The sequence below is a fragment of the Flavobacterium sp. LPB0248 genome, from assembly GCF_013388355.1.
Classification (GTDB): domain Bacteria; phylum Bacteroidota; class Bacteroidia; order Flavobacteriales; family Flavobacteriaceae; genus Flavobacterium.
In genome coordinates this window covers 865,073-1,095,758 of record NZ_CP058246.1, presented here as the reverse complement: position 1 = coordinate 1,095,758, position 230,686 = coordinate 865,073, and the positions used below count along the sequence as shown (strand labels likewise).

The window sequence follows — 230,686 nt, the reverse complement described above, 5'->3', positions numbered from 1 at the left end:
TTCAGGAACACATGAAATCATGCTGTTGTTCGATTTAGATTTGTTAGGAAAAGGATTTGATAAATCACCAAGATTCTTCTAAAATGAAAAATATGAAAAAACTACTCGTTATTGTATTCGTATTTTCAATACAGTTTATAAGCGCCCAAAGTCAGGAATTAAATAGAGCAAAACGATTTTTTGACAAAACGTATTACAGTGAAGCTATTGTTTTATATCAGAAGTTAGCAGATGAAAAACCTTCGCAAGAAGTCATTAAAAATCTGGCTGATTCTTATTTCTATACAAACGATTTGATAAAAGCACAGCGATATTATCGTCTTTTGGTTTCAAGTTACAGCAATAATTTGGATCGAGAATATTATTTTAGATACGCGCAAACTTTAAAAGCAACAAATAGAGACGATGATGCAAATGCCAATTTAAAAGAGTATTATGCTAAATCTGCCAATTCTGAGGATCTTGCCAATTTTGAAAAAGACCTTAAAACTTTAGAAAATGTTACCGCAATTGGTAAGCGTTTTGAAATTAAAAATCTTGCTATAAATACACCGAATTCTGAGTTTGGAGCAGTGAAATACAAAGAAGATCTTGTTTTTGCAGGAGTTAAATTGAAGCCTGGTCTATTCGATAAAAAATACAAATGGGATAATGAAACCTATTTGAATTTGGTTTCAGTTCCGTTTAAAAACATTAATTCGGCAGATTCTATTGTTCATTATTTTGCTAAAGAATTGAAAACCGGAATGCATGAATCGAATGCTGTTTTTACAAAAGATGGCAAAACAATGTATTTTACTCGAAACAATTCAAAAAACGGAAAGAAGAAAAAAGACGATAAGAAAATTTCCAATCTTCAGATTTTTAAAGCAGAATTGGTTGACGGAAAATGGACTAAAATTACATCGCTTCCATTCAACAGCCCGAATTATTCTGTCGAGCATCCAGCTTTAAGTCCAGACGAAAAAGTCTTGTATTTTGCTTCAGATATGCCTGGATCTTTAGGATCTTTTGATATTTATTCGGTTAATATCAATAAAGGCGCATTTGATACTCCGAAGAATTTGGGTCCACAAATTAATACCAATAAAAGAGAGCAATTTCCTTTTGCTTCGGCAGATAATAAATTATATTTTTCTTCAGACGGACATTTGGGGTATGGATCTTTGGATGTTTTTGTTTCTGAAATAAATGGAAATGAATATTCAAAAGCTGTAAATATTGGACTTCCTTTAAATTCTAATTTGGATGATTTTGCTTTCAATATCGATTCTAATACCAAAGAAGGTTTTTTTGCATCAAATAGAGAAGGAGGAAAGGGAAGCGATGATATTTACCAATTTAAAGAAATAAAAGATTTAATTGTTGAAGATTGTAAACAGTTTATCGCTGGAACGATTACAGATATTGATACGCAATTGGCTTTAGAAAATGCAACAGTTCTATTGCAGGATTCAGAAAATAAGACTTTAAATACGATTACCACTTCGGCTGACGGAAAATTTAGTTTTACTGTTGCTTGTGAGGCTTCGTATAAAATTAGTGCTTTCAAAGAAAATTATACTAACGCCTCAAAAATACTGACATTAGACAAAACAAGAGATAAGGTTAATGATGGTTCTTTGGCATTGAAATCTTTAGAAGTAATCAAACAAGAAGAAAAACAAATTGCTGAAAACAAGAGAAAGCAAGAAATTATTATTGAAGAAGAGAATAAGAAAAAAGAAGCTTTGGCTGCAGTTGAATTAAAAGAAAAAGAGAAAAAGGCCAAAGAGGCAGCAATTGTTGCCGCTGAAATCAAAAAGAACGAAAAAGTAAAAGAGATTTTAGCGAAAGAAAAAGATGTTGTAAAAGACAAAGACAGATTAATCATTAAAACAGATCCAATTTACTTCGATTATGATTTGTGGTACATCCGTAAAGAATCCAAAGTGATTTTAGGCAGAGTTGTAGAACTAATGAAAAAATATCCTGAAATGGTAATCGAAATAGGATCGCATACCGATTCAAGAGGAAACGAAAAATACAATGCCGATTTATCTCAGAAAAGAGCCAATTCAACAAGAGAGTTTATCATACAATCTGGTATAGATGCTAAACGAGTTTCTGCAAAAGGTTATGGTGAATCAGTGCCAATTATAAGATGTAAAACAGACGAATCTTGCTCGGAAGAAGAACATGAGTTGAATAGAAGATCTGAGTTTGTAATCAAAAATTTATAAAATTATAGTAAGAAGAAAATCTTTTTTCTTTAATTTTATAGTAGTATCAACAAAATAGAAAAAATTATGAGAAATCTAGCCTTATCTTGTTTGCTTTTATCCTTTGTAGGATTGCAAAGCTGTAAAAATGAAGAAAAACAAAAAGCCGCTGAAGCTGTAAAAGCTGAAGCTGAAACAGTAGTTAGCACTGCTTGCTACAAAGCAATTTATGAAAAGGATACAATAGATTTAAAATTAAATACTTTAAAAAGCGGAAAATTAAATGGAGATATGATTATGAGAGTTGCTCCTTCGACTGTTAGAACAGGAGAAGTTGCGGGTGAGTTTCATGGTGATACTTTATTTGTAGATTATACTTTTAAAGACAATGTGAATGGAGAAAAAACATTCAAAAATCCGATGGCACTTTTAAAACGTAACAATCAGCTTATTTTAGGAAACGGAACCATGCAGACAACAATGGGAGTTACTTATTTAGTAAAAGATAAACCAATTGATTTTGAAAGCGTAAAATATAAGTTTGATTCTGTTGAATGCGCTGCGAAGTAATAAAGAAGAAAGATTTGAGAAGCAAGATGTTTCTCTATGTAAATAAAGAGAAAAGATTTTAGAAGGAAGATATTTCTCTGTAAAAGTAAAAAGCCGTTTCTAAATTTAGAAACGGCTTTTATTATTTTAAGATTTTAAATTCTTATTGAACTTCACCCTTAATTTTAAGAGCTACTCTTCCGTCAGGATAGTTTACGGCATTGGTCTCAACAGTAATTGTTTTACGAATTGGCCCTGCAACCATATTATATTTTACATCGATTTTTCCTTTTTTGCCTGGCAAAATGGCTGCGGCAGGTTTAGTAACAACGATTGAACTTACTGTAGATTCTGCACCAGTAATTAATAAAGGAGCATCTCCGGTGTTTGTAAATTCAAAGGAACGAAGTCCATTGTCACCTTTAGAAATTTTTCCATAATCAATTGTATTGTCTGGGGCTGCAAATTCAATTTTTGGGCCGTTTTGAGCATAACTTATTGCGCTAAACAATAAGGCTGCAATAAAAGAGGCTGCATTTTTCATATGAAATCTTTTTTTAATTGTAAGTAAATATACATTCTTTTAATTAACACACAAATTATTATTTCTCTTTTTATAGTCTACTTAATTATTTACTTTTGCTGTCAGTTATAAATACAAAAATTGAACCAGTTTTTTTGTTTAACTGTTTAATCGTTTATTTGTTTAATCGTTGAGATTGATTTATAAATGATTTTTTTAAACAGAAATAAGAAAACAAATCAATTTGAAATTCGATGATCAAAACCGATTGAAGGTTAAACAAATTAACGATTAAACAACCCTAGTAAATGACAATTCCAGCACAATTTGACGCTAAGACGATTGAGAGTAAATGGTATGATTACTGGATGAAAAACAACTATTTTCATTCAGAACCAGATCATAGAACACCGTACACCATTGTAATTCCGCCGCCAAACGTCACTGGAGTCCTTCACATGGGACATATGTTGAATAATACGATTCAGGATGTTTTAATTCGCCGTGCACGTCTTAAAGGTTTCAACGCTTGTTGGGTACCTGGAACAGACCATGCTTCTATTGCAACTGAAGCAAAAGTAGTAGCAAAATTAAAAGCAGAAGGAATCAATAAAAACGATTTGACCCGCGAAGAATTCCTGAAACATGCTTGGGAATGGACTGATAAATATGGTGGAACAATCTTAGAGCAACTTAAGAAATTAGGTGCTTCTTGCGATTGGGAGCGTACCAAATTTACTATGGATCCTGACATGTCTGCATCTGTAATTAAATCGTTTGTAGATTTATACAACAAAGGTTTAATCTACAGAGGATACCGTATGGTAAACTGGGATCCAGAAGCAAAAACTACTCTTTCTGACGAAGAGGTAATTTACGAAGAACAACAAGGAAAATTATTTTTCTTAAAATATAAAATCGAAGGTTCAGAAGATTTCTTGACCATTGCTACAACACGTCCTGAAACTATTTTTGGAGATACTGCAATCTGTATCAATCCGAACGACGAGCGTTTTATGCATTTAAAAGGTAAAAAAGCGATTGTTCCTATTTGCGGAAGAGTAATTCCAATTATTGAAGACGAATATGTTGATGTGGAATTCGGTACAGGATGTTTAAAAGTAACGCCTGCTCACGATATGAACGATAAAACTTTAGGAGAAAAACACAATCTAGAAATCGTTGATATTTTTAATGAAGACGCAACTTTAAATAGTTTCGGATTACATTATCAAGGAAAAGACCGTTTTGTAGTTCGTACAGAAATTGCAAAAGAACTAGAAGAAATTGGCGCTTTAGCAAAAACAGAAACACACTTAAATAAAGTGGGAACTTCTGAAAGAACAAAAGCGGTAATCGAACCAAGATTATCAGACCAATGGTTCTTGAAAATGGAAGAATTAGTGAAACCAGCAATTAAGTCGGTTTTAGAAACAGGAGAAATTAAATTGCATCCAAAACGTTTCGAAAACACTTATGCACATTGGTTAAACAATATTCGTGATTGGAATATTTCTCGTCAATTATGGTGGGGACAACAAATTCCAGCATACTATTACGGAGACGGAAAAGAAGACTTCGTAGTTGCAGAAAACATCGAAGACGCATTAAAATTAGCACAAGCTAAAACCAACAACCAACAATTAACAACCGACAACTTAAAACAAGACGTTGACGCTTTAGATACTTGGTTCTCATCTTGGTTATGGCCAATGTCAGTTTTTGGCGGAATCATGGATCCAGAAAGTCCAGATTTTAAATATTATTATCCAACAAACGACTTGGTAACAGGTCCAGATATTTTATTTTTCTGGGTGGCGAGAATGATTATTGCGGGTTATGAATATGCAGGTGAAAAACCATTTACAAACGTATATTTGACTGGTTTGGTTCGTGATAAACAACGTCGTAAAATGTCTAAATCATTAGGAAATTCTCCTGATCCTTTAGATTTGATCGATGCTTTTGGAGCTGATGGTGTTCGTGTGGGATTACTTTTAAGTGCTTCTGCAGGAAACGATATCATGTTTGACGAAGAATTGTGCAGTCAAGGAAAAGCGTTTTCAAATAAAATTTGGAATGCCTTTAAATTGATTAAAGGATGGGAAGTTTCAGAAACTATTGCACAGCCTGAATCATCAAAAGTAGCAATCGAATGGTATGAAGCGAAATTACAGCAGACTTTAGTTGACATCGAAGATAATTTTGAGAAATACAGAATTTCAGATTCATTGATGGCAATTTATAAATTGGTTTGGGATGATTTCTGTTCTTGGTTCTTAGAAATGATTAAACCTGCTTACCAACAGCCAATTGACAGCGTAACTTTCGCGAAAGCGATCGAAATGTTAGAAAACAACTTGAAGTTATTGCACCCATTTATGCCTTTCTTAACTGAGGAAATTTGGCAGTTAATCGCCGAAAGAACTCCAGAAGAAGCTTTAATTGTTTCGACTTGGCCAGAAGTAAAACCGTTTGATGCTAAATTGATTGCTGATTTTGAAAACTCAATTGAAGTAATTTCGGGAATTAGAACAATCAGAAAAGACAAAAATATTCCGTTTAAAGATGCAATTGAATTAAAAGGAATCAACAGCGAAAATGTTTCAACTTATTTTGATTCAATCATAACGAAATTAGGAAACGTTTCTGCTTTCGAATACGTTTCGGAAAAAGTAGACGGTGCATTGTCTTTCCGTGTAAAATCAAATGAATACTTCATTCCGATTACAGGAAACATCGATATTGAAGCTGAAATTGCAAAGTTGACAGAAGAATTAAATTATACAAAAGGATTCTTGAAATCTGTAGAAGCGAAACTTTCAAACGAGAAATTCGTAAACGGAGCTCCAGAGAAAGTTCTTAATTTAGAAAAACAAAAACAAGCAGACGCTCTAGCAAAAATTGCTACAATCGAGCAGAGTTTGGCTGGTTTGAAATAAGAATCAGATTTTTTAATTTATAAAATTAAACCCGACAGATTTTTGAAATCTGTCGGGTTTGTTGTTTTTTATAGCCACGAATTCACGAATTTTATTTTTATAATCGTGAGGTAAAACAATAATTTACGAAGTTATTTTGCCGTAGGTTTTAAGGATAAAATTAGTGAATTGCTTTGCTTGTTTGCTTTCGTCTCGGCGGACTATCTTTCTAAAACTGCAGGCTTATAAATAGTACTAATTGAATTATAATTGGACTTAAAACAAAAATCCCAAGATTTTTCTATTTCCAGAGAAACATAAAATCTTGGGATAAATCAAAAAAACATCTAATTCAATATTTTAGAACTTGTAACGCAGACTTGTCATAACTTGACGAGGAGCGATTGGGTTCACACTATAGTTTTCGTGAACAGTATAGTTTAAAGTGTTTGTAATGTTAGATAATTTGCAAAGAATTGAGAATTTTTGCCAAGTATATCCAACAGATGCATCAACTGTAACATAACCTTCTAAAGGAATATCACGATCTCTGATTGTTACCGTGTACGTTTTTGGATTTGTTGAAGGTTTATTTTCTGTCCAAAGATAATCATCATTCCATCCTCCTAAACGGTTTCCGATGTAGTTTCCGATTGCACCAAAAGAAACGTTTTTAAAGAATCCAGACTGTAAAGTATAAAAGAAACTTAAGTTAGCTGTGTTTAATGGAGTTCTTGCTACACGGTCTCCTTCGACAAAGCTTCCGTTTAATCCTGAAGTTTTAGTGTAACGCATGTCGTTGTAGCTGTATCCAGCAATAATATTTAAACCATCTACAGGTCTTGCCGTAACATCAACTTCTACACCTTTGCTTTTCGTTTCTCCACTTAACATTTTAATGTTAGCATCAAAATTGTCGCTTCCATCAGCTTTTGTTGGTGCCATCTGTGCCAAATTGCTATTAGTAATTTGATAAACAGTAACATTTGTGCTTAACAACCCTTTAAACCAATCTGTTTTTACACCAACTTCGTATTGATCAATAATAGAAGCTTCAATAGGCTGTAAGTCTACTGTGGTTCCTGTATTTGGTGTAAAAGAAGTTGAATAACTTCCAAATACTGAAACATCTTTTGTTGGCTGATACACTAATCCTGCTTTAGGAGAAAATGCATTGTCTAAACGCTTTGGAGTAATTGTCGGAACTGCATTTTGAGGATTTCCAGCGCCAGTTGTAGTTTCTTTATATGTACTTACTTCAGCTTCTTGCCAAGACCATCTTATACCTGCCAAAACTTTAAATTTATCTGTGATAGAAATAAAATCTTGAAAATAAACTCCAAAACGATTCGTGTCTGTTTTTGTAATTTGAGTAGCTCTTGCGTTCGGAATGTCATTTCGTTGTGTTGACGGATCAAAATCAAAAAGATAAATAGTGTCATAAAGACTAGGATCATACTTACCATTTACTTTTACTTCTTCTTCACTAAAAGCGTAAGTATAAGCAGTTGCAAACGAATTTTCCCAGTCTACACCGGTAAAAATTTGATGTTTTACAGAACCAGTATTAAAATTCCCTTGAAGACTTAATTGATCTCCTAAAATTTGCTCTAAGTTTTGTCCCTGAGTTAATCCTCTGTTCCAGTAACCTGGAATTGGATATATTTTAGTGTCATCTAAACCTGATAGTTGAGCTGTAGATTTTTGTGTTCTCTTGTATGTTTGATAAGAACTATTGAAGTTTAGTTTCCAGTTTTTATTAAAATCGTGATTTAATAATACAGATGCACTTGAAGATTTAGTTGTTCCATTTGACCAAAGAGATCCATAAAAAGCGCTTCGAGGAAGATCTAAAATTTCTTTTCCGATAATTCCAGTTCCAAAATCAGGTGTCCAATCTGCACTTAAATAGTCTCCTTGTACTGTAATTTGTGTTTTTGGATTAACAATAAAAAGTAATGATGGATTTACATAAATACGCTCGTTTTTTACAACATCTCTAAAGCTTTCTGAATTTTCGTAAGAACCATTAATTCTAAACGCGATTGATTTATTTAAACCTCCGTAAAAATCAAATGCTGGTTTGTAGTATGCGTAACTTCCAAATTGCATTGAGATTTCTCCTCCGCTTTTAAATTGAGGAGTTTTGGTTACTAAGTTTAAGATCCCCCCTGGAGCTACATTTCCAAATAATAGTGCAGAACTTCCTTTTAGAAATTCTACTTTCTCTAAACCTGAAACATCAGGAATTGATCCCGAATTGTAACGGAACCCATTTTTGAACATATTATTGGCAGACATGTCGTAACCTCTAGAAAAGAATGATTCCTGAGCACCACCACGAGCAGAACCTACATAAACACCGTTAGCATTTTTAAGAACTTCACTTAATCTGATGGCTTGCTGTTGTTCTATTACTTCAGAACCGATAACTTGTATTGCTTGAGGATTGTCCATTGGTTTTAATCCAGAACGAACCGCTGTTACAGGTTTTGGTTCTTTTGTTTTAGTAACCACAACTTCGTTAAGGATTTCTCCTTTTTTATTTTTTACAGTATCATTTACTGAAGAAGTAGTTTCGTTGCTTGAGTAATCTTGAGCATAAGAGCCAAAACTTAATAAACCTAGTGCAAGTAGTAAATTATATTTCATGGTGTTTATTTAGATTCAATAAAAATTATCGAGTGCAAATATAAATAGACATATTCTTTAACAAGAAATTATGAAGTGATTTTCTTGCTTAAACCTTTATTAGTTTTTTCTTAAGATTTGCTTAATGATTTTCTAATGTTATTTTAATTTTGTAATTAAAACGACTTATAGTGCCTTGTAGGATATTCTGAAGAAACAATTTCATAAAAAAAAGAACTGACTCGTTTTTGAGACAGCTCTTTTTAAATTGAAATTAAAATCTAAGAATGAGATTAACTGAAATTATTTTACAGCAATTTGATACGTTGCCATTTTCCAGATTTCATCGTATTTTTTTCCATTATGTTCACCAGATGATTTATCTGTGTGAGCATATTCTACCATATAATTTCCAGACCAGATTGGTGTAAAAGAGAACTCTCCTTTATCGTTTGTCCATAGTTCTTTTTCCCATCCGTTTGGAGCAATTACTTTGATTTTTGTTTGTTTAGCAATAGCTCCTTCGTAAGAGGCAACTCCAGTGATTTTAGTGTCTTTTTTTGCGACATCCGCATTTTCTGAGAAAACAGCAATCTTGTTTGTGTTTGAAGCAATATTGTTTCCTGTAGCTTTATTTCCAACAACAACAGTTGCGCTAGAATTGTAATCTAATTTCATAGTGCCATAAACATCTTTTACTGTGTGGTGCATTACAATGGTATAAACCCCCTCTTCGTCTGGAGTAAAGAAAGCTTGGTATTTATTATCTAAAGCTTTAGAAGTTAATTTAACCTCTTTTTTGGATGGAGAAATGACAACTAAAGAAAAATCCTTTAAATCAGAAAACCATTTATCTGCTTTTGTAATATCGTTATCAGAGAATTCGCCAAAGTAAATAGAAATTTCTTGAGCTTTTCCTTTTGTTCCCGTTGCTTTAGTTTCTATCCAAAGGGCGTGAGCAAAAAGCTGAGGTGCAGCAAAAAGCATTAAAAATAAAAAGCTTAGTGTTTTTAAAGTATTTGATTTCATAAGATCAAGTTTAAATTATAGAATGATATTTTTTACAAACATAAGCCTTATTTAGAATAAATAAAAATAAAACATAAAAAACCTCGAAATCCATTTCATATTGAATAGATTTCGAGGTTTTAGAAAATATTTAAGTAAGAAAACTAAAGTCTTACTGTTAGGTTTACTAAGAAGTTTGCAGGAGTTTGAGCCATTCCATAAGAATCCCAATACTTTGTGTTTGTCAGGTTGTTGAATTTAACCCCAAGTCTCCATACTGGTCTATCATAAAATACAGTTGCACTGTAAATTGAATAAGATGGAGCATAAAAACTTTCATCTTCAAATTTATACTGTTTGTCTACATAGTTTCCTCCAAAACCAAATCCTAAATTTTTTAGTGTGTTTTGAAATTTATACGAAACCCAAAAATTGACAACATTTTCTGGTGCACCACTAGCCTTGTTGCCTTCAATAGAAGCATCAGACGATTTAACGATGCGATTGTCATTATAAGCATAACCAGCTGTCATGTTTAAGCCGTTTATCGGATTGGCAATAAATTCAAAATCAATTCCTTTACTTACTTGTTTTCCGTCCTGAATATTATATCCATCAGGATTTGTTCTTGTAGCATTATCAATTGTAATGTTGTAATAGCTCAGCGTAGTGCTTAATTTTTTATTGAATGCTTCTACTTTTACACCACCTTCATATTGATTGGCATAAATTGGCTTTAAGATTAATATAGATCCGTCAGGTTGATTTACAGGTCCAGCATTTTGAAAACCATTCATATAATTTCCAAATAAAGAAACCTGCTCTTTAACCAGTTCATAAACCAACCCTAATTTTGGAGACAAAGCAGTTTGGTTGTATCCATCTGTATCTTCCAATTTTTTCTGAACAAAGTTATCTAGACGAAGACTTAACATTGCCGATAAGCGATCTGTAAAACTAACGACATCTGAAGCATAAACGCTAAAAGTCTGCTCATTTGGAACGCCAAATTGCATTTCCTTCAATTTCGGATCTACATCGCTTTTTCGAATTGGTTCGAAAGCTGTCGTTACGTCAATTTCATCTAAAACTTGTGTTGTAGCATATTTAAATGTGCCTTTTGTAAATCTGTAATTAACACCCGCTAATAGTTTATGTTTGATGCTTCCTGTAGAAAATGTACCATTAATATTTTCTTGAAAATTGGTGAAGTTATTATGAATTGGACCAAAACGCGATACCATTCTTTGAACTTCTGTTGGCGATTTCCAAGTAGTGTAGTACTGATAACTATGATCGACACGTTCGTCTACCAATGAGAATAGTGTTGTGGATTTCCAGTTATCAGAAATTTTATATTCTGCTTGAGCAAATATTTTAGGTGAAGTCGTTTTAGCATCAAGATCATCCGCAAATAAACTTGTTTTGTAATCTAATTTTAGATCTGTTGGGTTGGTAAGTCCTGCCGCATAAGAACGTCCGTAAGTAGGGCGTGTGTTATTGGTGTTGAAAATCTCTGTGTCTAAACTCAGCGTTAATCTGTCGGTCGCTTTATAAATAATGCTCGGTGCAAATAAGACTGTTTTATTAAAACCATAATTTAAGAAACTATTTTCTGTATTTGCCGAAGCGTTCATTCTAAACAAAACTTTTTTATTCTGAGTCAAAGGCATATTAAAATCTACCGCAATGCGTTGCAGCCCAAAGCTTCCTCCAGTATAAGATATCTCTGTTTTGCTAGTTTCAAAAGGCTTTTTGGTAACCAGGTTTACAACTCCTCCAAATGAAGAAACAGAAGAACCAAACAAAGTTCCAGAAGGGCCTTTTAGCACTTCAATTCGCTCGGCATTATCAATTGAGATTGAGCTTCGTCCAGAAAGAGTTTCCATTCCGTTTCGTGCATTTACACCTGTACTGAATCCTCTAAAACTAATTTCAAGTCCGCCAGACGGATATATTTTTGATATCGCGCCCGTAGCATTTTGAACTGCGCTTCTTATGTCTACCGCAATTTGTTCTTGTAATAGTTCTTTGTGAATAACATTGTAAACCTGCGGATTTTCGAGATTCTTTAATGGCATTCTAGCGACATAATCGGTCTTTTTTGATAAATTGCTTTTCTTGCCATTTACGACCACTTCATTCAATTCCTTATTAGAAACCTTCAATTGCAAATTAGTGGTAATGGTTTCAAATTCAGTGACAATTATTTCTCTTTCAAGCGTTTCGTAGCCCGATAAAGATACCTGTATAATGTAAGTGCTGGGTTTTACTCTGTTAAATTCAAAACTACCGTCGTCATTAGAAACGGTGCCGTATTTCGTGTTTTTAAGAATAATATTGACACCGGCAGCAGCATCGCCATCAGATGTTGTGATTGTTCCTTTAATTTTTCCGTGGTTTTGAGCAAAGGCAGATAAAAACGAAAATAGTAGACTGACTGAAAATAGAAAACGCGTAGTTTTCAAATGGAGGTAATTCATTATTATTTTAAATTGGTTTATAATTATTAATTTTATTTAGAATAAATAAAAACAATGCAAATGTAAAAATTAAAATAACTTTAACAATTTTATTTTTTTCTCATTTAGTATCGAAATTGTTAAATGTTGATTTTATAGTGATTAATCAAAATTCTTATTAGAACTTGTAGTGACATAAACTTTAAAAAGGCTTAATTTTGCAGTCTGAAAAACGATTTCATGATTTTACCATTCTTTAAAAAGATTCAAAATACGCCGCGAGGATATCGTATTGCCAACACTGTTTTTTTCTTTCTCTCTGGTTTTGGTTATTCTTCTTGGGTTTCGAGAATCCCACATATACAAGCCCAATTAAAATTATCTGAAGCCGAATTTGGAGCTGTTTTATTTGCTTTTCCAATCGGTTTAATGTTGACGATGCCTTTTACAGGAAAACTGTTAAACAAATACAGTAGCCGTTATATTATGCTGCTTGGTGCGGTAATGTTCAATGTTGCGCTTTCCTTGCCAGGTTTGGCAGCATTTGTTTGGCAGTTGGTTATTATACTTTTGTTCTTTGGAGCTTCTCGTAATATTTTCAATTTATCTATAAATGCACAATCTTTAGAAGTGCAGAAATTATATCCAAAATCGATTATTACGCGTTTTCATGCCGTTTGGAGTATTGCCGTTTTTTCGGGAGCGGGATTAGGTTATGTAATGGTAACACAGAAAATTGCGCCATCGCATCATTTATTGGGAGTAAGTATTTTTATGCTGGCTCTAACGGCTTGTTTTTATCCGATGAGTATTCACAACGAACCTGTTCCAGTTAAAAAGAAGTTCTTCTCTATGCCAGAAAAAAATCTAGTAAAATTTTCGCTGATTTGTTTCGTGTCAATGGCTTGCGAAAACACAATGTACGATTGGAGCGGAATTTATTTCGAAAATATATTAAAAGCTTCACCAAAACTAACCAGCGCTGCGTTTGTGTTTTTTGCTTCGGCAGTAACTTTAGGACGTATTTTTGGCGATTATGGTGTAATGAAATTTGGAACTAAAAAAATACTACTTTACAGCGGAATCTTAATAACGGCTGGTTTCGGTCTTTGCTTTGTCTTGCCGTATGCATATCCAACAATTTTCGGTTACGTTTTAATCGGATTTGGAGTTTCTTGCGTGGTTCCGTTAGTATTTAGCATTGCCGGAAGATCATCAAACTTAAGCAGTGGTTCTGCCTTAACTTCAATCTCAACAATTGGTTACCTCGGATTTTTATTGGTTCCACCAATGGTTGGTTTTATCTCTGAATATCTAAGCATGAAATGGGCGTTTCTTATTATGGCGCTTCTAGGTATTCTGATGATTTTTATGGTGAGTAAGATCGGGGAGAATGAGTAGTTTTTAAAATACTAAGTAAGTTCTAGAGTTTAGCAAACCGTTTTATTTATTATTTTGCATTAAACAAGCTTTCAATTTGGATTCTTTCAGCAAAAGTTTCAAGATTTAAGTCTGAAGATATATTATTAAAGAGTATTTTAACTTTTTGCGCATTTTCTGGGTGAATGATTTTACAATTTATAAAATCATGATCATTTAGATATTCTCCAAAAGTTGATAATAATTTTTCTCTAGAAATTAAAGTATTTTCTTTTTTTGTTTTAAACCATTTTTTTTGAACTTTAGTCAATAAAAAATAATCTGCATTAGGAATTACATTTGGAATATGTTCAGTCCAGCTTGAAACGGTGATAACATCATTGTTTTCTTTTGTTTTGAAAAAAAACATTTTAGGAACAAAATAAGCGTTCCCTAACTTTTGTTGAATTAAATTTCGGTTAGCATTATAATTCCAAATTTGATTTGATTTTTCAATGTCTAAATAACTGTTTTGTTCTGAAAAATGGCTTGAACTTGCATGTAAATTTGTGTTATTCCAATTGTTAAACAATTCTTGTTGATTCGGCTTGTATGGTTTGTCATTTTCAGATTGCGGATTGAAAACATATAAGTCTAAATCATTTACTAGTTTATCTATAAATTCGAATGCTTCAATTCCGAAGAAACTTGGTCGAAGAAAATTTAGATTGAAGGAAATATTTACATCCTTGAAATCTTCAAAATTTTCAAAATTTTCAGAATCGTTATTATTTTCTTTTTCTGTTTTTTCGAAAGTAAAATATACTTCTGTATCAGAATTATGAAAAAACCATTGATTATTTTCTTTTGGAACTAATTCTGAGGATAAAAAATTCTCAATTTCATTATCAGTTATAGGGCTTCCTTTAGTTTTGAAAAAATATAAATCGTAGCTCATCTTTAAATTAATAATATTATTATTTCTTCGTCATCACAAACTTCTCAGAACTTGGTTTTCCGTTCAGATTCCCAGAAATCTCTGCAGTTAAAGTATTATTTGCCCCTTTTGTATACGTGATTTTTTGTGGATAATCGTGTTTTGGATTTTCGAAAACCAATTTTTGTTCTGTTTCAGAAGTAGAAGGAAAGAAAACTGGTTTGTCATCATTTTGTCCTTTTACAGTCGCTTTGTAAGTAAGCGTTTCGCCTAGTTGAGCCAAAACAATAGTTTCAAAATGCAAAGTGTCTTTTCCTTTAATAAAATAAGAAGAAGCGCTAAAAGTACTGTCGTTTAGTTTTTGCCAATTTTCAGATAAAACTCCATCTTGAGTTTTATTTTCCCAATTCCCGATTAACCAGTCGGCTTTTTTGATTTTATCTTTTTCGACTGTTTCTTTTTTCTGGCAGGAAACTGCGGCTAATACAAGAGCTAAAAGAGTAATTTTCTGAAACATATTTATGAGGTTTTTGATAGCACTAATGTATGAATTTTTTTTTAGCCACGAATTCACGAATTATTTTTGGTAATTACTATGTTTAATATCATCTGCTACGGATTTAAAGGATTAGCGCAGATTTCTTTTTGCCACTTATTTACACTAATTTATTTCACGCAAATGCTGCAGATTCAGGCATATTAAATTTGATTTTAAATTAAATAAACTGATAATATCTGCTTAAATCTTTTTAAATCTGCGTGAAATAAAAAAATCGTGAAATTCGCAACAAACTAAACGTTCAGTTTATCAATAAAAATTCGTGAATTCGTGGCTAAAAGAAAAATCAAACGCTAGCGCTCAAAATAGAGTAAACCAATTCCTTAGTCGGTTTTTGATCTTTTAGTTTTTCGCGAACTTCATCAAAAGTCACTTTAAAATCACAGCCCGATTTGTATTCAGCACAGCCATAAGCTGTTTTACCTTTTAAGATAGTTCCTTTTTTGCATTTCGGACACATCAAAGCATCTGAACTTTCTTTTGTTTCGGCTTTTTTATCTATTTTCTTTGGTTCTAATTTCAGTTTGTAATTTTCTTCAAAACGAATTAAACCCTCAACAGTTCCAGAATCTGTTTTAAAACCTTTTATATTTACTGTAGAACCTTTCTGAACCAGTCTTAAATACTGACTTTCCGTAATTTTTTTATCATGAAAAACAAAAGGCAACACAAAATCACAGCCCGATTTATATTCGCTGCAACCAAAAGCCGATTTTCCCTTTAGTATATTTCCTTTTTGACATTTCGGACATGTTTCTGCCGAAATTCCAGCCACTTTCTTTTTCTCTTTTTCTGCTTTTACAACTGGTTTCTGAATCGTTGCAGCATGCGAAATATTGGCATGTTTGGTTTCGCTTCGAACCTCATAAACCAAAGCTTCCACCATATGCTTCATGTTTCTGATAAACGCAGCAGCGGTGAAAGTCCCTTTTTCAATATCTTTCAGCTGTTTTTCCCAAGTTCCAGTAAGTTCTGCCGATTTCACCAATTCATTCTGAATCGTATCAATCAATTGAATTCCCGTTAAAGTTGGTAAAACCTGTTTTTTATTTCGAACAATATACTGGCGCTTGAAAAGTGTTTCAATAATATTTGCTCGAGTTGACGGACGCCCGATTCCGTTTTCTTTCATCAATTCACGTAAATCTTCGTCGTCAACCTGTTTTCCTGCAGTTTCCATGGCGCGCAGTAAAGTCGCTTCTGTAAACTGATTAGGCGGTTTGGTTTCTTTTTGAAGAAAAGATGGTTCATGCGGCCCTTTTTCGCCCACAGTAAAACTCGGCAATAAATCGGGTTCTTTTTCTTTCGCATTCGGATCTTCAAAAACAACGCGGAAACCTTTTTTTAAGATTTCTTTTCCAGTTGCTTTAAAAGTCACATCGGCAGCTTTTCCGATTACGGTTGTATTGGCAACGAGACAATCATCGTAAAAAACGGCAATAAAACGTCTTGTAATAATATCGTAAACCTGCTGCTGATTATGAGGCAGATTGTTTTGAACTCCGGTCGGAATAATCGCATGGTGATCGGTTACTTTTTTATCGTTGAAAACCTTTGGTGATTTTTTGATTTTTTTCTCCAAAACAGGCTGAGTCAACGCTGCATAATTCGTCAATTTCTGCAAAATCCCAGACACTTTCGGATAAATGTCATTCGGTAAAAAAGTAGTATCTACTCTGGGATAAGTGATTACTTTCTGCTCGTACAAAGTCTGTGCAATTTTTAGTGTTTCTTCAGCCGAAAATCCGAATTTCTGGTTGCAATACACCTGTAAACCTGTTAAGTCAAAAAGCTTTGGAGCATATTCGTTTCCGTTCTTTTTATCTACAGAAACAATTTCAAAATCACTTTCTTTTACTTTTGCCGCTACAATTTCTCCATCTTCTTTATTTAAAAAACGGCCTTCTTCATAACTAAAAAGCGTTTCTCTGTACAAAGTCTGCAATTCCCAATAGGGTTGAGGTTTAAAGTTTTCGATTTCCCTAAAACGATCCACAACCATTGCCAGCGTTGGTGTCTGCACGCGCCCGATAGACAAAACTTGTTTGTAACCACCATGCTTTACAGTATACAAACGCGTGGCATTCATACCCAATAACCAGTCGCCAATAGCTCTAGAAAATCCGGCATAATATAAATTATCATAATTGGCTGATGGTTTTAAGTTTTCAAAACCTTCTTTGATTGCTTCTGTTGTAAGCGACGAAATCCACAAACGCTGAATTTCGCCTTTGTAATGCGCCTCGTTCATTACCCAGCGCTGAATCAATTCTCCTTCTTGTCCAGCATCCCCGCAGTTTATAACCACGTCGGCTTTTTCAAAAAGGCTTTTAATAATTTTAAACTGTTTCTGAATTCCTGAATTCTGAACAACTTTGGTTTCAAATTTTTCAGGAAGCATAGGCAGATTGTTCAAATCCCAGCTTTTCCAATGCGGTTTATAATCGTTGGGTTCTTTTAAGGTACATAAATGCCCAAAAGTATAAGTCACGGCGTAGCCATTACCTTCATAATATCCGTCATGTTTGGTATTAGCGCCCAAAACAGATGCGATTTCACGTGCTACACTTGGTTTCTCAGCAATACAGACCTTCATTTTTTCCTTTTCTTATTGAAGAGCGAAAATAACGATTTTTTTTGGAGGGCTAATTATTCAAGAAGATAAGAAAGCAAAGTTTGATTTTTCAGCTAGAAAAATTCCTACTTAGCAGCTCCAAAAGTTCTTAATTTATAAAGTAATAAAAACAGGAATTTTTCTTGTTAATATATTGGTTTTGATTGTTTTTATATGTTATTTTGTCGGAATTTAATTATAATAAATGAATTTTATGAAGACCTATTTTATCATTGAATTTTTGGAGTTAAAAAAAGCAAAGAAAATCTTATTCTTATTTTTTGCTTTAACCTTTTTATTTTCATCATGCAGTAAAGATGATGATACTTCTACTGCGCCAACATTACCAGATAAGGCTGTTGGTAAAGTTACAGGAACGGTAAAAGATGAAAATGCGATTCTTGCTGGCGCTACAATAATTTTAAAACAAACAGGGAAGGAAGATATAAATACAGTTGTTGGAACTGATGGAACTTTTGTCTTCGAAAATATTCCTGCTGGCAATGTTGTTCTTGTTGCTTCTTTTCCGTTATATGCAAGTAAAACTACTCAGATTGTTGTTGAAGCCGGTAAAACAATTGATATACCAATTATTTTGACTGGTGATGATACAACTTTGACACTCATACCAGATGCTAAATTTGAAGAGATACTTATAAAATTAGGATATGATGTTGGTCCTGTTAACGGAAGTGTCCCAACGTATAAAATTGTATCAGTTAAGAATTTAAATTTAAATGATTCTGGTGTAGCGGATTTAACAGGACTTCAGGACTTCAAAGCTTTGGAACGTTTCTCATGTTCTAATATATATGGTACTTCGGTTATAAAATTAACTTCAATAGATGTGTCGAAAAACACAGCATTAAAATTCCTTGATGTTTCATTTAATAAGATAGCTGCTTTAGATATCTCTAAAAATACTGCTTTAGAAAGCTGCGAATTTAGTTCTAATTTAATAACTAATATAGATGTTTCTAATAATAAAGCTTTGAAGGTATTATATTGTGACAGAAATCCTCTCAGTACCTTAGACGTTACCAAAAATATAGCATTAACACAGCTATCATTTGGAGTTACTTTAACTTCTGTAGACCTTTCTAAAAATACAGCATTGACAAATTTATATGCTAATGATGGTAAATTAACAAGCTTAGATGTTTCTAAAAATACAGCTTTAGAAGTTTTATGGGTTAATAACAACCAGTTAACTACTTTGGATCTTACTAAAAATACAGCTTTAAAAGATTTAATGTGTCATGAAAATGCTTTAACATCTTTAGATCTGACCACGAATACTGCTTTAACTGGGATTTCATGTTCGGATAATAAATTAACTTCAATCAATATCAGTAAATGTAGCGAGTTAGTGAGAATAACTTGCGGAAATAATATGCTAACAAGTTTAGATGTGAGTAAAAATTCAAAATTAATAGGCTTAAGCATTTCTTATAATAAGATTGCTACTTTAGATCTTTCTAATAATCCTCTAATTGCAACTAAAGGTAGTGATTATCTGTTTTGTGACAATAATCTCTTAAGTACATTAAATTTGAAAAATGGAAGTAATTTAAAATTTACTTATGGAACTTTTAAATCTAATAGTCCTACACTTCAAATAGCGGTAGATGATGTAGATTACGCAAATACAAATTGGAAAAATTTTAAAGACCAAAGCGCAGTTTATGTAAGTTCTTTTCAATAAACTTACTGTTTGGATACTATTTTATGTTTCATCCTGTTAAAATCAAACTAGTGATTTTGACTGATAAACCTTCTAAAAAAGCTGTGAGAATAATTTCTTGCAGTTTTTTTTTAATAATTAAAATAGAAGTATTGTTTTCACAACATAGCCTTTAAAGACATATTCGTTTTTAAAGACTATGTTTTTTTAGTGATAAGAGCTTCTAATTTTATTAAAAAAAATCGTTCAGTAAGTAAAGCGTTATTCAGTTGGAAAAGTTAAATTAAATTCTGGTTTTTTGATGGCAAGTTCTTCGCATTTTTTTTCAAACTCCATTTTATTGAAAGGGCCAAAAACGGGTTTGTCTTGAAAAATGCTTTTTGTTCTTTCAATAATATAATAATGCGTTATGTTTAAATTTATTTTGTCTTTGGAATTCTTTAAAGGTGGATGCTGTTTTGAATAAATATATTTAGAATTGTATCCTGTGGCAAAAACAAAAGCAGGAACTAATATTTCTACTTTTTTCAAAGACCTTGATTGATGTATATCAATCCAAAGAACCTCGTAGTCGTCTACGATGGTTTCGATTTCGTAATCGTGAAAACCAAAACAAGAAGTTAATGTAATAGAGGTTAAAACTGCAAAAACGATTTTTTTCATGAGTTTAAATTCTCTTTTTGTATAATTTATTTTAGATGATTTAAAAACAGATTTGGATAACTTCAGAACCGTTAAGCTATTTATACTTTAAAAATATCAATTCTTTTTATCCAGAAGATTTCCGATTCTAAAAATTGAAGTTTTGTCTTCACTACTTTATCACTTTTGTCCCTTGCATTTTTAGTAACAAATCTTGCTGTAGAATGGCTAAAATCTAAAGTATATTTTTCGTCTAAGTCTGTTTTTTTATCAGACGAAAAAGTAACCAGATTGTCTTTTGCACTCCATTTTCCTTTTCCATACAAGTTGCCTTCTTCTGGATTTCCGCCTTGCATATTGGAATACGAATGAAACTCAAATGTTCCATCTTGATTTAAAGTCAGTTTATATTCAATTTTATGTTTTTCTGTAGAAAGAGAACGAGTGTAATCGCCTGCAAACTGATTAGACTGTGCAAATAAGTTTAATTTTATAATTAAAAGTAAAGCGGTGATTATTAGTTTCATTTTTTTTGGTTTTGAATGGTTTAATAGTTTCATAAAAGAAGCTTTTTCAAAATTAAAGGGTTTCAAACCAAAAACCTTACGTAAAACCGTATTGATAGAATTTTATAATTTTTGCGAGTTTTTTCTTTATTGCTACAAAAAGGCGTATCTTGCCAAAAGATTAAAATCTATACCATAATGGTCACTGCAAATTTTTATTTAGTAAACAGCTGTCTAATGTGCTTAATGTGCACATTATTGTATTTGCATGACGATACTTTCTTAAAAAGCTCAAAAGAGTTTATTCCTTTTGCCCTGTCACAACTCTAGACAGGGGGATTCTTTTGTAATCAATTTTTATTATTCAATCTCATTTTTATTCAGGATATGATATCGTTGAATAGTCGCTTTGCGTACTGTTTACTGTAGAGTTGTATTATATCTTAGAAAAAATGAAACAAACAAGAAAGTCATGTCACAACATATAATTTTAACTACAGGAACCTACGATTTAATTAAAGATCACGTAAGAAGAAAAAAAGTAACTGTACAAGAAGAAGAGCTTTTATTAGGCCAGTTAAAACACGCCACACAAGTATTGCGAAAAAATCTGCCAGAAGATGTAGTTTCAATAGATCGAAAAATTACTTATAAAGACCATATCAATAACGAAGAAAAAACAATTCTTTTAGTTGGTCCAGAAAAAGCGAAAGTCAGTAAAAACAAAATTTCGGTACTTTCAGATGAAGGAATTGCAATGGTGGGTTACAAAGAAGGCGATATTATTGAATGGCCTGCTAAAAAAGGAAATCTTAAATTAGAAATTTTGAAAGTAGAAGAATAATATCAATATTGTCCGTTTTCGTTTTAAAGTCAGTACTAATCCCAAAGGAGTTTTCTTTTGGGATTTTTTTTTGAAATAATAAAACAGCGAAATAATAAGAGAATTACCTCAAAACGACGTTCATTGAAAGCTTAAAATAATTAAATTCGTTCATCCCAATTTAGTTATAACCAATTCTGAATGAGAATGAAACAAGCTGAAACTATAGACGAAGTAATTCTGTTATTGGATCAAATAATAGAAAAGTCAAAAATAGACCAAAGCAATTTAGGTCTATTTGCTATTCTGTATCGCGAAGTGACGGTAAGAGTAAAAGAAGGTATTCTGGCAGGTTCTTTTCAGAACGGTGAACGAATGGAAAAGCTGGATGTTATTTTTGCCAATCGATATTTAAAAGCGTATTATCAATACCAAGCCAAAGAAAAACCGTCTGAATGTTGGGCATTTGCTTTTGAACAAGCCGAAAAGTTCTGGCCGATAGTTTTACAGCATTTACTGCTCGGAATCAACGCTCATATTAACCTCGATTTAGGAATTGCCTCGGCAGAAGTCAGTACAGTCGAAGACATCGAAGATTTAAAAGCCGATTTTGATAAAATAAACTCCATTTTGAGCAATCTCGTTGGCGGTGTCGAAAAATGCTTAATCAAAATTTGGCCTACACTTACGTGGATATTAAAATTTACGGGCAAAGTAGATAATTTCTTTATCGATTTCAGCATGGAAACTGCAAGAAATGGCGCATGGAAATTTGCCAACGAATTTGTCGCAGTTCCAGAAAACGAAAGGGAAGCCTGCACACAATTACGAGATCAGAGAATAACAGAAATCGCCAGATTGGTTTCGAATCCTGGGTATTTTGTAAGCGCTGTTTTTAAATTCATTCGTTTATTCGAAAGAGGAACTGTTGCTCAAAAAATAATCGATATGCAGATTATGGAAGAAAAAAACATGGAATGTATCGTGGCGTGATTTGGGTTTTTAAAAGTTAGATTTTCTACGTCGAAAATATAAAAAGCTGCATGATTTTGCAACTTTTATTTTTTATCATAAACACATTCAAATTCTTGAAATGTTAAAGTGATTTTGTACTTATATTTTTATATTTTTGACTGCATAACCACCCAATCACCCATTAACAAACTAACCATTCTATGAACAACATTACCTCAAAGGCAAGATTGCCTAAAATTTATAATACCGCAGCAATAGTAGCATTTGTATATGCTGGATTAATGCTAGTTTTTTCAGTTTACAAAGATTTCATTTATGTCGACCAAACTTGGCTTCATGGTCTTACAGCTAACGGATTTTCTGTTTTCAGTAATCTAATCTGGATCGGACTTTTGTTAGCGCTTAAAGTTCTTTTGAATAAAACATTGCAATACAATAAAGCAAATTCATTAATAAATGCTTCGTTCATTTTTTTAGGAATAGGAGTTTATTCTGTTGGTGTAATTTTTTTTAAGTCTCTAAAAGTTTATTTTTCTTCAAACGATGTTAATGCGCTGCTCTCCTTTAGTGCAAGTTCTATTTCGAGTGCCATTCTTTTGCTTTTATCCAGTGTGGTCTTGATTGTAATTGATATTATTTTAGGAAACCGTCTTAGAAAAATTGATATTGTTTTAAAAGATTACTTTAAAATCTTAGGTTTTTCCTTTATCGTTTATGCAATCGTTTCGGCGCTTCAAATGGTAAAAGTCATTAACAGCGATATCGTTGTGTTTTTGCCAAAAATAGTTTTGATTGTAGTTTTAGGAAATGTTTTTAAAGAAGTTTCTAAAATGAATCCTGCCGATTTACCGTCTGAACCAGAACCTAAAGTTGCTGCTAATTATGCTCCAGCTAAAACTTTCTCTGAAAATAAAGTTGAAAAAGTAGAGAAAATAAACGTTTCAGATAGAAAGAAAGAAATTGCAGAGCAGGAAATAATTCCAGTTTTTGATATTAACGAATTGGAAAATAAAGAGACCATACTTTCTTATTTTGAAAACCTGTCAAACGATGAAAAAAACAGACTGGGAGTTGTAGTGGCAAAAAAATACAATCAGGATTTGACAGCAGAACAGACAAAGAATCTTATTTTACATTACATCACAGAGAAAAAACTATACGATCATAATCGATTTGCGCCACAATAAAAGGCCATTTTTCTTGTGTTTTCATCTATAAAAAACATCCCAAAAAGCGCTTTCTTTTTGGGATGTTTTTTTTGAATTAAGTATTAAAAATAATCATCAGCATTATAAAACCTCCCAAAAATAGAACTCCAATCATGTGGTTTTTGTTGCTATTATCATCTTTTTTCTGATTACTTCCGCTTGGTGACCAGAAACTTGAAAATGTTCTGAAATCATTGTCATTGGAAAGAGTCCATAAATTGTAACCAAGAAATCTTGCTGAAGCTCCTAAAAACTCCAGAATAATTCGCCCTAATACTATTTGCTCAAGATCCATTTTAAAAGATCTAGTTAATTATTAATCATAGGATTCAAATTCGCATCTTTATTACGCAAATCCAAACCGCCTTCGTAAACCGATTTTAGATTGGTCAAATAAAAATGCCAACCGTTGGAACAGCCCAATCTGATAAATTTTTTCGAATTATCATCTGTCGGAATGTTATGATGACGAAGTTCTACGATTGTATATCCATTTTCTTCACTCAATTTTATATCTACAAGACACGTTCCTTCAAACGTAAACTGCAGTTGGTCTTTTCCGTTGGCAGAAGTGATTTTTCCTTTCATGGCATCATCATACAAATACCAAAGCCATTCGTAAGCATTGCCTCCCGAAACATTTTGATTTTTGCTGATTGGTTCCAGATTTGCATCAAAAAAAGATACTTTTTCTAGAAACCATTTTTCCAATTCGTTCGCAATGGTCCAAGCATTGTAAATGTCGCTAAGTGGCGCTTTAACAGCTATTTTTTTGGAGAAAGAAGTCCAGTCGAAGTTTTCCATGATTTGATTTTTTTAATGATTAACGAATTTGCTTATTCAATTTCTATATATTCCGATTTTCCTTTTTCGTTTCCATTATTGAGCCATTCCCAATCCAAAGCTAATTTTATTTTTCCGTTTTCGGTTAGTGAAATTTGCGCCAATGCTTTTCCTGCTTTCAATTCATTGTCAGTTGTTAAGCATTGATACAGCATGTTTAATTTATCATTGCTTAATTCAGCAATAATTTTTCCGTATTTTATGGTTCCGCCAAAATAATCGGCAGTAACAAGATTGTTGTCTTGTTTGTAGTTGAAAACAGTTTCTGTATTTACTTGTCCGTTTTCCGAATTCTGAATAAGCGCAAATCTTTTGTTATCGAAATTGAATTTGGTCATTTTGTTTTTTGATTAAATAGATTTATTTGGGTATGAACTCAGCTTGCTAAAACCTGTTTTTTGGAATCGTTTGTTAGTGCAATTACTAATGCGATTCCGCAGAAAAGTAAAGCAATAATGGCACGTACAATCTCATTTCCGCCACCAACAGTTGGGTTTGCAACAGCATCTTGAATGTGGAAGAAAAGTACAAAAAGTAAAAGCATTAAAGCCAAAAGAAGCGAAATAGGTTTTATCCAAAGTTTAAAAATAATCGAAATGCCCGAACAAATAAGCGCAATGCCTACAAAATAAGTCCAAAACATAGTTCCTGGCAACCATTTCGGAACCATTGTAGACACAAACTCAGCAAAAAGAAAATGGCTTAAACCAAACAAAAGCATTAAAAGCGAATAGAAAATTCGCCCAACTGGAATAAGTTTTTCTAGAAATTTGTCGAATTTGCTTTCGCTTTTATTCGCACTATAGGAACCCGCCAATACAAACGCTCCACCGCTATACGTTAGTTCTTCAATAGCATTGATCCAAATTTGTGTGGCGTTGGTTTTATCGGTATTAAAAATGAAAATAAACGGAAGATGAGAAACAATAAAAGCGGCAAGAAAAGCAAAACCTAAATAAAGACAGACTTTTCTGGTATCGATAAATGTAATGGTAACGATTCCCGAAATAATAATTCCAGCTAATATTAAAACGATACTGGTAAGGATATAAAAAACAGGATATTGATGCGCCCAAGCGGGAAAAGGTGATAAAATTTCAGATCGAAAATCTTTGATAATAAGCTGATGCACTCCTAAAGCAATAATGCCAATACCGTAAAATAAACGGCCGAGTTTAATAAGTTCTTTCATTAATAGTGGTTTTAGATAGTAAATTTGTTTTTGGTGTAACCAAATATATAAATTTATTGCTAAAATACTGATTTAATGATGGTTGGTTTTTGTCTATCCGTACAGTTTTGTCATTTCGACGTAAGGAGAAATCTTCGCAAGTAGCTCCACAAAGGTTTTCCGCATTGTAACCACACAGTATTGTCATTTCGACGTAAGGAGAAATCTTCGTAAGTAACTCCACAAAGGTTTTCCACAAAGTTCTGTCATTTCGAGGAACGAGACTCGAGCGCTAGCGAACTGGCGAAGCAAATCACACGAGAAATTCCGCAAAGCATACTTGCCAATCTTTGTAGAGTTACTTACGAAGATTTCTCGTTCCTCGAAATGACAAAACTAGAAGGAAATAAAATGAGAAAATAGACTTCCTACTTAAATTGCGTTCACGAGCGAGACGCTCGCGCCACCTCAGGATTTCACTAAATAACTTCTTCAAGTTTATAAACTTCTCCCCAGTTATTTAGTAAGCGGCTATCATAAATGTTAAAAGGAATAATTGAACTATCTTTTTCGGTAGACAATCCGGTAAATGTCCAAAACAAATCCTCAAACGTACAAACTAAATATCCTCTATCATTAAATGAGTAATCTCCAACAATCTTATAATTTAGTAAATGTTCAATATCGTGTTCATCCATAGGACGAAAGGCATCAACGACCTTTTTTGTTAGCTCAACTTTACCATTCTTAAAAAACTCCAGTTGATTTTGGTAGATTATACAAAAAAACAAACCACCCGCATGAAGATCTGTATCTGCGATTAAACTTGACTGATACTTTTTGTTAATTTCTATTTTCATTAGTACATTATTCATGAGTGTATTCCATTTGTGAAGATTTCGTGCACGAGCGATACGCTCGCGTTAGCGGAGAAGTAAAAATAAAAAAAATACGCAAATAGCTTTTGATACTTTTTGCGTATTTTGTTTTATACATTAATTAGAAAAACTATTTCATAATTGTTTTGAGTTGTAATTTAAAACCTTCCAATTTAATTAAATAATATGTGGAAAATAACAATACCCATCCCATGAAAGTTAGAAATAAATTGGTTAATGAGCTTCCTGTAAATTGTAAATATTGACATAAAAAACCAAAGAATAATAGCAGGATAAAATTATACAGGATCGCATTTTTTAAACTCATTTTGATACAGCCTGTTAAAAAATTCCAATTTTCAAGATGATCCGTAATAATAATTTTTGAAGGATTAGATAAATCAATTACCACATTTTGAGAAAACTCAAGAGTTACAGTTATAGTACTATTTCTCAATTTGTATTTATAATTGAATTTCTCTAATATTTCTACCGTTTTATTTAACTCGATATTTATCATTATTGCTCGTTTTTTATTTTTTAAAGATTTATAGATTCTTCCTCGTATGGAACAGATTCATAAGGTATTGCTTCATTAACAAATAGTGAGCAAATCCCTCCTGCGATTAATGACATTGGACCACCGTAAACAAACATTAAAGCTCCCATTGTATCAGCAATAATTGCTTTTGATCCTGGTTGGTTATTTGTTTTTTTTGTTGGATTGCTTTTAGAAGTCCAATATTGATTTGAACTTTTCAAAACATTTTCAAATACTATTAATTCATTTTGCTCATTTACTGTTAATGGATTATTTGTTTTCGATAAATAATTGGCTTTCTTGAAATTTTCAATTGCAACCATACATTGGTTATAATTCATATCATTTTCAATTATGTTGTCAACCAAACTACCTAAACGTTTTGATACTTTATTAGAAGCATATAATTCCTCTTTTTTTGAATTCCAAAAAGAATAAATGTCAAATTTTTTTGGATCAATGCCCTGAAATGCAAGCTTTACCTCATTTGTATCCATATTTTTGAATTGATCTGGATATTTTATTTTAAGCTCAGCCAACATTTCGTCTATTATCAGACCAGTTGTTTTTCCATCAATTCCTTTATATTTTTTATAGTATAAATCTAATGCTTCATTATGATAAAAACCATAATCAGTTAAAGGAATCTCAATCTTTTCTTTGGAATACGAATCTTTGGAATCTTGTTCTTTTGAACAACTTACAAATAAGGCATTTGCTGAAACAGCTACGAGTAAAAAAATAATTCTTTTCATTTTTATTGATATTAAAGTTAATACAATTGAAATGCTTCCTAATTCTATTTGGATATAGAATTTCTGTGAAGCAAATGGAGAATTAAATTTTTATTTTGGAAGATTCTTTTTGCGTCTGAAGTGGTATTGGCGCTAATCGTTTAATAGAATTGAATCGTTTTAATTCTGAAAGAGGATTGTAAAAGTAAGTAAAAGATTACTATTATGCAAATTAAATATACTTAAGGTTTATTAATACTTTCCGATATTGCGGATTTGCAATCCGGATTGCAGGTTCGCGCTATTAGAATTTTTTATTGAACGAATTTGTATTTGTATCGATTAACTTGTTGTAAATTAGTTGTTTGGTTTTGTTATCATGAACAAAAATATCAGACATTATAACCCAATTTTCAAAGAGAATGCAGTTTTACTTAGTTATATTAGAAATACGATTAGAGAAACTGCAGAAGAACTTCATATTGATGCAAAACAACTTTCTAAATGGCGTAAAATTTATGAAAAATTTGGAAAAGGAAGCTTCCCAGGTCTAGGAAATAAAAGAGTTTATTATGAAAATAAGAAAATCTACGAATTAGAAAAGGAGCTTTCAGAATCCGAACTTAGATTAGAAATACTAGAAAAAGGATTGAAATACATGCATCAAGGTAAACACGTACTATGTAATTTCATACATCAAAATAGAGATAAATATCCTTTATACAAAATGTACGAAGTTTTAGGCGCTTCTCATTCCACCTACAATTTATGGACAAAACAGCCTTTTTCGAAAACAGAAACTCGCGTCTATTTCCTGAAAAAAGAAATAAGTTCTATATTTTTTCAATTCGAACAATATAAAGGAGCAATATTGATTACGAGAGAACTACAGAGTCGTGGATTTCAAATTTCTAAAGGACAAGTATCATTTTGGATGAAAGAGCTTGGTTTGCGAAGTAAAGTAAAAAAGAAATTTATCGCTACAACCAATTCAAAACATAATTCATGTATTGCTCCAAATATTTTAAACAGACATTTTAAAGTAGATAAACCTTCCAAGGTATGGGTTTCAGATATAACTTATATTCGGATTGATAGAAGGTTTTCATATCTCACTGTTGTCATGGACTTGTATGATAGAAAAGTAATAGGATGGCATTTGAGTTTTGGACTTTCTACCAAGGTTACGACTTTACCCGCTTTTGAAAAAGCAATAGTTAATCGTTCAGTTTCAGAAGGATTAATATTTCATTCTGACAAAGGAATTCAGTATGCAAATAAGTTGTTTACTGATAAATTAATTGAACATAATTGTAAACCAAGTATGAGTAGAACAGGCGACAGTTATGATAATGCTGTTGTGGAAAGTTTTTTTAATACATTAAAGAGAGAAGCAATTTATAAACAGACAAAATTACTAACAACACGCGAGATGAAAATAGTAATATTTGATTATATAGAAAACTGGTATAATAAGAAAAGAATACATTCCAGTCTTAATTATAAGACAATTGAGGAGTTTAATAATGTTAACTATGAAAAAGAGGAGAATACATTATAATCGAGATTTCAAGTTAAAAGCTATTCAACTAAGCTATGAAAATAGAAGTGTAACTCGGACGGCAAAAGATTTACAAATAAGTCTAAAATCTTTGTCTTTGTGGCGAAATATTTTAAAAAAGAATGGAGATATAAGTTTTCCTGGTAAAGGGAATCCAATTTTAAGTTCTAATGACAAAAAGATTAAAGTGCTTAAAAAAAAGATTAAGAATATAAATCTAAAGTTTGAAATTATTGCAAATGCTAGGGAATTTATTGTTTGTGGGAAACTTTGTATTTTTCAATTTATTGCAGAAAATGAAAGCAATTATTCTAAAGAATTAATGTGCAAAACATTAGGTACAAACACAGTAAGTTATAGAGCATGGAAAAAAAGTTCCCTCACAGAAAAGCAAAAACGTAAAATTATTTTAAAAAATAAGATAAACTCCATTTTTGTCGCTTCAAGAGAAACCTATGGATGCTATCGAATTGCTGTAGAACTTGAAAAATGTGGATTTTTAATATCGCCTATTACAGTACTAAGATATATGAGAGAATTAGGAATATACGTTTCAATTAAAAAAAACAATCAAGCTATTAGAAAAACAGAAATTACAAATCTTTAATCAATTCACTTGGATGAATTTTTAAAGCTTGTGCAATTTTAAACAAAGTGCTTACTTTCATTTCTTGTGAGCCTTTTATATATTTTCTTAGACTTTCAACATCCATTTCTGCATCATGAGCAACCTCTCGTCGCTTGAATTTCTTTTCTTCAATTATATCTTTTATCTTGATTCCTAGGTCTTTTACAACTTCTGGAATTTCACTTTTTCTTTCTCTTTTCATGGAAATGAAATTACAAGTAATCCATTGTTTTTAAGTGAATGTAAAAAAGGGGTTGTATGTGACTGATTTTTTATATATTTGTTTAAAATTGTAAAACAAATCTTATATGGAAATAGAGACACAAAATAAAGAAAGAGCCGAAGAATTGTTAGAGTTAATAAATAAAGGAAGATATTTTACCAAACTAAAACCAGTGCCAAAAGAAACCAACTCGTTTACAATACCGCTAAAAGTATCTTCTTATAACGAATTAAATCTAATGGTTTCAGATTTGCTAAAAGCAAGTATTATTTTGCTTAATCCAGATGCAAACGGTTTGTCGAGTTTTACAAAAGACAATAATGTCAATGTTATGACTTTGCTTGAAATTGCCTTGCAGTTATTGCCTGAGGAGGAAATGGAGTTGTTGGATGATTTGTGTAAATTTCATCTAGAATATTGATATAAAAAGAAGAAGTGCAAAGTCAGAGACATTTGCGTAGCTTTTCAGTTGAATTTTTCGGAGAACTGGGTATAAAAAAAGCTACATGATTTATTGTAGCTTTTTTATTTTGGTAATTTGGAATGTGTCTTATTATTTTTGTGGTGTATTTTTCATTTTTGTTCTTTCTCAAATTTTCCGAGAAATAAATTTGTGTCTTGCATTTCTTTTAATTCATCAATACTAAATTTAGCACCAATTTTTTCATTATATATTTTGTTAAAATCCTCGAAAGTGTCAATATTACCATAATTAGATAACCATTCTTCGAATTCTTGAATACTTAAAATTAATAAATCAGAATAATGAGATATAATTTCAGGAAATCTGGAGACAACAATATATTTATGGTTTTCAGAGATATTATAAATATTATGCAAAGTTTTTAAGTGATTAGCTCTACGAATAACTTTTTTTTCCCAAGCATCTTGTAGATATTGAAGATGTTTATTGGTTTTTGAAACATCTTTGAAATATATATCCATTGGTAAAGCATGATTTTTTGCTTCTACAAGTAAATATTTTCCACTTGAATGTTTAAATAAAATATCGATATCTCCAATTTGGTCCTTTCCTTCAAATAAATCTAATTCTCTATCAACTTCTGTGTAATCAAATTTAGTGGCAATCATGGCAATTTTATCTAAAAAAGAAGAAGCTTGTCTGGCAATATATTCATTTTTTATACTTGGAGATTCAATTAGTGAGTAATGGATGTTTGTGAATAGGCTATCTAAAATTAGCTCTGGAGAAATAACTAAAATGTTATTTTTTGCTATAAAAGGTTGACGAGTAAGTTGATGATATTTAAGTTCTTTTGGATTGAAATTATCTAAATCTAACGTTAATCTTTTTAAAACTTTTTCAAATTCTATATCGAAAGATTGAAGAAAATCAGATTTATTGATAAGGTAACATTTGGCATAATTTATAAATGTATTAAGTGATTTAACTTCTACATTTCCATTTTCAAGTATATCGAATTTTTTTTGATTTTCTGTTATTTTATTAGTAACAATATTAAGTGACTCGTTAATGAAATTTATGAAATCATCTAAAGAAACTCCTATTTCTTTATGAAATAAATCACTGAAAGGGAAATATTCATCTTTGAAGTTTTTTAAGAGATTATCTTTGTCCTTTTTTGAATTTTTTTTGATATTATTATCTTCATCTATCCTTATGTAATAATCGAATAGTTTTTTGACGTTTTCATCTGTTTTCGCTTTAGACATATCAATTCTTATATAGCGATTTCTTTCACCAGAAACTTCTATATCAAATAATTTAACTAACGCTTCACTTTCATATTTAGAATTTACTAATGTTGCTTGTTTTATTAGGAATTGAACCAAGTCTAAATTGAGGTATGGTATTTCTTCTTTAGTCGTAACAATATTCCAATTCCCGTATTTTGCTGCTAATGAAGTAAGATACTTTAATGATTCTTCGAGTGTGTTACTATAAGCACTCAAAACATTTGGATTGATATTCTTAGCATTTGGGAAATGTTGTAAAAGCCTTGTCCAATGTAATTGATATATAAAATAAAGAAGTTCCAAAATACTGCAATCCTTAGCTGCGACGCATAATTTTTCAATATCGTTATCAATCTCTAATGAGAGTTTTTTTAAAGCTTTTTCTTTATCTGTCATGTGTTTTTTTTATTGAAATTTTTAATAAATACAGGATTTTATAATTGCTCCCATCTTTTACAGAATGATTATATGGACAAGACAATCGAACCAACTTTTTTAAACTAAATTCAATGAATTTTTAAAATTTTGTAAATGATTTTTATCGTTAATTTGCGTAAGAACTTCACCTCCTCTTTCAAATAATAATATAAAATCATCATCAATTAATTTTTCAAAAAATGTAAAATAATCATGAACGTGATTATTAAATCTCATGTCAAATAATGTATCTATCGAAAACCTTATTTCTTTTTTTGGATTTGGCATTATTATATTCTTCTTCTTTTAAGTTTATCTGAAAATATTGTTTTTTGAAATATTTTATAAATTATTTCAGTTGTACCATATCCTCCTAATTCGATTTGTAAATTTTCATTTTCGTGAAAATATTGTAAATATAAAGTGCCTGAGCCTTTATAAAAATCAAGAAATAGGTAAGTAGTATAGTCGTATATTCCTAAGTAAGCAAATTCATTTAATATTGAAATATTATGTTTTGTGCATTCTCCCGTTTCAGTTTCATATCCTGACATTTCAAATCGTCGATGTTCTTTGTAAAAATCTTCTATATCAACTTTTCTTAATTGGTCTTCTATATTGTTATTGAAAGAAAGTGTTTTTCTTATAAAATCAAAAACTTCTTCTTTTGATTTCGATTGTAATTTTTCGATTGTCATTATATTTTTGTTTTTAATTAATATTTTTCAAAATTTTAAAAAAAGGTATTAAGTCTTCAAGAAAGAATTTGCACTTTATGGATAAGAATCTCGCTCGTAAATAATATCAGTACCAGAGAAATTATTGCCTTATAATTATTTACGTATTTTAAGAATTTTATTCGATTTCACAAACAAACTTATAAACTGCACTCATAACCGTTCCAGGCATAACTTTATCGTTATAAGAATCAATGTAGATTTTCTGAAGTACTTTTCCATTTCTATCATAGATAACTCCGTCAGAGGTAGAATATCTTTTCTCGGTACAATCTAATTTATAAAATTGCACACTAGAGTCGCCACCTGTTTTAATTAATTGACCTTTTTTATTTTTACCTGTTTTAGTTGGGTTAATCATTTTTAGCCAAAACTCTTTTGTTCCATCATTATCTTTTTCAAAATAAAGATATATTTCAGTTCCATCTTTTGCAGAAGTTACATACTGAAATTCATCATTTTGAGAAAATGATCTGCTATAAACTATAAAAAGTAAAATAGTAAATAATATTTTTTTCATATCCTTGATTTAAAAAACAAACATCGTATTTATTCTAAAATAAGAACCAAGTAAATTCACCTGATTTAATCTCCTATTTTATATTCTTGAATATCTTGAGAGTTATCGTCGAAGGTTTGAATAATTTCAAGCTTGTTGTCTTTTTCGACAAAAGTTATTTTCTCATCATATTTTGAATCCCTCCATCTTCCGTCAATGTTTGCCCAAAGAATTTTATTTCCATCGATCTTTATTTTATAATCAAATTTCTGATGATCAGATTTTCTAATGTAAGACACGAAATATAATTCGTCTTTTTTCCTCACTTTAATTATTTTTGATGATTGCCCCATAATAGAAGCCATTGTATAGCGAGCAATATCTTCATAAGTAAAGTTCTTTAAAGTTATTTCTTCCTTTTCTTTAATTTTTGGAATTTCAGTTTCAACTGTTAAATTGGTTTTAGTTTGTTCTTTCTGATTACAGCTAAAAATTAAAATAAGAAACAGGCAACATGTTAGTGATTTCATATGTAATTCAATTTTGTTTTTATGTAAAATTTATTTGCTAAAAGTAATTGCATTATATTCAATTACATTACGGAAAACCGTAAACGTAATTATGAAAACCAAAGCCCTAGCCCTGATAGAAGCGGTATCCTTTTTAGGTAAACGAAAAAGATCTTATTAAACCGCAAACTTTTTGCCGAAAAAGATATTAGTCCCGATAGCTATCGGGACAGGAAACAGCTCCTAAAAACCATCACAATTCCACTAAATATTCAACTTAAAATGTCCAAAAAACGAACACTAGAATTTTCGATAAAAATTTTGTAATTTTGCCGTCCAATAAAAGGAATTAGAAAATGTTAGATAGACTTCAATATGTAAAGCAGCGTTTCGATGAGATTTCGGATTTGATTATTCAGCCGGATGTTATTTCTGATCAAAAACGTTATAAGCAGCTTAACCAAGAATATAAAGGGATAAAAGCGCTTGTTGAAAAGAGAGAAGAGTACATCATAGTTTTAGCAAACATCGACGAAGCAAACGAAATTATTGCTGACGGAAGTGATGCTGAAATGGTGGAAATGGCCAAAATGCAATTGGATGAAGCAAAAGAACGTCTGCCAGAATTGGAGGAGGAAATCAAATTTATGCTTATTCCTAAAGATCCTGAAGACGCGAAAAACGTAATGGTGGAGATCCGCGCCGGAACGGGTGGAGACGAAGCGAGTATTTTTGCTGGTGACTTGTTTAGAATGTACACAAAATATTGCGAATCTATGGGATGGAGATCATCTGTTGTAGATATGAACGAGGGTACTTCTGGAGGTTTCAAAGAGGTTATTTTTGAGGTTACTGGAGAAGATGTATACGGAACTTTGAAGTTTGAAGCGGGTGTTCACCGTGTACAGCGTGTTCCGCAGACAGAAACTCAAGGTCGTGTGCATACATCGGCTGCAACGGTTATGGTTTTGCCAGAAGCAGAGGAGTTTGATGTTCAGGTAGATATGAATGATGTTCGTGTCGATTTCTTCTGTTCGTCTGGACCTGGAGGACAATCGGTAAATACAACGAAATCGGCTGTACGTTTAACGCACATTCCAACAGGATTGGTGGCGCAATGTCAGGATGAGAAATCGCAACATAAGAATAAAGATAAAGCTTTGATGGTATTACGTTCTCGTTTGTACGAAATGGAATTGGCCAAAAAGCAGGAAGAAGATGCTAAAAAACGTAGTTCTCAGGTAAGTTCTGGAGACCGTTCGGCAAAAATCCGTACGTATAACTATGCGCAAGGTCGTGTAACCGATCACCGTATTGGTTTAACGCTTTACGATTTAGGAAACATCATGAATGGTGATATTCAGAAAATCGTTTCTGAGCTTCAGTTAGTTAATAATATGGAGAAATTGAAGGAAGCTTCTGAGGTGTACTAATTGTACACAGGTTCGAAGTGACAGAGATGCAAAGGTTCAGAGGTTTTTCTCTGGAGTGATTTATATAAACAGAAAAGCCAAACTTATGTTTGGCTTTTCTGTTTTTGATTATAAAGAAAAAATTGCAAATTTTTTCAAAACCTCTGAACCTTTGCATCTCTGCTACTTTGAACCTAAAAAGAAAGAACCTTCTTTCTTTTTATATCGTTCTTATAATCTTATACTTTCATCGAAAAAACTTAACATACATATCATTTGTTAAATTTTTTATTACTGTTTTTTGTTTCATATTTGTCATGCTAAAAAACAACCAACTAACATTAATTTATGAAGAAAACTTTACTCTTATTCTGCTTCTTTGGAAGCTTTTTTTATGCGCAGTCACAATCGTATTTCGGATTCAGGGATGATAATTATGCTGGGATTCAGAGTGCTATATTTAATCCGTCAAATATTGTTGAGTCGAAGTATCGCGCCGATGTGACGCTTTTCTCAGCAAGCGGAACGGGACAAAATGATTTGTACGGAATCAATATTTTAGACGCATTAGACGGCGATTATGATTTGGCAACTGATGCAAGTAAAAATTTAAAATCGAACAACAGAGGAAATTTTAATGTCGATATTCTCGGACCTTCTTTTATGATGAATATCACGCCTTTGCATAGTGTGGCGCTTTTTACACGAGTGCGAAGCGTTACGAATCTCGTTGGCATAAACGGGCAGCTTATTGATGAGGTGAACAAAGATGTGGATGCTTCGAATAGTTTTTTAATTAGTGGCGGGAATCCGAATAGTGTTACCAATTCTTGGGCGGAGATAGGAGCGAGTTATGCAACGGTTCTGTTGGATCGTGACGATCATTTTGTAAAAGGCGGTATTACTTTAAAATACTTAATGGCGGGAGTAAACGGCTACATTAACGGAAGTGATTTGAGTGTAGCGTTCAATAAAAACAATGCAAATCCTGCTATGAGCGAATATCTTTCGACAGGAACTATTAGAACTGCCGCTAGTTACGATTATGCAAATGGCGATGATCCGAAGTTTGATGCGGCTTCGGCTGGAGTAGGTGTCGATTTAGGTTTTACATACGAATACCGCACCAACTGTCATACGTGCGAAGGGAACCGCTATAAGTTTAAAGCGGCGGCTTCTGTAACCGATATTGGAAAAGTAAATTATAAAAACATAATCGAAAACACTTATAATATTACAGGAAAAGTGACGCAGCAAGATATTGACGATGCTGATGATATTTTTGAATTTTTCGATTCAAACTACACTAAAATCTCTTCTAAAAAAGGAGTAAAAGCAAATCTTCCAACGGCTTTACACACCAATTTTGACTGGAATATCGATCAGCGTTTTTATTTAAATCTAAGCGGTGATTTCAGCCTTGTAGATGCCAAAAAAGTAAACGGAACTGCAATCGCCAATTCGGTTACTTTTACGCCTAGATATGAAACGAGACAATTCAGTTTCTATGTTTCTGTAACGTACATGCAATACAGCGGAACAACAATCGGAGCAGGTTTTAGAGCTGGCCCAATTTTTATTGGCTCAGGAACTCTTTTCTCCAGTCTATTCTCAAACAATACAAAAGGCTGTAATATTTATGCCGGTCTGAAAATACCGATTTATCAAGATTATCGATAGAAAAAGGGGCAAAGGTTCAGAGTTGCAAAGGTACAGAGGTTTTAAAAAAAAAGGTTCAGAGATACAAAGCTTTTAAACTTTGCATCTCTGAACCTTTGTAACTTTGCGCCTTTAAAAAAAAGCTATATCCCTAAAAATACTCTCGTATATTCAAAACATTTATATAGATTCGAGTAAACGTATACACCATTTTTTATTACTATTTCGCTAAACTTTTCCATAATAATTAAATTAAGTTAGACAAATTACTCTCTAGACGGTTCGTATTGTGATGATTCTTCATCTTCAGAAGATTCATTATGAGGTTTCGAAACCAGATTGGTTACAATAAGCTGAACGACAGAACCCAAGATTCCTTTGAACATCGAATCGCCTTTTCCGACAATAAATCTTTTTGCCAGATAACCAATTCCGATACTAATTGCCGACTGAGCGATATGACTTTTAAAACCTACAGTTTCGTTAATTTCCTCCACTGTATTTCTAATTAGATTAATAGGTTTTAAATTGTTCTTAATCTCGTCGATTTCATCTTTTATGTCACACCATTCTTTATCTTGGCGAACTTCTAATTCCTCAATTCTTTGATTTAACTGATCAATATTGTAAATGGCTTCCATAGTCTTTTATGTTTATTAATAATTAAATCAGTTTTTTGTTTCTTTCAGAATACTGGAGATAATTGTATTTCCAATTGGCGTTTTTATCAGTTTATGATGTGATTTTACCACAATAATTACGACGATTAAATAGAATAGCGCCATGATAAAAAAGCCATAATAGTACTCTCCAAGTTCTTTACCAATCCATAAACTAATACCAATGTTTAGGAACAAAGTAAAAAATGCAACAACAATACCAATCGCTACCTTAGATGCCAACGATGATACACCATCGGCAACAGAACACACTGTTTTTAGTTTAAGTAATTCTAAACTTGTTTTAGCATAGGTCTCTGCTTTCTCATAAAGATTTAAATTCTCGTTTGTTGTTGCATTTGGTTCCATGATATAAGGTTTTATGGTTTGAAAATTTCACTAATTAATACTTGCGATTAATAGTTTGATTTTACTGTTTTAACATCGTCTTTCAGCGTGTTGTAATCTTCTTTAACTTGGTTAAGTTTAGATTTTCCTTCTTCGATAATTTCTTTACCGTTTGAAGAGATTGTATTTACGATGCCATCAAATTTTGATTTCAGGTTATCTCCGTAATCTTTTGATTTATCTTTGATTTTTTTTCTTGTGTTTGATCCTTTGTCTGGTGCAAATAAAACACCTATGAATGCTCCCGCCGCTGCGGCTCCTAAAATTCCTAAAATTGTGCTACTAGTTTTCATAATAATTAATTTAATGGATTAATATTTAATAATTTGTTGATTTAATAAATTGTGATTTTTAAACTTCTCGACCTTTAATAAGTCGAAGCAATACGGCAATGATGGCAATTACCAACAGAATATGGATAATACTTCCGAAACTGTAAACAAAGAACCCTAAGGCCCAAAGTATCACCAGAATCACTGCGATTGTATATAATAAATTTGACATGGTTTTTTATTTTAGCGGTTAATAATCAATTCTCGTTTAGTTTAACTTATAAGAAAGGTATAATGTAAGGTTGCTGTTTTTTGCATCAGGAAATGTGTATGTCGTTCCTGCAACCGTTCTTTCTTTACCCACAGTCGTTAAACCATAATTGTAACGCAATCCTACGCTAATTGGGTTAAAATCAACTCCAACACCTGCAGAAAGACCAGCGTCAAATTTGTTTAGATCATCTGTGTCAATATCTTGGTCAAAATCAACAGTACCGTTTCCGCTTACTTTAGAACTTACTAGATAAGAAGCATAACCACCGGCGTGAATGTTAAAGTTTTTTGTAACATTAACTCGCACTAAAAGTGGAAGCTCGATATAATTAAGTCTAAATTTTGCATCCCCACTTGCAAAAGCGTTGTTGTATTCTAATTTTGCCCCTTTTGTGGTAAACAAAAGTTCTGGCTGAATGGCTACAAAATCTGAAATAGGAAGTGTAGCATAAACCCCGGCGTTAAAACCGTATAAAACATTGTTGTCATCTACATTGTCTCCACTACCGTAAAGGTTAGACATATTGAATCCTCCTTTTACACCGTATTCGGTATTTACATTATTGTCCTGAGCGTGCAGCATTCCAAATGAAGCTGATAAAAAAAGTGTTAAGGCGCATAAAAAATTGGCTTGTAATTTCATAGTAAAAAATTTAGTTAATAGATAGATAATAGGCGTTTATACATTTTGTCTTTTTATTCGTTCAGTCTCTCGTAAGAGTCTGTATTGTTGTGGCAAAAAGCGAAGAACCAGTTCGAGAATTTCTTTGTCGTTTGTTTCTCTAGAAATTGCTTCGAGTAACTCAATTTGGTTACATATCGCATCTGTCATAGCATTTAAATAAATGCTGTTAAAATCGTAACCATTGGCATCAATGAGGTTGTACAGGTCTCGTTTGTGCGTGGCATTTATTTCAGTAATGACAATGAGCTTCGATGTGGCCATTTTGGTTATCGCTTCCAGTAATTGACTCTCTTGAACTTCTATTCTTTTGCTTAATTCCTGAACAATTACATCTGAACTTTTTTGTTGTGCAATTTGACTTTTTGAAATAATAGACTTACTCACATTCGCCGTAGATATAAAAAAGAAAACCTCTGTTTCTTCTCTGTCATTTTTTGCAAAAGCTTGGTTCTTCAAAGTATTTTCGATCGGATTAATTTTTCTGCAAGAGGTGATGCATAGAATTAAAAAGAATGAAAAAAGAACTCTAAAAATTGAAGCTTTTAAGGGGGGAATTGCTTTCATTATTACTTCCTAAAGTATTACATTACAAAGATGCTAACGAATGAAAGATTTTACTTTACAGCATAAAAAAGAAACGTTATATAATTCCCATAATGGATTTATATAACGCTTTTTATGTGTTTTTTAAATGAAGTTTAATCGGGCAGAAACACCGTAAATACTGAACCTTTTCCTAAAGTGCTATCGGCAATTATGTGACCTTTGTGGTTCTCTACAATCTTCTTGCAGATCGCTAATCCGATTCCGGTTCCAGGATAATCTGTTTTAGAATGAAGACGCTGAAAAAGAATAAAAATGGTTTCTTTAAACTGAGGGTCAAATCCCATTCCGTTATCTGTAAAAGTAATTTTATGAAATTTCTTTATAGACTGTTCTAATATTTCTGGATATTCTGATGAACTAACTTTTTCGCTTGAAATAGAAATCTGAGGTTCAGTATCGGGCTGGCTGTATTTTAATGAATTTCCAATTAAATTGATAAACAGCTGTTCTATCTGATATGGAATCACAGAAAGCTTTGGAAGTTTTCCAATTCGCTGAATAACGGCTTTCTTTTCTTCGATAATTTCTGCCAATTCAGATTCGGCATTATCTAGAAGTTCATTAAGATTCATTTTAATGAATTCCTTTTTGGTAGTATTGGTTCTAGAAAACAAAAGAAGGTCGTCTATTAAAACACGCATTCTTTTTGCCGAACTTTCTATTTTGGAAATGTAATTTTTTCCGCTTTCAGACATCACTTCTTTATCTGCGCTGGAAACTCTAGAAATAAAAGTCTGTATTTTTCTAAGCGGTTCTTGTAAATCGTGACTTGCAACGTGGTTGAAAGAAGCCAATTCTTTATTGCTTTTCTCCAGTTCTTTATTTCGTTCCTGAAGTTCGATATTCAAAAGATGTTCGTCTGTAATGTCAAAATTAATTCCAAGCAAGATTTTACTTCCCTGCTGATCCGTAACCAGTTTTCCTGTTGTTTTAAAATAACGGACTTCAAAATCTGGACGTACAATTTTATAATACACAAACGGAAGATGTTTCTTTTCTATAATTCCGTCAATTGCTTTTGCAACAGATTCTTTATCGTCTGGATGAACATATTTTATAAGTGTAGCTTTGTTTGGCGCAAAAGATCTCGGTTCGAGACCTAATAATCGGAATTGGTTGTCTGAAAAATCAATTTTATCAGAATCCAAATCCCATTGCCAAGTGCTGAATTTACCAATATTTTCAGACTCAGAAATTAAACCTGTAGAAATTAAAAGTTTTTTATTGAATACTTTCAAGCGTTCAAAATCGCGGCTAATTTGACGATATGCCAATAAAATAAAACTCAAAGCCACAAGAAATAAGGAAATGGAAAAAAGCGGACTCAAAGAAATTTCCGAATCGTAAATTTTTAGCCTTTTCTTTAGAAAGTCTTTCTCAATGTCATTCATTTCATCCACTTTAAAACGGATGTTTTCCATTAAAATACGACCGCCAAACATATGATTGTCCAGCTTTCTTTTGTCGTATGTTTTAGGATCGCTATATTTTAGACAGTTTTCAAAAGAAACAAAACGTTGGGTAATGAGTTTGAAAAGTTTCTGGAGATTATCCTGCTGTTTCGGATTATCGGCAGTGAGCTTTTTTAAAGTGATAAACGAAGTGTTTACCTTGTCTCGGGAATAAATATACGGAGTTAAAAAACGGGCATTGCGCGTAATAATATACCCGCGCTGGCCCGTTTCTGCATCTTTTATAGCCGACATTAAGCGTTCGAGCTGAATGTTGATTTCGTAAGTATGCATAACCAGTTTGCTCGATTCATTCAAGTCCTGGTTATGTTTGTAAGCAATTGAAGAAAGGAATAACAGAATGAAAACTGCGATTACAAAAATAACTCTCAAAGAGTTTGAAGAATTAAAATTTGGTATCCACTTCATTATTGGAATGCTTTTATTTTAGTCGAAGCAAAAAATTATCACGGTTTAAACCAGAAGTATGATAATGCCAGTTTACAGTCACGACTTCATTAATTATTTTTTTTAACGTATTGAAATCGCTTGGCTTTTTGATGTAAATATTGGCGCCTTGAATAAAGGTATCTTCGATATCCTCTTCTGAAGAAGAAGTAGAATAGATCGCAATGATTATATCTTTTAAATGATCCGTTTTTTTGATTTCAATCAAACATTCTTTACCTGTTTTCTTAGGCATGTTTAAATCTAGAAACAAAATATCTGGAAGTTTATTGTTTGTGTCCATTAAATGATCCATAAGCTGCATCCCGTCGTGAACAAAATTTACATTCGTTTGTATCTTTATTTCTTCAAAAGCATCTTTAAAGAAAAGACGGTCATCTTCATCGTCATCGGCCAATAAAATGTGTAATGCGTTTTTTTGCATTTTAATGTGGTATTTGGGTTTTTATTTTAAATTTTCTCTTCGTTTCTTAATAATTCTCTGAAAAGCAGATGGAGTAATACCAGTTGTGTTTTTAAACTGAGTACTCAAATGCGCAACACTCGAATAATTAAGTAAAAAAGCAATTTCAGTCAAACTCATTTCGTTAATGATAATAAGCTGTTTTGCTCTTTCAATTTTCTGTAAAATAATAAAGTTTTCTATAGAAGAATAAGTTACTTCTGAGAAAACATTAGATAAATATCCGTAACTGTGGTTTAGCTTTTCTGCCAAAAATACAGAACTTTTATAATTATTGCTGTCGTCCATAAATACAAGTTCGATAATCGCATCTTTGATTTTTTGGACTAATACACTTTTTTGATTTTCAACTACTTCAAAACCACACGGAGCCAATTTAGTTTTTAAATTGTCTAGCGCTTCGGCATCAAGATTGTCTTCAATCTCAATTTCGCCAAATCCTAGAGTTGTAAAATTTACATTGTTTTGTTCCAGATTTTGTTTCAAATAAAGAGAGCAAATAGTATTAATGTCGAACTTTATAAATAGTTTCATTTTATAGAAATTTGGTTAAAGATACTTAATTTATTTGGTGTTTTTGCTTTTAATTAGCACAGAATTACGTCAAAATACGATTTTAAAATAAAATTTTCAAAAAAATACCGTCTAATATTTTTACTAGACGGTATTTCCCTGATTGAGTTGTAAGGATTTACAATTCTGACAGGATTTGATGAAATTCCTCTTTTGTTTTTCCCAATTTCTGCTGAAGTCTTCCGTACATTTCGTCTTCTTTTCCTTCAGCAAACATCAAATCATCATCTGTTAGTGTTGCAAACTTTTGTTTCAGTTTACCTTTCAGCTCATTCCAGTTTCCTTTTATTTCAGTAGTATTCATGATATCTCTTTTTTTGTATTTTATTGTATTGTAAAATTGCAAATTCTAAATCAGGTTTATGTTACATTTATTTTCCCGACTGTTGCATAATTTTCATTTTAATAGAGAATGAAAATCAATTCATAACTCAAAATTACGCCTGATATCTTCTTAATATCCAAGCCATTTTTTCATGTTCTTGCAGTAATCCTGTCACAAAATCGGCTGAGCCTGCATCGTTGGTTTCGTTTTCAAAAACCGGAATATAATCTCTAAATTCTGTTACCAGCTGTTCGTGATTTTCTAGAAGTTCAGATAACATATCTTTTTGTGAAGCGTATTCTTTTGGAGATTCTTTTAAAGTCGAATTATCAATAAACTCCTTCATTGTTCCAATTGTTTTTTCTCCCAGCTGATTAATGCGTTCTGCAACTTCATCGATTTGAGCTTCAAGAATGCGGTATTGCTCTTCAAACAATTTGTGCAGTTCCATAAAACTGTTTCCAGAAATGTTCCAGTGAAATTTTCTTGTTTTTACATACAAAGTCATTTCATTGGATAAAATCGTAGCCAGTATAGAAGCGCTCTTTTTTAAGTTTTTTGGTGTAATTCCGATATTTGGGCTCATAATTGTCTTTTTAATGGTTTATTTCAAAGTTACTTTTGATTCTAATTTTTCTCTTACACAATTTTTGATAGATGTTATAGGAATTCAATGTTACTTAAATAATTAAGAATAAAACATGATAGATGTCAACTCTAAGAGAAGCCGTAGCGCTTACGAGAAAAGGGCTTCGACTCCGCTCAGCCTGGGAAGAACAGACATTCAACAGTTGCCATCAACCATCAACGACAAACGATTAACAATAAACCATCAACCATTAACTCATAAAAATTATTATTTGTAATTTTGCCGCACAAGCAAAAAAGAATATGACAACACAACAACTACACGAACAAATTCTTCAAAAAAAATCATTTTTATGCGTTGGATTAGATCCAGATCTAACTAAAATGCCAGCACATTTATTAGAAACAGAAGATCCTATTTTCGAATTTAATAAAGCAATTATTGATGCCACACACGATCTGACTGTTGGCTACAAACCCAATACGGCATTTTTTGAAGCTTACGGAATAAAAGGATGGATGTCTTTGCAAAAAACAATCAATTATATCAACGAAAATTATCCTGACATTTTTACGATTGCCGATGCAAAACGTGGAGATATTGGGAATACTTCGAGCATGTACGCCAAAGCTTTTTTTGAAGACTTGAATTTTGACAGTGTAACCGTTGCTCCTTATATGGGAAAAGATTCTGTAGAACCTTTCTTAGCTTTCGAAAACAAGCATACAATTATGTTAGCTTTGACTTCAAATGAAGGTGCTTTCGATTTTCAGACTTTAAATACAAACGGAAAGGAATTATACAAACAGGTTCTAGAAATTTCTAAAACTTGGAAAAACAGCGAAAACTTAATGTACGTTGTTGGCGCAACCAAAGCAGAATATTTTACTGAAATTAGAAAAATTGTTCCAGACAGTTTCTTATTGGTGCCTGGAATTGGCGCTCAAGGCGGAAGTCTGTTTGAAGTTTGCAAATATGGAATGAATGATAAAGTTGGTCTTTTGGTAAATTCTGCAAGAGCGATTATCTATGCATCAAAAGGAACCGATTTCGCTGAAAAGGCTAGAGAAGAGGCTTTGAAAGTACAGAAAGAAATGGCTGAGATTATTAGTTTAAAGTTTCAGGTTTAAAGTTTCAGGTTGCTTTACTTTGAGCATAATTTTTTAACGCAAAGTGCGCTAAGTTTTTTCGCAAAGTACACAAAGAAGTTATTCGCAATCTTGTAAAAGTTTTTTAAGTTCTCAAAGAAGAATGTAAGCTTTACTTTATCTAAGCTTTGAGAACTTAAAAAAAAAAATTTAAAAATTATAAGCCTTCGCGAACTCTGCGAAAAAACTTAGCGCACTTTGCGTTAAATTTCACATTCCAATAAACCAGAAACATGAAACAAATAAAAGACCAGCTTGGTACTATTCATTCTTTTGAAACAGCTCCAAAACGTATTATTTCGCTTGTTCCTTCACAAACTGAATTATTGTATGATTTAGGTTTGGAAGAAAAAATTATCGGAATTACGAAGTTTTGTGTTCATCCGTTTCATTTTAAATCTACCAAAAAAATTGTTGGTGGAACGAAGAAAATTCACTTCGAAAAAATAAAACTTTTAGAGCCAGATATTATTATCTGCAACAAAGAAGAAAACACGCCTGAAATTGTAGAACAGTTAAGTGCAATTTGTCCAGTTTGGGTTACAAATATTGTTTCTATTGAAGATAATTTCCAGATGATTTCAGATTTCGGACAATTATTTAATTGCAGAACCGAGGCGCAGAAATGGAACAACAAATTGGCTTTTGCATTAAGCGATTTCAAAAATTATATCCAGGATATAAAAGAAAAGAAAGCAGCCTATTTTATTTGGAAAAATCCATACATGGTTGCAGGAAATGATACTTATATAAATGAGTTGCTAAAACTCAATCATTTTAAAAATATCTACGAAGACAAAGGCCGTTATCCCGAAATTGAATTAAAGAAAATGCGTTTAGAAGGAGATCCAGATATTGTATTTCTTTCATCAGAACCTTATCCTTTTAAAGAAGAAGATGCTTTCGAAATCGGAAGATTTACGCATCACGCCAAAACCATTTTTGTTGATGGCGAAATGTTCTCTTGGCATGGTAGCAGGTTATTAAAAGCTTTCGCTTATTTTAAATTACTGCACGAAAGATTGAAGAATTAGTTTTGTTTTAGGTTTTCAAGTTTCAAGTTTCAAGTTTCAGGTTTCAAGTTTAACGCAAAGAGCGCAATCCCGTTGGCTATCGGGAACGCAAAGTTCGCAAAGTTTTTAGACAAAGCTTTGCGAACTTTGCGCTTTATATAAAGCTTAATAAATGAAAAAACTTTGTGCTCTTTGCGTTAAAATTATGTTCAAAGTAAAGCAACCTGAAACCTGAAACCTGAAACTTGAAACTTGAAACCTGAAACCTGAAACCTGAAACAAATAAAACTTTAACCAAAAAAAAAAATGCCGACATCTCGAAGACGTCGGCATCATTTAACTAACCAAAACCAAAATAATAAATAACCAGTTTATTACATTACAAATGTCCGACATATATCAAACTTATGCTGTTAAGGTCTTGTTATTACTTTGTTGGATATAAGTTAATGTTTAAAAGATTGTATTTTTTAACCGTAAAGAGCACAATCCTGATAGCTATTAGGAACACAAAGTTCGCAAAGGTTTTTAGGCAAAGCTTTGTGAACTTTGCGTTTTATATAAAGCTTAATAAATGAAAAAACTTTGCGCTCTTTGTGGTAAAATTATGTTCAAAGTAAAGCAACTTGAAACCAAGAAAACCTGAAACCTGAAACTAAACTTATATAAAAAAAGAATGCCGGCATCTCGAAGAAGCCGGCATCATTTAACTAACCAAAACCAAAATAATAAATAACCAGTTTATTACATTACAAATGTCCGATATATATCAATCTTATGCTGTTAAGGTTTTGTTATTACTTTGTTGACCATACGTTAAGATTTGTCAAATCGCTGTTTTGAGCATTCAGTATCATAAAATAATCTTTAGTTATTAAAATATAATAACAATCAATTTTACTTATGAATATGCTAAGGATAAGTTTGTATATTTGATAAAACGTTAAAAATCAGCAAAATGGAATCAAACAAAAAATTAACAACTGCAACCGGAACTCCCGTTCCAGACAATCAAAACATTCAAACAGCTGGCCCTCGTGGACCTGTTTTATTACAAGATTTTTGGTTCTTAGAAAAGATGGCACATTTTGACCGAGAAGTGATTCCGGAAAGAAGAATGCATGCCAAAGGTTCTGGAGCCTACGGAACTTTTACTGTTACACACGATATTACCAAATATTCAAAAGCAGACTTGTTTTCTGAAATTGGAAAAAAGACAGAAATGTTTGTGCGTTTTTCAACTGTTGCAGGAGAAAGAGGTGCTGCTGACGCCGAAAGAGATATACGCGGTTTCGCTATGAAATTTTATACAAATGAAGGAAATTGGGATTTGGTTGGAAATAATACGCCTGTTTTCTTTTTCCGTGATCCAATGAAATTTCCAGATTTGAACCATGCTGTAAAACGCGATCCAAAAACCAATTTAAGAAGTGCTGATAATAATTGGGATTTTTGGACTTTATTGCCAGAAGCTCTTCATCAAGTTACAATTGTAATGAGTGACCGAGGAATTCCGAGATCGTATAGAGAAATGCACGGTTTCGGAAGTCATACTTTTAGCTTTATTAATGCGAAAAACGAAAGACATTGGGTAAAATTCCATTTAGTTTCGCAACAGGGAATCGAAAATTTATCTGATGAAGAAGCTGCTAAGTTAGTAGGAGGAGATAGAGAAAGTCATCAAAGGGATTTGTTTAATGCAATCGAAGAAGGCAATTTCCCGAAATGGAAAATGTTTGTTCAGATTATGTCAGAAGAGCAGGCGAGAACTTATCGTTTTCATCCATTTGATTTAACTAAAGTTTGGTTAAAAGGAGATTTTCCGCTAATTCCAGTTGGAGAATTTGAATTGAATAAAAATCCAGAAAATTATTTTGCCGAAGTAGAGCAAGCGGCTTTTAATCCAGCTCACGTAGTTCCAGGAATTGGTTTCTCTCCAGATAAAATGCTTCAAGGACGTTTGTTTTCTTACGGAGATGCTCACCGTTATCGTTTAGGAGTAAACAATTACCAGATTCCAGTAAACGCTTCTAGATGTCCGTATAACAGTTTCCACAGAGACGGAGCAATGCGTGTCGACGGAAATTATGGTGGAAGAAAACACTACGAACCAAACAGTTTCGGCGAATGGCAAGATCAGCCAGAAGTAAAAGAACCGCCGTTGGCAATTTACGGCGATGCTTACGCACATAATTTTAGAGAAGATGATAGCGATTATTTCACTCAGCCCGGACTTTTGTTCCGTTTATTGACCGATGAGAAGAAACAGCTTTTGTTTAAAAACACAGCGGGGCAAGTAGGAGGAGCACAGAAATTTATTCAGGTCCGTCATATTAGAAACTGCTATCAAGCCGATCCAGCATACGGAGAAGGCGTAGCAAACGCTCTAGGAATGACAATGGCCGAAGTTAATGCTTTTGATGATCCTAGATTGGCGATTAAAGCAAGGTGAGGTTCTAAGTTTCTGAGATGCTAAGATTCTAAGTTGCCAACTTTTGAGCTTATGATCGATAAATAATAAACCCGACAGATTTTTAAAATCTGTCGGGTTTGCTATATAAAAAACTTAGTATCTTAGAAACTCAGAACCTTAGCATCTTAAAAATTAAGAAAAAACCACCGTCTTATTGCTATAAACCATTGTTTTTCTTTCAGCGTGCAGTTTAATGGCTCTTGCCAAAACGATGCGTTCCAAATCACGGCCTTTCATGATAAAATCTTCTACAGAGTGAATATGAGAAACTCTTGCGATATCTTGTTCAATAATCGGACCTTCGTCTAATTCTTCGGTAACATAATGGCTTGTTGCGCCAATAATTTTCACACCACGTTTAAAAGCCGAATGATACGGTTTTGCACCTGGAAAAGCAGGTAAAAACGAATGGTGGATATTGATGATTTTATTTTCGTAAAGCGAAATTAATTTTGGCGTCACAATTTGCATGTAACGCGCCAAAACGATAAAGTTGATTTGGTATCTTTTTAAAAGCTCAATTTGTCTTGCTTCGCCTTCTTCTTTGTTGTCTTTTGTAAAAGGAACATAGTGAAACGGAATATCAAAACGTTCTGCAATCGAACGCAAATCATTATGATTGCTGATAATCACGGGAATTTCAACGCCTAATTCATCTGCACTGTAACGTCCTAAAATGTCAAATAAACAATGATCATACTTAGAAACAAATAGGGCCATTTTAGGTTTTTGTTCCAGATTGTACAAATCCCAAGACATTCCAAATTTTACAGCAAGAGTTTTATCAAAGTCTTCTTTAAAACTTTCAACCGTGATAGTCGAATTTTCGAATTCGCATTCCAGACGCATAAAAAATACATTTTGCTCTACATCCACGTGTTGGTCGATATAGGTAATATTTCCTCCTACCTTAGCAATAAAAGTAGTGACTGAAGCAATAATATTCTTTTGATCTTTACAGTGAATGAGTATGGTAATTTTTTGCATTTTAGTTTATTTTTGGTTAGTTGCAAAGATGCTAAGACATTTAGTTTTTTAGCTTAGACACTTAGTGTCTTAGAAGCTTAGCAACTTTAGAATTATTTTCCATCTTGCATTGCAAAAACCTTTTGTAACAAAGGCGTCGTTCTTGCAGAAATATCGTTTCTGATTACTTTTTCTTCAACAGCAATCATTTTAAAAACACCAGACAAAGCTTGATTGGTTGTATAATCAGTTAAATCTGGATTTACTTTTTTAACTAGCGGAATAGTATTGTATTTGTTTATAATTTTTGTCCAGACAGCATCGGCACCTACTTTTTCGAAAGAGCTTTTAATTACTGGATTAAATTTGGCATATAATGCAGTTGTTGTACTGCCTTGTAAATAATTGGTTGCGGCATTATCACTTCCTAAAAGAATGTTTTTAGCATCTGTAAACGTCATGTTTTTTACTGCTGTAACAAAAATTGGAGTTGCTTCTTTTACTGCATCTTCTGCAGCACGGTTCAGCATTTTGATTCCTTCATCTGCAAGAGAGCTTAAACCTACTTTACGCAATGTTGCATCTACTTTTTGTAATTCTTCGGGCATTAAAATTTTTACAGCTTCGTTTTTGTAAAATCCGTCTACAGCAGTTAGTTTACTTACTTGTTGCGTGATTCCTTTATTTAAAGCTTCTTTTAATCCAGAAGCAATGTCAACAGTTCCCGAACTTGGAAGCTGAGATGCGATTTGAGGCAATTGATTTAAAGTCTGTTGTACCTGTGCGCAAGAAGTAAGCGAAAATGTAACGGCTAATAGTAAAATCTTTTTCATTTGGGGTTTTTATTTAAGTTTCAAAAATACTACTTATTCAAAAACAACGCCACAATTTTATTAAGGGTGAAGAAAGATTTTGTTTGATAATTAACAACAGATTACTATTTGTTTATTTGGGACTTTTTATGAGTATAATAATAAAACAAAGAAAATTATTTACTTTTTCAGAAGATCTATTTTCTCATTTGTTTTTTCAATATAAACAGACATTTCACGGTATTTCCATTTACCTCTTTTTTCGCCAACAATAAATAAAGTTCCCTTGCCTTTTGGACCTTTCAATGGTACTTGTACATCGCAGGTTCGTACATCATTGTGTGAAGTGACCGTTCCAGAAACCATTCCGTCTGTTTCGACGGGAGAACCGAGTTTTTCCACCACGAGTTTATTATTCTCTACAGCAATCATAGATTCTTTATAGGCTTCAGAATCTTTAAGAACCGAAGTTACTTCATAGAAAATTCCGCCAATAAATAAAGCCGCTAATATGATAAGAGTTAAACATCCGCTGGGAATAAACCATTTCCAGTTTCGGTTTAGCCAGCTTTGTTTTTGTACTAACTCATTAGAATCGTCCATAAATCAATTTTTTAGGTGAATGACATAGCTAAAATAAGGATAATTTCTTGTTTATTTTATAATTTTTTAATGGAAAGTATTGATGTTCAGTTTTCTAGAATATTTTGATTTTCTAGTAATTGGAATAAAAAAAATCATCTCATAAATGTACAAGATGATTTTCAGGAAAGCCTTTCGGACTTTAATTAGTATGATAATTTAGATTGAGGCTTATATAGAGTTGTTGGAATTTAAATCTTTCAGTATAGTTTCAGTATAATTTTTTCCGCCTTTCATTAAATAAAAGAACGATTTTGCTACATAAATTGGAGTATACGGAAAACTTCGCCAGCTTGCGGAAAGGTTCAAAAAAAAGTGTTTCAGGGCATATTTAAATGTGCCTTCATCGGGACGGATGAAATAGATGTTTGGTTCTTTGATTCTTTTTACCATTTCAGAAATAATAAAAGGAAACATAATAAATTTCCCTCCTTGCTGAATTAAAACGTTTATTTCAAACATCGTAAGTCCTTCAATATTATTTGTTTTCATAAGAGTTTATTTTTTAAACATTTATAAAAAAAATGGGGCCGAATTATAGTTGCAAAAAAATAAATATTCTAGTAATTCTACTGCCTCAAAAAGATTTAATAATAATACTTTAAGATATATTTTAAATATATTAACCAAACAAAAAAGAGAGAATTTATCAAACCAGATTTGATAAATTCTCTCTCTGAATTATTGGCATAAATTATTGAATTTCAGTTGTAGTGTCGGGAAGCGTTTCACGATTTAAATTGGCATCTTTTTCGTAAACATCTTGAAAGAATCCTATTTCGCCATTTTCATTTACCAATGAAGTAAAATAAGTGATGAAAATTGGTACTTTTTTAGACAGCTTAAAACTGTTTTCTGTTTTACCAGCCATTGCTTTATCAATTTTTGCCTGATTCCATTCTGGATAATCTTTCAGCATGGCAACAGCAAGTTCTTTAGCCATTTTGACATTAATACATCCGTGGCTGAAAGTTCTTTTTTCAAAATCGAATAAAGTTTTAGATGGCGTATCGTGCATGTAAATATCATCAGAATTTGGAAACATAAATTTTACCAATCCTAAAGAATTATCTGGTCCTGGTTTTTGTCTTACTTGTCCGTTTACCATTTCCATGTTTTTCGCTGCTAGATAATTAGGATCTTCAGCCATTTTAGATTTCAACTCATTTTGCACTATACTTTGAGGTACTGTCCAATATGGGCTAAAAACAATTCGATCAATTTCTCCATTAAAAATGGTTGTTTTGGTTAAAGGTGCGCCAACAAATACGGGTGAAGTCAAAACTATTTTTCCGTTCTTAACATAAAACAATTCATAAGAAGGAACATTTACCAAAACATATTCATCACTGGCTGCAATTTTGGCCGAAATCTCACGACATCTTTCCATGTTAAGTTTTAATGTCGCTACTTTATCTTCAAGCGAAATATTCATTTCGTTAATATGCTCTTCTGCCAAAATATAATTAGGTTTAAATCCGTTACGGACTTTATATTTCATTACAGCGTCCATCAATTCACGATCGTAAATATCGCTTTTAGAATCTGTTTTTAAATCGCCTAACAAATACAAACGAGTTCTAACTTGCGCAATAGTGTTTGAAACTGCATCAGGACGCAACTCTTTATAAGGAGTTTCTGCCGGAACAATAGGTTTGTATTTGCTAGATTTTTCTAATCTTTTGTATTTTTTTAGAGCATCTTGCAATTTGTAATACTGGTCAAATTCTACTTTTTCATTTGATGCAACTGATGTTGTTTCTGCCTCTTCTAATGTGCTGTAGTTTAAGAAATCTTTCAGCATGCTATCATAAGCTAATTTTTTCTTGTCAGCATTATTTTTTTTAGTGTACACTATATATAATGAACTCAAAAGCATATCTGCATCAGTTTTAGAAAGAGTGCTTTTATCTGATGAAGTATCAAATAATTGGTCTATTTCTTTTTGATAAGGAATAATCAAATCATCTGTTTTTTTTGCTTTTTCGTACAAAACAGAACCAAACTCGTTGATTTCGTTTTCATCAAACCAGATAGATCCAAGAGTTCTGTTTTTATACAAAGACATGACATCTGATTTATATTTTTTTAAATCCGAATATCTTTTAAAGAAGTCGTTCGAGATTTCGTCTACATCATTTTGATTGTGGTAAACGGTTAAATGATTTGAAGCTTTTTTATAGGTAAGATTGTTTTTTTCAATACTGTTAAAAGAAAATACAAAAAAACTCAAACTTAAAATGACGGTGAATGAATATAATGTTTTCATTTTTTTAATTTTTACGTTATTACTTTTCTACGTAAGTTTTAGGTAAAAATTTGGGGCTTTTCTACACTGCTAAATTACTATTAGAGAGCTCGAAACATGTTTCCTGATTTTATTTAAATGTTGCGAAATTGCCATGTCTTTAAGCTTTCTTTAACTTATATCAATTAGTAGCAAGAATTGTTACCTTTATATTGAAGAAAAAATATTTTCTTTTTTATTAACATAATGTTATTTGACTGATCAAATATTAAAATAATTTGTACATTGGTCGCTTAAAATTATCATATTCATAAAATGGAACAACAAATACCATATATTCCTAAAAATAAAGTAAGAATTGTCACTGCTGCTTCACTTTTTGATGGTCATGATGCTGCCATCAATATTATGCGTCGTATTATTCAGTCAACAGGGGTTGAAGTAATTCATCTTGGTCATGACCGAAGTGTAGAAGAAGTGGTAAATACCGCTATTCAGGAAGATGCCAATGCTATTGCAATGACTTCATACCAAGGTGGTCACAACGAATACTTTAAATATATGTATGATTTGCTTCGCGAAAAAGGAGCAGGACACATTAAAATCTTCGGAGGTGGAGGTGGTGTAATTCTTCCTAGCGAAATTTCAGAATTACATGAATATGGTATTACAAGAATTTATTCTCCAGACGATGGACGTTCTTTAGGACTTCAAGGAATGATTAACGATTTGGTTCAACGTGCTGATTTTCCTATTGGAGATAAACTGAACGGAGAAATCGATCATATCGAAAATAAAATTCCAACGGCAATTGCACGTTTAATTTCTGCAGCCGAAAACTTCCCAGAAATTGCAAAACCAGTTTTTGATAAAATTCATGAAAGCAATGCCACTTCAAAAATTCCAGTTTTAGGAATTACAGGAACAGGTGGTGCAGGAAAATCTTCTTTGGTGGACGAATTAGTTCGCCGTTTTTTAATTGATTTTCCAGAAAAAACAATCGGATTAATTTCTGTCGATCCTTCTAAGAGAAAAACAGGAGGAGCGCTTTTAGGAGATAGAATCCGTATGAATGCCATTAATAATCCTCGTGTTTATATGCGTTCGCTGGCTACACGTCAATCCAATTTGGCTTTATCTAAATATGTAGCCGAAGCGATTCAGGTTTTAAAAGCTGCAAAATACGATTTGATTATTTTGGAAACTTCAGGAATTGGTCAGTCTGATACCGAGATTATGGATCATTCTGATGTATCCTTATATGTAATGACGCCAGAATTTGGAGCGGCAACACAATTAGAAAAAATCGACATGCTTGATTTTGCCGATTTAGTGGCTTTAAACAAATTTGATAAACGTGGCGCTTTAGACGCTTTACGCGATGTAAAAAAACAATATCAAAGAAACCATAATCTTTGGGATAAAAGCCCAGACGAAATGCCAGTTTTCGGAACGATTGCTTCGCAGTTTAATGATCCGGGAATGAACACGCTTTACAAAGCGATTATGGACAAAGTGGTTGAAAAAACGGCTTCAGATTTGAAATCGACTTTTGAAATCACAAAAGAAATGAGCGAGAAAATCTTCGTGATTCCGCCACACAGAACGCGTTATTTATCTGAAATTGCAGAGAATAACAGATCTTATGATGAAACAGCTATTTCGCAGCAAAAAGTAGCTCAGAAATTATACGGAATTTTCAAAACCATAGAATCGGTTTCTGGAAAAGTGCCGCAAATTACTAAAGCTGGAATTGAAGATTCTTCTGTTTTACCTAGTGGAATTGCAGAACATGATGAAAACAGAATCTTTTTAAATCTTTTACTGAATCAATTCGATAAAGTAAAAATGGATTTAGATCCGTACAATTGGGAAATTATCCTGAATTGGGACGAAAAAGTAGCCAAATACAAAAATCCAGTTTACTCGTTTAAAGTTCGTGATAAAGAAATCAAGATTGCAACACATTCTGAAAGTTTATCGCATTTACAGATTCCGAAAATTGCTTTGCCTAAATATGAAGGTTGGGGCGATATTCTGCGTTGGAATTTACAGGAAAATGTTCCTGGAGAATTTCCTTTTGCTTCAGGATTGTATCCGTTTAAACGTGAAGGCGAAGATCCGTCAAGAATGTTTGCAGGCGAGGGCGGACCAGAAAGAACCAACAAACGTTTTCATTATGTGAGTGCAGGAATGCCTGCAAAACGTCTTTCGACTGCTTTTGATAGTGTAACTTTATACGGAAACGATCCAGATTTGCGTCCCGATATTTATGGAAAAATCGGAAATGCAGGAGTTTCAATCTGCTGTTTGGATGATGCTAAAAAACTATATTCAGGTTTCGATTTGGTTCATGCTTTAACTTCGGTAAGTATGACCATTAACGGGCCTGCGCCAATGCTGTTAGGTTTCTTTATGAATGCGGCAATCGATCAGCAATGTGAGATTTACATCAAAGCCAATGAATTAGAAAAAGAAGTTGAAGCGAAAATCAATAAACTATATAAAGACAAAGGAATCGAAAGACCAAGATACCAAGGTGAACTTCCTGCCGGAAACAACGGTTTGGGATTAATGCTTTTGGGTGTTACGGGAGATCAGGTTTTACCTTTGGAGGTTTATAACGAGATAAAAGTAAAAACTTTAGCTCAAGTTCGTGGAACGGTTCAGGCCGATATTTTAAAAGAAGATCAGGCGCAGAATACTTGTATTTTCTCAACCGAATTTGCTTTGAGATTAATGGGTGACGTTCAGGAATATTTTATTACTAAAAACGTTCGTAATTTCTATTCGGTTTCAATTTCAGGATATCATATTGCCGAGGCAGGAGCAAACCCAATTACACAATTGGCGTTTACGCTTTCAAATGGTTTCACTTACGTGGAATATTATTTGAGCCGAGGCATGAACATCAACGATTTTGGACCAAATTTATCGTTCTTCTTCTCAAACGGAGTAGATCCAGAATATTCAGTAATTGGTCGTGTGGCGCGTAAAATTTGGGCAAAAGCCATGAAAAACAAATACGGAGCCAACGAAAGAGCACAAATGCTGAAATATCATATTCAGACTTCTGGGCGTTCGTTACACGCGCAGGAAATTGATTTCAACGATATTAGAACGACTTTACAGGCTTTATACGCGATTTACGACAACTGTAATTCATTGCATACAAACGCTTACGACGAAGCGATTACAACACCAACAGAAGAATCGGTTCGTAGAGCGATGGCAATTCAGTTGATTATTAATAAAGAATTAGGTTTAGCGAAAAACGAAAACCCAATTCAAGGTTCGTTCATCATCGAAGAATTAACTGATTTGGTTGAAGCTGCAGTTCTTCAGGAATTCGACAGAATTACAGAAAGAGGAGGAGTTCTAGGTGCAATGGAAACGATGTACCAAAGATCTAAAATTCAGGAAGAAAGTTTGTATTACGAAACTTTAAAACACAACGGCGATTTCCCAATTGTGGGTGTAAATACGTTCTTGAGTTCAAAAGGTTCGCCAACGGTAATTCCGGCTGAGGTTATTCGCGCAACCGAAGAAGAAAAACAATATCAGATTACGATGCTGGATAACTTGCACAATTTCCACGAAGCAAAAGTAAACGAGCATTTAAATACGTTACAGCAAGCCGCTATTAAAAACGAAAACTTATTCGACCACTTAATGGAAGCTACAAAGGTTTGTTCTTTAGGTCAGATTACTTCGGCGTTGTTTGAAGTAGGTGGGCAGTATAGAAGGAATATGTAAGGATTATCATTTATAAATTTTAAAGAAAACCTCTCAGAAATGGGAGGTTTTTTTGTTGAAATTGTTTGGAATTGAGGAAAACCGTAAATTATTCGGTAATTTATTTTATTAATTTGACACAAAAAGATTAACCAAAAAAGACTGAAATGTAGAAATATTATTATGTTTGAATAACATTGAAATTTTATAATAAAAAAATAATACTAATCGATTAAAAAACTCAAAAATAAATGTCAACATTAACAATAGACCTTAATCAAGAATACAAAATTAAGATTGAAAAAGGTAATGAATTTTATAAATCAATATTTAAAGAAGTTTATATAGATGCATCAAAAAATGTAGTAGAAATTATTAAGCAATCTGAAAAAGGCATAACATATGATGATTATAATAATATTATTGCATTTACTGGAGAGAGAGGAAAAGGTAAATCGTCGTCAATGATATCTTTCAACGATGCTTTGGTAAATAAAAATGATGAAAATCATAAGGATTTTTTTGATGGCAGAAATTTAGGCAAAAATTTGTTGAGTGAATCTTTTGAAAATATTAGAAAAAATAAATTTGCAAGTATTGATATTATTGATCCTTCTCTTTTTAGAGGAAATGAAAGCTTGTTTGAAATTATTTTAGCTAAAATGTTTTTCAAATTTCAAGATAATATAAAAAAAACAGATTCTAAAGTTACAGATGAGATTAGACGGACATTAATAAAGCACTTTCAAAGTGTTTTTGAGAACCTCCAAATTATTAATTCTGATCGTAAAGATTTATACAAACTTGAAACTATTGAGGCCTTAAGTAAATTAGCTACAAGTAGTAATTTAAGAGATTCGTTTAAAAGACTTGTTGATTATTATTTGGAGTTTTTTGAAAAAAAAGATCTTTTGATTATTGCAATTGATGATTTCGATTTAAATATAAATGGCATTTATCAAATGTTAGAAGATATTCGTCAATTTTTGATCCAAAGAAACATAATAATTTTAACAGCATTTAAGAAAGAACAAATCATTCAGTCATTAAAAAACTCAATGTTTGAAAAAGAAAAAAATCTTTCGGAAGAAGAGGTTAGAAATAGAGCTTCTAAATATTTTGAAAAATTATTTCCTCATAAACACTTAGTGTATTTACCTAACATAAATGAAATTGGAAATAATGATATAAGTGATATTGATGAAAAAAACGAAATTACAATCAAATCTGAAAATTTTGATGAAACCTTTAAATTAAAGACTAAAGAAAATCTCGTTGATATTGTAAAAATGTTCTTGAATAAAAGACTAGATCTCTTTCTTTTAAATTATAGCTTTAAGCAAAATTTTTTAATACCTACAACACTCAGAGAAACAATAGAGTTATTAAATACAGCAAATTATTTAAAATTCGATAAAATTGATCAATTGCTAGTCTTTGAAAAATATCTTATTGAAAAGATAATTAATAGCTTAAGACCTGACTATGTAGACTTTTTTATGTCTTTTAAGGATATAAATAAGAATTTAATAAAAATTGGAATCTTTAAAAAATTATATGAACTTCTTGAAAATGAGGATAAGGAGCTTTTTAAGGAATTATATGTTATTAATAATCCAAATAATATTAGTTTGGGTGATGTTTTATCCATTATCGAAAAGTACGGTGAGAAAACTTCAGTACTTGATAAAGATAGATTAATTTTTATTGATTATCTCCTAGCATATTTTTCCGTTGAATGCCTGATTATTGAACAAGATTTATCAACCAAATTTATTTATAATGGAATTATTCAAAAATTTAGAAAAGAGAACAATAAGTATAGAAGAGACTTTTTTGAGTTTAATTATGGACTGAATCAATTGTTTGATAAAAAAAGAAATGATAAAACTATTTTTTTACATAGTTTTATTAACTCTTATGGTAAGACAGACAACACCATAAATAAGCAAAAATCATCTACTTTGTTTTTTAAATTAGATTCAGGCTTTAGTCATGGTACATTTACACCTTTTGCAATTTTTACAAATTTTAAATATTTAAAAGCTAATTTGTCAGATAAAATATTTAATGACGTTTCTGAAGAATTTAAAAATGATATACTCAAATATGATGATATATTTATAGAATACGTTTTAAATGATCCTCTTTTTGCTTACGAATTTGTTAATACAGTAAGTGAGTATTCTTATGAGTATAAAGATAAAATTGAAGATGAGTTTTTAGGGGCTTATGAATTTATTTATGTTGGAGGTAGAAAGGCATTAGAAAAATTGATCTCTATTAATGATAATTCTAAAGATCAATTAATTAAGAGTTTTGATGATTTTCCAATTTTCAAAATATGGAAGAATGAAATTGAAAATAAAAATAGCGAAATTAGAAAAGAGTATTTAAAAATATATAATAGCTCTAAATCAGAAATTTATTTAACTCAACAGATGATCTCTGATATACGCTATTACATTTCAGAATTATCTAATAAATCGTTTACAAAGGCAAAAATTACGAATTTTCACAAAAAGATAAAATCAGAAAATGAAAAATCTTTATTATTAAAAGAAATTACCACATTTAGTAATAGTTACTTTAAAAGAAATGTTGAAGAAGAAGAGAAAAAATATCTACTAAAAAGTTTTATTGATTATTTAAATGAAATTATAGATGGACAATCTTCGTAAATCTATCCGCTTATTGTTTGTAAATTATTGTTCGGATAAAATTTTAAATTTAAAGAGTGAAGAAGATTATATAACTAAACAAAATTTTATTGAAAACGGATTGTATTCATTTTCAAGTTATTCATTAGATGAAATAAGTAATGTTTTTACAAAACTGGAAAGCGATTGGTTCTTAATAAATGATAAAAAGAACAATAAATCTGTATTTAATATTCTTACTCATTTTAATTCTAAAATATTAGTTGAAGAAAATTTAGAACCTTTTGTAGTTTTTGAGCACTTATTAAAGTGGAGAGATTTGTCATATTATGTAGGAGAAGATTTGCTTACATGTTCCCATTTTGCCTATTTAGATTCTATTTCGCAGCGTAGGAGGGATTTTTTTTCTTGGAGGCCTACAACATTTTCAAACAATAAACAGTTAAGAACATTACTTAAAAAAGGACTTGCTGAAAATCATTTTCATTTAAAAGGATCTGGCCCAGTTTTCGATTTAAGCTGGATTAATATAATGAATAATGTTAATAAATTCGAAAATGAATTTGACCTTTTAGAAAAGGAAATATCTTTACTAACGAAAATTTCAAATTCGTCTGTGACATCAAGAAAATCGTTAAAAATTTTAGTTTATAAAGCAGCTTATATTAGATTAAAACTTTTTAATTTTTTGAATAATATCGATCAATATGACGACAAAAGAAAAGAATTTAAAGTTGATTTATCAAAAGATTCGAATCCTATAGATTCTTATGATCTAATTTTAAGGTTAAATGATCTTAATCAGGAAATAAATCTTAATAGGAAAGATTGTGGTCATTGTTTTAAGCATTTTAAAAATGTTGAAGTAATTGATTATGCTATTCCTAAAAATATTCATAAGCAAAATTTAGAACACTCATACATTTTTTATGGTGAACGTAAATTTCTTTATGATTGTTTTAAGAAGATTTATAGTAGAGAAAATGACTTTGAAAAGTTTCATTATCTGTTTCATAGTTATTTACTTATTAAAGCACAGTTTAGAGCAGAATTAATTCAAATAAATGACAAGGTTGGATTTGGAAATTTTTCTAAATATCAGAATCGAAAGGAGTTTTTTCTAAGGGATAAATCGATCTATCATACTGCATTTGTAAATTTAGCAGTACATGATACATTAACCCATAGTAAAATAAAGTCTTTTGAAGTACGAATCGCGCCAAAAGAGAGTTATATTGACTTAACAAAAAGTATAAAATCATATAATACTGTTCTAACTAAGAATGCCATTCAATCGGAAAAAGAGTTTAATCCTGATTTCAAAAACTTAAATATTATTTCAACTGAGCAGCATTTCTACACTATACATTATATAAAGGATGAAGACAAATTCGAGACTTCTAATATTTCGAGTTATATTACTTGTAGACATTTTGATCTACGAAAGAAAATAAAAAAGCAGTCAATAGCCATAAGTACATTACGCGAAAGTCACTTAAAATATTCTGAATCAATTCGTGGCATAGATGCAGCTTCGAGCGAATTTGCAGCTTCACCTGAAGTTTTTGCTCAAGGTTTTAGATATTTGAAAAACCATAAGCTAAAAGGGACTTTAAATCATTTAAAAGATAAAATTAGCGAGCATAAAATGTATGCAACATATCATGCAGGAGAAGATTTTTATGATATTTTAGATGGTTTAAGAGCTATTGATGAATGTGTTCTGTTTTTAAACCTAAGTCAAGGAGATAGGATTGGTCACGCTTTAGCTTTAGGCATTGATGTTAGGGAATATTATGAATTCAAGAAGTATAAATTAATGTTACCAAAACAAACAGTATTAGATAACACAGTTTGGCTATTAGCAAAAATTAGAAAATACGGAATTTCAATTTGTAGAAATGAGGTTAATAGGTTAGAAAGGCTTTATGAAATTTTATTTTATGAATTATATCAACAAAATTTTGATGAGAGTGAGTTCAAGAAAAAATATTTTCATCAAACAGTTTATTTTGATGCATGGAAATTGAGAGGCGACGATCCTTATCTTTATTTTGATAACTTACAAGAAGAGGTATATAGTAAAATAAATTTAACTTATTGGGAAAGGTGCAGAATAAATGGTACCCCCTCAATATTAAAAAATGTTAGGAACAATATTGATGTGAAATTTTTATATCAACAGTATCACTTTAATCCTAAGATTAAAGAACAAGGTAAAATGATAAAACAACTTGAAATTAGTCATGATTATATTTTACTAGTAGAAGAAGTTCAAAAAAGTATGATGCGTGCTATTGCAAGTTTGAATATTGGGATAGAATGTAACCCAACATCAAATTATTTGATAGGTACATTTAAAAAATATGCTAAGCATCCTATTACTAAGTTCTTTAATTTAGGCTTGGAAATGGATCATAATGTCATAAAAGATTGCCCGCAACTTTCAGTTTCTATAAATACAGATGATCAGGGAATTTTCTCTACTTCATTAGAAAATGAATATGCATTAATGGCTATAGCTTTAGAAAAAGAAAAAGACGAATTTGGAAAACCAAAATATAATTCAAAGATGATTTCTGAATGGTTAGATAAAGTTAGACAAATGGGAATAGAACAAAGTTTCAAAGAATCCTAAATTGTAATTACAAAAAGCAGTTTTTTTAAACTGCTTTTTGTTTATAAATTCTTTTCAATAACCTCCCCAACAAACCCCAAAAACTCCATTTCATCCATAGGAAACAAATGCAAAATCGTTTCTAAAATAAGGCTCACATTAATAGTTGCACTTTTATCTTTTTTAGAAAAATTATGCATGTCGTTATCAAGCGCCAGAATGCATAATTTAAGCAAATCGGTAATGAGACAGCCGAGTTCTAAATAATTGACCACTTTAAATTGTGCGTTATATGAATTGGCTTCATTGGTTGGTTTTAGCGTTGTAAAATACTGAGCGGTTAATTTTTGCAGTTTTTGTAGCTTTTCTGTTTGGTTCGTTTCCATAAGGCGTATATTTTAAATGATTTGCAATTTGACTTTTATAAAATTTGTATAAGAAAAATTGTACTTTTGTTTGATTCGGCGAAGGAAGAAATAGATTGTATTTTACCAAACCGATTCTGCGGGTATCGTACTGTACTAAATAAGTTTGTTACTCGTGGAAGTTTTCATACTTAATTATTATCTTTGAATTATGAGCACACTAACAAAACCAAATCATATAGGGCGAAAAATAAGCCGTATTCGTGAACTTCGTGATATGAAACAGGAAGCTTTAGCACAGGCTTTGGGAATAAGTCAGCAAACAATATCTACTATTGAAAACAGCGAAACTATAGAAGAAGATAGACTTTCTGAAATAGCGAAAGCGCTTGGTGTAACGGTGGAAGCAATTAAAAATTTTTCAGAAGACGGTATGATAAATTATTTCAACACTTTTAATGATGCTGTTTCGGGGAATAATTTTAATCATTATAATACTTGTACTTTCAATCCATTAGATAAATTAATGGAAACGGTAGAAGAAAATAAAAAGCTTTACGAGCGTTTGCTTCAATCAGAAAAAGATAAAATTGAGTATTTAGAAAAGTTGCTAAAAGATAAATAGTAAGCTTTTTAAGAATATAGAAACCTCTCAGAAATGAGAGGTTTTTTATTTTACAAAAAAGTATCGTTTTACGGCTTTCCTCAATTTAGAAGAAATTTGTTTGTATATATTAGCAACCAGAAAAATAGAGATGAAAAGCTTTATGGGAAAGGCAAATCAATTATAAAAACCAAAAACTATATAACCTCAAAAATTAATTTTAAATGAAAAAAAGCATTTTTATTTTGGGATTGCTATTTATTACAAGCTTGAGTTTTTGCCAGACCAAGGTTAAGCAAGACATAAAAGCAACTAATAAAACGGAAAACAAAACATACGACTCAAAACTTTTTGGATGCTGGAAAGGCTCTGAAATGGGACAACAGCAAGAAGGAGTAAATAAATATTGGGTGTCATGTCGTTTTGAAAACGGAACTAGTGTTTTACTTTTTGTTGCGATGTACGAAAACGGTAAAGTCGATCAAATTACTGAAAATGGTAAATGGTGGGTTGAAAACGGAAAGTATTATGAACTACATAACTATGATGGCGTAATAGATGTTTATGATTATCAAGTTACAGATCAAGGCGTTAATTTCCAGTCAATTGAATTAATGGGAAAAAAGGACAATACTTATAAGTTTACCGATTATAAAATTGCTGATTAAGTGAAATTGAAAGATTATAATTTACTTGAAAAATCTCTCAGAAATGAGAGTTTTTTTTGTTCATCTATTTTATACCTATATATTTACTTTTAATAAAGAAACTTGCTAAACAAACCAAATGAAAACAAAACTACTTTTATTTTTTATACTTTGTATTTTTATCGAAACCAGTGCTCAACAGAAAATCTATGATTTAACGAGTAATCCAAACAGTTTTTTAAAATTTAATGGCAATTTATTTTTTGAAGCTAGTACTGAAAATACAAGTTTTGAAATATGGAAAAGTGATGGAACTCCTGAGAACACAGCTATTCTTCACGCTATGAATGTAAGTAAAGGTTATAATCCAAAAAGAATATTAAATACAGGTTCAGCTATATTAAATGGTAAGTTGTTTTTTATTGCAAGAGACAATCTTTCAAATGGAGAAATTTGGCGAACAGATGGGATAAATGAGACTGTAAAAATTACAGATTTTCTTAATGGTAGAGCGGAGAAGCTTACAACCGTAGGAAATTCAATTTTCTTTTTAATGAAAACCAGCAATTATGTATTGCAGATCTGGAAAACGGATGGTACAAAAGAAGGAACAGTATTGGTAAAAGATAATTTACCTATTTGGAATAAACCAACTTTTGAAGGTGAATTGAATAATACATTCATATTTACTTTTCAGGTAGTTAATTCGAATGATTCTAGAGTGTGGAGAAGTGATGGAACCTCAGAAGGGACATATCCGATATCAGATCAAATGGATGGGAATGGATCAGGATTAGGAGGTACGGCAGCATTTACTCAATATAGTAAAAGCGCTAATAAATTGTATTTTGTTAGCAGAAATTATTTATTTGAGACGGATGGAACTCCTGAAAATACAATAAATAGAGGAAATGTATGGAATGGAAGTTTTAAGTTAGCAGATTTTAGTGATGTCATTGAAGTTAATGGAAATCTGTATTTTATGTTTTTTTCTGCGGACTATTTTAATGTAGAAATTTGGAAATTTAATTTAGCGAATAAAGATCTTTCTATGGTATATTCGGCTCAAAAGTCACAATATTTTTATCCTTCTAGTTTTGTATATAAAAACGATTCTTTAATTTTTTGTGGACCAAATAACGCTAATGGTACTTCATTGTTGTCTATGAAGCTTAGTAATAACGAGATATCTGAGATAAAGGAAATGCCATCAAGATCAAAGCCTTTTGTCTTTTTTGCTTATGAAGCTGCTGCTTTTATTTATAATATTAATAACAATGAATATTTTATCACATCTCCTGAAAATGAAAAGCAAGAAAGAAGTGGTTATATTTTTAATTATAATTTGCAAAAAGTTGAAAATATTACTGCATTAGACAATGTTTCGGAGGCGATTAGTTATAATGATTATTTATATTATTCAAAAGACAACAAATTGTGGAAATATGCAAGTAATCTGAATGTAATATCAATAGATAAACAGCCATCATTAACTTTATATCCAAATCCTTCAACTGATTTTGTTCAAATTAATCTGCCTAATAGTGAAAGCATCCAAACGGTTAATATTTTTGATATAAATGGAAGATTGGTAACTGATTTATTGACTTTTCATGATAATAGAATTGATGTATCAAGATTGGCTAAGGGAATTTATAATGTTCAGATTAAGTACGGAAATTCTTTAATTAATAAGAAAATTGTAAAGATATAAATTGAAGATTTGTAAAGTATTCTACAACAAAATTTCATAAAATTTATCATTTTGATCGAAGGGAGAAATCACACTAGAAGTTCGACAAAGTAAGTCACCAATCTTTGCAGAATTACGTGTGTGATTTCTCCCTTCGGTCGAAATGACAAATATTGCGTTTAAATATTCTCATCCATTTCGCTTATATCGCAACGCATGGTTGTGAGTATTGGTTTAAATCCTGCCTTTTTATAAGCGTTGACAGCGGCTTCATTATCATGATATACCTCTAATCTAACTTCGGTTATTCCTTGAGATAAAACCCATTTTTTAAGACGGTCAATTAATAGATTATTAAGACCTTTTCCTCTAAATTCTGGATCTACAAACATAAAACCAAGATATCCGAAAAAATCATGTTTTTGATAGGGTTTAGCTTGTCGAATTTGAGCATATCCACAACCAATAATTTGATTGTTAAAGTCTATAACCAAAAGTTCTGATTTGGGGTCAAAAATAAATTCCTCTATACTATAATAAAAAATCTCTCCGTCTTTTAATGTTACGTCGAAAGGCCTTTCTGCATGCACTAAATGTTGCAGAAATTCGGCAAGTTTAGGTAAATCTGCATTTACAGCTTGCCTGATCGATATGTCTTTATTTTCATTCATATTTCAAATATATTGAAAATAAATATCCTTTGATCGTGGAATGCAAAAGTTTACCCGCTCCAGTTTGTCATTTCGACCGAAGGGAGAAATCACACTAGAAGCTCGACAAAGTAAGTAGCCAATCTTTGCGGAATTACGTGTGTGATTTCTCCCTTCGGTCGAAATGACAAGATTGTGTTTTAAATAAAAAAAACTCTCAGAATTGAGAGTTTTTTTATATCTGTTTGAAGAAATTAAACTTTCTTTTTTATCGAAGTTTTTGGTTTACGCTTTAATTTTTCGATCAGGGCATCTGCTTTTTCGTTTTCAGAAATAGAGCGTAACGATTCTGCGTAGCGGTAATAGTAAACGGGATCTAAATCTGTGGTTAGAGCGAAGAGTTCGCTGTACCATTCGGCTGCTTTTTCAAGTTCGCAATTCGAATACGATGAATTTCCTAATTTTTGAAACAAGTCTACAGATTTGTAGCCCTTTGCGGCGACCTTTTCGTAGGTCTTTATAACATCGACATAAGCGTATTTTTCGCCGACTTTTTCGGTTCTATAATAAGTTTCATTTTGCGCCGCGGCACGAAATGAAAATACGATTAACAATACTAAAATTGCTAAATGTTTTTGCATAGGTTTAGTTTTGGTTGTGGTATTTAATCGTATTTTTTTAATTGTTTTTGAAAATATTTTCAGCTTGATAAAAGCTTGCTAAATCAATAAACGTCAATTTTAGTCTATTATTTTACATTTAATGATGCTTTTATTGTACAAAGATATGTAAATCAGTAATATAAAGTGTTTTTAAACGATATTTTTTTGATTTGGTCGATTATATTATGTTTTTGTAAATAATTGATTTTTTTTGATTTATGTGTTTTTTTGAAAGTGAAAAACGATTTTGAGGTAGGTATTTTTATTTTTTAAAAAGAATAAAATTTAACTTTATATCAGAAAGACCATTGCGATGACAATACAGGATTATCTAGATAAAATAGAAAGCTTGCAACGCGAAAAGACTAAGATTACATTTTCTGACAATGATGATCTCGAATTTTACGTTCAAAAAATACTGCAAAATGCTGAATCCTTTTTTATGCTTGATGATGTATTGCAAAAAACTTCAGATAGGATTCTTTTAAATAACGAAGCATTAAAATTGTTTGCGAATCGTTTAGGCTTGTTATTTTTAGAAGAAAAAGAATTAGGAAATGTATGTTTTGCCAATAGCGAAGAAGTGCGTCCAGAATATCGGCAAAGTTTCAAATTGATAGATTTCTTAGATTATATTTATGCTTTTATGCATTCTGATGTTTTTGTAGAATCTCAAAAAATAATAATCACATCAGAAACAGATCTTTTTTGGAAATTGGCAAAAATAGGTTCAAGTTTAAGAGAAATTTAGCTAAGGCTTTAAATAAATAACCTTAAAATAATTACTTGTTGCTTTAAAAACAGGTATTTATACTTTAACCAGTGAGTTTTTTACAATGTATTTTTGGTTGGCACTTAAAAACATAAAACTATGGAATCAGGTTCTGATCAATTATTAAACGATTTAACCCTTAAATGTACGGCAGGAAGAACTAGAATTGCTACTCCTTCAGGAGAAAAAGCTATTGAGTATTTGGATAAAGGAGAATCAGTTCTTGCATTTTCTTCAAAAGTAGAATCGGGTAGAATTGAGCTATCTTCATCAGAAACAAAAGTTACTTTTAGCGGAGGTACTCAAGGGCGTAGTAATGCACTTTATATCACTTTAGGGTATAAACAAGAAATTATCTGTACTTTAGACCAACCTTTTTTGCTTATAAATGGTAAATATACAACAGGTTCACAATTGAGGCCAGGAACAGAGCTTGTTGATGAGAAAGGGGATCCTGTTGTTGTTAGTAGTATTTCAATGGGAACTTATCAAGGAATGATTAATAATATTTCTGTAGGTGATTTTAATTTTACTAGTCCGGATGGTCATTTATTATTGGCTCAAGGAGTAATAATAGGAGATTTTGTCTTTCAATTATTTTTTGATTCTCTTCCAGGTAATTTAAAAGAATAAAATAAGAAATAAAAAAAAGCAGCTCCTGGTACGAGCTGCTTTTCTAATTTTTAGGGCAAAAAATTAACGACGGAAAGCTGGACTCTTATTTACAGTTTCGTCTAACTTTACAGTCTTAACTTTTTTGGCAGCAACTTTAATTTCGTGTTTCGCCACTTTGTCGTTTGCTTTCAATTCAAGAACATAAGTTCCTGCAGGAAAACTTTCTAAACTAATAGTTTTTGAAACCTCCAATTTGTCTGCTGCAGCGTCTCCTGCATAAAGTAAATTGTGATTCTCGTCATAAATAGAGAAAGATGCATTTTCTACAGTGTCTAAAGTAAAGCTAACTACTTTTCCGTTTCCTGTTTTAATGTTTAAAATATAATCACCTTTTCCATCAATGGCATAGGTAAACACAGTCGCTAAAAAAAAGGCAGCAACTAAACCAGCTTTGGTAAATTTTGTCATGTTTTTTTTAAATTGTTAATTACTAAATGTGGAACGCGTAAAACTACAAATACAAATTTAATTTTTAGCAAAATATTGGCACTTTTCGATGTATAAGTTGCTGAATTGTAATTATTTCGGTATTTTGTTTAAACTATGTACGTAATTACTGGGTTTTCGGATTTATTTTTAGAAAACATTTTTTAACACTTAAAAATCAAAGAGTAAAATTAATAAGAATAATTTTCAGAAATTTTCAGTTTTGTCACCTGTTTTAATTCTTGAACAAAAAAAACAGCTCTGTAACCGTCAAGAGCTGTTTCTTATAAGCTTAATTTTAATTTTTTCTAACCTTAATTTATACCTTTTTGCAGTATAAAATTTTAGCGTGTAGCGACACTTGTATTTTTAGCAAAACCTGCTTTGTAAACATAAGAAACGGCATTTCTAGATAAAGATGCATTATCTCCTATTGTGATTTCGTATTTTGCTCTTTTTGCACTGTCTTCTACTTCTAAATAATAAGTTCCTTCAGGAAATTCTTCTAGACTAAAAGTTCTTAAAATTCCATCTTTTCCAGATGCTGTTTCAGAATAGATTAAAGTCCCGTCTTTGTCATAAATAGCTAAATTGGCTTTCTGTACTCTGTTAAGTGCGAAAGTGATTTGTTTTCCATTAGCTTTTAATACATGAAGATTAAAATCTCCATTTCCATCAATTGCGTAAGTGCTTATTCCTGTGAAAAGCAACGCTGCTACTAAACTCAATTTTGCAATCTTTTTCATGGTACTTCGTTTTTAAATTATTAGTTCTAATTCTCTGATGCTAAATTACTTATGTAATACATGAAAAAGCGCAACTGTATTTTCTTATTTCTATGCTATATTCTCATTTACGAAACCGTTATAGGTTAAAACATGGATTATTTTTAATGTTTCTGTTAATTCGGTTATTATTTTTCAATGTTTTGCTTGATTTTAAGTTTACAATGGATTAAGGATTTATTTACAAAAAGTAATTGAGTTGTTCCACAGAGATTCACAGAGAAAAACATAAAGATTCGCAAAGCTTTAAAAAATAAACTTTGCGAATCTCTGCGGAAAACTTTGTGAATCTCTGTGTAATGCTCTAGAAAGTATAAAACAAAAAAAACAGCTCAATAACCACAAAGAGCTGTTTTTAAAACTTTTGAAAGTTTTTAAACTTACTAACTATCTAACCTCACTTTTATACTTTATGAAAGCATAAACTTTTTAGCGTGCTGCCACGCTTGTATTTTTAGCAAAACCTGGTTTATAAACTGAAGAAACTGCATTTTTGGATAAAATAGTAGCATCGTCAGTTATTGTGATTTCGTATTTTGCTTTTTTTGCATCGTTTTCTACTTCTAAGAAGTAAGTTCCTTCTGGAAATTCTTCTAAGCTAAATGTTCTTAGAATTCCATCTTTACCTGAAGCGGTTTCAGAATAAATAAGAGATCCGTCTTTGTCATAAATAGCTAAGTTGGCTTTTTGCGTTTGGTTAAGACCAAACGTGATCATTTTTCCATTAGCTTTAATAACATGCAGATTAAAGTCTGCTGTTCCATCAATTGCATATGTGCTTATTCCTGTGAAAAGCAATGCTGCTACTAAACTCAATCTAACAATCTTTTTCATGGTATTTAGTTTTTAAATTAATAGTTCTAATTCTCTGATGCTAAATTACTTTAGTTGTAAGTAAAAAATCAATACTATATTCTCCAATTTCTATGCTATATTCTCATTTACGAAACCGTTATAGGTTAAAATTTGAATTATATTTATCGTTTTCGTTAATTCAGTTATTATTTTTCAACTTTTTTAGTGATTTTTAATTTACATTGAGATAACGATTTGTTTAAAAAATGTAGGAAGAAGAAAGGTGCTAAGGTTCTAAGCTTCTGAGCTTCTAAATTAGAAATGTGTTGTAAGTTTATACCGCAGAGCTACACAAAGAAAACACAGAGATTCGCAAAGCTTAGAAAATAACTTTGCGAATCTCTGCGAAAAATTTTTGCGAATCTCTGTGTTATAACCCACAAAAGTATAGAGCAAAAAAAAAACAGCTCAGTAACCACAAAGAGCTGTTTTTAAAACTTTTGAAAGTTTTTAACTTACTAACTATCTAACCTCACTTTTTATACTGTATTAGAGTATAAAGTTTTAAGTGCCGTGAAGAAAATTGCACTTAACCTTAATATTTTCTTAGTTAACAGAAACTGTTCCTTTTGAAGACAAAACAGAACTATTAGCGTTAACAGTGATATCGTATTTTACTTTTTTGAAGCTGTCAGCAACCTCTAAAATATATTTTCCTTGCGGGAATTCTTCTAAACTGAAAGTTCTTAAGATTCCGTCTTTACCAGAAGCATTCTCAGTATAGATTACATTACCATTTGTATCAGATATACTAATAACTGCTTTTTGTAATTGATTAATTCCAAAAGCAATTACCTTGCCATTTCCTTTTAAAACATGAAGATTTAACGCTTCATTTCCATCAATTGCATAAGTACTCATTCCTGTTAGAAGTACTGCACATACTAAACTTAATTTCATAACCTTTTTCATATTCTATAGTATTTAATTTTTTTCGTTCATTTTTCTAAGGCAAAGTTATGGCAGCATGTGTGGTATTTTAACATCTGTATTTTCCAATTTATATGCTATATTCTCATTTACGAAACCGTTATATGTTAAAATTTGACTTTAATGTTGTGTTTTTGTTAATTTGATTGTTTTTATTCAAAGTTTTTCAAAAACTGAATACTTCTTAAAATTTCCATTTTTCTTACAATTTTTAACAAATTGGTATAAAATCGAGTTTTAAATAGGATAAATAGAAAAAAAGTCAGGAAAAAAAATAAGACCCTAAAAAAAAGCCGATTTTGATGTAAAATATTCAGTGTTAAGAACGTTATTTTAATGTAAAATTCGCATTTACGAAACCGTTATAGGTTAAAATTTAAATTATTTTAGGTGATTTTGTTAAATTTGCTATTATTTTTTAAAGAAATTATCATGAAGACAATTGCCCCAGCTCTTGAAGTGATAACTAACTCATACGGAAGTTCTTTTACCTACGCTAAACACGCCGAAAAGACCAATAGTAAAGCTCATTTATGGCACTATCATCCAGAAATTGAGTTGGTCTATATAAACGGTGGGGCAGGGAAGAGACAAATAGGAAGCCATGTTTCTTATTATACCAATGGTAGTTTACTTTTAATAGGAGCTAATTTGCCGCATTGCGGTTTTACAAATGAGCAGACCGGAAATACAACGGAAACCGTTATCCATATTAAGCCTGAATTTTTAGGAAGCGACTTTTTTGTAGCTCCCGAAATGAGAAAGGTTCAGAATATATTAAAACAAGCTAAAGGCGGAATCGCTTTTGGTGGCGAAACGAAAAAGCGTATCGGAAAAAAAATTGAAATGATGGAAAATGAACCGCCATTTCAGAGATTAATGACGCTTTTGAGTGTTTTAGACGAATTGGAATCGGCTGAAGAATATACCATCTTAAACGCCGACGGATTTTCCATGGAACTGCAAACGCAAGACAACGATCGTATGAATGTGGTTTTCAATTTTGTAAAAGATCATTTTCAAGAATCTATTTCTATAGATGAGGTTTCGAGTCTGGTAAGCATGACTACGCCATCTTTTTGTCGTTACTTTAAAAAGATTTCGAACAAAACATTTACTGAGTTTGTAAATGAATATCGTTTAGTGCATGCTTCAAAACTTTTGGCAGAACAGCCTATGAGTATTAATGAGGTTTGTTACGAAAGCGGATTTAATAATTTCAGCCACTTTAGTAAATCGTTTAAACAATATACAGGTAAAAGCGCTTCGCAATACCGTCATGAACATAAGATTATAATCAGCTAGTTTTTGGCTTAAGTTTTTTTTAGCCACGAATTCACGAATTCTATTTAATATTAATTCGTGAATTCGTGGCTATCTTTTTTTACTCCAAAGCAAGTCGGATTTTTCATATATTTTATTCTGAAAAAAGTTATATTTACAAACCCTAATCAGAAAAAAAATATCAAAATGAAGAAATTTAAAATGCTATTGTCTGCATTTTTGCTTTGTCTCACCACCATGACATACGCTGCAAAAGTAGACACACTTCAAGTTGCAAGTACCGCTATGGGTAAAACCTATAAGGCAGCGGTAGTTTTACCAAATTCTTATGCAAAAAGCAAATCGACTTTTCCGGTAATGTATCTTCTGCATGGTGCATACGGACATTTTAGCGATTGGCTAAAAAATACGCCAAACAAAAAACTGGTGCATAATCTAGCAGATCAATACAATATGATTATTGTAATGCCAGAAGGAGAAACGTTTAGTTTTTATATTGATAGTCCTGTAAATAAAGAAAGTCAGTTTGAAACTTTTATTACGCAGGAAGTTATCCAGAAAATAGATAAAACGTACCGAACTATTGCTGGTAAAAACGGAAGAGTAATAACAGGACTTTCTATGGGCGGACACGGTGCATTGTATTTGTCTGCCAGACACCCAGAATTATTTTGTGCAGCTGGAAGTATGAGTGGTGCTGTAGATATGAGCACGATGCTTAACAGAGATTCTTCGGCACAAATTGTAAAATTAATGCAGCCTGTTTTTGGTGATAAAAGTGGAAACACCGAATTATACGAGCAAAATTCTGTTTTAAGAATGGCCGATAAAATTAAGTCGAATAAATTGCCTTTAATAATAGATTGCGGAGTAGACGATTTTTTGATTGAACCAAACCGAGAATTACACAGAAGATTGGTTTATAATAAAGTTGACCACGATTATACAGAACGTCCAGGAGCTCATACTTGGGATTATTGGGAGAACTCACTTCCATATCACGCATTATTTTTTAATAAAATACTAGCTAAAAATCAGATGAATACAAAAAAATAAAGCTTTTTTAGCTTAAAAATAAGTCGAATGTCTTTTTTTGGTTTAATTTTTGGAATATCTTTATAGTATAATACCTAAAAAACAAATTTATGAAAAAGATACTTACCTTATTTGCGGTTATTGGTTTAGTCGCATTTTCTAGTTGTGAAGGGCCAGAAGGGCCTCCGGGACCTCCGGGATATGATGGAGTTGGAACAGTTTATGAAAATGCACCTCCTAATTATTATAACTTCAATCCAAGTTCAGATCCACTAAAAAATTTTAGAGTTAGATTTGTTTTTCCACAACGAATTTTTGATTCAGATGTAGTTTTGGTGTATCGATATGGAGGTGTGGATAGTGGCAGAGATGTTTGGGAATTTTTGCCTGAAACGCATTACTTTGATGATGGTACGAGGGACTTTTCTTTTGATTTTACATTTAGTGATTCTTTTGTGGATATTTATTTAAATGGTAATAATCTAACTGATTCAGCACTTGATCCTTACAGATTTAATCAGATTTTTAGAATTGTTGTAGTTCCTGCTGATTTTGCAAAATCTGTTAATAAGGCTAATTATTTGGAAGTTATGAAAGCAGCTAACTTAAGTGAAAGTCAAGTACAAAAAATTAAGCTTTAATTTCTCTTAATTATAAATAAAAAAAAAGGAAATCGTAAGATTTCCTTTTTTTTATGAATATATGTTTTTTAAACTAATTATTCTTCGCTTGACGAATCATTTAAAACTTTTTCTGGGCCAAATTTAAGAGAAACTAGAATTCCTACTAGAAGAGATAAAGCAATAAATCCTAAAGAAGCCCATTCTGGAACGTGGAAGAAATCGTGTAAAAGCATTTTTAATCCAACGAAAGCTAGAATTGCAACTAAGCTGTATTCTAAATAACTGAATTTTGCCAGCATATTTGCTAAGAAGAAATACATAGAACGTAACCCTAGAATTGCAAAAATATTCGAGCTAAATACCAAAAACGGATCTTTGGTAATAGCAAGAATTGCTGGGACACTGTCAACAGCAAAAAGAACATCCATCACTTCGATAACAATTAAGGCAACAAATAATGGCGTTGCTGCTTTTTTTGCAGTTTTGGTCGAAATGAAAAATTTCTCGCCATCTGTTTCTGCTGTAATCGGCATAACTTTACCTAAAGCCTTATAGATAAAAGAATCTTTTGGGTGAAAATCTTCTTCTTCTCCAGAAAAAAGCATTTTTATTGCGGTAAATATTAAGAAAACGCCAAAGACATACGTTGTCCAAGTAAATTTATTGATCAGCATAACTCCGAAAAAAATCATCAATCCACGGAAAACAATAGCGCCTAAGATTCCCCAAAATAAAACACGGTGCTGGTATTTTTGCGGAATTTTGAATGAAGCAAAGATAATAGCGATAACAAAGATGTTATCGACACTCAGCGAAAGCTCGATCAAATAACCTGTAATAAACTTCATTGAAGCTACAGCCGGTTTCAAATTGTCTGGATTATCAATATAGTCTGTGGTGTAAAGCCAATAAATTACTCCCGAAAAAAGGAAAGATAAAGTAACCCAGACTAAGGTCCATTTGCTGGCTTCTTTTGTGCTAATAATATGGGGTGTTTTGTTAAAGACACCTAAATCTAAAGCAAGAATAAAAACTACAGCAAGTAAAAAGAGTGACCAGACTATCATAATGATTTTTTTTAATGATTTACAAAGATAAGTTTTGAAGTTTAACTTAAAAATTAAATTTAATCCTAAAATTAAGTAATATTTGTTATTTGTAAAGTGTTAACTATTATAAAGTTATGAGGTTTTTTGAGTCTTAATTTGTTTTGTTTTTTTAGTTTATAGAATTTTGCTCTTAGTTTTGTCATTCCGAGGAACGAGGAATTACATTAGAAACTCCGCAAAGAATGTTATCAATCTTTGTCGAATCCCGAGTGTGATTGCTTCGCCAATTCGCTAACGCTCGTGTCCTCGTTCCTCGGAATGACAAACAATGTGGCTCGTTATGTCGGGTTTATGGTAAAAAAAATGCCAGCAAATAATGCTGGCGTTTTTAGTATATATTGTAAGCTTTAAATTATATTGCTGAGTTAACAGTTTTGATAATTCTAGCAGCAATTTTGTAAGGGTCTCCGTTTGAAGCTGGTCTTCTGTCTTCCAACCATCCTTTCCAACCTTTTTGAACAGTCATTAAAGGAATTCTGATAGAACATCCTCTGTCTGAAACTCCATAAGAGAAATCGTGGATAGAAGCAGTTTCGTGCTTACCAGTTAAACGTTGATCGTTGTAAGCTCCGTAAACTGCAATGTGCTCAGCAGTAACAGGACGGAAAGCTTCACAGATTTTCTCGTAAACTTCTTGAGAACCACATGTTCTAAGAACTGTGTTAGAGAAGTTAGCGTGCATACCAGAACCATTCCAGTCAGTATCTCCTAGAGGTTTTGGGTGATATTCAATATAGTAACCATATTTCTCAGTCAAACGATCTAATAGGTAACGAGCAACCCAGATTTCATCTCCAGCTTTTTTAGCTCCTTTAGCGAATAATTGGAATTCCCATTGTCCGCAAGCAACCTCTTGGTTGATTCCTTCAAAGTTGATTCCAGCAGCGATACACAAATCAGCATGCTCTTCAACTAATTTTCTACCGTGTGTATTTTTTCCACCTACAGAACAGTAGTACATCCCTTGTGGAGCAGGGTATCCTCCAACTGGGAAACCAAGTGGAAGTTGTGTTTTAGTATCCATGATGAAATACTCTTGTTCGAATCCAAACCAAAAATCATCATTATCATCATCAATTGTAGCTCTACCGTTAGAAGGGTGTGGTGTTCCGTCAGCATACATAACTTCGCACATTACTAACCATCCGTTGATACGAGTTGGATCTGGATAGATTGCAACTGGAACTAATAAACAGTCAGAAGAACCTCCTTCGGCTTGTCTTGTAGATGATCCATCAAATGACCAGTTTCCAAGCTCCTCTAATGTTCCTTTGAAGTTTTCGTGTTCTTCAACTTTAGTTTTACTTCTAAGATTTTGAGTTGGTTCATATCCATCTAACCAAATGTACTCTAACTTAATTTTAGCCATAATAATATAAATTAATTTTTTTGTTTTTTTTCGTTGGGTCAAATATAGATTTATTTTTTTAGTCCCAAAAATTAGGGGGCTATTTTGTTTAGCGAAGTATAATTTTTTGGATAAGCGCAATTTTGGGAGGGGTATATTTTAAAAAAAGCAATTTTAATTACCTTAAAAAAATAAATTCGTAATAATTACGGTTCATTTTTGAATTTATGGGTTAAGAAATTATGAAAAAATGTTTATTTAATCAATAATACCGTACAGTTTTGTTATATTTCTGTGATTTGAATTCATTATTCTTCGAAAAAAGCATTTTATGTTGAAAAATCATTGACTAAAAATCTAAAATTTATATTCCGAACAGGTACTTTAATTGTTTATATTTGCTGATCATTTTTTAATGAAAATTAGTACGAATTTAAAATATACATAACCATGTCAACATTACGTTTTCAAGCTTTACAACAAGCTTCTAACAGAAAGCCAGTACATTTTGAAGAAATTGGCCGAAAATCAAATCTTTTTGGTGCAAATGTGTTTAATGAAAAGGCGATGAAGCAGTATTTAACTTCAGATGCATTTAAAGGAGTAAGAGATGCTATCCAGCACGGAACTAAAATCGACAGAAAATTAGCAGATTATATTGCCATGGGAATGAAAGAGTGGGCTCTTTCTAAAGGTGTAACACATTATACACACTGGTTTCAGCCACTTACAGGAACTACTGCAGAGAAACACGATGCTTTTTTTGAAACTTCTTATGACGGAAGCGAATCTGTAGAAAAATTTGGAGGTGCACAATTGGTACAGCAAGAGCCAGATGCATCCAGTTTCCCGAATGGCGGAATCAGAAATACTTTTGAGGCAAGAGGTTATACAGCTTGGGATCCTACTTCTCCAGCTTTTATATATGGTACAACTTTATGTATTCCGACAGTATTTATTGCTTACACAGGTGAAGCTTTAGATAACAAAATACCTTTATTAAGAGCATTATCTGCAATTGACGAAGCGGCTACAGAAGTTTGTAAATATTTTGACAAAAACGTAAAAAAGGTCACAGCAACTTTAGGCTGGGAGCAGGAATATTTCTTGATTGATAAAGCTTTGGCAAATTCTCGTCCTGACTTAATGATGACAGGAAGAACCTTATTAGGACACACTTCTGCAAAAGGTCAACAATTAGACGATCATTATTTCGGATCTATTCCAACTCGAGCTCTTACTTATATGAGAGATTTAGAGCAGGAATGTATGCTATTAGGTATTCCGGTAAAAACGCGTCATAATGAAGTTGCGCCAAATCAGTTTGAGTTAGCGCCGATTTTCGAGGAAACGAATCTTGCTGTAGATCATAACTCTTTATTAATGGATGTAATGCAGAAAGTGGCAGAACGTCATGACTTTAAAGTATTATTTCACGAAAAGCCTTTTAAAGGAGTAAATGGTTCTGGAAAACACAATAACTGGTCGTTGGCTACAGATACAGGAGTTAATTTATTGAGTCCGAGCAAAACGCCAATGAGTAATTTACAGTTTTTGACTTTCTTTATTAATACAATCAAAGCGGTTAATGATAACGAAACTTTATTAAGAGCTTCTATCGCAACAGCAAGTAACGACCATAGGTTAGGAGCAAACGAAGCGCCACCAGCAATTATGTCTGTATTTATTGGGGCGCAATTGACAAAAGTTTTATCTGAATTAGAAAGCGTAACAACAGGAAAACTTTCGCCAGAAGAAAAAACAGATTTGAAATTAAATGTTGTTGGAAAAATTCCAGACGTATTATTAGACAATACAGATCGTAACAGAACTTCGCCTTTTGCTTTTACAGGAAACAAATTTGAGTTTAGAGCCGTAGGTTCAAATTCAAACTGCTCAAATGCAATGACAACTTTAAATGCAATTGTAGCTAAACAATTAATTGACTTTAAAAATGAAGTAGAAAACTTAATCGAGTCGAAAGACATGAAAAAGGATGATGCTATTTTTAATGTTTTAAGAGAATACATCAAACAATCTAAAAAGATTCTTTTTGAAGGAGACGGTTACAGTGAAGCTTGGGAAAAAGAAGCGGCAAAAAGAGGTTTAAGCAATTTTAAAACAACACCAGAAGCGATAAAAGCAAAAGTTTCGAAACAAGCTTTGACTTTGTTTGAAGAATTAGGAATCTTTAATCATGTAGAAGCAGAAGCTCGTTATGAAATCGAATTGGAAGAATACACTAAAAAAATTCAGATCGAAGGTCGTGTTTTAGGAGATATTGCAAGAAACCATGTAATTCCAACTGCAATTCGTTATCAGAATACATTAATTGATAATGTAAAAGGATTAAAAGAAATTTTCGGAAAAGACTTTGAAGCATTGGCTAAAGAGCAAATTGTTTTAATTAAAGAAATTTCGGGTCATATTGAAGGAATAAATTCTAAAGTATTGGCAATGACCAATGAAAGAAAGAAAGCCAATCAATTGACTGATGCCCAAAAAATGGCAGAAGCTTACTGTAATAAGGTAAAACCATATTTTGAAGATATCCGTAATCATTGTGATAAATTAGAATTATTGGTAGATGATGAAAGCTGGACATTGACCAAATACAGAGAATTATTGTTTACGAAATAATGCTAACGTAACAATTTGTTAAAGCCTGTCTCAATAAGACAGGCTTTTTTTTGAGATTATACTAAAAAAATGGTTTAAGAAGGGCTTTTTTGCTAGTTATACCCCTCGAAATGTAAAGAAATTGTATTAAGTATCTTTTTTCCTATGAAAATTTTGGAGCATTTTGGCAGTTCATCGAGATAGTTTTACAGTTCATCGAAAAGAGGTTAATATGTTGTAAAATAGGTATTTATACGTGAACCTCTTTTGCAGAAAGTTTTCTAATTTTGGTCATGAAGTTGAGAAAATAGGATTAAAAACCTATTTCAAATGATGTTCTGAAGCCCCCTTCCGTTCCCCCCAATTACAAACCTGCAAGTACCTACATAATAATTTGTATTAATAACCAATTAAATATATTTATTATGAAAAAAGTAATTTTAAGCATCTCCGCGATGCTGTTTGTAGGGTTTGCTGCCGTAGCGCAGAATACATCTAATGTAGGCCAAACAGGAAATGGTAACAACGGTATTGTTGGCCAAAATGGAACTTTAAACAGTTCTAAAATTACACAAGTAAACCCAGCAGGTAACCCAGCATCTGATGGAAACACATCTGAAGTTTATCAAGGTATTCAGCCAGGCTTATATCCTGCAGCAGGTAATAAAGCTGAAGTAGATCAAAACGGAAAGAAAAACGTTGCATTTGTTTCTCAAAGCAATAAAAACAACCAAGCTTACCAAACTCAAAAAGGAAATGAAAACGATGCTACAATCTGGCAAGATCAAATAGCTGGACCAGCTTCTGCACTTAACGGAGGAGACAAAGCATGGCAAACTCAAACAGGAAACAAAAATAAAGCTACCGTTGACCAAGGTACAACAGGAAATGAATATCCAACTCCTGGAGGTGTTTTCACTAATAGTCAATTAACTGCTTTAAGTACTGTAGCAATTCCATTTGCTCCTAATGGAGGTAATGAGGCTACTCAAACTCAAACTGGAGATTACAATTTGGCTTATGCAAGTCAAGGTGGTACAGGAAACAAATCTTGGCAAACTCAAACTTCTCCAGCAGGAACTACAGACGCAGCTAAAAACATTTCTAGACATTTTCAATATGGAGATGGAAATGAGTCAAAAACTGTTCAAAGTGGAATTAGAAACATTGAGAATACATTACAAATTGGAAATTTGAATACTTCTGATGTAAAACAAACTAATGCTTCTGGTGCTGGAAACCAACAAGTAGGTTTCTCTTTTGGAAATTCAAACCATATTACTGTGACTCAAACAGGACTATAAATTGGCAATTTTCTTGAGAAGAAGAATATAATAAATGAGATAGCCTTTATCTATTAACTAGGCTATCTCATTTAATTTCAACTTTAAAAAAATAAATCTAAAAAAATAGAAATGAAAATTTTCATTTTAAATATTGTATTACTCCTTATCTCCTCAGGGCTTTATGCCCAGCAGAAAGAAGATAATTCTGAGTTTAAAAACTATAGTTCATCTGTTTTTAATTCTAAAGAAACTGCTATGAGTGTAGTTTCTACCTTAGATAAAAAAGCTCAAAACGATTTGAATTTAAAACTTCAATCTGGAATACAGATACAGCAGATTGGCGATTTAAACAAAGTAAACGCAACTTTGAAATCTAATGAAGTAAAAGTTTCTGTTAAGCAAAATGGAGATGAAAATGATGTTCGATTAGATAAAACTGCAAACTCTATTACGCAAAGTGTTCTTCAGCAAGGAGATAATAACCGAATTTTTGATTATACATTCAAAACAAACTACGATATAAATATGCAGATTGTTCAAAAAGGAGACAATCAAAATATTCAAAACATTGGAACCAATTCCCTATCAAAGAATATGAAAATTACACAAACAGGAAATGGAGCCTCAATAATTCTTATAAATAAATAACAACATGTATTTTTTTAACAGACATATCACTATTCTGTTTTTACTTTTTTTTATAAAATTTTATGGACAGGTTCCACAGGATAAAATAAAAGCAAAAATAGAAATTGAAAAAATAGAGGGCAATGTAAAAATAACTGGTACAGCTGAAAATATGACAGATGTAATCAGGAGTGCAGCCTATAGATTGTCTGTGATAAAAAATAATGATAGTAATAGTAATCAGTCTAAGAATGAGCAAGTTGGTGTTTTTACCTTGCAACCAAACGAAAAACAAAAATTATCTACATCGCAGATAAATCTGCTGGATACTGATGAGGTAATTGTTATGCTTTTGTTTTATGATGAAGATAAACAAATAATAGCAAAAGATCGTGTGGTTTTGGGTGAAGAAAAAAAAAAGTTGAGCCAGTAATACTAGTCCCTGATGAAGGGTTTGAATTGCGAGGCATCATTACCGATGACACCAAAACGAAAATGGGTAAAGATTTCTATGACAAATATTATTACAAATACAATGCGATTGGAATAAATGCTAAGAAAATAGTAACCATAGGTGAAGAATATAGTTTTGCCAGAAATACAGCGATATCTATCACTATAGATAATGAGGTCATTTATGATTTTTTGGTTAGGCCAGACGACGAATATTTAGAAGCAGCTGCAGAAGAAGCTGTAAACACAACCTTTACTTATTTGAAAGAAAAAGAAAAAGAACGCAAATATTTCACTCAGTATTAATTTATTTATTAAAGACATGAAACTTATAGCAACCTTAATATTGTGTCTGCTTTTGTCTCCATTTGTAAATGCCCAGGCTTTCGTTTACAAACCTGTAAACCCTGCATTTGGCGGCGATACGTTTAACTATCAATGGCTTTTAAGCAGTGCTGAAGCTCAAAACAAGCAGAAAGATAAAACAGCTGTCACTCCTACACAAACTGATTTAGAGAAGTTTAAAGCTAATTTAAATGCTCAACTATTAAATCAGATTTCCAGTCAACTTTATAAACAGCAATTTGGAACAGATGGTATCAAAGAAGGCTCTTATACTTTCGGGAGCTTTTCGGTAGATGTATTTCCTTCATCAGAGGGTCTAACTCTGAATATTTTAGATACCAATACAGGAGAACAAACACAAGTAATTATCCCAAATCAATAATATGCGAATCCATTACTACCTATTTATTGTATTTGGGTTACTTTTTACTGGCTGCGGCGCTTATTATAACCAACCCACTGGAGTTCAAAAAGCTGTTTTGGGTGAGGGTACGCCTGCTACGTCATTATTAAAAGATCTGCCAAAGCCCAAACAGCAAGTCGTAGTTGGGGTCTATAAATTTAGAGACCAGACTGGACAATACAAACCTCAGGAAAACGGAAGCAGTTTTAGTACTGCTGTGACACAGGGAGCTACTTCTATATTGATAAAAGCGCTCGAAGATTCTAAATGGTTTATACCAATTGAGCGTGAAAATATTGGAAATTTATTGCAAGAGCGAAATCTAATTCGTGCAACCCGTCAGGAATATATAAAAGATGCAAATCCGAATGAACCGCAGCTAACACCTCTGTTATATGCTGGAGTGCTGTTGGAAGGAGGTATTGTTTCGTATGACTCTAATATTATTACTGGCGGATTTGGTGCAAGATATTTTGGCGCAGGAGCATCTGTAAAATATCGTCAGGATCGTGTAACAATTTATCTCAGAATGATTTCGACTTCAAACGGAAAAATTCTAAAATCAGTTTATATATCAAAAACTATTTTGTCACAGGCAATTGACGAAAGTCTCTTTAGATATGTCAATTTTAAAAGACTTTTGGAAGTAGAAACTGGTTACACTACCAATGAACCGGTACACATGGCCGTTACAGAAGCTATAGAAAAGGCTGTAGAATCTTTGGTTTTGGAAGGAATAAAAGATAACGTTTGGGAAGCCGATGCTCCTAAATGGGAAGTAGACAATTTGTTAAAAGCTTATGCCGAAGAAACAAAAACTGCAGATGTTACAGGACTTTACGGTCGAGTGCTTGAAAACAGAAGAAGTAAATTTGGCATTGAACTTTCTGGCGGTACTACTTTAATGGACGGAGATTATCAAGATCCGTTATTAAGACCTTTTGGACGCGGAGCCTTAAAATGGATGCTTACTCCAAGCTTTACCGTAAGTGCTTCTACCAATGTTGTAAATCTCGCTAACAAAAATTTACTTGATGTCGGTTATATTACCTACGATCTTAATATGGAATGGATCATTCTTCCAAAAGATCGCCTTACTCCATTTTTATATGGAGGTGGAGGATTTGGAATGAACCGGAAATTTGAAAATACATACGGTAAATTTCAATACGGTGCAGGATTAGAATATATGGCATCAGATCAGATAGGTATAAAATTATTTGCTGAACAAAATATTAATTTCAGTGATAATGTCGATTATATCGTTGCAGGAACCCGAGATGATTACTATTACAAATTTGGTCTAGGGCTAACTTTTTACTTTGGAAAAAAGAAAAAATAATTTGAATAGTTAATTATCAGAAATTATAACGTTGAAGTTAAATTTAAAAACAAATCAAAAATGAAGTATTTATACCAAATTGCCAGTGTACTTTTTTTATTGTTTTTGGTTTCATGCAGTGAAGAAAAAATAGGGGAACAACTTAATGATTATGGTACAATCACAGGAAAAGTTGTTTCTGGTGATACTTTTGAGCCAATGGAAAATGTGAAAATACTTTCTAGCCCAGCCACAAGTACTGTGTTTACAGATGCAGAAGGAAAGTTTACACTTTCTAATGTGAAAGTAGGAGAATATTCAGTTCAAGCTCAAAAAGATGGATATGTCGCAAAATTTGAAGCCGTTACAGTAACTAAAAATACGACCTCAGAAGTTGTTTTTGAACTCAAAAAAGCAACTGCAAACAATAAGCCGCCTACGGTTCCCGTGTTGGTTAGTCCAGTAGATAATAGTACAGGTCAGGCAGTTTCATTAGATTTAACCTGGACTGCTACTGATCCAGATAATGATGCACTTACTTTTAAGGTCACTCTTAGAAATGATAGTAATTCGGAGGTTAAAACTTTTGAAGCCATAAAAGAGAAAAAGCTTACGTTGACGGATCTTGTATACGGCATAAAATACTATTGGCAAGTCGAAGTTACCGATGGAGTTAATACACCTATATTGAGTGCAATTAGCGCTTTTTCAACTTTAAATTTTCCGGCGACAAGATATTTGTTTGTCAAACAAATTAATGATAATAATGTAATTTATACTGCAGATGATACAGGAAAGCAATATCAATTAACAGCTTCAGACAAAAATTCATGGCGACCTAGAAGAAATAATCAGGTTAAAAAAATTGCATTTATAGCGACAAATGGCTCTAGAAACGATATTTATACGATGAATTTTGACGGAACAGGTGCCAAAAAAATTACTAACTCAGTATCTATAGCAGGCTTTAATTCAGATTATATAGGGTATTCGTGGAATAGCTCGGGAAGTGCCTTAGTCTATCCTAATTTTGATAAACTGTATAAAATTAATAATGACGGAAGTGGTTTGACAAAAATATTTCAAACTCCAAATGGTAAATTTATTTCTGAATGCGATTGGAGTGCAGACGAATCAAAAATTGTATTGAAAGTAAATGATGCAAATGGTTATAATGTTGAAATATATGTTATAAATATGTCAGGCACTATAACAGACAATGTTATTTCTGGACAAACAGGAGCTTTTAGCGGATTAAATTTTTCGATAACAGGACAAAAAATAGTGTATTCTTGGGATGTTTCAGGATACGAAAATGCAAATTATCGTCAGCTTGATTCAAGAATTTTTGAATATAATTTTGCTTCAGGAACTTCTACACAAATTTTACTCGACAAAATAGTAGGGACAAACGATTTAGATGTTCGATATTCTCCAAATGAAGCTGAAGTTATTTTTGTAAATACTTCTAACGACGGAATATCAGAAAAAAAGATTTATAAAGCATTAGTTAAAAATACAACTGATAATATTAGGACATTATTGTTTTCAGGAACATCAATGCCCGATTGGGAATAAAAATAAACAGCCAAGAGCTTCATAACCAATTTTATTTCGGGAAATCGGCAGGAAATAATCTTCTGCCGATTTTTTTTAGAATCAAATAATCGAATAAGTCAAAGAATTAAAAAAAGGGATTATCTTTGCAGCACATCAACACAAACTAATTTTCATGAGTTCAGATTCTAGCAAAAGATATGCACAAAGAGGTGTTTCGGCATCAAAAGAAGACGTACATAACGCTATTAAAAATATTGACAAAGGTTTATTTCCGCAGGCATTCTGCAAAATTGTTCCAGATTATTTAACGCAAGATTCAGAACACTGTCTTATCATGCATGCTGATGGAGCTGGAACAAAATCGTCTTTGGCTTATATGTACTGGAAAGAAACTGGAGATCTTTCTGTTTGGAAAGGAATTGCTCAAGATGCCTTAATCATGAATATTGACGATTTATTATGTGTTGGTGCAACAGATAATATTTTGCTTTCTTCTACTATTGGAAGAAATAAAAATCTAATTCCTGCCGAAGTTATTTCTGCAATTATCAACGGAACAGAAGAATTAATTAACGAGTTAAAATCTTTTGGAGTTACCATTCATTCAACAGGAGGAGAAACTGCCGATGTTGGAGACGTAGTTCGTACTATTATTGTAGATTCGACTGTAACAGCAAGAATGAAACGTTCTGATGTTGTAGATAATGCAAACATTCAAGCAGGAGACGTTATTGTTGGTTTGGCTTCTTTTGGTCAGGCAACTTACGAAAAAGGATATAACGGCGGGATGGGAAGTAACGGATTAACTTCTGCACGTCACGATGTTTTCGGGAAATATTTGGCTAAAAAATATCCAGAAAGTTACGATGCAGCCGTTCCGGAAGAATTAATTTATTCAGGACAAGTAAATTTAACCGATGAGGTTGAAAACAGCCCAATAAACGCTGGCCAATTAGTGCTTTCTCCAACTAGAACTTATGCTCCAATTATCAAGAAAATTTTAGATAAATATACTCCAAAAGAAATTCACGGAATGGTGCATTGCAGTGGAGGAGCACAGACTAAAATTTTACATTTCGTAAAAGATTTACATGTTATAAAGGATAATTTATTTCCAGTTCCACCATTGTTCAAATTAATTCAAGAACAATCAAAAACAGATTGGAAAGAAATGTATCAGGTTTTCAATTGCGGTCACAGAATGGAACTTTATGTTCCTGAAAATATCGCACAAGATATTATTGAAATTTCGAAATCATTCAATGTTGATGCGCAGATTGTAGGTAGAGTAGAAGCTTCGGATTCTAAAAAGCTTACAATTACTAGCGAATACGGAAAATTTGAATATTAGTTTTAAAGTTACAAAGGTTCAAAGGTTCAGAGTTGCAAAGACTTTGAAACTTTTAAAATAATTATTAAATTTAGAGATGCATAATTGTGCATCTCTATGTTTTTAAATACAATATTATGTACGAATTACTTTTTTGGAAATATCTAGACGAAATTTACCTGAACAATCAGGAAGTTTATGAAGCGCTTGTTGAAAAACAAGAAGTTGAAGGTCTGGCTGAACTTCAAGTTGAAGTAATCGTAAATAGAATCAATTCAGTCTTTTCAGATTGGGAAAGAGTAGATGAAAACAGCTGGAAAAACCCAAAAGGGAAAGGTGCATTTCAAGTAATCACTACTCCACAAAGTATAAAAATTGACTGCTACGGAACTGAAGGAAAAACCATGAATAAATTGGTTGATATCATGGAAGAATTCAAATGTCCGCTTTACGATCCGCAAGTTCCAGAACGTTATGATGAAATGAACGAGTAAAAAATAATTGTAAATGGCGAATTATGAACAGCTATCAATCATTTACAATTTACCATTCACAATTCACAATTAAAACTACCCGTTTTTCAACAGCAAATCCTGTTCTTTTCTCATTTTAGCTAGCAATTGATCAACATGTGTTTTTATTTTCTGCGGAAGCATATTCCAATTTTGGTCTTTTTTGAAACTTCTGCAATCGTCTAAATCACATTCAACTGCGCGAATAACGTATTTTTTGTTTTTATAAACGGTAATTACTTTTACTCTTCTTATATAGCCGTCTTCAGTTCGTGTTCCATAGACAATAATAGGATCAATATATTCATCTCCATCAATATCCTTTGTACTGCAATATTTTGTCCAGAACCAGATATTAGTTTCTTTAGGGAGATTATCTTCAAGAAGATCATTTATTCTCCATTTTTCTAAAAATCCGCCGTGATCATTAATTACACAAATTGCTTGTATTTTGGTATTTAAAGTATCTTTTTTAGAAATTGTTTTTTGATTTTCGCCCAAAACCAATTCGTAAACACCACCTTTATCCTGAAATTCAAAAGCTCTATAAATAGGAAAATCAGTTATGTTTTCAAGTTCCCTTTCGTGAATCTCTTGTTTGGTCAGTTTACTGCTTCCAATTTTTTGAGAGAATGTAAATGTTGAATAAAAAGAAAGTAGAATTAAAATATACTTTTTCATGTTTGGCGTTATACTTTTAATACATCAAAGATATTTAAAACCTTTACGAGTTGCACTAAATTTATGTTTTTTAAAAACAGTATTTGTTGTACTTTTCTGCATGAAATGAAAGCAAAAAGATTTCAAAAAAATAAAGAAAACTTATAATGACTAAAACTGACTTTAAAAATCATCTTTTCGGAATATCAATTTTACTGCTCGCTTTTTCCAATAGTATAAGCGGACAGAAGAAAGCAATCGAAAAAAGAAACCTAGTTCAATACGTAGATCCAATGATTGGAACTGCAAAAATGGGGCATACCTATCCAGGAGCAACAGTTCCTTTTGGGAGTGTACAATTGAGTCCAGAAACCGATACAATTGCTTACAGTTTAAACGGAAAATATAATGGTGAAGTTTATAAGTATTGTGCGGGTTATCAGTACGAAGATAAAACGATTGTAGGTTTCAGTCACACGCACTTTAGCGGAACTGGACATTCCGATTTAGGCGATTTCTTAATTATGCCAACAACGGGAAAACTACAATTAAATCCGGGCGTGGCGTCTAAACCATTGTCTGGTTATAGATCAGCATTTTCGCATTCAACAGAAAAAGCAGAACCTGCTTATTACAGCGTTTTTCTGGAAGATCATAAAATTAAAGCAGAATTGACCGCAACCACTCGCGTTGGAATGCATCAGTACACTTTTCCAAAATCTAATGAAGCGCATATAATTTTGGATCTGACTTCGGGAATTTACAATTACGATAAAAAGAATGTCTGGACATTTGTTCGTGTAGAAAACGATACTTTGATAACAGGATATCGCCAAACAAATGGCTGGGCAAGAACTAGAACGGTTTATTTTGCAATGTCATTTAATAAGCCAATTAAAAGTTACGGACAAGCTGCTCAGGAAAAAAGCGTTTATAGAGGTTTTTGGGGAAGATTTGATCAGACTAAAAATTTTCCAGAAATGGCAGGACAAAACCTAAAATTATTTTTTGATTTTGATACCAACGAAGGAGAGAAAATCAAAATAAAGATGGCATTGTCACCAGTGAGTTCTGCTGGAGCACTTGAAAACATGAAAAAAGAAACGCCAGATTGGGATTTTGAAAAAGTAAAAAAACAAAGCCAGGAAGTTTGGAATAAAGAATTGAATAAAATTCAGATTGAAACCATTCAAAAAGAAGATCTAGTTAATTTTTATACTGCAATGTATCATGCCTTTTTGGGACCAACGGAGTACATGGATTTAGACGGAAGTTATAAAGGATTGGACATGAATGTTCACAAAGCTGAAAACTTTACGAATTATACCAGTTATTCGCTTTGGGACACGTATCGTGCGTTGCATCCATTATTTAATATTGTGCAACCCAAAAGAAACGCTGATATGGTGAGTTCCATGTTGGCACATTCAGAGCAAAGTGTTCATAAAATGCTTCCAATCTGGTCGCATTATGCCAATGAAAATTGGTGCATGATTGGTTACCATTCGGTTTCTGTAGTAGCAGATGCTATTGTAAAAGGCAATATTAGTTTTGATGCTGAAAAAGCACTTCAGGCTTGTGTTAATACTGCAAAAGTTCCATACTACGATGGATTGGAGTTTTATATGAATAAAGGATATGTTCCAGAAGACAAAAGCGGTGCTTCGGTTTCTAAAACCTTAGAATATGCTTATGATGACTGGGCAATCGCGCAAGCTGCAAAGAAATTGGGTAAAACGGAAACTTATAATGAATTCATTGAAAGGTCGAAAAATTATAAAAATGTTTACGATGAGAAAACAGGTTTTATGCGTCCGAAATTAAACGATGGAGCTTTCAAGAAAGAATTTGATCCATTAGATACACATGGACAAGGTTTTATTGAAGGGAATTCTTGGAATTATAGTTTGTACGTTCCGCAAGATCCAGCTGATATGATTCAATTGATGGGAGGAAATGAGAAATTTAAAGTTCGCTTAGATTCGTTATTCAATATGCATCTTCCAGATAAATATTTTGAAAATACTGAAGATATAACAAGAGACGGAATCATTGGAAATTATGTTCATGGAAATGAGCCTTCACACCATGTTGTCTATTTATACAATTGGACAGATTCTCCGTGGAAAGCGCAAGATAAAATTAGAATGATCTTGAAAAAAATGTACCGAAATGGCGCTGATGGATTAGGTGGAAATGACGATTTCGGGCAAATGAGTGCTTGGTATATTTTTAGCAGTTTAGGATTTTATCCTGTTGCTCCAGGTTCTGATGAATATGCATTGGGAAGTCCGTTGCTGAAAAATGCTGTTCTGAATTTAGAGAACGGAAAAACTTTTGAGGTCGAAACCGTAAACCAATCCGATAAAAATGTATTTGTGAGCAAAGTTTTGCTGAACGGAAAACAATTGGACAAACCATTTTTAAAGCATTCAGATGTTATAAATGGAGGGAAGATTACGTTTTATATGAGCAACAAGCCGAATAAAAAGGGTTATTAAGTGTCACCCTGAGCGGAGTCGAAGGGCTTTTACGATGAAAAGTGGCTTCGACTTCGCTCAGCCTGACAAAAAAAAGCCAATAAGCAAGAATAATAATAGATTCGTGAAAATTTGTGTAATTCGTGGCTAAACAACAAAAAACTTCACGAAATTTGCACTTCAAATAAAGACAATCAATATGAAGATCAATTTAAAATCAGGAATAGATAAACTGCTTTTCGGAATGAAGCAGAATGACGTAACAGCTGTTTTAGGAAAACCTGATAAAAATTATAAAGACGAAGATGATAACGTGATTTTTGTTTATAATGCACACAAAATCAGATTGACATTTTATCAGGAAGAAGATTTGAAATTAGGTTATTTAGTGGCTTCAAGTAATGATCTAGAAGTTTTCGGATTCAAATTAATCGGAAGAAAAATTGCTGATGTAAAGAAAGATTTTGCTGCAAAAGGAATTAATAAATACAATCAGGAAACTTTTGATACTTTTGAAAACTACTTCAACGAAGACAATTGGTTTATCCTTCAAACAGAATTTGATGAGGTGGTGAAGTTTGAAATTGGTGCAATTATTAATAGCAAAGACGAATTTGACTGGAAATTTCCTGTGAAGAAATAGCATATTTTTTTGTCATCCTGAGGAACGAAGGATCACACAAGAAGCTCCGCAAAGTATGTCGGACAATCTTTGTCGATTTACGTGTGTGATCCTTCGTTCCTCAGGATGACAAACAATAAAAAAACCGACAATCACTTGTCGGTTTTTTTATTGTCTTTAAAAAGAAATTATCCTTTTAACCAAGCATTTTTAAGTTTCTCTTTTGAAGCATCAGTTGCTTTAAAAGTTTCAGATTCTTCAAATGGTAACTTTACGGTTCCTTTAATGGTTTCTTCTTTTCCGCCACGTTTTACTTTCAAAGTGATTGGGTCATTATCTTTCCAGTTTTCACTTTCAGTAATCAAATCATAAATGTTATCCAAATTGTATGATTTATTGTTTACAGCTAAGATTTTATCTCCACCTTTTAAATTTAAGTTTTTGAAGAATTCAATTGATTCTGATTCAGGACGAACAGCAATTTCTTTTGTTGCTTTGTCAATAGTAATATTTGGAGTTTGTCCTTTAATAAACGGATTTCCTGTTTTTTTCTCCATTGCTTTTGTAACGCCAACTTTAGCTAAATAGAAATCGTAAGGAATTGGAGTCGTTCCAGCAACATATTTGTTTAAAAATTCTCCAACTTCAGGATAAGTTAAAGAAGTGATTTTAGCAAATAATTCATCATCATTAAATGGTTTTTCAACACCATATTCGTCAGATAATTTATGCATTAAGTCAAGAATTCCTCTTTCTCCATTACTTTTTTCTCTAATGATAATATCGATGCACATACCAATTAAAGCTCCTTTTTGGTATACGTTTAAGTATTGGTCTTTGTAAGGCTGTTCTAATACATTTTTACTCATTACAGTAAATGACATTGTATCATCTAATTGTTTAGACTGCTGGATTTTATCGGCAATACGAGAGTAGAAATCAGCTTCGTCGATCAAACCTTGGTTGATTTGGAAAAGATTTGCAAAATATTCTGTTACCCCTTCATACATCCATAAATGCTCAGACATTTTTGGTGCATTGTAATCAAAATACTGAATTTCTTTTGAGTGAATAGTTAATGGAGTAACAATGTGGAAGAATTCATGAGAAACTACATCTTTCATAGATTCTACTAATTTTTCTTTTGGCATCGATTCTGGTAAAACGACAGTTGTAGCAGTTGGATGCTCTAAAGCTCCAAAACCATGCGCATCGTCTTTTGCCATGCTTGATAAGTATAATAACACAGTATATTTTTTAGTAGAATTTACTTTTCCTAAAAAGTTTTTCTGTGCTGTCATCATTGTTTTCATCTCTGGAGTGATGCTTTCAGCAGTATATTTTCCAGTAGGAGAGTACACAGCAATTAAGATGTCCATTCCGTTTACATTAAAAGTAGTGTAGTCAGGTTTAGAATACATAATTGGATTTTCTACCAAAATAGCATAACGAGAAGTGGTAAACACATCAGAAGTATTGCTTGCATCTTGATCTGTCATAGAAGTTGCTCCCCAAAGAGTTTCAGGATGCGTGATAGTAACTTTGTACGGAACGTCTAACTTATCTTTAAAATATCCGACAAAACCATGTGTGTTAACCATGAAATTTTTTCCTGCATCGATATTTGTTCCTGCAGGTGAAAAAACGTCATCATTTCCAAATCCAGTTCCTTTTTCAGTATCGAAAGTATCGTTTACCAAATAAGTGATTTTTTTTAGTGCTTTTGCGTTTGAAATAGACCAAGAATTATCGTCTAATCTTTTTACCGTAAGCGGATTTCCTTTAGCATCAAATGCCTTGAAATCTTCTGAGTATTTTCCGTAATTGTCTGTTGAATAAGTACCAGGAACAGTTTTTGGAATACTGTAAACAACTTCATCTGTTTTAAAAGCTGGCGGTGTAACGGTTACCAAAACTTTATCATCTTTAACATCGGTTAAATTGATATTCACTTCAACGATATTGCTTTTTGCGGCTCCAGTGCTCCCTGTTTTACAGCTCCAAAAGGTGACCGCTAGAGCTAAGGTGTAAAGTATTTTTTTCATTTCTATATGTTTAGTTAATTGTATTTGACACAAAAATTACCAAAAAGTTACTAAAAAATTACATTAAATTGAAACATAAAAAAAAACTCCTGAAAAACAGGAGCTTTATGTTAGTCTAATTTATTCTTGATATAATATTTTCCATCCAAATCTTCATCAAAATCATCTATTTTAACAGGTTTTGGTTTTGGTTTATTTGCAATTGCCTTCTTTTTCCACATCTCAAATTTTTCAAGAGGCATTTTCTTTTTCATGATGTCTAGGACTTCTTTTTCTGCCAATCCAAATTCTTTTTTTATAATTTCAAATGGATTTCTTTCTTCTAAAGCTAACGAAACAAGTCTTTCGGTTTGTTCCGGAGTTAATTCTTTGCGGCTACTCTTTTTCATCTCGTGAAAATTAATTCAAAATAGGGTGTTAATTATTAATAGATTGATTTTCAATTCTTGTATCAATATTAAAAAAAAAAATAATAAGTTGTTTCAGTAAAGTGCACTTTTTTTAGAGAATTTAGCTGTTTTTAAAGGATCTTGATTTTTGAAATGGAATTTTTAGCAGATTCTTCAATTCATTGTTTTCTTCTGGAAGCATATGAGTGTCTACACCGTATACCAGCTGCTCTTTGGGTAAGTAAGAGAATGTTCCAAAAAGTCTATCCCATACAGAAAAAATATTTCCATAATTACTATCCGTGTAAGGCAACACATAATGGTGATGTACTTTATGCATATTCGGAGAAACAATGAAATAGCTTAAGAATATATCCAGCTTTTTAGGAAGCGAAATATTGGCATGATTAAATTGTGATGCGATAACTGATAATGACTGATAAAGAAAAACCATCCACATTGGTGTTCCAACAATTAAAACTCCTAAGGTGGTAAAAACAAAACGAACCACGCTTTCTCCAGGATGGTGTCTATTGGCTGTCGTAGTATCAATCCAAGTGTCTGTATGATGCACTAAATGAAACTGCCAGAGAATTTTTACTTTGTGTTCTACTAAATGGGCTAAATAAGCTCCAATTAAATCCAAAAGTAATAAACCAATTATAGTATATAGCCAGATTGGCATTTTTGGGAGCCATTGCAGAATTCCGAAATTATGTTCGATTGTCCAAGCAGCGGTTCTTATTAAAATAAATGCTAGAATAAAGTTGACGACAATGGTAGTGAAGGTAAAAAAGAAATTTATTCCAGCGTGAGGCCATTTTTTATAGCGCATTTTAAACAAGGGAAAACTGTTTTCAATAAGCCAGAAAATAGTAATGCCCCCGACTAAAATAAGGCTTCTGTGGGAAGAAGGAATCGTGCTGAAGTAAGAAATGATTTCGTTCATAATACATAAATATTTGAGTTGAAATAAAATTTTCTTGTCGATTTCATCCAAACAAAAAGAGAAAATCAAATATAAATATATCAGATTTTCTCTTTCGAATTTAATTATGTACTAATAATTGCGTATTATTTTTTGATGAGGCTAATTATAAATAATAAAACCCATGCACCTCCTACAGCAATCAGAATCTGCCATAGAAGACCACCGCCTCCAATACCAAGTTTTCCGGCGATCCATCCTCCGATAAATCCGCCTATAATTCCGACGATAATATTGCCAATTAAACCAAAGCCGGCACCTTTCCAGATTTGACCAGCCAGCCATCCAGAAATGGCACCTATAAGTAAGAAATATAAAAACTCCATATTTTTATTTTTTTTGATGATGTATCGATTTCTTTTTTTAGCTATTATGCTTCTGCATGATTTTGAAGCAGTATTTTATATAGAAAACCTGCCGCTAATGCACCAAGAATAGGAGCGACCCAAAACAGCCAAACCTGAGATAATGGCTCTCCGCCAACAAAAATAGCTTGAGATAAAGATCTCGCTGGATTTACAGAAGTATTTGTAATTGGAATACTGATTAAGTGTATTAAAGTCAGCGCCAAACCGATTGCGATTCCAGCAAATCTGCCATTTGCAAATTTATCAGTTGCTCCTAAAATCACCAATAAAAAGAATAATGTAAGCACAAACTCTGCAATAAAAGCAGATTGTAACGAATAACCATCAGGAGAAAAAGCTCCAAAACCATTAGATGCAAAGGCGCCAGCTTTTGTATTGTCTATTGCAAAACCTGCCTTTCCAGAAGCTATTGTGTATAAAGTTCCTGCAGCTGCTGCGGCTCCAACACATTGTGCAATAATATACGGAATAAGATCTTTGGCAGAAAATCTTCCGCCAGCCCATAAACCAAAAGAAACAGCGGGATTAAAGTGACCACCAGAAATATGGCCAACAGCATAAGCCATTGTAAGCACAGTTAAACCAAATGCTAGCGCAACACCAGCAAATCCAATTCCTAAGTCAGGAATTCCGGCAGCAAAAATAGCACTTCCGCATCCTCCAAAAACAAGCCAATAAGTTCCAAAAAACTCTGCAAATAATTTTTTCATAATAAAATAATTTAATGGTTAATGTTTAGAATGTATATTGGTAAGCCCAATAAATTAAAACAAATTGTAAGGGCAAACGTACAAATAAAATCCATCTTGGTAAACCAAAACCTGCTTTTTTATTTTGAAACATGTACAAATTGGCAGGGAAAACAGCAATTAACAGCACTATAATTCCCCACGCGGCAAAATTTGATGAAAAAGGCAGGACTAAAAAGATGCCCAGAATAATCTCGGCGGCACCACTTAAAATATTTATTAATTTGGGGTTTTTAAATGCGGGTGGAATGATTTTTATATACATTCCAGGATTTCTAAAATGATTTAGCCCAGCAAGAATATAAAGGAAAGCCATTAAATACAAATGCCAAGGTAGAATCATGATATCTAATTGTTTATCACGAATTTATAAAAAAATTAACAATTATTGCATTACAGTACTTCTTTTTTTGAAAGTATGTATTTTGAGTTATTTTTTTGACTTGAAATTTACATTCATAATAATTATGGCCAGAATAATTAATGCGATACCAAGCCATTGAGAAAAGATTACTTTCTCGTTTAATAAAACATAAGCCATCATTACAGAAACAGGCAGTTCAAGGGCAGAAACAATGCTTCCTAGTCCGATTCCAGTTAACGGAAATCCAGCTGTCATTAATAGGGGTGGAATGATAGTTCCGAATAGTGCCAATACAATTCCCCATTTTAAGAAGATTTCCATATTGAAGGCTGTAACCTGCGTTGCAAAAGCAAACGAAAATACAATTATAGCTCCACCTAAAAGCATATAAAGGCTTCTTTGCGCAGACGAAATTTCGGTTGCAACACTATTAGCAGTAAACATAGTTGTAGTAAAAGACGCAGCAGCCAACATTCCCCAAACTAAACCTCTCCAGTCTAATTGGATATCACTATTGATAATATTTGTGGCTAAAACAGTCCCAAAAAGCACAATAAAGACCGCAATGACTTTTTGTTTTGAAGGCAGTTTTTTTTCTAAAATCATTTCAAGCAAAACGCCCATCCAAACAGTTTGCATCAATAAAACGATTCCGATAGAAACAGGAATGTATTTTACAGCCAAATAATAAAATAGGCTGGTCATTCCTAATGAAGTTCCTGCAAGCATTAAACTGAAAATATTTTTGCGAGATGCTTTTACGGCAGGTTTGTTTTTATTTTTAATGCGCTGAAAAAGATTGATTAGAAGAATTCCAAGAATTCCGTAAATAAATTGTGAGGTCGTTACTTCTGCAGTTGTGTAGCCTTCAGAATAAGCTATTTTTACAAAAGTAGCTAGCATTCCGTAAGTAGTTGCTCCCAAAGCAACAAGAAAAACACCTTTTAATACATTATTTTGCGACGTCATAAATTATCTCTTTTTAAAAAATTAAGCCGGCAAAGGTAAGCTATTTTGTTTAGGATTCTCTTGTACTATGTTGAAAATAGTGATTTAATTACAATGGAATTGATTTTTAAAGGCTTAAATTAGGAATTCTTTAAAAAACGAGATGCCAAAAAACAGAAAAGCCATCAAAAATAATTCTGATGGCTTTTTATATGTATAAAGAATTAATCTTCTTTGTTTCCTAATTACTTAGGTTGGTTTTGATAGGTTTCGATTTCAAAAATTAAAGTTGCATTTGGTGGAATAACTCCGCCAGCGCCTTTTTCGCCATAAGCTAAATTTGAAGGTAGGAAGAAAGTTGCTTTTTCTCCGTCTGTCATCATATCAAGGGCTTCAATAAAACCAGGGATCATTCCATCTTTTTTACCAACTGTAAAAGGAAAAGCTTTGTAGCCGCCTTGTGCATCTCTGTTTGCATCATATTTTCCGTATGCTTTTGCTACTTGAGCCATGCTGCTGTCGAATAAAGTGCCATCTTCAAAATATCCTGCATAGTGGAAATAGATTGTAGAACCTTCAGCACCTTTAACACCAGTACCTTTTTGAGTAATTACATATTTTAAGCCAGTAGAAGTTGCAGTTGCTTTTGCTTTTAAGTCTTTAAAATAAGCAGCTTTAGCAGTTATTACTTTTTTCGCCTCTTCTTTTTTAGCGGCCTCTTTTTTTACATCATCACTTAAAACTTTTAGAGCATCAAATTTCTTTGCTGCAGCACCTTTACGTGTGATAACAATTTTTGTCATTACATCGTCTTGAACAATTTTATTTACATTATCCATTCCAGAAACAACATGACCAAAAATAGTGTGTTTTCCGTTTAACCAAGGTGTATCTTTATGTGTAATGAAAAATTGGCTTCCGTTTGTTGCCGGACCAGAATTTGCCATTGCTAGAACTCCACCTTTTTCGAATTTTAAATCGTCTACAAATTCATCTTTAAACGAATATCCTGGGCCTCCAGAACCATTTCCGTCAGGATCACCACCTTGAATCATGAAATCATTAATAACTCGGTGAAATTTTAATCCATTATAAAATGGTTTTCCTTTAAGTGAAGCTTTAACGTTAGGATTTGTGCCTTCTGCCAAAGTAATAAAGTTTGCTACTGTTACAGGAGCTTTTACATATTCTAAAGAAAGAACAATATCTCCTTTTGAAGTAGAGATTGTAGCAAAAATTCCGTCACCAGGATTTGCGACTACAACTGCTTTGCTTGTAGGTTTTGCTGCGGGTTTTGTTGCAGGTTTTTTAGTTTGAGCTTGAATATTTACTATTGCTAAGCAAAATAAAAATAGAAATTTATATTTCATTGCTTTTAAAATTTTAAGTCTTTAATTCAATTACTGTTTGTCTGAAATCTGGATTTCGAAGATGATATTAGCATTTGGCGGAATCACACCTCCAGCACCAGTTGCTCCATAAGCTAAGTGAGATGGAATGAAAAGAACTGCTTTATCTCCGTAAGATAATTGCTCAACTCCTTCAATAAAACCAGGAATTAAACCATCTTTTTTACCAGCTTGAAATTGAATTGGTTGGTAGCCGCCTTGTGCCGCTCTTGCAGGATCGTATTTTCCGAATTGTTTTGCCACTTCTTCAATACTAGCGTCAAATAGAGTTCCGTCTTCAAGGAAACCAGCGTAATGAATGTAAATTGGACTTCCTGCAGCAGGTTTTTTACCGCTTCCTTTTTCTGTAATTACATATTCTAAACCACTAGTAGTTTTAGTTGCTTTTGCTTTTAAAGCAGTATAATAATCTACTTTTTCTTTTTGAACGCCAGCGTATTTGCTTTGTTCTTTTGCAATGTCAGCAAAATAATCATGGAATACTTTTACAGCATCAAATTTCTTAGCGGCTTCACCATTTCTGATAATAGTTATAGAAACGATATTGTCGCCCTGTACCACTTTGTTTACTACTTCCTGATCTTTTGCATCTACAACATGACCAAAAATAGTATGTTTTCCATCTAACCAAGGAGTTTCAACGTGTGTGATAAAAAATTGGCTGCTGTTTGTACCTGGACCATTATTAGCCATTGCCAAAACACCTGCTTTGTCAAATTTTAAATCTGAAAATTCATCTTTAAATTTATAACCAGTATCTCCAGAACCAGTTCCTAATGGATCACCACTCTGAATCATGAAGCTTTCAATAACTCTATGGAATTTCAAACCATCAAAGAAAGGCTTGTTTTTAAGGTTTTCATGTGTTACAAACTCGTTTTTACCTTCAGCTAAAGTCACGAAGTTAGCGACCGTTATTGGGGCTTTTTTGTAATCAAGTTCTACAATAATGTGACCTTTGTTTGTCTCGATGTCAGCATATAAACCATCTGGCAGATTGCTATGATCGTCTTTACAAGAATAAAATGAGCTTACGGCTATTAGTAATAATAAAATACTCTTTTTCATTTTAAGATATTGTTTATTGAGTTAATGTGTCTTTTTTAGCTGGCGCTGCAGGTTTTGCAACTGCAGGTTTTGGTGTTACGGTTTGAGTAGGCTGTGCAGCAGGTTTTGCTGTTTGCGCAGTTGGATCTGGAACAAAATTTCTAAGCGTAACGGTAACAATTAAAGATTCGTTCGTGCCAATTTTTTTATTGTCTCCATGATATCCATAAGCCATATGTGATGGAAATAAAAACGTAATAGTTTCATTTTTATGCATTCTTTTGATTCCGTCACGCAACCCCATCATAATGTCTTGTTTGTCTACATAATAAGTTTGAGGTCCAAGATCAGATTCTGAATAAATGACGTTGCCTTTTATGTCTTTTATTTCCATGTTAAAATAGGCAATATCGCCTTTTCTAGGAGCTAGTGTTTCTGTAGCATTCTTTTCTTCATAACAAAACCAATATCCTTTTGGAGTGGCAAAATACTTTACTTTCGGATTGCTTTTGATTATTTTTTTTATGACTTCCTCTTCGTTGGCCACTAATTTTTTATTTCGGTCTGCCGATTTTTTCATGAATGTTCCCGAAGCTCTAGAAATTGGTCTTCTGGCTTCTTCATGATGCTTACAGCTGCTTATTAAAACAGCAAAAAGCAAAGTGTAAATGCTAAGTTTTAGGTAATTCATGATTTGGACTATAATTTTAGTTTTTTTACTAAATCTTCAAATTTATTAATGGTGTTTTCCATAGAATCTTCAGATCTTCCTCCAGCTGCATTAACATGTCCGCCTCCGTTAAAGTGATCTCTTGCAAATTGATTTACATCAAATCCTCCTTGAGAACGGAAAGAAATTTTAATTATTTTCTCTTCTTTGTTTTCAATAAATATGGCTGTAAAAACAATTCCACGAATGCTCAATCCGTAGTTTACAATTCCTTCAGTATCGCCTTTTACATAGTTAAACGAATCCAGTTCTTCCTGTGTAAGAGTCATGTAAGACGTTTTATGTTCTTCAAAAATTTTCATATTTTGAAGTGCACGGCCTAATAACTGCAAACGGCTAAAAGAACTATTATCGTATAGTAAAACCGGAATTTGAGTGTTTTCAACTCCTAAATCAATTAATTCGGCAATAATTCTATGCGTGTTTCCTGTAGTTCCTGGAAAACGGAATGAACCAGAATCAGTCAAAATTCCAGTATAGATGCAAGTTGCTATGGTTTTATCGATATCTTCTTTTTTATTTAAAAAGGCAATAAAATTATAAACCATTTCACAAGTAGATCCGAAAGAAGTGTCTGAGTATGTATAAGCAGCATAATCATGAGGTTTTTCATGATGATCGATCATGATAAATGGTGCTGTAAGTTTTGCCAGAGTATGCTCCATTTCGCCAGTGCGATGAAAAGCATTAAAATCCAGCGTAAAAATAAGTTCAGCTTCTTCTAATATTTTAATGCAGTTTTGAGTGTCTTTTTCATAAACTTTAACTGTTTCTGAACCTGGAAGCCAAGCTAAAAAATCAGGAAAATCATTTGGAGAAATAACAGTTGGCTGATGATTATTTTTGAGTAAAAAATGGTATAAAGCTAGAGTCGAACCCATGGCGTCACCATCTGGTCCTCTGTGCGGAATAATTGCAATTTTCTTTGGCGTAGCAAGCAATAATTGAATTGCTTGAATATCTTGTATTTTCATAGTTTGCGAATTTACATTTTTTTAATGTAATGCTGAAAATATTTAGTCGCAGTTTTCAGTTTCAGTTTTCAGATATTTTAGGGTTAAAAAAAATGTACGTGGATGAAACTGATTCACTATCGCGAAAATGCGGATTTGGGCGGATTTTTTTATTTTGAAACTGAGAGTGTAAACTGCGACTGAAAACTCCGTTTAAAGAAATCTCTGGTACAATTTATATTTCGCACCTTTTACAATTTGAGATTTGTAAATTCCGACAGAACCAGAAGAAAAATAAGCAATTGTACAGGCAATTGCGATGAAGATTCCGGGAGCAATTCCAAACAATTCCATTCCCATAATGGTACAGGCAATAGGAGTGTGGGTTGCGCCTGAGAAAACCGCAACAAATCCGATTCCTGCTAAAAGCGCAATTGGCATCGGAATTACAGTTGATAAGGCACTTCCTAAAGTAGCTCCGACAAAAAATAACGGAGTTACTTCGCCACCTTTAAAACCAGCTCCTAACGTGAATCCGGTGAATAAAATTTTTAGCAGAAAATCGTACCATTGGTTTGTATTGGAAAAAGAATCGACTATAACGGGAACTCCCAAACCAGAGAATTTTGTAAATCCGAAACCAGCAATGGCAATAGCCAAAACTACACCGCCAATTACAGGGCGAAGTGGGGGATATTTAATGGTTTTTGAAAAAAGAGAACCCCAGAAATGTGTGCTTCTAGAAAATAATAGAGCAGCAAATCCAGATAAAATTCCAATAATTATAGTAAAAATAATGTTGTTTAAACTAAGTTCTGGAACGATTGGAATACTATAATGTGTATGTTTAATTTCCCAGAATTCTACAGTAAAATAAGCTGCATAAGCGACTAAAAAAGAAAGAAGAATGCTTTTAAAATTAATTTTACTGAAATATAAAACTTCCAAAGCAAAAATAGCTCCCGCAAGAGGTGTTCCAAAAACAGAAGCAAATCCAGCACTGATACCGAGAATGATTAAAATTCGGCGTTCTGAATTATTTAGATTGAAAAACTTTGTGAATTGATCGGCAATTGCGCCTCCCATTTGAACGGCTGTTCCTTCGCGTCCTGCAGATCCTCCAAATAAATGAGTCAAAAGCGTTCCTAAAAGAACTAAAGGAGCCATTTTAAAAGGAATGACTTTTTTAGGGTTTTCGTATTCTTCCAGTAAAAGATTGTTTCCTTTCGCAACTGATTCTCCCCAATAGTAATAACTCAATCCAACTAGAAATCCACCGAAAGGTAAAAGCCATATAATCCAGTCGTGCTGAACTCTAAATTGCGTCACCCATTCTAAAGAAACTAAGAAAAATGCTGAAGCCGATCCGGAAAGTATTCCGATTAAAGCACAGATAAGAATCCATTTTGGAAGAGAAAGAAGGAATTGTTTTGGATTTAAGGAAGTCATTAATGAATTCTAAAAAGTTTGCCACGAATTTCAAGAATTTTCACGAATTAAAATAGGAAAAAACGATTTAATCGAGTTTTCGCCATACTTTTTCGAAATGGCGAATAGAAATAATTCGTGAAAATTAGCGAAATTCGTGGCTGAAAAAAAATATTATACTACAGCAGTAAATTCGATTTCCACCAAATATTCCGGAGCAACCAATTTACTGATTCCGTAAAATCCTGTAGTTGGTTTTACATCTTTAAAGAAAGCAGCGTGTGCTCTAGCTACTTCTTCGAAAGTAGAAACGTCTGTTGTGAAAATTCTTGTTCTAATAACGTCTTTCATGCTTACATTTAAATCTTCTAAAACTTTTTCTACTCGTTCCAAAATATTATACGTTTGAGCATAAGCGTCATCAGCTTTTACTTTATCGCCGTCAACAATGGCTACAGTTCCAGAAACTTCCACAATATTGCCAATTCTTACGGCACGGCAATAACCCATTTTGTCTTCCCACGGAGATCCAGTTAAGATGTTTTCTCTTTTCATTTTTTATAATTTTTGCGAATTTGTCTGTATGGTTTTAAAAGCAAATTCAGGTTGATTAAAGATTCTGCAATTTAAGAATTATGGTTTTTACAGCGATTAAAAAAAGCTTGAAATCAATTCAGAAATCAAGCTTTTTTGTGATATTAATCGTTATTCGGTTTCTTTTTCTTCGTATAGTCGAAGCTTGTTTTGTACCGTATTTAAATTTTGCTGTAAGGCCTCAATCTTATCTAATAAATGTGCAATTGCATCAATTCCTTCCAGATTTATTTTAAGATCGTAATGCATTCGGATCATTTTTTCGACCGTTGGAAGCTGTTCTGGTTCCAGAAATTCGTCATTTTCTTGTGTAATAATATGAATGAGTCCGTAGTTATTAAGTTCGGTTATAAAAGTATTTTCAATTTCGTGGTAAATACAAAACTGTTTTATCTGGATCAAGTTTTTATTTTTCATGACTTCTGAGTTTTGCTAATTCTTCAAATAATTCTTTTTCTTTATTCGACAGTTTTGTTGGGAGTTTTATAGTGTATGTAATGTATAAATCGCCAAACTGATTTTCTTTTTTATAAACAGGAAAACCTTTTCCTTTCAACTTCACTTTGGTTCCAGGCTGCGTTTCTGGTGGCACTTTAATTTTTACCTTTCCGTCAAAAGTATTGATGTAAGTTTCTCCGCCTAAAATTGCCGTGTATAAATCAATTGGAGCCTCGGCATAAAGATTGTTGCCTTCTCGTTTAAAATCTGAATTGTTAGAAATGATAAAAGTGATGTATAAATCACCATTTGGTCCGCCGTTAACACCTGGACCGCCATGATTCGGAATTTTAATAATCTGCCCATTTTCTACACCAGCAGGAATTGCAATTCGAATATTTTTTCCGTTTACAGTTAAGTTTTGTTTATGTGTGGTATAAGCTGCTTTAAGATCTAGTTCCAATTCGGCATTAAAATCCTGTCCTCTATATTTAGCCTGCGATCTCGATTTTCCACCTCCATACATCGAATTGAAAAAATCTGAAAAGTCGCTTCCAGAAAAGTCTCCGCCTCCAAAACCAGAGAAATCACCTTCAGAATATTGATAACCACCTTGCTGTCTGCTTTGCTGCTGATTAGGATCGTAACCTGCTTTTTCAAATTCGTCAGCATGTTTCCAGTCTTTTCCGTATTTATCGTATTTCTTTCGATTTTCAGGATTGCTTAAAACTTCATTAGCTTCATTTATTTCCTTGAATTTCTTCTCGGCTTCTTTATCATTCGGATTCAAATCAGGATGGTATTTTCTCGCCAGTTTTCGATATGCTTTTTTGATGTCTGCTTCCGTAGCCGATTTTGTAACATCTAATACTTTGTAATAATCGATATAATCCATTTTTCTGAGATTTATAAATGGTAAATAAAGTCTTCAAGGTAAGAATAAGTTGTTAATAATCAAAATGCTGAATGTTTTTATAAAGTGAGTTTTTGGAATTTATAAGATTTGAAATTTTTTTTTTTGAAGTAAAAAATTTTGGCAGGTTTTTTGATTCCAAAAATTAGCTTAATTTAATGTTATAAAACTCCTAAAGTTGTAGCAAGTAAGTAAATTATACTATTTTTGTGAAGCTGGACTTTTGATTTATATTAATTATAAAAGGCGATTCGATAATACTTTTTTCAATGAAGCACATTTTATTTTTCATATTATTTTTTACTGCACTGTCTGTATCAGCCCAAATAGAGTCTAGTACTAAATTCAAAACTATTCCTGGAGGGAAATTTACTGCCAAGCCTAAAAAGACTCCAGTTCCTGAAGTCAAAGATCCATTGGCAGATTTTAATGATATGCCAGCGATTAAAACTCCTAATGTTTTTGAAAATACGACTATAACTCCAAAATCAAAATTTCAGATTGGAGAAGAAAAAAGCAAATTTACCATGTCTACAGAAACCGATTTTGCTAATCCAGGCGATCGATATGTAGCAAAAATGGAAAAAGATTTAGATAAATCTTTAAAAGATGCCGGACTAAGAGAAGGTCGTGGAGTATTGGTAAAGAAAAATATTTCTTTAGGAGATTTTAAAACCAAATCAGCATTCTTTATTGTTAAGTTCCGTGATTTTGGGGCAATTGACGGAGATTTAGTAAAAGTTTCTTCAAATGATTACGTAATTCGCGATAGAATTTTATTGGATTCTAATTTTCAGCAAGTAAAAATTAATCTTGTACCAGGTTTTAATAAATTAGATTTTGAAGCTCTCAATATTGGTACGCTAGGAGGTAATACTGCAGAAATACAAGTATACGACGATAAGGGTAATTTGGTAACAAATGATTATTGGGATAATCTTGCCGCAGGTTTTAAAGCGTCGATTGTTGTTACGAAAGAGGAATAAAAAAAAGATAAAAAAATAAGATAAGATAAGATAAGATAAGATAAGACCATTTTTGATCTTATCTTATTTTTTTTAGATAACTACCTTAGTAGAATTTGCGTGTTTTCCTTCACCTGTTTCTTTCAAAAGAAAACTTATCAAAATAGCTATCGTAATGCCAATAATCCAAAACAAACCAGCTTGCTGAAAATGTAGCGCTTTATTAAGAGTATTATTTAAAGTTTGACCAAATAGGCGACTAAATAATGGGCTTAAAAGTGTTGTTACGCCAAAAGTTATAAAATTAATGGCTCCTGTGGCACTTCCTTTTACATTATCTGGATTGGCTTCTTTTATTATTGAGTAAGGAATCATGGCTGCTCCAGAAGCTACGCCCAATAAGAACATACTGTATTTAGTAGTCAGAATATCGGGAAAATACAGTAACTGGATTAAGGTTACAATCATCAATAAGGCTCCAGCTACTAAAACTGGTTTTCGCCTTTTTAGCTTGTCTGTAATATATCCTAAGAGTGGGCATCCAAATACCCAGCCAAAAGCTACCATTGCACTTGATATGGTTGCGGTATGAAAATCTAAAGCACGATCTTTCTGAAAAAAATCTACAGCCCAAGTCATTGCAAATATTGTAGTTGGAGCAAATAATAACCCAGATATTATACCACAGAACCAAGATTGTGGATTGCTGAAAACGATTTTGTAAGGTTCTAAAACACCTTGTTTTTTTACTGCACTTTCTTCTTTTTTTTCTGTTATATCGGCTGGAGTTACAAACCAAAGGCCGAAAGCAACAATTATGGTAAAAATTCCGATTGAAAGCCAGAAAATGTCTATGTGCATTCCTTCTTCTATCCAGGGTCCAACCACAAATTGCCCAGCAGAACCTCCGAGCATTCCGAGACATTGTGTAAATCCAATTGCTGTTGCCAACGATTTTGCCGAAAATCCTTTACTGGCAAGATATACACAGCCCGGAAAAGCAAAAGCACATCCGGCACCTTGAAGCAATCGGCCAGCAACACCCAAAAACTGACTCGAAATCATAAATAATAAACAACCAATTCCTAAAATGAAAGCTCCCGTAAAGAGCGAATATTTGGCTCCAAATCTATCGAGTGCGATTCCTGCAATTAAACTGCAGGTAGAATACGTGTAATAATACGTGCCAATTATGGTAACTAATCTAATTTCATTTACCGAGAAAGTCTTCGAAAGTTCTGGAAGCATTACCGCTGGAGCAGAACGTATTACATAATCTAAAAAATAAAAAATAAGACCAAATACCCAAGCAATGACATAATATTTGGTGTACGATTTTGTACTGTTTGTATCCATAAGATGGCTCTTTTTAAATTAGTACAACTTTACAAACCTTCTTTAAGGTGTTTGTAATTAGATTTTATGGTATCAAAAACTTCTTCCATTTTCCCTCCAAGCATTAATTTTGTCATTGATTTTGCCATACCTACAACTTGTTCCCATTCTATTTTTGGAGGCATTGCCAAAGCATTCGGATTTGTAAATACATTCAATAATACAGGGCCATTATGAGTAAAAGCATTTTGAATTGCTGTCTCAACTTCTTCGGGTTTATGAACATTTATGCCCTGAAAACCCATTGCTTGAGCAATTAAACCAAAATCTGGATTAACCATATTGGTTTCGTTATCAGGTAGACCATTAACTTCCATTTCTAGTTTGACCATTCCTAAAGCGCGATTGTTGAATACAATAATTTTAACGGGAATATCGTATTGATGTATCGTAGCCAAATCACCCAATAGCATTGATAAACCTCCGTCACCACACATGGCAATAACTTGTTTTTCGGGATGAGCAAGAGCTGCGCCAATTGCCATTGGCATTGCATTAGCCATTGATCCGTGATTAAAAGAACCTAGCATTTTTCGTTCGCCAGTTCCTTTAATAAAACGAGCACCCCAAACACACGACATTCCGGTATCAACAGTAAAAATCGCATCTTTAGAAGCTAATTTGTCAATAATGCGCGCTACATATTCGGGTTGAATTGTGTCTTCTCCGCCATTATCATTGACATAAGTATTCATGTTTTCTTTTACAGTGTTGTAGAATTTTAACTGAGCATTTAAAAAACTATCATCGGTTTTGGTTTCTAGGAGCGGAAGTAAAGCTTCTATAGTATCGGCAACGTCACCGCATAACCCCATATAAAGATTGGCTCTTCGGCCTAAACGCTCAGAACTTGTATCAATTTGAATAATTTTATTATCAGAAGGCATGAATTTATCATAAGGAAAATCTGTTCCTAACAATAAAACCAAATGAGATTCGTGCATGCTATGGTAAGCAGACGGAAGCCCTAATAAACCTGTCATCCCTATTTCGTTTGGGTTGTTGGGTTGAATGCTCATTTTTCCGCGGAAAGAATATCCTACGGGAGCTTTAATATGCTGTGATAATTGTACAACTTGATCATGAGCTTTTTCGGCTCCAATACCACAGAATAAAGTTATTTTTGTGCTTTCGTTAATGGCTTTTGCCAATTGCTGTAATTCAGTATCAGAAGGTCGGATTATAGGATTGCAATGAAAAAACTGAGTTGAGATGCTGCTTTCTACAGCTTTTAATTGAGAAACATCACCTGGTAAACCAATAACTGCAACACCTTTTTTTCCTAAAGCATGTTGTATAGCAGTTTGAATAATGCGAGGCGCTTGCTCAGCTGTCATAATCATTTGATTGTAATAGCTGCAATCATCAAAAAGTTTGATAGTATTGGTTTCCTGAAAATAATCCATGCCCATTTCGCCAGTATTAATTGTAGAAGCAATGGCAAGCAAAGGTACGTGAGAACGGTGTGCATCGTACAGGCCATTAATTAGATGAACATGTCCTGGACCACAGCTTCCGGCACAAACAGCAAATCCGTCGAGTTCGGCTTCAGCGGCAGCGGCATACGCTCCAACTTCTTCATGGCGTACATGAATCCACTTTATTTTTCCATTTCTGCGTATGGCATCATTAAAATGATTTAAACTGTCTCCGGTAACTGCATAAACACGTTTTACTCCGGCTTCTACCAACATGTCGACTAATTGTTCGGCAACTATTTTACTCATGTGTTATATTTTTAAAATTAATATTCAGAAGTATACATTGGTTATGATTAACTTTCTTAATAATTATATTTTAATATAAATCAAGCAATGATGTAAAGGGCCTTATAAAATTAAGGAAAAGAATTGGTTTTCTTTTAAAGGTGTTAAGAAACTAAGCTGCTAAGGTGTTAAGTTTTTCATTTTGTGAAAATATAAAAAGAGAGATTCTAATATTTTTAGAACCTCTCTTTTTATATTTGAAATTTTATACACTTAGTCACTCATAAATTTAGCGCTTTAAATTAAAATGGATCTGCAGTAACTTTAAATTTCATATCTGCTTTTACCGTTACATCTTTTGTTAAAGTCTCTTTTAATGTTACCTGTGTTCTTATTTTGTAGCTATCTGCTTTTATGTATTTATCCAATCTCTTATCTGTACAAATCAAATCGATTGTATTGCTTGAGACGTTGATATTGTCTTGGTAAGCTAATTCTATTTCATCTGAATTGGCTGTTGAGATATACAAATGAACCGATTTTAAAAACGTAAAAGTTTTGTCTGAAGGATCTGTAATTGTTAGTTTTAATGATTTGATTTTAACATCTTTTACTAAACTTGCTTTTGTTTTATTATTTTGAAATTCAGCTGAAGAATTGGTTGTGACTTCTGGCGTAATAATTTCTAAAGGAAGATTAATTGGAGTGGTGCTTTGAATTTTAATCGAAGCATTATTCGAAATAGTAAAAGTCAATAAATCATCTACAGTATTACAAGAAGAAAATAAAATTGACAAAAAAACGGTCAAGGCAATAAATTTTGATTTCATAGTTTAATTTATACGGTTTTGTGTAAATACGATTTTTTGGAATGTTTGGATTTTTTTTTGAGGTTCAAAGTAACAAAGATTCAAAGGGACAAAGGTTTTACGCTTCATTTACCTTTGAACCTCTGTAACTCTGTACCTTTGAACCTCAAAAAAACTATTCATAATGCAATGCTTCTATTGGATCTAATTTTGACGCTTTTAGTGCAGGATAATAACCAAAGAAAATACCTGTGATAGCACAAACCAAAAATGAAAGTATTACAGAAGATTCGGAAATTAGGGTAGGCCAGTGCAGAAAGTATTGTATTAATTCTGATGCTATAATTCCTAAAACTATTCCAATTAATCCTCCAGTTAAGCTGATTAAAATTGCTTCCACTAAAAATTGTAATAAAATATCTCTTCCGTTTGCGCCAATAGACATACGTAAACCGATTTCTTTGGTTCGTTCTGTAACCGAAACATACATAATATTCATAATGCCTATTCCTCCAATCAAGAGCGAAATTCCCGATATTGCAGTTAACAATACCGTTAGTAGTTGGCTTGTTGAACTAAAAGTGTTGATTAATTCTGCCTGTGTTCGTACAGAGAAATCATCATCGTCATTGGCTTTTAATCGATGTGCTGTGCGCATAATCTGCTCGATTTCATCTGTTGCCAATTGTGTCTGACTTTCGTCTGTTGTGGAGGCATAAATATTTTGGAGATAAATAGAGTTTGTTATTCTTTTTTGTACGGTAGTATAAGGCGCAATAATAATATCGTCTTGATCTTGCCCAAATGCATTTTCTCCTTTTGATTGCAAAACTCCAATAATTCGAAACGGAATTTTATTAAAACGAATGATTTGCCCAATAGGATTTACTCCATACGGAAATATATTGTCTACAACAGTTTGACCAATTAAACAGACTTTATTTGCGGTATGAATATCAGATTCTCTAAAAATAATTCCTTCCTTAAGTGGCCAGTCTCTAATTTTAAGATAATCAACACTCACGCCTTGCATACTCGTTGGCCAGTTTAGCGCACCATTAATTGCCTGACCTTTGCTGGAAACTGCAGGAGAAATTGCATTTAAATGTTTTGACTCTTTTTTAAGTGCTTCAACATCACTAAGTGTCAAGGTCTGAACGCTCGAAATATCTAAACGCGCTCCTGCCGATACATTGCTATTTGGTCTAATGGTAATCATATTAGATCCCATACTGGACAACTGATCCTGAATGCTTTTTTTTGATCCCTGACCAATTGCAACCATTGCAATTACAGAGCCAACACCAATAATAATTCCGAGCATGGTTAATAATGCACGAAGTTTGTTGCGTCGAAGCGCTTTTAAGGCGATTAGAAAAAGATTAGCTATTTTCATATTTATAATCTTCGTCTACATGAAAATCGGCTAGCATTTGTACGGCCGATTTTATGTTTTGGTTATTAAAGTCTTTCGTTATCCTTCCGTCGCGAAGTGTTACAGTTCTACTGCTAAAGGCCGCGATATCGGGTTCATGAGTTACAAAAATTATCGTTTTTCCTTTCGAATTCAATTCTTGAATTAGCGCCATGATTTCGTATGAGGTTCTGGTGTCGAGATTTCCTGTAGCTTCATCTGCAAGTATCATCACAGGGTCATTTACTAGAGCTCTCGCAATGGCTACACGCTGCTGTTGTCCGCCTGAAAGCTGATTTGGAAAGTGATCTAATCGATCAGCTAACTTTACAGCTTCTAAAGCATTTATAGCTCTTTCTCGCCTTTCTTTTGCAGAGACTTTAGAATTGTATAATAATGGCAATTCAACATTCTCTATTGCCGAAGTGCGCGCTAAAAGATTATAGGACTGAAAAATAAAACCAATTTTAGTGTTTCGTAAAGCCGCCAGTTCAGTTTTGGATAATGATTTGACATTGACTCCATCGAGTATATAATTCCCGTCTGATGGTTTGTCCAAACATCCCAAAATATTAAGCATAGTTGTTTTTCCGGAACCACTGCTTCCCATAATGGTAATAAATTCACCTTCCATAACATCAAAAGAAACGCCTTTTAAAGCTCTTACAGTTTCAGATCCCATGGTAAATTCTCTTTTAAGGTCTTGTATTTCAAGAATCTTTTTTTTCATTACAATTGCTTTTGTGTGGTTTGTTGCTATTGTCTTCTTCCTCCACCGCCGCCACCTCGTTTTGGCATAAACGGACTTGATTCTGTTGCTTTAGCGCCTTTGGTTTGTTTTGATGCATTTACTCCCGTAATGATTTCATCTTGAGCTGTTAATCCTCTAATGACTTGAACATTAATATCATCATCTAATCCTATTCGTATGTGTTTTGGAATTATCGAATCGCCTACTTTTTTCCATACAATTGCTTTTTTATGGTCAATCGTATCGAGAGTTTTATTGTTTAATCCTGAATTGCCACCATATTTATTTCCGTTTTTGCCTTTGTGTTCGCCTTTGTGATTTCGTAAAGACAGTTTCCTTATTTTAAACTGTTTTTCTAATGTAGAATCAGGCTGGAAAGCAATCGCTTTTGCTGGAATAAGCAAGGTGTTTTTTACTTCATTGGTATAAATAATAATATTAGCTGTCATTCCAGGTTTTAATTTTAAATCATCATTTGGAGCATTGATAATGGTAGTATACGTAACAACATTTGACGAAATAGTGGGTTCCAAACGTATCTCGATTACAGTTCCTTTAAAGACATCATCGGGAAAAGCATCTACGGTAAAAGTGGCATTTTCGCCCACTTTTACATTGCCTACATCCGCTTCATCTACAGATGCCCGAACCTGCATTTTGCTTAGATCTTTGGCAATGCTAAATAAGGTAGGCGTATTAAGACTCGCCGCAACGGTTTGTCCCTCGCTTACTTTTCTAGATAAGACAGTTCCATCAATTGGAGAATAAATATTGGTGTACGAAAGGTTCTTTTCTGCAGAACGCAATTGAGCCGCGACACTGTTTACATTGTCTTTCGCAACGTCATAAAGGTTTTTTGCGGTTTCATAATCAGCCCTGCTAATTCCGCCTGCTTTATACAATTCATTTTGTCTGTTGAAATTGGATTGCTGGTAACCAAGGTTGTTTTTTGATAATTGCAAATTGGCTGCAATCTGCTGTACCTGAGCTAGAAAAAGAGACTGGTCTATTTGCGCCAGCAGCTGTCCTTTTTTCACAACTGAGTTAAAATCAACAAATACTTTTTGGATGGTTCCCGAAACTTGTGTTCCTACAGCAACGGTATCTACAGGCTGTATTTTTCCAGTTGCGGTTACACTTGTTGCGATATCTCCGTAATGTGGTTTTTCTGTAATCAGTTCTACTTTATTACCATCTTTATGAAAAATAAAATATGCTATAGATCCTACGAGTAAAACTCCAATGATGATGAGAATTGCTAATTTACTTTTTTTCATTTTGCTCTTTTTATAGTTTGATTGGATCACCTTTATAGAAATCGTATATTTTTAAGCTTACAACAGAATTGTATTTTGCCTGAATGAAATTTTGAAATGCCTGAACATATAAATTTTTCTCAAGCAAATAATCTACAGTGCTAATGCCTCCTAATCGCAATTGTTCGTTTGCAATTCGATAATTTTCGGTATTGGCATCAAGTTGTTCCTGTGCAGCTGTATATTGAGATTGTGCATTGAGTACATTAATATAAGCCTGTTCTACTTTTTGCGATAATACTGTTTCTGTATTGGTAACATTAAGTTTGGACTGATCAATAGCAATTTTTGATTTTTCGACTCCTGTTTTCGCTATTCGGTTATTGAATATTGGAACTGTTAAAGAAAGCCCCAAACGCTGATAAAAGTTGTTGTCTATTTGAGTCGGATATGGTGTTTTTTGATTGTCAGAATACCCCGAAGCCAAAGTTCCGCTTGCACTAAGTGTAGGCAGAAAACTAGCTTTAGATTTTTGTAATTGCAGATCGGCAGCTTCTTTTTCTATCAAACTGCTTTTCACTTCTGGTCTTTGTTCTAAGGCTATTTTTTGAGCTTCTTCAAGGTTAACTACGGGTAGGGTAGCATCAAGAATTTCTGGTTTTCTAATATTTAACTCATATCCTGACGGAAGCTGCAACAATTGTTTTAAGGTTAAAACATTCTGACGTTCGGTATTTTGCGAGGTAATCAGATTAAAATTATCTGTTGCCAATTGTGCTTTTAGTAAAACATAATCTTTTTTAGCAATACTTCCTGCATTGTATTTTAATTCTCCGAGTTTCAGTTGTGCTTTCGAAGTTTCGAGAATCTCGTTTAGGTACACACTGTTTTCCTTTGCTAACAAAATGGTTAGATAAGCTTGTGTAATTTGAATGGTAATATCATTTTCGGCAGCTTCGGCATTAAATTGCGCAGATTTGATATAGAGATCTTTTTGTTTTATGTCATTATTTAGATAACCACCATTATACAGCACCATAGATGATCCTAATGAATAATTACCCGCAAAACTTGATTGGGACTGAAAACCTCCTACTACTAAATCGGCATTTTTTGCATTATTAAAAGTTTGCGAAGCATTTCCTAAAAGATTAGGAAACTTTGCAGCTTTCGACAATAGTAAATCCTGTTCTGTCGATTTAGTAGTGAGCCGTAAGGTATTAATTTGAATGTTTTGCTGCTTTGCATAAGCAATACATTGTTCAAGATTCCATACTTCAGGCAATTGGTTTTGTTCAGTTGTTTGTGCTGTAATCTGCACGCACTGAAAAATCAAAATTACCTTTAAAGTATTTATCATAAATGACCTCATACCTGAATTTAATTTAAATTAAAAAAAATAAATTATAACCTGAGACTTAAGATAATAAAATGCTTTAAGCGTATTACGAATTTGATTTAAAGGTGGGATTGGGTTTGTTATCCGTAATTATTGGTAGCTAAAACGAATAACTATATCAAATATAGCAATTATTTTAACACTTTAAACCAGCTATATCCCATTTTAATCTTAAATAAATTGAAAAGAAAACTTAATGTTTTTATCGAATGAGGAACGCAATTTTCGATATTTTTTTAGATGTTTTAGAGGCTGAAGATCTTTCAGAAAAAAAATCAAAAATCAATTTTTCAATTTCAAATATAAAAAGTACTTTTGCGCATGCAACACAACGTACTTATTTTAGATTTCGGGTCGCAATATACTCAGCTTATTGCGCGTAGAGTTCGCGAATTAAATATATTCTGCGAAATTTTTCCTTACAATCACATTCCAAGTGATTTATCAAGTTATAAAGCCGTAATTTTAGGAGGGAGCCCTTTCTCTGTTAGAGGGGAAGATGCACCGCATCCTGATTTATCGCAAATTAGAGGTAAAATGCCTTTACTTGCTGTTTGTTATGGAGCACAATATTTAGCACACTTTAGTGGTGGAGAAGTTGCTGCTTCAAACACAAGAGAATACGGAAGAGCAAACTTGTCTTACATTAAAGAAGGTGAAACTTTCTTTGAAGGAGTTTCAGAAAATAGCCAAGTTTGGATGAGCCACAGCGATAGCATCAAGGCGCTTCCAACAAATGCTGTAAAGCTTGCAAGCACACATGATGTAGAATATGCAGCTTACAAAATTGAAGGCGAAACTACTTATGCAATTCAATACCATCCAGAAGTTTACCATTCAACAGATGGAAAGAAAATGCTGGAAAACTTCTTAGTTAAAATTGCTGAAGTTCCTCAAAACTTTACTCCAAATGCTTTCGTTGATGAAATGGTAGCAGAATTAAAAGAAAAACTAGGAAACGATAAAGTAGTTCTTGGTTTATCTGGAGGAGTAGATTCTACTGTAGCAGCAGTTTTATTAAACAAAGCAATCGGACAAAATTTATATTGCATCTTCGTAAACAACGGACTTTTACGTAAAAACGAATTCCAAAATGTATTAGATCAATACAAAGGAATGGGATTGAACGTAAAAGGTGTAGATGCTGGAGATCGTTTCCTTGGCGAATTAGCGGGAATTAGTGATCCAGAAACAAAACGTAAAACAATCGGTCGTGTATTTATCGAAGTTTTTGATGATGAATCACACTTATTAGAAGACGTAAAATGGTTAGCGCAAGGAACTATTTACCCAGACGTTATCGAGTCTGTTTCGGTAAAAGGACCATCTGCTACAATTAAATCGCACCACAATGTTGGTGGATTGCCAGATTATATGAAATTAAAAATTGTAGAACCGCTTAGAATGCTTTTCAAAGACGAAGTGAGAAGAGTTGGAGCTACATTAGGAATAGATCCTGAATTGTTAGGAAGACACCCTTTCCCAGGACCAGGATTATCAATTAGAATTTTAGGAGATATTACTCCAGAGAAAGTACAGATTTTACAAGATGTAGATTCTGTATTTATCGAAGGATTAAAATCTTGGGGATTATACGATAAAGTTTGGCAGGCTGGAGCAATTTTGCTTCCTGTAAACAGTGTTGGTGTTATGGGTGATGAGCGTACTTACGAAAAAGTAGTAGCGCTTAGAGCTGTAGAATCAACTGACGGTATGACTGCTGACTGGGTTCATTTACCTTACGATTTCTTGATGAAAGTGTCAAATGATATCATCAATAAAGTAAAAGGCGTGAATCGTGTAGTTTACGATATTAGTTCAAAACCACCTGCAACAATTGAGTGGGAATAGTAGCATAATTTAAAATTAAGGTCTTACATTTGTAAGGCCTTAATTTTTTATAACCTACTATTTATGAGAGAACTTTTAACAATTTCTCTTGTGTTTATTTTGTCTTTTAACAAAATAACTGCGCAAGATTCAATTATCGAGCACAAGATTCAAAAAGGTGAAACCGCTTATTTTATTGCCCAAAAGTATAAGGTTTCTATCGAGGAGATTTACAAACTCAACCCCGAATCGCAAAACGGAATCAAAGACAATCAGGTTTTAAAGATTCCAGTTCACCACTCAGAAAACACATCTTCAAAGCAGCAAACCCATATTGTTGCACCAAAAGAAACATTGTTTGGTTTGTCAAAACAATATCATGTTTCAGTTGAAGCACTTCAGAATGCCAATCAGGAAATTTTGGCTGGCGGACTTCAAATAGGTCAAGAATTAATTATTCCTCAAAATTTAGAGTATTCTTCAAAACAAGAAAATGTTGTTTCGTCTAAAACTTCTCATCAAGTTTTGGCGAAAGAATCGCTTTTTAGTATCGCGAGACAATACAATGTTTCGGTTCAAGATTTAGAAAATTTGAATAAAGATATTTTGATTAATGGTTTGCAGATTGGACAGACGATTTCAATTCCAAACAAAAGAAAAACGCTAGACGGAAGAGTTCGCGTCATCAATCAGGAAACAGTTTTTCATATTGTTGAACCAAAAGAAACCAAATTTTCGATTGCAAAGAAATACGGAATTTCGATAGATCAGTTAGAATCTCAAAATCCTGAAATCGTAAACGGATTAATTGTCGGGAACAAATTAGCCATTAATACCAAAGAAATTAAACCAGTAAATGAAAGCGAAGAATTAATGCTCGCTTTGGCTGAAAAACAGGTTGTGGTTGAAAAAACAAAAGCGAAAACAGTAGAAATTGAAGATTTGAAAGACCGTTTGGTTGTTCAGAAAGAAATGAATCAGAAAATTATAAAAATTAATGATTTGAAAGTAAATCTGAATGATATGAATGGTTCGAAAGAAAACTCGGTTGAAAAATTGCGTCTGGTTTTAGAAGCCAATAAAAATGTTCAGGATGTTTTAATGGCAAAATTAGATTCGCTTGTCAGTTCAATGAACGACGATTTAAAGGAATTGAAGCGAATGGATATTTTAAATGTTGAAGAATCTAAAAGATTAGAAAAACAGTCTTCTGAAGGAATCAATAAAACCAATGAATTGTCGTCTCAGCTGAAAAAAGAATTGGCTGAAAACAGAAAAGTTTATGCCGGATTGATGAACAAAGTAGAGAAAATTGCTGTTGAGGAAAATCAGGAATATAAGAAGAAAATCCGCGAAAGCGAAAAAAAGGCAAATACAGAGCCTTTGCAACAACGTTTGTCTTTAGAAGAAATTAAACGCTATAAAGAAGACCAGCAAAAAGGAGATGAAAAAAATCAGCTTTTGATTGCTAAAATTGATTCTTTGGATACTCAGAAAAAAATTGAAGTAAAGAGACACATCAGCAAAGCTACTTATTATAGCATGGAAGCTAGAAAATTTGATGATAAACTGGCTTTGGTGAAATTAAAGAAATATCAAGACGAAGCGGTTAAAAAACAGAAGAAAAATAATACCGCTGAAAATTCAAAAATAATTTCATTAGAAGAAATGAAACAGGAATTGAAAGACAATCCTTTAAGAACTGACAAAACAGTAAAAGTAGAAGTTTATGATAATCTTAGAGAAGTTTCAAACGGGTATTACTTAGTTTTAGGTATATTTACAGACGCAGTTGACCGCGATAAGTTTATTATGAAACTCATTGATTCTGGTGCTTTTAATGCTAGTTTCTTTTTCAATATTAACAGTCTTTCGTACTATGTTTATACCGATAAGTATGAAAACATGGAAGAAGTGCTTTATAAATGCAAGAAAAAAGAAGAAGATGAGTTATATAAAGAAATCATAATTGCCAAAGTAGAAATCGACTTGAGGTAAATTTGATTGCAATAAACAAACGGCGCGAATTTTGCTTTTAGCAGAATTGAAACTTATTTTAGAATTAGAAATTAAATTGTTTTAAGCCTTATTATGAAATATTATTTAACATTATTATCCTTTGTATTCTTTATTAGTTCAAGTGCTTTTTCGCAGGAAAAAGTGGTTAAGTATAAAGTATCAAGCGGTGAGACTATTAATCAGATTGCACAAAAATTTAAGGTAACGCCTTATGATATTTACCAGCTCAATCCAGATGCAAGAACAGGATTGGTGCCAAACTCTGTGCTTTTAATTCCAACAAAAACAGGAGAAGCAAAAAAAGAGGTTTCTGAAACTAAAACTCCTGCAACTTCAGGAAAGGAAATAATCCATGAAGTGCAGCCTAAAGAAACATTTTACAGCATTGAACACAAGTACGGAATTTCAGATGAAGCTTTAAAAGCGGCAAATCCGTTTTTAGAAAAAACAGGAGTTCAGATTGGACAGAAACTAGTTATTCCTGCAAAAGGATCGGCTCCAAAAACAGCAACTAAACCTACTAAAGAAAAAGGTGCTGAAAAATATATTTACCATGATGTTCAGCCAAAAGAAACAAAATTTGGAATTGCAAAACAGTACAATATGACTGTTGACGAATTGGAAAAACGCAATCCGGATATTGTTTCAAGCCTGCCAGTTGGTTACAGATTAACCATAAAAGGAACAGCACCAAAAACGGATAGTGTTCCAGCAGAAACAATAAAACCTGCTGAAAGTAAAAAACCTGCTGAAGCTTCTAAAAAAGCAGTTACTTACATGGATTATCAGGTAAAACCGAAAGAAACGTTTTATAGTTTAGGAAGAGTTTTTCATTTAACACAAGATGAATTAGTAGCCTTAAATCCGTCACTTTCTGAAGGTGTAAAAGAAGGAATGGTTTTGAAAGTTCCTGCGGGATACATAGCTCCTGCGCCAATTATAGCTGCACAAGTTCCTACTGAAAAACCAGCTGATTCTTCATTAAGTAAACCAATGGAAACTACTGGGGGTGGAATTAAGATTGTCGATAAAGTAAAATCTACAGAAAACGAAAATGTAGAAGTTGTAGAATTAACCAAAAAAAGAGGGATTAACGAGCGTAAAAAAGTTGTTTTATTGCTTCCCTTTAATATGGCAAAAGTACAAAGCGATACGTCTGGAACGGCTAACAGAATTAAAAATGATAAGTTCTTAAATATGACTTTAGATTTTTATTCTGGAGCTTTGATGGCCATTGATTCTGCAAAAACATTGAAACTGCCAATTGATGTTGCTATTTACGATTCTCAAGAAACTAAAACAACTTCTAATGTTGTAGGTTTAACTCCAAAACTTCAAGATGCAGATGCTGTCATTGGGCCATTTTACCAAAGTAACGCAGAAACGACAGCAAATATGTTGCGTTCCTATAATGTTCCTGTAATTTCGCCTTTATCAAAAGATAGTGCCAATCCGATTGACAATTTATACCAAACAATACCTTCAAATGATGTGATTAGAAATTCGGTTTTTGATTATATGCGTTCTAAAAACGGTAATATTGTTGCGGTAGTAGATAAGAAAAAAGAATCGGTTATCAATTATATCAAACAAAATCAAAAAGGGGTTGCATTTGCTTCTTTGACTGAGACTGGCGGATTGGATGTCGCTAATCTAAAAAGTTTGTTGCTGCCAAATCGAATGAATTATGTTGTAATGGAAACGGGTAATACCGCAATGGTTAAAGCAACAATAAAAGCTCTACTTGATTCTCAGAAAACATGCCAGGTGCAATTGGTGATTTTGGAACCAAATAGCACATTAGATACAGACGAAATTAGTTTTGATAATTTGGTAAAACTGAAATTAATGTATCCATCTGTTACTCGTGAGAGCGACGAACAGCCAGTTTTAATTTATGAAAAGCAGTATCGTCTGAAAAACAAAGCTAATCCAACGACTTATGCAACAAGAGGTTTTGATGTGACATTTGACACGATGATGCGTTTGATGCAGGGAAAAACATTTCAAGAAACAGCTGACTTGATGACGACTCAGCAAGTAGATAATAAATTTCAATATTATAGAAAAGAAGATGGCGGACACGCTAATAAAGGCGTTTACATCTTATATTATGATAGTGACTTAACTTTAAAAGTAGCAAATTAATGACATCAAAAGTAACCTATTTAGGAGATTTAAGAACAAGTTCAATTCACGTGCAATCAGGAAGCGAAATCATTTCTGACGCACCAGTAGATAATAACGGAAAAGGAGAAGCATTTTCTCCAACAGATACTGTAGCTAATGCTCTAGCAAGCTGCATGATGACAATTATGGGAATCAAAGCTCGTGATTTAGAAGTTGATTTTGTTGGATCTACAGCAGAAGTAACTAAAATTATGAATGCAGAACCTAGAAGAATTGGAGCAATCGAAATTGTATTTCAAATGAAAAGCAACGCTGACGAAAAAAGCAAAACTATTTTAGAACGTGCTGCAATGACTTGTCCGGTTTTTCTAAGTTTAAGCAGTGAAATCGAAAAGAAAATTACTTTCAACTGGAATTAATTTTTATTCAAATAAAATTAAGAAAGGAGGTGTCCCAAAAAGACAGCTCCTTTTTTTGTAGGCTTCGGAGAAGCAAAATATTTATAGTAAAGAATAGAGGTTTATTATAATATGTCGCTCCTCTGGAGCTTTTTCATTAAGATTATTGAAATGCTATAAATATTTTGCCCCGCTGGGGCTTTGCAATATGTTTTTATATAATGTTCACCCATTTAAAGGAGATCTTTTTTTTAGCTTCGGAGAAGCGAAATATTTATAGCAAAGAATAAATAGATGTTTACAATGTAAAGCTCCAGAGGAGCGACATATTTTTTACAATCTAAATTTTATGAACGCTCTAAAACAGACAAGAGAGCAACATCTACTTTGCTCTCTTGTCCCCACTTTAACTAACCAATAATATTTATTCTGAAAACTCTAATTTTTTAAGTTTATTCCAGCCTCCACGCGTAAAATCTGGAATTTCAACGGGTGCTGAATTATGGTCTAATGAAATTTCTGTTAATGGGCCAAGGCAAGACCATTCTGCTAAATCGTAAACGTCCATGTCAAGTGGAAGTCCTTTTTGGAGACAGTGAATTAAACGATAATCCATAATAAAATCCATTCCGCCGTGACCGCCTACTTTTTTGGCTTGTTCTTCAATTCCTTTGGCAATTGGGTGTTTGTATTTTTCCATTAATGCTTTTTTCACTTCTTCAGGAACAAAAGAATGTGCGCTCAATTTTTCGTGATTTGGTTTTACATCATCACCTAATTCTTTTCCATCCAAAGCATAACCTTCTAATGGATATTTGTTGGCAAAACCTTTTGTACCACTTAATTGATACATTCTGCTGTAGGGACGAGGAGAAGTCACATCGTGCTGAATTTGGATTGTTTTTCCGTTTTCAGTACGAATCATTGTCATCGTGTGATCTCCATTTCTAAAATCTTTAATTTCTTGTCCTGATTTTTCTTTAATGTAAGCAGGATTTCCCACGGCTTTTGTATCCATAGAAACTAGGAAATTCATTTTGTCACCACGGTGAATATTTAGTGCCTGACACGCAGGCCCCATACCGTGTGTCGCATAAACATCACCGCGGTGTTTGATATTGTAGTCCATTCTCCAGTTGTTCCAGTATTCTCCCCAGAAAGGCTGTAAACCATGAATGTAAGAACCTTCAGCATGAAGAATTTCTCCAAAAACACCTTGTTGTGCCATGTTTAATGTTGTTAATTCAAAGAAATCGTAAACACAATTTTCCAATTGCATACAGTGTTTTCTCGTTTTTTCAGAAGTGTCGATCAGCTCCCAGATTTCTTTCATAGTTAAAGCGCCAGGAACTTCTATTGCAACATGTTTTCCATCTTTCATAGCCTGAACTCCAATTACGGCATGATGTTTCCAATCTGTGGCAACATATACTAAATCTACGTTTGGCAAGGCCGTTACTTTTCTCCAAGCATTTTCGTCACCGTAGAATTCTTGTGCTTTTGGAAAACCTGCTTTGGTTAAAATCTCATTTGATTTTGCAGTATTTTCTTGAGTCATGTCGCACAACGCTACAATTTCTACACCCGGAATATGTGTCATACGTTCTACCGCACCAGGCCCACGCATTCCAAGTCCGATAAAAGCGACGCGAACGGTTGGAATTGGATCTGCGGCCATTCTCAATACATCTTGCTGTCCTTTGGCACGTGCAGGAGTTTTAGTCTTAATCATTTGTGCGGATGCAATTGTCCATCCGAACAAAAGAAAAAGGATCGTTATAGGTTTTAAGAAAGTGATTTTCATGAGTGATTATTGTTAGATAATTTTTTAAAACAACCTCTCTAATGAACCAAATTAGAGAGGTTTTCAAAAACAAAACAGATTCTAAGAATTCCTATAATTATTTTTGACTACTAAATCTTTTCATTAATGGCGTTACATGTTTTTTGGTATCGTCATCTAATGAAGCCAATGCTTTATCTGCTTCGGCTGGTGCGTATTTTGTTAATCCTGTTAATCCCGCAGCAATTACGTTGTATGATTGTTCTTTAAGGCTTTCGTCCATCAATACTTTATAAGAAGCATCGCCTGTAGAAGCTAATTTTACAATAGCATTTGCTCTTGCGATTGTTTTTTTGTCGTTTTTAGCAATATCAAGAAGTGTTTTTAAAACTTGATCTTTGTTTTGTTTCTCATTTAAATCAATTGCTTTGATACTCAATACTCTTAAATCTTCTTGAGGATCTTTTAAGCCATCTAGTAAAATAAGCTGGGATTCCTGACTTCTGTCTTTTGAAGCAAATTTTATAGCTTCAATTCGGTTATAATACGATGGCGCATTTTTATACTGAAAAAGATAATCAGCAGCCGTTTTTTTATCGACATTCACTTCTCCAACTAAGATTTTATCTGGATCTAAATCAATAAATTCAGGTTTTGAAGGAAGATCAAAACTGAAACTTTGTTGTCTTTTATCAATTAAAATATCCTTTCTTATTTTAGTTCCGTTTACGTAAAAATCAACTTTTAAAGGCAGTGTAAAGGTTTGCACCGAACTATCTTGAGATTGACTTACTGTAATGGTAACTTTTCCATTAGCGTATTTATAAGTCACATCCAGAATCGGACTTCCAGCATTATAATACCACTGATCAAAATAAGGTAGCCAGTCTTTTCCAGTTACTTCTTCCATCGATAAACGCAACTGATGTGGCTCACCAGATTTATAAGCATTTGTGGTCAAATAATGATTTAGTCCTTTAAAAAAGGCTTCATCACCCATTTGATTTTTCATGGCATATAAAATAATCGAACCTTTAGAGTAGCTGATATTATCAAACATATCGTCTGCGTTTCTGTAATGAAAACGTGCTAAAATAGGACTGTCACCATTTTTTTGAGAACGTAAATAATTCTGTAATTTTTCATAACGAGATCTGTCTTCACCATCTTGTCCGGCATCGTGCCCGTGCCAAAGCACTTCTCCAAAAGTAGCAAACGATTCATTCATGGTTAAGTTTGACCACGACTCAGCCGTTACATAATCTCCAAACCATTGGTGAAAAAGCTCGTGGGCAATGGTGCTTTCTTGATTATCATCTAATAATTCTCGTTCTGTTTTTTGTACATATTCACCATGAACGGTTGCTGACGTATTTTCCATCGCACCTCCAAAATAGTCTTTCACCACAATTTGCGAATATTTTGCCCAAGGATATTCTACGCCAAGCATTTTGCTGTAAAAATTCATCATATCTGGCGTTTTATAAAAAATCTGTTTGGCATATGGCGCATATTTCGGCTCTAAATAATAGCTGACTTCTTTACCGTTATATGAATCTTTATAGATTTTAAAATCACCAACGGCCATCATAAACAAATAAGGTGCATTTGGCTGTTCCATTTTCCAGATATCCGTTCTTGTCCCGTCTTTATTTACTTTTTGCGAGGTTAATTTACCGTTTGAAAGAGTCGTATATTTTGCCTCAACAGTCATCGCAATTTCAGAAGTTGTTTTCTGATTTGGTTTATCGATTGTCGGGAACCAGCAAGAAGAAGCTTCTGTTTCGCCTTGCGTCCATATTTGTGTTGGTTTGTCACTTTTTCCGTCAGGATTAATAAAATACAATCCGTTTGAGTTGGTAATCGATTCGCCCGCTTTGCTTTTCAATTCTGCTGGTTTTGCGGTGTAATTGATGAAAATCGTGTACTTTTCTGTGCTTTTATATTTTCTGTTTAAAGCGATTGAAAGTTCTTCGTTATCATATTTATATTGCAATGGAATATTTTTTTTACCGTCAATAATGGCGATTTCTTTAAAATCCATTCCTTTTGCATCCAACTTAAGCGAATCAGTTTCGTAGAAATGAGGTTTTAATGTAATCCATTCCTTTCCATACAAATAACGTTTTCCATAATCGAATGAAACTTCCAATTTGGTATGAATTAAATCGTGTGTTTTTAATGGAGTAGCACGGTAAATGGATAATTCATCAACCTTTTCTGCTTTGTTTTGTGCCTCTATTTTTGGACTCATCAAAACGACAAGACCCAAAAAAGTATATTTTAAAAAATGGTTTTTCATTTTTATTGTTTTTGAAAGTTCTTTACAATTTTTCGATAATTCTGACTTCACCGTCTTTTTCATCTTCACTCAAAATATTCGATGGTTTTTTGGTGTAAGACAATAAAGTCCATTGCACTATTTTATTTGTCGGATATAAATCTGCCTGAGTTTTAATCCATTTTTCAGCCTCTTGTGAAGAAGACGTCTTTTCTATTGCCCAAGCCGAAACAAGATTGTTTGCCGGAAGGAAGTTCATAACTGTATTATCCACTACAGGACGGAAAGCGACGATTTTATCTAAAGATTTAGAGGCCATTTCTTTATTTCCAAGACTGTTATAACATTGATAATCTAGCCAGTTTTCTAGTCTTTCATCTATGTTTTCGTCATACGGTTTCCCAACGCCTAAATTCTCTGGAAACAGTTTGGCATCAGCAATAAATTGTAATGCTTTTTTGTACTGCTTGTTTTTGATTTCTGCTAAAGCCTGCATCAATTTAGCTTCATGATACAATTGTCTTCCTGCTGTTGCGCCTTCAAACGGAAGAATTTGCAATTTGGTTAAGAACGAATCGGCTTCATGGTATTTTTTATTTAGCAATAAAGTTTTAGCGTAAAGCATTCCAATCAAATAATTATCTTGATGTTTTTTATAGAAAGATTCAGCCGTTGTAAGCGCTTTATCAAATTGTTTTTGAGCGATATAATGTTCTGCCAGCATTTTATGGTATCTCCAGCCTTGTGGATCCAATTTTATTGCCTGCTGAAGACTTGCCAATACGATTGAAGGATCGTCTTTGAATAAAGAAGCTTTTGCGCCATAAAAAGCAGGATCATTTGGTTTTGCACCGCCTTCTGAAAACAATCTTTTAGCTTCTGAAATGCTGTTACGATTCCATTCAATTAAACCTAAATGATATTTTAATTGGTATTGATCATTCGTTTTAATTAATGATTTCAGAATTTCAGCAGTTTCATTTCTAAAAGGGAAACTAGTTCCAGGTTTGATTTTGCTTATATCAACAGGTTTATTTTCTAAAAAGGCTTTCCAATAGATAATTTCTGCACTTGGTTCTGCAATAGAAAACACTTTTAAGGCTTCTTCTTTTCGACTGATATTATTATACCAGATTCCTAATTCAAGGAAAGTTTGTTCTGGCATTTCATTTTGAATGGCAGCAACAAATGTATTTTTTGAATCGTTTGAATTGTTCAAAAGGTATTTTTCAAAATCAGCAAAATGATTCAACGGATCCAATTTTGTAATAGTTTTTAAAACTGAATTTACTTTATCTGTATTATTCTGTAAACGATATAAAACTGCTAAAACCTGTAAACCTTCTATATTGTATTGGTTGAATATCAAGCTTTTTTCAGCATATTCAATCGCTTTTGAAAGATCGTTTTCGGCCAAATAAATTTTGCTTAAAGCGGTATAAGCTGGACTGCGGAATTCGACACTTGCAGCAGCAATATCAAAACCATCTTTTGCATCGGTATTATTTCCTAAATGGAAATTAGCCAAAGCATAAAAATAATTACCCGCAGGGTCATAAGTGTCTATCGATAAAGCTTTGCTTGCCGAATTTACAGCAGCTTTGTAATCTAATTTTCTGATTTGTAAAGAAGCCAATGCAGAAAGGGCAGGAGCGTAGTTCGGATCTAGTTTCAAACAAGCATTCAATTTATCTTCAGCCAGAACATAATCTTTAAAACTGATATAATTTTTTCCTTGCTGATACAATCCGTAAACCGAATTATGATCAAAATCTTTTGGTATCTCTACAGGACGATTGATGTTTCCATCTTCTGGAGCGGAATTCCAAACCAATTTATTGCCACCCAAAACAAATTTCAATTTATTAGAATCAACTTTTACCTGAATTGAATCTTTGAAAGTTTGCAATGTATTTAAAGCAATATCTTTAGAATATACTTTTTTGTCATTTTCAAAAACTTCAATTTTTTCATTTAGTTTTTGAAGCGGAGAAAAATAGATTTTCAGCCAGCCGTTTTCGTTTTTAATGTTGACTGAACCATAATTATTGGCTTTTACAAAACCTTTGGTCTGTTTTACAGGAAACCAATATTCGGTCCAAGTATCTGTTTGATATGGTGCAAATGAGCGCTGTTTGAAAGGCGTAAGATTACTGCCTTCGCTCGCTTGATTAAATAATCTTCCGCTTTGCACTTCTACATATTGTCCGTCAGTATCAGTTAATAATTTTTCCCAAATCATTCCTTGTTGAGACAATCCCCAAATCCAGATTTTTTTGCCCGGTTTATCATCGTGATTGCCATATCTTCCCATTCCGAAATCTTCGTCATGGTAATATCCACCAAAGAAATCATCATATTTTCCGAATACATGGTACGATTTGTAACCACCAAAATTGTTGTTTTTGTAGAACGATAAATCTTTGCCGTTTTCTTTGTCAATTGGCCATGGATGGTAATCTCCGTTATGACCAATATAAGTTTGTCCTGGATAAATAAACTGTAGATTTTCGGCCGCTTTAATTCCCGTATTCATCCAAGTATAGTAAGGCTGTTCGAATTCGGTTGTGTTAGACCAAAACGAATTTGTGGTAAAATACGCTTTATCTTTTGGCAGATTGATGTCTAATTTCCAAGAAGTTCTGGTCAATAAATCTAAAACCCCAATAACGCAGCTGATGCTTCCGTCTTCTCGGTTTATGATTTTATAATCGACAGGAGTAGCGCAGTTTGGCGTGTGTCCGATAATTCCGTAATTGCCTTCAACACCACCGCTTGTCCAAGGTCCGCGCATGGCAATGTCTCTAAATTTTACAACATGATTATTGTAAACAATATCTTTTCCTGTAGATTTTTCTATAGCAGACCAAACTTTTCCACCAATTTCTGGCAAAATCATCAGTTTGATATAATCGTTTTCAATTTCGATTACTTTCCATTCTTTCTGAACGGGTTTATCAGTAAAACCGTCAAAACGGAAATACGGATAAAACTTAGTATCAGGTTTCGGAATCGGATCAGGATCTGAGAATGGATATGTCGTAAATACTTTTTTGTATTCTTTTATAGTGGGTTTGTTTTGTGCTGAGACAAAAAGGCTTCCAAGGAGTAAAAAGGATAGTAATGGTCTAAATTTCATGATGGAGAGCTTGGTTACTTTTGGTTATTTCATAATAGTTATTGTCTGAAAGTCCCAGCGGGACGTAATATTTATAGGAATACAATTTTATGTCAATAGAAGCTCCAGCGGAGCGAAATATGTCGCTCCGCTGGAGGTTCATAAAATCGTAATGAATTATCTATAAATATTACGCTCCTCTGGAGCTTAGACTAATCGGGTCTATTAATTTACTTCACAATCAATAACCATCCTTTTCCTTTAGGAACAGTTATTTCGTCTTTTGCTGTGAACGTTTTTGCTGGCTGGAAATTGGTGACTTCTGGAGCAGTAATAGTTGCTTTTGCAGGATTGATTCCTAGTTTTTTCCAGTCAATATTTAGTTTCACATTTACATCAGCATCTGCCCAACTTGCGATTGAAATTAAAGCCGTTCCATTCTTTTTATAAACCGTTGCTAGAACTTTGTCGTTGTTTGTTTTTACAGGACAGTTTTCGCTCCAATATCCGATCATTTCAGAACCTTTAATTCCGAAAGAATCCCAAACTTTCCAGATGTTTCTTGGGTCAGCGCCGTCGCTCCAAGGCAATCTGTTTGTCATTCCGTAAACCATTCCTCTCCACGGATTTCCTCCATCTTGAAGCATTTCTCCCATTAATCCAAACGGAATTCCGCTTACTTCAGTTAAGAAAAAGTCAGGCTGATTTTTTTCGTAATCAAAATATTCTCCAAACCATAATTTATTGATGTACGGGAAGTGCTCCATGTATAAGTTGGCACTGTTATTAAATCCGTCACTTTTGTTGTATTGATTAGCACTATGCAAATCGATAATTCCAGGATGTCCGTCTTTAGTCAAAACTCTTTTGATACGTTTCATGGTGATTCTGTCAAAAGCAACGTCATCTAGATAAATTCCGTCAATACCAACATTTTGAGTCAGCCAATTCATTCCTTCCACATAATAATTGTGCCAACGGTTCATGCCACTATTTACAATCGCAGCATCTTTAATTTCAGGAACAAACCAAGCAGCGATATAATCGTCTCCAACGTGTTCTTGCAACCAAGAGAATCCGCCACCTTTTCCTGGAGAATAGATTTCGTGACCTAAACTTCTAAGAGCGAAAGTCTCATAAGCTTTATTAGAAACCTCTCTAACCGTGTTGTAGATTTTTACTTTTAATCCTTTTTCGTGTGCTTCATCGATATACGTTTTCATCTTTTTGAATTCGATAAAAGGATAATTGATATAAGGATTGATTGCATTTGCGTGGTGAATATTAATTACCGTTGCTCCAGTTTTAGCAATAGAATCGATCGGGCTGTATTTGTGATAAAACTTTGTATCCCATTGAAAATCGGTATTTATGGTATGGAAAGGCGTAATCAATAAGTTGAAGTTGTAATACAAAACATCGCCTTTTTTCATTGTTCTAGCACCGCTATATGCATTTACTAAAACTGATTTTTGGTTTGGCGCAATTGTAATACCTCCCTTATTTTCGTTACCCCATGAAGTAGGCAGTAATAAAGGTTTTTGTAAATAGAAATTAGTATTTAAAGGGCGGCTATATTTTTCGTCTCTCAAAGAAAACTGCAATCCAGAATTTACAGCACCAATCCAAGCGCCGTCTTGATTTTTATGCGCTACATCCCATTTCCAATCGAAAGTTGCAGGACGATCACCACCTTTTTGACCTAATCCCATCATGTATTTTGCAGATGTTGGCTGCATTGGCATTTGGAAATTAATGTCATTAAATGAAACATCTTCAAGAGCTGTAACTTTCACGATATAATGTACGAAACCATCAAATTCAACAGAAGCGTTAACATCCATTTGAACTGATTTTGAAGTGGAAGTGCTTTCCCAAGAAACTGTTCCAGCTTCTTTTTTAGTGAATTTTACACCGTTGTTCTTCCATTGCACTTCTTTTCCTGATGCATCAACAAAATGAAAATCGATTGGTGAACTTAAAACATCATTTGCTTTTGTAGTTACAGAAGTCATTTCTGGAGTAAAGAAAGTCTGAATTTGCGCAGGGAATCCGTTTGGAGCTAAAATTAATTTTCTTCCTAATAAAGCAATTTCAGAATTGTTTACTGTTAATGGAGTATAAGGAGCAATAACTGTATTTTCTTGCGCTAAAGTTGAGTTTAACCATTTTAGACGTGTCATTTTTTCTGGACTGTCAATGCCTCCGTTTTTCGTTACTTGGTTAGAAACCGTAATTTGTAGATTGATTTCTTTTGATTTTCCATCAGCAATTACAGTTGCTTTTCCGTTGTAAGTTCCAGCAGCAGCAGTTTGCGGAACATCGATACCGCACCACATTGCCTGAATTTTTCCTTTTGAAACAGAAACAGTATTGGTGAAAGGAGTGCCATCATATCGAGTTCCATCAGTATTGATACAGCTGATATCTTTCGCTTCGATTGTTGCGCCAGTTGTACTAACTAAATTGGTAAAAGTTACTTTTATGTTTTTTAAATCTTCAAGAGCATAAACTCCCAATTGAAAAGCTAAATATTCACCTTTCATTGCCGTATCAGAAAAGTTGTTTTGAACGCCTTTCTGAATCCATCTTTGTGGCAAATCTGATTTTAATTTGATAGAATGTTCTCTGTCTTCTGGGAAAACTAAGAAAGAATTTCCGCTGTTCTTTGCCACAAGAGCCGAAGTTTCGGCAGCTGTAGCAATTACTTCCATTGGGTAAAAACTATTGAAAGCATTCACGCTCTGAATTTCTGTTACAGCCGCATTGTCTTTTAAGTTTGCTTTTACATTAGAAAGCCATTTCGCATCGGCTTTGTCTTCAGGTTTCTGATAAATTCCCTTTGGGTAGTTTGCAGTTCCTTCGTCTACATAAGGCATATAATATACGTAATATATTCCTTTTCCAGAAATGGGTTCGAAGTAAATAGTACCGTTTTCTCGATTGATGTTTTCGGTTTTTATGTTCTGAATTTCTTTTCCAGACGCATCCTGAACGATAATTTTTTTAAGTTCTGGATTCGTGTCTCTTCTTCGCCATTCGATGGTTGTTTTAGCAACATTTCCTGAACCAGAAAAAGCAACTACAGCACGGTGATTCCCTAGTTTGTTTGGATTCCAGCTGTCATTTCCGTCTGAATATTTAATTTGTGCAGTTAGAGGAATACTGATCGTGATAAAACACATTATCAATATTCTGCTTAAAAGCGTTGTGTTGTTTAGGTTTAGTTTCATTGTATTGTATAATCAGGTTAAATAGTATATTTTGAGTTTAGTAAACGGCTTTCCATCCTTGTTTTTTCCAATAAGCTATAATAGGTTTGTAAGGGCCGTATTTATGCTGTTCTTCAGTAAAATTATCATTAAATGGACTGTGTGCATAATCGATTGGTTTGCCCATTTTGTCTGGATAATCCAATGTTTTTGGATTTGGTCTTGAATGTTGGGAATCGTCATTTACATAAGCAGCAATATCAAGCGCTTGTTTGTCTGTAAGATACGGTTTTCCAAGCAGTACTTTATCATAAGGCATGTTGCTTTTTAACCATTGTGCCTGTTTGATTACGCGGTGCATGCTTGAACCAGGCTGATAACCGTATTGTCCCCAAAGTGGAGGGTAGGTGTAACCCGATTTGTCGGCATTGTAAACTCCCTCGCCATTATTTCCGTGGCATCTTGCACAGTTCTCGGCAAATAAAACTTTTCCTCTTTCTGGGCTTGCGGCAACATCTGGAAATTCGATTTCTAAATTTTTGGCTCCTTTAAACTTACCGTCTTTTGGAACAAATTTACTGATCCATTTAAAGTAAGATAAAAACGCCACCATTTCTTTGCTGTCCAACGGAAGCGGTTTTCCAGAATGCGGACGCATAATGCAGTTATTAACTCTTTCTGCTAAAGTAAGTACTTTGTTTTCGCGTCCGCGATATTGTGGATAATTGTCATGTGAAGACATTAAATTGAATGCATGAGGTTTTGTTCCCGCATCTTGATGACAATTGGTGCAGTTCATTTTATTGCCTAAATATTGTCCGTTTTTTCCGTTTGGTCCAATATAATAAGCGGTTTTCATCATTAATTCTCTTCCATAGCGAACCGATTCTCCAAATTGATCGTCTGGAATTTGAGAAGTATCAACTGTGATATAGCCTTCATCTTCTTCTCCTTCTTTGATTGTATTTGAAGCTAAAGTCTGTGAATTTGATTTGGTGCAGGAATTGAAAACAGCCATTGATAATGCTGAAAAAAGTCCGATAAGAATTGTTTTTTTCATGGGTACTATTTTTTAATTTAGAAGAAAAGGTTTCAGTTTTTCTTCAGGAATAAAGATGGTTCTGTATGGCGGAATTTCAGATTCTAAAGCCCATAACAAAACACCTTTTTTATTGGTTAAAACGGTAATATGTCTTTTAGAGCAACAAACCAAAAAGAGGTCTTTAGTGATCATATAAGCACTTCCCATTCTGTCGTTGTATATATCTTTTGGTAATTTGATATGAAAATCAAGTTTTACATCATTGTTTTTTTCATCCACTTTTAGTGCAAAAACAGAAGATTGTTTGATGTCGACTCCATTATCAAAAAACAATAAACTGCCTTCTTGATCGATATGTGCGGCATGCGCTTGAGAGAAATTAGCATCTGGAGCCATTTTCATTGTGCCGCCTTTCCCTAATTTCCAGATTACTTTTCCTGTTTTAGAATTGATTTTCCAAATCTGACCATTGTTGTAGAAAGAAATTAAAAAGTTTCCATCTGTATCGTAGCTCAAACTGTTGGCATGTGTCCAATCTTTTTTGTTTTTTAGTAAATCCTTATCTTTAAACGGATCTAAATCATCAAAAACACTCCATTTCCAAAGCTGTTTTCCTTTTTTATTTAAGATTATAATTCCGTCTCCGTTGATAGTATCTTGTTTTTTTCCTCCGATAGAAGTCAAATCAATTATTTTTTGCTCAACAGTTAAAGCGATAATTTCATCAGCCGATTTTTTTATGATTTCATGATGAAGAACCTGCTTCAAATCGCCTTGCCCTTTTTTGATATGAGTTAAGGTATCACCTTTAAGGTTAATTTCTAGAATTTCACTTCCATAACTTGTTGGTTCATCATTTGTACCCAAAATAGAAAGAATCGTTTGGTCTTTTGTAAAATGAACGACTTTAAATCCAGTCCCTTCGAGCGTATGGTACCATCTTAGATTTCCTTTGTAGTCAACGATATAAGCAGTTCCCGGAGTTTCTCTTTTGGCTAAAAGCAAAAATCCTTTTTTGAAATTTTCAGGAAGCAATTCTGGTTTCGGACAATTGGCTTTAAATTGCTTTTGTAGCCATTCTGGAAGTTTTCTCGATTTAAAAGTATAAACTTTACTAGTTTGTTTGTTGTCGCCTTGAACCGTTACTAGTTGAAAACTATAATTGGTTTCTGGAGTAATGTTGCAAAGTACTAATGAATGTTTTAAACCAGAATTTGAAATAGGAGAGGTTATTTTGTGTTCTATTCCTTTTTTGTCAGACCAATATTCTGCATTTACCTGAGCTTGGTCATTCGTAGTAACATCGATCTGAATTTTCAGTTCGTTGTTGCCATGAGTGCCAATATTGATATTGGAGATAATTTGGTTGTTAGAACAACTTGCCAATGCAAGCAGGACTAAAATAAAACTTCCGTATTGTATTAATTTTTTAATCATCTGAAAAGCTTCTTTTGTGAAACAGAAAAGTACTTTTATTGTTGTAAAAAATCAAGAATAGACAGACATTTAACTGTCTATTCTTGATAGGTAATTTATTGTCTGTCGGAGTTGCTTAAGTTTGGATTAAGGTCTACCTGACTTTGTGGATAAGTATAATATTTATTTTGTGGCATTTTGATTAAAGCTGCTTCTCCAACTCTAAGGTGATATGCATTCACCAAAACATCATATTTGTTCATTCTGATTAAATCTGAACGGCGTTTTCCTTCGTAGAAAAGTTCCCATCCTCTTTCTTGTAAAATGGCATCTCTCAAACTAGATTGATTATGATCTGATAAAACCAAAAGTTTTGCATGAGATCTTCCTTTTACTTGATTGATAAGGTCAATCGCTTCTTGAGTTGGTCCGCTAATTTCATTTAAAGCCTCAGCTCTGCTCAATAAAACATCAGCATAACGAAGAATGTTTACACTATGACCGTCATAATAAGTAGTCGTTTCGTCGTCTGCATATTTTTTTGTAGAAACGTCTTGCATGTAGAATTCTCCAGCTGGCGGTTGCGCTCCCAATGAAGGTGCTTGTTTATGAAGAAGACCGTCTGTACCCATAAATTCTGGGAAGAAACATTGTTTTCTTTCATCTTCGTCACCAAAAGTGTTGTAGAAATCCCAGTTTACAGTATAATATTGCCATCTGTTTTGAACAACAGGGTGATCAACAGGACCAAAGTGATTTAATAATTCAGTTCCGTTTGTGTTGGCGTCGCTTAAAGAAGAGAAGATGTTTTCGCTGCACCATTTGTTACTTTCTTTGAACAAACCTAAGTAAGAAGGATATAAATGATATTCGTTTAAATCCATTACTTTTTGTGTATAGGTAACCACTTTTTGCCAATCATGGCTTCTCAAGTATAATTTTGCCAATAATGTAAGAGCAGCTCCTTTTGTAGCGCGTCCCACATCGTTTGTACCATAAATATCATTGTTTTTATAATTAACTGGAAGCACATCAGCAGCTTCGGTTAATTCTTTAATTATAAAAGCATCGATTTCTTCTACAGAAGATGGTGGAGTTTGATCTAAATAACCAGGATTTCCTAGATTGGCTTCTGTAATTAAAATTACTGGTCCCCAAGAATCTGTTAAATCCATGTAAGCAGAACATCTTAAGAATTTAGCTTCTGCAATAAATTGAGCTTTTTCTGCAGCTGTAATGCCACTCATTGGTGTAATGTTGAAAATCGCATTATTAGCATTGGCAATCAATTTATACATTGCGTTCCAATCTTCTTTTAGAAGACCGTTTGCCGAGTTCCAAGTTCCTAATGATAATTGTCCTGGATCTCCTCCAAATTGGCAGTGTCCTAAATCTGTAGCGATATCAGTCAGTGCAAAGTGTCTTGTAGCCCAATACGAAAAGTTATCGCCTACAGAAGGTCCTTTTAATCTTCCATAAATGGAATTGATAGCCGCAATAGCATCCGATTTTGTCTGATACCCATTGGTATTAGTCAAGCTGCTATATACCGTGGGATCAAGATCCTGATTGCAAGAAACTTGTGTTCCAGCGGCAAGTAAAAGTAATAAGATTGTATATTTTTTCATTTTAATCAATTTAATGTTACTATAAAGCATTTTAGACTAGTGAATTGCTACTTTAATTCCAAGTATAAAAGTTCTTGAAGCTGGGAATGAGTTAAAGTCGATTCCTCCACCTAAATTTTGTTTTGTTGTATTGTCGGGAGTAAAATGTCCGTTAACCTCAGGATCATTTCCAGAATAGTTTGTAATTGTCAATAGATTTTGTCCAATCGCATACAATCTGATGCTGTCAATAAATTTAACTGTTTTTAATGCGCTTTCAGGAATTGTATATCCGATAGAAACATTTTTCAAACGTAAATAAGACGCTTCTTCAACAAATTTAGAGTTCACATAACTTCCGTAAGTGCTTTTGTAATAACCATCTCTAGGAATATCTGTGTTTTCGTTTTTTCCAGCAACCCAACGGTTTAGTGCATCTGTGCTTGTAGAAGATTCACCAACCATTTTAGTCATATTGTAAACTGAATAATCAAAAGCGCCTTGGAAAAAGATATTCATATCAAAATTTCTATACCTGAAATCGTTATTAAAACCAGCCACATAATGCGGGATAGAATTTCCTAAATATGTTCTATCTTTTGCTGTAATCTTACCATCGCCATCAACGTCGACATACTTAGGATCTCCAGCAACAGATAATGGTTGAGGAGCATAAGTTTCTCCAGTTTTGATAACTCCTGCGTATTTGTAACCAAACAAAACTCCCATTTCTTTTCCTGGTTCCAATCTTGTAAATTCTTGACCAGAAACCGTTCCACTTGGATTTGAAGTATTTGTGCTGATGATTTTTACATTGTCAGCTAGAGATACCACTTCTTGTTTGTTATAAGCCACATTTAAAGAAGTTGTCCAAGTAAATTTATCATTTCTATAGTTTGTAGTGCTTATTCCTAATTCGACACCGTGGTTATCAATTACTCCAGAATTAATTCTTTGAGTATCAAATCCCCACCATCCTCCAACAGGAACATTTAAAAGGGCATCACTAGTTCTTTTTTTGTAATAATCGAATGTAATAGAAAGTTTATCATTAAATAAGCCTAAATCTAAACCAATATCAGTTTGAGCAGTTTGTTCCCATTTTAGATTTGGATTTGCTAAGTTGGCTGGCTCAGTCCCTGATACGAATTGATCAGGAGCAATAGTTACACCCCAAGAAGACAATCGGCTCATATAAGCATAATCTCCAATACCGTCACTACCTGTGATACCATAACTTGCTCTCAGTTTAAGTTCAGAAACTGCTTTTACGTTTTGCATAAAAGATTCGTTAGATATTTTCCAAGCTACAGCTCCAGAAGGGAAAATACCAAATTTGTTGTTTAGACCAAAACGAGAAGAACCGTCTTTTCTAATAGTAAAGGTTGCTAGGTATTTATCATTGAATGCATAATTTAACCTTCCAAAATAAGATGTCAATTTCGTTTCTGTTTTTTCTGTTTCAGGTTTTAAATAGACTGAAGCTCCTTGTAAATTGTAATAAGTCAATAAGTCACTAGAAAAACCTGTTCCAGCAGCTCTCATTCTTTCGTAAGTATCTTTTTGGTTAGAAGTACCAATCATTGCGGTAATTGCATGTACTTCTTTGATATCAAATTTATACGTTAAGTATTGCTCTGTACTCCATCTGAAATACGTTTTGTTTTCTTCTGAACCAGAACCTTTTAATGCAGCTCCTGCTACTAAAGTACTTGGAGTATATTTTCCTTGAATATTTTCTTGCCATTCTGCACCAGCACCAAAATGATATGTCAATCCTTTAATGATTTGATAATCCAAAAACATGTTTCCGTTTACCAATCTATTGATTGTATGATCTGTCGGTTCAAGTAAAAGTGCTAATGCATTGTCTTTTCCTTGAAATTTATAATAAGAACCATCTGCATTGTAAATTGGAATAGCTGGCGGAGCAGTTTGGATAGAGAACATTGGAGACAAAATATTATCGCCAAAATCGCTATTATTTCCTTCAGCAACAGCGCCATAAGCATTCATGCCCATGCTTAACTTATCGTTGAATTTCTTTTCTGCGCCCATTCTCACAGTATATCTTTCAAAATCAGTATTTACGATAGCTCCAGTTTGTTTTAAATAGTTTCCAGAAAGAAAGAATTTTGAATTTTGGTCGCTTCCGCTAAAAGTAAGCGTTCTGTTAAGCACTTCTCCAGGACGAGTTGCAGCGTCAAACCAGTTAGTGTTGGCAACAGGAAAGCTTGAAGGGAAAAGTGGAGGTCTTCCGTTTTCAGCATTAAGAGCATTTTGATAATCTGCATATTGCTGTCCAGTCATTAAAGATGGTTGTTTTATGATATTTTGAAAACCATCAGAAATCTCAGCTTCCACATTCATTTTTCCAGCTTTTCCTTTTTTAGTTGTAATCAAAATTACCCCATTTCCTCCACGAGCACCGTAAATTGCTGTAGAAGCGGCATCTTTTAGAATCTGAATATTTTCAATGTCGTTTGGACTAATCGAAGCTCCAGTACTCGTAATGAATCCGTCAACAACATATAATGGAGCATTAGAAGTATTGATTGAGTTTCCACCTCTAATTACAACTTGAGGATTTGTTCCTGGCGCATAACTATTTTGCTGAACCTGTACTCCAGAAGCACGCCCTTGAAGAGCTTGTCCAACGTTTGCAACCGTTCCACCTAAGTTTAAATTGTCTTTGCTAAGTGAACTCACAGAACCAGTAAGGTCTTTTTTCTTAGATTTTCCGTATCCAATAACGACTTCTTCTAGTTTTTGTCCAGCTTCTTTCATGACAATTTTTAGAGGAGAGCTTCCAATGCTTACTTCTTGATCTTCCATACCAATGAAAGTAATCACAAGTTTTGTAGCATTATCTGGAACTGTAATAGCAAAACTTCCGTCTACATCAGTTTGAACTCCTTTTGTAGTTCCTTTAACTACAACATTGGCGCCTGGAAGAGGCATGCCATTTTGATCTGTTACAGTACCTTTTACAGTTTTTTCAAAAAATAGTGCCGTGTTGTTTTTATCAGAAATATTTATAGAAGAAGCTGCAGAAGCTTGAAATGTAAAAACTAATAACGAGAGAACCGTTATTCCGATTTCTTTACGGGATAAATTGTTAATCCGAAAATCTCTTGGCTTTTTTTGGGTTAATAATTTCATACTTTGAATTGGTTTTGGTTAATGTTTAATTGTTTTTTCTTTGTTTGTAGGTTTTAGATTTCTTTTTTGATCTGGAAATTCATTTTGTCTTTTTAATTGTGTTGTGATTGAGTTGTTTTTTTAGATCAATCAGAGCTTTTGTTTTTTGCTTTAAATACTGCTTGTTTAGCTCAATTTTTTACTTTCCTGAAGCTTGAAAATCACCGAATATTTTTCATAATTAACTTAGTTTTAAGATTAATCTCTGACGAAACTAGAGATTATATTTTTATAAAACAAGAAAAAATACAAAAAATGTGCTCGAACACACAAATTTTATGTTCTCGAGCACATAAAATTGTGTGAATCATTTTTTTTGACTTAAATTGCTGTGATATTTTTAAAATAATTTAGAAAAAACAGTGTGTGTGATATTGGTAGTTTTTTGAATTATAAATAAGGATTTATTAAAAACTTATGAATTTCGCAATCACTAAACGAAAAACGTAAAAATTAAGCAGTCTTTTCTTATGCTGAAAAGAGCGGAATTTTTAGTTTTAATTATGAATTCGGTTTGTTTTTTAATTCGATTTTTGAACTATATTGGTCACGAAGAAAAAGGACATAAACGCGAAATGAATTAATGGTCATTTTGACCTTTTTTGAAAATGAAAAATTAACAGATTTTAAGAAGAAGAATTTTGAAAGAATACCACGTACAAATAATAGATAAAAATCAAGAAAATGCAACCCGTATTTTAGATTCTTTTTTTTGGGAAAAAGCAAATTGTTTGACCGATTTTACTTCTCCATGGAATAATGATCCAGTTTTAAGAATTGAATTTCGTGCGCTCTGGGATAAGGATAATTTTTATTTTAATTTTAGGGTCTTTGATACGGATCTTTATATGGATCAGAAAGATAATAGTGTAGACAGTATTTGTAATTCAGATAGAGTAGAGCTTTTTTTTAGGAGTAATGATAAGCTTAATCCTTATTATTGTTTAGAAATAGATCCTTCAATTAGATTGTTGGATTTCGAAGCGCGTCCAGATAAAATTTTTGACTATGACTGGAAATGGGCTGAAAACCATATAAAGTTAGCGTCTTCAAAAGACGAAGTTTCTTTTACTGTTGCAGGCTCAATTAGTATTGCATCTTTAAAAGAATTGGATTTAATTCATGATAATAGTATCGAAACTGGGGTTTACAGAGCTAAATTTGTCAAGGGAAAAAGCGGAAATTATGAACCAATCTGGATTACGTGGGTAAATCCTAATACTACTGAACCGAATTTTCATATCGCTTCTTCTTTTGGGAAATTTGTTTTGATGGAATAGTTTTGCCTGCCACAAAGGCGCGAAGGTGCAAAAGGTTTTTTAAAGGGGAAATCTAATTTGAATTGCCTCCAGCTTTAGCTGGAGTTGTTAAAGTAAGATAGTAAAGGGCTTTAGCCGAACTTCACAAGTTCGGCTAAAGCCCTTTTGGTTGATATTCTACAACCTCCAGCTAAAGCTGGAGGCAATTAAAGTTATAATTTGAAAGTTAAAAAACTTCGTGCCTTGGAGTCTTAGCGGCAAAAAAAACTTAGCTAACGTAAAAAGAAGCATTTTCGACATTTATAATATCAATAGGAAGCAAAATAGTTTCCGGAATATCTTTTCTGAATAAAAAGTGCTCGACTAAAGTGCTGACTCCCAAATAAGCTTGTCTCTTCTGATTCTGATGAATTAAAAAATGAATCAATCCTTGATTAAGAAAGCTGACATTTTTATCAACTAAGTCATAACCGATCAAAGCGATTTTTTCGTCTGTTATATTTGAAAGCGTAGAAGCGATTTGGTAAGCTTTTGAAGTGGTAATGAAAATACCGCTTAAATCTGGATTTTCATTTATAAAGGCTGGAAGCTTAGTTTCGATGTTAGAATATTTCAGTTTTAAAGTGGTTAAAGAAAAATCTGAAAGGTCTTTCTCTTCAAAATAACTTCTAAAACCTCGTTCTTTTTCCTGCATGTGAACGGCGTTTTTAAGACTTTCATCAATATGGATAATGGCGATTTGGCCTTTCGATAGAATTAAATTCATTAGACTTGCAGCAACTCGGCCACTTTTATATAGATCTTGCCCAACAAAGCTTTTTATTGACGAAGATTCAACTTGGTTGTTGAAAGTGTTTACCATAATTCCCAGTTCCTCATATTGTTTTATGATTTCTATGGTTTCTTTATGGAAAAGCGGTGCTAATAAAACAGCATCTGGCGATTTGGCTACAATAGCTTCATGAGTCTTTAAAAAAGATTTTGTGCTTTCAGGATTGAAATAATGCGTTTCAATAACCACATTATAAGCCTTAAATTCTGTTATAGCGTCTTGGATTCCGTTAACACATGGGAGCCAGTATGGGTCAAATACAGGATCTGGAAGTAAAACGCAAATGCGGTACACTTTTGTGCTTTTTAAATTTCGAGCAATTAAGTTGGGTTCGTAATCAATTACATTTAAAACTTCATTGATTTTTTCGAGTGCAGCAGGAGATACTTTTCCTCTATTATGCAGCACGCGATCCACAGTTCCTTTAGAAACTCCGGCCATTTGTGCTATATCCTTAATTGTGTACTTTTTATCCATATAAGCAAATATAAAAACTTTGAGTTAATAAATGTAAATTTTCTGTAAGAATTATAAAATGTGCTCGAGAACATAAAATAAGTGTGTTCGAGCACATTTTTGTATTTTTTCTTGTTTTATAAAAATATAATCTATAGTTTCGTGAAGTCAAAACCGAAAACCAAAAATAAAAATATAACCTAATAATGTTGTAGTTTATTGAATTGCAATATTTTAACACAATGTGTTTACGTGAAAAAAATTACCTCATTAGCTCCCGGCCGAACCTGTCTTTTTGGAGATCATCAAGATTATTTAGGGTTGCCTGTTATAGCCTGTGCGATAGATAGAAGTATTAAATTAATAGCAAAAGAAAATCAGACCGACACATTTGTTCTGAATATGATTGATATTAATGAAATTCGAGTTATCAATATACACGAGGCTTTCGAAAAATTAGAACCAAGAGATTATTTTGCATCCTCTTTGCGTGTCTTGCGCAGATATGGCTGTAAACCAACATCTGGTTATACGATTACCATTACTGGAGATATTCCAATTAATTCAGGAACCTCGAGTTCGTCAGCCTTATTAATGGCTTGGATTCGTTTCCTGATAGAAGCTTTCGGAATAGATCATGAAGTTACGCCCGAATTTCTTTCTAAATTAGGTTATGAATCTGAAGTGTTAGAGCACGGAGAACCAGGCGGAATGATGGATCATTTTAGTATTGGCGTTGGAAATATTGTTTACATTAATACCAAAAAACCGTTTTCTTTTAATGTAATAGGGACGGAGCTAAAAGGTTTGATTACAGGAGTTTCAGGTGTTCCAAAGGAAACCATCGGACTTCTTGGTGAGCTGAAAGGAAATGCTTTAATGGCCATTGATATTGTAAAACAGAATTATCCGCAGTTTGATTTAAATGCTGCTGAAATAGAAGATTTGGATAAATACAGAAATTGCCTTCCAGACCGTATGATTCCGTTTTTTGAAGCGGCAATCAAAAATTACCATTATACCAAAGAAGCATTAAAGGAATTCGAAAAACCAGTTTTAGATCTTAAAAAAATTGGTGCTTTAATGAATGGACATCATGAGGTTTTGCGTGATTTACTGAAAATAACTGTTCCGAGAATTGATGCAATGGTTAATGCTGCATTAAAAGCAGGAGCATACGGAGCAAAAATTGTCGGCTCTGGCGGTGGTGGAAGTATTGTTGTAATTGCTGATCCTAAGTATGAAGATGTGGTTATAAAAGCGATTTTGCATGCTGGAGCACAAGAAGCTTACGCGGTAAATGTTGATCCCGGAGTACGAATTATTGATAATATTGAAAATTAAATAAAATGCACGACAATTTAGTGATTTTAGCAGGTGGAGCTTCTTCTCGTATGAAAAAAGAAGCAGTTACCAATAATCTTTCTCCAGAAGAAATTGCTCAGGCTAATGAAAGGAGTAAAGGTTTAATAGGTGTTGGCGCAAGCGGAAGACCTCTTTTGGATTATCTTTTATGGAATGCGAAAAAAGCAGGCTATAAAAACATTTATATTATAATAGGAGAGCAAGGAGAATTGTTTAAAGAATTTTACGGAAGTAAAATGAAGGATAACGATTTTCACGGACTCAATATTTCATTTGCTGTTCAGTATATTCCTGAAGGAAGAGTAAAGCCTTTTGGAACTGCAGATGCTCTTTTTCAGGCTGTTGAGCAATATCCAGAACTAAATTCGCAGTTTTATTCGGTTTGCAATAGCGATAATTTGTATTCGGCTGAAGCATTGCGTGCTTTGAGAGAAACTGAAAGTCCGAATGCTTTTATTAGTTATGATCGCGATGCAATGGATTTTCCGCTAGAGCGTATTTCGCGTTTTGCAATTGCAAAATTGGACCAGAATAATCAGTTGCTGGATATTTTAGAAAAACCTACAGAAGAAGATTTGGAGCAATATAAAGATGCTGAAGGAAAAATACGTGTTAGTATGAATGCTTTTAAGTTTAACGGCAAGACCTTATATGTACATCTTAAAAATTGTCCTGTTCATCCCGAGCGTGATGAAAAGGAGTTGCCAACGGTTCTTTTGAACTCCGTTAAGGAAAATCCGAATACAACGATCGGAATTCCGTTTTCTGAGCACGTTCCTGACCTGACTGCTAAAGAAGATATTGCCGAAGTAAAAACATATTTGGCAAAATATTATCCTGATTTAAATTGGAATAATAAAAATTAACAAAACTTTCATATCTAAATTAGAGACTAAGGAAATTTAATGTAGTACTTTTGTTTTGCAAAAAAAATGCAGATATTTGCATAAATTACGCAATCAATAATGTGAGAGTTGATTCTAATTTAGATTTTGAATTAAATAAATCTATAACTAAATCAACCAAAAATTATGACAAACATTCAAAGTACATTACAGCTGGAGAAAAAAAGTACCATTGTTCCGATGGTAATCTTAACCTTATTGTTTTTTATTCTAGGATTTGTAACCTGGCTTAACGGACCACTAATTCCGTTTTTTGAATTAGCTTGCGAATTAACTTCTTCGCAAGCCTATTTTGTGACTTTTGCATTTTATATTGCCTACTTCGTAATGGCAGTTCCTTCTTCTTATATTATTGAAAAAGTGGGATATAAAAACGGAATTTCTTTAGGATTATTGATTATTGCCGCGGGAGCTTTTATGTTTTATCCAGCGGCTTCAAGTCGTACATTTCTCTTGTTTTTATTAGCTTTATTTATCATGGGAACTGGTTTGGCAGTTTTACAGACAGCTTCAAATCCGTATGTTGTTGTAATTGGTCCAAGAGAAAGTGCTGCTGCAAGAATCAGCGTTTTAGGAATTGCAAATAAATTGGCGGGTTTTGTTGCGCCAATTGTGCTTACTATTTTGGTTTTGTCTAATATGCAGGACTTTACTGCAGACAAAATTGCCTTGATGGATGAAGCTGCAAAAACTAGCGCATTAAATTCTCTTGCTTTACAATTACAAACACCGTATCTTTATATGGGGTTGATTATTACTGTTTTAGCTTTAATGGTGAAATTTTCTCCTCTTCCAGAAATTGATTTGGGCGAAGATGGAAATGTGTCAGAATTGAGTGTTTTTAAACAAATTAAAAATGCTTTTCAGCACCCGCAGTTGGTTTTAGGAGTAATAACTCTAATGCTGTATTTATCTGCCGAAGTTTTGGCGGGAGATTCGATTGGAGCTTTTGGAAAACAGCTGGGAGTTTATGGAGAAGAAGGGAATTTTTATCTCAAATTGACCTCATTTACCATGTCAGCAATGGTGATCGGCTATATTCTTGGTATAGTTTTGATTCCTAAATATGTTTCGCAAGTCACGGCTTTAAAAGTGTCTGGATTGCTTGGTTTGGTGCTAGTTATGGCAATTGTTTTGATCTCTCCAAAGATAATGATTGCATTGCCAGGAGCTCCAAATATACCATTGGTGATACTTTTAGTAGCGCTTTTGGGACTCGCAAATGCATTATGCTGGCCGGCAATATGGCCAATGGCTCTGCAGGATTTAGGAGGTTATACAAAGATTGGAAGTGCTATTTTGATTATGGGAATTATCGGTGGAGCAGTTTTTCCGCTTTTTTATGGAATGATCACCGAAAGTATCAATTCTGCAAATGTTGCAAAAAATATGCAAAATGTTTCAAAAAGCGGAAATCAATTGGCTTACTTAATGTTGCTACCTTCTTATGCAATGATTTTGTTTTATGCTGTTAAAGGGCATAAATACAGGAAATGGAATAGTTGAACAAAAAATAAAAATTAATATATCATGTTAAAAAGTAAAATCGACAAAGCAACAGGTTTCGAAAAACGATTCGAAAACATTAACACAGTTGTTTTTGAAAACTCAACAGATGCTTCAAAAGAAGTAGCGCAAGAAATTGCATCTTTAATCAAAGAAAAACAAAAAGAAGGAAAGCCTTGTATTTTAGGATTAGCTACTGGTTCTTCTCCAAAAGGTTTGTATGCTGAATTAGTGCGTCTTCATAAAGAAGAAGGTTTGAGTTTTAAAAACGTAATCAGTTTTAACTTGGATGAGTATTATCCAATGGAACCAAATTCAATCAACAGTTATGTTCGTTTCATGAAAGAACTTTTGTTTGATCATGTCGATATTTTACCTGAAAACGCTCACGTTCCAGATGGACTTTTAACAAAAGAGCAAATTGCAGATTACTGCCACGAATATGAAGCTAAAATTGAAGCTTTAGGCGGAATTGATCTTCAGATTCTAGGAATTGGAGGTAACGGACACATCGGATTTAATGAGTCTGGTTCGCTTCAAAACTCTAAAACTCGTTTAGTAGCTTTAGATCATATTACAAGAGTTGCTGCAAGTAAAGATTTCTTTGGTTTGAATAATACGCCAAGAACTGCGATTACGCTTGGAGTTAAAAAAATCATGGAAGCTAAAAGAGTGATTTTGTTAGCTTGGGGTGAAGGAAAAGCAAACATTGTAAAAAAATCTGTTGAAGATGAAGTTACAAACCGAGTTCCTGCTTCGTTCTTGCAAGAGCACAACAACGCAGTTTTTGTTTTAGACAAAGAAGCTTCTTCAAAATTAACGAGAATCAACAAGCCTTGGTTGGTTGAGAAAATTGTTTGGACAGACAAATTAACTCGTAAAGCAGTTTTAGGATTGGCACTAGATCTTAAAAAACCAATTTTAATGCTTACTGATGCAGATTATATAGAAAACGGTATGAGCGATTTGTTGGCAGATTCAGGTCCAGCTTATGACACTAATATTAAGATATTTAATAAATTACAAAATACAATTACGGGTTGGCCAGGTGGAAAACCAAATGCAGACGATACAAATCGTCCTGAAAGAGCAGAACCGGCTAAAAAACGTGTATTGATTTTCAGTCCACACCCTGATGATGATATTATCAGTATGGGAGGAACTTTTATGCGTCTGCAAGAGCAAGGACACGAAGTGCATGTAGCGTACCAAACGTCTGGAAACATTGCGGTGGCAGATGATGAAGCTTTACGTTTCGCAAGATTCGTAATTGATTACAATGAAAAATTCGGAATCAAAAGCGAAGAGGCAGATAATATCTACAAAAAGGCTGAAGCATTTTTACAGAACAAAAAGAATAGTGAAATTGATATTCCAGAAGTTCGTTATATTAAAGGTTTAATCAGAAAAGGAGAGGCGAGAGCTACAAGTCATTTTGTTGGTCTTCCGGATTCTCAAATTCACTTTATGGAATTGCCTTTCTATGAAACAGGAACAATCGAGAAAAAACCAATTGGACCAGAAGATATTCAGTTGACAGTAGATTTAATTGAAAAAATTAAACCGCACCAAATTTATGCAGCTGGAGATTTAGCAGATCCACACGGAACACACAAAGTTTGTTTAGATGCTATTTTTGAGGCAGTTAAAGTTTTAAAACCTAAAGAATTCATGAACGACTGCTGGTTATGGTTATACCGTGGAGCTTGGCAAGAGTGGGGAATTGATGAAGTTGAAATGGCAGTTCCGATGAGTCCGGACCAAGTTTTAGCAAAACGTCACGGAATCTTCAAACACCAGTCACAAAAAGACGGAGTTGTTTTCCAAGGAACAGATGCAAGAGAGTTCTGGCAGAGAGCAGAAGACAGAAACCGCGAAACAGCAGAATTGTATCACCAGTTAGGTTTAGCGACTTATGCTGCAATGGAAGCTTTCGTGAGATGGCATTACTAAGATGCTAAGTTGCTAAGGTTCTGAGATTCTAAGTTTTTTTAGTCTTTTAGAAATTAGTAATAAAACTTAAAAAATATTTTTGAAGCAGGAAGAGGGAACGAAAATAGGTTCTTTTTTCTTGCTTCTTTTTTTTTTAAAAGGTGCTAAGGTTCTAAGATTCTGAGGTTCTAAGTTTTTTAATTTTTGATTTAATAATCTGTGAGAATCCTTTTAATCTGTGGCAAATTAATAATAGCTTTGCAACTAATTGAAGCAAGAAGAAAGCATTGGTCTTTCTTCTTGCTTCTTTCTTCTTAAAAACTATGGATCAAGACAAAAAACAACTCATAAAATTAGCTCACACCAAAATGCCTTTCGGAAAATATGAAGGAAGATACTTAATTGATTTGCCTGAATATTATGTGGTTTGGTATCATAATAAAGGATTTCGAAAAGGAGAATTAGGGCAGCAATTACAGCTTATTTACGAATTAAAATTAAATGGATTAGAAGAATTGATACGTAATATTAAGAAGCAATATCCAAACCCTGCAAAATAGTAAGAAAAATCTTTGGTAGTTTGATTTTTTTTATATAAGTTTGAAATACAAAATATTATAATTTCCAAAAACAAAGTGATACCACAGAATTCCAGCCTGAATTCATAAATGTGTACAAGTCAGTGTTTTTTAAATTATAATATTTTTTTTTTTGCTCAAAACTTACCTCTGCAGCAAGTATTGTCTACTTGCATGAAAAATTTCAAAGGGATAATCCCGATTTTATATTACATATATAAAAAAGGATCTATAATGATTGTCCATACAATAAAAAAAACGGATTTTTAAATTGTTAAGGTTATTGTTTATTAGTTGCGAATTTGCAGCTAAAAACAGAAAAATCTTTCGTTTTCTTATGGAGTAACTTTAAACCTTTATTTAAATCGAAAGAACTCTAAAAATTTAAAAATTATCTCATTCTGGAATTGATAAATTGTCTAATTAAATTTGTACTTTTGCCAAGTTTTTTACACAACTACTTACAAACAACAACAGAATGAATCAAACAAAATATATTTTTGTTACAGGAGGTGTGACCTCTTCATTAGGAAAAGGGATTATCGCGGCATCTTTGGCAAAATTGTTACAAGGAAGAGGATACCGTACAACTATTCAGAAATTTGATCCATACATTAACGTTGATCCAGGAACTTTAAATCCTTATGAGCACGGAGAATGTTACGTGACAGATGATGGAGCTGAAACTGACTTAGACTTAGGACACTATGAGCGTTTTTTGAACGTTCCTACTTCTCAGGCTAATAATGTTACTACAGGAAGAGTTTATCTTTCGGTTATTGAAAAAGAAAGAAGAGGAGAATTTTTAGGAAAAACGGTTCAAGTTGTTCCTCATATCACAAACGAAATCAAAGACAGAATGCAATTGCTGGGTAAATCTGGCGATTATGATATTGTAATTACTGAAATTGGTGGTACAGTTGGTGATATCGAATCTCTACCTTATATAGAATCTGTTCGTCAGTTGGTTTGGGAGTTAGGTGAGAATAACGGAATCGTGATTCACTTGACATTAGTTCCTTATTTGGCTGCTGCAGGTGAGTTGAAAACAAAACCAACACAGCACTCGGTTAAGACTTTAATGGAGAGCGGTATTAAAGCAGATATTTTGGTTTGTAGAACAGAGCACGAATTGTCTCAGGAATTACGCCAGAAATTAGCTTTATTCTGTAATGTGAAGAAAGAAGCAGTAATTCAGTCAATTGATGCTTCTACTATATATGAAGTTCCAAATTTAATGCTTGAAGAAGGATTAGACGTTGTAGCTTTAAAGAAATTAGATTTGCCTAAAAAAGCATCTCCAGATCTTAAAAACTGGAATACTTTCTTAAAAAGATTAAAAAGCCCAAAACAAACTGTAAATATTGGTTTGGTTGGGAAATATGTAGAAATGCAGGATTGTTACAAATCTATTTTAGAGGCGTTCATTCATGCAGGAGCTGCAAACGAAACAAAAGTAAACGTAATTTCTATTCACTCAGAGCATATCAATGCTGATAATGTGGAAGAGAAATTAGGTTCTCTAGACGGGGTTTTAGTTGCTCCAGGTTTTGGTGAAAGAGGTATTGAAGGAAAAATCGAAGCAGTTCGTTTTGTACGTGAAAACAACATTCCTTTCTTCGGAATCTGTTTAGGAATGCAAATGTCTGTTATCGAATATTCTAGAAATATTTTAGGTTATGCAGAAGCGAACTCTACAGAGATGAACGATAAAACGTCTCATCCGGTTGTGAGTTTAATGGAAGAGCAGAAAAATGTAACCGATAAAGGAGGAACAATGCGTTTAGGTGCTTGGAAATGTGATATTAAACCAGACACTTTAGCATACAAAATTTACGGACAAAAAACTATTTCGGAGCGTCACCGCCACCGTTATGAGTATAACAATAAATATGCTGATGAATTACAGAAAGCTGGTTTAAAAGCTTCGGGAGTTAACCCTGATACAGGTTTAGTTGAAATCGTAGAGCTTGAAAATCACCCGTTCTTTATTGGTGTACAATACCACCCAGAATACAAAAGTACAGTTGCAAATCCGCACCCGATCTTTGTAAACTTTGTGGCTGCTGCGGTAAATGCGCATAAAAAATAATAATTATATTCTGAGAAGATGTAACATTTGAGTCAGACTCATTACTAATAACCTTCAACGAATAACTTTTTAAATTAATAATGGAAGAAAAAAAATTAGACTTTAATTCGATCATTGGTTTTGTATTGATCTTCGGAATTTTGATTTGGATTATGTATCAAAATCAGCCTTCTGAAAAAGAAATTGCTGCTGAAAAAGCCAAGAAAGAATTAGTTGCTAAACAAGAAGCACAAGCAAAAGCAGATAAAGCTAAAACTGCGTCATTACCAGCTGCAGCTGTAACTCCTGGAGATACAGTTCAATTGGCGCAATTGCAAAAAACTTTAGGAGGATTTGCTTATTCTGCAACACTTCCTTCTGCAAAAGAAGCTTTTACTACAATCGAAAACGAAAAATTAAGATTGAAGATTGCTAATAAAGGTGGATATATTGTTGAAGCTACTTTAAAAGAATTCGAAAGATTAAAAAAAGGTTCTGGACAATTAGTTGAGTTAATCAAAAACAACAACTCTAACTTAAATTTACAACTTCTTACTACAGATAATAGAACATTAAACTCTAAAGATTTGTACTTTGAACCAACATTAGAAAAAATTGGTGCAGACCAAGTTTTGTCTATGCGTTTGAAAGCTGGAGCTAATGAATTTTTAGAATATAAATACATTCTTAAACCAAACGATTACTTAGTTGGTTTTGATATTCGTTCTCAAGGATTAAATAGAGTTTTAAATTCTGCAAAACCAATTGATTTGCAATGGGATTTAAAAACATACAGAAATGAGAAAAGTATTGCGTATGAAAATCGTTATGCACAAATTGATTTTAAATACGAAGAATCAAAATACAACAACGTAAGTTCGCACGGACAAGGGAAAGAAGAGACGCCTACAAAAGTGAGCTATGTTGCTTTTAAACAGCATTTCTTTACTACGATTTTATCTACAGACAAACCTTTTGAAACTTCAAAATTACAATCTGACGATTTAGTTAAAGACGAAAAAATCGATACTGTTTTCACTAAGCAGTTTAGAGCTAATTTGCCTTTAGCGTTTTCAAATGGAGAGATCGATTACAAAATGAATTTGTACATGGGTCCTGCAGATTACAAAACATTAAAAGCTTACGATAAAAATTTCGAAAAGATTATTCCATTAGGATGGGGAATCTTTGGATGGATCAACAAATGGATCTTTATTCCTTTATTCGGATTCTTAAGTTCAACAATCGGATTGTCATTAGGAATTGCAATTATTATTTTTACAATTATCATCAAATTGGCTATGTCGCCAATTACCTATAAGTCATTCTTGTCTCAGGCTAAAATGAAAGTTTTAAGACCTGATATTGCAGAGTTGGGAGAAAAATTCAAAAAAGACCCAATGAAGAAACAGCAGGAGACAATGAAGTTGTACAACAAAGCAGGTGTAAACCCAATGGCAGGATGTATTCCGGCATTGATTCAGTTGCCATTTATGTATGCATCGTTCCAGTTTTTCCCTGCGGCGTTTGAATTAAGACAAAAAAGTTTCCTTTGGGCAGACGATTTATCTTCTTTTGACTCGGTTGTAAAATTACCATTCACTATTCCGATGTATGGAGATCACATCAGTTTGTTCCCAATCTTGGCAGCAATTGCGATTTTCTTCTACATGAAGATGACTTCAGGAGATCAGCAAATGGCAGCTCCTCAACAAGAAGGTATGCCAGATATGGCAAAAATGATGAAAATCATGATTTATGTTTCGCCATTAATGATGTTAATTTTCTTCAACAACTACGGTTCAGGATTATCTTTATACAACTTCATTTCGAACTTGATTACAATCGGAATCATGTTCGTAATCAAGAATTATATTGTTGATAGTGATAAAATTCACGCTCAGATTCAAGAAAACAAACAAAGAGAGCCTAAAAAGCCAAGTAAGTTCCAACAACGTCTTCAAGAAGTAATGGAACAACAGGAAGCCGCAAAAGCTCAGAATAAAAAGAAATAATTCTCAATAAAAAAATCTCGATTTATCGGGATTTTTTTATACCGTTATACTTTATAAGTAAGATTTTCGTTAAGCTTAAAAATTAGAATTTATTATGATCTCAAAAAAAATCATATTTGGATTATTATTCCTGACAGCATTAGTGTCAAATGCTCAAACCGATATTAATAAAGTTGATGCATCTGGAAAAAAAGATGGACTTTGGAAAGGTGTTTATGCAGAATCTAAACGTCCTCGATATGAAGGAACTTTTGATCACGGAAAAGAAACTGGTGTTTTTAAATTTTTTGATGATACTAAAAAAGGTGATGTTGTTGCTACAAGAGATTTTAGTGCTAATGATGGCAGTTCATATACTATTTTTTATGATCAAAGCAAAAATAAAGTAAGCGAAGGAAAAGAAGTTGGAAAAGCAAGAGAAGGAGAATGGAAATACTATCATAAAGCGTCTAAAGTTTTAATGACGGTTGAGAACTACAAAAATGGAAAACTAGAAGGCTTAAGAACTATTTATTATCCAAATGCTCAAATTGCAGAAGAGATGACGTATAAAAATGGTTTAAAAGAAGGACCATATAAAAAAATAGGTCAGGATGGAACGCTTTTGGAAGAATCGAACTTTATGAATAACGAATACAACGGAGAATCTGTTTTTTATGATTCTGATAAATCTGTTGCTTCTAAAGGTAAATTTGTGAACGGTAAAAAAGCGGGAATCTGGCAATTTTATCAAAAAGGGAAATTGGTGAAAGAAGTAAATATGAGTGATCCTAAAAACACGAATAAAGCTTCTGAGAAAGGTGCATCGCCGAAAAAGTAGTAGTCTAAAAAGTTCAGAATTCATTCATTAAAAAATAAAATAGGTAAAGAATAAATTGTTTACATTTGAGTAACTAATTATTCCGATCAATGGATTTAAATGAACTTTTAGGGAGGTTTTTACTTTTGTTTTTTTCGATTTTGGTTTTATATTTTTTCTCCAACAGAAAAGATAACGCCACCATAAATCCATTGATGGTTATTGTTGGATTATGTACTTTTTCACTTTGTTACCTTTTTACAAAAATTGAAATTGGCGTCGGAATTGGTTTTGGTCTCTTCGCAATTTTCTCCATACTTCGTTTTAGGACACAATCCTTTACCGTAAATGCAATTATATTTCTGTTTGCAACAATCACATTGTCTATTTTAGATATTATGTATCCGTTTGAAAAGATTGAATTATTACTATTCTTTCAGATCATAATCATCGGATTTTACATAGCGGCTTCGATTATTGTCAATAAAAAGGCTTCAAAATACCTGAATTCAGTTGATGTAAAAATTTCGCTTGACGAAAACTTTTCATTAAACTCTGAAGTAATTCGAAAATCAATTCAGCAAAAAATTAAAATTGAAGACTTTGATTTTCGAATTGTATTAATCAACACAACAGCCAACGAAATAGATTTATTAGTATTCTATTAATCGTTGAAAGGACGAACTTGTTTAATGTATAAATCTCTTTTTTCGCCCACAATTTTAAACTCAATATCTACAGGATGAAATTGGTTTTTGCGCCAATAACGATACATTTTGGTTTCAATTTTTTTGCTGACATCATACAGATTACTCATTTCTTTTCGAGTCAATAACGGTTCGTTATTATTTAAATTTGAATTGGAAGTATAGTCGATATCAAAATCGGTTTCATCTTTTCCGTCATTAAAATGATAAGCGACAAATTGTTCGCAGATTTCTCCTTTTTCTGGTTTAACAACCGAGTTTTCTCCCTTTTGAACATTAACCGTAATTCCTGGAAAGTTTTCTCTAAATATATTTTTGGTGATAATAACGCCATTTGCTAACTCGTCAGGAAAAGAACGATGCACTAAAATGCCCATGGCAATATTCTGCTGATCGATTCCAAAAAGCTCTCTTTCGTTATACGAAGCCTCATTCCAGACACTTGCCCAAACTTGTTTGATTGCTTTTTCGAAAGTTTTGATAGAATCGCCTATAATTCCTGTTTTAGAATCGTATAATCCGGCGCCATTAAAATCATCCAAATCTTCTGCATTTGTAGAAGAACGGAATCTGAAGTTTTTGAATTTTGCATCTTTAAAAACGATGTTTAATTTCGAAATTAATTCAGGATCAATAGGTTCTTTTTTGATAGCGTCTCTAATCTTTTTAAGCTGTTTATTGATCCAAACTGTAGAATCTTTTTGTGGAAAAGCTAAAAGTTCTGCAATTAATGGAGAAATAGCAGGATTCTGAATATGTTTTGTATAATAGTAAAACGGAATAGCATGCGCATTTTCGGGTACTTTAAATGGAATTTCTTTTGAAATAGCAATTAAATACGCCATGTTTTGTGCCTTCGAACCAATGTAATTCACTCCCTTTTTAGGAATTTCAGCCAAGTTCACTAATTCGGTAATGCTATTATCAATAATAAGCTTTTTCTTTTTTCCAGAGGTTTTTACCGGGATCTTTTTGGTTGTTTCTTTGATGAAAAAAGTATCGACTTCGATTTTTAGTTCTACTTTTTTCGAAAGCAGTTTTTTGATATTGTTGTCTTTTTCAATATCGGTATAAGCCATAATCGGAATCTTTCTGTTTTTTCCTAAAAGAACTAAATGGCTTAAAGGCGTCTGAAGTTCGTTTACAATAATTCCTCGCACATTTGGAAGAACATCAGGTGTTCCGTTCAAAATAATGATTTCATCAGAATTAGGTTTTGTGGTTTCTAATTCCTTGATTTTGTATTGCTTCAAAATTCCAATATTTGTTCCTCGAACAACTTCTTGATATTTGATTTCGCCAAAAATATAATCTGATTTTACGCAAGGAATTTTGAATTTCTGTTCTTGATGCCATTGCATCATATCGGGATTGTTCAAATAAAATTTTAATTTTTCGCCAATAAATGTGGAATTTTTAACCATACCAAAAAAACGTTCAATTAATGGAACTGACATATGGTCGGAGGCAGCAAGTTCAAAAATCCATTTATCTGTTCCTTTAATGTGGTTTAAATTTCCGAGAAGAAAATCTCTGTTTTTTTCTGTATCGCTGTAATTTTCATTGTTGAATACTTCAAGATCTTGGCTGTAGCCTAAATAGTTAACCACAAAATCATAATGAAGTAAAATAACACTACTGTTGAAATAATACATTTTCTGTTTTCGCATATCATAAATTACCTTTACCGATTCGATATTCGAAAATTTATCAGACAAAGGTTTTCCTCTAAAAGCCTTGTAAGCTTCATAATTTGACAGGGACGCGCTAAATCGCTGTGCGCTTAAAGAAGTTAAGGCAAGAAAGAAAAACAGGCTGTAAATGTATTTTTTCATGTTTTAAAAATGTATGATTAAATGTACTTAAAAAAGTAATAAGTTTTATCTACTGTGGGATTGCTTAAACTAATGAAAACCATGGTGAAATTTTCTATTATTTGGTGTACCTTTGCAACCTTAAAAAATTAAACATTTCAAAATGAAACGAGTAGTTGTTGGACTTTCAGGTGGAGTAGATTCTAGTGTTGCAGCATATTTATTGCAGCAGCAGGGATACGAAGTTATTGGCCTTTTCATGAAGAACTGGCACGATGATTCGGTTACTATTTCTAACGAATGTCCTTGGCTGGAAGACAGTAATGATGCTTTGCTTGTTGCTGAAAAACTGGGCATACCGTTTCAAACTGTTGATTTAAGCGAAGAGTACAAAGAAAAAATCGTTGACTACATGTTTAACGAATACGAAAAAGGGAGAACTCCAAACCCTGATGTGCTTTGTAACCGTGAAATCAAATTTGATGTGTTTATGAAAATCGCTTTAAGTCTTGGCGCAGATTATGTAGCAACAGGACATTATTGCCAAAAAAGCGAAATTGAGGTAGACGGAAAACCAGTTTATCAATTGATTGCTGGAAATGACGTGAACAAAGATCAGTCATACTTTTTATGCCAGTTGTCTCAAGAACAATTGTCAAAAGCTTTGTTTCCTATTGGAGCTTTAACAAAACCAGAAGTACGCGAAATTGCTGCTGAAATGGAATTGGTTACTGCAGAAAAGAAAGATTCTCAAGGTTTATGTTTTATCGGAAAAGTTCGTCTTCCAGAGTTTTTACAGCAAAAACTACAGCCAAAAGATGGCAAAATTGTTCAGATTGATAAAAATGATCCGATTTATAGTGTCGAGAAATCGGCTGAACTTTCTTTGGAAGAAAGACTAAAATTAGAGTCTCAAAAATTAGAATATCTTCCAACAATGGGGAAAGTAGTTGGAAAACACCAAGGTGCTCATTATTTTACAGTTGGGCAAAGAAAAGGTCTAAATGTTGGTGGTACAACAGATCCTTTGTTTGTAATTGCTACAGATGTTGAAACCAATACTATTTATACAGGTATGTCGAGCCAGCATCCAGGTTTGTTTAAAAAAGCACTTTTTGTTGGAGAATCTGAAGTGCACTGGATTAGAGAAGACATGACTCTGAAAGCTGGCGAGAAAATGGATGTGATGGCGAGAATTCGTTACCGTCAGCCTTTGCAAAAAGCTGTTTTATATCAATTTGAAGACGGAATGTATGTGGAGTTTGAAGAGCCACAGTCTGCTATTACAGAAGGACAATTTGTTGCTTGGTATTTAGAAAATGAATTAGTTGGTTCGGGAGTAATTTCTTAGCTTTATACTTTATTTGGGAGTAAATCCCTTTAAGGTATAAATTGATGAGATGTAGCTTTACTTTTCTTTTATTACTTCTTTCGTTTACAGTATTTTCACAAGAAGATGCGTGGGTTTATTTTAATGGTAAACCTAATGTACAAGCTTTTTATGACAATCCGTTAAGCGAGCTTTCACAAAGAGCCTTGGATCGAAGAACGAGCCAAAATATTGCTTTAGCTATTACAGATGCTCCTCTAGAAATCTCTTATGTAAATCAAATTGCTTCAAGCACAGGAATTACTGTGAAAGCGCAATCAAAATGGCTGAATGCTCTTCATATTCAAGGAACTCAATCGAATATTAATGCCTTAAAAACACTGTCTTTTGTTTCTAGAGTAGAGTTTGCCGATAGAACTTTAAATACTACAGGGAAAAGAGTTTCTGAAGCTTCGGTAAACCAAGTTCACGAACAGTTAAAGACTACAATTGATTATTCTTACGGAAATTCTGCGAATCAAATTCAGATGCTAAACGGTCAAGTTCTCCATCAGCAGAATTATACTGGAGAAGGAAAAATTATAGCCGTTATGGATGGCGGTTTTCCTGGCGTTAATACTGCGCAACCATTTGAAAATCTTAGAAATAATAATAAAATTCTAGGTGGTTACGATTATACCACCAGAAATAGCAATTTCTATACGGGTGATTCTCATGGAACTTCGGTGCTTTCAACAATGGGAGGTTTTAAAACAAATTCGTTAGTTGGTACAGCTCCAAATGCATCCTACTATCTTTTTATTACAGAAATTCAAGCTCAAGAGATTCCGTTGGAAGAGTCGCTGTGGGTAGAAGCTGCGGAAAAGGCTGATGCTCTAGGTGTTGATATAATTACTACTTCATTGGGATATTTTTTGGATAGAGACGAAATTAGATACAATCACACCTACAGCGAGATGAATGGAACTACGACTTTTATTTCTCGCGGTGCTGAAATTGCTTTTAGCAAAGGAATTTTGGTTTTGGCATCTGCCGGAAATGAAGGAACTCAAGTAGAAAAGCATATTGGTGCTCCTGCAGATGCGGTTTCTGTATTGACAGTTGGTTCTGTTAATGCTTCTAAAGTAAGAGCTAGTTCTAGTTCGATCGGACCAAGTTACGATGGAAGAATAAAACCAGATGTTATGGCACAAGGAGCATCGGCGGTAGTTTCTGATGCAAATGGAAATATTGTGACAGCAAGCGGAACGTCATTTTCATGTCCAATAATGGCAGGAATGGCGGCTTCTTTATGGCAGGCTTTTCCAACTAAAACCAATAAAGAAATCAGACAAATGATTGTAAAATCTGCTGATAGATATGCCAATCCAGATAATAATTATGGATATGGAATACCAAATTTTGGAGCAACTTTGAGTGTTGATGATTTTATTGCCGAAACTGCTTTTTCGGTTTATCCAAACCCAACTCAAACATCGATTACTTTTTCTTTTTTAAATGAAGACAATACAGCATCAGTAACTATTTATTCTGTTTTAGGACAGAAGTTAATTGAAGAAAAAATTAGTAATTTAAATCCCGTTCTGTCTTTGCAATCTTTACAAAGCGGACTTTATTTTTATAGTTTTGATGCCAATAAACTGCATAAGACAGGAAAGATAATCAAGCAATAATTTTCTTAATGAATAAAATCACCCAACTTTTCAATATTAAATATCCTATCATTCAAGGCGGAATGATTTGGAACAGTGGTTATAAATTAGCATCAGCAGTTAGTAATGCTGGTGGACTTGGGCTTATTGGCGCAGGTTCTATGTATCCAGAAATTTTAAGAGAACACATTCAAAAATGTAAAAAAGCAACTGACAAACCTTTTGGGGTCAATATTCCGATGTTATATCCAAATATTGAAGAAATCATGAATATTGTGGTTGAAGAAGGTGTTAAAATTGTTTTTACTTCTGCTGGAAATCCTAAAACTTGGACTTCTTTTTTAAAAGAAAAAGGAATTACAGTTGTTCACGTGGTTAGTAGCAGCGTTTTTGCTTTAAAGGCTCAAGATGCTGGAGTAGATGCAGTTGTAGCCGAAGGTTTTGAAGCGGGAGGTCATAACGGACGTGAAGAAACCACGACATTGACTTTAATTCCGATGGTAAAGGAAAAAATCCAGATTCCGTTGATCGCAGCTGGAGGAATTGCTACGGGAAGAGGAATGTTGGCAGCAATGATTTTAGGTGCAGATGGCGTTCAGGTTGGAAGTCGTTTTGCGGCATCTATAGAATCTTCTTCACACAATAATTTTAAAGAAACTATAGTTAGTACTATAGAAGGAGGTACGCAGTTGACATTGAAAGAATTAGCGCCTGTTCGATTAATAAAAAATAAATTTTATCAGGATGTTCAGGATTTGTATCAAAAATGTCCATCCAAAGAAGAATTGGTTCAGCTTTTAGGAAGAGCAAGAGCAAAAAAAGGAATGTTTGAAGGAGATTTGGATGAGGGAGAATTAGAAATTGGACAAGTAGCAGGTCTGATTCATGAAATCTTACCAGTTGAGCAAATTGTTCAACAAATGATAGCCGAATTTGAAGTCGCATCCAAAGAAAAGAGTACTTTTGAGTTTTAATTACCTGCAAGAAATATTTTATGAATTCCCTACGCCCCTACATATTGATATTGTTTTTAGCTTTTGGATTGCAACAGGTTCAGAGTCAGTCTTATCATTTTAAAACCTCTGGATTTAGTGTTCTAGAAAAAAATGAAAGAGGTAAGTGGGGAGAATGGTCCAATCTGGATCTGGTAAATCTTTCGGTGGTTTTAGATACCAATAAACATAGGATTGTTGTGTATTCTCAAGAAATTCAGCTTTACAGTATTTTAGATTATATAGAAAGAGAAGAAAATGATACCGACATTGTATATTCTTTTATGTGTAAAGATAATGACGGAAAAGAATGTAAGCTCTCTATAATCACCAGAAAAAAACAAGACTACAGAAAACAGTTATATATTAATTACGACGATCATATTATCGTTTATAATATTATTACTGTTTAGTAATAACAAGTTTATTGCCTGATTTTTTTTAAAAGAAGAACAATAATTAATTATGAAAAGAATACTTTTATTACTCATATCATTTATTACAACAACAATTTCTTCACAAAACAAAATCATATCAGGTACAATTTCTGGCTTTAAGGATGGCGATAAAGTACTATTAGATGATGTAGAAATAATGGAGTTTATTGATAGTACTTATGTTAAAAACGGAAAATTTGTTTTAAGAAATAAACAAACAGATGTGCCAAAAACTATTTACTTAACAATTAAATCGGAAAAGGAATTTTATAGTGTTCCTTTGTTCATAGCAAATGAAAATGTAATTATAAATGCTGATAAAAAAGATTTTCCATACAACGTAAAAGTTTCAGGTTCTATACATCATGATAAAATGTCAATTTTAAACAACAAGACAAAAATATACAATATAGAAAGAAATGAAGTTGTTGCTTTTTTAAGAAAACCCACAACAGATTCTAGTGTGGCATATAAAACTTTAAGAAAAGCAAAGGTTGATCGATTACATGCGATTAATAAAGCGACAGATAGTATCAAAAAAGATTTTATTAGAACTAACTTAAATACATTTGCTGCAATCTGTGAGCTATTTTATTTAAGAGAAGATTTTGATAAAAATGAATTCAATAAATTGTATAGCAGTTTTGATACTAAATATAAAAATAGCATTTACGGTGAAAGAATTGTGAGTTATCTAAAAGTTGGTGACCAAATAAAAAATGGAGATTTATTTTCTGATTTTGAAGCAAAAGATCAATTTGGTAAAACAAGAAAATTTTCTGAATTTATTGGAAAGTATATTTTATTAGATTTTACAGAAACATATTGTAGGCCTTGTGTTCAATCGGTAAAAGAAATAAAGGAAGTTTTTGAAAGTAAAGGCGAAAAATTAACTATAATAAGTTTTTACGCTGACAAATCTGAACTAATTTGGAAAAATGGCCTACAAAGAGATCAACCAGGCTGGATAACATTAAATGATGGAAAAGGTCCGGGAGGAGAAACTCTTTTGAAATATGGCGTTTCAGGTTATCCAACATTTTTCTTAATTGATCCAGATGGAAAAATAGTAGAAAACTTTTTTGGTTACGAGAATCAAAAAATTAAAACTATGATTCAAAATCATATTAAATAAAAATATTTCTTAATTCTAAAATATCAGAATAAAAAGACTTAGAATCTTAGTTTCTTAGTACCTTATTTTTTTAGACCTCAATATCTTTTATAAACTCATCATATTCAAGATAAAACATTTCTAGAGCGTGCATATTTTCGTTGAAAAAATCAAAAATTGTATCCCAAGTATTTTTATTGCTGAAACCAACACCAAGTTTTTCAACCCAAATTCTGCTGATGGTTTTACCGCTTTCTAGAGTATGGTTTTTCTCAAAGACTAAATCTTTAATAAATTCTTCCTCCAAAATATTTTTTAAAGCTTCCAGTTTTTCGAAATACGCAATGCGTTTTTCATCGCTTCGCTGTTCAATGTCAATTAGAACCTGAGCCTTTTTGTTGTCAACATAAAACTTAAAAGAAAAGTCTTTGATCTTTGTATCATAAAGCACCCATTTACGAGGATATTTTTCGGCAAAAGCTACCCAAAATTCTCTTTTTATTCTTTGTGATTCTTCTTTACTGTACATTTTTTTAGGCTTTAATAATAGAAAACTTGTGGTACTGCGTTTTCTGGAGTATATTTATGTTTTATTTGAAAGTACAAAAATAAGCTTTGATTATGAATTTTCAAGACTTTTTGAAATATGTTCCCAATATAATTCCTGTAGAGCTGCCAGCAGTAACCTCACATTTAAAAATGGCACCCAAAGAACGTATAGAAGGATTAAAAAATCTTGATATCGAAGCGTTAAATGCCAGAATGGCTGGAGTAATGATGCTCTTTTATCCAAAACAAGAAAAAACACATCTCGTTTTAATTGTTAGAAACGCTTATGATGGTGTGCATTCGGCTCAGATTGCATTTCCGGGAGGCAAGTATGAAAAGGAAGATTTAGATTTTGAAACCACAGCACTTAGAGAAACACATGAGGAGGTTGGAATTACTAGTGACAAAATAAATATAGTTAAGCGTTTTTCTCCAATGTATATTCCGCCAAGTAATTTTTTGGTGCATCCGTTTTTAGGAATTGCAACAGAAGAACTTTCTTTTTACCCTGATATAAGAGAGGTAGCCGGAATTATAGAATTGCCTTTGTCTGTTTTTTTAAATGATGATATTATTATCGAAGCCAGATTATCAACTTCTTATGGGGCAAATATTTTAGTTCCAGCCTTTAATATTCAGAACCATATTGTTTGGGGAGCCACAGCGATGATTTTGAGTGAATTGAGAGATGTTTTGCAAGAAGTTATTGCAAAAGAAATTTGATAAAGTTTATTTAATGATTTGATATTCATTTGGATAACTCTTAATTGGAGAAATTGTTTTATACTGTTGCTAAAAGAATAATTTTTGTATGTTTGCGACCTAACAAAAAAATAAGATAAATTAGTTATGGGATTGTTTAAACGAAATCCTTTTGGGCATATATTATTCATCAAGAAATGGTTAATCCGTATTTTGGGAGCCATGACTCATAGAAGATATAGAGGTTTTAATGAATTACAGATTGAAGGATCTGAGATTATTAAAACGCTTCCAGATAATAATGTTTTGTTTATATCCAATCACCAGACTTATTTTGCAGATGTGGTAGCGATGTTTCATGTGTTTAATGCGAGTTTATCTGGACGTCAAGACACGATTAAAAATATCGGCTATCTGTGGCAGCCTAAAATGAACATTTATTATGTTGCGGCAAAGGAGACTATGCAAGCTGGTTTGCTACCGAGAATTTTGGCTTATGTCGGTGCAATTACCGTTGAACGAACATGGCGCGCAAAAGGTGTTGATGTTACCGAAAAACGTGAAGTGAACCCAAACGATACTGAAAATATTAGAATTGCGCTTGAAGATGGTTGGGTGATTACTTTTCCTCAAGGAACTACAAAATCATTTAAGCCTGTTCGTAAAGGAACTGCGCATATTATCAAACAGCATAAACCAATTGTTATTCCAATTGTAATTGACGGCTTCCGCAGATCATTCGATAAAAAAGGACTTCGAATGAAGAAAAAAGGAATACTGCAATCTTTCATTATCAAAGAACCTCTAGATATTGATTATGAAAATGATACAATCGAACAAATTGTAGAAAAAGTAGAATACGCAATTGAACAACATCCATCATTTTTAAAAGTTATTCCTGCTGAAGAAATCAAAGTACAAGAAGAACTAAACAAATTAAGACGTTGGGATTATTAAAAGTTGGTTTTATTTTGTTTCAAGTTTAAGGTTTCAAGTTTGCTTTTTCTGGCTGAGCGAAGTTGAAGCTTAACTTTGCACCCTTCTCCCGAAGCCTCGGGATCGCTCAGGGTGACAAATCGATTTTTTATCAGGCTTTTGTGTTTATGGTTTTAGGTTTCAAGTAGAAAAAACTTTGTCCCTTTGCAACTCAGAATCTTTGTGCCTTAAAGAAAAACTTAGAACCTTGGCATCTCAGAACCTTAGAACCTTTTTCAGAAATCTATTTTCTTTAACTCCTTATAATTAGCATACAGTCTTCTTAAAAGCGTTCCATAGATAATTCTGTAGAAACACCAGAACAATCCAAAGAAACCTAAGATTACTAAGAATAGAATACCTATTGTTACAAACATGGCTTTTCCGTTCATTGCTAATTTGTTTCTTAGAAACTCCATATCTGGATTGTAGACAAAAGCAATAAAGAAGCTCAAAATGGCTGTAATTACAATCATTCCTAAATTGTACCAAACATAATATTGTACTGTTTTACGAGTTCTTAAAATAGCGCTCATTAGAGATTTTGTAGCTATTGTGGTCGAAATGGTTTTATAATTTTTATAGAAAATGTAAACAAAAATTAAAACGACAACATAATTGAAATACGTTAGAAACTCTAAAGCTGTTACAATTTCAGGATGATTCATTTTATGCAGCACATCGTCTGTATTGATGAAAATATTTGAAAATGTCCAAAACGAAATTTCCAAAATACTGATAATCAAAATCCATTTTACAATGGAAGATGACTTTCTGTGAATCATCTTGTAGATCTCGTTTTCAGAAATTTGTTGAAAAGAACCTGAGTTCTTTTGCCAGTCTTTTTTTAATAAATCCAGTTCTTTCATAATAATTTTTAAGGATTTAGTATTTTTTTAAGTTTCCCCTTAATTCTGTTCATTTTCACGCGCGCATTCACTTCGCTGATCCCTAGGGTTTCAGCTATTTCTTGATAATCTTTGTCTTCTAAATACATAAAAACTAATGCCTTTTCGATGTCATTTAATTGATAAACTGCTTTGTACATCAGTTTAATCTGTTCTTCTTCTTCATAATTGTAGTCAACATCTTTTACAAAATGCTGGTGGTTTTCATAATCTACGGTCGATATAGTTCTTTTGGTTTTACGGTATAAGGTAATCGCTGTGTTTAAGGCAACACGATACGTCCAAGTCGAAAATTTACTGTCGCCTCTAAATTTTGGATAAGCTTTCCAAAGCTGAATGGTGATCTCTTGAAACAGATCTTTATGAGCATCTTCGCCAGCAGTATATAATCTACAAATCTTGTGGATTATATTCTGATTTGCCTGCAGCTGCGCAACAAATGACTGTTCTAGATTTTCGCTCATAATGTATTAGTAGTTATGAAATCATTTTTGTTACAGTTGTGTTTTACTTTTTGCCACGAATTTCACAAATTTCTCTAATTACTTCTCAAACAGAATAGATAAAAGTTGCATTTTTAGAAATTTATGTAATCAGTGGCAAACTTTATAGTTGCCTTGTTTTGTAGTAATTAATCGTCAAATCGATGAACTTACTATAGCTTTTCATTCCGTCTTTTTGGTTATTTGTTTTTAAAAAACTATCCCATAGAAAATGAAAACCTTCGTCTATAAATGTGTCATATTTTTTCCAGAAATCTTGGTCTTCTTGATAGTTTTTTAAAATTCCAGTATTTACTTGTTTCTTTAGTATTTCAAAAATTTTCTCGTTTTTAAATTGCCAGATTCCGAGACAATAGCGTAATGCAAAACTATATCCTGCATATTGATAATATAAATTGTCATTTTTGACAGAAGCCAAAAGACCAATAAAATTGCATTCACTTTCACTTGCAAAACCAATCTGATGTGCCATTTCATGAGATGTAGTTAGCGGAAAAGTGTACATTGGCAATAAGTCGTTAATTTGCGCTTCGTTTGTAAATGGATTTAAATAACCGCCAAATCCCATATAAGTTAAAGGAAGGCTGAACAATGATTTTTTTACGCTTAAGGTTTTGTATTCAAAATAAGTATGTTCTTTTGCTAAATTATCATAACCGTTTAAAATCATGTTAAATGACTCTTTCTGTGAATATGGAAAGACAATTTTAGAGCTTTTATTTTTTGTGATTTGAAACTGAACTTCATTCGTCTTTGCAATTAATTTTTTGGTGAAAGCCAAAAGATCAGTATCGGTATATTCTCTTTTGATTTCCATTTTTTCAAAAAGAGGTTTGCGATAATAATTGAAAGCCCAAAGCAGATGGAAGAAAAAGTAAAAAACAGAAATTTTGCCTATTATTTTTAAAAGATGATCTTTCCAATTAGTCTTCCATGTTCCTCTTATTTTCCAAAACCAGCTAATTATAGAAATCATCAAAATAGCATAAATGATGTCGCCGACAGAAAACGGAATATTGCCTAAAACCGTTCTAGAAAAATGTGAAATCCTAGCGAATAAATTTTTACTGTAAAAACCTTCAACAAAATCTGGGAAGCATGGAAGGATTTTATAAAAGATGATTTGAACTATTAGAAATAAAGGTAAAACGTATTTTGATTTCACAAGGTAAATTTTAGATACGTAAATATAAACACAATTATTTGTAACTAAAAAAGAATAGTATTTGTGAAATTTGATTTTAAAGTGGATAATTAGTGCTAATTCGTGAAATTTGTGGCGAAAAAAAATATAAACTTTGTAACTTTGAAGCTCTTAATTGTTAAACATCAAACAAAATATAATGAGTCAAGAAATAAGAAATCTGGAACCAAAAGCACTTTGGAACAAATTTGCAGATTTAAATGCTGTTCCTCGTCCATCGAAGAAAGAAGAGCGTGTAATTGAGTTTATGAAAAACTTTGGAAACAGCTTAGGTTTAGAAACTTTCGAAGATGAAATCAGAAACGTAATCATCAGAAAACCGGCAACTCCAGGAATGGAAAACCGTAAACCAATCGTAATGCAAGGACATTTAGATATGGTACATCAAAAAAATGCCGATACCGTTTTTGATTTTGATACACAAGGTATTGATATGTATGTAGATGGTGACTGGGTTCGCGCACGCGGTACAACACTTGGAGCTGATAATGGGCTAGGAGTGGCGACTATTATGGCAATTCTAGAAAGCAAAGATATTCCACATCCAGCAATCGAAGCTTTGTTTACAATTGATGAAGAAACAGGAATGACTGGAGCTTTAAATCTAAAAGGTGGAATTTTGCAAGGTCAGATTTTATTGAACTTGGATACAGAAGAGGATGATGAAATTGATATTGGATGTGCGGGTGGAATTGATGTAACGGCTACAAGAACGTATCATGAAGAAGAAGTTCCGGAAGGTTCGGTTGGTTATACCATTACAGTAAAAGGCTTAAACGGTGGGCATTCAGGAATGGATATTCATAAAGGTTTAGGAAATGCCAATAAAATCATGAATCGTTTATTATTTGATGCATTTGAAAATTTTGGTTTACAGATTGTAGAAATCAACGGCGGAAGTCTTAGAAATGCTATTCCAAGAGAAAGCGTCGCCAAGGTAATTATTTCTCAAATGTTTGATGAGGCATATGTTTATGATATGCAGGAGATTATTTCTGATATCAAAGCAGAATATAAAACAACTGAACCAAACTTATCAATTGAAATCGTAAAAGGAGATTTACCTGAAAAAGTAATGGAACTTGGTGTTCAAGAAGGAATCATCAGAGCGATTTACGCAGCGCAGAATGGAGTTTATAGAATGAGCGCTGATATGGCCGATTTGGTTGAAACTTCAAATAATATTGCTCGTGTAGTAATTAAAGACGGTGAAATTTTAGTTGGATGTTTAACACGTTCTTCTGTAGAATCTTCAAAATTTGATTTGGCTAATTCGTTACGTTCTGCTTTTGAGTTAGTTGGATGCGAAGTAGAACTTTCTGGTTCTTATCCAGGTTGGACACCAAACGTAAACTCTGAAATTTTAGAAGTTCTAAAAGAAATATACGAAAAGCAAAATGGCGAACAGCCAAAAGTTGTGGCTTGTCACGCTGGTTTAGAGTGCGGAATTTTAGGAACAAATTATCCGGATATGGATATGATTTCTTTTGGTCCAACAATTCACGGAGCGCATTCTCCAGACGAAAGAGCAAGTATTTCTTCTGCTCAAAAATACTGGAAATTCGTATTGGAAATTCTTTCAAATATTCCGGTTAAATAATATTTAGTGTTCAGTTACAGTCTCAGTACTCGGTTTTATAAAACTGTATACTGAGACTGTAAACTGAGACTAAACTAGAAAGTCCCCATCTATTATTAGCAATTCGACACCTTTAGTTGTAACGGAGCGATGAGAACTCATATCGTCAGAAACAATATAGGTCATCCCCTTTGTTAATATCATTTTTTCACCGTTATCTAATTCATTGATGAAATTCCCTTTCAAACAATGCACGATGTGTCCTTTTTGGCACCAGTGATCAGCAAGATAATTTTTACTGTAAACAACTTTTCGAACACGTAAACCTCCTAACTGTATGGTCTGCCAATAAGCAGTTCCGGTTTCTCCTGTGTGTTCTGTTTTTTCGATTTCACTCCAATCAATCGTCTGAAAAGGTATTGTAGACATTTTTTTTGTGGTTTTGTTAGTTAGTAGTTATATTTAAAACAAAAAAAATCCTCAATTTTAAAAATGAGGATTGATTTTTTATGTTGTGAGTTTAATTTCGTTTCAAAACTTTATACTGTTCGTAACAAGCGCTGATTGCATCCATAATCTGAAGATCGTTTGCAGACTGAATGAAAGAATCAGAATAGTTGCAGCGATGCATAATTTCAGGAATTTCATCTTTGCTGATGCCTAATAATACTGCAACCGTTTCGCGATCGTATTTGGACTCTAAAAGCGTTCGTACGGTATCGTCTTTTTTCATTTCCTTTAGCTTCTTGAGTTCTTTTCCGTTCTTCCCAAAGAAATTATAAAGCATGTCAGCAGGGTTAAAGATCGAACCGAGGACTTTTCCAAAAGCATTTGGAGCATATTCTCCAGCTTCGTAACCTTGCGTTAAACCTGAAATGCTATAACGGTAGTTTTCTTTTGTTGGAATTAATTTAGAGTCAATTTCAAGATATCCAGTCAAAGAGAAAGGTGCAATAACAACTTCTTCCAAAGCAATTGCTTTTTCAGTAAGCTGAATTCTAGTTACTTTATTTTTTATCCAGTCATTTGTGACCCTGATTCTTAGCGATTGAAATCCTAGAATAGAAAAATGAAGCGTGTCATTGACTTGCACATCAATTTCAAAATACCCTTTTTCGTCAGATTTTGCACCACGTACTTTATTGGTGTTAATGATATTTACGCCAGCAAGCGGTTGTTTGCTGTCGTCGTTAATAACATAACCTGAAACTCTTTGAGGAACTGTTGGCTGCTCTGTGTCTTGTGCGAAACCAATGTGAGCGAGAAGTGTAAAAAAGAAAACTGCGAAATATTTCATATCCTGATTTAAAGCTCTAAAAGTAGTAAATCGGGATTAAATATCTCATAGTCTTGGAATTTAATTATAAGAAAATTAACAAAGACATTGATAAGATTATTAGATATAAGAAAAAATCCCAAATTCCATATAAAAGTAGGAATTTGGGATTTATATTTTAAGATCTTAAATGATTAATCTCTTCTAGATCTTCTTGGTCTTGAGCTATCGCCAAAGTTTTCTGAACGTCTTGGAGCTCTATCTGAACCACCTTCGCTTCTTGGAGCAGAGCTTCTGAAGCCACCTTCTCTTCTAGGAGCTGAGTTTCTATCACCTCTAAAACCTCCGTCACGAGATCCGCCTTCGCGTGATCCACCGTCTCTTGAAGAATTTCTATCGCTTCTGAATCCGCCTTCACGTCTAGGAGCAAAGTTTCCTTCTCTTCTTGGGCCGCCAGAATTACGTCCGCCACCACGGTTGTTGTGGTCACGTCTTCCGCCACCATCATTTTTAGAAATCTCAACATTGATACGACGACCTTCTAATTGTACGTTGTTTAAAACGTCCATTACTTTGTCTGTATGCTGTGGATCTGTGTTGAAGAAAGAGAATCCTTCTTTAACATCTACTTTAAAGATATCATCACGACCTAAATCTAGTGTTTCTTTCAAGTAATCTTTTAATGACATCCAATCGAAGTTGTCTCTAGAACCGATGTTTACAAAATAACGAACTGCTCCGTTGTTGCTGAATTCTCTTGGCTCAGAATCACCTCTTTCGCGTCTTTCCCCACCTACAGAAATATCTCTATTTTTCTTGTAATAAGTAATGAAACGGTTAAATTCTACTGAAACCATTTTCTTAATCAATTCTTCTTTAGATAAATCTTCAAGAACATTGTTGATTGCTGGTAAATAGTTGTCAATTTCGTGATCAACCTCAGTATCTTTAATTTTGTTTGCTAAGTGTAATAACTGAATTTCGCAGATTTCGATTCCAGATGGAATAGTTTTTTCTTCGAATTTTTGTTTGATGATTCTCTCAATAGAAGAAATCTTACGTAACTCACTCTTTGTAACAATTACAATAGAAGTTCCTAATTTTCCAGCTCTACCAGTACGACCAGAACGGTGGTTGTAAGTTTCGATTTCGTCAGGTAATTGGTAGTTCACAACGTGAGTTACGTTGTCAACGTCAATACCACGTGCAGCAACGTCAGTAGCAACAAGCATCTGAATTTGTCTTCCACGGAACGATTTCATTACACCGTCACGTTGTGCTTGAGATAAATCTCCGTGTAACGCAGCGGCGCTATATCCATCTTCAATTAATTTCTCTGCAATAGCTTGCGTGTCTCTTTTTGTACGACAGAAAACTACAGAAAAAATATCAGGATTAGCATCGGCTAAACGTTTTAAAGCTTCGTAACGATCACGAGCATTAACTAAATAAAATTCGTGAGAAACTGTAGATGAACCTGAATTTTTAGTTCCCACAGTAATTTCTAGAGGATCGCTCATGAATTGTTTTGCAATTCTAGCAACCTCTTGCGGCATAGTTGCAGAGAACAACCATGTGCTTTTTTCATCTGGAGTATCTGATAAAATAGATACGATATCATCATAGAATCCCATGTTTAACATTTCGTCAGCCTCATCCAAAATACAGTAATCTATATTTTTAATGTTTACTAGACCTCTGTTAATCATGTCTTGCATTCTTCCTGGAGTTGCTACAATAATTTGTGCACCTCTCTTTATTTCTCTTGCTTGCTCTGTTATACTAGCTCCTCCGTAAACTGCTACCACATTAATACCTTTTTCGTATTTTGAGTAGTTTTTAAGTTCGTTAGTAATCTGTAAACATAACTCGCGTGTTGGCGATAAAACTAATGCTTGTGTATTTCTGTTGTCGGCATCAATTTTTTGAATTAGCGGAAAACCGAAAGCTGCCGTTTTCCCTGTCCCTGTTTGAGCCAACGCAACCATATCCGTGTCTTTTTCCAATAATAGGGGAATCGCCTTTTCCTGTACCTCTGACGGATTTTCAAATCCTAGATCTAAAATCGCCTTCAGTAACGATTCATTCAATCCTAATTGTTCAAATTTATTCATATGTGTTTTAAAATAGGGTGCAAAATTACTGCTAATTATTCAGATAAACTAATGCAATTTTAAGAATTATGTATTTGTTAAGAATTGATTATCAAAAAGTTACATTTTTGTTGAAATAAATTTTCGTGTTAAATGAAGAAATATGCCAAAAAACACGTCTCAAAATCTAAAATTTAGCTAATAAAATGTTGTATTTTAAACAATTATTTTGTGGTGCTCAGGAAATCAATGAGTTGCTTAACTGCTTTTCCGCGATGACCTATAGTGTTTTTAGTTTCCAAAGGCAGTTCTGAAAAGGTCTCGTTAAAATTTTCTGGTTTAAAAATAGGATCATAACCAAAACCATTTGTTCCTGTTTTGGTTAGCGTAATTTCTCCTTTTGCAATTCCGGTAAACAAATATTGCTTTCCATTCAGGTTTAAAGTGATAACGGTCTTGAACTGGGCGCTGCGATTTTCTTCGTTTTTTAATGCGTCTAAAAGCTTGTTCATGTTATCGTCTGCATTTTTTTGTTCGCCTGCATATCGCGCAGAATAAACTCCAGGTTCTCCATTTAACGCATTTACTTCTAGGCCTGTATCATCTGCAAAACAATCATAACCATATTTTTGAGTTACATAATCTGCTTTTAAAATGGCATTTCCTTCTATAGTGTCAGCTGTTTCTGGAATATCTTCTAAACAATTAATATCTTCTAAACTCAATATTTTTATGCTATCAGGAAGCATGCTTTGAATTTCGGCGATTTTATTTTTGTTGTTTGAAGCGAAAACGAGTTTCATAAGTATAATGTGTTTAAATGATTTTCAACACAAATTTAGAATTCTTATATTTGATATGTTAGCTAAAATTCAAATAAATGCAATTATCAGTACTTTATAAAAAAATCTTGCCTTTTGTAAAGCCGTATCGAAAAATGGTAATTGCAACTTTATTGCTAACTTTCTTGGGTTCATTTGCGGCGCAGGTAAATGCTGTAATTTTAAAATATACTGTAGATACCATAAACAATTTAATGGTTGCCCACGAACCTTTATCCAAAGGATTTCATTTACTCGGAATTATTAGTATCGTTTTGTTAACTAAAGAATTGGTTAATTCTGTGGTTCAATTTGGACAGAAATTCTACGGAGAAAAACTCCGAATTTTCATTACACGTGATATTTCGCAAACTATAGTAGAAAAAATTCTAAGTTACCGAATGGAGTTTTATACTTCTGATGAAAATGAAAGCGGAAAACTGCAGACCAGAATTGATGCTGGAATTAGTAGTTTGACCAGATTGGTTCAAAACTTCTTTATTGATATTCTGCCTTTGTTTGCCAACGCTTTTGTGGCTTTAGTTATTATGTTTTATGCCAATGTTTATGTGGGTTTGGTGAGTTTATGTATTATTCCGATTTATTTTTATATCAGTCAATTGCAAGCGACAAAATTGAGTGGATTCAGACGTCGAATGCGCAATTATCGTGAAACTAAGAACAACGGAATTATCAGTTTAATTGAATCCATAACAGTAATTAAATCCTTTGTGCGTGAATCTACAGAAGCCGATCGTCATGAAAAGATTCAGTTTGAGATGACCGAAAATCAGCTGCAGACAAGAAAGACTAGTTTTATTTTTGAAAGCATTAAAAGCTTTGTCGAACAGATTGGAGTGGTAATTATCATTATTCTAACAGCTTATTTTGTTTTGAATAATCAAATGACAATTGGAGCGATTATGTTTCATATAATGTTGTTTAATAATGTTTCGTCGCCAATTAGGCAATTACACCGAATTTATGACGAGGTAAATGACGCTTTGATTTATTCTGAAGGATTCTTCGATATTTTAGAAGCAGAAAAAGAAGTGGAAACGAGCGGTGATTTTATCCCGGAAAAAGTTGTTGGACTGATCGAAGTAAAAAATGTAGATTTTGTATATCCAAACGGAACACAAGCACTTTACGATATTAATTTTACGGTAAAACCAAATGAAACCACAGCTTTGGTTGGATTAAGCGGAGCTGGAAAAAGTACGATTATTAATTTATTGGATAAATTCTACTTGCCTTCGTCTGGTCAGATATTTTTGGATGGAGTTGATTTGGTGGAATACAATACAGATTTTTTGCGTAAAAATATTGGTCTAGTACTGCAAAAAAATCACATTTTTAAAGGCACAATTGCAGAGAATATTTTATATGGAAAACCTGAAGCTTCCAAAGAAGAAATTATAGAAGCGGCAAAACAAGCCTATATTCACGAACAGGTAATTCAGTTGCCAAAAGGATATGATTCTGATGCACATTTGCTTTCAGGAGGCCAGCAGCAGCGAATTGCAATTGCTAGATTGTTTTTAAAAAATCCGCCAATCATTTTCCTCGATGAACCCACAGCAAGTTTAGATGCTATTGCAACAGAGCAAATTAAAAAATCTTTGGATGCCATCAAAAAAGATAGAACCGTAATTATTATATCGCACAGCATTTCCCAGATTATTGATGCTTCTAATATTATAGTTCTAGAAAAGGGAAGGTGTGTCGAAAAAGGAACACATGATGAATTATATGATAATAAAGGAACGTATCATCAGATATTTATGGCAATGGCAAACAGTTTAAATATCGAAAAAATTACGCAGACTTTTGATTGAGATAATGCAACGTAAATTTCTCAGTCATAAAAACCACAAAGATTCCAAAAGTATAAGCCATGATATCTTCCCAAAGAAATCCCTGACCTAAAACATATTTTCCAAAAAGTGTTTTTCTGAGTTCTATCATCCATTCGCCTTGATACAATTGTAGAAATTCAATTCCGTAACAAATCAAAAGTGAAAACAAAGCGACTAAAAATGCATTTTTGAATGGAAGAAATATTCGGACCAGAAAATAAATCATCACAGCATATAGAAAATCACCTATCCATAACGGGATAAAAGATATTTTTCTTGAAAGGATTCCGAGGAAAATGATGCTTATAAAAGCTAAGAAATAGTAGATTCTGGTTTTGTTCAAGTTGAGATTGGGTTTTGGTTAAAGCAAATTTAGACTAAATTTTTAAAAGAAATTAAGTCTCGTTTGTCATTCCGAGGAACGAGGAATCACACGAGAAATTCCGCAAAGTAATTCACCAGCCTGTGGAGGCAATTGCTTCGCCAGTTCGCTATCGCTCGTGTCCTCGTTCCTCGGAATGGCAAACTAGATCGAATACTTTAGAATAGGGTAGTCAACAATCCGTTTTTAGGTAACAAAAAATACAAAACCAGAATCAATTTACTTTATTTCATACATTTATCGGTTAAAATAACTATTTATCAAGAAACCACATGAAGGCAAAATTTTTTACCCTGATTGCAGCTTTATTTCTTTTAGGAAACCAAGGCTATTCTCAAAAAAACAATTCATTTAATATTAAAAAGCAGTTAGATTATTGCGCAGAGCAAGCATCTAAAACACTATTGGTAATTCCAAATGACGGGACTTCTCCTAGAACGGTTCCAAACGGAAGTAATGAATGGAAATTTGTTGGTTATAAAGATTGGACAAGTGGATTCTGGCCTGGTGAATTGTGGTTTTTGTATGAAGCTACAAAAGATAAAAAATGGGAAAAAGAAGCCGATAAATTCAGTCGCTTTTTAACGCCCCTATCTGTAAGCAAAGCTGCGGATCATGATCTAGGTTTTCAGATTTTTAATAGTTTTGGAAACGGATATAGATTGACTAAGAATCCAGAGTATAAGCAAATTATTTTAAAAACAGCCGATACGCTGGCAACACTTTTCAATCCGAAAGTAGGGACGATTCAGTCTTGGCCACATAATAAAATGGGTGGACACAATACTATTATTGATAATATGATGAATTTGGAGCTTTTGTTTTGGGCTTCAAAAAATGGAGGAAGTAAAAATTTATATGATATAGCTGTAAAGCATGCAGAAACTACAATGGCAAATCATTTTAGACCAGATAACACTTCGTATCATGTCATAATCTATGATTTTGAAACCGGAAAAAAGATAAAAGGAAGAACAGCGCAAGGATATAGTGATGATAGTATGTGGGCACGTGGTCAGGCTTGGGCGATTTACGGTTTTACAATGACTTACAGGGAAACAAAAGACGTTAAGTTTTTAGATTTTGCCCATAAATTAGCTCGTGTTTATTTAGATAAATTAACTACAGAAGATTTGGTTCCATATTGGGATTTTAATGCGCCAAATATTCCTAACGAACCTCGAGATGCTTCAGCGGCGGCGATTGTTTCGTCTGCACTTTTAGAATTAAGTTCGTATACAAAAGACAAGAATTTAAAAGCTGAATATTTGACAAAAGCTAAAAAGATGATCGTTTCGCTTTCAGATCATTATCAGAGTCATGATGTCAATTCGGCATTTTTATTGCATTCAACAGGACATAAACCAGCAAACAGTGAGGTAGATTGTTCTATAAATTACGCAGATTATTACTATCTTGAGGCGTTATTAAGACTTCAAAAACTAAAATAGAATATTATGCTAAAGAAAATAAGCCAGATTGCCTTTGCAATAATGATGGTATTGATGCTTGTAAGCTGTAAAAATACCAAACAGAAACTTCAAGAGTATGTTGTTACGTACAATAAAAACATTGCTCCAAGTTTTAGAGCCGAAAATGTAACGCTTACTACAGCAAGAGGTTACATTAATGATAATAAAATTGAATTGAGATTTGAAACTGGCTTAGACCAAAATGAAGGCAATAAATTAGCTTCTTCTATATCATTTGTAAAGCTTATAAGATCGATGATTGAAAAAGATCAGATTCCAAGACAATTAATAGAAGAGGGGGTGCAATTTGATGTTTACTTTTTGGCAAATGATAATACTGTATTAGATAAAGAGGTGCTTACAGGGGAATCTCTTAAATATATTTTGAAATAATAAATCACATTTTTACAGGAAACCGATCATTTTGATTCTTACATATTAAAAGTCTCTTTAAAATTTATTTAAAGAGACTTTTTTGTATTTACAGTTAAAAATGAAGTGTAAAGGAGACGTTTTTATTCTTACAAATATTTTGTTTTCGCGAATATAATCGGTTTGAATTCAAAGAATTACATACATTTTTTTGTAATAGTATATTGGTTTTATGTTATAAATTAATTATGTTTGAGTTAAAAAATAACTATTAAACCAAAAATTTATGAAAAAAATTACCCAAATCGCATTTGCGCTAGCTTTTGCATTATTTTTAATTAGCTGTAAAAACACTAAGCAGAAGATTCAGGAACATGTAAGTAATTACAATAATTCATCTTCTATAAAAGGAAGCGGTATTACTAGTACAACAGCAAAAGCTTTTCTAAACGACAATAAAATTGAAATCAGAATTGAAACGAATTTAGAGGAAAACGATGCAAATAAATTAGCCTATAAAGAATCTTTTCCAGACTTATTAAAAGAGATGATTAAAAACGATCAGATTTCATCTTCTCTTATTGCAGAAGGTGTAAAGTTTGATGTGTATTTCTTAGCTTATAATAATGCTATTTTGGCTCAAGAATTAGTAGATCAAGAAGAATTAGCGGTTTTAGAAGGAAATACAAGCGCAGGTAAAGAAACAGCAAAATTGTAATTAAAATAGATTTTTAGAAAAAGCCTCTTCAATTTTGAAGAGGCTTTTCTGTTTATGAGAATTGCGTAACGTTTTTCAAATTGTCTGGGAAATAGAGTTCCGATAAATTGGTAAACTCATCTCCACGCATAAATATGTTGATGTCAACATCGGCAAATGAGGTTTTTCCGGCTGCAGCCAAAAGTTCGTTTGCAGCGTGTAGCGTGTTTTTATGAAAATGATACACTCTTTCAGATTTATCAGTAACAACCAATCCTTTCATTAGCATTTTGTTTTGAGTTGCTACTCCTGTTGGACATTCATTATTATGACAGCGTAAGGCTTGAATACAGCCTAAAGAGAACATAAAGCCTCTTGCGCTGTTACACATGTCTGCGCCCAACGCAATGGCATGTAAAATAGAATAACCAGAAATGATTTTTCCGCTTCCAATAATGCGCATTTTATCACGAATGCCTAAACGTACCAAAGTTTTATTCACAAAAATCAAAGCAGGTTCAAAAGGCATTCCGACGCCGTCTGCAAATTCAAGAGGAGCAGCTCCAGTTCCACCTTCTGCACCATCGACAGTGATAAAATCGGGATAAGTATCTTCGTTGATCATCTCTTGGCAGATTGCTTCAAACTCCTCAGTATTGCCAATACATAGTTTAAATCCGATTGGTTTTCCGTTAGATAACTCGCGTAATTGCTTAATAAATTGAATTAATCCATTGGCATCAGAAAAAGCATGATGGCCTGGAGGAGAAAGAATCATAGTATGTGGCACAACGCCTCTAATTTTAGCAATTTGTTCTGTGTTTTTAGCAGCAGGCAATACACCTCCATGACCTGGTTTTGCACCTTGAGAAATTTTAATCTCGATCATCTTTACATTTGGAAGATTTGCTTTTTCAGAAAAATTTTCTGGACTAAAATTTCCTTCTGCATCACGACAGCCAAAATATCCTGTACCAATCTGCCAGGTAATATCACCGCCTCCTGCAAGGTGAAATTCAGTTAGTCCACCTTCTCCTGTGTTTTGATAGAAATTCCCCTTTTTTGCTCCAATATTAATGGCGCGAACCGCATGTTCGCTCAACGAACCAAAACTCATTGCCGAAACGTTAAATAAAGAAGCAGAATAAGGCTGTTTGCAATCTTTTCCTCCAACTAATACACGAGGTAATTCTTCGTTTACTTTTGCAGGGAAAATAGAATGCTTGATTCCTTCGTAGTTTTCTGTATTTAAGTTTAATTGTGTTCCGAAAGGTGTACTAGAATCAATGTTTTTAGCTCTTTGATAAACTAAGGAGCGCTGGTTTCTAGAAAAAGGTTTTCCGTCTGTAGATCTTTCAATAAAATATTGCTGAATCTCAGGTGCAATCATTTCAAATAAATATCTGAAATAACCTAGAACAGGGAAGTTTCTTAAAATAGCGTGTTTTTCTTGAGATGCATTATAGACTCCTACAATCAGTAAGATTGGGATAATAAATACGAGTAAATAACCTCGTCCAGTATAGTAATAAATTGCAGCAACAATTAGAAACAATAAGAATCCGTAAATAAAAAATTTTTTTCTCATGTTTTTAAAAAATTAAATAGGTAATAAATATGATAATTAGTTGAATCTTAAACGTACATAAACGTGCTTGATTCCTTTTTTGTCTGACTCTCTTTCGTCGATTTCCAGAATATCAGTCAATGACTTAAGCATCGGAGTCAGTTTAGAATAACCATAATTTCGAGGGTCAAACTCGGGTTTTTTCTTCACGATCAGATTTCCGACATCACCCAAAAATGCCCAACCATCGTCATCTTCAATATCTTCGATTGTAGCCTCAATAAGTTCAATAGTCTGTTTGTCAATTTTATGAAGTGCTTTCTCGGCAGGTTTTTCAATTGGCTTTTTGGTATCAGTGGCGGTTGTTTTAGGTTTTTTCTTTTGAATAGCTCCATCTAAAACCTCGATATAAATAAATCGGTCGCAGGCCACAATAAACGAGTTTGGCGTTTTCTTTTCTCCAATGCCAATTACTTTCATACCCGATTCACGAAGTCTTACGGCAAGTCTTGTAAAATCGCTGTCGCTGGAAACAATGCAGAATCCATCCAATTTACCAGAGTATAGCAAATCCATTGCATCAATAATTAGAGCAGAATCTGATGAATTTTTTCCAACCGTGTAGCTATATTGTTGAATAGGGGTAATGGCATGTTCCAGTAAAACGCCTTTCCATCCATTTGCATTTGGTTTTGTCCAGTCGGCATAAATCCTTTTCGTAGTTGGCGTTCCTAGTTTTGCAATTTCTTCCATCATGCCTTTTACATTGCTATATGGCACATTGTCTGCATCAATAAGGACTGCCAGTTTTAAATCTTTTGAATTGCTTAAAGGCATTTGTTAAATATTTAAAATTTAATACTCTCAAAGTTAAAATTAAAATTGGGTTTTATCAGAATTGAATGATGAATATGTGTAATTATTGACACTAATTATTTTCATTATAAATAAGATTTGATCTTTAGAAAAATAATTAAAGATAAATTTGTCTTTTATTTAAAACCTGTATATCTTTGTATGGAATTAATTAGGGATGTATGTTTTCAAAAGCGTGTGAGTACGGAATAAGAGCTTCAATATTTATTGCAACCAAATCTTCTAAAGGAATTAGGGTTGGAATAAAAGATGTTGCGAAAGAAATTGATTCGCCAGAACCATTTACAGCCAAGATTATGCAGATTTTAACCAAAAGCGGCATAATTCATTCAACAAAAGGAGTTGGGGGCGGATTTGAAGTTTCGCCAGAAGCATCGAAAAAAATAAAGTTAATTCAGATTGTAGATGCTATTGACGGAAATAAAATATACAGCGGTTGTGGAATAGGATTGAAAGAATGCTCGGAAGAACATCCTTGTCCCGTTCATCACGAGTTTAAGAAAATAAGAGGACTGCTGTTAGAAATGCTTAAAAACACAACTCTGGAACAGCTAGCTTCTGATGTAAAATCGGGAGATTTCTTTCTTAAAGCGACAAATGCGAACAACTAATATTATTAAATATTTTAAAAATGAATACAAAAACCAAAATTTCAGTACTAATCCTAATGGGATTTTTAGCCGTTACTTCTTGCGGTAAAAAAGAAACAGCTCCAGCTGATCAAACAGAAACAACTGAGCCGTCTACAGAAGGAGAACAAGCTCCTGTAGCAGCAGCAACAGAGGAAAATGTTTTAGTTATTGAAGGAAATGACCAAATGCAATTTAATGTAAATGAATTGAAAGCTGTTGCCGGAAAACCAATCAAATTGACTTTGAAACACGTTGGTAAAATCCCGAAAGAAGCAATGGGACACAATTTAGTGATTTTGCAAGAAGGAACAGACCAAGCAGCTTTTGCTTTAAAAGCTAATGATGCGAAAGCAACTGATTATATTCCAGAATCTGAAAAAGCTTCAATCGTTGCGCACACTAAATTAATTGGTGGTGGAGAAGAAGATACAATCGAGTTTACAATTGATAAAAAAGGATCATATCCATTTATTTGTTCTTTCCCTGGTCACGTAGCCATGATGAAAGGTGTGCTAATTGTAGAGTAAATAATCAAAAGCTCCAAATGCTGTAACTGGCTTTGGAGTTTTTTTAAAAACTAATAAAGGATAAAAATATCTTTTATTGAATAAGAAAAGAATGAAAAGAGAAAAAAAATTATGGCTGGTTTTTGCATTGGTAATGAGTATATCATTTGCAGTGCTGGGTTATTATGGTTACGAAATCTATCAGCAGGCACCACCAGTTCCGAAAGAAATTGTAACCGATTCTGGTAAAGCCGTTTTTAGCGAAAGTGAAATTAAAGACGGACAAAATATCTGGCAAAGTATAGGTGGCCAGGAAGTGGGATCTATCTGGGGGCACGGCGCTTATGTCGCCCCAGACTGGACCGCGGATTGGTTGCACAGAGAAGCCGTTTTTATATTGGATATTTATGCTAAGAAAGATTTTAATCAAAAATATGATGAATTAGATGCCGAAAAACAATCGGCTCTTAAGGTTCGTTTGCAGAAAGATTTAAGAACCAATCGATACGATGCTGAGACAGGAGTGCTCACCATTTCGGAAAATCGTTTGGCCGCAATTGAATATTTAAGCGAATATTATAAAGGGCTTTTTACAAATGATCTTCAATTTGATAAGTTGAGAGAAGAATATGCGATTCCGAAGAACTCGATTAAAGATGTGGAGAGAATGCATAAAATGAATGCCTTTTTCTTTTGGGCAACTTGGGCAACAGTCACCAATCGTCCTAATGGAGATATTTCGTATACACACAACTGGCCGTCAGATGAATTGGTTGGAAATACCGCCACAACCGAACTTTTAGCTTGGTCTGGAGTAAGTATAATTTTACTGATTTTAAGTGTCGGAATCTTAGTTTTCTATCATGCAAAATCGGGTGAAGAAGAAGAATTTCCGCTTCCAAAAGAAGATCCGCTTATTAAGCAAGGCAAAACCAAATCTATGGGCTTGGTGACCAAATATTTCTGGATTGTGAGTTTGCTGATGGTTCTGCAAATGGTTTTCGGAATTATAACAGCGCATTATGGAGTGGAAGGAAATGGTTTATACGGAATCCCGATTGATAAAATCCTGCCTTATGCTGTAACGCGTACATGGCACACACAATTGGCGATTTTCTGGATTGCTACAGCTTGGTTGGCAACAGGATTGTATATTGCTCCCGCAGTTTCGGGTAAAGATCCTAAATTTCAATGTTTTGGTGTCAATTTCTTGTTTGTTGCACTGTTGATTATTGTTTTAGGTTCTATGGCTGGACAATGGTTTGGAGTAATGCAGAAATTAAATTTAGTTCAAAATTTCTGGTTCGGACATCAAGGTTACGAATATGTTGATTTAGGTCGTTTCTGGCAGATTTTTCTTTTAGTTGGACTGTTTTTATGGTTGGCTTTAATGATTCGTCCGTTACTTCCAGTTTTAAAGAAAAAAACAGAAGAGAAAAACCTAATCATTTTGTTCTTAGTTTCTTGTACTGCAATCGCCATGTTTTATGGAGCTGGATTAATGTGGGGAAGACAAACCAATTTAGCTATTGCTGAATATTGGAGATGGTGGGTAGTTCACCTTTGGGTTGAAGGTTTCTTTGAAGTTTTTGCAACAGTTGTAATTGCGTTCTTGTTTGTTCGTTTGGGATTATTAAAAACGAAAACAGCAACTTTAAATGTGCTTTTTGCAACCATTATTTTCATGTCTGGAGGTATTTTAGGAACATTTCATCACTTGTATTTCTCAGGAACGCCGACAGCAATTATGGCTTTAGGAGCAACATTTAGCGCTTTAGAAGTGGTTCCGCTGACTTTAATCGGATTTGAAGCGTATCAAAACTATAAAATCTCAAAATCAACACAATGGATTGCAGATTACAAATGGCCAATTTACTTTATGATTTCTGTAGCGTTTTGGAATTTCCTTGGCGCTGGAATTTTCGGATTCATTATTAATCCACCAATTGCCTTGTATTATGTTCAAGGATTAAACACAACGCCTTTACATGGACACACTGCATTGTTCGGAGTTTACGGAATGCTAGGAATTGGTTTAGTATTATTCGTTTTGAGAAGTTTATACCGAAATGTAAGCTGGAATAACAAACTGCTTAAAATCACTTTTTGGTCATTAAACATAGGTTTATTTCTAATGGCAATTCTAAGCTTATTACCAATTGGAGTTTGGCAGGCAATTGAAAGTATCAGTCACGGAATGTGGTATGCTCGTTCATCTGAATTAATGCAGCAGCCAGCAATGATTACTTTAAAATGGCTTCGCGCCATTGGAGATTCAATTTTCGGAATCGGGTTTATAACAATGGCCTGGTTTGTATTTGAACTGACACTAAAAAGCAAAAAATAAAAAACAAAAAAATAAATTGATTATCATGGAAAATTTAAAAAACAAAACAATAGGATCTTTTGTGGCTGAGGATTTTAGAACGGCTGCAGTTTTTTCAAAATATAGAATAGATTTTTGCTGCAAAGGAAACCGAACAGTAACCGAAGTATGTGAAAAACAAAATATTGATGCAGATGCTTTATTAGAAGATGTGCTGCAAGTTGTACAATCAGAAAACAACGGAAGCATTGATTTTAATTCATGGCCTTTGGATTTATTGGCAGATTATATTGAGAAAACACATCATCGATATGTAGAAGAAAAAATAAACGTTTTACTGCCGTTTTTGGATAAATTATGCAAAGTTCATGGAGCAAATCACCCAGAATTATTCAAGATTAACGAATTGTTTATTGGCTGTGCAGGAGAATTATCTCAGCACATGAAAAAAGAAGAATTGATTTTATTTCCATTTGTAAAAAGAATGGTGAAAACAAAAGATACAGACGGAGTTTTACATCAGCCATCTTTTGTAACCGTTTCCAATCCGATTGCGATGATGATGCACGAACACGATAATGAAGGCGAACGTTTTAGAGAAATCGCTGAGTTGACAGATAATTATACTCCGCCAGCAGATGCTTGTACGACTTACAGAGTGACTTTTGCTATGCTGAAAGAGTTTGAAGCTGATTTACACAAGCATATTCATTTGGAAAATAATATCTTATTTCCAAAAGCTGTGACGCTAGAAAAAGACTTTGTTGAAGTAGAATAAAGGTTAATTTTAATAGTTTGAAAACATCGGTAATAATCCTCTAAAATGATAATTATCGGTGTTTTTATTTTTTAAGAAATGTTATTTTTAGCTACTGATCTTTACGGCAACATTTGTCATTTCGAGGAACGAGAAATCACACTCGGAAATCGACAAAGATTAGAGAAATACTTTACGGAATTTCTAGTGTGATCCTTCCTTCGTCAGGATGACAAGATTGTGCAGAAAAAATAAAATCTATTTTTCTATGTGTTTAAAAAATATTTTTAAAATGAATTCTCAAAAAGCTTGGATACTGTGCTGTTTTTTTAATTTTCTGATTGCCTGTGTTTTCGGATTATTAATGCGTTTTATGTATCTCTTTCCTTTAGATTTTTTGAACTATAGTTTTCTGCTTCATGCGCATTCGCATGTTGCCATGTTAGGCTGGGTTTATATGATTGTATATGTTTTGGTGGTTCATTTTTTTATTCCGAAAGAAAAAAGCCAGAAACCAATTTATAACCGCCTATTTTGGCTGACAGAATTTTCAGTAATCGGAATGATGATTGCTTTTCCAATTCAAGGTTATGCTTTGTTTTCGATTATATTTTCAACAATGCATATTTTGTTGAGCTATGTTTTTTGCCGTTTGGTTTGGAAAGATTGTTTAAGAGATAAATCGCCATCGCAAAGACTTTTGTCGGTTTCGATTCTATTTATGGTTTTATCGACTTTTGGAGTTTGGTGTCTTGGTCCGGCGGTGAGCACGTTAGGAAAACAAAGCGCTTTTTATCAGATTGCGATTCAGTTTTTTCTTCATTTTCAATTTAATGGTTGGTTTATATTGGCAATTTTAGCTTTGTTTTTAAAACAATTTCAAAATAAAATTGATGAGGTAAAGTTTAAGAAGTTTTACGTTTTAATAATTATTTCTACACTGTTAACAGTCGCTTTTCCTGTGAGATGGTTTATAGAAAATGACGTTTTAAGTTATATTAATGTTTTGGGAGTTTTGATTCAGCTAGGAGCTTTTATTTATTTCTATAAAATGTTACAGCCTCAAATTCGTCATTTTAAAAGCACTTTACATAAAACGACTAAAATAGTTTATGGCTTGGCATTATGTTCTCTATTTTTGAAAGTAGGGATTCAATTGCTAACTCTTTTCCCCAATCTGGCAGAAGTTTCACATCAAATTAGAAATTTTGTAATAGGTTTTATTCATTTAACTACTTTAGGAATTATAACAGGTTTTTTGTTTGGAATTTTATTGCAGAATAAAATGCTTTCTGCCAATTCTTCATCATTGAAAATAGGAGTGAAGTGTTTTATTTCAGGATATATTTTGACAGAAGTTTTGTTATTTCTTCAAGGATGGTTTTTCTTTTTTGGAAAAGGAACAATCCCAGGATATTTTCAAAGTATTTTGATATTGAGTATTCTTTTGGTTTTGGGGTTGGTTTTAATAATGACTTCAATAATTAAACGGAAATCATATCGTCATAGTAAGTAAGTCCCAGCGAACGATATATTTATAGAAGAAGGATGATATATTGTAAAGCTTCGGAGAAGCGAAATATGTATAGAAAATGTTTAACGAAGATAAAAAGCTCCAGCGGAGCGACATATTTATAGAATCATATTAGGATTGTTTTGTTAACCTGATAAATATTTCGCTCCGCTGGAGCTCTTTATGTAGATGAATTAGATTTTTCTATAAATATTTCGCTTCTCCGAAGCTTAACTTAGCTTTTCAGATAAATAAAAAACAAGAGTCAACTTTATTTCTAAACTTGCTCTTGTTCCTTACTAATTAACCTATTTAAATATCTATATTTTTGCTGCTTCTAAGTTTATGGTTTCAATTGTTTTTTCATTATTTACACCTAAACCTTCTTGCTGAAATACCAATTCTCCTTCTGGATTAAAAACGCTAATAATATTAGAATGCGAAAAATCTATTGGAGAGATTTTTTTATAATTGACAGCCAAAACTGCCGCAAACTCTCTTGTGTTTTCTTCAGATGAACGAAGGAAAATCCAAGGATCTTGATTCATTTTATTTTCAATTGCAAACGATTTTAATCTTTCAGGTGTATCTGTTTTCGGATCTATACTGACCAAAATCAATTTAACATGCTGTTTTGTCTTTTTCTCCAGTTTTGATTCAATATCGCGCATATCGGCAACTAATCTAGGGCATGCCGCTTTACAGCTTGTGTAAATCATCACCATTACCAGAACATTTCCTCTAAGCGATTTTAATTCAATGTCTTTTCCATCTTGTGTTGTCCATTTTGATGGCAGATTATAAATTGATAAATCGCTGATTTCTTTATTTGTTTCTGCTTTAGCTTCTTTTTTATCTGCTTCTTTACAGCTGTAAAATGAGAATAGGAGAAGAAAAGCAATTGCTATTTTTTTCATTGTAAACTAATTTAAATTAGATTTTCGGTTTTGTTGAACTGGCGCATCTAAACCCAAGATTTCGTGTTGAATATTGCGCTTTCAAGCTTCCTCTAAATGCGTAACGCATAAAAGCGGCATAATCCATTAAATCGGAAGCATTAACTGATCCGCTTCCGCAGAAAAGATTTTTATCTGTGCTTTTATCTTTTCTAGATTCTCCTGATAAAAAGATACTATTAAAGTCAGAGGTCCATTCCCAAACTAAACCATGCATGTCATACACTCTCCAATAGTTTTTGAACGTTTTTCCTATCTCGTTTTCATACGTTTTAGATTTCTCGTACCAGGATAAAATGTATTCGTTAAACTCTTTTTTGGTTCGCGCGTCAATTTTTTTGGTGTCTGCCATTGCTACATATTCCCATTCGTCCATTGTTGCTAGACGTTTTCCTTGACACTCACAATATTTTTTAGCCGCAAACCAAGATACGCTTGTTACAGGTGATTTTGGTTTTGCATTTCCAAAATCAAAATCATTTGTCCAGTAAGAGAGATAACTTTTATCAGCAAAGATTCCTTTAATTTTCGATTTTTGATAAGAAGGATTCTTTTTGACAAATTCTAAAAACTCACTATTTGTTACAGGATAAATGTCAATATAGAAAGATTTTACCGCAACAGGTTTTTGAGAAACAGCTCCATAAAGAGGGATATAAGATCCCTCTTTTATGAAAGCCATCCCTTTTTCTTGCGCCTTCATGACACTAAACACAGAGAAAAAGATAGTTAGTATGAAAATGTATTTTTTCATGCTGAATGTTTGCTGTTTATCTTAATTCTTTTACCATTTCTGGCGTAACTTCAGTTTTGTTATTTCCCCAACTGTTATAAATGTAGGTCAGTACATTTGCGATTTCATCGTCAGATAAATTCTGAGCAGGCATTACGTTATTATATTTTTTACCGTTAACGGTTACTTCTCCAGTTAAACCATGAAGGATTGTTTTAATCGCGCGTTTAGAATCGGCATTTAAATAATCTGATTTAGCCAAAGGCGGGAAAGTGCTCGGAATTCCTTGCCCTTCAGATTGATGGCAGGCAAAACAGGTTGTTCCGAAAATTTCTTTACCAATATTAATTTTCTCAGCAACTGTTCGTTTTGGAATTGCAGTTTTTACAGCCGATCCACCTGGCATTTTTTGTATGGTTCCACCTTCAGGCAGGTAAATACCTTCTTGGATTGTTCCAGAATAAATGTTTTTATTTTCTTTTCCTTCCACTTTCAACATTCCCAACGCACCTTTATTAAATGCTCTAAAAATAGAGTGGTCAACCAGAATAAAAGTTCCCGGAGTTTCGACTTTAAAATCTACAATAGCAGCGCCACCAGCAGGAATCAAGGTTGTCTGCACATTTTTATTGATTGTACTTCCACCTTCAATATGTACACTATCGAAAATTTCTCCAATAACGTGGAAAGAAGAAACCAAGTTTGGTCCTCCGTTTCCAACAAACAAACGAACTGTTTCACCAACTTTGGCTGTCAATTCATTTCCATTTGTCAAAGAGCCTACTTTTCCATTAAATACGACATAATCGGGTGTTTCTTTAACCGCTTTGTTCATGTCAAACGGCTGAAGACCTTTTGCGCCGTATTCACCTTGAGTGTAAAAATCACCTTGCATTACATAATATTCTTTATCAACAGGAGGAAGTCCGCCTTCTGGTTCAACCAAAATCAATCCGTACATACCATTTGCAATGTGCATTCCTACAGGAGCTGTCGCACAGTGATACACATACAATCCAGGATTTATAACTTTAAAGCTGAACACTTTTTCATGTCCTGGTGCTACAAGAGAAGAAGTTGCTCCACCACCTGGGCCTGTTACAGCATGTAAATCGATATTGTGAGGCAGTTTGTTATCAGGGTGGTTTTTTAAGTGAAATTCGACTTCATCGCCCACACGAGTTCTAATAAAACTTCCTGGAACAGAACCTCCAAATGTCCAATAAGTATATTTTACGCCATCAGTCATTGTACCTTCTTGTTCCTTAATTTCCATGTTTAGTTTTAGCTTCATTGCAGTTCGGTTCCCCACTGGTTTGGGTACATGCGGAGGTGCAGTAAGTTCGGCATCCATTTCGCCTTCTGTCATAATATCTGCATAAACTTTTTCTTCGTTTTTCTTGCAGCTTCCTAAGACTAGAAGCAAACAAAATAAACCTAAAAGAACATGCAGTTTGCTTAGGGTTTTGCTTTTGTTTTTCATAATTATCTGATTTTATAATGGTTATGTTCTAATTAAAAAGTGATAAAATTTTATTCAAAAATAAAAGACATCTTTGTCTTTTATTATGATAAAAATCATACTTCCTAAAGAATTAGCATATTAAATTAGATTTGCCAATTATTACTTTAAAAACTAACACTGTTAAGAATAATGTTTCGAATATTTTTTAATAAAAATAAATGAGGGTCTGAATTTTAGAAGAATAATGATTATTTTTGCTCGCTGATAAAGTAAAAAAAACTACTACATTATATTATGGTAAAAGATTTATTCGAAAGAATTCAGGACAATAAAGGACCTTTAGGAAAATGGGCTTCTCAAGCAGAAGGCTATTATGTTTTCCCAAAGTTAGAAGGAGAGTTGGGTCCTAGAATGCAATTTCACGGAAAAAATATTTTAAACTGGAGTTTAAATGATTATTTAGGTTTAGCTAATCATCCAGAGGTTCGTCAGGCAGATACAGATGCAGCAATTCAGTTTGGTGCAGCTTATCCGATGGGAGCTCGTATGATGTCTGGACACACTACGTATCACGAACAATTAGAAAATGAATTAGCTGAATTCGTAATGAAAGAATCTGCTTATTTATTGAATTTTGGTTACCAAGGAATGGTGTCTATTATTGATGCTTTGGTTACTAAAAATGACATTATTGTTTATGATGTTGATTCGCATGCTTGTATTATTGATGGTGTTCGTTTACACATGGGAAAACGTTTCACATACAAACACAATGATCTTGAAAGTATGGAGAAAAACTTGCAGCGTGCTACTAAAATGGCAGAAGAAACAGGTGGAGGTATTTTATTTATTACTGAAGGTGTTTTCGGAATGCGCGGACAGCAAGGGAAATTAAAAGAAATCGTTGCTTTAAAAGAAAAATACAATTTCAGACTTTTGGTAGATGATGCTCACGGATTTGGTACATTAGGTAAAACTGGTGCTGGAGCAGGTGAGGAGCAAGGAGTTCAAGATGAAATTGATGTTTATTTCTCTACTTTTGCAAAATCTATGGCTAATATCGGAGCTTTCGTAGCGGCTGATAAAACGGTTATCGATTATTTGAAATACAACTTACGTTCTCAAATGTTTGCTAAAGCATTACCAATGATTCAGACAATTGGTTCTTTGAAACGTTTGGAATTATTGCGTAAATCTTCTGCAATTAAAGATAAGCTTTGGGAAAACGTAAATGCATTGCAAAACGGTCTTAAAGAAAAAGGATTTAATATTGGAGATACAAATACTTGTATTACACCAGTTTACTTAGAAGGAAGTATTCCTGAGGCAATGGTAATGGTAAACGATTTAAGAGAAAATTATGGTATTTTCCTTTCTATTGTGGTTTATCCAGTTATTCCAAAAGGAATTATCTTATTAAGAATGATCCCGACAGCTTCACACACATTAGAAGATATCGAAGAGACTTTAACAGCTTTTGAGGCAATCCGTGAGAAATTAACTAACGGAACTTATAAAGAAATTGCAGAACGTACAACTGTTGACGTTTCGTAATGACTTAAAAAATAAATTCTCAACATGGGAATTATGTAAAAAAATCCATTCGTTATGCGAATGGATTTTTTTTATTTAAAGTAACTTTATTTCATAATCAACAAAATAAAAAAAAAGACAAGTATGAAAAAAGTTATAACAATAACAGCTCTAATACTAGTAGTTTTCACGTCTTGTAAAAAAGAAACCACTACTATAGAGCCAGTACAAATTACGCCAAGTCCGCCAAAAGAAGCTGAAATTGTTGAACCGGCTGGAGATCAATGTTATGCTTGGAGATCTAATGGAAGTATTATAGAAATGAGTTTTAATGTTAATTCTCATCAAGAAGTAAACGGAAAGCTAAGCTATAATTTGGTCGGAAAAGATAAAAACGAAGGAACTTTAATAGGAAATATGAAAGGTGATACATTAATTGCCGATTACACCTTTAATTCAGAAGGAGTATCATCTGTTCGAGAAGTTGCCTTTCTGCAAAAAGACGGAGCTTTTATTGAAGGATATGGCGATGTAGTAACAGCCAATAATAAAGTTTCTTTTAAAGATAAATCAAAACTAAAATTTGACGCAAAAAATACTTTGACAAAAGTAGATTGTAAAGTAGAGTAAATGATGTGTTTATGAAGTGAAAAATCCATTCGTTTGGGGGCGAATGGATTTTTTTTATTGTTAATTTTCTAAAACTGAAAACTGCGACTGAAAACTAAATTTAAAGGTTCTTCAAATAAGTCTTTCTTTGGCAGTGAATAATTGGATCAAAGTTTTTCCAAAGCAAGTGAATAGCATTATTCTCTAATAGCTCAGGCGTTCTGATGCAATTTCTAATTCCTTTCTCAGAAAAAGTTTTATAATATTCATCAAAAATAAGTGCAGTAACGCCTTTATTTTGATAATCAGGATGAACTCCAATTAAATAGAATACAACATCTTTACTATGTTTTTTTGCTTTTAGCAGCTCTAAGAAACCAAATGGAAATAGTTTTCCTTTTATTTTTTGCAATGCTTCTGTAAAACTTGGCATTACAATACTAAAAGCTATTAAATTGTCATTTTTGTCAACTACGAACTTAATATACTCAGGATTAATAAAACTGATGTATTTCTTTTTAAAATATTCTTTTTGAACGTCAGAAATAGCAACAAACGAAGCTAGTTTTTCATATGACTCATTAAACAAATCAAACATTTTGTCAACATGTGGCATAATGTCTTTTGTTTTGGTAAAAGTTAGCGTTTTTAGCTCATAACGCTTTTTAATCAATGCGGTGGCCTTCTGAAAAAATTCAGGTTTTACATTTGAAAACGGGAATATACTTTCAATATATTGTTTTTCCACTTGAAAGCCTAATTCTTCAAAATGTCTTACATAATATTCGTGGTTATACCATGTAATCATGGTTCCAACTTGATCAAAACCTTCGGTAAGAACTCCAACTTTATCTAAATTGGAGAATCCCATTGGACCTTCAGCGTGTTCTAAGTTATGCTTTCTTCCTAATTCATATACTTTTTCAAGAAGTGCTTTGGTAACTTCAATATCATCAATTACATCAAACCAGCCAAAACGAACTTTTCTTTTATGCTGATTGTTAACCTCAGACCAGTTGATGATCGCAGTAATACGGCCAACAATTTTATTGTCTCTGTAAGCCAGATAAAAATAAGCTTCGGCATTATCAAATGCAGGATTTTTCGTTTTGTCAAAAGATGCCAGTTCATCTGAAATAATAGGCGGTACCCAATACGGATTATCTTTATATAATGAAAAAGGAAATTTAATGTATTCGGTTAATTCTTTCTTGCTTTTGGCTTCTTTAATTGTAATCATTAATATGGTATTGAGAGGCCTAAATTATAAAAAAGGCTCCAGTTATTTACATTTTATTCGTATTTTGCTTTACGCTTTCTCTCTTTTTCTTGATAGTCGACTTTTTTCTCATTATCTGGATTCTTTTTGGCTCTGTCTGCTGCTTTGTTTGCTTCTACCTTTTCTTTGTACCATCCGTCGTAGCGCCATGATATTCCAACTCCTCCATATAATATAGAAGGTGTGTTTTTAAAGTTTGTGCTTATAGAAGCATCAACCTGCATGTTTGAAGAAAGAAGAAAAGCAGCCCCTCCGCGAAGAATCGAGTCACTGTAAAAGTCGCTTTTATATCCTTGATTTTCAACAAAACCAGACCATCTGTCATTGAATCCGTGCGTTAAAGTTAGTATATATCCGTAAGTTGGATAGTCAGTACTGATATAATCTGCAAAAATATTGGTGACAAAAACCCAAGATCCGCCTCCAAGGAGGTTTTGTGTAATAAGCGAAACTTTTGGAGAAATTTCACCGTTTGGAGAAAAGTAGTAGGGATTATCTGCTCCAATAAAATTTGCTCCTGCAAAAACCGAAACTGCTGGGATTAATTCTCGCCATTGAAAATTTCGGTTGGCTCTGTAGCTGTAAATATTTACTTCACGTTTATAATTTTTATATGGATCGTAAATAAGATATTTAGCTCCTAAAACGGTTTGTCTAAAATTGTTTTTTTTGTAGCTAGTGTATGGAGTGTCAAAGTTTTCAGATTGGTATTGCAAATCGACAATAAATTCTAATTGTTCTAGAAAAGCACCATATCTTAAGGTTAGATCGGTACCAAATCCGCTGGCATCGTAATCTAGTAAGTCGTGTTTTTCTTTAATGCCATAAATACCAAATTCAGCTTGAATTACAGATTTACCAACAGCATAAGCTGACATGGTTTCTCCTGGGCGATTAGAATTAATAACATCAGTATATTGCGCAAAAAACAGTTGTGGAATAAAAAAAAGTACCGGGGCAAGTAAGTTTTTAATTTGAAACATATAATTTTTTTTGGATTAAAATATAATAACGCATATCAAATGTACATATTTTATTATTTATTTAAGATTCATATTTTATTTTTAAACAACGGATTTATTAATTTTGGAAAAAAATATATAGTTATGCAAGAAGCGTCATTTTCGGGTTTGTTTAAGACCATCATGTGGGTTATAGCTTTTTATTACATTTTTAAATTTTTAGCTAGAATCTTTTTGCCAGTATTGGTTAAAAAGGCAGTAGAGAATGCCAGTGAAAATTTTCAAAGACAACAACAGCAGTATAATCAAAGCAATACGTATCAGAACAAACAATATACAAATAATAATGATGAAATAATCATTAATACTGCCAATGCTAAAAACCCGCGCGAAACCAAAAAAGTGGGAGAGTATGTTGATTACGAAGAAATAGATTAGATTTGTGTCCTGAAAATTTAGGATTCATTTTAACCCAAACTAGCCAAAATTGAAAATAGTAAATAAGTTCTATCCGCATGCCCTTGTTATCTTGGGCTTTATTTTTGTTTCGTTAATTTATTTTTATCCAGTTTTACAAGGAAAACAAATCTTCCAGTCTGATATTGCTCAATACACCGGAATGGCAAAAGAGCAAAATGACTTTAGAGCAGTGGAAAATGCTGAACCTTATTGGACAAACTCTGCTTTTGGAGGTATGCCAACGTATCAGCTTGGAGCAAATTATCCGAACGATTTTATTGGTAAAGTTGATGACGTATTACGTTTTCTTCCGCGTCCTGCAGATTATTTATTTTTATATTTCCTTGGTTTTTATGGCTTACTATTGGTTTTAAAAACAGATCCGTTGAAAGCCTTTATAGGTTCAATTGCATTTGGTTTTTCAACTTATATGATTATTATTCTAGGTGTTGGACATAATGCCAAAGCGCATGCTATTGCTTATATGCCTTTGGTAATTGCTGGGTTTATACTCGTCTTTCAGAAGAAATACATTAAAGGAGGTTTGCTCACTATGTTTGCCGTGGCATTAGAAATTAGTGCCAATCACTTCCAAATGACCTATTATTTATTGATTTTCTTATTGATTCTTTCAGGTTATTACGCTTACAACTTTATCAAAGAAAAAGATTTTAAAGGTCTTTTAATTTCTTGTGGAGTTTTATTGGTTGCAGGAATTTTTGCCTTAGGAGCCAATGCTGGTAATTTAATGGCAACAAATGAATATGCTAAATATAGTATTAGAGATAAAAGTGAGCTGACCTTTAATCCGGACGGATCTAAAAATGAGACCACTGCTTCTATGACCACAGATTATATCACAGAATATAGTTATGGTATTGCAGAGAGTCTAAATTTAATTGCTCCAAGAATTTTTGGAGGTTCAAGTCACGAAAATGTGGGTACAGATAGCAGTATGTACGCATTCATGCTTGAACAAGGAGTTCCGGCTTCTCAAGCTCAAGATTTTGTTTCGGGAATGCCAACGTATTGGGGAGATCAGCCAATTGTATCTGCACCAGCTTATATTGGAGCTGTAGTTTTCTTTTTGGCAGTTTTAGCTTTATTTATAGACGAAAGAAAAATCAAATATGTTTTCCTTACTGGAGCACTTTTTACTTTGGTGCTTTCATGGGGTAAAAACTTCTCATTATTAACCAATTTCTTTATTGAATATGTCCCTCTTTATGACAAATTTAGAGCAGTTTCTTCAATTCAAGTTATTTTAGAGTTATGTTTCCCTGTTTTAGCTGTTATGGGATTGCAATCATTTTTTAAAGCTAAAGATGAGCCAAAATTACAGCAGAAAGCATTAATCCAGACAGGTGTTTTTGGTTTAGGAGTACTTGTTATTCTTCTAATAGCAAAAAGCTTCTTCCATTTTACAGGAATGAACGATAATGCTTATTTGGAAAGCTACGGGCCAGGTTTCGTTGATGCTTTAAGAGAAGATAGAATGACGATGTATTATGCAGATCTATTAAGATCTGGATTCTTAATTATAATCACGTTTGCTGTTCTTTGGATGTTTGTAAAAAATAAACTTTCACAGACAACAACTTTAATTGTAGTTGGATTAGTGATGATTTTCGACTTGTTTTTTGTAGACAAGAAATACGTTTCTGCTAAAGACTTTGTAAGTCCGGTTCAGATTGCGGCGCCTTTTCAAGAAACACAAGCAGATGCTCAGATATTAAAAGATACTTCAATATACCGCGTATTTGACCTTCAAGGGCAATTGCAAGGAAGATCTTCTTATTTCCATAAAACAATAGGAGGTTATAGTGCTGTAAGACCAAGAAGAATGCAGCAATTGTACGATTATCAAATTGCTAAAAATAATTTAGAGATACTTAATATGTTGAATGTTAAGTACGTAATTCAAGTGGATAAAGACGGAAATCAAATTCCTGCAGTTAATCCAGATGCAAACGGAAATGCTTGGTTTGTAGAGTCGGTAAAACTGGTAAACAAACCAGACGATGTAATGAAAGCGCTGAATACTTTAGATACTAAAAAAGTGGCGGTTTTCAATGTTCACGAACATGAAAGCAAGTTCCAAAACGCGAGATTAAAGAAAGCTTTTGATACAACAGGAACTATTAAAGTTGTTACTTATAAGCCAAATTATATCAAATACAAATCAGAAAACAATGGAGATGGTTTAGCTGTTTTCTCTGAAATGTATTATAAAAATGGTTGGAATGCTTACATAGATGGAAAATTAACAGATCATTTCCCTGTTGATTATGTTTTAAGAGCAATGGAAATTCCTGCTGGGAAACACACTATTGAATTTAAATTTGAGCCTCAGATTATTAAAACTGGAGGAACAATTACACTAATAAGTTCAATTGGAATGCTGTTGCTATTAGCAGGAGGAATTTATTTTGAAAGTAGAAAAAATAATTCAAAAAGTGAACTGAAAGATTAAATTCTTAGATGAAAGTCTCAAAAATTATTACAATAGTTTTCTTTGCTGTTTTTGATTTATTCGTTTTTATTTTTTGCGGTATTTTCATGATGGGATATGATGATTCTTATTCAGAAACTCAAGGAGAATATTTTAGTTTTTCAAGTATGAAAATGGAATACAAAATTGTTTGGGGGTTCTATAATTTTTGGATTGTTTTAAATGCTTTGTTTTTATTTTATAGCATGTCTAAAATATATAAGAAATTAGCATTAAAATAAAATTTACTTTTGCACTTTTAAACTCATTTTCCTTGGAACAAAAAAAACTTTTAATAATTACCTATTATTTTCCACCTGCGGGAGGGCCAGGTGTACAGCGTTGGCTGAAATTTGTAAAATATCTGCCAGAATTTGATGTTCAGCCAATAGTTTATGTTCCAGAAAATCCGACTTATCCAATTGTTGATGAAGATTTGGTAAGTGAAATATCAGATAAAGTAATTGTTTTAAAGAATAAAATTTGGGAGCCTTATCAATTGGCTTCCATTTTTTCGAAAAACAAAACCAAGAAAATTAGTTCGGGGATTTTTCCACAAAAGAAAAAGCAGACCTTTTTAGATAAGACATTTCTTTGGGTTCGAGGAAATCTTTTTATTCCAGATGCCCGTGTTTTTTGGGTAAAGCCATCAGTTTCTTATTTAGAAAAGTATATTCAAGAAAATAATATTGATGCCATTGTGACTTCTGGGCCGCCGCATAGTTTGCATTTAATTGGTTTAGAATTACAGCAAAAATTAAAAGTAAAATGGTTTGCCGATTTCCGTGATCCTTGGACAACAATTGGTTATCATAAAGCGCTTCGTCTATCTTCTTATGCCGAAAAAAAGCATAAGAATTTAGAGCATAAAGTACTTAACTCAGCAGATGAAATCATTGTAACCAGTAAAACCACAAAAGCAGAGTTCGAGGCTATTACCAATAGGCCAATTACGATAATTACAAACGGTTATGATATTGAAACTGTAGAAAAACAAACTTTAGATACGAAATTCACTTTAGCTCATATTGGTTCTTTTTTGTCCGATAGAAATCCGCCATTTTTATGGGAAGTTTTAGTTGAATTACTGCAAGAAGTTTCAGAGTTAAAATCTCATTTAGAAATTAAATTAATAGGCGCTGTAAGCCAAGAGGTTTTAGACGCTATTCAAGAACATCAATTAAATGATTATTTAAATTTAGTGGGTTACGTTTCTCATAAAGAAGCTGTTGCTCATCAAAGAAAATCTCAAGTCTTACTTTTAATAGAGATTAATTCCGAAGATACAAAAAGCATTATTCCAGGAAAATTGTTCGAATACATGGTGTCAAACCGTCCAATTGTTGCGATTGGACCTCAAGGTTCTGACTTTGCCGACATCGTAACGCAAACCAATACTGGAGTATTTTTTGATTATTCTGAGAAAGCGAAATTAAAAAGTGTAATTTTGGACTTTTTTAATCAGTTTTTGGAAGGGAAGCTGCAATCACATGGGATTGGTTTACAGCAATATTCAAGAAAAAACCTAACTAAACAATTAGCACAGCTGATTAAAGGATAATCAATTAAACATCACATACAATCTAAACTCAAGAAATGGGTATTGTCTTAAATCAGTCTTTTAAAAACACTATAATTACATACATTGGTTTTGGTATCGGAGCCATTAATACATTATATCTTTATCCCGTTTTTCTTGGGGCAACATATTACGCCTTAACGAATTATATTACATCTGCAGCAAACGTAATTATGCCTTTGTTTGCAATTGGAATGCAAAATACACTTGTAAAATTTTATTCGCAATATAAAACAGAAGAAGAAAGAGAACAGTTTTTGTCTTTTACAGCACTGTTTCCAATTTTAATGTGTATTCCGCTAGGACTTATCGGAATCTTCTTCTACGATGATATAACCGATTTTGTTTCCAAAGAAAATCCAGTCGTTCGTGAGTTCATGCTTCTTATTCCGTTTATCGGAATCTGTATGGCTTACTTTGAGATTTTTTATGCATGGGCGAGGGTTCACATGCATTCTGTTTTCGGGAACTTTATTAAAGAAGTCGGTTTAAGACTGCTTTCTACATTTGCTTTAATTGGCTTGTATTTCAATTGGATCAGTTTGGTTGAGTTTGTTTACGTAACTGCAGGTATTTATTTTTTGGCTTTCATTGTTACAATGTTTTATGCATTTTACATTAAAAAGCCTAATTTCCAGATTACAATACCAGAAAATGTAAAAAGTGTAATGGAGTATACTTTTTATATTATCTTATCAGGAAGTGTGGCCAATTTGCTTTTAGACGGTGATAAGCTAATGCTGAATCAATACATGAAGATTGAGAATATTGCTTATTATTCTGTAGCAACATATATTGCTTTGGTAATTTCTGTGCCAAGCCGTGCCATGCACCAAATTGTGTATCCGATTACGGCTAAATTAATGCATGAAAATAAGCATGATGAATTAAATCAGCTGTACAAAAAGACGTCAATTAATTTACAGATCGTCGGCGGATTTGTTATGTTGTGCATTTTTGTGAATATCAGGCAATTGTATGAATTAGTTCCAAAAGACTACAGTGGTGGTATCTCGGTTGTATTTATGATCGGACTTTCTAAATATTTTGACTTAATCTTAGGAAATAACAATGCCATTATTTTCAATACGAAATATTACCGAATGGTATTGTATTTAGGATTAATGCTGGTTGTTTTAACCGTAATTTTAAACATGTTGTTCATTCCTCATTTTGGAATTATGGGTTCTGCATTTGCAACACTTTTATCTATTACATTATACAGTTTGGCAAAATTACTTTTTGTAGTTAAGAAGCTTGATTTGTATCCTTTTACCAAACAGACGATTCATTCCATACTGCTAACATTTGTGTTGTTTTTAGTATTTTATTTCTGGGAGTTTCCATTTTTTCAATTAATCAGTATTGCTTTAAAATCGATATTAGTAACTATTTTATATGTGTACTTGAACTATAAGTTCCAGATTTCGTCAGATATCAATAATGTTATTGATTCTATTTTCAAAAAGTTAGGTTTTAAAATTTGATCTGATTTTTCTGTAAAAAAGAAAACAATTTAAAAAATCGTAGCTTTTTTGTTTTTATATTTGTTAGAAAGGATAACTAATTTATTTCTAATTGAATATGAGGATAAAAGTACTTAGGTTATTAGCTTTCTTTTTTGTTTTGTTTTCTTTTTCAGTAATTGCCCAGACCAAAAATCTGAAAAGCTCTGAAAAAGAAGCAGTGACAGTGAAATTAAAAGGTTATCCTGTAAAGCCTTTTAATGATACACTTTTTCTAGTATATCATAATGTCGGTTCTTTTTCTGCAAAAGAAAGAGCGCAATATATTACCAATAAGATTAAAAGGCTTTATAATGAGTCGTTCTTCGAAAAAGACTCTATAAAAATCATTCCTTCCGATGTTTCTATGGATATTGTGTACCAGAGCGATTTGGTGATAATGTCTGTTTTGGAAGCCGATGCAAAAGCCGAAAACAGTACGGTAAGTGCGATTGCGAATCGTAATTTGGCTAAAATTAAGAGTGCAATAATTTATCAGAATGAAAATTATTCGCAGCTTCCTAAACGAATCGGTTATACAGTATTATTAACCCTTATAATTGGATTAGTCTTATTTTTGATATCGAAAGTTTTCAATTTCATAAAAAGATATATTGTAAAAAATAGAGTTAGGTATTTTAAAGGAGTCAGTTACAATTCAATTAATATATTATCTCCAGACAAGCAGCTATTTTTGTTCCTTCGAATTTTTGGGATTGTAAAGATAATTACGCTTATTTTAATAGTATATCTATCGCTACCTGTTTTGTTCAGCATATTTCCTGCTACAAAAGAGTATACGACAACATTGCTTAAATGGATTTTGACTCCTGCAAAATCTGCGGTTATGGGATTTGTTGGCTTTCTTCCTAGCTTGTTTACCATAATTGTAATCATCATTATTTTTAAATATTCACTGAAGGTTATTAAGTTTTTCTTTGATGAAATAAAATCAGAAAAGATTAAAATTGACGGTTTTTACAGCGATTGGGCATTGCCAACATTCAACGTTATCAGACTTTTAATGTACGCTTTTATGCTGGTCATTATTTTTCCGTATTTACCAGGTTCAGATTCGCCTATCTTTAAAGGAGTTTCGGTATTTGTCGGAGTTTTGTTCTCGCTTGGTTCTTCAAATGCTATTGCCAATATGGTTGCAGGTTTGGTTATTACATACATGCGTCCGTTTAAAATAGGGGACTTTATTAAAATAGGAGAGGTAAGCGGAGAAGTAATCGAAAAAACCGCCTTAGTTACTCGAATTAGAACACCAAAATTTGAAGATATTACGATTCCAAATGCTACTGTTTTATCAAGCACATCTACCAATTATTCGGCAAACACAAATCAGTCCACAAACGGATTGTTAATTCATACTACAGTAACAATTGGATATGATGTACCATGGAAAGATATACATGCAGCTCTGATAGAAGCGGCTCTTAATACTGAAATGATAGAAAAGGAGCCAAAACCGTTTGTTTTACAAACTAGTCTTGATGATTTTTATGTTTCGTATCAGATTAATGTTTATACAAAAGAACCAACAAAACAGCCTCGTATTTATTCGTCGCTTCATCAGAATATTCAAGACTCGTTTAATGCTGCTGGTATTGAAATTATGTCGCCACATTACGGTGCTTTGCGTGATGGAAACACGACAACGATTCCGCCTAACTATTTAAAAGAAGATTATGAATCTCCTGTTTTTACTTTTAAGAAGAAAGGTTAAATAATTGATAACGAGTGATTAAATTTAAAACTTTAACACCTGAATACTTTGTAATTAATTTAATAAAAATTAACTTTATCATGAATGTTTAGCAGTACTTTGCTCAAAACGTAGTTTTTTTTCTAACAAAATGACTAAATGTAGGTATTTTTTTATTTTTTGAAATTAAATACTTTTGCAGGAAATTACAAATAAAAGTGTAACCAGAATTAATTGTAGATTAGAAATTATGAAGTACAATCATCTCAGCCATGAACAAAGCATGCAAGTATTTTCTAATATGATATCAAACAAAGTTCATAATGGATTTACTTTAGAAGAAAGAAATGATGAACTGCTTTTTGCAGTTTTATCTAAAGGTGGAAAAGTGGTTAATCACAGTTTAAATTTTTTGATTTTTTGTTTAACTCTAGGTTTATGGTCATTTGCATGGCTGTATCTTACTTTTGAGGCTTCAAAACAGAAAAAGATTTTAGTAGCTATTGACGAAGATGGCCTTCCTTTTGAGGAAAGATGTCTGGTAGCTTAAAAACATTAGAAAAGAGAAATAAAATATAAAGCCATAAATACAAATTAATCCTTGTATTTATGGCTTTGTTATTTGAAAGTGGGCGTTATTATAATTTATCTTTTAAATAAACACCCGTTACAGATTCTTTTACTTTTACAATATCTTCTGGAGTTCCAGATGCCAATAAGTGACCTCCGTTTTCTCCTCCTTCAGGACCTAAATCAAGAATCCAATCGGCGCATTTTATTAAATCAAGATTGTGTTCAATTACAATGATCGAGTGCCCTTTTTCAATTAAAGCATCAAAAGAAGCCAAAAGTTTTTTAATATCATGAAAATGAAGACCAGTTGTTGGTTCATCAAAAACAAATAACGCTTTGTCTTTTGTAGCTCCTTTAACTAAAAATGAAGCCAATTTAATACGCTGTGCTTCTCCACCAGAAAGAGTAGAAGAAGATTGTCCTAATTGAACATATCCTAAACCAACATCTTGCAATGGTTGTAACTTTTGAGTAATTTTTGCCTGCTTATTTTTTTCAAAAAAAGCAATCGCATCATCAATGGTCATGGTTAGAATGTCATTGATATTTTGATTGTCAAAAGTAACTTCTAAGATTTCTTTTTTAAATCGTTTTCCGCCACAGGTTTCACAAGGTAGCGAAACATCGGCCATGAAAACCATCTCAACATTTATAGAGCCTTCTCCTTTACAAGTTTCGCATCGACCTCCATCGACATTAAAAGAGAAATGTTTGGCCTGATAACCTCTTATTTTTGATAATTTTTCTTTCGCATATAAATCACGAATATCATCATAAGCTTTGATATAGGTAACAGGATTTGATCTTGAGCTTCTTCCAATCGGATTTTGGTCTACATATTCAATATGTTTAATTTGTGAAAATGATCCCGAAATCTCGGTAAATTGTCCTGCTTTTTCAGAAGCACTTTCCAATTTTTTCTGAACGGCAGGAAATAAAATTTTCTTTATTAAAGTACTTTTTCCACTTCCGGAAACACCTGTGACAACCGTTAAAACATCTAAGGGAAAAGTAACATTTATGTTTTTTAAGTTGTTTTCGCGTGCGCCAATAATATCAATATGATTTTTGAATTTTCTTCTTTTTTTCGGAACAGAAATTTCTAAATCACCATTTAAATATTTTGCTGTTAAAGAATCTGATTTTAAAATTTCATCATAAGTTCCTTGTGCAACCAATTTTCCTCCAAAAGTTCCAGCTTCGGGGCCAATGTCAATAATCATATCGGCAGCTTTCATAATATCTTCGTCATGTTCAACTACAATTACAGTGTTGCCAAGATCACGAAGAGAAAGCAGTACTTTGATCAGTCTTTCAGAATCTTTTGGGTGCAGACCAATACTTGGCTCGTCGAGAATATACATCGATCCAACCAAACTGCTTCCAAGAGAAGTTGCAAGGTTAATTCGCTGAGATTCTCCCCCCGAAAGAGTGGCAGAATTTCTATTGAGAGTAAGATAATCTAATCCAACTTCGGTTAAAAAAGACAAACGATTATTGATTTCAACCATTAATCGTTTGGCAATTTGCTGTTCGTACTGATTTAATTCAATGTTTTTGAAGAAAGTAACCAAATGTTTAATCGGTAAATCAACAAGATCAGAAACCGTTTTTCCATTGATTTTTACGTAAGATGCTTCTTCGCGAAGACGTTTGCCTTTACAGACATGACATTTCGTTTTTCCGCGATAGCGGGAAAGCATTACACGATTTTGGATTTTATAATTTTTTTCTTCTAATTCTCTAAAGAAATCATTTAGCCCTTGAAAATATTGATTTCCAGTCCAGATTAAATCTTTTTGTTCTTCGGTTAATTGAAAATAAGGTTTGTGAATTGGGAAATCAAATTTATAGGCATGTTTTACCAATTCATCTTTATACCAACTCATGCTTTCGCCACGCCACGGATAAATAGCACTTTCATAAATAGACAATGCTGTGTTTGGAATCACAAGGTCGGCATCAATACCGATTATATTTCCATAACCTTCACAAACAGGACAAGCTCCATACGGATTATTGAAACTGAACAGATGCACGTTTGGCTCTAGAAAAGTCATTCCGTCAAGTTCAAAATTATTCGAATATGAAAATCTCTTCTCTGCATTTAATTCTTGCAAATAACAGATTCCTTTCCCTTCAAAAAAAGCAGTCTGAACGGCATCTGCCAGACGATTGTAAAATTCTTCTTCTTCCTTTACAACAATACGATCAATAATTAATAGTATGTCTTTATTATCGAATTGATGTAAATCTGAAGCCGAAAATTCATCTAAACGAATCATTTCATTATCAACCAAAATACGAGCAAAACCTTGCTGTAAAAGCACTTTTAGTTTGTCTTCGAGCTGTCTTCCTTCTTCCAGATGAATAGGGGCAAGCAACAGCCATCTACTATCGATTGGAAGACTCTTAACATCAGAAATAACATCAGTAACTGTATTTTTTTTGACTTCCTGTCCAGAAATTGGAGAGTAGGTGCGTCCGATTCTAGCAAACAAAAGTTTGATGTAATCGTAAATTTCTGTCGAAGTCCCAACTGTGGAACGGGCATTGGTTGTATTTACTTTTTGCTCAATCGCAATAGCAGGAGCAATACCTTTTATGTATTCTACTTTTGGTTTGTCTAGACGGCCTAAAAACTGACGAGCATAAGACGACAAGCTTTCCACATAACGTCTTTGTCCTTCGGCATATAAAGTGTCAAAAGCTAAACTCGATTTTCCTGATCCTGAAAGGCCTGTAATAACAACCAGTTTATTTCTAGGAATAACAACATCTACATTTTTCAAGTTATGTACCTGTGCTCCTTTAATTATAATATTTGATTTTGGATCTATTTTAGAAAGGTCAATTTGCATAAAAAAGTCAATTTTTACAAAAGTAATCAATTTTGAATTGGATTTTGTTAAGGATTTAGTTCCAAATCTTAACTATTTTATCATAATTAAAATGCTTTTTGGTCAACCTTTTTCAGTTCAAAGAATTTGATTTTAGTAGATAAAAAGATGCTGTTTAAAGTCTTTTTGAGAAAAATGTCGAATAATTGTCAATTTATTTCGATAAAAATTGTAATTTAAATTTAGATTTAGTGCAGTCATTCGGTTTTATCTTGCTAATTGTAAGGGAATTATGTTTTGTTTTTGAACTTTTTTACGAGCTTTGGTTTTACGGATTTTTAGCTCTTTTTAGGTAAAATTTATGTTTATTGTACATTAATAAAAGTTTTACTAATAATAATTAATGATTTTATTTGCTTTTTAAAAGTAAAATTTGTTAAATTTGGTCACAATATTAACATAACCCAAAAAAGCCACGCCTATATAAGAAAACTACTTTTTAGAAAATACTCCAAATTTTAAAACAAAACTAAAAAAGTAGTTATTATGGCTGATCTGCATACTCCAGACGCTCTATTAGTAAAAAATTATGTTGACGGTAGCGAAGCTGCACTGGCGACATTAATAAAAAGGCATGAATCTAAGATATATGGTTTTATATATTCTAAGATTGCTGATAGAGATATTTCAAATGATATTTTTCAAGACACATTTATTAAAGTTATTAAAACTTTAAAAAGCAATTCGTATAATGAAGAAGGTAAATTCTTGCCTTGGGTAATGCGTATCTCTCATAACTTAATCGTAGATCATTTTCGAAAAACAAAGAAAATGCCAATGTACAGAGAAACAGAAGAGTTTTCTATTTTCTCTATTATGTCAGACGATGCATTGACAATAGAAGGCAAAATGATTGTAGATCAAGTCGAGATTGATTTAAAAAAATTAATCGAAGAACTTCCAGAAGATCAAAAAGAAGTATTGGTAATGCGCATGTATCAGGATATGAGTTTTAAAGAAATCTCAGAAGTAACTGACGTAAGCATCAATACTGCGCTAGGGAGAATGCGTTACGCGTTAATGAATTTGAGAAAAATAATAGAAAAACATCAAATTATTTTAACCGACTAATACTATTTTGATAATTAGCCCGTTATACTAGTATAAAACATTTTGAATAGTATGGGGAAAATTTACTCAAAAAAAGCACAAGCTTCTAAAAATCTTAAACCTAAAAAAGAAGTTGTTTCTTTTTTATTGAATTATTCTAAAGCCTTGACAGTAGTTAAGATTGATGATAAAAATTTTGAGATTATAGCTAACTAAACAGCCCACTGCTCCTGTCGGATGTTTATTAAAACAAACCAAATGGTCGTTTTGGTTGAAGAACTCACTGTTCGTATATTTTATTATACAAACAGTGAGTTTTTTGTTTGTTTATATTCATAAATAAAAAATATAAGTATTTTACAGCATTTTTCTTCTGTTTTGTTAAAATTTAACATTATGATGGGAATTAATGTGTTTATTTACTTTTTAATTCTATTTTAGTTAAAAAACTAATTTTTATTTCGTTTAATGCGCTTTTAATAAGTGTTATTCGTATTGTGAAATTTGTTTGTATAGAGAATTGTATAAATAATAAACTAAGAATTAAATATTTAACCCAAAAAAAAATTATTTATGAAAAAAAACTACCCTGCTTTATTACGTTAGGTTTTGATGCTAATTTGATTTTGAGAAAAATATTTGAACCAGCAAATGTTTACTCAAGATAATAGTAAGGATAATTTTTAAACCAGTTTAATTATCTGTTTTGCTATTTCTTAAAAGAAAACAAGAAAATCATTTAACCACCAAAACTTAACCGAAAAATGAAAGAGAATATTAAAGTGCTATCATTCTTATTGATGATAAGCATTGGCGCATTTGCACAGAAAGACAAAATTAAAGAAGCTCAGTCTTTATTTGATAAAGGAAATAGCCAGGAAGCTTTGGCAATTTTAACTAAAACAGAATATCTTATTCTTAATGCTTCTGATGAAGATAAATCAGATTACTACTTCTTAAAAGGAAATGTTTTAAAAGATTTAGCTGTAAAAAATATAGATGCAGCTAATAATTTTACATTAGCGTCGCAATCGTATCAAGATGTATTTTTATACGAAAACGAATCAGGAAAATTTAAATGGACAGTTAAAGCAAATATGGCTTTAAAAGATATGAAAGCCAGTCTTGTAAACGGCGCAATGGCCGATTTTAATGCTGGAAAATTTAAAGAGAGCGCAGAAAAAAGTTATAAAGTATATCAGTTTGATAAAAAAGACACCATAAACTTGTATAATGCGGCATCTTCGTCTATAAATGCAAAAGATTTCAATGCAGCAGTTACTTATTATGAACTTTTGAAAAAGATTAATTTCTCTGGAAAAGGAGTTTTGTATTATGCTACAAACAAGAAAACAAAAGAAGAAGATGCCTTTGTTTCGCCAAAAGCTAGAGAATCAGCAATTCAACAAGGATTTTATGAAAAACCAAGAACAGAATCTGTACCGTCTAAAAAAATAGAAGTAAACAATAATCTTGCTTATGCATACCTTGAAAGAAAAGATTATCCTAAAGCCGAAGCGGTATATAATTATGTTTTAGAATTGAGTCCAAATTATGTAGATGCCTATATTAATCTGGCTTACTTAAAACTACAAATGAAGAAAGATTTAGCCGATGAAATTTCTTCACTAGGAACTACTCCAGCTGAGATGCAGAAGTACGATAAGCTTAGTGCAAGAAAAGATGATATTACAAGAAGTGCAATTCCATATCTGAAAAAAGTACTTACACTAGAGCCTAAAAATTCAGATGCAACAAAAACATTGCTAGGTGTTTATAGATCGCTTGATATGACGGCAGAATATAATGCTTTAAAAGCGGGAATGTAAATAAATTGCGTAATGAGAAAATTTGATAATTAGAAAATTTCTATAGATTCTGAACACATTGCCTAATTTTCTAATTGGCACATTAAAGCACAAAGATTTTTAATCTTTGTGCTTTATTTTTTTGAAACTGTTTTTTCAAGTTCTTCAATGAGAGATTTCTTTCCGACAGTTTTGGTGATAATATCTTTTTCAAGATTCCATCCACGTGCTGGCGAATATTCTCGGCCGTACCAAATAATCTGCAAATGCAAGTCGTTCCATAATTCTCTCGGAAATAATCTTTTGGCATCTTTTTCGGTTTGCGCTACATTTTTTCCGTTAGATAAATTCCATCTGTACATCAATCTGTGAATGTGTGTGTCAACAGGAAAAGCTGGAACACCAAAAGCTTGTGACATTACTACACTTGCTGTTTTATGGCCAACCGCGGGTAAAGCCTCAAGCGCTTCAAAACTCTGCGGAACTTCTCCGTTGTGTTTTTCAATCAAAATTTCAGATAAACCGTGAATTCCTTTAGATTTCATAGGAGATAAACCACACGGACGAATAATTTCTTTAATTTCCTCCACCGACATTTTAACCATATCATACGGATTATCGGCCTTTGCAAATAATAAAGGTGTAATTTGGTTTACACGAACATCGGTACATTGTGCAGATAATAAAACAGCGATTAAAAGCGTGTAAGGATCCTTATGGTCAAGCGGAACAGGTATAGTAGGATAGAGTTCTTTTAATTTATCAATAACAAATTGTACGCGAGCTTCTTTATTCATTTCCGTATTTTTAATGTTGTAAAAATAGTATAATTTTAATGATGTGCCTAATCCAGCTTTCCGTTTCAACTCCTCATTATGCTAGTTACATTTTTTTGCATTTAAAAGAGCTTCCTTCGGTCGCTTTTTAAATGCAAAAAATGTAAACTATCATAATTCCGGGGTTTCAACTGCAATCTGGGGCATGAAAAAAGTTTTGAGTTATGAGTTATCTTTGTTAATCTAAAGTCTAAAATCAACAATCTAAAATATAAAAATATGACAACATTAAAAGCAGGAGATAAAGCGCCAAATTTTTCTGGAATAGATCAAGACGGAAAAACACACAAATTGGTAGATTACGCAGGAAAAAAATTGGTTGTTTTCTTTTATCCAAAAGCGAGCACTCCAGGCTGTACAGCGGAGGCATGTGATTTGAGAGATAATTTTCATCGTTTTCAAGCTAATAATTACGAGCTTTTAGGAGTGAGTGCTGACAGTGCAAAAGCACAAATTAAGTTTAAAGATAAATATGAATTACCTTTCCCATTAATCGCAGACGAAGACAAATCAGTTATTAATGCGTTTGGAGTTTGGGGACCAAAGAAATTTATGGGAAGAGAATACGACGGAATTCATAGAACAACTTTTGTAATCGACGAAAAAGGAATTATCGAAGAAGTAATCGAAAAAGTAAAAACAAAAGAACACGCTTCGCAGATTTTGAAATAATTGTTTCAAGTTTCATGTTTCAAGTTATCTGTTGTGACTTATATTTAAACGCAAAGCACGCTAAGATATACGCAAAGTTCGCAAAGCTTTATATAGATTAAGCTTTGCGAACTTTGCATTTTTGGCATAAACGTAGACAAGAAAACTTAGCGTGCTTTGCGTTAAAACTAAACGTCATGTAAAACAACTTGAAACCTGAAACAAAGAAAACTTGAAACAAAAAAAAGTCCCAAGGAGGGACTTTTTTATTATTGCTTATTTTGTTCTAATTCTTTCTCAGGATGATATCCAAAAAGATGATGTTCTTTAATGATTTCTGGAATACCTGGAGGAAGCATTGGTTCCCAACCCGTTTTACCTTGATTAATCATTTTTAAAATTTCTCTAGAGAAAACATCTAGGATATTTGGATCGTAGTCTTCAATGTCAACCACTTTTCCGTTGAATTTAAAGAATTTATATAATTCTTTCATTCTAGGATGAACCTTCAAATTGTTTGAGTTCATTAATGTTCCATCTTCATCTAGCATTGGGTATAAGAATACTTTCATGTCACGGTAGAATAATTTACCGAAAGCTTCTAAGATTCCTCCACTTAAATGACGATAATACTTCTCGTCAAAAATATCAACAAGGTTATTTACACCCATTGCCAATCCCATACGAGCTTTAGTGTAATTTGCGAAATATTCTACAACTTTATAATATTCTTGGAAATTCGAAATCATAACGGTCTGACCAAGCGAACAAAGCAATTCGGCTCTGTCCATGAAGTCACGTTCGTCAATTTCTCCATCAGAACGTAAATTCGAAAGTGTGATTTCAAAAATAACAAGCGTATTGTTTTTTTCGACTTTATTCTCTTCAAGAAACATTTTTAATGATTTCTCATACATATCCATGTTTACTTTGGTAACAGGACGAAAACTTCCTCTTAAGGCTAAAAGGTTCTTTTTGTATAAGATAGCTGCTGGTAAAATATTTTTTCCTTCTGGGTTAAACATTACGGCATCTGTCATTCCGTTTTTAACCAATTGTAAACTCATTAAACGATTGTCTACATCGGCAAAACGAGGTCCAGAAAAGTTGATGGTGTCGATCTCTAATTGATCTTTATCTAAGTGATCGTATAAATATCTAAGTAATCGTTTAGGATCATTGTATTTGTAAAAAGCACCGTAAATTAAGTTAACTCCTAAAATTCCCAGTGTTTCTTGTTGTAATCTAGCGTCAGTCTCTTTAAAACGAATATGAAGGATAATTTCGTTATAAGCTTCGTCTGGTTCAATTTGGTATCTAATTCCAACCCATCCGTGACCTTTGAATTGTTTGGCAAAATCTATTGTTGCAACGGTGTTAGCGTAACTGAAAAAAAGTTTTGTTGGGTGTTTTTCTCGGCTTAAACGCTCTTCGATGATTTGTCCTTCATGGGTAAGCATTTTTTTTAAACGCTCTTCGGTAACGTATCTTCCATCATTTTCGGCTCCATAAACCGCATCACTAAAATCTTTATCATAGGCAGACATAGCTTTTGCAATAGTTCCCGATGAACCTCCAGATCTGAAAAAGTGTCTAACGGTCTCTTGTCCAGCGCCAATCTCAGCAAATGTTCCGTAAATATTTTCGTTTAAATTAATGCGTAACGCTTTGTCTTTTATAGAAGGAATCTGTTCGATGACCTTGTCACCCTTGAGTTTTATTTCTGTACCCATTTTGTTTTAAATAGATTTGTTACAAAGTTAGTAAATTAGGAGTCTAATGAAAGAGAAATAATCTATTTTTGTAAAAAAATTAAGTTCAATTGAAGGTTTATTTTTTAGGTACAGGTACTTCTCAAGGCATTCCAATTATCGGAATCGATCATCCAGTTTGTAAAAGCACTGATGCTAAGGATAAAAGGCTTCGTGTATCCATTTGGATAACATGGGACGAGCATTCTTATGTTATTGATTGTGGTCCTGATTTCAGACAGCAAATGCTTTCTTGTGAATGTCGAAAACTCGATGCGATTCTTTTTACCCACGAGCATTCTGACCACACTGCTGGTTTAGACGATATTCGCCCATTTAATTTCAGACAAGGAGAAATTCCGATTTACGGACATAAGCGTGTTTTAGATAATCTAAGACGCCGTTTTGATTATGTTTTCGAGACCGTAAATAAATATCCAGGAGCTCCAAGCGTAAAAACAATCGAAGTGCAAAATAATGCGCCTTTTGCCGTTGGAGATAAAATGGCAATTCCGATAAATGCTATGCATGGTGATTTACAGGTTTTCGGGTACAGAATAGAAGATTTTGCTTATTTAACCGATGTAAAAACCATTGAACAAGCTGAAGTTGAAAAACTGAAAGGAATTAAAGTTTTGGTGGTGAATGCTTTGCGTGTTGAACCTCACGATACTCATTTTAATCTTCAAGAAGCGCTTGATTTTATTGATCTGGTTAAACCTGAGAGAGCCTATTTAACGCATATTAGTCATGTTTTGGGCTTTCATGAAGAAGTCCAGCAGAAGCTTCCTGAAAATGTTTTCTTAGCATACGACAATCTAGAAATTACAATTTAATTATACCACACAATGAAAAAATCCTTAATGCTTTATCTTTTTATTCTTGCCATTTTAATGAATGTGTTTACTTATGCGTTCTACAGCGGTGAAGTAAAATTTGCGCAGAATAGATATGATAAAACAACTAAGAAACTAAGAGATAGTATTAATCTAGTAAAGACTCAATTGGCAGAGGCTGATTATTTTTCTTTAGAACATAATGAAAATGCACAAAATTACTTTGATAATAGCGCTTCTGGCGGAAAAGTGATTCTATATGAAAAATTGATTCCAGTTGTAACCGAAAAGTTATTAGATTTCAATTCAAATCCAAAAGGGAATCCTTATACAGGTCAGGATATGATTGATGGAAAGAAATTCATCATCAATAAAGTAAAAATTTTAAACCACAGATGGATCATTGCAGATTACAGTAATGGCGAATTATGGGGGGAAGTCTTGTTAAAATACTTTGTAGATAACGACGATAATATTACCTTTGAAGTAAATCAAACTTGGTTATATCAAAAATAGGATTTTATAATCCTATTTTTTTTTGAACTTTAAATAAATTTAGGATTATGAAAAAGATGTTTTTGTTTTTGATTATAGCAAGTGCAATTTCTTGCGGAAAAAAAGTTTCTCAAGAAAATACAAGTACAACTCCGAAAGAGACGCAAAAAGAAGTTGCGGTAGGAGGAGATTCCGATTCGCATGGCTGTAAAGCTTCTGCTGGATATACTTGGTCTACGCTTAAAAAAGAATGTATTAGAGTTTTTGAAAACAGTACAAGACTAAATCATGCTGAAGATGGAAAAACGTATTCTACTGTTTCCTACGTAATTTTTGACGGAAATAAAGCTGAGCTTTTTCTTGATACTCAAAAAGAATCAATCATCCTTGAAAGAAAATCAGAAGGTGATTCTTGGGTTAACGGCGATTGGCAGTTAATTCCTTGGAAAGGATATGTTCTGAAAAAATCAGGGAAGATACTTTATACTGGAGAATAAAGTTTACAGTCACAGTCGCAGTTTTCAGTTAGAACTTTGTCAACTTTTTTTGCTATTCAAAACTGAAAACTGCGACTGAATACTAAATAATCTCTTTAATAAAATCAGAAGCAACAACCTGAGCAAATTCTTCATTTAAACTTGCTAAAGCGGTTTGGTGTATTAATTCGGCAGAGAAATCTTCTCCGTTTAGACCTTTTTTATTAAAAGTTGCTGTTGCATCTGAAACCAAATAAACATTGTAACCAAAATTTCCAGCCATTCTTGTTGTTGTAGAAACACAGTGATCTGTAGTTAAACCGACAATTACAAGATTTGTGATTTTGGCAGTGTCAATTAGCTCTTTTAAATTCGTTCCAATAAAAGCACTATTGACATTCTTTTTGATGATTGTTTCTCCTTCAAGAGGTTTTACAATATCCTGAAATTCATTACCTAAATTTGTTTCGTTTAAAATCGAATTTGGATTTGAAGAACAATGCTGTACGTGAAAAATGGGCAATTTTTTAGTTCTCCAAAGCTCTAAAAGTTCGCCCGCTTTTTCTTCTGCTGTAACATTATTTCGATCTCCGCCCCAGTAGGCAACATCATGAAAACCTTTTTGAATATCAATTAAAATTAATGCAGGATTATTAAGTTTTGAAATGCTCATTTTATAAAGGATTTAGAGGAAACTGCGACTGAGAACTGCGGCTGAAAACTAGCTAAGCAACCAATTCTTAAAATCAAAGAAATTCTGAGGAGCAACTCCATGTCCAACAGGATATTCTTTATAAGTAAGCGGAATATTTAATTTTTCTAAAGCAGCAGGTGTTTTTCTGGCCCATTCAATTGGAATAACTTGATCTACAGTTCCGTGTGAAGCGAAAAACTTTAAATTTTTGAAATCATTGTTTTCAAAACCTTCTTTGATGATTTCTTCATTAAAATAACCACTCATTGCGACAACTCTCTGAATTTTTTCTGGATAAGAAAGCGCTGTTGCATAACTTAAAATAGATCCTTGGCTAAATCCGATTAAAGTGACATCATTAGCATCAATTGGATAATTTGCTACTAATTCATCAATAAACTTTGCAATTAAATCTCTTGAAGTTTTTGCTTGTTCATTATCTGAAAATTTATTTTGGTCGGCATCAAAATTAATCGCATACCAAGCATAAGCGCCATATTGCAAATCGTAAGGAGCTCTGGCAGAAATGATATAATAATTATCAGGAAGTTCAGAAGCAAAAGAGAATAAATCGGCTTCGTTGCTGCCGTATCCGTGCAATAAAAGCAATAACGGATTTTTATCTAAAATTACTTTTGGTTCTCTTTTTTTATATTCTAAAGATAGATTCATTTTTTTTAATTGTGAATTGTAAGTTGTGAATTGTAAATTTTCAGTTCTTAACTTTGACAAAGTTTTGACGTTTTTTAGTTTGGAATTTGGTACTTAAAAATTGGAATTTTAAAAAATTATCCAATTTTCTTAAACCATTTTTGAAATAAATTTCCAACCAAAGGAATAGGTGTCATTTGCCCTTGAATAGCATTAAAAATACCAAAAGCCCAAAGAATTGAAATACAGATCCACATTGGGAAAGTAATGAAGAAACTATCAAAATTGCTGATGATTGCTCCTAAAGAAATAAAGGTTAAAGATAAGCCTAAAGCCTGACGGATATGAAAAGAAGCAAAGCTGTTTTTGTTTTCAGAATTCATACTCATGGCGATTAAAACACCAATGATAAGAATGTAACTCGTAATGGCAATTGGTTTTCCTTCTTCGACTGAATTATTCATTTTATTATTTTGTAACTAATTGATTTTGATTTAAAATTCCATATACAGAACCTTTAAGTTCAGTTCCTAAGAAAGCAGAATTTTTAGATTTTGAAAGAATGTTTTCTTTTGTAAAAGTTGATTTTCCTTCTGCTGTAAACAAAGTTAGGTTTGCTTTTGCACCTTCTTCGATAACATTGTTTTGTAAACCAAAAACGTTTCTCGCAGCAATTAATTTTGCTACAATCGTTTCTACAGGTAAAACGGTCAATAAGGCTCCAAAAGCACTTTCTAAACCAATTGTTCCGTTTTTGGCAGTATCAAATTCCATTTTTTTGAATTCAATATCAATTGGGTTGTGGTCTGAAGTAATCATGTCGATTGTTCCGTCTGCAATTCCGTTAAGTAAAGCTTGTCTATCAACTTCTGTTCTTAATGGCGGAGTAACTTTAAAACGAGTATCAAATCCGTCCAGTTTTTCATCAGTTAAAACCAAATGATGTACAGATGCACTGCAAGTTACGTTTAAACCTTTCGCTTTCGCTTCTCTAATCAATTCAACCGATTTTGCTGTAGAAATTGTCGGAATATGAAGTTTTCCTCCAGTATATTCCAGTAAAAATAAATTTCTTGAAATTTGCAGCTCTTCGGCTAGATTAGGAATTCCTTTTAAACCTAATCTTGTAGAAACAATTCCTTCATTAGCAACTCCATTTCCTTTAATGTTTGGGTCTTGAGAGTAGGCAATTACCAATCCGTCAAAATCTTGTACATATTGTAAAGCGATTTTAAGGATATTAGCATTGTCAATACTTTTGTTATAATCTCCAAAAGCGATTGTTCCCGAGTTTTTCATATCAAAAAGCTCTGCCATGTCTTTTCCTTCGCTGGCTTTTGTTAAAGCGCCTATTGGGAAAATTTCTGTTGCAAAACCATTTGCTTTACTTTTTACGAAATTTACTTGTGACTGATTGTCAATAATTGGCAACGAATTTGGTTGTAATGCAATCGCTGTAAATCCGCTTTTTGCAGCAACATTCAGTCCGTTTGCGATCGTTTCTCTGTCTTCATAACCCGGTTCTCCAAGTGAAACACTGCTGTCAAACCATCCTTGAGAAACATGAAGATCGTCAAATCGTACTACTTCTGCATCGTCATTTGGAAGCGAAACGCCTATTTTTTCTATTACACCATCTGCAATTAAAAGATCAACGGTCTGATTGTGAAACGGACTTTTTGAGTCGATAATTTTGGCGCTTTTGATGATTAGTTTCATATGTAGATATTTTTTTGTCGTAAAATGATTTTTGTAAAAAGTATAATGCCTTTAAAAGAAGCACAAATTCTATTTCACAAATTTTATAATTGCTATTTCTAATGCTAAAAATAACAGTGCAAAGATAACAAACCATTTCCAAATTTGGCTGTCAGTTCGTTCTGTTTGTAACGTATTAAAAATAGTTGAAATGGTATCGGCTGTTTTGAAATCAGAAACCACATTAGTGTTTACTTGACTTAAATCACTTTCGGTTCTTTTGTAATTAAAACTGATGTTTTCAACCCATTCTTTTTTATCAAAAACACTATAATTTCCAGCTGTTTCAGGGAAATCATTAAAAGTTAATTTGACTTTATTATTTAAAATCTGCTGAATCGGAATAAACGAATCATCTGTTCCTTTTACTTCCAAAATAGCATCTTTAGTCAAAAGAACGTCAACAAAATAAGGCTGATTGTTTCCAATTGTCAAAGCATTTACGCCAGTTTTTTGATTGTTTTGAGCGATTTTATAAAATAACGGAACAATTAAAGGCGATTGCTGAAAATTTGAGTTGGCACTGTTTATTGGCGCTGTAAAAACCGCTATTCCAGAAACCTGACTTTGAACAGCAGTTACAAAAGCAGTTTGATCTTCAAACGAAAGAACGGCTGGATAAGAACTCGAAACGGCAAATGAACTATTTACTTTAGGATATTGGAAATTGGTTATTTTGTTTTCGAAAACGCCCGAAAATAAAGGATGATCAAAATTAATTTTAGTGATCAATTTAGCGTTGGTCTCTAAATTTCCAAATTGAATTTTTCCAAAATTCCCCAATAATGTATTTAAGCTAGAAAGAGAAGTTTTCTCAGACGGAATCACAACTAAATTTCCGCCTTTAGAAACAAAAGCTTTTAAAGTTGTTTGCAATGCTTGCGGAATATCAACCAATTCATTTAGAATAATAGTATTTTGCTTTTCTAAACTATTATAATCTAGAGCACTAATTGAGTAGTTGTTATAATTGAATTCTGCTGAAGTATAAATTCTCGACAAGAAATTGCTTTTTTCGGGTTCGCCAATACTGATAACGTTTGTTTTTTTATTTTTTGAAATGCTAAAAAATAGTTTGTTATCGTAAGTAAGACCATTGTCTTCAATAACTACATATCCGTGAAAAGCTTCTTTCGGAATGGTAAAATTGATTTTCTTTTTCTTCGTATCAAAATTGACAATAGTTTTAGCAATCAGTTTGTTTTGATTGTAAAGTGCCGTTGAAACAGGTTTGAAATCTTCGCCATAAGCTGATAAATTGATGCCAATTTCGTAGAAGTTTTCTAAAGTTTGATTGATGTAGACGCTGTCAATTGAAACATTGTTTTTTTGTTCTGCTTCGGGAACAATGAAGTATGGTTTTTCGTCGAAATCTATAGTTTTAATAGCTGCTTCTTTTAAACCAACAGCATCTGTAATAATTACAATGTCTTTTTTATGAGCCGATTTGTGTGCTTTAATTTTGGCTGTAATTGCTGAAAGATCAAAAGGAGAAGCACTATATTTTAAGTTTTGTAAAGCGCTTTTAGATGATTTAATATCGGTGTTCCAAAAGTTTTCGGTGTTGGTTAAAAGTGAAAACTGAGTGTTTTCTGGAGTGTTTTCAAGTAATTCTTGAACGGCTCTTTTTAGTAATTCTCCCTTTTTGCCTTTTGCCTCCATACTGAAAGAATTATCCAATACAATATACATCTCGTTTGAAGCGTTCTTACTGTCGGCAGCTTCAAAAAAAGGCTGTGCAAACGCAATAATGGCGCAGGTAAGCAACAGTAAACGTGTCGCTAATAAAAGACGCTTTTTAATTTTAGAACTTTTACGAGTCTGAATAGCAAGCTCTTTTAAAAATCGTACGTTGGTGAAATAGGAAGTTTTAAATCGTCTTAATTGAAATAAGTGAACCAAAATTGGAACGATCAATAAAAACAGAAAGTATAGAATTTCGGGATGTTTAAAATGCATTCTGGCTTCGATTTACTTCACTACGTTTTGTTTTTCGCGAAGATGCAGGTCAAAAATACAAATTAAAATTATTTAAACCATATAAGTTCATATAGAGATTATAAGGAAATAGCAAATAAAGACTTACATAACTTATATGAACTTACAAGGTTCTAAAAAAATATCAAAAAATGTAACTTTTGTAATTTCTTTGTAACTTAGGAGTTCCTTCAAGCAGATATTATTGCTTATTTTAGCTAATTCAAAAAAAATAAAAATAAACTATGAAAAAAATATATCTAGTATTATTTTCAGCTTTATCATTAACTGCGGTTAAAGCTCAAAATAAATTTAATTTACTGGTTGGAACTTATACGAATACTTGTCAAAGCAACGGAATTTATGTGTACGATTTTGATGCTTCGACTGGTGATTATAAATTGAAGGGTTCTTCAGAAAATGTTGTAAGTCCGAGTTATTTGTCGGTTTCAGCAGATAATAAGTTTATTTATGCCGTAAACGAAAATGGAACTCAAAGTACAGTAAGTGCTTTTTCATATGATTCGCAAGCTGGAAAGATCAGTCTTTTGAATAAAAATGATGCTTTAGGGGCAGATCCTTGCCACTTAATAAATGATGATAAAAATGTAATTGCAGCCAATTATTCTGGCGGAAGTATTGCTGTTTTTAAGAAAAATCCAGATGGAAGTATTACAGAAGCTCAGCAGTTGATTCAGCATGAAGGAAAAGGACCAAATGTAGCACGTCAGGAAAAAGCCCACGTGCACATGGTTGTGTTTTCTCCAGACAAAAAGTTTGTATTGTCAAATGATTTAGGTTTGGATAAAGTGTTTATTTACAAATACAATCCAATTGCAAAAAATGAAATTCTGACTTTAAAAGGAAGTGTTGATGTAAAACCAGGAAGCGGACCAAGACATTTAACTTTCAGTAAAGACGGGAAATTTGTGTATTTGGTTCAGGAATTGGATGGAACTTTAACAACATTAAGTTGGGATAAAACGGGAAGTTTAAAAGTAGTTGCTGAAACAAGTATTCTTCCAAAAGATTTTAAAGGCGGAACGGGAGCAGCGGCAATTAAACTTTCACCTGACGGAAACTTTTTATATGTTTCAGACCGTGTAGATGCCAATGCTATTTCAGTTTACAAAATTCTTAAAACAGGAGCTTTAGAATTAGTAGAGCAGCAAAGCACTTTAGGAAAAGGTCCACGTGATTTTGCAATAGATCCAACAGGAAATTATCTTTTAGTAGGACATCAATATACTAATGATATAGTTATTTTTAAAAGAGACATAGCAACAGGAAAAATTACAGACACTGGAAGAAGAATCCAGATGTGTTCGCCAGTTGGGCTGTTGTTTACGAAAATATAGCGTAAGGTTCAAAGTGTCAAAGGCTCAAAGGTACAGAGGTTTATAACTGTACTTTTGAGCCTTTGTTATTACTTTGTCACTTTGTTCCTTTGAACCTTTGTAACTAAGAAAAAATAACTTGTTATTTTTTCTTCTTCTTTTCATTTCTCGTCTTCAACATATTTCTGTTAACAGAACCATGTGTTTTCTTTTTTGTTTTTGAAGGCCCGCCAAGATTGACTTTTTGGTTCTTTTTAGATTTTTCGTGAAAAGCGCCGTCACCTTCTAGTTTCGGTTTTTTCATTAAAAATTTTCTTGGTAATTTATCTTTTTCCGCTTCAATAAGCTTCTCTGAAATTTCTACTTCTTCAGGGAAATCAGCGATTTTAAGTTCCTGATTCATTAAAAGTTCAGTTTCTATTTTGAATTCCTCCTCTCTTGGAGTAACAAAACTGATTGCGGTTCCTGTTGCATCTGCACGACCTGTACGCCCAATTCTATGCATGTAAAGCTCTGGTTCTTCTGGAAGTTCAAAGTTGATTACGTGCGTAATATTAGAAATATCCAAACCTCTCGCCATAACGTCGGTTGTAATTAAACCACGAAGATTTCCTTCTTGGAATTCAGCCATTGTACTCAAACGATAGTTTTGAGATTTATTAGAGTGAATTACACCAAATTGTCCGTCAAAAAGCTCATCAATACGATTGAAAAGCATATCTGAAATCTTTTTGTTGTTTACGAAAACTAGAATACGACTCATACTTTCGTCGGTTTCTAGTAAGTGTTTTAAAAGATTTACTTTGGTATTGAAATTCGGAACATTATAAGTAATCTGAGTAATTTTCTCAAGAGGAGTTCCTGATGGTGCTAATGTTACTTCTTCAGGAAAATCAAAATAATCATTTAAAAGATCATCAACTTCATCTGTCATCGTTGCCGAGAATAGAATATTTTGACGTTTTGTTTTCATCATTGCAAAAAGCGAAGTCAGTTGTGGTCTGAAACCTAAATTCAGCATTTCGTCAAACTCGTCGATAACCAGTTTTTGTGTTTCGTCAAAGCGAACTACGGCATCAAGAGCTAAGTCCATAGTACGTCCTGGAGTTCCAACTAAAATGTCAACACCTTCGTAAACGGCTTTCTTTTGTGTATTGATGTTTACGCCTCCGTAAATACCTAAAGTTTTAACCGACATATATGTAGTCAATTTTTCTACTTCTTCAACCACCTGAACTACTAATTCGCGGGTTGGCACAAGGATTACGATTTTTGGCGTGTTGGTATGTGTAAATTTGTACAGCTTTAAAAGAGGCAGTAAATAAGCAAATGTTTTACCGGTTCCGGTTTGTGCAATTCCCATCATATCACGACCAGACATGATTACAGAAAAAGATTTTTCTTGAATAGGAGTAGGCGTAACAAATCCTAATTCGTCAACTGCTTTTTGTAATGATTTTGGAAGATTGAATTTTTCGAAAGTGCTCATTTGCTTTAAATTTTGTGCAAATGTACGTTAAATTCATGGTTTTTTGTTGAATTTGTAATTTTTGATGTCTTTTGTCACTCTGAGCGAAGTCGAAGGGACTTGCTAATTGGAAACTTGGGCTTCGACTTCGCTCAGCCTGACAATCGTATAATTTTAGATCTTAAACAATTTAAAACCCTTCAAAAACTCCCAAACCAAACAAAGCAAAATCGTATTTTACAGGATCTTGGGCATCCATTTCTCTTAATTTGGTATCTAATTCCAATAAAGCTTTAGCATCATTTTGCTTTCGCGAAAGAATGCCAAGTTTTCGAGCAACATTTCCAGAATGAACGTCAAGAGGACAAGACAAAACAGATGGTGAAATGCTTTTCCAAATTCCCAAATCGACTCCTTTTGAATCTTGACGCACCATCCATCGCAGATACATGTTAATTCTTTTTGCCGCTGAATTATTTAAGGGATCTGAAATATGTTTCTGAGTTCGAGCTAAATGATCTGTTTCGAAGAATATTTTTTTAAATTCACTAATGCTTTTCTGCAGACTGTCTTTTTCCTGATTTTTAGCAAAAACAGATTCTAGTCCGTTGTGATTTTCGTAGATATGTTTTAGGCCTTTTATGAAACCTGCAAAATCATGTCCGTTAAAGGTTCTGTGCACAAAAGTTTCTAGTCTTGTCAAGTCTTCGTCAGAATGTGACATAACGAAATCGTAAGGTGTGTTTCCCATTAATTCCATCATTTTATGCGAATTCTTAATAATCATTTTTCGGTTTCCCCAAGCAATTGATGCGCTAAGAAAACCAGCAATTTCAATATCTTCTTTTTGAGTAAAGAGATGCGGAATTTGAACAGGATCACTTTCTATAAAATCCTGATTATTATATTGGATGACTTTTTCGTCTAGAAATTCTTTGAGTTCTGTACTATTCATTTTTAGTAAGGTCTTTGGCGTAAAATCCGTCTTTTAAATTATTGGTGCGCATTTGCGGAATAATATGATAATATTTTTCAAAATAATCCAGTTGCTGTTTGTCAACGCAAGGAAGGTCACCATTACCATTTGCCCAGAAAAAATCATTTTTTACAGGAGAATTATATTTTAGATTTCCTAACTGAATAGATTCAAAGGGAGTACTGCTTTTTGAGTTTTGATACGGAAAAACAATGTTTTTTATAGAAAAATTGCTGATTTTCAACATGAATTTATGACTGGAGAAACCATTAAGATTTACAGAGAAAAACAGTACAATGCAAGTTGGAAAGAGGGATGCGATGAGAATATATTTGATTGCATTTTTGCCATAAAAAATACATGTAAAACAAAAGAGGGAAAAAAACAATATAAAGTTCATAAAGAATCGATACTGAGGCGAAGTCAACCCTAATAGGAGTAATTGTAAGACCATTACAAAGTAAAGAATCCAAAGCGCTTTTTTGTTTTGGTATTTATAAATGAAAAAAGGCACAATCAGTATTAAAAAAACACTTATTTTATTGAATAACCCGTGCAATTTTGGCATAGAGAGCCAATGTAAAAATAATTCGGCAAGAGTCATTTTATTGTATTGTGATGCACTTACAAAAAAGCCGTAATACTTAACCTGATCGTAATAAAAATCTTGTATTACATTCGGAATTGCGTAATCTGCTGTAAAAGAATTAATCTTTGAAGGAAAAATTGGCGCCCCGCAGATAATCATATTTTTTATTATAAAAAGAGCGGCAATCAAAATGGTGAGCATCGCTGGTTTTAGCAGTTTTTTTGAAAGTGAGCTAAAATGATACCCCAAAAGAATAATTGGGATTACAGCAAAAGTTAAAGTCGTATTTTTTATATAAAGCAGAAACAGGACAAGTATTACAATAAGATTGAAAGTTTCAGAATTTGTGTTCTTGAAATTTTCTAAGAAATAGAAGAACAGAATAAATGAAAAAACATAAACGGGAATATCTGGAGAAGGCGCACTTATGAATTGAAAAAAGAAAATATTGAATAAAGGCAGCAATCCGACTAGTAAATAGTTTTTATTGTCATTTTTGCTGTATTCGTTGAGTTTTTGAATAGAAAATATATTTCCTAATAATAAGCAAAAGCCACTTAGATCATTAAAATTTTTGTATAAAAAAGAAAAGCTAAAAACACTTTGCGTAATATGCCAACCGCTTGTCTGTCCATAAAATAAATGAAGATTTACAAGTCCTTTTACAAAGCCATATTCGTTAAGCCATTTTATAGTTTGAATATAATAGGATTCATTATCAATTACAAAAGGAATTGAAGAACATTGTAAAATAATAAGAACTGAAATAACAGTTAGAATAATTTGTAAGCTTTTTTGTAACTGCTGTAATTCTAATAAAAATGACTTATAAACATTAATAATCTGATTGTAAAATTTCAGTAATAGAAAAACATTCAGAAGTAGTAAAATAATATGAAATTCAATATTAATTCTTCCAAAAATAGCCCAAATGCTTGCAAGAATAGTTGCTGAAAATAATCCTAGGATAGAAGTAATTACAAAATTTTTAGTATTGAGGTTTAGCATCTTATCCAAACCAAAACCTAAATTAATGGTTGTAAATAAAATATAAATCCAGCTAATCGCAATTAGAATCATTAATTAAGAATTTGTCCGTCGGACATTACTAATTTTCTATCAGCCATATTGGCCAATTCTTCGTTGTGAGTTACAATTACAAAAGTTTGTCCGAATTCGTCTCGAAGCTGAAAAAATAATTGATGCAAGTTTTCGGCAGAATGCGTGTCCAGATTTCCTGAAGGTTCGTCTGCAAAAATGACATCTGGTTTATTGATTAAAGCTCTTGCAACTGCAACACGCTGCTGTTCTCCGCCCGAAAGTTCGCTAGGTTTATGGTTGATTCTATGTGAAAGTCCGAGATAAGAAAGGAGTTTTCTTGCTTCTTCTTCAGTTTCGGCTGTTTTTTTGCCTGCAATGTGAGCTGGAATACAAACGTTTTCTAAAGCTGTAAATTCAGGCAATAGTTGATGAAATTGAAAAATGAAACCTAAATTCAAATTTCTAAAATCAGATAAAACTTTGTCTTGCTTGCTTTTCTTTTTGAAGTAACGATTATAGTAAAAAAATAATAGAAGAGAAGGCATGAGAATTATTGCCCAAGTACCATAGCCGAAAATGTTGTTTTCTATTTTACTTCTAAAAAACAATACAAACACTGCCAATGAAATGAAATAAAAGACTCCTAACCAAGTAATGATTTTGAAGGCTTTTTTCTGATTTGAATTGTCATTTTTGATATTTTGCAGTTCTAAAACATTTTTACCATTGATGGTTAGAGAGGAGTCTGGGTTATGGTCTGGTTTGTCAAGAGTTCCTAAAATCTGCAATAAAGTAGTTTTACCAGCACCCGAAGCTCCAACTATAGAAACAATTTCGCCTTTTTTAATATGTAAATCAACTCCTTTTAAAACTTCAAGTTTGTCGTAGAATTTATGTATGTTTTTTGCGTGTATCATGTAGTGAAACTGTTTTTACAAAGAAACGAAGATTATGGTCAAAATCAAATTCTAAAAATCAAATTCCAATATGTAAAAATCCAAATTCCAAAAAGAGCGGAGTGACTTTTCTAAAATCGGTATATAAATTGATATGGGAATGTTGGAAATTAAATTTAATAAATAAGTAAAACTACTTTGAAGAATTATTTTTAATTTCGATTAACTTAAAAGTGAATATGTTATGCAAGATTTAGAAGTTGCAGAAGATGATAGAATGTCAAAACTGCTTATTGGATTGGTTTTGGATGGAATTGGTATGATTTCTTTTTCGATTCCGTTTCTTGGTGAATTTTCAGATGTGGTTTGGGCACCTATTGCTGCGATAATTATGGCAAGAATGTATAAAGGGAGAGTAGGGAAAGTTGCTGGTGTTTTGACTTTTCTTGAAGAAATATTGCCTTTTACAGATGTAATTCCGTCTTTCACTTTGACATGGATTTATACTTATTTTTTTCAGAAAAAATAGAAAAGACGGCTCAAAGCCGTCTTTTTTTGTATGTTGCTATTGCACAATTATTTTCTTCACATATTGTGTTTTCTTTGTCTGAGGATTTAAGACTTTAATCAAGAAAACTCCTTTTGAGTGTAATTGAATATTCTCTGGTGTGTTTCCTCTAATTTTTTGCTTTAACAATTCTTTTCCAAAAACATCATAGATTTTTAAATCTGAAACTTCTGTTTCTTCGCTCTCAATGAGTACTGAGAAAGTTCCTTTACTTGGAATTGGCCAAACGTTAAAAGCATTATTTTTATTTTCTTTAATAATATCGTCTGTTCCTAAAGTTAAACTTTGTCCGCTAATGATGTTTACTTTTCTTTTCATAGTTCCTCCTTCAGAATCGGTTACAGTAAATTCAAAAGAGCACAATCCGTTTGAAGCAGGAGTAAAGGCAACAACATTAGTATTTAGAGTTGCATTTCCGTTTATTACATTTGAAATTGTATAAGAAACTCCATTTGTAAAACCTCTAGATAATTTTTGAATATTAATGTCTATTTTGTTTCCGTTTGGAGATTCGTAATGAGGCAAAGACATCCATTGTAAATATTTGTCCAGATTGGTATAACCATCTAAATCAGGATCTGCATTAGCGTCTGAGAAATCTCCAATTGCAGAGTTTACATTTGTTCCAATGATGTTTTCCCACCAATTTGGCAGTCCGTCCTGATCTGAGTCCCAGTTTGAATCTCTAACTTCTGTTGGATAACTTTCAAAACCTCCAGCATCAGCTTCATTATCAGGGAATCCAGGTTTTCCTGTTACGCTTCCAACTGCAGAATATGTTCCGTTTAATGTTTCTGAGATGATTCGCTGATCATGATCGTCAAATTCAGGCTGTGTGCACCCAACATCAGAAAGAACAATTTTATATGCATTTTTTGCAGATTGGGTAGTTACATAAGAAGGGAAAAATGGTGTATTGACGAAGTTATCATAAGGAACCGTGTTACCTGAAGCTTTTCTGCCCAGTGTCTGATTGCTTTCATCGAAATAGCCGGGCATTACATTTCCGTTAAAATAGCATCGTTGCATTCCTGTTCCAACGCCTTCATTTTGCTGATTGAAAGCAACAAATATTTTGGATCCTGCACCTGGTTTGTAATAGTTGTTTACGAAGTTAACTTCTTTTGTTCCCCCGTCAGTTGTTCTTCCTCCCCAGTTGTAAACCACATTATTGGTAATATCCATTCGTCCTGTATAAGCGCCACTGCCGTCTAATCCGCCACCAAGACTCCAGTTTCTACCATAACAATGCGCTAATAGATTATGATGAAAACTTCCAATATCACCGCCAATTGTGGCAGCATAACCGTGTTCTGTTCCTGCTGGATAGTTTTGATGGTTTGCTGCATTTAGAGCTTCAGAAATAAGTGTTCTCTGAAGGGTTATATTTTTCCCAGATCTTGAACTGAAAGATTCGTCAATTGTCCAACTAATAGAGCAATGATCAATGATGCTATTATCAGCTCCTGTAAGCCCCATTCCGTCATAAGTTGGTCCAGCGCCAATTCTAACTCTTAGATTTTGCACGACGGCATCATTTCCTGTCACGCCAAAAGGAGCAGAACGAATACAAATTCCTTTTCCTGGTGCAGTTTGTCCAGCTACAGTTACGTAAGGCTGGCTTAAAACAAGTCGAGATTGCAATTGAATGACTCCAGAAGTATTAAACACAATTGTCCTTGGTCCAATGTCATTTGTAATAGCTTCGCGAAAACTTCCTGGACCGCTGTCGTTTAGATTAGTTACAGCGACTACTTTTCCGCCACGTCCTCCACGTGCAAAACGGCCATATCCTTCGGCTTCAGGAAACGCAAGCTGTGCGGGACGAAAGCGCCAAACATTTCCCTTTTCAACTCCGTTTGCTAAAACTTCGTCAATACGCCAATAATAAGTTGCGCCTGTATATAATCCGTTTACTTGATAAGAATTGTTGGCTAGAGCTTGATTTCCTTTGAATTCTGGAGAAGATGTTGTAGCATTGTCAACAGCTGTTTGGTCTGTTCCAAAGTATACATTATGAGAAACAGCGCCAGAACCGACAGTCCATTGCAATAATTTTCCAGTAGATGTTAATTCTACATGTTCGTCGTTTTGTTTCGGATCTGGATTTGTTGCTTGATGCGAAATATTAGGTGTGTTTAATTCAAAACCATTAAAGATGAAGTTTTTTACACTTTCTGTTCCTGAAGTTTCTGCGGCGATTAGAATTGTAACATCGGTTCCTGTCGTAGCTTGAAATTTTAAATAACTAGATGCTGCATCGGCAGTTTTTGTAGCTCTTACGGTTGGAATTAGATTATCAACTACTAAATTTCCATTAACAGAAATATCAATTGGACTGAAGGTACTTGTCGTTGGGCTGTCAACGTTGTTGAAGAAAGTTAATAATGTATGTTCTCCTGTAGCTAAACCGCTTATTTTAAGTTCGATTTGAGCACCTAGATTTGCGGTTGTGCCTTTTACTGTAAGTCCGTCACAGACCAATCTGGCATAGTAAGGAGCCTGAATTCCTGCTTTGTACCAATTGGTTCCCAAAGCATCTCCGTTGTTTCCAACGCGAGTAATAGTAAATGTAACTCCATTTTCAGTATAGGTGCTAGTATTGCCAGAAGCGATTACCCAAGCGGTATAATCAGGGTCGTTTACTTCTGCTTTAGGTCTTCCTGACTGATCAAAATCAATTTTTACAATCGGATTTTGGGCAAAAATCTTGTTTACCGGCGTAAGTAGGCAGATTACTGCCGCTACTACGGAAAGTTTTAAGTAATTTTTCAGCATGTCAAATTGTGGTTTGGTTAGTAAGCAATAATTTATGTCGAAGAAATTAAAAGGTTGATTGTCAGTTGTGAATAATTAATTTCGACTATTGTAAAGTTTATTATTACTTAAAATAAAACTATCCTGCACAATGCTGTTCTGCTTGATGTATTATTGTGAAATCTAGATAAAAACCATAGTATTCTCTTCTTTTGCGCTAATTCTTTTAATACTCGATATCTGATAAATATAGGGATAGATCAAAATAAAGCTTATAAAATATAATTAATTGAAGAAAATGAAAAAGAATTAAAAAATAAGAATGAAGGAAAATCTTAACCAGAACGGTTTTAGAAATTTAAAAGAGAAGAAGAGGAATACTAATCTTTAAATAAAAATCCAAGTCCCATATTTTTGAGCATTTTCTTTTCGAAGTTCCAAAAGAATTTGAACTGCCCAAAAATTGTTCCGATAGCAACCAATAAAACCTGATAAATTGGAAAGATAATAATAAGGCGGATAAGTGTAAACCAACCTCCAAAATCTTCTTTAGTAATTCCTAGCCAAACGCAGAAAGGTTTAGACAGCCAAGCAGATGCCGATCCTGTGATGGCAAAAACGATAAATATAATTACGGCTTGTAAATTGGAGGTGATTCCCCAGCGCTTTTTTAATCTATTCATTGCTATTTGTAATGATTACAAATATAGTGTATTATCTTGAGGGAACATAACCCCAAAGCTTTTGTTTGTAAGTATTTTGAAAATAAATCATGTAATTGTAAATTAGGTAATTTACTTCGTAGCCATAATGAATATCTGGACGATAATCTATAGACATTTCATACAAATTTGGGTTATAACGTTGTGGCTGTAAAACACGATTATTCCATTCTGTAACATATAAAATGTTTTTGTTTTCAAGATATTGTAATGAATGATAATTTCGAGGGTAGGCTCTGGAAACAAGCCAATTGCTAAATCCGTTGTCAATAATTATTACTTCGTATTCAAGAGAATCATTTGCAATTCTGACAGTATCGCTTATTTTTTTTGCTGTGACATTATCCGTACTTGCAACCTTCTGAGAAGCAGAAGAACAAGCAATAATAGTTAGTAAAACAATTAATATGGAAATGCATTTTTTCATAGTCTAAATTTACGATATTTTTTTAGGTTCAGAGAGGCAAAGGTTCAAAGTAACAAAGGTTTAACTTCTTACTAATAAAAAAGGATTACAATTTTGTAATCCTTTTTTATTAAAAAGCCTTTGTTACTTTGAACCTTTGCAACTCTGTACCTGAATATTTACTTGCTCCCAAACAATTTTCCAATAAAACCTGCAATTCCTCCTTTGCTTTTGGTTACTACAAGAACGTCGGCAACGTCAACTTTTCCATCGTTATTTTGGTCGAGGCCGAATTGCATTCCGTATTTTGAAATGGTATCCATTATTCCAGAAGCTTGTCCGCTGTTTCCTGAAATGGAGTTTATAATGTCTGAAATTTGAAAACTGTTATCGTTTGGGTCTTTTGCTTTATTTACTAAAGAGCCTAAAATCTGTGGAATTAAGTTGGAAGCAACTCCATTTGAATCGGCACTGCTTAATCCGAATTTTTCTCCAAGATTTCCGCTCAATTGCTGCTGAATCTGTTGCACAACAGGATTACTGCTATCAATAGATGAGCTTCCATTGAATAAACCGGCAATTTGATCTGTGTTTCCTTCAGAAACAATCTTTTTTAAGCCTTCAAAAATAGAACTGCTTGTTTCGTTAATTACGGCTTCATTATGTTCATTTGGAACAGCAGAATTGTTTACAACTGCATCACCTCCATATTGCTGTACTAATTGGGTTAATTGTTCAAACATGATATTTAGGATTTAGATTAGAACTCAAATTTAAACAAAAAAAGAAAGGGATTTATTAAACTGTGTTAATAAATCCCTTTAAGTATTTTAATTATAGTTAATTAGCTTAACAAAGTAATAATCTGTGATGCTAATTCTGTACCAATTCTATCTTGTGCTTCTCCAGTTGCAGCTCCGATATGAGGAGTCAAAGAGATTTTAGAGTGCATTAAGATTGCCATTTCTGGTTTTGGCTCGCTTTCGAAAACGTCTAAACCAGCAAAAGCAACTTTTCCTGAGTCTAAAGCTTTTACTAATGCTACTTCATCAATAACACCACCACGAGCACAGTTTACAATTCCAACACCATCTTTCAAGATTTCAAATTCTTTCTCTCCAATGATGTATCCGTTTTGAGCAGGAACGTGTAATGTAATGAAATCTGATTCTTTAAATAAAGACTCTAAAGATTGAGAAACGATTTTAGTTGTAATTGACTGTCCGTCAAAAAACTCAACTTTTACATCAACTTCAGGAATAAAACTATCAGCAGCGATAACTTTCATTCCTAAACCAAGAGCCATTTTTGCAGTAGCTTGTCCGATACGACCAATACCAACAATACCTAAAGTTTTTCCTCTTAATTCAGTTCCGTTTGCGTAAGCTTTTTTCAAACCATCAAAGTTTGAGTCTCCTTCAAGAGGCATATTTCTGTTAGAATCATGTAAGAAACGAACACCAGAAAATAAGTGTCCAAAAACCAATTCAGCAACAGATTCTGAAGATGAAGCAGGAGTATTAATTACATGGATTCCTTTGCTTTTAGCATAATCCACATCGATATTATCCATACCAACACCACCACGACCGATGATTTTAATACCAGGACAAGAATCGATAATATCTTTACGAACTTTAGTTGCACTACGAACTAAAATTACGTCGATGTTGTTTTCGTTTATATAGTTAGCTACTTGTTCTTGAGCTACTTTTGTAGTGATAACTTCAAAACCACCTTTTTCTAAGGCTAGAATTCCGCTTTTAGAAATTCCATCATTTGCTAATACTTTCATTGTATTTATTGTTTATTTGGTTAATCGTTTAATTGTTTAATCGATAACCAAGCTATTTGATTTTTCTTTTTTGTAAACTGAGACTGAGACTGAGACTGAAAACTAAACTTTAGCTTCCAACGCTTTCATTACATCAACTAAAACCTGAACGCTTTCAATTGGCATAGCGTTGTAGATAGAAGCTCTGTAACCACCAACAGAACGGTGTCCTGGCAGTCCAGAAATATTTGCAGCTTTCCATAAAGCGTCAAAAGTTTCAGTGTGATCAGGATTGTTCAATAAGAAAGTCACATTCATGTTAGAACGATCTTCTACCGCAGCCGCACCTTTGAATAATGGGTTTCTGTCGATTTCAGCGTAAAGTAATTCAGCTTTAGCGTTGTTTAATTTTTCAACTGCAGCGATTCCGCCTTTTTCTTTAATCCATTGTAATGTTAAAAGAGAAACGTAAACAGCAAATACAGGTGGAGTATTGTACATACTTTCTCCTTTAATGTGTTTAGCATAATCTAGCATGCTTGGAATAGTTTTTCCGTTTTTGCCTAAGATTTCTTCTTTAACTACTACTAGTGTAGTTCCAGCAGGTCCCATATTTTTTTGAGCTCCAGCGTAGATTAAATCAAATTTAGAAAAGTCTAATTCGCGTGAAAAAATATCAGAACTCATATCGCAAACAACAGGAACATTTGTTGCTGGAAATTCTTTCATTTGAGTTCCAAAGATGGTATTGTTACTTGTGCAGTGGAAATAATCAGCATCAGCTGGAATTTCGTAACCTTTAGGAACATAAGTATAATTGTCTTCTTTTGAAGAAGCTACGACAACAGTCTCACCGAAAAGTTTAGCTTCTTTGATCGCCGCAGTTGCCCACGTTCCAGAATCTAAATAAGCAGCTTTCCCGTTTTCTTTCATTAAGTTGTATGGTGCCATTAAGAATGCTGTACTAGCACCACCTTGTAAAAATAAAGCCTGATAACCTTTTCCCTGAAGACCTAATAATTCTAAAGCAAGGGAACGAGCTTCCTCCATAACTGCCACGAAATCTTTGCTTCGGTGCGAGATTTCAAGGATAGATAACCCTGAATCATTAAAATTTAAAATTGCTTTTGATGCCTTCTCAAAAACTTCCTGAGGTAAAATACTTGGTCCTGCGCTGTAGTTGTGTTTTTTCATGGTTGTTGTTAATAGTCGAAAATTTTAAAGACGCAAATTTCGGCAATAAGAGCCGAAAAAGCGTTAAAATATTCGAAATAATTAAACAATTTATTACTTTGTTGTTAACAAAAACGTTATAGTATCGACATTGTCTGCGTAATCCCACAATTGCGGTTTTTGGGTTTCGCCAAATGCTGTACTATTTGCAATTAAATTAGTGCTAACAATACATTGAATTTGATCTGTGTCTTCCTGAAGGCGTTTTTCTAATTCTTCAAGATTTTCGTAGTATTCATAAAAAACACTCGAAATAGGCGAAGCATAACTCGAATCTTCTTTTAAAGTCAAAAATCCGTTGTCTAATAATTTGAAATTACTCATTAAAAATACAGCTTTATTATAATCATAATTATTAGCGTATTTTTCATAATGAATAACATCTTGATATTTGAATATTGCCTGAAAAAATGCTTCAAAAGAGTAGTCTTTTGGAATAAAAAGTTTAGAAACATTTCGGCATCCTAAACCAAAATATCTGAAAATATCTTCTCCAAGTGCTTCCAATTCTTCAGTAGTTTCTTTTCCAGTCAAAATCGCAGCCGAATTTCTATTTTTACGAATAATTGAAGGTTTATCTTTAAAATAATATTCAAAATAACGAGCGGTATTGTTGCTTCCGGTTGCAATTACGGCATCAAAGTTTTCAAGTTTTCCTTCTACGAAAGTGATTTTATCTTTGAAATTTTCATCAACAGCAATTAAATATTTAGCTAAAAATGGCAATAAATGCTGATCGTTTGACGAAGTTTTGATTAAAGCTCTGTTTCCTGTGATTAAAACCGATAAGAAATCATGAAAACCAACCAGTGGAATGTTTCCAGCTAAAATTAAAGCAACGGTTTTTGGATTTTCATTATTTTCATCAATTTTATAAGCCGAAAGCCATTTGTCAATGTTTTCTTTTGTCAAAGCGTCAGCCCAAGATTGTATAGAGAAATAAACTTGTTCAGGAGTATACCATCCATTATGAGATTGCGATAAATGAATCAGGTTAATGAAATCATCAAAAAAGATATCATTATATAAAACGCCAGATTTTTGCGCAGAAGCGTCTTCAGAAAACTGACTTAAAAATTTTCCTAATTCAACAAAAACACTTTTTTTTGTTTCTAATGTCATAATGTTTGTTTATGAATTGTTTTGATTGTAATTTTGCACAAAAATAAGCATAATTAAGTCGAAAGACAAAAAGTCCAAAGTCGAAAGTCCAAAGTTGAAAAGGCTTTTATCCTTTTTACTTTAATCCTTTCAAACTTTATGGCTTTAAACTTTATGACTTTTAAACTTTAAGACTAAAAAGATGGCAATTATTATAACTGACGAATGCATCAATTGTGGGGCTTGCGAACCAGAGTGCCCAAATACAGCAATATATGAAGGAGCAGATGATTGGAGATATAAAGACGGGACAAGTCTTTCTGGAAAAATAGTTTTACCTGACGGAACTGAAGTTGACGCTGATGATGCGCAAACTCCAATTTCTGATGAAATTTATTATATCGTACCAGGAAAATGTACAGAATGTAAAGGTTTTCACGATGAGCCGCAGTGTGCTGCTGTTTGTCCTGTTGACTGTTGTGTACCTGATGACAATCACGTTGAAGACGAAGAAACTTTATTAGAAAGACAAGCTTTTTTACATAACGAGTAAAAATTGCTGTAGAAATAGTATAGAATCCTGAGTTGAAAAACTCAGGATTTTTTTTACCCTGATTTCAGGTATTTTAGAAAGTCAGTTTCTTGATAGTGAATGTTTTATTTTTAGACTATTGCGTAATTGTTAGAAAAATAATACTTTAGTTGAAAAAATAACAATGCCTATGAAGAAATTGCTACTTTTATTTATTGTT

The 230,686-nt window shown here is 33.0% G+C and carries 205 protein-coding genes and 2 pseudogenes (2 of these 207 cut by a window edge); 92 read left to right on the top strand and 115 right to left on the bottom strand.

The genetic code is table 11. The features are described 5' to 3' along the window. The 3 genes from LPB248_RS04540 to LPB248_RS04530 all read left to right on the top strand — a co-directional run. A protein-coding gene (locus tag LPB248_RS04540; RefSeq protein ID WP_177210392.1) for a type IX secretion system membrane protein PorP/SprF crosses the window boundary here: on the top strand, window positions 1-82 show its 3' portion. It extends 845 nt beyond the left edge of the window; only the last 82 of its 927 coding nucleotides appear in the window; its start codon lies off the left edge, out of view; it ends in the stop codon at window positions 80-82. Between the two features lie 10 nt (window positions 83-92). After that, window positions 93-2,222 carry an OmpA family protein gene (locus LPB248_RS04535; RefSeq protein ID WP_177210391.1) on the top strand — a complete coding sequence of 710 codons (2,130 nt, stop codon included), beginning with the start codon at window positions 93-95 and terminating at the stop codon, window positions 2,220-2,222. A 66-nt stretch (window positions 2,223-2,288) separates the two neighbouring features. Continuing rightward, window positions 2,289-2,771 carry a hypothetical protein gene (locus LPB248_RS04530; RefSeq protein ID WP_177210390.1) on the top strand — a complete coding sequence of 161 codons (483 nt, stop codon included), beginning with the start codon at window positions 2,289-2,291 and terminating at the stop codon, window positions 2,769-2,771. Window positions 2,772-2,913: 142 nt separating this feature from the next. On the opposite strand, the gene LPB248_RS04525 is transcribed toward LPB248_RS04530, so the two are convergent. Beyond that, window positions 2,914-3,294: a DUF1573 domain-containing protein gene (locus LPB248_RS04525; protein WP_177210389.1), complete on the bottom strand. Its 381-nt coding sequence runs from the start codon at window positions 3,292-3,294 to the stop codon at window positions 2,914-2,916. 287 nt (window positions 3,295-3,581) lie between these two features. On the opposite strand from LPB248_RS04525, the gene LPB248_RS04520 reads away from it, so the two are divergent. Next, window positions 3,582-6,215 (top strand): valine--tRNA ligase, encoded by a 2,634-nt coding sequence (locus LPB248_RS04520; RefSeq protein ID WP_177210388.1) that lies wholly within the window; start codon window positions 3,582-3,584, stop codon window positions 6,213-6,215. 339 nt (window positions 6,216-6,554) lie between these two features. Here LPB248_RS04520 and LPB248_RS04515 read toward each other — a convergent pair whose 3' ends face one another. The 3 genes from LPB248_RS04515 to LPB248_RS04505 all read right to left on the bottom strand — a co-directional run bounded on the left by LPB248_RS04515 (window position 6,555) and on the right by LPB248_RS04505 (window position 12,316). Further along, complete coding sequence (locus LPB248_RS04515) at window positions 6,555-8,846, bottom strand: TonB-dependent siderophore receptor (protein WP_177210387.1); 2,292 nt, start codon at window positions 8,844-8,846, stop codon at window positions 6,555-6,557. 282 nt (window positions 8,847-9,128) lie between these two features. Continuing rightward, entirely contained in the window at window positions 9,129-9,854 is a 726-nt protein-coding gene (locus LPB248_RS04510) for a DUF4198 domain-containing protein (protein WP_177210386.1), read from the bottom strand. Window positions 9,855-9,997: 143 nt separating this feature from the next. Beyond that, window positions 9,998-12,316, bottom strand: a complete 2,319-nt coding sequence (locus LPB248_RS04505) for a TonB-dependent receptor (protein ID WP_177210385.1) — start codon at window positions 12,314-12,316, stop codon at window positions 9,998-10,000. A gap of 219 nt (window positions 12,317-12,535) precedes the next feature. On the opposite strand from LPB248_RS04505, the gene LPB248_RS04500 reads away from it, so the two are divergent. After that, window positions 12,536-13,696 carry an MFS transporter gene (locus LPB248_RS04500; protein WP_177210384.1) on the top strand — a complete coding sequence of 387 codons (1,161 nt, stop codon included), beginning with the start codon at window positions 12,536-12,538 and terminating at the stop codon, window positions 13,694-13,696. A 49-nt stretch (window positions 13,697-13,745) separates the two neighbouring features. On the opposite strand, the gene LPB248_RS04495 is transcribed toward LPB248_RS04500, so the two are convergent. From LPB248_RS04495 to LPB248_RS04485, 3 genes are all read right to left on the bottom strand, one after another. Next, window positions 13,746-14,612 carry a hypothetical protein gene (locus LPB248_RS04495; RefSeq protein ID WP_177210383.1) on the bottom strand — a complete coding sequence of 289 codons (867 nt, stop codon included), beginning with the start codon at window positions 14,610-14,612 and terminating at the stop codon, window positions 13,746-13,748. A 19-nt stretch (window positions 14,613-14,631) separates the two neighbouring features. Continuing rightward, window positions 14,632-15,108 carry a DUF6265 family protein gene (locus LPB248_RS04490; RefSeq protein ID WP_177210382.1) on the bottom strand — a complete coding sequence of 159 codons (477 nt, stop codon included), beginning with the start codon at window positions 15,106-15,108 and terminating at the stop codon, window positions 14,632-14,634. 328 nt (window positions 15,109-15,436) lie between these two features. Beyond that, on the bottom strand, window positions 15,437-17,746 hold the full coding sequence (locus LPB248_RS04485) for a type IA DNA topoisomerase (RefSeq protein ID WP_177210381.1): 2,310 nt from the start codon (window positions 17,744-17,746) through the stop codon (window positions 15,437-15,439). Window positions 17,747-17,978: 232 nt separating this feature from the next. Between LPB248_RS04485 and LPB248_RS04480 the strand changes: the two genes are divergently transcribed. Next, the gene (locus LPB248_RS04480; protein ID WP_177210380.1) at window positions 17,979-19,469 is read left to right on the top strand and encodes a carboxypeptidase regulatory-like domain-containing protein; all 1,491 of its coding nucleotides are present in this window, start codon (window positions 17,979-17,981) and stop codon (window positions 19,467-19,469) included. A 240-nt stretch (window positions 19,470-19,709) separates the two neighbouring features. On the opposite strand, the gene LPB248_RS04475 is transcribed toward LPB248_RS04480, so the two are convergent. Continuing rightward, the gene (locus LPB248_RS04475) at window positions 19,710-20,111 is read right to left on the bottom strand and encodes a DUF3997 domain-containing protein (protein ID WP_177210379.1); all 402 of its coding nucleotides are present in this window, start codon (window positions 20,109-20,111) and stop codon (window positions 19,710-19,712) included. Window positions 20,112-20,191: 80 nt separating this feature from the next. Further along, the gene (locus LPB248_RS04470; protein WP_177210378.1) at window positions 20,192-20,617 is read right to left on the bottom strand and encodes a copper resistance protein NlpE N-terminal domain-containing protein; all 426 of its coding nucleotides are present in this window, start codon (window positions 20,615-20,617) and stop codon (window positions 20,192-20,194) included. A 451-nt stretch (window positions 20,618-21,068) separates the two neighbouring features. Between LPB248_RS04470 and LPB248_RS04465 the strand changes: the two genes are divergently transcribed. From LPB248_RS04465 to LPB248_RS04455, 3 genes are all read left to right on the top strand, one after another. Beyond that, window positions 21,069-21,440 (top strand): GreA/GreB family elongation factor, encoded by a 372-nt coding sequence (locus LPB248_RS04465; protein WP_177210377.1) that lies wholly within the window; start codon window positions 21,069-21,071, stop codon window positions 21,438-21,440. Window positions 21,441-21,620: 180 nt separating this feature from the next. Then, on the top strand, window positions 21,621-22,412 hold the full coding sequence (locus tag LPB248_RS04460; protein WP_177210376.1) for a DUF5995 family protein: 792 nt from the start codon (window positions 21,621-21,623) through the stop codon (window positions 22,410-22,412). A gap of 182 nt (window positions 22,413-22,594) precedes the next feature. After that, a complete protein-coding gene (locus LPB248_RS04455) occupies window positions 22,595-23,581 on the top strand; it encodes a hypothetical protein (RefSeq protein ID WP_177210375.1) in 987 nt (328 codons plus the stop codon). 76 nt (window positions 23,582-23,657) lie between these two features. Here the strand turns inward: LPB248_RS04455 and LPB248_RS04450 are convergent, their stop codons facing one another. The 7 genes from LPB248_RS04450 to LPB248_RS04415 form a co-directional block, all read right to left on the bottom strand. Next, entirely contained in the window at window positions 23,658-23,897 is a 240-nt protein-coding gene (locus LPB248_RS04450) for a hypothetical protein (protein ID WP_177210374.1), read from the bottom strand. Between the two features lie 14 nt (window positions 23,898-23,911). After that, complete coding sequence (locus tag LPB248_RS04445) at window positions 23,912-24,406, bottom strand: SRPBCC domain-containing protein (RefSeq protein WP_177210373.1); 495 nt, start codon at window positions 24,404-24,406, stop codon at window positions 23,912-23,914. Window positions 24,407-24,438: 32 nt separating this feature from the next. Beyond that, window positions 24,439-24,783: a hypothetical protein gene (locus LPB248_RS04440; protein WP_177210372.1), complete on the bottom strand. Its 345-nt coding sequence runs from the start codon at window positions 24,781-24,783 to the stop codon at window positions 24,439-24,441. Between the two features lie 38 nt (window positions 24,784-24,821). Next, window positions 24,822-25,637, bottom strand: coding sequence for a DoxX family membrane protein (locus LPB248_RS04435; RefSeq protein ID WP_177210371.1), 816 nt, complete (start codon window positions 25,635-25,637; stop codon window positions 24,822-24,824). Window positions 25,638-26,095: 458 nt separating this feature from the next. Continuing rightward, window positions 26,096-26,476 (bottom strand): hypothetical protein, encoded by a 381-nt coding sequence (locus LPB248_RS04425; protein ID WP_177210369.1) that lies wholly within the window; start codon window positions 26,474-26,476, stop codon window positions 26,096-26,098. A gap of 148 nt (window positions 26,477-26,624) precedes the next feature. Beyond that, window positions 26,625-27,014 carry a hypothetical protein gene (locus LPB248_RS04420; RefSeq protein WP_177210368.1) on the bottom strand — a complete coding sequence of 130 codons (390 nt, stop codon included), beginning with the start codon at window positions 27,012-27,014 and terminating at the stop codon, window positions 26,625-26,627. 20 nt (window positions 27,015-27,034) lie between these two features. Further along, complete coding sequence (locus tag LPB248_RS04415; RefSeq protein ID WP_177210367.1) at window positions 27,035-27,790, bottom strand: hypothetical protein; 756 nt, start codon at window positions 27,788-27,790, stop codon at window positions 27,035-27,037. Window positions 27,791-28,148: 358 nt separating this feature from the next. Between LPB248_RS04415 and LPB248_RS04410 the strand changes: the two genes are divergently transcribed. Together LPB248_RS04410 and LPB248_RS04405 are read left to right on the top strand one after the other, a co-directional pair. Then, entirely contained in the window at window positions 28,149-29,330 is a 1,182-nt protein-coding gene (locus LPB248_RS04410) for an IS3 family transposase (RefSeq protein WP_177210366.1), read from the top strand. Continuing rightward, window positions 29,305-29,937 (top strand): IS3 family transposase, encoded by a 633-nt coding sequence (locus LPB248_RS04405; RefSeq protein WP_177210365.1) that lies wholly within the window; start codon window positions 29,305-29,307, stop codon window positions 29,935-29,937. The genes LPB248_RS04410 and LPB248_RS04405 overlap by 26 nt, the downstream gene beginning before the upstream one ends. Here the strand turns inward: LPB248_RS04405 and LPB248_RS04400 are convergent. After that, entirely contained in the window at window positions 29,924-30,160 is a 237-nt protein-coding gene (locus tag LPB248_RS04400; protein WP_111283324.1) for a helix-turn-helix domain-containing protein, read from the bottom strand. The genes LPB248_RS04405 and LPB248_RS04400 overlap by 14 nt on opposite strands. 106 nt (window positions 30,161-30,266) lie before the next feature. Between LPB248_RS04400 and LPB248_RS04395 the strand changes: the two genes are divergently transcribed. Continuing rightward, the gene (locus tag LPB248_RS04395) at window positions 30,267-30,602 is read left to right on the top strand and encodes a hypothetical protein (protein WP_177210364.1); all 336 of its coding nucleotides are present in this window, start codon (window positions 30,267-30,269) and stop codon (window positions 30,600-30,602) included. A gap of 152 nt (window positions 30,603-30,754) precedes the next feature. Here the strand turns inward: LPB248_RS04395 and LPB248_RS04390 are convergent, their stop codons facing one another. The 4 genes from LPB248_RS04390 to LPB248_RS04370 all read right to left on the bottom strand — a co-directional run bounded on the left by LPB248_RS04390 (window position 30,755) and on the right by LPB248_RS04370 (window position 34,083). Beyond that, window positions 30,755-32,296 carry a hypothetical protein gene (locus LPB248_RS04390; protein ID WP_177210363.1) on the bottom strand — a complete coding sequence of 514 codons (1,542 nt, stop codon included), beginning with the start codon at window positions 32,294-32,296 and terminating at the stop codon, window positions 30,755-30,757. A 311-nt stretch (window positions 32,297-32,607) separates the two neighbouring features. Further along, window positions 32,608-33,015 carry a hypothetical protein gene (locus tag LPB248_RS04380; protein ID WP_177210361.1) on the bottom strand — a complete coding sequence of 136 codons (408 nt, stop codon included), beginning with the start codon at window positions 33,013-33,015 and terminating at the stop codon, window positions 32,608-32,610. A 157-nt stretch (window positions 33,016-33,172) separates the two neighbouring features. Further along, window positions 33,173-33,574: a surface-adhesin E family protein gene (locus LPB248_RS04375; protein ID WP_177210360.1), complete on the bottom strand. Its 402-nt coding sequence runs from the start codon at window positions 33,572-33,574 to the stop codon at window positions 33,173-33,175. A 65-nt stretch (window positions 33,575-33,639) separates the two neighbouring features. Beyond that, a complete protein-coding gene (locus LPB248_RS04370; RefSeq protein ID WP_177210359.1) occupies window positions 33,640-34,083 on the bottom strand; it encodes a hypothetical protein in 444 nt (147 codons plus the stop codon). Window positions 34,084-34,418: 335 nt separating this feature from the next. Here LPB248_RS04370 and prfA point away from each other — a divergent pair, with 335 nt between their 5' ends. Then, window positions 34,419-35,495, top strand: coding sequence for a peptide chain release factor 1 (prfA, locus tag LPB248_RS04365; protein WP_119789747.1), 1,077 nt, complete (start codon window positions 34,419-34,421; stop codon window positions 35,493-35,495). Window positions 35,496-35,822: 327 nt separating this feature from the next. Beyond that, the gene (locus LPB248_RS04360; RefSeq protein WP_177210358.1) at window positions 35,823-37,154 is read left to right on the top strand and encodes a DUF5723 family protein; all 1,332 of its coding nucleotides are present in this window, start codon (window positions 35,823-35,825) and stop codon (window positions 37,152-37,154) included. A 245-nt stretch (window positions 37,155-37,399) separates the two neighbouring features. Here the strand turns inward: LPB248_RS04360 and LPB248_RS04355 are convergent, their stop codons facing one another. The 11 genes from LPB248_RS04355 to LPB248_RS04305 form a co-directional block, all read right to left on the bottom strand. Beyond that, a complete protein-coding gene (locus LPB248_RS04355; RefSeq protein WP_177210357.1) occupies window positions 37,400-37,774 on the bottom strand; it encodes a hypothetical protein in 375 nt (124 codons plus the stop codon). Between the two features lie 27 nt (window positions 37,775-37,801). Further along, window positions 37,802-38,161: a hypothetical protein gene (locus tag LPB248_RS04350; protein WP_177210356.1), complete on the bottom strand. Its 360-nt coding sequence runs from the start codon at window positions 38,159-38,161 to the stop codon at window positions 37,802-37,804. A gap of 47 nt (window positions 38,162-38,208) precedes the next feature. Next, window positions 38,209-38,493: a YtxH domain-containing protein gene (locus LPB248_RS04345; RefSeq protein WP_177210355.1), complete on the bottom strand. Its 285-nt coding sequence runs from the start codon at window positions 38,491-38,493 to the stop codon at window positions 38,209-38,211. A 58-nt stretch (window positions 38,494-38,551) separates the two neighbouring features. Then, window positions 38,552-38,704 (bottom strand): lmo0937 family membrane protein, encoded by a 153-nt coding sequence (locus tag LPB248_RS04340; protein WP_111365189.1) that lies wholly within the window; start codon window positions 38,702-38,704, stop codon window positions 38,552-38,554. Window positions 38,705-38,740: 36 nt separating this feature from the next. Beyond that, window positions 38,741-39,388: a porin family protein gene (locus tag LPB248_RS04335; RefSeq protein WP_177210354.1), complete on the bottom strand. Its 648-nt coding sequence runs from the start codon at window positions 39,386-39,388 to the stop codon at window positions 38,741-38,743. Window positions 39,389-39,424: 36 nt separating this feature from the next. Further along, on the bottom strand, window positions 39,425-39,994 hold the full coding sequence (locus LPB248_RS04330; protein WP_177210353.1) for a DUF4142 domain-containing protein: 570 nt from the start codon (window positions 39,992-39,994) through the stop codon (window positions 39,425-39,427). A 134-nt stretch (window positions 39,995-40,128) separates the two neighbouring features. Continuing rightward, entirely contained in the window at window positions 40,129-41,916 is a 1,788-nt protein-coding gene (locus tag LPB248_RS04325) for a CHASE3 domain-containing protein (RefSeq protein WP_177210352.1), read from the bottom strand. A 13-nt stretch (window positions 41,917-41,929) separates the two neighbouring features. Then, the gene (locus tag LPB248_RS04320; protein WP_177210351.1) at window positions 41,930-42,379 is read right to left on the bottom strand and encodes a response regulator; all 450 of its coding nucleotides are present in this window, start codon (window positions 42,377-42,379) and stop codon (window positions 41,930-41,932) included. Window positions 42,380-42,400: 21 nt separating this feature from the next. After that, window positions 42,401-42,952, bottom strand: coding sequence for a helix-turn-helix domain-containing protein (locus LPB248_RS04315; protein WP_177210350.1), 552 nt, complete (start codon window positions 42,950-42,952; stop codon window positions 42,401-42,403). Between the two features lie 157 nt (window positions 42,953-43,109). Next, window positions 43,110-43,295, bottom strand: a complete 186-nt coding sequence (locus tag LPB248_RS04310; protein ID WP_095929846.1) for a CsbD family protein — start codon at window positions 43,293-43,295, stop codon at window positions 43,110-43,112. Between the two features lie 133 nt (window positions 43,296-43,428). Next, window positions 43,429-43,902: a Dps family protein gene (locus tag LPB248_RS04305; protein WP_177210349.1), complete on the bottom strand. Its 474-nt coding sequence runs from the start codon at window positions 43,900-43,902 to the stop codon at window positions 43,429-43,431. Between the two features lie 305 nt (window positions 43,903-44,207). Between LPB248_RS04305 and pyrF the strand changes: the two genes are divergently transcribed. From pyrF to LPB248_RS04290, 3 genes are all read left to right on the top strand, one after another. Continuing rightward, complete coding sequence (pyrF, locus tag LPB248_RS04300) at window positions 44,208-45,035, top strand: orotidine-5'-phosphate decarboxylase (protein WP_177210348.1); 828 nt, start codon at window positions 44,208-44,210, stop codon at window positions 45,033-45,035. A 251-nt stretch (window positions 45,036-45,286) separates the two neighbouring features. Continuing rightward, window positions 45,287-46,087 (top strand): ABC transporter substrate-binding protein, encoded by an 801-nt coding sequence (locus LPB248_RS04295; RefSeq protein ID WP_177210347.1) that lies wholly within the window; start codon window positions 45,287-45,289, stop codon window positions 46,085-46,087. Between the two features lie 937 nt (window positions 46,088-47,024). Then, a complete protein-coding gene (locus LPB248_RS04290) occupies window positions 47,025-48,518 on the top strand; it encodes a catalase (protein WP_177210346.1) in 1,494 nt (497 codons plus the stop codon). Window positions 48,519-48,671: 153 nt separating this feature from the next. On the opposite strand, the gene purU is transcribed toward LPB248_RS04290, so the two are convergent. The 5 genes from purU to LPB248_RS04265 all read right to left on the bottom strand — a co-directional run bounded on the left by purU (window position 48,672) and on the right by LPB248_RS04265 (window position 53,228). After that, complete coding sequence (purU, locus tag LPB248_RS04285; RefSeq protein ID WP_177210345.1) at window positions 48,672-49,526, bottom strand: formyltetrahydrofolate deformylase; 855 nt, start codon at window positions 49,524-49,526, stop codon at window positions 48,672-48,674. A gap of 92 nt (window positions 49,527-49,618) precedes the next feature. Next, window positions 49,619-50,338: a DUF4197 domain-containing protein gene (locus LPB248_RS04280; RefSeq protein ID WP_177210344.1), complete on the bottom strand. Its 720-nt coding sequence runs from the start codon at window positions 50,336-50,338 to the stop codon at window positions 49,619-49,621. Window positions 50,339-50,497: 159 nt separating this feature from the next. After that, window positions 50,498-50,920 carry a cytochrome c oxidase assembly factor Coa1 family protein gene (locus LPB248_RS04275; RefSeq protein WP_177210343.1) on the bottom strand — a complete coding sequence of 141 codons (423 nt, stop codon included), beginning with the start codon at window positions 50,918-50,920 and terminating at the stop codon, window positions 50,498-50,500. 210 nt (window positions 50,921-51,130) lie between these two features. Then, entirely contained in the window at window positions 51,131-51,451 is a 321-nt protein-coding gene (locus LPB248_RS04270; protein ID WP_177210342.1) for a hypothetical protein, read from the bottom strand. Window positions 51,452-51,653: 202 nt separating this feature from the next. Next, a complete protein-coding gene (locus tag LPB248_RS04265; RefSeq protein WP_177210341.1) occupies window positions 51,654-53,228 on the bottom strand; it encodes a murein L,D-transpeptidase in 1,575 nt (524 codons plus the stop codon). Between the two features lie 294 nt (window positions 53,229-53,522). On the opposite strand from LPB248_RS04265, the gene LPB248_RS04260 reads away from it, so the two are divergent. The 3 genes from LPB248_RS04260 (at window position 53,523) to LPB248_RS04250 (ending at window position 62,240) form a co-directional block, all read left to right on the top strand. Beyond that, window positions 53,523-56,963: a methylmalonyl-CoA mutase family protein gene (locus LPB248_RS04260; protein ID WP_177210340.1), complete on the top strand. Its 3,441-nt coding sequence runs from the start codon at window positions 53,523-53,525 to the stop codon at window positions 56,961-56,963. A gap of 230 nt (window positions 56,964-57,193) precedes the next feature. Further along, window positions 57,194-59,623 carry a hypothetical protein gene (locus LPB248_RS04255; protein ID WP_177210339.1) on the top strand — a complete coding sequence of 810 codons (2,430 nt, stop codon included), beginning with the start codon at window positions 57,194-57,196 and terminating at the stop codon, window positions 59,621-59,623. After that, window positions 59,607-62,240, top strand: a complete 2,634-nt coding sequence (locus tag LPB248_RS04250; RefSeq protein WP_177210338.1) for a hypothetical protein — start codon at window positions 59,607-59,609, stop codon at window positions 62,238-62,240. The genes LPB248_RS04255 and LPB248_RS04250 overlap by 17 nt, the downstream gene beginning before the upstream one ends. Before the next feature lie 41 nt (window positions 62,241-62,281). On the opposite strand, the gene LPB248_RS04245 is transcribed toward LPB248_RS04250, so the two are convergent. Then, a complete protein-coding gene (locus LPB248_RS04245) occupies window positions 62,282-62,605 on the bottom strand; it encodes a hypothetical protein (protein WP_177210337.1) in 324 nt (107 codons plus the stop codon). A gap of 190 nt (window positions 62,606-62,795) precedes the next feature. On the opposite strand from LPB248_RS04245, the gene LPB248_RS04240 reads away from it, so the two are divergent. The 3 genes from LPB248_RS04240 (at window position 62,796) to LPB248_RS04230 (ending at window position 65,549) form a co-directional block, all read left to right on the top strand. After that, window positions 62,796-63,209 (top strand): helix-turn-helix domain-containing protein, encoded by a 414-nt coding sequence (locus tag LPB248_RS04240; RefSeq protein WP_177210336.1) that lies wholly within the window; start codon window positions 62,796-62,798, stop codon window positions 63,207-63,209. Between the two features lie 203 nt (window positions 63,210-63,412). Next, window positions 63,413-63,856, top strand: coding sequence for a hypothetical protein (locus tag LPB248_RS04235; protein ID WP_177210335.1), 444 nt, complete (start codon window positions 63,413-63,415; stop codon window positions 63,854-63,856). Between the two features lie 118 nt (window positions 63,857-63,974). Further along, window positions 63,975-65,549 carry a T9SS type A sorting domain-containing protein gene (locus LPB248_RS04230; RefSeq protein ID WP_177210334.1) on the top strand — a complete coding sequence of 525 codons (1,575 nt, stop codon included), beginning with the start codon at window positions 63,975-63,977 and terminating at the stop codon, window positions 65,547-65,549. Window positions 65,550-65,707: 158 nt separating this feature from the next. Here LPB248_RS04230 and LPB248_RS04225 read toward each other — a convergent pair whose 3' ends face one another. Together LPB248_RS04225 and LPB248_RS04220 are read right to left on the bottom strand one after the other, a co-directional pair. Beyond that, window positions 65,708-66,199: a GNAT family N-acetyltransferase gene (locus LPB248_RS04225; RefSeq protein WP_177210333.1), complete on the bottom strand. Its 492-nt coding sequence runs from the start codon at window positions 66,197-66,199 to the stop codon at window positions 65,708-65,710. Between the two features lie 233 nt (window positions 66,200-66,432). Further along, window positions 66,433-66,819, bottom strand: coding sequence for a flagellar motor protein MotB (locus LPB248_RS04220; protein WP_177210332.1), 387 nt, complete (start codon window positions 66,817-66,819; stop codon window positions 66,433-66,435). Between the two features lie 334 nt (window positions 66,820-67,153). On the opposite strand from LPB248_RS04220, the gene LPB248_RS04215 reads away from it, so the two are divergent. Both LPB248_RS04215 and LPB248_RS04210 read left to right on the top strand, forming a co-directional pair. Continuing rightward, the gene (locus LPB248_RS04215) at window positions 67,154-67,591 is read left to right on the top strand and encodes a hypothetical protein (protein ID WP_177210331.1); all 438 of its coding nucleotides are present in this window, start codon (window positions 67,154-67,156) and stop codon (window positions 67,589-67,591) included. 120 nt (window positions 67,592-67,711) lie between these two features. Then, window positions 67,712-68,245, top strand: a complete 534-nt coding sequence (locus tag LPB248_RS04210) for a polymorphic toxin-type HINT domain-containing protein (protein WP_177210330.1) — start codon at window positions 67,712-67,714, stop codon at window positions 68,243-68,245. 63 nt (window positions 68,246-68,308) lie between these two features. On the opposite strand, the gene LPB248_RS04205 is transcribed toward LPB248_RS04210, so the two are convergent. From LPB248_RS04205 to LPB248_RS04190, 4 genes are all read right to left on the bottom strand, one after another. Next, entirely contained in the window at window positions 68,309-68,695 is a 387-nt protein-coding gene (locus LPB248_RS04205; RefSeq protein ID WP_177210329.1) for a secretion protein, read from the bottom strand. A gap of 362 nt (window positions 68,696-69,057) precedes the next feature. Then, the gene (locus LPB248_RS04200) at window positions 69,058-69,459 is read right to left on the bottom strand and encodes a DUF3244 domain-containing protein (protein ID WP_177210328.1); all 402 of its coding nucleotides are present in this window, start codon (window positions 69,457-69,459) and stop codon (window positions 69,058-69,060) included. A 468-nt stretch (window positions 69,460-69,927) separates the two neighbouring features. Continuing rightward, window positions 69,928-70,332, bottom strand: a complete 405-nt coding sequence (locus LPB248_RS04195; protein ID WP_177210327.1) for a T9SS type A sorting domain-containing protein — start codon at window positions 70,330-70,332, stop codon at window positions 69,928-69,930. A 567-nt stretch (window positions 70,333-70,899) separates the two neighbouring features. Beyond that, on the bottom strand, window positions 70,900-71,265 hold the full coding sequence (locus LPB248_RS04190; RefSeq protein WP_177210326.1) for a DUF3244 domain-containing protein: 366 nt from the start codon (window positions 71,263-71,265) through the stop codon (window positions 70,900-70,902). Between the two features lie 450 nt (window positions 71,266-71,715). Between LPB248_RS04190 and LPB248_RS04185 the strand changes: the two genes are divergently transcribed. From LPB248_RS04185 to LPB248_RS04175, 3 genes are all read left to right on the top strand, one after another. After that, complete coding sequence (locus LPB248_RS04185; RefSeq protein WP_177210325.1) at window positions 71,716-72,588, top strand: AraC family transcriptional regulator; 873 nt, start codon at window positions 71,716-71,718, stop codon at window positions 72,586-72,588. A 165-nt stretch (window positions 72,589-72,753) separates the two neighbouring features. After that, window positions 72,754-73,623 carry an alpha/beta hydrolase gene (locus tag LPB248_RS04180; RefSeq protein ID WP_177210324.1) on the top strand — a complete coding sequence of 290 codons (870 nt, stop codon included), beginning with the start codon at window positions 72,754-72,756 and terminating at the stop codon, window positions 73,621-73,623. Window positions 73,624-73,712: 89 nt separating this feature from the next. Next, window positions 73,713-74,243, top strand: a complete 531-nt coding sequence (locus LPB248_RS04175) for a hypothetical protein (RefSeq protein WP_177210323.1) — start codon at window positions 73,713-73,715, stop codon at window positions 74,241-74,243. 77 nt (window positions 74,244-74,320) lie between these two features. Here the strand turns inward: LPB248_RS04175 and LPB248_RS04170 are convergent, their stop codons facing one another. Next, entirely contained in the window at window positions 74,321-75,292 is a 972-nt protein-coding gene (locus LPB248_RS04170; protein ID WP_177210322.1) for a TerC family protein, read from the bottom strand. 394 nt (window positions 75,293-75,686) lie between these two features. Next, window positions 75,687-76,703, bottom strand: a complete 1,017-nt coding sequence (locus tag LPB248_RS04165) for a glutamine synthetase beta-grasp domain-containing protein (RefSeq protein WP_177210321.1) — start codon at window positions 76,701-76,703, stop codon at window positions 75,687-75,689. Window positions 76,704-77,132: 429 nt separating this feature from the next. Between LPB248_RS04165 and LPB248_RS04160 the strand changes: the two genes are divergently transcribed. From LPB248_RS04160 to LPB248_RS04115, 10 genes are all read left to right on the top strand, one after another. Next, the gene (locus LPB248_RS04160) at window positions 77,133-79,322 is read left to right on the top strand and encodes a glutamine synthetase III (RefSeq protein ID WP_177210320.1); all 2,190 of its coding nucleotides are present in this window, start codon (window positions 77,133-77,135) and stop codon (window positions 79,320-79,322) included. Between the two features lie 404 nt (window positions 79,323-79,726). Continuing rightward, complete coding sequence (locus tag LPB248_RS04155) at window positions 79,727-80,605, top strand: hypothetical protein (protein WP_177210319.1); 879 nt, start codon at window positions 79,727-79,729, stop codon at window positions 80,603-80,605. Window positions 80,606-80,716: 111 nt separating this feature from the next. Continuing rightward, window positions 80,717-81,235, top strand: coding sequence for a hypothetical protein (locus LPB248_RS04150; RefSeq protein ID WP_177210318.1), 519 nt, complete (start codon window positions 80,717-80,719; stop codon window positions 81,233-81,235). Window positions 81,236-81,239: 4 nt separating this feature from the next. Beyond that, on the top strand, window positions 81,240-81,647 hold the full coding sequence (gene csgH, locus LPB248_RS04145) for a curli-like amyloid fiber formation chaperone CsgH (protein ID WP_177210317.1): 408 nt from the start codon (window positions 81,240-81,242) through the stop codon (window positions 81,645-81,647). A 26-nt stretch (window positions 81,648-81,673) separates the two neighbouring features. After that, the gene (locus tag LPB248_RS04140; RefSeq protein WP_177210316.1) at window positions 81,674-81,973 is read left to right on the top strand and encodes a CsgE family curli-type amyloid fiber assembly protein; all 300 of its coding nucleotides are present in this window, start codon (window positions 81,674-81,676) and stop codon (window positions 81,971-81,973) included. 16 nt (window positions 81,974-81,989) lie between these two features. Continuing rightward, window positions 81,990-82,394 (top strand): curli production assembly/transport component CsgF, encoded by a 405-nt coding sequence (locus LPB248_RS04135; RefSeq protein ID WP_177210315.1) that lies wholly within the window; start codon window positions 81,990-81,992, stop codon window positions 82,392-82,394. A gap of 1 nt (window position 82,395) precedes the next feature. Then, window positions 82,396-83,757: a CsgG/HfaB family protein gene (locus LPB248_RS04130; RefSeq protein ID WP_177210314.1), complete on the top strand. Its 1,362-nt coding sequence runs from the start codon at window positions 82,396-82,398 to the stop codon at window positions 83,755-83,757. Between the two features lie 60 nt (window positions 83,758-83,817). After that, the gene (locus LPB248_RS04125) at window positions 83,818-85,314 is read left to right on the top strand and encodes a carboxypeptidase regulatory-like domain-containing protein (RefSeq protein ID WP_177210313.1); all 1,497 of its coding nucleotides are present in this window, start codon (window positions 83,818-83,820) and stop codon (window positions 85,312-85,314) included. Between the two features lie 154 nt (window positions 85,315-85,468). Then, window positions 85,469-86,647 (top strand): AIR synthase related protein, encoded by a 1,179-nt coding sequence (locus LPB248_RS04120; protein ID WP_177210312.1) that lies wholly within the window; start codon window positions 85,469-85,471, stop codon window positions 86,645-86,647. 116 nt (window positions 86,648-86,763) lie between these two features. Continuing rightward, entirely contained in the window at window positions 86,764-87,120 is a 357-nt protein-coding gene (locus LPB248_RS04115) for a hypothetical protein (RefSeq protein ID WP_177210311.1), read from the top strand. Between the two features lie 75 nt (window positions 87,121-87,195). Here LPB248_RS04115 and LPB248_RS04110 read toward each other — a convergent pair whose 3' ends face one another. Continuing rightward, window positions 87,196-87,819: a M949_RS01915 family surface polysaccharide biosynthesis protein gene (locus LPB248_RS04110; protein WP_177210310.1), complete on the bottom strand. Its 624-nt coding sequence runs from the start codon at window positions 87,817-87,819 to the stop codon at window positions 87,196-87,198. Between the two features lie 146 nt (window positions 87,820-87,965). Here LPB248_RS04110 and LPB248_RS04105 point away from each other — a divergent pair, with 146 nt between their 5' ends. Beyond that, complete coding sequence (locus LPB248_RS04105) at window positions 87,966-90,299, top strand: GH92 family glycosyl hydrolase (RefSeq protein ID WP_177210309.1); 2,334 nt, start codon at window positions 87,966-87,968, stop codon at window positions 90,297-90,299. A gap of 178 nt (window positions 90,300-90,477) precedes the next feature. Beyond that, complete coding sequence (locus LPB248_RS04100) at window positions 90,478-90,921, top strand: hypothetical protein (RefSeq protein WP_177210308.1); 444 nt, start codon at window positions 90,478-90,480, stop codon at window positions 90,919-90,921. Window positions 90,922-91,088: 167 nt separating this feature from the next. Here LPB248_RS04100 and LPB248_RS04095 read toward each other — a convergent pair whose 3' ends face one another. From LPB248_RS04095 to LPB248_RS04025, 15 genes are all read right to left on the bottom strand, one after another. Continuing rightward, window positions 91,089-92,945, bottom strand: a complete 1,857-nt coding sequence (locus LPB248_RS04095; RefSeq protein ID WP_177210307.1) for a peptidase M61 — start codon at window positions 92,943-92,945, stop codon at window positions 91,089-91,091. A 110-nt stretch (window positions 92,946-93,055) separates the two neighbouring features. After that, entirely contained in the window at window positions 93,056-93,334 is a 279-nt protein-coding gene (locus tag LPB248_RS04090; RefSeq protein ID WP_008462445.1) for a DUF2805 domain-containing protein, read from the bottom strand. Between the two features lie 121 nt (window positions 93,335-93,455). Beyond that, window positions 93,456-94,283 carry a sterol desaturase family protein gene (locus LPB248_RS04085; RefSeq protein ID WP_177210306.1) on the bottom strand — a complete coding sequence of 276 codons (828 nt, stop codon included), beginning with the start codon at window positions 94,281-94,283 and terminating at the stop codon, window positions 93,456-93,458. A 125-nt stretch (window positions 94,284-94,408) separates the two neighbouring features. Beyond that, window positions 94,409-94,648, bottom strand: coding sequence for a GlsB/YeaQ/YmgE family stress response membrane protein (locus tag LPB248_RS04080; RefSeq protein ID WP_111286841.1), 240 nt, complete (start codon window positions 94,646-94,648; stop codon window positions 94,409-94,411). A gap of 44 nt (window positions 94,649-94,692) precedes the next feature. Then, a complete protein-coding gene (aqpZ, locus tag LPB248_RS04075; RefSeq protein WP_177210305.1) occupies window positions 94,693-95,400 on the bottom strand; it encodes an aquaporin Z in 708 nt (235 codons plus the stop codon). A 25-nt stretch (window positions 95,401-95,425) separates the two neighbouring features. Beyond that, complete coding sequence (locus tag LPB248_RS04070) at window positions 95,426-95,782, bottom strand: DoxX family membrane protein (protein ID WP_177210304.1); 357 nt, start codon at window positions 95,780-95,782, stop codon at window positions 95,426-95,428. Between the two features lie 87 nt (window positions 95,783-95,869). Beyond that, window positions 95,870-96,772: an EamA family transporter gene (locus LPB248_RS04065; RefSeq protein ID WP_177210303.1), complete on the bottom strand. Its 903-nt coding sequence runs from the start codon at window positions 96,770-96,772 to the stop codon at window positions 95,870-95,872. A 224-nt stretch (window positions 96,773-96,996) separates the two neighbouring features. Further along, entirely contained in the window at window positions 96,997-98,121 is a 1,125-nt protein-coding gene (locus tag LPB248_RS04060) for a peptidylprolyl isomerase (RefSeq protein WP_177210302.1), read from the bottom strand. Window positions 98,122-98,151: 30 nt separating this feature from the next. Then, window positions 98,152-99,228, bottom strand: coding sequence for a peptidylprolyl isomerase (locus LPB248_RS04055; RefSeq protein WP_177210301.1), 1,077 nt, complete (start codon window positions 99,226-99,228; stop codon window positions 98,152-98,154). A gap of 13 nt (window positions 99,229-99,241) precedes the next feature. After that, entirely contained in the window at window positions 99,242-99,898 is a 657-nt protein-coding gene (gene gldI, locus LPB248_RS04050; protein ID WP_177210300.1) for a gliding motility-associated peptidyl-prolyl isomerase GldI, read from the bottom strand. Between the two features lie 8 nt (window positions 99,899-99,906). Then, window positions 99,907-100,911 carry a DHH family phosphoesterase gene (locus LPB248_RS04045; RefSeq protein ID WP_177210299.1) on the bottom strand — a complete coding sequence of 335 codons (1,005 nt, stop codon included), beginning with the start codon at window positions 100,909-100,911 and terminating at the stop codon, window positions 99,907-99,909. Between the two features lie 192 nt (window positions 100,912-101,103). Further along, entirely contained in the window at window positions 101,104-102,339 is a 1,236-nt protein-coding gene (locus tag LPB248_RS04040) for a voltage-gated chloride channel family protein (protein WP_177210298.1), read from the bottom strand. Between the two features lie 153 nt (window positions 102,340-102,492). Beyond that, a complete protein-coding gene (locus tag LPB248_RS04035) occupies window positions 102,493-102,873 on the bottom strand; it encodes a RidA family protein (protein ID WP_177210297.1) in 381 nt (126 codons plus the stop codon). 150 nt (window positions 102,874-103,023) lie between these two features. Beyond that, entirely contained in the window at window positions 103,024-103,329 is a 306-nt protein-coding gene (locus LPB248_RS04030) for a chaperone modulator CbpM (protein WP_177210296.1), read from the bottom strand. After that, window positions 103,319-104,245: a DnaJ C-terminal domain-containing protein gene (locus tag LPB248_RS04025; protein WP_177210295.1), complete on the bottom strand. Its 927-nt coding sequence runs from the start codon at window positions 104,243-104,245 to the stop codon at window positions 103,319-103,321. Before LPB248_RS04025 ends, LPB248_RS04030 begins: the two co-directional genes overlap by 11 nt. 287 nt (window positions 104,246-104,532) lie before the next feature. Here LPB248_RS04025 and LPB248_RS04020 point away from each other — a divergent pair, with 287 nt between their 5' ends. Next, the gene (locus LPB248_RS04020; protein WP_177210294.1) at window positions 104,533-105,249 is read left to right on the top strand and encodes a hypothetical protein; all 717 of its coding nucleotides are present in this window, start codon (window positions 104,533-104,535) and stop codon (window positions 105,247-105,249) included. A 72-nt stretch (window positions 105,250-105,321) separates the two neighbouring features. Here the strand turns inward: LPB248_RS04020 and LPB248_RS04015 are convergent, their stop codons facing one another. The 7 genes from LPB248_RS04015 to LPB248_RS03985 form a co-directional block, all read right to left on the bottom strand. Next, window positions 105,322-106,584: an MFS transporter gene (locus LPB248_RS04015; RefSeq protein WP_177210293.1), complete on the bottom strand. Its 1,263-nt coding sequence runs from the start codon at window positions 106,582-106,584 to the stop codon at window positions 105,322-105,324. Window positions 106,585-106,613: 29 nt separating this feature from the next. Further along, window positions 106,614-108,350 carry a thiamine pyrophosphate-dependent enzyme gene (locus LPB248_RS04010; protein WP_177210292.1) on the bottom strand — a complete coding sequence of 579 codons (1,737 nt, stop codon included), beginning with the start codon at window positions 108,348-108,350 and terminating at the stop codon, window positions 106,614-106,616. Between the two features lie 281 nt (window positions 108,351-108,631). Then, entirely contained in the window at window positions 108,632-109,159 is a 528-nt protein-coding gene (locus LPB248_RS04005) for a hypothetical protein (protein WP_177210291.1), read from the bottom strand. Between the two features lie 154 nt (window positions 109,160-109,313). Continuing rightward, complete coding sequence (locus LPB248_RS04000; RefSeq protein ID WP_177210290.1) at window positions 109,314-110,534, bottom strand: ABC transporter permease; 1,221 nt, start codon at window positions 110,532-110,534, stop codon at window positions 109,314-109,316. Continuing rightward, on the bottom strand, window positions 110,521-111,282 hold the full coding sequence (locus LPB248_RS03995; RefSeq protein WP_177210289.1) for an ABC transporter ATP-binding protein: 762 nt from the start codon (window positions 111,280-111,282) through the stop codon (window positions 110,521-110,523). Before LPB248_RS03995 ends, LPB248_RS04000 begins: the two co-directional genes overlap by 14 nt. Window positions 111,283-111,308: 26 nt before the next feature. Next, entirely contained in the window at window positions 111,309-112,580 is a 1,272-nt protein-coding gene (locus LPB248_RS03990; RefSeq protein WP_177210288.1) for an efflux RND transporter periplasmic adaptor subunit, read from the bottom strand. 10 nt (window positions 112,581-112,590) lie between these two features. After that, the gene (locus tag LPB248_RS03985; RefSeq protein ID WP_255463008.1) at window positions 112,591-113,931 is read right to left on the bottom strand and encodes a TolC family protein; all 1,341 of its coding nucleotides are present in this window, start codon (window positions 113,929-113,931) and stop codon (window positions 112,591-112,593) included. Window positions 113,932-114,279: 348 nt separating this feature from the next. Here LPB248_RS03985 and guaA point away from each other — a divergent pair, with 348 nt between their 5' ends. From guaA to LPB248_RS03965, 4 genes are all read left to right on the top strand, one after another. Further along, window positions 114,280-115,809: a glutamine-hydrolyzing GMP synthase gene (gene guaA, locus LPB248_RS03980; protein ID WP_012024443.1), complete on the top strand. Its 1,530-nt coding sequence runs from the start codon at window positions 114,280-114,282 to the stop codon at window positions 115,807-115,809. A 63-nt stretch (window positions 115,810-115,872) separates the two neighbouring features. After that, complete coding sequence (locus tag LPB248_RS03975) at window positions 115,873-117,786, top strand: LysM peptidoglycan-binding domain-containing protein (RefSeq protein ID WP_177210287.1); 1,914 nt, start codon at window positions 115,873-115,875, stop codon at window positions 117,784-117,786. A 93-nt stretch (window positions 117,787-117,879) separates the two neighbouring features. Next, window positions 117,880-119,955, top strand: a complete 2,076-nt coding sequence (locus LPB248_RS03970) for a LysM peptidoglycan-binding domain-containing protein (protein ID WP_177210286.1) — start codon at window positions 117,880-117,882, stop codon at window positions 119,953-119,955. Then, window positions 119,955-120,356, top strand: coding sequence for an OsmC family protein (locus LPB248_RS03965; RefSeq protein WP_111378679.1), 402 nt, complete (start codon window positions 119,955-119,957; stop codon window positions 120,354-120,356). The genes LPB248_RS03970 and LPB248_RS03965 overlap by 1 nt, the downstream gene beginning before the upstream one ends. A 403-nt stretch (window positions 120,357-120,759) precedes the next feature. Here the strand turns inward: LPB248_RS03965 and LPB248_RS03960 are convergent, their stop codons facing one another. The 8 genes from LPB248_RS03960 to LPB248_RS03925 form a co-directional block, all read right to left on the bottom strand. Beyond that, window positions 120,760-122,139: a Gfo/Idh/MocA family protein gene (locus tag LPB248_RS03960; RefSeq protein ID WP_177210285.1), complete on the bottom strand. Its 1,380-nt coding sequence runs from the start codon at window positions 122,137-122,139 to the stop codon at window positions 120,760-120,762. Between the two features lie 97 nt (window positions 122,140-122,236). Then, on the bottom strand, window positions 122,237-124,420 hold the full coding sequence (locus tag LPB248_RS03955; RefSeq protein ID WP_177210284.1) for a M1 family metallopeptidase: 2,184 nt from the start codon (window positions 124,418-124,420) through the stop codon (window positions 122,237-122,239). A gap of 22 nt (window positions 124,421-124,442) precedes the next feature. Further along, on the bottom strand, window positions 124,443-127,538 hold the full coding sequence (locus LPB248_RS03950) for a DUF5107 domain-containing protein (protein ID WP_177210283.1): 3,096 nt from the start codon (window positions 127,536-127,538) through the stop codon (window positions 124,443-124,445). Window positions 127,539-127,747: 209 nt separating this feature from the next. Beyond that, window positions 127,748-130,750: a glycoside hydrolase domain-containing protein gene (locus tag LPB248_RS03945; RefSeq protein ID WP_255463007.1), complete on the bottom strand. Its 3,003-nt coding sequence runs from the start codon at window positions 130,748-130,750 to the stop codon at window positions 127,748-127,750. Window positions 130,751-130,787: 37 nt separating this feature from the next. After that, window positions 130,788-131,789, bottom strand: a complete 1,002-nt coding sequence (locus tag LPB248_RS03940; protein WP_177210282.1) for a c-type cytochrome — start codon at window positions 131,787-131,789, stop codon at window positions 130,788-130,790. A gap of 12 nt (window positions 131,790-131,801) precedes the next feature. Beyond that, entirely contained in the window at window positions 131,802-133,208 is a 1,407-nt protein-coding gene (locus tag LPB248_RS03935) for an aryl-sulfate sulfotransferase (protein WP_177210281.1), read from the bottom strand. A 95-nt stretch (window positions 133,209-133,303) separates the two neighbouring features. Then, window positions 133,304-134,815 carry a RagB/SusD family nutrient uptake outer membrane protein gene (locus tag LPB248_RS03930; protein WP_177210280.1) on the bottom strand — a complete coding sequence of 504 codons (1,512 nt, stop codon included), beginning with the start codon at window positions 134,813-134,815 and terminating at the stop codon, window positions 133,304-133,306. Between the two features lie 36 nt (window positions 134,816-134,851). After that, window positions 134,852-137,956 (bottom strand): SusC/RagA family TonB-linked outer membrane protein, encoded by a 3,105-nt coding sequence (locus tag LPB248_RS03925; RefSeq protein ID WP_177210279.1) that lies wholly within the window; start codon window positions 137,954-137,956, stop codon window positions 134,852-134,854. 680 nt (window positions 137,957-138,636) lie between these two features. On the opposite strand from LPB248_RS03925, the gene LPB248_RS03920 reads away from it, so the two are divergent. Next, window positions 138,637-139,275, top strand: coding sequence for a sugar-binding protein (locus LPB248_RS03920; RefSeq protein WP_177210278.1), 639 nt, complete (start codon window positions 138,637-138,639; stop codon window positions 139,273-139,275). A gap of 247 nt (window positions 139,276-139,522) precedes the next feature. Here the strand turns inward: LPB248_RS03920 and LPB248_RS03915 are convergent, their stop codons facing one another. Further along, window positions 139,523-140,563: a LacI family DNA-binding transcriptional regulator gene (locus tag LPB248_RS03915; protein ID WP_177210277.1), complete on the bottom strand. Its 1,041-nt coding sequence runs from the start codon at window positions 140,561-140,563 to the stop codon at window positions 139,523-139,525. A gap of 231 nt (window positions 140,564-140,794) precedes the next feature. Here LPB248_RS03915 and LPB248_RS03910 point away from each other — a divergent pair, with 231 nt between their 5' ends. The 9 genes from LPB248_RS03910 (at window position 140,795) to LPB248_RS03870 (ending at window position 152,381) form a co-directional block, all read left to right on the top strand. Continuing rightward, entirely contained in the window at window positions 140,795-141,886 is a 1,092-nt protein-coding gene (locus tag LPB248_RS03910; protein ID WP_177210276.1) for a galactokinase family protein, read from the top strand. Between the two features lie 5 nt (window positions 141,887-141,891). Beyond that, complete coding sequence (locus LPB248_RS03905; RefSeq protein ID WP_177210275.1) at window positions 141,892-142,773, top strand: sugar phosphate nucleotidyltransferase; 882 nt, start codon at window positions 141,892-141,894, stop codon at window positions 142,771-142,773. 165 nt (window positions 142,774-142,938) lie between these two features. Continuing rightward, the gene (locus tag LPB248_RS03900; RefSeq protein WP_177210274.1) at window positions 142,939-144,318 is read left to right on the top strand and encodes a sugar MFS transporter; all 1,380 of its coding nucleotides are present in this window, start codon (window positions 142,939-142,941) and stop codon (window positions 144,316-144,318) included. A 24-nt stretch (window positions 144,319-144,342) separates the two neighbouring features. Then, the gene (gene nagB / locus LPB248_RS03895) at window positions 144,343-146,271 is read left to right on the top strand and encodes a glucosamine-6-phosphate deaminase (RefSeq protein WP_177210273.1); all 1,929 of its coding nucleotides are present in this window, start codon (window positions 144,343-144,345) and stop codon (window positions 146,269-146,271) included. Window positions 146,272-146,573: 302 nt separating this feature from the next. Next, the gene (locus tag LPB248_RS03890; protein WP_177210272.1) at window positions 146,574-146,810 is read left to right on the top strand and encodes a DUF3820 family protein; all 237 of its coding nucleotides are present in this window, start codon (window positions 146,574-146,576) and stop codon (window positions 146,808-146,810) included. A gap of 496 nt (window positions 146,811-147,306) precedes the next feature. Beyond that, window positions 147,307-148,920, top strand: coding sequence for a CTP synthase (locus tag LPB248_RS03885; RefSeq protein WP_177210271.1), 1,614 nt, complete (start codon window positions 147,307-147,309; stop codon window positions 148,918-148,920). Between the two features lie 80 nt (window positions 148,921-149,000). After that, window positions 149,001-150,914, top strand: coding sequence for a membrane protein insertase YidC (yidC, locus tag LPB248_RS03880; protein WP_177210270.1), 1,914 nt, complete (start codon window positions 149,001-149,003; stop codon window positions 150,912-150,914). A gap of 94 nt (window positions 150,915-151,008) precedes the next feature. Beyond that, entirely contained in the window at window positions 151,009-151,734 is a 726-nt protein-coding gene (locus LPB248_RS03875) for a toxin-antitoxin system YwqK family antitoxin (protein WP_177210269.1), read from the top strand. An 89-nt stretch (window positions 151,735-151,823) separates the two neighbouring features. After that, the gene (locus LPB248_RS03870; RefSeq protein ID WP_177210268.1) at window positions 151,824-152,381 is read left to right on the top strand and encodes a DUF4956 domain-containing protein; all 558 of its coding nucleotides are present in this window, start codon (window positions 151,824-151,826) and stop codon (window positions 152,379-152,381) included. On the opposite strand, the gene LPB248_RS03865 is transcribed toward LPB248_RS03870, so the two are convergent. Beyond that, window positions 152,378-154,255, bottom strand: coding sequence for a PEP/pyruvate-binding domain-containing protein (locus tag LPB248_RS03865; RefSeq protein WP_177210267.1), 1,878 nt, complete (start codon window positions 154,253-154,255; stop codon window positions 152,378-152,380). The two genes, LPB248_RS03870 and LPB248_RS03865, sit on opposite strands and share 4 nt — an antisense overlap. Window positions 154,256-154,397: 142 nt before the next feature. On the opposite strand from LPB248_RS03865, the gene mnmA reads away from it, so the two are divergent. From mnmA to LPB248_RS03840, 5 genes are read left to right on the top strand one after another with little or no spacing between them, the layout of a single operon-like run. Beyond that, on the top strand, window positions 154,398-155,585 hold the full coding sequence (mnmA, locus tag LPB248_RS03860; protein WP_177210266.1) for a tRNA 2-thiouridine(34) synthase MnmA: 1,188 nt from the start codon (window positions 154,398-154,400) through the stop codon (window positions 155,583-155,585). Window positions 155,586-155,629: 44 nt separating this feature from the next. Beyond that, on the top strand, window positions 155,630-157,237 hold the full coding sequence (locus LPB248_RS03855) for a S8 family serine peptidase (RefSeq protein WP_177210265.1): 1,608 nt from the start codon (window positions 155,630-155,632) through the stop codon (window positions 157,235-157,237). A gap of 8 nt (window positions 157,238-157,245) precedes the next feature. Beyond that, a complete protein-coding gene (locus LPB248_RS03850; RefSeq protein ID WP_177210264.1) occupies window positions 157,246-158,190 on the top strand; it encodes an NAD(P)H-dependent flavin oxidoreductase in 945 nt (314 codons plus the stop codon). Window positions 158,191-158,210: 20 nt separating this feature from the next. Next, on the top strand, window positions 158,211-158,621 hold the full coding sequence (locus LPB248_RS03845; protein WP_177210263.1) for a hypothetical protein: 411 nt from the start codon (window positions 158,211-158,213) through the stop codon (window positions 158,619-158,621). 52 nt (window positions 158,622-158,673) lie between these two features. Then, complete coding sequence (locus LPB248_RS03840) at window positions 158,674-159,780, top strand: TlpA disulfide reductase family protein (RefSeq protein ID WP_177210262.1); 1,107 nt, start codon at window positions 158,674-158,676, stop codon at window positions 159,778-159,780. A gap of 70 nt (window positions 159,781-159,850) precedes the next feature. Here the strand turns inward: LPB248_RS03840 and LPB248_RS03835 are convergent, their stop codons facing one another. Continuing rightward, window positions 159,851-160,288, bottom strand: a complete 438-nt coding sequence (locus LPB248_RS03835) for a DUF4268 domain-containing protein (protein ID WP_177210261.1) — start codon at window positions 160,286-160,288, stop codon at window positions 159,851-159,853. Window positions 160,289-160,380: 92 nt separating this feature from the next. Between LPB248_RS03835 and LPB248_RS03830 the strand changes: the two genes are divergently transcribed. Both LPB248_RS03830 and LPB248_RS03825 read left to right on the top strand, forming a co-directional pair. Further along, complete coding sequence (locus LPB248_RS03830) at window positions 160,381-161,031, top strand: NUDIX hydrolase (RefSeq protein WP_177210260.1); 651 nt, start codon at window positions 160,381-160,383, stop codon at window positions 161,029-161,031. Between the two features lie 126 nt (window positions 161,032-161,157). Beyond that, window positions 161,158-161,967 (top strand): lysophospholipid acyltransferase family protein, encoded by an 810-nt coding sequence (locus LPB248_RS03825; RefSeq protein WP_177210259.1) that lies wholly within the window; start codon window positions 161,158-161,160, stop codon window positions 161,965-161,967. Between the two features lie 254 nt (window positions 161,968-162,221). Here the strand turns inward: LPB248_RS03825 and LPB248_RS03820 are convergent, their stop codons facing one another. The 3 genes from LPB248_RS03820 to LPB248_RS03810 all read right to left on the bottom strand — a co-directional run bounded on the left by LPB248_RS03820 (window position 162,222) and on the right by LPB248_RS03810 (window position 164,561). Then, window positions 162,222-162,854 (bottom strand): hypothetical protein, encoded by a 633-nt coding sequence (locus LPB248_RS03820; protein ID WP_177210258.1) that lies wholly within the window; start codon window positions 162,852-162,854, stop codon window positions 162,222-162,224. Between the two features lie 8 nt (window positions 162,855-162,862). Beyond that, a complete protein-coding gene (locus tag LPB248_RS03815; protein ID WP_008462500.1) occupies window positions 162,863-163,357 on the bottom strand; it encodes an RNA polymerase sigma factor in 495 nt (164 codons plus the stop codon). A gap of 142 nt (window positions 163,358-163,499) precedes the next feature. Continuing rightward, window positions 163,500-164,561, bottom strand: a complete 1,062-nt coding sequence (locus LPB248_RS03810) for a DUF3810 domain-containing protein (protein ID WP_177210257.1) — start codon at window positions 164,559-164,561, stop codon at window positions 163,500-163,502. Between the two features lie 178 nt (window positions 164,562-164,739). Between LPB248_RS03810 and LPB248_RS03805 the strand changes: the two genes are divergently transcribed. After that, window positions 164,740-166,200, top strand: coding sequence for an aminoacyl-histidine dipeptidase (locus LPB248_RS03805; protein WP_177210256.1), 1,461 nt, complete (start codon window positions 164,740-164,742; stop codon window positions 166,198-166,200). 69 nt (window positions 166,201-166,269) lie between these two features. Here the strand turns inward: LPB248_RS03805 and LPB248_RS03800 are convergent, their stop codons facing one another. The 4 genes from LPB248_RS03800 to LPB248_RS03785 all read right to left on the bottom strand — a co-directional run bounded on the left by LPB248_RS03800 (window position 166,270) and on the right by LPB248_RS03785 (window position 170,351). Further along, the gene (locus tag LPB248_RS03800) at window positions 166,270-166,608 is read right to left on the bottom strand and encodes a DHCW motif cupin fold protein (protein ID WP_177210255.1); all 339 of its coding nucleotides are present in this window, start codon (window positions 166,606-166,608) and stop codon (window positions 166,270-166,272) included. A 91-nt stretch (window positions 166,609-166,699) separates the two neighbouring features. Further along, complete coding sequence (locus tag LPB248_RS03795) at window positions 166,700-167,476, bottom strand: carboxypeptidase-like regulatory domain-containing protein (protein WP_177210254.1); 777 nt, start codon at window positions 167,474-167,476, stop codon at window positions 166,700-166,702. Window positions 167,477-167,649: 173 nt separating this feature from the next. After that, window positions 167,650-169,569: a DEAD/DEAH box helicase gene (locus tag LPB248_RS03790; protein ID WP_177210253.1), complete on the bottom strand. Its 1,920-nt coding sequence runs from the start codon at window positions 169,567-169,569 to the stop codon at window positions 167,650-167,652. A 203-nt stretch (window positions 169,570-169,772) separates the two neighbouring features. Beyond that, on the bottom strand, window positions 169,773-170,351 hold the full coding sequence (locus LPB248_RS03785; RefSeq protein WP_177210252.1) for a non-canonical purine NTP diphosphatase: 579 nt from the start codon (window positions 170,349-170,351) through the stop codon (window positions 169,773-169,775). Between the two features lie 77 nt (window positions 170,352-170,428). Between LPB248_RS03785 and LPB248_RS03780 the strand changes: the two genes are divergently transcribed. Continuing rightward, window positions 170,429-172,207, top strand: coding sequence for an ABC transporter ATP-binding protein (locus LPB248_RS03780; RefSeq protein ID WP_177210251.1), 1,779 nt, complete (start codon window positions 170,429-170,431; stop codon window positions 172,205-172,207). On the opposite strand, the gene LPB248_RS03775 is transcribed toward LPB248_RS03780, so the two are convergent. Continuing rightward, a complete protein-coding gene (locus LPB248_RS03775) occupies window positions 172,188-172,571 on the bottom strand; it encodes a DUF2809 domain-containing protein (RefSeq protein ID WP_177210250.1) in 384 nt (127 codons plus the stop codon). The genes LPB248_RS03780 and LPB248_RS03775 overlap by 20 nt on opposite strands. A 311-nt stretch (window positions 172,572-172,882) precedes the next feature. Here LPB248_RS03775 and LPB248_RS03770 point away from each other — a divergent pair, with 311 nt between their 5' ends. From LPB248_RS03770 to LPB248_RS03760, 3 genes are all read left to right on the top strand, one after another. Next, window positions 172,883-174,061: a glycoside hydrolase family 88 protein gene (locus LPB248_RS03770; RefSeq protein WP_177210249.1), complete on the top strand. Its 1,179-nt coding sequence runs from the start codon at window positions 172,883-172,885 to the stop codon at window positions 174,059-174,061. Between the two features lie 6 nt (window positions 174,062-174,067). Next, window positions 174,068-174,475 carry a hypothetical protein gene (locus LPB248_RS03765; RefSeq protein ID WP_177210248.1) on the top strand — a complete coding sequence of 136 codons (408 nt, stop codon included), beginning with the start codon at window positions 174,068-174,070 and terminating at the stop codon, window positions 174,473-174,475. Between the two features lie 265 nt (window positions 174,476-174,740). After that, on the top strand, window positions 174,741-175,172 hold the full coding sequence (locus LPB248_RS03760) for a hypothetical protein (protein WP_177210247.1): 432 nt from the start codon (window positions 174,741-174,743) through the stop codon (window positions 175,170-175,172). 52 nt (window positions 175,173-175,224) lie between these two features. Here LPB248_RS03760 and LPB248_RS03755 read toward each other — a convergent pair whose 3' ends face one another. Both LPB248_RS03755 and LPB248_RS03750 read right to left on the bottom strand, forming a co-directional pair. Continuing rightward, window positions 175,225-176,739 carry an FMN-binding glutamate synthase family protein gene (locus LPB248_RS03755; RefSeq protein ID WP_177210246.1) on the bottom strand — a complete coding sequence of 505 codons (1,515 nt, stop codon included), beginning with the start codon at window positions 176,737-176,739 and terminating at the stop codon, window positions 175,225-175,227. A 36-nt stretch (window positions 176,740-176,775) separates the two neighbouring features. Next, window positions 176,776-177,555: an NYN domain-containing protein gene (locus LPB248_RS03750; protein ID WP_111424060.1), complete on the bottom strand. Its 780-nt coding sequence runs from the start codon at window positions 177,553-177,555 to the stop codon at window positions 176,776-176,778. Window positions 177,556-177,755: 200 nt separating this feature from the next. On the opposite strand from LPB248_RS03750, the gene LPB248_RS03745 reads away from it, so the two are divergent. The 5 genes from LPB248_RS03745 (at window position 177,756) to LPB248_RS03725 (ending at window position 183,331) form a co-directional block, all read left to right on the top strand. Next, window positions 177,756-178,205, top strand: a complete 450-nt coding sequence (locus LPB248_RS03745; RefSeq protein WP_177210245.1) for an RrF2 family transcriptional regulator — start codon at window positions 177,756-177,758, stop codon at window positions 178,203-178,205. Between the two features lie 20 nt (window positions 178,206-178,225). After that, window positions 178,226-178,753, top strand: coding sequence for an azurin (gene azu / locus LPB248_RS03740; RefSeq protein ID WP_177210244.1), 528 nt, complete (start codon window positions 178,226-178,228; stop codon window positions 178,751-178,753). Window positions 178,754-178,844: 91 nt separating this feature from the next. Beyond that, window positions 178,845-181,079, top strand: coding sequence for a nitric-oxide reductase large subunit (locus LPB248_RS03735; protein ID WP_177210243.1), 2,235 nt, complete (start codon window positions 178,845-178,847; stop codon window positions 181,077-181,079). 25 nt (window positions 181,080-181,104) lie between these two features. Next, complete coding sequence (ric, locus tag LPB248_RS03730) at window positions 181,105-181,836, top strand: iron-sulfur cluster repair di-iron protein (RefSeq protein ID WP_177210242.1); 732 nt, start codon at window positions 181,105-181,107, stop codon at window positions 181,834-181,836. A gap of 271 nt (window positions 181,837-182,107) precedes the next feature. Continuing rightward, window positions 182,108-183,331, top strand: a complete 1,224-nt coding sequence (locus LPB248_RS03725) for a cbb3-type cytochrome c oxidase subunit I (protein ID WP_255463005.1) — start codon at window positions 182,108-182,110, stop codon at window positions 183,329-183,331. Window positions 183,332-183,648: 317 nt separating this feature from the next. Here the strand turns inward: LPB248_RS03725 and LPB248_RS03720 are convergent, their stop codons facing one another. From LPB248_RS03720 to nirK, 3 genes are read right to left on the bottom strand one after another with little or no spacing between them, the layout of a single operon-like run. Beyond that, window positions 183,649-184,245: an SCO family protein gene (locus LPB248_RS03720; RefSeq protein ID WP_177210240.1), complete on the bottom strand. Its 597-nt coding sequence runs from the start codon at window positions 184,243-184,245 to the stop codon at window positions 183,649-183,651. Between the two features lie 16 nt (window positions 184,246-184,261). After that, complete coding sequence (locus LPB248_RS03715) at window positions 184,262-185,038, bottom strand: formylglycine-generating enzyme family protein (protein WP_177210239.1); 777 nt, start codon at window positions 185,036-185,038, stop codon at window positions 184,262-184,264. Between the two features lie 16 nt (window positions 185,039-185,054). Next, window positions 185,055-186,500 carry a copper-containing nitrite reductase gene (gene nirK, locus LPB248_RS03710; RefSeq protein WP_177210238.1) on the bottom strand — a complete coding sequence of 482 codons (1,446 nt, stop codon included), beginning with the start codon at window positions 186,498-186,500 and terminating at the stop codon, window positions 185,055-185,057. 276 nt (window positions 186,501-186,776) lie between these two features. Between nirK and LPB248_RS03705 the strand changes: the two genes are divergently transcribed. Continuing rightward, window positions 186,777-188,036 carry an aminotransferase class I/II-fold pyridoxal phosphate-dependent enzyme gene (locus tag LPB248_RS03705; RefSeq protein WP_177210237.1) on the top strand — a complete coding sequence of 420 codons (1,260 nt, stop codon included), beginning with the start codon at window positions 186,777-186,779 and terminating at the stop codon, window positions 188,034-188,036. Between the two features lie 123 nt (window positions 188,037-188,159). After that, window positions 188,160-188,645, top strand: a complete 486-nt coding sequence (locus LPB248_RS03700; RefSeq protein ID WP_177210236.1) for a hypothetical protein — start codon at window positions 188,160-188,162, stop codon at window positions 188,643-188,645. A gap of 100 nt (window positions 188,646-188,745) precedes the next feature. Here LPB248_RS03700 and LPB248_RS03695 read toward each other — a convergent pair whose 3' ends face one another. Both LPB248_RS03695 and LPB248_RS03690 read right to left on the bottom strand, forming a co-directional pair. Beyond that, window positions 188,746-189,864, bottom strand: coding sequence for a GTP cyclohydrolase (locus LPB248_RS03695; RefSeq protein WP_177210235.1), 1,119 nt, complete (start codon window positions 189,862-189,864; stop codon window positions 188,746-188,748). A 53-nt stretch (window positions 189,865-189,917) separates the two neighbouring features. Then, window positions 189,918-190,886: a transporter gene (locus LPB248_RS03690; RefSeq protein WP_177210234.1), complete on the bottom strand. Its 969-nt coding sequence runs from the start codon at window positions 190,884-190,886 to the stop codon at window positions 189,918-189,920. 123 nt (window positions 190,887-191,009) lie between these two features. Between LPB248_RS03690 and LPB248_RS03685 the strand changes: the two genes are divergently transcribed. The 7 genes from LPB248_RS03685 to LPB248_RS03655 all read left to right on the top strand — a co-directional run bounded on the left by LPB248_RS03685 (window position 191,010) and on the right by LPB248_RS03655 (window position 199,160). Then, the gene (locus LPB248_RS03685; protein WP_177210233.1) at window positions 191,010-191,303 is read left to right on the top strand and encodes a DUF4834 family protein; all 294 of its coding nucleotides are present in this window, start codon (window positions 191,010-191,012) and stop codon (window positions 191,301-191,303) included. Between the two features lie 49 nt (window positions 191,304-191,352). After that, on the top strand, window positions 191,353-193,797 hold the full coding sequence (locus LPB248_RS03680; RefSeq protein WP_177210232.1) for a YfhO family protein: 2,445 nt from the start codon (window positions 191,353-191,355) through the stop codon (window positions 193,795-193,797). Window positions 193,798-193,805: 8 nt separating this feature from the next. Continuing rightward, the gene (locus LPB248_RS03675) at window positions 193,806-194,057 is read left to right on the top strand and encodes a hypothetical protein (RefSeq protein WP_177210231.1); all 252 of its coding nucleotides are present in this window, start codon (window positions 193,806-193,808) and stop codon (window positions 194,055-194,057) included. A 32-nt stretch (window positions 194,058-194,089) separates the two neighbouring features. Continuing rightward, window positions 194,090-195,376 (top strand): glycosyltransferase family 4 protein, encoded by a 1,287-nt coding sequence (locus LPB248_RS03670; protein ID WP_177210230.1) that lies wholly within the window; start codon window positions 194,090-194,092, stop codon window positions 195,374-195,376. 35 nt (window positions 195,377-195,411) lie between these two features. Beyond that, window positions 195,412-196,881, top strand: a complete 1,470-nt coding sequence (locus LPB248_RS03665) for a lipopolysaccharide biosynthesis protein (RefSeq protein ID WP_177210229.1) — start codon at window positions 195,412-195,414, stop codon at window positions 196,879-196,881. A 97-nt stretch (window positions 196,882-196,978) separates the two neighbouring features. Beyond that, a complete protein-coding gene (locus LPB248_RS03660) occupies window positions 196,979-198,631 on the top strand; it encodes a mechanosensitive ion channel family protein (RefSeq protein WP_177210228.1) in 1,653 nt (550 codons plus the stop codon). 229 nt (window positions 198,632-198,860) lie between these two features. Further along, on the top strand, window positions 198,861-199,160 hold the full coding sequence (locus LPB248_RS03655) for a hypothetical protein (RefSeq protein WP_165352478.1): 300 nt from the start codon (window positions 198,861-198,863) through the stop codon (window positions 199,158-199,160). An 88-nt stretch (window positions 199,161-199,248) separates the two neighbouring features. Here the strand turns inward: LPB248_RS03655 and uvrA are convergent, their stop codons facing one another. Then, on the bottom strand, window positions 199,249-202,044 hold the full coding sequence (uvrA, locus tag LPB248_RS03650) for an excinuclease ABC subunit UvrA (protein ID WP_177210227.1): 2,796 nt from the start codon (window positions 202,042-202,044) through the stop codon (window positions 199,249-199,251). 525 nt (window positions 202,045-202,569) lie between these two features. On the opposite strand from uvrA, the gene LPB248_RS03645 reads away from it, so the two are divergent. The 3 genes from LPB248_RS03645 to LPB248_RS03635 all read left to right on the top strand — a co-directional run bounded on the left by LPB248_RS03645 (window position 202,570) and on the right by LPB248_RS03635 (window position 204,962). Beyond that, on the top strand, window positions 202,570-203,154 hold the full coding sequence (locus LPB248_RS03645) for an RNA polymerase sigma factor (RefSeq protein ID WP_177210226.1): 585 nt from the start codon (window positions 202,570-202,572) through the stop codon (window positions 203,152-203,154). 51 nt (window positions 203,155-203,205) lie between these two features. Continuing rightward, window positions 203,206-203,349, top strand: a complete 144-nt coding sequence (locus tag LPB248_RS03640; RefSeq protein WP_167511684.1) for a hypothetical protein — start codon at window positions 203,206-203,208, stop codon at window positions 203,347-203,349. Window positions 203,350-203,897: 548 nt separating this feature from the next. Continuing rightward, window positions 203,898-204,962, top strand: a complete 1,065-nt coding sequence (locus LPB248_RS03635; protein WP_177210225.1) for a tetratricopeptide repeat protein — start codon at window positions 203,898-203,900, stop codon at window positions 204,960-204,962. 113 nt (window positions 204,963-205,075) lie between these two features. Here the strand turns inward: LPB248_RS03635 and LPB248_RS03630 are convergent, their stop codons facing one another. After that, window positions 205,076-205,738, bottom strand: a complete 663-nt coding sequence (locus LPB248_RS03630; RefSeq protein WP_177210224.1) for an endonuclease III domain-containing protein — start codon at window positions 205,736-205,738, stop codon at window positions 205,076-205,078. A 258-nt stretch (window positions 205,739-205,996) separates the two neighbouring features. Here LPB248_RS03630 and bcp point away from each other — a divergent pair, with 258 nt between their 5' ends. Then, the gene (bcp, locus tag LPB248_RS03625; protein WP_177210223.1) at window positions 205,997-206,449 is read left to right on the top strand and encodes a thioredoxin-dependent thiol peroxidase; all 453 of its coding nucleotides are present in this window, start codon (window positions 205,997-205,999) and stop codon (window positions 206,447-206,449) included. A gap of 248 nt (window positions 206,450-206,697) precedes the next feature. Here bcp and LPB248_RS03620 read toward each other — a convergent pair whose 3' ends face one another. Then, entirely contained in the window at window positions 206,698-208,161 is a 1,464-nt protein-coding gene (locus LPB248_RS03620; RefSeq protein ID WP_177210222.1) for a TonB-dependent receptor, read from the bottom strand. 89 nt (window positions 208,162-208,250) lie between these two features. On the opposite strand from LPB248_RS03620, the gene LPB248_RS03615 reads away from it, so the two are divergent. From LPB248_RS03615 to LPB248_RS03605, 3 genes are read left to right on the top strand one after another with little or no spacing between them, the layout of a single operon-like run. Then, complete coding sequence (locus LPB248_RS03615; RefSeq protein ID WP_177210221.1) at window positions 208,251-209,015, top strand: MBL fold metallo-hydrolase; 765 nt, start codon at window positions 208,251-208,253, stop codon at window positions 209,013-209,015. A 12-nt stretch (window positions 209,016-209,027) separates the two neighbouring features. Next, window positions 209,028-209,531, top strand: a complete 504-nt coding sequence (locus LPB248_RS03610) for a hypothetical protein (RefSeq protein ID WP_177210220.1) — start codon at window positions 209,028-209,030, stop codon at window positions 209,529-209,531. 47 nt (window positions 209,532-209,578) lie between these two features. Continuing rightward, complete coding sequence (locus LPB248_RS03605; protein ID WP_255463004.1) at window positions 209,579-210,007, top strand: hypothetical protein; 429 nt, start codon at window positions 209,579-209,581, stop codon at window positions 210,005-210,007. 82 nt (window positions 210,008-210,089) lie between these two features. Here LPB248_RS03605 and LPB248_RS03600 read toward each other — a convergent pair whose 3' ends face one another. From LPB248_RS03600 to LPB248_RS03580, 5 genes are all read right to left on the bottom strand, one after another. Continuing rightward, entirely contained in the window at window positions 210,090-210,659 is a 570-nt protein-coding gene (locus tag LPB248_RS03600) for a cysteine hydrolase family protein (protein WP_177210219.1), read from the bottom strand. A 48-nt stretch (window positions 210,660-210,707) separates the two neighbouring features. Continuing rightward, window positions 210,708-211,352 carry an alpha/beta hydrolase gene (locus LPB248_RS03595; protein ID WP_177210218.1) on the bottom strand — a complete coding sequence of 215 codons (645 nt, stop codon included), beginning with the start codon at window positions 211,350-211,352 and terminating at the stop codon, window positions 210,708-210,710. A 116-nt stretch (window positions 211,353-211,468) separates the two neighbouring features. Continuing rightward, window positions 211,469-211,795 carry a hypothetical protein gene (locus tag LPB248_RS03590; protein WP_177210217.1) on the bottom strand — a complete coding sequence of 109 codons (327 nt, stop codon included), beginning with the start codon at window positions 211,793-211,795 and terminating at the stop codon, window positions 211,469-211,471. A gap of 4 nt (window positions 211,796-211,799) precedes the next feature. Then, on the bottom strand, window positions 211,800-213,050 hold the full coding sequence (locus LPB248_RS03585) for a dihydroorotase (RefSeq protein ID WP_177210216.1): 1,251 nt from the start codon (window positions 213,048-213,050) through the stop codon (window positions 211,800-211,802). A gap of 69 nt (window positions 213,051-213,119) precedes the next feature. Continuing rightward, the gene (locus LPB248_RS03580; RefSeq protein ID WP_177210215.1) at window positions 213,120-215,048 is read right to left on the bottom strand and encodes a BatA domain-containing protein; all 1,929 of its coding nucleotides are present in this window, start codon (window positions 215,046-215,048) and stop codon (window positions 213,120-213,122) included. 263 nt (window positions 215,049-215,311) lie between these two features. Between LPB248_RS03580 and LPB248_RS03575 the strand changes: the two genes are divergently transcribed. Then, window positions 215,312-216,424, top strand: a complete 1,113-nt coding sequence (locus LPB248_RS03575; RefSeq protein WP_177210214.1) for a lactonase family protein — start codon at window positions 215,312-215,314, stop codon at window positions 216,422-216,424. Window positions 216,425-216,545: 121 nt separating this feature from the next. On the opposite strand, the gene LPB248_RS03570 is transcribed toward LPB248_RS03575, so the two are convergent. The 5 genes and pseudogenes from LPB248_RS03570 to LPB248_RS17120 form a co-directional block, all read right to left on the bottom strand. After that, window positions 216,546-217,892, bottom strand: a complete 1,347-nt coding sequence (locus tag LPB248_RS03570; protein WP_177210213.1) for a DEAD/DEAH box helicase — start codon at window positions 217,890-217,892, stop codon at window positions 216,546-216,548. Between the two features lie 169 nt (window positions 217,893-218,061). Continuing rightward, window positions 218,062-218,826: a TIGR02757 family protein gene (locus tag LPB248_RS03565; RefSeq protein WP_177210212.1), complete on the bottom strand. Its 765-nt coding sequence runs from the start codon at window positions 218,824-218,826 to the stop codon at window positions 218,062-218,064. Next, window positions 218,819-220,516 carry an LIC_10190 family membrane protein gene (locus LPB248_RS03560; protein ID WP_177210211.1) on the bottom strand — a complete coding sequence of 566 codons (1,698 nt, stop codon included), beginning with the start codon at window positions 220,514-220,516 and terminating at the stop codon, window positions 218,819-218,821. The genes LPB248_RS03565 and LPB248_RS03560 overlap by 8 nt, the downstream gene beginning before the upstream one ends. Then, window positions 220,516-220,965 (bottom strand): annotated as a pseudogene (locus LPB248_RS17125) (ABC transporter ATP-binding protein); the annotation flags it as partial. The pseudogene LPB248_RS17125 and the gene LPB248_RS03560, both read right to left, overlap by 1 nt. Before the next feature lie 216 nt (window positions 220,966-221,181). After that, window positions 221,182-221,394, bottom strand: a pseudogene (locus tag LPB248_RS17120) (ATP-binding cassette domain-containing protein); the annotation flags it as partial. Between the two features lie 223 nt (window positions 221,395-221,617). On the opposite strand from LPB248_RS17120, the gene LPB248_RS03550 reads away from it, so the two are divergent. After that, window positions 221,618-221,902, top strand: coding sequence for a hypothetical protein (locus tag LPB248_RS03550; RefSeq protein WP_177210209.1), 285 nt, complete (start codon window positions 221,618-221,620; stop codon window positions 221,900-221,902). A gap of 36 nt (window positions 221,903-221,938) precedes the next feature. Here LPB248_RS03550 and LPB248_RS03545 read toward each other — a convergent pair whose 3' ends face one another. From LPB248_RS03545 to LPB248_RS03515, 7 genes are all read right to left on the bottom strand, one after another. Continuing rightward, window positions 221,939-224,719 (bottom strand): T9SS type A sorting domain-containing protein, encoded by a 2,781-nt coding sequence (locus LPB248_RS03545; protein WP_177210208.1) that lies wholly within the window; start codon window positions 224,717-224,719, stop codon window positions 221,939-221,941. A 359-nt stretch (window positions 224,720-225,078) separates the two neighbouring features. After that, a complete protein-coding gene (locus LPB248_RS03540; protein ID WP_160782411.1) occupies window positions 225,079-225,381 on the bottom strand; it encodes a DUF6787 family protein in 303 nt (100 codons plus the stop codon). Window positions 225,382-225,412: 31 nt separating this feature from the next. Next, a complete protein-coding gene (locus tag LPB248_RS03535; protein ID WP_177210207.1) occupies window positions 225,413-225,847 on the bottom strand; it encodes a DUF6146 family protein in 435 nt (144 codons plus the stop codon). A gap of 158 nt (window positions 225,848-226,005) precedes the next feature. Next, complete coding sequence (locus tag LPB248_RS03530; RefSeq protein WP_177210206.1) at window positions 226,006-226,569, bottom strand: DUF937 domain-containing protein; 564 nt, start codon at window positions 226,567-226,569, stop codon at window positions 226,006-226,008. A 101-nt stretch (window positions 226,570-226,670) separates the two neighbouring features. Further along, entirely contained in the window at window positions 226,671-227,621 is a 951-nt protein-coding gene (locus LPB248_RS03525; protein ID WP_177210205.1) for a D-2-hydroxyacid dehydrogenase, read from the bottom strand. A gap of 102 nt (window positions 227,622-227,723) precedes the next feature. Next, on the bottom strand, window positions 227,724-228,794 hold the full coding sequence (gene serC / locus LPB248_RS03520) for a 3-phosphoserine/phosphohydroxythreonine transaminase (RefSeq protein WP_177210204.1): 1,071 nt from the start codon (window positions 228,792-228,794) through the stop codon (window positions 227,724-227,726). A 93-nt stretch (window positions 228,795-228,887) separates the two neighbouring features. Next, complete coding sequence (locus LPB248_RS03515; RefSeq protein WP_177210203.1) at window positions 228,888-229,955, bottom strand: acyl-CoA reductase; 1,068 nt, start codon at window positions 229,953-229,955, stop codon at window positions 228,888-228,890. Between the two features lie 181 nt (window positions 229,956-230,136). Between LPB248_RS03515 and LPB248_RS03510 the strand changes: the two genes are divergently transcribed. Together LPB248_RS03510 and LPB248_RS03505 are read left to right on the top strand one after the other, a co-directional pair. Further along, a complete protein-coding gene (locus LPB248_RS03510) occupies window positions 230,137-230,487 on the top strand; it encodes a 4Fe-4S dicluster domain-containing protein (RefSeq protein ID WP_111366760.1) in 351 nt (116 codons plus the stop codon). Between the two features lie 169 nt (window positions 230,488-230,656). Further along, window positions 230,657-230,686, top strand: the start of a protein-coding gene (locus LPB248_RS03505; RefSeq protein WP_177210202.1) for a hypothetical protein. 1,134 nt of this gene lie beyond the right edge of the window; only the first 30 of its 1,164 coding nucleotides appear in the window; it begins with the start codon at window positions 230,657-230,659; its stop codon lies beyond the right edge, outside the window.

Excerpts from the sequence above, each read along its gene's own strand:
- LPB248_RS04535 (WP_177210391.1), top strand. The coding sequence starts at position 93 with ATGAAAAAACTACTCGTTATTGTATTCGTATTTTCAATACAGTTTATA.
- LPB248_RS04530 (WP_177210390.1), top strand. The coding sequence starts at position 2,289 with ATGAGAAATCTAGCCTTATCTTGTTTGCTTTTATCCTTTGTAGGATTG.
- LPB248_RS04525 (WP_177210389.1), bottom strand. The coding sequence starts at position 3,294 with ATGAAAAATGCAGCCTCTTTTATTGCAGCCTTATTGTTTAGCGCAATA.
- LPB248_RS04520 (WP_177210388.1), top strand. The coding sequence starts at position 3,582 with ATGACAATTCCAGCACAATTTGACGCTAAGACGATTGAGAGTAAATGG.
- LPB248_RS04515 (WP_177210387.1), bottom strand. The coding sequence starts at position 8,846 with ATGAAATATAATTTACTACTTGCACTAGGTTTATTAAGTTTTGGCTCT.
- LPB248_RS04510 (WP_177210386.1), bottom strand. The coding sequence starts at position 9,854 with ATGAAATCAAATACTTTAAAAACACTAAGCTTTTTATTTTTAATGCTT.
- LPB248_RS04505 (WP_177210385.1), bottom strand. The coding sequence starts at position 12,316 with ATGAATTACCTCCATTTGAAAACTACGCGTTTTCTATTTTCAGTCAGT.
- LPB248_RS04500 (WP_177210384.1), top strand. The coding sequence starts at position 12,536 with ATGATTTTACCATTCTTTAAAAAGATTCAAAATACGCCGCGAGGATAT.
- LPB248_RS04495 (WP_177210383.1), bottom strand. The coding sequence starts at position 14,612 with ATGAGCTACGATTTATATTTTTTCAAAACTAAAGGAAGCCCTATAACT.
- LPB248_RS04490 (WP_177210382.1), bottom strand. The coding sequence starts at position 15,108 with ATGTTTCAGAAAATTACTCTTTTAGCTCTTGTATTAGCCGCAGTTTCC.
- LPB248_RS04485 (WP_177210381.1), bottom strand. The coding sequence starts at position 17,746 with ATGAAGGTCTGTATTGCTGAGAAACCAAGTGTAGCACGTGAAATCGCA.
- LPB248_RS04480 (WP_177210380.1), top strand. The coding sequence starts at position 17,979 with ATGAAGACCTATTTTATCATTGAATTTTTGGAGTTAAAAAAAGCAAAG.
- LPB248_RS04475 (WP_177210379.1), bottom strand. The coding sequence starts at position 20,111 with ATGAAAAAAATCGTTTTTGCAGTTTTAACCTCTATTACATTAACTTCT.
- LPB248_RS04470 (WP_177210378.1), bottom strand. The coding sequence starts at position 20,617 with ATGAAACTAATAATCACCGCTTTACTTTTAATTATAAAATTAAACTTA.
- LPB248_RS04465 (WP_177210377.1), top strand. The coding sequence starts at position 21,069 with ATGTCACAACATATAATTTTAACTACAGGAACCTACGATTTAATTAAA.
- LPB248_RS04460 (WP_177210376.1), top strand. The coding sequence starts at position 21,621 with ATGAGAATGAAACAAGCTGAAACTATAGACGAAGTAATTCTGTTATTG.
- LPB248_RS04455 (WP_177210375.1), top strand. The coding sequence starts at position 22,595 with ATGAACAACATTACCTCAAAGGCAAGATTGCCTAAAATTTATAATACC.
- LPB248_RS04450 (WP_177210374.1), bottom strand. The coding sequence starts at position 23,897 with ATGGATCTTGAGCAAATAGTATTAGGGCGAATTATTCTGGAGTTTTTA.
- LPB248_RS04445 (WP_177210373.1), bottom strand. The coding sequence starts at position 24,406 with ATGGAAAACTTCGACTGGACTTCTTTCTCCAAAAAAATAGCTGTTAAA.
- LPB248_RS04440 (WP_177210372.1), bottom strand. The coding sequence starts at position 24,783 with ATGACCAAATTCAATTTCGATAACAAAAGATTTGCGCTTATTCAGAAT.
- LPB248_RS04435 (WP_177210371.1), bottom strand. The coding sequence starts at position 25,637 with ATGAAAGAACTTATTAAACTCGGCCGTTTATTTTACGGTATTGGCATT.
- LPB248_RS04425 (WP_177210369.1), bottom strand. The coding sequence starts at position 26,476 with ATGAAAATAGAAATTAACAAAAAGTATCAGTCAAGTTTAATCGCAGAT.
- LPB248_RS04420 (WP_177210368.1), bottom strand. The coding sequence starts at position 27,014 with ATGATAAATATCGAGTTAAATAAAACGGTAGAAATATTAGAGAAATTC.
- LPB248_RS04415 (WP_177210367.1), bottom strand. The coding sequence starts at position 27,790 with ATGAAAAGAATTATTTTTTTACTCGTAGCTGTTTCAGCAAATGCCTTA.
- LPB248_RS04410 (WP_177210366.1), top strand. The coding sequence starts at position 28,149 with ATGAACAAAAATATCAGACATTATAACCCAATTTTCAAAGAGAATGCA.
- LPB248_RS04405 (WP_177210365.1), top strand. The coding sequence starts at position 29,305 with ATGAAAAAGAGGAGAATACATTATAATCGAGATTTCAAGTTAAAAGCT.
- LPB248_RS04400 (WP_111283324.1), bottom strand. The coding sequence starts at position 30,160 with ATGAAAAGAGAAAGAAAAAGTGAAATTCCAGAAGTTGTAAAAGACCTA.
- LPB248_RS04395 (WP_177210364.1), top strand. The coding sequence starts at position 30,267 with ATGGAAATAGAGACACAAAATAAAGAAAGAGCCGAAGAATTGTTAGAG.
- LPB248_RS04390 (WP_177210363.1), bottom strand. The coding sequence starts at position 32,296 with ATGACAGATAAAGAAAAAGCTTTAAAAAAACTCTCATTAGAGATTGAT.
- LPB248_RS04380 (WP_177210361.1), bottom strand. The coding sequence starts at position 33,015 with ATGACAATCGAAAAATTACAATCGAAATCAAAAGAAGAAGTTTTTGAT.
- LPB248_RS04375 (WP_177210360.1), bottom strand. The coding sequence starts at position 33,574 with ATGAAAAAAATATTATTTACTATTTTACTTTTTATAGTTTATAGCAGA.
- LPB248_RS04370 (WP_177210359.1), bottom strand. The coding sequence starts at position 34,083 with ATGAAATCACTAACATGTTGCCTGTTTCTTATTTTAATTTTTAGCTGT.
- prfA (WP_119789747.1), top strand. The coding sequence starts at position 34,419 with ATGTTAGATAGACTTCAATATGTAAAGCAGCGTTTCGATGAGATTTCG.
- LPB248_RS04360 (WP_177210358.1), top strand. The coding sequence starts at position 35,823 with ATGAAGAAAACTTTACTCTTATTCTGCTTCTTTGGAAGCTTTTTTTAT.
- LPB248_RS04355 (WP_177210357.1), bottom strand. The coding sequence starts at position 37,774 with ATGGAAGCCATTTACAATATTGATCAGTTAAATCAAAGAATTGAGGAA.
- LPB248_RS04350 (WP_177210356.1), bottom strand. The coding sequence starts at position 38,161 with ATGGAACCAAATGCAACAACAAACGAGAATTTAAATCTTTATGAGAAA.
- LPB248_RS04345 (WP_177210355.1), bottom strand. The coding sequence starts at position 38,493 with ATGAAAACTAGTAGCACAATTTTAGGAATTTTAGGAGCCGCAGCGGCG.
- LPB248_RS04340 (WP_111365189.1), bottom strand. The coding sequence starts at position 38,704 with ATGTCAAATTTATTATATACAATCGCAGTGATTCTGGTGATACTTTGG.
- LPB248_RS04335 (WP_177210354.1), bottom strand. The coding sequence starts at position 39,388 with ATGAAATTACAAGCCAATTTTTTATGCGCCTTAACACTTTTTTTATCA.
- LPB248_RS04330 (WP_177210353.1), bottom strand. The coding sequence starts at position 39,994 with ATGAAAGCAATTCCCCCCTTAAAAGCTTCAATTTTTAGAGTTCTTTTT.
- LPB248_RS04325 (WP_177210352.1), bottom strand. The coding sequence starts at position 41,916 with ATGAAGTGGATACCAAATTTTAATTCTTCAAACTCTTTGAGAGTTATT.
- LPB248_RS04320 (WP_177210351.1), bottom strand. The coding sequence starts at position 42,379 with ATGCAAAAAAACGCATTACACATTTTATTGGCCGATGACGATGAAGAT.
- LPB248_RS04315 (WP_177210350.1), bottom strand. The coding sequence starts at position 42,952 with ATGAAACTATTTATAAAGTTCGACATTAATACTATTTGCTCTCTTTAT.
- LPB248_RS04310 (WP_095929846.1), bottom strand. The coding sequence starts at position 43,295 with ATGAATACTACTGAAATAAAAGGAAACTGGAATGAGCTGAAAGGTAAA.
- LPB248_RS04305 (WP_177210349.1), bottom strand. The coding sequence starts at position 43,902 with ATGAGCCCAAATATCGGAATTACACCAAAAAACTTAAAAAAGAGCGCT.
- pyrF (WP_177210348.1), top strand. The coding sequence starts at position 44,208 with ATGACAACACAACAACTACACGAACAAATTCTTCAAAAAAAATCATTT.
- LPB248_RS04295 (WP_177210347.1), top strand. The coding sequence starts at position 45,287 with ATGAAACAAATAAAAGACCAGCTTGGTACTATTCATTCTTTTGAAACA.
- LPB248_RS04290 (WP_177210346.1), top strand. The coding sequence starts at position 47,025 with ATGGAATCAAACAAAAAATTAACAACTGCAACCGGAACTCCCGTTCCA.
- purU (WP_177210345.1), bottom strand. The coding sequence starts at position 49,526 with ATGCAAAAAATTACCATACTCATTCACTGTAAAGATCAAAAGAATATT.
- LPB248_RS04280 (WP_177210344.1), bottom strand. The coding sequence starts at position 50,338 with ATGAAAAAGATTTTACTATTAGCCGTTACATTTTCGCTTACTTCTTGC.
- LPB248_RS04275 (WP_177210343.1), bottom strand. The coding sequence starts at position 50,920 with ATGGACGATTCTAATGAGTTAGTACAAAAACAAAGCTGGCTAAACCGA.
- LPB248_RS04270 (WP_177210342.1), bottom strand. The coding sequence starts at position 51,451 with ATGAAAACAAATAATATTGAAGGACTTACGATGTTTGAAATAAACGTT.
- LPB248_RS04265 (WP_177210341.1), bottom strand. The coding sequence starts at position 53,228 with ATGAAAACATTATATTCATTCACCGTCATTTTAAGTTTGAGTTTTTTT.
- LPB248_RS04260 (WP_177210340.1), top strand. The coding sequence starts at position 53,523 with ATGGAACAACAAATACCATATATTCCTAAAAATAAAGTAAGAATTGTC.
- LPB248_RS04255 (WP_177210339.1), top strand. The coding sequence starts at position 57,194 with ATGTCAACATTAACAATAGACCTTAATCAAGAATACAAAATTAAGATT.
- LPB248_RS04250 (WP_177210338.1), top strand. The coding sequence starts at position 59,607 with ATGGACAATCTTCGTAAATCTATCCGCTTATTGTTTGTAAATTATTGT.
- LPB248_RS04245 (WP_177210337.1), bottom strand. The coding sequence starts at position 62,605 with ATGGAAACGAACCAAACAGAAAAGCTACAAAAACTGCAAAAATTAACC.
- LPB248_RS04240 (WP_177210336.1), top strand. The coding sequence starts at position 62,796 with ATGAGCACACTAACAAAACCAAATCATATAGGGCGAAAAATAAGCCGT.
- LPB248_RS04235 (WP_177210335.1), top strand. The coding sequence starts at position 63,413 with ATGAAAAAAAGCATTTTTATTTTGGGATTGCTATTTATTACAAGCTTG.
- LPB248_RS04230 (WP_177210334.1), top strand. The coding sequence starts at position 63,975 with ATGAAAACAAAACTACTTTTATTTTTTATACTTTGTATTTTTATCGAA.
- LPB248_RS04225 (WP_177210333.1), bottom strand. The coding sequence starts at position 66,199 with ATGAATGAAAATAAAGACATATCGATCAGGCAAGCTGTAAATGCAGAT.
- LPB248_RS04220 (WP_177210332.1), bottom strand. The coding sequence starts at position 66,819 with ATGCAAAAACATTTAGCAATTTTAGTATTGTTAATCGTATTTTCATTT.
- LPB248_RS04215 (WP_177210331.1), top strand. The coding sequence starts at position 67,154 with ATGACAATACAGGATTATCTAGATAAAATAGAAAGCTTGCAACGCGAA.
- LPB248_RS04210 (WP_177210330.1), top strand. The coding sequence starts at position 67,712 with ATGGAATCAGGTTCTGATCAATTATTAAACGATTTAACCCTTAAATGT.
- LPB248_RS04205 (WP_177210329.1), bottom strand. The coding sequence starts at position 68,695 with ATGACAAAATTTACCAAAGCTGGTTTAGTTGCTGCCTTTTTTTTAGCG.
- LPB248_RS04200 (WP_177210328.1), bottom strand. The coding sequence starts at position 69,459 with ATGAAAAAGATTGCAAAATTGAGTTTAGTAGCAGCGTTGCTTTTCACA.
- LPB248_RS04195 (WP_177210327.1), bottom strand. The coding sequence starts at position 70,332 with ATGAAAAAGATTGTTAGATTGAGTTTAGTAGCAGCATTGCTTTTCACA.
- LPB248_RS04190 (WP_177210326.1), bottom strand. The coding sequence starts at position 71,265 with ATGAAAAAGGTTATGAAATTAAGTTTAGTATGTGCAGTACTTCTAACA.
- LPB248_RS04185 (WP_177210325.1), top strand. The coding sequence starts at position 71,716 with ATGAAGACAATTGCCCCAGCTCTTGAAGTGATAACTAACTCATACGGA.
- LPB248_RS04180 (WP_177210324.1), top strand. The coding sequence starts at position 72,754 with ATGAAGAAATTTAAAATGCTATTGTCTGCATTTTTGCTTTGTCTCACC.
- LPB248_RS04175 (WP_177210323.1), top strand. The coding sequence starts at position 73,713 with ATGAAAAAGATACTTACCTTATTTGCGGTTATTGGTTTAGTCGCATTT.
- LPB248_RS04170 (WP_177210322.1), bottom strand. The coding sequence starts at position 75,292 with ATGATAGTCTGGTCACTCTTTTTACTTGCTGTAGTTTTTATTCTTGCT.
- LPB248_RS04165 (WP_177210321.1), bottom strand. The coding sequence starts at position 76,703 with ATGGCTAAAATTAAGTTAGAGTACATTTGGTTAGATGGATATGAACCA.
- LPB248_RS04160 (WP_177210320.1), top strand. The coding sequence starts at position 77,133 with ATGTCAACATTACGTTTTCAAGCTTTACAACAAGCTTCTAACAGAAAG.
- LPB248_RS04155 (WP_177210319.1), top strand. The coding sequence starts at position 79,727 with ATGAAAAAAGTAATTTTAAGCATCTCCGCGATGCTGTTTGTAGGGTTT.
- LPB248_RS04150 (WP_177210318.1), top strand. The coding sequence starts at position 80,717 with ATGAAAATTTTCATTTTAAATATTGTATTACTCCTTATCTCCTCAGGG.
- csgH (WP_177210317.1), top strand. The coding sequence starts at position 81,240 with ATGTATTTTTTTAACAGACATATCACTATTCTGTTTTTACTTTTTTTT.
- LPB248_RS04135 (WP_177210315.1), top strand. The coding sequence starts at position 81,990 with ATGAAACTTATAGCAACCTTAATATTGTGTCTGCTTTTGTCTCCATTT.
- LPB248_RS04130 (WP_177210314.1), top strand. The coding sequence starts at position 82,396 with ATGCGAATCCATTACTACCTATTTATTGTATTTGGGTTACTTTTTACT.
- LPB248_RS04125 (WP_177210313.1), top strand. The coding sequence starts at position 83,818 with ATGAAGTATTTATACCAAATTGCCAGTGTACTTTTTTTATTGTTTTTG.
- LPB248_RS04120 (WP_177210312.1), top strand. The coding sequence starts at position 85,469 with ATGAGTTCAGATTCTAGCAAAAGATATGCACAAAGAGGTGTTTCGGCA.
- LPB248_RS04115 (WP_177210311.1), top strand. The coding sequence starts at position 86,764 with ATGTACGAATTACTTTTTTGGAAATATCTAGACGAAATTTACCTGAAC.
- LPB248_RS04110 (WP_177210310.1), bottom strand. The coding sequence starts at position 87,819 with ATGAAAAAGTATATTTTAATTCTACTTTCTTTTTATTCAACATTTACA.
- LPB248_RS04105 (WP_177210309.1), top strand. The coding sequence starts at position 87,966 with ATGACTAAAACTGACTTTAAAAATCATCTTTTCGGAATATCAATTTTA.
- LPB248_RS04100 (WP_177210308.1), top strand. The coding sequence starts at position 90,478 with ATGAAGATCAATTTAAAATCAGGAATAGATAAACTGCTTTTCGGAATG.
- LPB248_RS04095 (WP_177210307.1), bottom strand. The coding sequence starts at position 92,945 with ATGAAAAAAATACTTTACACCTTAGCTCTAGCGGTCACCTTTTGGAGC.
- LPB248_RS04090 (WP_008462445.1), bottom strand. The coding sequence starts at position 93,334 with ATGAAAAAGAGTAGCCGCAAAGAATTAACTCCGGAACAAACCGAAAGA.
- LPB248_RS04085 (WP_177210306.1), bottom strand. The coding sequence starts at position 94,283 with ATGAACGAAATCATTTCTTACTTCAGCACGATTCCTTCTTCCCACAGA.
- LPB248_RS04080 (WP_111286841.1), bottom strand. The coding sequence starts at position 94,648 with ATGGAGTTTTTATATTTCTTACTTATAGGTGCCATTTCTGGATGGCTG.
- aqpZ (WP_177210305.1), bottom strand. The coding sequence starts at position 95,400 with ATGAAAAAATTATTTGCAGAGTTTTTTGGAACTTATTGGCTTGTTTTT.
- LPB248_RS04070 (WP_177210304.1), bottom strand. The coding sequence starts at position 95,782 with ATGATTCTACCTTGGCATTTGTATTTAATGGCTTTCCTTTATATTCTT.
- LPB248_RS04065 (WP_177210303.1), bottom strand. The coding sequence starts at position 96,772 with ATGACGTCGCAAAATAATGTATTAAAAGGTGTTTTTCTTGTTGCTTTG.
- LPB248_RS04060 (WP_177210302.1), bottom strand. The coding sequence starts at position 98,121 with ATGAAATATAAATTTCTATTTTTATTTTGCTTAGCAATAGTAAATATT.
- LPB248_RS04055 (WP_177210301.1), bottom strand. The coding sequence starts at position 99,228 with ATGAAAAAGAGTATTTTATTATTACTAATAGCCGTAAGCTCATTTTAT.
- gldI (WP_177210300.1), bottom strand. The coding sequence starts at position 99,898 with ATGAATTACCTAAAACTTAGCATTTACACTTTGCTTTTTGCTGTTTTA.
- LPB248_RS04045 (WP_177210299.1), bottom strand. The coding sequence starts at position 100,911 with ATGAAAATACAAGATATTCAAGCAATTCAATTATTGCTTGCTACGCCA.
- LPB248_RS04040 (WP_177210298.1), bottom strand. The coding sequence starts at position 102,339 with ATGACTTCCTTAAATCCAAAACAATTCCTTCTTTCTCTTCCAAAATGG.
- LPB248_RS04035 (WP_177210297.1), bottom strand. The coding sequence starts at position 102,873 with ATGAAAAGAGAAAACATCTTAACTGGATCTCCGTGGGAAGACAAAATG.
- LPB248_RS04030 (WP_177210296.1), bottom strand. The coding sequence starts at position 103,329 with ATGAAAAATAAAAACTTGATCCAGATAAAACAGTTTTGTATTTACCAC.
- LPB248_RS04025 (WP_177210295.1), bottom strand. The coding sequence starts at position 104,245 with ATGGATTATATCGATTATTACAAAGTATTAGATGTTACAAAATCGGCT.
- LPB248_RS04020 (WP_177210294.1), top strand. The coding sequence starts at position 104,533 with ATGAAGCACATTTTATTTTTCATATTATTTTTTACTGCACTGTCTGTA.
- LPB248_RS04015 (WP_177210293.1), bottom strand. The coding sequence starts at position 106,584 with ATGGATACAAACAGTACAAAATCGTACACCAAATATTATGTCATTGCT.
- LPB248_RS04010 (WP_177210292.1), bottom strand. The coding sequence starts at position 108,350 with ATGAGTAAAATAGTTGCCGAACAATTAGTCGACATGTTGGTAGAAGCC.
- LPB248_RS04005 (WP_177210291.1), bottom strand. The coding sequence starts at position 109,159 with ATGAAATCAAAATTTATTGCCTTGACCGTTTTTTTGTCAATTTTATTT.
- LPB248_RS04000 (WP_177210290.1), bottom strand. The coding sequence starts at position 110,534 with ATGAAAATAGCTAATCTTTTTCTAATCGCCTTAAAAGCGCTTCGACGC.
- LPB248_RS03995 (WP_177210289.1), bottom strand. The coding sequence starts at position 111,282 with ATGAAAAAAAAGATTCTTGAAATACAAGACCTTAAAAGAGAATTTACC.
- LPB248_RS03990 (WP_177210288.1), bottom strand. The coding sequence starts at position 112,580 with ATGAAAAAAAGTAAATTAGCAATTCTCATCATCATTGGAGTTTTACTC.
- LPB248_RS03985 (WP_255463008.1), bottom strand. The coding sequence starts at position 113,931 with ATGAGGTCATTTATGATAAATACTTTAAAGGTAATTTTGATTTTTCAG.
- guaA (WP_012024443.1), top strand. The coding sequence starts at position 114,280 with ATGCAACACAACGTACTTATTTTAGATTTCGGGTCGCAATATACTCAG.
- LPB248_RS03975 (WP_177210287.1), top strand. The coding sequence starts at position 115,873 with ATGAGAGAACTTTTAACAATTTCTCTTGTGTTTATTTTGTCTTTTAAC.
- LPB248_RS03970 (WP_177210286.1), top strand. The coding sequence starts at position 117,880 with ATGAAATATTATTTAACATTATTATCCTTTGTATTCTTTATTAGTTCA.
- LPB248_RS03965 (WP_111378679.1), top strand. The coding sequence starts at position 119,955 with ATGACATCAAAAGTAACCTATTTAGGAGATTTAAGAACAAGTTCAATT.
- LPB248_RS03960 (WP_177210285.1), bottom strand. The coding sequence starts at position 122,139 with ATGAAAATCACTTTCTTAAAACCTATAACGATCCTTTTTCTTTTGTTC.
- LPB248_RS03955 (WP_177210284.1), bottom strand. The coding sequence starts at position 124,420 with ATGAAAAACCATTTTTTAAAATATACTTTTTTGGGTCTTGTCGTTTTG.
- LPB248_RS03950 (WP_177210283.1), bottom strand. The coding sequence starts at position 127,538 with ATGAAATTTAGACCATTACTATCCTTTTTACTCCTTGGAAGCCTTTTT.
- LPB248_RS03945 (WP_255463007.1), bottom strand. The coding sequence starts at position 130,750 with ATGAAACTAAACCTAAACAACACAACGCTTTTAAGCAGAATATTGATA.
- LPB248_RS03940 (WP_177210282.1), bottom strand. The coding sequence starts at position 131,789 with ATGAAAAAAACAATTCTTATCGGACTTTTTTCAGCATTATCAATGGCT.
- LPB248_RS03935 (WP_177210281.1), bottom strand. The coding sequence starts at position 133,208 with ATGATTAAAAAATTAATACAATACGGAAGTTTTATTTTAGTCCTGCTT.
- LPB248_RS03930 (WP_177210280.1), bottom strand. The coding sequence starts at position 134,815 with ATGAAAAAATATACAATCTTATTACTTTTACTTGCCGCTGGAACACAA.
- LPB248_RS03925 (WP_177210279.1), bottom strand. The coding sequence starts at position 137,956 with ATGAAATTATTAACCCAAAAAAAGCCAAGAGATTTTCGGATTAACAAT.
- LPB248_RS03915 (WP_177210277.1), bottom strand. The coding sequence starts at position 140,563 with ATGGATAAAAAGTACACAATTAAGGATATAGCACAAATGGCCGGAGTT.
- LPB248_RS03905 (WP_177210275.1), top strand. The coding sequence starts at position 141,892 with ATGCACGACAATTTAGTGATTTTAGCAGGTGGAGCTTCTTCTCGTATG.
- LPB248_RS03900 (WP_177210274.1), top strand. The coding sequence starts at position 142,939 with ATGACAAACATTCAAAGTACATTACAGCTGGAGAAAAAAAGTACCATT.
- nagB (WP_177210273.1), top strand. The coding sequence starts at position 144,343 with ATGTTAAAAAGTAAAATCGACAAAGCAACAGGTTTCGAAAAACGATTC.
- LPB248_RS03890 (WP_177210272.1), top strand. The coding sequence starts at position 146,574 with ATGGATCAAGACAAAAAACAACTCATAAAATTAGCTCACACCAAAATG.
- LPB248_RS03885 (WP_177210271.1), top strand. The coding sequence starts at position 147,307 with ATGAATCAAACAAAATATATTTTTGTTACAGGAGGTGTGACCTCTTCA.
- yidC (WP_177210270.1), top strand. The coding sequence starts at position 149,001 with ATGGAAGAAAAAAAATTAGACTTTAATTCGATCATTGGTTTTGTATTG.
- LPB248_RS03875 (WP_177210269.1), top strand. The coding sequence starts at position 151,009 with ATGATCTCAAAAAAAATCATATTTGGATTATTATTCCTGACAGCATTA.
- LPB248_RS03870 (WP_177210268.1), top strand. The coding sequence starts at position 151,824 with ATGGATTTAAATGAACTTTTAGGGAGGTTTTTACTTTTGTTTTTTTCG.
- LPB248_RS03865 (WP_177210267.1), bottom strand. The coding sequence starts at position 154,255 with ATGAAAAAATACATTTACAGCCTGTTTTTCTTTCTTGCCTTAACTTCT.
- mnmA (WP_177210266.1), top strand. The coding sequence starts at position 154,398 with ATGAAACGAGTAGTTGTTGGACTTTCAGGTGGAGTAGATTCTAGTGTT.
- LPB248_RS03855 (WP_177210265.1), top strand. The coding sequence starts at position 155,630 with ATGAGATGTAGCTTTACTTTTCTTTTATTACTTCTTTCGTTTACAGTA.
- LPB248_RS03850 (WP_177210264.1), top strand. The coding sequence starts at position 157,246 with ATGAATAAAATCACCCAACTTTTCAATATTAAATATCCTATCATTCAA.
- LPB248_RS03845 (WP_177210263.1), top strand. The coding sequence starts at position 158,211 with ATGAATTCCCTACGCCCCTACATATTGATATTGTTTTTAGCTTTTGGA.
- LPB248_RS03840 (WP_177210262.1), top strand. The coding sequence starts at position 158,674 with ATGAAAAGAATACTTTTATTACTCATATCATTTATTACAACAACAATT.
- LPB248_RS03835 (WP_177210261.1), bottom strand. The coding sequence starts at position 160,288 with ATGTACAGTAAAGAAGAATCACAAAGAATAAAAAGAGAATTTTGGGTA.
- LPB248_RS03830 (WP_177210260.1), top strand. The coding sequence starts at position 160,381 with ATGAATTTTCAAGACTTTTTGAAATATGTTCCCAATATAATTCCTGTA.
- LPB248_RS03825 (WP_177210259.1), top strand. The coding sequence starts at position 161,158 with ATGGGATTGTTTAAACGAAATCCTTTTGGGCATATATTATTCATCAAG.
- LPB248_RS03820 (WP_177210258.1), bottom strand. The coding sequence starts at position 162,854 with ATGAAAGAACTGGATTTATTAAAAAAAGACTGGCAAAAGAACTCAGGT.
- LPB248_RS03815 (WP_008462500.1), bottom strand. The coding sequence starts at position 163,357 with ATGAGCGAAAATCTAGAACAGTCATTTGTTGCGCAGCTGCAGGCAAAT.
- LPB248_RS03805 (WP_177210256.1), top strand. The coding sequence starts at position 164,740 with ATGAGTCAAGAAATAAGAAATCTGGAACCAAAAGCACTTTGGAACAAA.
- LPB248_RS03800 (WP_177210255.1), bottom strand. The coding sequence starts at position 166,608 with ATGTCTACAATACCTTTTCAGACGATTGATTGGAGTGAAATCGAAAAA.
- LPB248_RS03795 (WP_177210254.1), bottom strand. The coding sequence starts at position 167,476 with ATGAAATATTTCGCAGTTTTCTTTTTTACACTTCTCGCTCACATTGGT.
- LPB248_RS03790 (WP_177210253.1), bottom strand. The coding sequence starts at position 169,569 with ATGAATAAATTTGAACAATTAGGATTGAATGAATCGTTACTGAAGGCG.
- LPB248_RS03785 (WP_177210252.1), bottom strand. The coding sequence starts at position 170,351 with ATGAAACTCGTTTTCGCTTCAAACAACAAAAATAAAATCGCCGAAATT.
- LPB248_RS03780 (WP_177210251.1), top strand. The coding sequence starts at position 170,429 with ATGCAATTATCAGTACTTTATAAAAAAATCTTGCCTTTTGTAAAGCCG.
- LPB248_RS03770 (WP_177210249.1), top strand. The coding sequence starts at position 172,883 with ATGAAGGCAAAATTTTTTACCCTGATTGCAGCTTTATTTCTTTTAGGA.
- LPB248_RS03765 (WP_177210248.1), top strand. The coding sequence starts at position 174,068 with ATGCTAAAGAAAATAAGCCAGATTGCCTTTGCAATAATGATGGTATTG.
- LPB248_RS03760 (WP_177210247.1), top strand. The coding sequence starts at position 174,741 with ATGAAAAAAATTACCCAAATCGCATTTGCGCTAGCTTTTGCATTATTT.
- LPB248_RS03755 (WP_177210246.1), bottom strand. The coding sequence starts at position 176,739 with ATGAGAAAAAAATTTTTTATTTACGGATTCTTATTGTTTCTAATTGTT.
- LPB248_RS03750 (WP_111424060.1), bottom strand. The coding sequence starts at position 177,555 with ATGCCTTTAAGCAATTCAAAAGATTTAAAACTGGCAGTCCTTATTGAT.
- LPB248_RS03745 (WP_177210245.1), top strand. The coding sequence starts at position 177,756 with ATGTTTTCAAAAGCGTGTGAGTACGGAATAAGAGCTTCAATATTTATT.
- azu (WP_177210244.1), top strand. The coding sequence starts at position 178,226 with ATGAATACAAAAACCAAAATTTCAGTACTAATCCTAATGGGATTTTTA.
- LPB248_RS03735 (WP_177210243.1), top strand. The coding sequence starts at position 178,845 with ATGAAAAGAGAAAAAAAATTATGGCTGGTTTTTGCATTGGTAATGAGT.
- ric (WP_177210242.1), top strand. The coding sequence starts at position 181,105 with ATGGAAAATTTAAAAAACAAAACAATAGGATCTTTTGTGGCTGAGGAT.
- LPB248_RS03725 (WP_255463005.1), top strand. The coding sequence starts at position 182,108 with ATGAATTCTCAAAAAGCTTGGATACTGTGCTGTTTTTTTAATTTTCTG.
- LPB248_RS03720 (WP_177210240.1), bottom strand. The coding sequence starts at position 184,245 with ATGAAAAAAATAGCAATTGCTTTTCTTCTCCTATTCTCATTTTACAGC.
- LPB248_RS03715 (WP_177210239.1), bottom strand. The coding sequence starts at position 185,038 with ATGAAAAAATACATTTTCATACTAACTATCTTTTTCTCTGTGTTTAGT.
- nirK (WP_177210238.1), bottom strand. The coding sequence starts at position 186,500 with ATGAAAAACAAAAGCAAAACCCTAAGCAAACTGCATGTTCTTTTAGGT.
- LPB248_RS03705 (WP_177210237.1), top strand. The coding sequence starts at position 186,777 with ATGGTAAAAGATTTATTCGAAAGAATTCAGGACAATAAAGGACCTTTA.
- LPB248_RS03700 (WP_177210236.1), top strand. The coding sequence starts at position 188,160 with ATGAAAAAAGTTATAACAATAACAGCTCTAATACTAGTAGTTTTCACG.
- LPB248_RS03695 (WP_177210235.1), bottom strand. The coding sequence starts at position 189,864 with ATGATTACAATTAAAGAAGCCAAAAGCAAGAAAGAATTAACCGAATAC.
- LPB248_RS03690 (WP_177210234.1), bottom strand. The coding sequence starts at position 190,886 with ATGTTTCAAATTAAAAACTTACTTGCCCCGGTACTTTTTTTTATTCCA.
- LPB248_RS03685 (WP_177210233.1), top strand. The coding sequence starts at position 191,010 with ATGCAAGAAGCGTCATTTTCGGGTTTGTTTAAGACCATCATGTGGGTT.
- LPB248_RS03675 (WP_177210231.1), top strand. The coding sequence starts at position 193,806 with ATGAAAGTCTCAAAAATTATTACAATAGTTTTCTTTGCTGTTTTTGAT.
- LPB248_RS03665 (WP_177210229.1), top strand. The coding sequence starts at position 195,412 with ATGGGTATTGTCTTAAATCAGTCTTTTAAAAACACTATAATTACATAC.
- LPB248_RS03660 (WP_177210228.1), top strand. The coding sequence starts at position 196,979 with ATGAGGATAAAAGTACTTAGGTTATTAGCTTTCTTTTTTGTTTTGTTT.
- LPB248_RS03655 (WP_165352478.1), top strand. The coding sequence starts at position 198,861 with ATGAAGTACAATCATCTCAGCCATGAACAAAGCATGCAAGTATTTTCT.
- uvrA (WP_177210227.1), bottom strand. The coding sequence starts at position 202,044 with ATGCAAATTGACCTTTCTAAAATAGATCCAAAATCAAATATTATAATT.
- LPB248_RS03645 (WP_177210226.1), top strand. The coding sequence starts at position 202,570 with ATGGCTGATCTGCATACTCCAGACGCTCTATTAGTAAAAAATTATGTT.
- LPB248_RS03640 (WP_167511684.1), top strand. The coding sequence starts at position 203,206 with ATGGGGAAAATTTACTCAAAAAAAGCACAAGCTTCTAAAAATCTTAAA.
- LPB248_RS03635 (WP_177210225.1), top strand. The coding sequence starts at position 203,898 with ATGAAAGAGAATATTAAAGTGCTATCATTCTTATTGATGATAAGCATT.
- LPB248_RS03630 (WP_177210224.1), bottom strand. The coding sequence starts at position 205,738 with ATGAATAAAGAAGCTCGCGTACAATTTGTTATTGATAAATTAAAAGAA.
- bcp (WP_177210223.1), top strand. The coding sequence starts at position 205,997 with ATGACAACATTAAAAGCAGGAGATAAAGCGCCAAATTTTTCTGGAATA.
- LPB248_RS03620 (WP_177210222.1), bottom strand. The coding sequence starts at position 208,161 with ATGGGTACAGAAATAAAACTCAAGGGTGACAAGGTCATCGAACAGATT.
- LPB248_RS03610 (WP_177210220.1), top strand. The coding sequence starts at position 209,028 with ATGAAAAAATCCTTAATGCTTTATCTTTTTATTCTTGCCATTTTAATG.
- LPB248_RS03605 (WP_255463004.1), top strand. The coding sequence starts at position 209,579 with ATGAAAAAGATGTTTTTGTTTTTGATTATAGCAAGTGCAATTTCTTGC.
- LPB248_RS03600 (WP_177210219.1), bottom strand. The coding sequence starts at position 210,659 with ATGAGCATTTCAAAACTTAATAATCCTGCATTAATTTTAATTGATATT.
- LPB248_RS03595 (WP_177210218.1), bottom strand. The coding sequence starts at position 211,352 with ATGAATCTATCTTTAGAATATAAAAAAAGAGAACCAAAAGTAATTTTA.
- LPB248_RS03590 (WP_177210217.1), bottom strand. The coding sequence starts at position 211,795 with ATGAATAATTCAGTCGAAGAAGGAAAACCAATTGCCATTACGAGTTAC.
- LPB248_RS03585 (WP_177210216.1), bottom strand. The coding sequence starts at position 213,050 with ATGAAACTAATCATCAAAAGCGCCAAAATTATCGACTCAAAAAGTCCG.
- LPB248_RS03580 (WP_177210215.1), bottom strand. The coding sequence starts at position 215,048 with ATGCATTTTAAACATCCCGAAATTCTATACTTTCTGTTTTTATTGATC.
- LPB248_RS03575 (WP_177210214.1), top strand. The coding sequence starts at position 215,312 with ATGAAAAAAATATATCTAGTATTATTTTCAGCTTTATCATTAACTGCG.
- LPB248_RS03570 (WP_177210213.1), bottom strand. The coding sequence starts at position 217,892 with ATGAGCACTTTCGAAAAATTCAATCTTCCAAAATCATTACAAAAAGCA.
- LPB248_RS03565 (WP_177210212.1), bottom strand. The coding sequence starts at position 218,826 with ATGAATAGTACAGAACTCAAAGAATTTCTAGACGAAAAAGTCATCCAA.
- LPB248_RS03560 (WP_177210211.1), bottom strand. The coding sequence starts at position 220,516 with ATGATTCTAATTGCGATTAGCTGGATTTATATTTTATTTACAACCATT.
- LPB248_RS03550 (WP_177210209.1), top strand. The coding sequence starts at position 221,618 with ATGCAAGATTTAGAAGTTGCAGAAGATGATAGAATGTCAAAACTGCTT.
- LPB248_RS03545 (WP_177210208.1), bottom strand. The coding sequence starts at position 224,719 with ATGCTGAAAAATTACTTAAAACTTTCCGTAGTAGCGGCAGTAATCTGC.
- LPB248_RS03540 (WP_160782411.1), bottom strand. The coding sequence starts at position 225,381 with ATGAATAGATTAAAAAAGCGCTGGGGAATCACCTCCAATTTACAAGCC.
- LPB248_RS03535 (WP_177210207.1), bottom strand. The coding sequence starts at position 225,847 with ATGAAAAAATGCATTTCCATATTAATTGTTTTACTAACTATTATTGCT.
- LPB248_RS03530 (WP_177210206.1), bottom strand. The coding sequence starts at position 226,569 with ATGTTTGAACAATTAACCCAATTAGTACAGCAATATGGAGGTGATGCA.
- LPB248_RS03525 (WP_177210205.1), bottom strand. The coding sequence starts at position 227,621 with ATGAAAGTATTAGCAAATGATGGAATTTCTAAAAGCGGAATTCTAGCC.
- serC (WP_177210204.1), bottom strand. The coding sequence starts at position 228,794 with ATGAAAAAACACAACTACAGCGCAGGACCAAGTATTTTACCTCAGGAA.
- LPB248_RS03515 (WP_177210203.1), bottom strand. The coding sequence starts at position 229,955 with ATGACATTAGAAACAAAAAAAAGTGTTTTTGTTGAATTAGGAAAATTT.
- LPB248_RS03510 (WP_111366760.1), top strand. The coding sequence starts at position 230,137 with ATGGCAATTATTATAACTGACGAATGCATCAATTGTGGGGCTTGCGAA.